Consider the following 230,686-nt stretch of genomic DNA (forward strand, 5'->3'; position numbering starts at 1 on the left):
GGAGACCGGGAGAAGAACAGAAGACGGTGGGTTTCTTTCTTTCGCCTTTTTTTTTCCTTCCTTTGTTCGCCTCTGTACCCCCCCCCCCCCCCCCCCCCCCCCCCCCTCCCCCCACCCCCCGAGATCGCTGCGCTCCTTCGAGGCGAGGAGGTCAGGCGGGCTGGCCGGCCGCGGCGATCCGCTCGGCGCGCAGCGCGTCGTACCAGGTGGTGTCGGCCGGCGGCAGGGCGCTCACGTCCAGCGCCAGCTTGATCAGCATGTCGGCGACCAGCGGGTTGCGGGCCATCACGGGTCCGTGCATGTAGGTGCCGAAGACGGTGTCCCGCCAGGCGCCCTCGGTGCCGTCCCCGGTGCCGTTGCCGCGGCCGACCTGGACGTTCGCGAAGGGGGAGACGCCCTGGCCGAGGTGGGTGACACCCTGGTGGTTCTCGAAGCCGGTCAGCTGCGGCAGGCCCAGGCGCGGGTCCACCTCGGCGAGCACGTCGCCGACGCAGCGGGCGCCCTCGCCGCGGGTGGTCCGGACGTCCAGCAGGCCGAGGCCCGGCTCGCGCTCGCCGAGGTCGTTGATGAACTCGTGGCCGAGGATCTGGTAACCGGCGCAGACCGCGAAGATGATCGCGCCGTTCTCGGCGGCCCGGACCAGCCCGGAGTCGTTGCGCAGCCGCTCGGCGGCCAGCCGCTGCGGACGGTCCTCACCGCCGCCGATCAGGTAGATGTCACCGCTGGTCGGCACGGCCTGGTCGGAGCGGACGTCGATGCGCTGCACCCCGAGTCCGCGCTGGCGGGCCCGGCGCTCCACGACCAGGGCGTTGCCCCGGTCGCCGTAGGTGCTGAGCAGGTCGGGGTAGACCCAGACCAGGCGCAGGCTGCTCTCACTCATCCGGGGAGACCTTCCGTACTGCTGCGGCGCGGGCTGCGGGTCGTAGCCCTGCTGCGCGGGCTGCTGGTCGTACTGCTGCGGCGCGGGCTGCTGCGGGCTGTACCCCTGCTGCGCGGGCTGCGGGGTGTAGCCCTGCTGTGCAGGCTGTTGCGGGTAGCCCTGCGGCGCCGGCTGCTGCGGGTTGTAACCCTGCTGCGCGGGCTGTTGCGGGTAGCCCTGCGGCGCCGGCTGCTGCGGGTTGTAACCCTGCTGCGGGGGCTGCTGCGGGTTGTACTGCTGGGGGTGGCCGGTCGGGTACGACATCAGTTGGCCACCACCTTGCGCAGCTGCTGGAACGCGGTGTAGTTGGCGATCGCCTCGATCCGTCCGGGCGGCGCCGCCTGCACGGCCTGGTCAAGCGAGTCGATCACCTGGAACTGCAGGCCCGCGACCTCCAGGCGGACGGCCAGGTCCAGCTTGCGCTGGCCCATCACGAAGATCGGGTGGCCGGCCAGGCGCTCGTAGTCCACGTCCCAGAGCCAGGAGGTGTCGGTGCCGTCGGCGTCCATCGCGTTCACCGAGAGGATCACCGGGGCCGGCGGGCCGTCGATCAGCGAGAAGGTCTCCAGCCAGCCGGCCGGGTTCTTGGCCAGCAGCAGGCGGATGTCGCGGCCCTGGTAGGAGACCACGTCGTAGCGGCCCGCGACCGCCGTCACCGACTGCATCCGCTGCAGGGCGACCTGCGGCGCCACGCCGAACACGGCGGCGACTGCGGCGGAGCTGGTGGCGTTGGCCAGGTTGGCCCGGCCGGGGAGCTGGAGCTGGATCGGCCAGGCGCCGCGCTGCGGGTCGATCACATGGGTGCCCTGGAGCGCCCAGTGCGGCTGCGGACGGCGGAAGCCGCAGTCCTGGCAGAACCAGTCGTCGCCGGGGCGCTGCATCACACCACCGCAGGACGGGCAGGACCAGGCGTCCTCCTTCCACGCCTGACCGGCGGCCACCCAGACCACCTTGCGGCAGGAGGAGGCGGCCCAGGTCACCAGCGGGTCGTCCGCGTTCGCGATGATCACCGCGTCGGTGTCCTTGAGGCCCTCGCGCCACTTCTCGGCCATCATCCGGGTCTCGGCGGCCCGGTCCAGCTGGTCACGCGAGAGGTTCAGCAGCGCTATCGCCTTCGGCCGGGTGTCGCGGGCGACCCCGGCCAGGTACTTCTCGTCGACCTCGATCACGCCGAACCTGGCGTCCGAGCCACCCGCCAGCGCGGCGGTGATCCCCGCGGGCATGTTGGCACCCAGCGCATTGGAGACCACCGGGCCGGCGGCGCGCAGGGCCTCGGCGATCAGCCGGGTGGTGGTGGTCTTGCCGTTGGTCGCGCTGACCAGGACCACGTCGAGGTGCTCGGCCAAGGTGGCGAGCAGGTCGGGGTCGAGCTTGAGAGCGACCTTGCCGCCGATCACCGAGCCACTGCCTCGGCCGGCCTTCTGGGAGAGGGCAGCGGCGACCTTGCCTGCCGTCACGGCGAGCTTGGCGCGGGCGGGCAGTGAGGCTTCGCGTGCGGCCGTGGCTTCCGAATCGGTGCCTGGCATGCTCAGTGGTTCCTCCTTGCTGCGGCACCGCCCGGGTCGTGCAGGGGACCGTCGGGCGGCGGGGACGGGCCCAGCCTACCTACTCCGCGGCCCACGTCCGAGTCCCGGACCCTCCCTGGCCTGCCCAGGCTGCCCCGGCAGCGCCCTGACGGGGCCTCGACGGGAGTCCTCAAGAGTGCGGGAAACCACGTGAAGCGGGCGGTGTGCGGCGGTACTTGCTCTGCCGGGCGAGCACCGCCGCACACCGGAAATCGGGAGGCGGGACCGGTCGCGGGGCCCGGCGGGCTGGCCACCATCAGATGCGCGCGCTTCCCCGCGGTCCGGCGAATTTCCCCGATTTGACGGGAAGAGGTCCGATTTGCCCTATCGGCCCGGGCCGGTGGCCCAGGGGGTGGGGAGTCGGTCGGCGGCCTCGGCGAGGTGAGCGGTGATCACCAGAGTGCCGTCCTCGACCTGGTAATCGAGCGGCGCGGCCAGCCTGCGCATGGTGGAGATCAGTCCGGTGTTGGAGGCGTGCGTGACGGCGTAGACCGTTCGCACTCCGCTTTCGAGGGCCAGTGCCGCCATCCGCCGCAGCAGGTCCACGCCCAGCCCGCGCTGCTGCCAGTCGTCCTCGACCAGCAGGGCCACCTCCGCGCCGTCGTCGTCCCACATCAGGTGGGCCAGTGCGACGATCCGACCATCCACGGTCTCCACCACCAGGGTCTGGCCGTGCCGGGGGTCGAGCAGATGGTTCAGGTAGCGGTCGGCGTCGACCACCGGGCCGTGGTAGCGCCTGCGCAGGGACTCCTTGGAGCAGCGGTGGTGCATCGCCAGTGCGGCGGCCTTGTCGCCGGCGTCGGCCCGGCGGACCGTCAGGTCGGTCCCGGCGGGCAGGCTGAGGCGGGCCTCGACCTTGGGGACGCGCGGTCCGAGCAGGCTGTCCAGCTCGACCAGCGCCTGGGCGCGGGCGAACTCGGTCGGAGTGAACGGCAGTTGCGGCCTGGTCAGCTCGATCAGGTCACCTGAGGGTGCGGGAAGCCGCATCACATGGCCGTCCACTCCGGCCGCCGCCCGCTCGCCGCCGCCCGGGTACTGCCGGATGGTGCAGCGGCCGAACAACTGCCGGAGCGCGACGGGCAGTTCGGCGGCGTCCAGCGCCGTCCGGGTGGCCAGCGCCAGGACGTGGGCCGGCACGTCCACCAGGTCGTGCGCGTCGGCCGGGTCGGTCCAGATGTCATGGCCCCCGGCGGCGGCGACGGCCGCGACCAGCTCGGCGCGGGCCAGCGTGCCCGGCGCGCGGAGCAGGAACTCGTCCACGGTGGCCTCCGGCAGTGGGTGGGCCTGCATCGAGACGATGTTCACCCCGAGGCCGGCCAGTGCCGCCGCGACCCGGGCCAGGCTGCCCGGTGAGTCGGGCACGGTGGTACGGAGCCGCCAGAGGGCGGTCTGCTCGAAATCCCTCAGCGGTCCGGTCACCGCCGCCTCCCCGGGCGGTGCGCCGTGATCGGGATGGGGCGGTGGCGAGTGCGGGTGCCGGTGTGCCCACCAGGCGTGGCAGACCGCGGTGAGGAGCAGCGCGGCGGCCGAGCCGAAGAGCAGCACCGGTCCGTCGTGGCCGTGCACCACCACGTTGGCGACCAGGTCGGCGGCGGCGCAGGCGGTGAAGATCGCGGCGAGTTCCGTGGTGTCCCGGCGCCAGCGGTGGCCGCGGGCGGAGCGGCGCTGGGCGCGGGTGGGCGTGGCGGGACGGGCCGAGAGCGTCGAGGAGTCCATGCGGTCATGCTGTCCCGCCGGTGTTTCACGATCACGAATCCCCCGTGACCTGTCGGTAAAAGTCTCCGCCCGAGGCCCGGGTGGCCTCCGGCTGATCCGGAACGGACGGTTGATGGTCAGTCAGGTCGGCCGCCGCAGAGCGTACTTCGTCCAACAGGACGACCAGATCGGCCTCGGTGGCGACGGAGTTCAGCAGGCAGGCCCGCAGCATCTCGCGGCCCCGGTGGACCGCGCCGGTGACGAATGCCCGTCCGCGCTGCTGGACGGCGGCCGGCAGCTCCCGGTTGACCGCGTCCAGCAGCCGCTCGTCCGCCCCCGCCGGGCGGTAGCGGAAGGCGACGACGGAGGTCTCGACCGGTGCGAGCAGCTCCAGCCGCGGGTCGGCCTCGACCAACTCGCCGAGGCGACGGGCGAGCGCGGTGCAGCGGGCGATGTCGGCGCTGATCCCGGCCAGGCCCCGGTGGGCGATGGTGGCCCAGACCTTGAGCGAGCGGAACGGGCGGGTCTGCTCCATCCCGTACTCGGAGAACCAGCCGAGCGCGCCCGCCGACTCGTCCCGCAGGTAGGAGGGCACCAGGCTGAAGGTGCCGCGCAGCTCCTCGGGGTGTCTGACCAGGGCGCAGCCGCAGTCCACCGGTACGCCGAGCCACTTGTGCGGGTCGAGCGCGAGCGAGTCGGCGCGGGCCATCCCGGCGTAGCGGTGCGCGATGGCGGGGTCGAGCACGCCGAAGGCGCCGTAGGCCCCGTCCACGTGCAGCCACAGCCCTTCGGCGGCGCACAGGTCGGCGATCGGCTCGAAGGGGTCGACGGCACCGGTGCCGACGGTCCCGGCGGAGGCGACCACCAGGAAGGGCAGCCGTCCCGCGGCGCGGTCCTCGGCGACGGCGGCGCGCAGCGCGGTGGCATCGAGCCGTCCACCGGCGTCGGTGGCCACGGTGCGCAGGTTGCGACCGCCCAGGCCCAGCAGTTCGACGGCCTTGCGGACGCAGGAGTGGCTCTCGGCGGTGGCGTAGCCGACCAGCGGGGGCAGCCCGGCCAGGCCCTGCTCGCGCAGGTCGCACCCGGCCAGGCGGGCGGCGCGGTTCCGGGCGGCGGCCAGGCACAGGATGGTGGCCATCGAGGTGCCGGAGGTGAGGATGCCGCCGCCGGGAGGGTGCGGGAATCCGACCAGCTCGGCTATCCAGCGGACCACGGCGCGCTCCAGGTGCACGTCGGCGTGGTCACCCCCGGCGGAGCTGGGGTTCATCGCGGCCGCGGCCAGGGTGGCGAGCACGCCGGCCGGTGCGGGTGCGGAGTTCACCCAGCCGAAGAAGCGCGGGTGGCCGTTGCCCATCGGCGCTGGCATCACCCGGTTCTCGATCTCTTCCAGCAATTCGCCGAGTGGGCGGCCCCGGGAGGGCAGTGGGGCGTCCAGCAGCGCGGCCCGTTCGGCCGGGTCCATCGGCTGCCAGACCGGGCGGCCGGGCAGCGCATCGAGGTAGTCGGCGACCAGGTCGGCGGTGGCGCGGGCGGCAGTGCGGAAGTCGTCGGCGGTGGCGTCGCTCATGCTGCTGCTCCAGTGGGCGGTACTGGGGCGCGGCGTCTTTGGCGCACCTGGCTGCGCCGATCATACGACCGGCTGTGCGATGCGTACCCGGGAGTGCGGAGCTGTGGGCCGGCGGTCTCTTCCCCGCGCCCCGGACGGCGACTCACCGACGGGTCGGGGTCTTCCCCGCGCCGCCCCGGCCGACCCGCCGGACCGCGCGGAGTCCGGGCCGTGGAGCGGCCGCTCAGTCCAGGGTGGCGGAGAGTCCGCCCGCGCTGCGGCAGTAGCCGGCCAGCTCCGGGTTGGTGATCTTGTTGCAGAGACGGGCGGGGGCCCCGGCGTCGGTGTAGTTGACGGTGTAGTAGCTCATCAGGCCCTCGGTGCAGGCCTTGCGCTGCCAGGCATCGGCAGCGGTGGCGCACTGCTGGGCGGCCCAGTCCTCGCGGTCCAGGTTGTACTTCATGGTGCGTGAGCCGACGCCCCGGCTGCAGTCGCCCCCGCCGCCGGTGGCCTGGGCGTTCAGGCACCACTTGAGGGCCTCGGCGAACACCTCGGGGTGGTCCTGCCAGTCGTGCGAACTGAGGTAGTAGGTCGGTGCGTAGAAGTAGCAGGCGGAGCGGAACAGCGCGGGCTGCTCCGGGCAGGGGTAGAGCGGCTCCTCGGCGAGCCTGTCGGCGGGGAGGTTGGCCTTGGCGTTCTCGTCCTCCTCGTCCGGTGCGAAGAACTGCATGAACAGGCCCTCCGAGCAGGTGATCCGCTTGGAGTCGGTGGGGAACTTGCTGCACAGCGCCCGGGCGGCGGGGACGTCCTGCTTGGTGACGAACATGGTCCCGTGCCCCACTCCGTGGATGCAGGGGCCCTTGTTGGCGGGGGCACACAGGGTGAGGATGTCCGCCTCCGGGTTGCCGGAGTTGGCCAGCATCTCCTCCACCGCGCCGTGCAGATAGCCGGCCGCGCAGGTCTCGTGCGGGAAGGAGAGGACCTTCTGGAAGTCCTGGTGGTAGCGCTTGACGGCGGCGTGGCCGAGCTCGTGCGCGATCGGGTGGCAGAACCGGACGGTGTACGGGAGCTTCTTGGTGATCCGGTCCAGGTCCGCCAGGGCCACGCCGGGGTCGGTGGCGTCCATCTCGGCCATCAGCTTGTTGCGCAGTGTGCTGCGGGTCCACACCGCGGGGTCGCCGGTGGGCGTGGCCGCCGCGCCGGCACCCGCCACGGCCGGGCCGGCGGCAGGCGCGGCGGGGACCCACTGGGTGACGGCGGCCGCGCCCAGGCCGAGCGCCCCGAGCAGGGCCGCGGTGACGATCGCGAAGCTTCGCGGCTGCATGCGCTGCTCCTCTGGCCGAAAGCTTTTGATGGGTTTTGTTCCCATCCTGTAGCTATCGGCCAGAATCCACCCGGGTTTGACGGCCGTTCGGGTAGATCTGCGGTTCCGGTGGCGAGATCGCCCGCGGTACGGCCGCTCCGGTCCAACGACGGAGCCCGCACCCGGTCACCCGGGCGGTCGGGGGCAGCGACACGTCCGAGGGCCGGCGACAGGTCAGAGGCTCAGTGGTGGGTCAGAGGCTCAGCGAGACCTCGTAGTCGCGCAGCCAGGCGTTCAGGTCCAGGGCGAGCTCGGTGGCGGCCCGGTTGGCCTGCGGGTCGCCGTCCGGGCGGAGGGTGTCGGCCAGCGCGACCGGGTCCAGCAGCGCGTGGATGGGCGCCTTCGGGTCGGCGGCGACCTCGGCGAGTTCGCCGCGCAGACCGAGCGGGTAGTCGGGGTCCTGGGTGCTCGGGTACGGGCTCTTGACCCGGTCGGCCACCGCGGCCGGCAGGGTGTCCCGGACTGCGGCGCGCAGCAGGCTCTTCTCCCGGCCGTCGAAGGTCTTCATCGCCCACGGAGTGTTGAACACGTACTGCACCAGTCGGTGGTCGCAGAACGGCACCCGGACCTCCAGGCCGGTGGCCATGCTCATCCGGTCCTTGCGGTCCAGCAGGAGGCGTACGAAGCGGGTCAGGTTGAGGTGACTGATCTCCCGCATCCGCCGCTCGAACGGGTCGGCGCCGTCCAGGTGCGGCACCTCGGCCAGGGCCTCGCGGTAGCGCTGGGCCCGGTAGCCGGGCAGGTCCAGCCGGGCGACCAGGTCGGGGGAGAGCAGGCCGTCGCCGGGCCGGGCGGAGGGGCCGGAGAGCTCGGCCATCGAGGCGATCCAGGGGAAGGCGTCGGTCGCGATGATCGCCGGGTCGTGGAACCAGGGGTACCCGCCGAAGAGCTCGTCCGCCGACTCGCCGGAGAGCGCGACGGTGGAGTGCCGGCGGACCACCCGGAAGAGCAGCAGCAGCGAGGTGTCCATGTCGCCGAAGCCGACCGGCAGGTCGCGGGCGTGCAGCACCGCGTCGCGGTGCGCCAGGTCGGTGAGGGAGGCGCTGTCCAGCTCGATGGTGCGGTGGTCGGCGTCAACGTGCTCGGCGACCATCTTCGCGTACGGGCTGTCGGGGGTGGCGCGGAACGAGTCGGGGCGGAAGTTCTCGGTCTGGCCGACGAAGTCGACGGAGAAGGAGTGCACCGGGCCGTGTCCGCCGGCCCGTAGCGCCCGCGCGGCGAGCGCGGTGACGGCGCTGGAGTCCAGGCCGCCGGAGAGCAGGGTGCACAGCGGGACGTCGGAGATCAGCTGCCGCTCGATGATGTCGTCCAGCAGCGCGCGGATGGTGGACACGGTGGTGTCCAGGTCGTCGGTGTGCTCCCTGGCCTCAAGTGCCCAGTAGCGCTGGACGGTCAGCCCCTGGCGGCGGACCCGGATCAGATGGCCCGGCTCCACCTCGGCCATGCCGCGGTAGACCGCGTGGCCCGGGGTCTTGGTCAGGCCGAGCAGTTCGCGCAGCCCGTCGAGGTCCACCGCCGGCCGCACCGAGGGGTGGGCGAAGACGGCCTTGGGCTCGGAGCCGAACAGTACGCCGTCGGCGGTGCGCTGGTAGTAGAGCGGCTTGACCCCCATCCGGTCGCGGACCAGCAGCAGTTCCTCGGTGCGGGCGTCCCAGAGTGCGAAGGCGAACATGCCGTTCAGCCGGGTGACGAAGTCGTGGCCCCACCTCAGGTAGGCGTGCAGCACCACCTCGGTGTCGCTGCGGGTGCGGAAGCGGTGGCCGGCGGCCTCCAACTCGGCCCGTAACTCAAGGTGGTTGTAGACCTCGCCGCTGTAGGTGAGGGCGACCAGCGGCCGGCCGTCGTCCTCGACGGTCATCGGCTGCGCGCCGCCCTCCAGGTCGATCACCGAGAGCCTGCGGTGGCCGAGTGCCGCATGCCGCTCCAGGTGGACACCGCCCGCGTCCGGGCCGCGGCAGGCCATGGTGGCGGTCATCGCGTCCAGAGCGGCCCGTTCCGTGGTGAGGTCCCGGTCGAAAGCGACCCAGCCCGTAATCCCGCACATGCGAACTCCCGGGTTTCCCGTAGGCCTACAGGTGTCGATATGCGTACGCAGGATGACGCTACGCTCAAATATTGAGCAGATCAAGGGATTGGGAATCGCTGAATCCCCCGAGATCTGCCCGATTTCGGGCAGGAATCTTGGATCATGAGCGGACGTCCGCATAGGCTCCCCACTCGTGTCCGCCTCACCACACCCCCACGAAGACCTGCTCGCCCACCTCACCCGCACCACGCCGCTCGGTCCGGGCGAGGCCGCGCGAGTGATCGCGGAGGTGCTGGCGTACTTCTCCGAGAGCACCGAGGAGTACGTCCGCCGCCGCCACGGTGAGCTGCAGGCACGCGGCCTGACCAACGAGCGGATCTTCGCCCGCCTCGGCGTCGAACTGGCCGCCCGTCGCGTGGCGGCGCCCGAGCTGTCCACCCGTCAGCTGCGCCGGATCGTCTACGGCTGAGCCGTACCACCCATCGAACCTGAGGAGTTACCCATGTGCGGAATCGTGGCCTACATCGGCCCGAAGGACGCGACCACCTTCCTGCTGGAGGGCCTGCAGCGGCTGGAGTACCGCGGCTACGACTCCGCCGGGGTGGCCGTCGCCGGCAAGGCCGGCAGCCTGAAGGTCTGCAAGGTGAAGGGCCGGGTCGCCGACCTCGCCGCCGCCGTGCCCGCCCACTTCTTCTCGAATCAGAGGGGCAAGGGCACCACCGGCATCGGCCACACCCGCTGGGCCACCCACGGCGTGCCCAGCGACGCCAACGCGCACCCCCACGTCGACAACGCGGGCCGGATCGCCGTCGTCCACAACGGCATCATCGAGAACGCCGACGAGCTGCGCGCCAAGCTGACCGCCGAGGGCGTCGCCTTCACCTCCGAGACCGACACCGAGGTCCTCGCCCACCTGGTCGCCGCCCACCTCACCGACGACGGCGAGCTGGAGGACGCGGTCCGCGCCGTGCTCGGCCACGTCGTCGGCACCTACGGCATCGCCGTCCTCGACTCCGCCCGCCCGGACCGGATCGTGGTCGCCCGCAACGGCAGCCCGATCGTGCTCGGCATCGGCGAGAAGGAGATGTTCGTCGCCTCCGACGTCGCCGCCCTGGTCCGCTACACCCGGCAGGTGGTGCACCTGGAGGACGGCGAACTGGCCACCGTCCAGGCCGGCGGCTTCAACACCTTCACCTCCGACGCGCGCCCGACCACCCGTCAGCCCTCCACCGTCGACTGGGAGATCGGCTCCTACGACACCGCCGGCTACCAGCACTTCCTGCTCAAGGAGATCCACGAGCAGCCGGCCGCCGTCGAGCGCACGCTCTCCGGCCGGCTGGACGAGCGCTTCGCCACCGCCCATCTCGGCGGCCTCAACCTGGACGCCCGGGAGCTGCGCGAGATCCGCCGGGTGAAGATCCTCGGCTGCGGATCCGCCTACTACGCGGGCGAGATGGGCGCCCAGCTGATCGAGGAACTCGCCCGCATCCCCGCCCACAGCGAGCCCGCCTCCGAGTTCCGCTACCGCAACCCCGTCATCGAGGCCGACACCCTCTACATCGCGGTCAGCCAGTCCGGCGAGACCTACGACACGCTGGCCGCCGTCCAGGAGATCAAGCGCAAGGGCGGCCGGGTGCTCGGGGTGGTGAACACCGTCGGCAGCGCCATCGCCCGCGAGTGCGACGGCGGTATCTACCTGCACGCCGGCCCGGAGATCTCGGTCGCCTCCACCAAGGCCTTCACCTCCACCGTGATCGCCTTCGCGCTGCTCGCCCTGCACTTCGGGCGGATCCACGACCTCTCCCCGGCCGACGGCCGGCGGATCGTGAACGCGCTCAGGGCACTGCCCGGCCAGATCCGCGAAATCCTCGGCCAGGAGGAGCAGGTGGCCAAGCTGGCCGCCGAGTTCGCCGGAACGGCCGGCGCCCCCACCGAGGGCATGATGTTCATCGGCCGGGTGCGCGGCTACCCCGTCGCCCGCGAGGGCGCGCAGAAGCTCAAGGAGATCTCCTACATCCACGCCGAGGCCTACCCCGCCAGCGAGCTCAAGCACGGCCCGCTCGCGCTGATCAGCCCCGAACTGCCCACCGTGGCACTGGTACCCGACGACGAGCTGCTCGACAAGAACCTCACCACCCTCGGCGAGATCAAGGCCCGCTCCGGCCGCGTCCTGGCCATCGCCCACCGCGCCCCCGAGGCCAAGCTCGCCGACCACTGCATCGTGGTCCCCAAGAGCGAGCCGGAGTTGGACCCGCTGCTGCTCAACATCCCGCTCCAGCTGCTCGCCTACCACGCGGCCGTGGCCCTGGAACGGGACGTGGACAGGCCGCGCAACCTCGCCAAGAGCGTCACCGTGGAGTAGCCCGGGTATCACCGTGGAGTGGTCAAGGCATCACCGTGGAGTAGCCCAGGCCGATCTGACGACATCTCGGCAGGGTGATGCCACCTCAGGTGCGCGACGGCTATGGTTCGACCGTGGGCCGGCGGGAGCATCGGCCCGGACCAGCACCGGAACGGGAGACGGAGCATGCGGATCGGCATCATCGGCACCGGCACCGTCGGCCGGACCCTCGCGGCCAAGCTGGTGTCGCTGGGCCACGAGGTCACCCTCGGTTCGCGCACCAAGGAGAACGCGGGGGCCGCCGAATGGGCCCGCCAGGCGGGCCCCTACGGACACGCCGGGACCTTCGCGGACGCCGCCGACTTCGGCGAACTGGTCATCAACGCGACCGCCGGTACGGTCTCGCTCCAGGCCCTGCGCCTGGCCGGGGCCGACCGGCTCGCCGGGAAGGTCCTGATCGACGTCTCCAACCCGCTGGTCTTCGCACCCGACGGCGAGGTCAGCCTCGACCCCGTCAACACCGACAGCATCGGTGAGCGGATCCAGCGGGAGTTCCCGTACACCGCGGTGGTGAAGGCGCTCAACACCCTCAGCGCGCCGCTGATGGTCGACCCCGGGCGGGTCCCCGGAGCGCACAACCTCTTCATCGCAGGGGAGGACCCCGAGGCCAAGGCCCGGGTCAGGTCGCTGCTGGAGCAGTTCGGCTGGGCCGACGAGGTGATCGTCGACCTCGGCGGGATCACCGCGGCCCGCTCCACCGAGATGCTGATGCCGTTCTGGCTGAACATGATGCGCCACGTCGGCCACACCGACTTCAACTACTCCTTCAAGATCGCCGAGTGAGGCCGCAGGCAGCATGAGTGATCAGCCACCGACCCCGTACCAGCACCTCCGCGAGGACTGGCAGAGCGCCCTCGCCGTGGTGGCGCACCCAGATGACATGGAGTACGGCGCGGCCGCCGCCGTCGCCCGCTGGACCTCCCAGGGCAAGCGGATCGGCTACGTCATGGTCACCAGCGGCGAGGCGGGCATCGACTCGCTCGCACCCGAACGGTGCCGCCCGGTCCGCGAGGCCGAGCAGATCGCCTCCGCCGCGCTGGTCGGCGTGGACGACGTGGACTTCCTCGGCCACCCCGACGGCGTGGTCGAGTACGGCATCGGGCTGCGCCGCGACATCGCCCGGGTCGTCCGCAAGTACCGTCCGGACATCGTGATGACCACCAACTTCCGGGACACCTACGGCGGCGTGGTGCCCAACCAGGCCGACCACATCGCGGTCGGCCGGGCCGCCCTGGACGCGGTACGGGACGCGGGCAACCGGTGGATCTTCCCCGAGCTCGGCGAGGAGGGCCTGGCGCCCTGGAGCGGCGTCCGCGAAGTCTGGGCCGCCGCCTCGCCCGAGGCCCGGCACGCAGTGGACACCACCGACTTCCACGACCGGGGCGTCGCCTCGCTGATGGCCCACCGGGCCTACCTGGAGGCCCTCGGTGGGGAGATGTCCGATCCGGAGGAGTTCCTGGAGTCGGCCGGGCGGGCCGCCGGCAGCCGGCTCGGCACCCGTTACGCCTCCCCGTTCGAGGTGATCCCGCTACGCCCCTGAGCGGGCTCCGCGCCGCCGGCGGGTTCCGGTTCGTCGCTGTCGCTGTCGCTGCTGCTGCCGCCACCGTCCGGCTCGTCCCGGCCGGAGCGGCGCCGGCGGCGCAGGAGCCGTACCGCCACCAGGCCGACCGCCAGCACCACGAGCGCGACCAGCGCGACCACCTGGTAGTGCAGCGCCTGGGCGTAGAGGGTGCCGATGTCCGCGCCCGCGGCGTAGCCGATCGAGGACCAGAGGCCGACCCAGAGCAGGGCGCCGATCGCGTCGGCTGGTACGAAGCGGCTCGGGCGAAGTTCGGCCGCGCCCGAGATGATGCCACCGGTCTGCCGCAGGCCGTCGATGAAGCGGGCCACCAGGACCACCTTGGGGCCGTGCCGGGCGAAGAAGCGGTCGGCCTTGGCCAGCCGTTCCTCGGTGATCAGCAGGTACCGGCCCCAGCGGTGGAGCAGCGCCAGCCCGCCGGTCCGGCCGATGAGGTAGCCGGCGCCATGGCCGGCGACCGCGGCGACCGTCGCCACCGCGGCCACCGCGGCGATGTTCAGGCGGCCGGTGCCCGCGTAGACGGCGGCCAGCACCAAGATGGTCTGGCCCGGCACCGGGATGGCGCAGTTGTCCAGAAAGACCAGGGCTCCGACCGCCGGATAGCCGTAGCCGTCCAGCAGCGGAGCCAGGTGGGCCAAGGGACCCGGAAGGGGCGGCGCCGGCATGGTCGATGCTCCTGGCCGCGTGATCGATCGCTCGGGGGTGGTTACCGGCTGGAGCTGCCGGAGCTCTTCTTGGTCTCGATGTTGCAGTCGGGGCCTGGGTAGATCAGACCGGTGTGGCCGTCTTCGAAGCGGACCACGTAAGGGGGTTCGCCGTCGACTCCGCGCACCTCGATGATCTCGCCCTTCTGATCCACCATTCCGACTGATCTGCTGTGGATGTGGAGCTGGTCACCTACCGCCGCATGCATGATCTGCTCCTCGGGGAGTACGGGCTGTACCGGCGGGCGACCACTGTGCCACCAGCAGGGCAGGCGGCCGTTCCGCTCTTCCACTGTGCGGCGTGAACCGGGTGGTCGCAATGTCGTGCGGGGCCGGGATACGGCCGGTCGGGGCCGGGAACCACGGCCGGGAGGGGCTCGGGGGCGGGGGCGGCCGGGGCCGAGGGGTACGGCCGGGCGAGGGCCTGGGTACGGCCGGGCGGAGTCACACGGGCAGATGGTCGGCCAGGTAGCAGCGCAGCAGGCGCTTGGCCTCGGCGATCAGGGCAGGGTCACCGTCCGGGTCGTTGCGGAAGGCCAGTTTGAGTACCGCGTCGGCGCACTCCATGGCCACCCGCAGGGCGACCGCGAAATCCGGGGTGTCGAACAGTCCGCCCGCCAGGGTCCGCAGCCGCAGGGCCACGGCGGCGTTGTTGTCGAGGTCGTCGTCCAGCAGGTGGAGACCGTCGCGGACGCCCGCGGGACGCTGCTCGACCAGTCCGAAGTCGACGTGGCAGAAGCCCGGGACAGCGCGCTTCATGGCCACGAACTCCTCGACGGCCAGATCCACGAAACCGGCCACGCCCTGCGGAGCCTCGGCGTCCAACCGGCGGGCGAGGCGGTCGAGGTAACGGTCCAGGTTCCGTTCGGCGAGGGCGGCGAGCAGGCTCTCCTTGCCGGAGAAGAACTGGTAGAGAGTGCCGATCGGCACCCGGGCGCGCTGGGCCACCTCCTTGGTGGTCAGCCCGCCGGCACCGACCTCGTCCAGTAGACCCGCGCAGTTGTCCAGCAGCCGCTCGTACCGCTCCAGGCTGCGCCGCTGCACCGGCCTGCGCCGCGCCGCCGTGCCCGCCCCGGCCCGCTGGCCGTCCGTCCGCGCCGTCATGCAACTACTGTGCCGTATCCGGCATTCCGGTTGCGAATCGCTGACATGAGCCAGGCTCATGTTGGCAGAGCGGTCCCCCGGCGGCGGCGCCAGGTGGGACCGGTGCGGTACCGGCGCCCGTCGCGGGCCGGTACCGCACGCCGGCGGGCGGGTCAGCCCCGGGGCAGCACCAGGGACTGGACGGCCGGGAGCTTGCGCCAGTCGCTGGAGACGATGCTCGCGTGCGCTCGGGCGAGCTGCTCGGTGCGGGCGCGGGCCTGGTCGGCGGTGGGAGCGGTGGCGCTGATCGCCGGGGCGACGTTCTGGGCGTCGGTCATCACCAGCAGATAGTGCGAACGGTCGTACCAGGCGGTGTCGATGCCGCCGGTGTACGTGGCGGCGTCGCCGTCGAAGACCACGAACCACGGCCTGATCCCGGCGTCCGCGCCCGTGTACGCGCTGCGCGGGTCACCGCCGGCGGCGCGGTGCACGGCGGGGAACAGCTGGGCGTCCCCGATGCGGCCGGCCGCGGCCAGGTCGCGCAGGTGCCGCCCGTACTCGACGTCGGTGTGCAGGGTGTCGAAGGGGTTGCCCTCCTCGACCGTCCCCGGGATGGCGTACAGGAGGACGCGGCCGGCGAGCGCCGCTCGGCTCGGCCAGTTGCCGGCGCGGACCGCCTCGTCGACGGTGGCGTACGAGCCGCCGCCGGGCTTGGCGAGCAGATCGGCCGGGCGGAGCACGGCGGAGCCCAGGTGGGCGGCGATCAGGGAGTCCAGCTGTGCGGGCCCCATGCCGTGGTTGGCCGAGAAGCCCGCCTTGAGCTCCAGTTTGACCACCAGCGGGCCGGCGCCCGGGTGGGCGCCGAGCCAGACCCGGACGTCGTCCAGGCAGCTCTCGAGGTTCTTGTTGGCGCCGCCGGTGTAGAGCTGCGCCGGGGCGTTCGCGGCGGTGCAGTTGTTGGAGTTGCCGAACGGGTTGGCGTGACTGACCTTCCACTCCTCGGTGATGGTGTCCGTCCAGACGTCCAGCTCGATCATGCCGGTACCGGTGTCCAGCCCCTGGGCGAGGTACCCGTAGGCGGCCGGGTCGTAGGTGTTGTGCAGGCCGACGGTGGTGGCCGAGCCGAACGGAAGAGCGCCCGTCCCGGTCGCGCTGGCCGGGGGCGCCGGGATCAGGGCGGCTGCGGCGGCGAACAGGCCGGCTGCCAGAGGGCCGGCGATGGTACGGCGTACGGTCACAGGTACTGTCCCCCGGGTAGGATGCTGGTCCCGGCCGCCCCTGCCGGGCCGCCGGATGAATCATCGCCCGCCTGAACATGAGTCAGGTGAAGGCGGCATGACGATAACGTGACGCCTTGTCATGTCGTGCGGCCGGGGGAGCGAAGTCGCTTCGGGCGTGTGTCAACCGTGGTTCTCGTGCCGGTGTCGCCCCGAAACCGCGATCCGCTCAACTGGACGTCCTGCACGGCGCGTTGCCCGACGGCGTCGTCCGCGCGTAGGCACCCAGGAGGCGCTGCGCCGCATCTGGTGTTCCGGCGAGGATTCTCTAATATGAGCAACGCTCATGTTGGCGGAGAGCGGGAGGGCGCTGGACGTGCCGAACCGGCGCGAGGAGGCCGGAGGCCGGCGATCAAGGTTGTGACCAGGGGCGATGAGGGCCTGGGCCTTGACCGGGGCGCGGAGCGTGGCTCCGGTGTCGCGTGTTTCCACCGCGTCGACCTGATCGTCCGTCATGCCCGCGTTGGCCAGTGCCTGGCGGATCACCCGCTGCTGGGACGGCCTGTTGGGGCGGTGAGCCCGTTGCCGGCGCCGTCCTGGTTGGTGCACCTCGGTGGCCCACACGTGCGCCTGGCCCACGGCGAGGCCGGGCCGACCTCGACCAGCAGGGTGGCGCCCAAGGCGAGCGCGCCGACGCCGTCGCGGAACCGGACGGTGTGGCGGACAGGCTGCACCCAGTAGTCGGGTGAGCGGAGCTGTTCGGCGGTGGCGGGTTCGCCGGTCAGGTTGGAGACCGCGGTCAGGCGCGATGGGGCGTAGTCGAGGCCCCGGGCGACCTCGGCGAAATCCGCCAGCATGGTGTCCATGCGCGGGGAGTGGAAGGCGTGCGAGACCGGCAACTGCTTGACCCGGTGGCCGCGCTCGCGCCACGTCTGTGCGATCCGTGTGACGGTGTCGGCGTCGCCGGAGACCGCGGTGGCGTGCGGTCCGTTGACGGCGACGATCGAGAAGCGGTCGGTCAACTCGGCGGTTTGCGGGGTGAGTTCCTCCTCGGTGGCCTCCATGGCCAGCATCGCGCCGTCGGCGGTGACCGCCTGCATCAGAGTTCGGCGTACTGCAACGTCGTCCGGCCGCCGTCCGGCTCGCCGGTAGGGGTGCGCAGCACCTCGGGAACTCGGGGTCGCAATCAGCCTCAGGCGGTCTACCAAAGCTCGACTTGACTCCGCCTGAAGGGCGCGCGCCCTGCCGGACGCGCCCGGCGGCCGCGGCGACTGCGGCCCCGCCGGGGCGGCCGGACCGGTTGGGTCGGCGCGCCATCACCGTTGCGGGGGAAGGCACTTGCATGCCCGGGGGCGTAAAGTTAGTCTCTAACGTGTTAGTCGCTAACAGGAGGTTGTCATGGAACAGGAACGGCCACCGGTCCCCGGACGGTGGTGGATGCTGGCAGCGCTCTGCCTGTCGGTACTCGTGCTCAGCCTGGACTTCACCGTCCTGAACGTCGCCCTGCCGACGATCTCCACAAGCCTGCACGCGAGCATCTCCGACCTGCAGTGGATCGTCGACGCCTACTCGCTCGCGGTGGCCGGCGCGATGCTCCCCGCCGGGGCCTTCGGCGACAAGTTCGGCCGCAAGCGGGTCTTGCTGATCGGCCTCGCGATCTTCTTCGGGGCCTCGTTCTGGGCTGGACTCGCCCACACCACGGGGGAGTTGATCGGAGCCAGGGCGCTGCTCGGGATCGGTTCGGCGATCATCCTGCCGATGACCCCGGCGATGCTGGTCGCGACCTTCGACGGACGCGAGCGGACGAAGGCGATGGCGGTGTTCACCGCTGCGATCGGCGCGGGAATGCCGCTGGGGCCGATCGTCGGCGGCGCGTTGCTCCAGCACTTCTCCTGGAACTCGGTCTTCTGGATCAATGTGCCGGTGGTCGCGATCACCCTGGTGGTCGGCGCGCTGCTGATCAAGGAGTCGCGCGACCCGGCCGCCCTCAAACTGGACTGGCTCGGCACGGTGCTCGCCGTGACCGGCATCGTGGCCCTGGTCTACGGCGTCATCCGCGGCCCCGAGCACGGCTGGGCCGACGGGGCGACGATCGGCGTGCTGGTCGCCGCGGTGGTGCTGCTGGCCGTCTTCGTCCTCTGGGAGCGCCGCTTCGACCACCCGCTGATGAACACCAAGCTGTTCCGCAACCGGGTCTTCACCTGGAACACCGTGGCGATCATGATCGTGGCCTTCGCCCTCGCCGGCGTGGTCTTCGTGGTCCCGCAGTACATCCAGGTGGTGCTCGGCTACGACTCGCTGGGCACCGGCCTGCGGATCATTCCCCTGATGGGCGGGCTGCTGGTGGCCGGTGCGGCAGGCTCGTGGGCGGACAAGATGATCGGGATCAAGGCCGTGGTCGTGACTGGCCTGGTCGTGATGACCGGCGGACTCGTGGCGCTCTCCCAGGTGAAAACCGGCAGCAGCTACGGCCTGATCGCCGGCGGTCTGGCCGGCTGCGGCTTCGGCATCGGCGCCGTCATGGGGCCGGCCCTGGATGCCGCCATCAGCGCCTCCGGCGGCACCGACGCCGGCGCCAGCTCGGCTGTGGTCAATACCCTGCGCCAGGTCGGCAGCGCCCTCGCGGTGGCCGGGCTGGGCAGCATCCTGTCCGCGGTCTTCTCCCACAAGATCGACCCCGCGCTACACGGCCTGCCCGCTGCCGCGGCCCACCCGGCGCGCGAGTCGGTCGCCGCCGCCTCGGCGATCGCCGACAAGCTCGGCCCGGCCGGGGCGGGGCTGCGGCAGGCCGCGGGCCTCGCCTACATCGACGGGATGTCCGCAGTCATGCTGAGCTGCGCCGGGGCCGCCGTGCTCGGCACCATCGCCTGCCTGATCTACCTTCCCAGGCGTACCCCCGCCCCGGATCCGGTGGTGCTGGAGCTGGTCGACGCGGCGGACTTCGGCGCCGCCACTGTCAGAGAATGACCGCATGAAGACCAGTGACGCGACGCCGGACTGGCGCGAGCGCAAGAAGGCCCAGACCCGCCGCACTCTCCAGGAGCAGGCCATGCGCCTGTTCCTGGAGCAGGGCTATGAGGCGACCACCGTGGAGGAGATCGCGAACGCCGCCGGGGTCTCCCACATGACGTTCTTCCGCTACTTCCCCACCAAGGAGGATGCGGCCCTCGCGGACGACTACGACCCGGTGATCGCCGAGCTCATCGCCGAGCGGCCGGCTGACGAGTCGGCCATAGACAAGATCCGCCACGCGCTCATCGAGGGCCTCAAGCGGGTCTACACCACCGACCGCGACGCGCTGCTCGCCCGCAACCGGCTGGTCCTGTCGACCCCCGCGCTGCGCGCCCGCACCTGGGAGCGGCAGGCTGCGGACCAGGAGCTGATCGCCCGGGCACTGTCCGCACACTCGGGGTACGCGCAGAACGCGCTGCACACCCGCGTGGTGGCGGCCGCCTGCCTGGCCGCGGCCATGACGGCGATCAGCGTCTGGACCGAGAGCAACGGAACCCTGGACCTGCCCGTCCTGATCAACGAGGCGTTCGACGCGCTCCGCAACGAGCTGCGCTGAAGGTTGAGACGGCCAGTGAGGCCCTGAAGGGTGTCAAAACTCCGATCAGGCCGCTGATCTGGGAGTTTCCAGCGGTGGGTGAGAAGGCGGGATCGGTGCGGCGTGGTACTTGTTGAGCAGTCCGCCGAGTACTCGACGGCGCCGAATTGCCGTAGCGGGCAGGGGGATGACATTCGGTTCGTCAAGTTGGCGTACACCAACCGTACGCCGACAGCCCCGGACGCCGGCGGACAACGGCGCACGGCTGCGGACCCAACTCGCCTGTGGCTCAACGCCCCGACCAGCCCTTAGATCTCCCCCGCTGGCGCCGCTGCGGCTGGCGGCCTTGGCGGTGCGGTCGAGTCAGTCCTGGGCGTCCTCCCCGGTGGGGAACGCATTCGCGTGCGAGGGGTGCTTGTTCTCGTTGATCTCCTGTAGATCTGGCGCGCATAGTGTCGGGTTTCATCGAGGCGGCCGCGGCAGTCGGCGGACGTGATCCCTTCCGGGTTCATAGGGGCAGGAGTGTTATGGAACCGAACATCGCGTTTCGGGTGCTGAGTACCGTGCAGGTCTGCCGGGGCGGGCACTGGCGGCGGGCCGGCTCCCCGCAGCAGCAGGCGGTGCTGGCCGTGCTGCTGCTGCGGGCTGGGCGGCTGGTCACGGCGGACGGGCTGGTGGACGCGGTCTGGGGGGACGAGCCGCCGGCGAGCGTGATCACCGTGCTGCGGACCAATGTGTGGCGGCTGCGTCGGAGTCTGGAGGAGTGCCGCACCGGGCCGCAGGACCTGCTGGTCTCGGTGGGCAACGGCTACCGGCTGGACGTGCCGCCGGAGTCGGTGGACGCGCTGCGGGCCGAGCAGCTCGCGGCCGAGGCGCAGGAGCTGCACCGGCAGGGCCGGCTCGTGGAGCACCGCCAGCTGCTGCGCGACGCGCTGGCGCTGTGGCACGGGGTGCCGCTGGCCGGGGTGCCCGGCCCGTTCGCGCGGCAGCAGCGCGACCGGCTGGAGGAGCTGCGGTTCACCATGGAGGAAGAGCGGTTCGAGGCCGAGCTGGTGGCCGGGAACGCGGCCTCGATCATCCCGGGGCTGACCGCGCTCAGCCAGGAGAGTCCGCTGCGGGAGCGGCCCTACGGCCTGCTGATGCGGGCGCTGAGCGAGGCCGGTCGGCGGGCGGACGCGCTGACGGTCTATCGGCAGGCGCGCACCGTGCTGCGCGAGGAGCTGGGTATCGAGCCCAACGCCGAGCTGCGCGAGTTGCAGGTGCGGGTTCTGGCGGAGGGTTCGGCACCGGGTGCGCCGGTTCCGGTGGAGCCGGTCGCCGCTCCCGCCGTCCAGGAACCCCCGCAGGAGCCCGCACCGGCCCCCGCGCCGGTCGCCGAGTTCCAGGCGGTGCCGGCTCAGCTGCCGTCCGGCATCCCCGACTTCACCGGGCGCGAGGCAGCCCTCGCGGTGCTTCGGCAGGCCCTGGACAGCGGCGGCGGCCACACCCCCGTGATCACCGCGATCACCGGCATGGGCGGCGTCGGCAAGTCGGTGCTCTCCACCCGGTTCGCCCACCTGGTCAAGGAGCGGTTTCCCGACGGGCAGCTCTACGCGGATCTGTACGGCACGGCCGCGGACCCCGAGCACTCCAAGACCGTGCTGGACGCCTTCCTCACCGCGCTCGGCGTCCCGCGCCGATCGCTGCCGGCCGACCCGGCCGACGCCGCCTGCCTGCTGCGCACCATGCTGGCCGACCGCCGGGTGCTTCTGCTGCTCGACGACGCCCGCGACGCGGCGCAGGTCCGGCCGCTGCTGCCCGGCTCGGCGGGCTGCGCGGTGGTGATCACCAGCCGGACCAGGCTGGTCGGCCTGCCGATCAGCGCGCAGGTCCACCTCGACCTGTTCACCCCCGAGGAAGCCTGGGAGCTGCTGGGCCGGGTGGTCGGGGAGCAGCGGGTCGGCGCAGCGGACGCGGACGCCAAGCGGCTGCTGGCCGCGTGCAGCCGGCTGCCGCTGGCCGTGCGGATCGCCGCCGCTCGGCTGGCCGCCCGCCCGCAGTGGTCGATCGAGCGGTTGGCCGAGCGGCTCTGCGACAGTGACCGGCGGCTGGCCGAGCTGCGGATCGGCGACCTGGCCGTCACCAACACCTTCGAGCTGAGCCACCGGATGCTGACCCCGGCGCAGGCCAGGGCGTTTCGGCTGCTCGCCCGTGTCACCCGGACCGCGACCAGCCTGGCCTCGGCCGCCGCCCTGCTCGCGCTGCCCGAACCCACCGCCGAGGACCTCCTGGAATCGCTGGTGGACGCCGCTCTGCTGGAGTCGCCGCAACCCGGCTGCTACCGGTTCCACGATCTGGTGCGGGCGTTCGCCGAGCAGTTGCCCGCCGAGCAGCCGGGCGAGCAGGAGCAGGCGCTGGAGCGGCTGCTCGGGCACCTGCGGGCCCGCGCGCACCGGGCCTTCCAGGCGATGGTGCCCGGCGACCCGGTGGCCGACCTGCTGGCTCCGAACTGCCCGCAGGTGCCGGGCTTCGTCGATCTGGCCGCCGCCCGCGGCTGGGCGCGGGCCGAGGTGGAGACCGCCGTGGAGGCGGCCAGGATCGCCGCCTGCGACGCGCAGGGCGAGGGGCGGACGCTGGCCGCGGCCGCCGATGTGCTGGTCCTGTTCAGCCCGTTCGGTCAGGAGATCCCCTACGACCGGCTGGCCGACACCGCCGAGGCCGTGGCGGCGGCCGCCGAGCGGCGCGGCGAGGACCGCACCGTGGGGCGCGCCCGGTTCGTCTGCGGCAACGCGGCGCTGCAGCGCCTGCGACTGGACGCCGCCGAGCGGCACGCACTGGCCGCAGAGGTAGCGCTTCGCTGCGCCGCGGACCCGGCGGTGCTGCACCAGGCGCTCAACGACCTCGGACTGATCGCCCAGTTGCGCCAGCGTTACGCGGAGGCGGCCGGGCGCTACGAGGAGGCGGCGCGGGTGGCGAGCGCGGCCGGGCACCGTGCCAGCGAGCTGGTGACCAGCCTCAACGCCGCGCTGGCCCGTCTGCGGGCGGGCCAGCCCGAGGAGGCCAGGCAGACCGCGGCGGCCGCACTCGGCCCGCTGCGCTCGCTCGGCAACGCCCCTGGCCTCAGCTTCGCGCTGTACGTGCACGGCCTGGCGCTGCACGAGTCGGCCTGCTACCCGGAGGCGGTCGCAGCCTTCGAGGAGTGCCTGGCGATCTGTGTGGAGGCCGGGCTGCGCGGGCGTGAGGCCAGCTGCCGTTCGGGTCTGGCGGACGCGCTGCGCGCGCTCGGCCGGCTCGACCGGGCGCTGTCGCTGGCCGAGCAGGGCGTCGAGCAGTGCCGCGAGCGCGGCGCCGAACGGGACGCCGCTCGGGCCCTGTTGGTCCTCGGTCGGGTGTTCGGCGCGCTGGGCCGCACGCTTGAGGCCGAGGAGCGGACCAAGGAGGCGCTCGCCGAGTTCCGCCGGCTGGGGCTGGCGGAACTCGGCGAGCCCCAACGGCAGCTCGCGGTCCTGGCGGTGAACGAGCCGGCGGGGTCCTCCAAGGGCCTGGAAGGCCCTCAGTGTTCGAGGGCCGCCATCCGGGTCGGCAGGGTGTCCCAGACCCGGGGCGTATAGAAGTGCGCACCCGGCAGCACGTCGTGTCGGAACTCCCCGACGGCGAGCTCGCGCCACCGCTCACCGACGCTGCGCGGGATCACCTGGTCACTCTCGCCGGTCAGCAGCTGGACCGGGACGGTGGTGGTGTCACCCGCCCGGTAGGCGTAGGAGTCCCGGGCCTGGATGTCCGCGCGCATCAACTCCACGGCCATGTCCAGCAGATCGGGATCGTCCAGCACGTACTCCGGCAGGATGCCGAAGGACCGCATCCAGGTCACGATCTCCTCGTCACAGGTGCCCTGCGACGGGGTGGTCGGCCACATCTCTTGCGGCGACTGCCCCGGTCGCGGGGCGGCCGCGGAGGAGATGACCAGCGAGCTGGGCGTCACGGCACCGCGCCGCTCCAGCCGCACCGCCACGTCGAAGGCGAGCAGCCCGCCCAGGCTGTGGCCGAAGAGTACGTAGGGGCGGTCGGCGTGCGCGATCAGCGCGCCGACCACGTCCTCGGCCAGTTCGTCCCAGTCCTGGGCGAACTCCTCGGCGAAGCGCCCCTCCCGGCCCGGGTAGCAGACGGCCGCCAGATCGGTGCCGGGCGGCAGGTGGTCGGCCCAGGGCAGGTAGGCGCCGGCGCCGCCGCCGCAGAACGCGAGGCAGATGAGCTCCTGGTGGGCCTGCGGGGATCGGTTGGGACGGACCAGGACGGTGTCGTTCAAGGTCGGCGGTCCTCTCGTAGGTGGGTGGTCAGTCGCCCCGGGAGGCGGTGCCGCGGAGCGCTTCGAGGTGGGCGACCAGGTCGTCCAGCTTCGGATACCGGTAGATGTCCCTGATCGACAGCGGCAGCCCCAGGGTGTCCTTCAGGTCCTTCAGCACCCGAAGGGCGGTCAGGGAGCGGCCGCCCAGCGCGAAGAAGTCGTCACCGGACCGGACCTGGGCCCGCCCGAGGACGGTGGTCCACAGCTGCGCCGTCAACGTCGCGATGTCATCAGTCACCAGCTCGCCCAGTGGGTCGCCCGGTGCGGTCGAGGAGGACGCGGGCTGCGGCAGCGCGGCAGCATCGATCTTGCCGTTGGCGGTCAGCGGCATGGCGGCGAGCGGGACGAAGGCGGCGGGCACCATGTACTCGGGCAGTACCTCGGTGGCGTGCTGCCGCAGTTGCTCAGCCGTCAACGCCACCGGCCCGGCCGCGGTGGCGTAGGCCACCAGCTCGACCTCGGCCGTGCTTCGGCGGCGAACCACGACGTGTGCGGTGGCCACCTGAGGGTGGCGCTCCAGTACGCGTTCCACCTCGCCGAGCTCGACCCGGTGGCCGCGGATCTTCTCCTGGCGGTCGCGCCGGCCCAGGAACTCCAGCTCGCCGTCCGCCCGGCGCAGCGCCCGGTCACCGGTGCCGTACATCCGGGTGCCCGGGGCGCCGAACGGGTCGGCGACGAAGTGCCGTGCCGTCAGTGCGGGGCGGCGCAGATAGCCGTTGGCCAGGCGGGTGCCGGCGATGAACATCTCGCCCGCGGTTCCGTCGGGTACCGGGCGCAGCTCGTCGTCCAGCACGTACAGCCGGACGCCGGGCAGCTCCCGGCCGATCGAGGGCTCGCCGCCCGCGATCCAGGCCGCAGTGGAGTCGACCGTGCACTCGGTGGGGCCGTAGAGGTTCACCGCCGAAAGGACGCCCTGCTCGGTGGCGGCCGTCAGCTCCCGCCAGGTGTGCTCGGGCACTGGCTCGCCGCCGATCAGCAGCCGTAGTCGGCGGCCGTCCGCGCGCGGGGTGAGCAGCACCTCGCGCAGCACCTCCCAGTGCGAGGGCGTCAGGTCCAGATCGTCCACCTGGTGGCGGGTCAGCACGGTGGCCAGGCGCGAGGGGTGCAGGCGGTCCGCCTCGTCGAGTACGACCAGGGTGTCGCCGCGACAGACCCTGATCCACTGCTGGACCGAGGCGTCGAAGGCCGCGCTGGCGTTCCAGGCGACCACTCGCGGCTCGGGCGCGTACACCGCCGCCTGCTCCAGTGCCGCGGTCAGCGAGGCGACAGCACCGCGGGTCACCTCGACGCCCTTGGGGGTGCCGGTGGAGCCGGAGGTGAAGATGACGTAGGCCGGATCCAGCGGACCGGCCGGCCGGTCCGGGTCCAGCGGCGCGGTGGGCTGGTCCGGGTCCAGCGTGCTCGGCTCGATCACCGGCACACCGACGGGTGCGAAGTGCGCCTCTCCCTCGGTCACCAGTGCCTGCAGCCCGGCTTCCGCGACCACCTGCTCAAGGCGGCGACGCGGGTAGTGCGGGTCCAGCGGTACGTAGGCCGCGCCGGCCCGCCACACGGCGAGCAGCGCCACCACCAGCCGGCTGCCGCGCGGCAGGCAGACCCCGACCCGGCCGCCGCGCCGGACCCCCTGGGCGCGCAGTTCGGCGGCGAGCCGGCGGGTTCGGCGGTCGAGCTGGCTGAAGTCCAACTCGCCGTCGGAGCCGTGGACGGCCAGGCGGGTCGGGGTCTGCCGGACGGTCAGGCGCAGCCGCTCCAGGAGGTCGAGCGGTGCTGCGGTGGTGTCACTCATGCGTGGACTCCTTCCCGCTGGGTGGCCTCGGCCATGGCGACGACGATCCGACGCTCGCCGGTGTACGGCTCGCGGGCGTGCGAGGTGAGCATGTTGTCCAGCACCAGGATGTCCCCTCGCTGCCAGGAGAACCTGACGCTCTCGGCCCGGTAGGCAGCGCGGAGCTCGGCGACCACCGCGGGGTCGATCGGCGAACCGTCGAAGTGGCGGGTGTCATAGGGCAGTTCGTCGGGCGAGAAGGCGGCCAGCAGGGTTTCCTGGACGGCCGGCTCCAGCGTCGTGGGGTGGAAGAAGGTCAGGTGGTTGAACCACAGCCGCTCACCGGTGACCGGGTGCGCCGCGGTGACCGGGCGCAGCTGGCGGGTGCGCAGCAGCCCCTCGGGCAGCCACTCGCAGTGGATGTCGTGCTCGGCGCAGATCCGTTCGACCTCCTCCGGGGTGTCGCAGCCGAAGGTGGTCTGCCAGGACAGGCCCATGCCCTCGTGGAAGTGGCGCACGAGCTGGTAGCCCTCGGCGAAGTCCTCGATGATCCCGGGCCGGACCCGGCTGGTGACCCGGCGTAGGTCGGCGATCGGGGTAGCGCCCTCGGTGGCCGGCTCGGTGACGCAGTGGAAAGCGATGTAGCGCGGCCAAGTGTGGCCGTAGGACTGCTCGTTGTGCAGGAAGATGGGCTGGTCCGCCGGGTGGTCGGTGGAGGTGTAGACGTTGTTGGCCACTGCGTGGCGGGGCGAGGAGCGCAGCTGGTAGGCCAGCGGCTCGCCGACCGCGGTGCGGATGAACTCCTCGAACACCGCGACCGAGGGGACCTGCCAGCCGCGCAGCAACAGGGCGCCGTGCTGCAGGAGACCGTCGCGCAGCTCCTGCTGCGCCTCGGCCGCCCAGGCGACGAGGTCGGCACCCGGGTGCGGCGGGGGGACGAGCAGCGGCAGGGACCGCTCCTCGGCGGCACCCGGCCTGGTCGGACCAGAGGTCATGGCATGCGCCTTCCGTGCGTGACTGGGGCGATTGGCGTCACAAGGTGTGACCGGATCACAACTGCATCGTGACTGGATGACGTGACTGGATTCAGGCAGGCCGGACGCTCGCGTGACCGGCACCGCTTCCGCGGACACTCTCCCGGCCCTCGATCTCCTTTCGATCCGCGTCCGATGGCCGCCGCCCGCCGGGACGCCCCCGCGGCGGCGAACGGCGGCCCGGATGTTGATGCGTCGTATATCGAATGGAGAAAGGGGCCGGAGACGGTGTCCGTTGCTGTGCCAGAAGCCGCGTCAGAAGGAGCCCACAGCCTCATGATTCCCCTGTCACCAGCGCAGCGACGCCTGTGGTTCGTCAACCGCTTCGAGGGGCCGAGCGGTACCTACAACAGCCCGATAGCGCTGCGCCTGCGCGGACCGCTGGACGCGGTGGCACTGCGGGCGGCGCTGGTGGACGTGGTGGGCCGGCATGAGTCCCTGCGGACGGTCTTCCCGGACGCCGACGGCGAGCCGTACCAGCACATCCTGGAACCGGACGAGTTCACCCTGGAGTTGGCCGTCGAGGAGTACGGCGGGGCGGGCCTGGCCGCCGCGCTCTCCCGCGCGGCCGGCCACCCCTTCGACCTGGCGAAGGAACTTCCGCTGCGGGCCCACCTGTTGGTGGCGGGTCCCGAGGAGTCGGTGCTGCTCCTCGTGCTGCACCACATCGCCGCCGACGGCTGGTCGATGGCACCGCTGTTCCGGGATCTGGCGCAGGCCTACCGAGCGCGACTGGCGGGTGCGGCGCCCGACTGGGAGCCGCTGCCGGTGCAGTACGCCGACTACACGCTGTGGCAACGGGAACTGTTGGGGGCCGAGAGCGACCCGGAAAGCGTGCTGCGCCGGCAGTCGGCCTACTGGCAGGAGACGTTGGCCGCTCTGCCGACCGAGCTGACGCTGCCGGTGGACCGGCCGCGCCCGGCGGTGGCCTCGCACCGGGGCGGGGTGGTGCGGGGCGAGTTCGACGCGGGGGTGCACCGGGCGCTGCTGGAGCTTGCCCAGGACCGTGGGGTGACGCTCTTCATGGTGCTGCAGGCCGCGCTGGCCACCACCTTGTCCCGGCTGGGCGCGGGTACTGACATCCCGGTGGGGATGTCGCTGGCCGGGCGCACCGACGAGGACCTGGAGGACCTGGTCGGCTTCTTCCTCAACACGCTGGTGCTGCGCACCGACCTGTCGGGCAACCCGACCTTCGATGAACTCCTCGCGCGGGTGCGGGAGGTGGACCTGGGAGCCTTCGAGAACCAGGACGTTCCGTTCGAGCGGCTGGTGGAGCTGCTCAACCCGGAGCGGGACAACGCGCGCCACCCGCTGTTCCAGGTCCACCTGCAGCTGCAGAACATCGGCGAGACGCACCTGGAACTTCCCGGTGTCAGCGTGGAGTTCGAGGAGATCGGCTGGGACAGGTCGACCTTCGACCTGAGCCTGACCTTCCTAGAGGCGGGCGATGGCAGCGGAGCGCTGCGGGCCTCGCTGGAGTACGCGGCCGATCTGTTCGACCCGGCCACCGCGCAGTGGCTGCTGGACTGCGTGGCACGGGTGTTGGCGGCGGTGGCGGCCGCTCCCGGTCTTCGGGTGGGCGCGGTGGAGCTGCTGTCGGAGCCGGAGCGGCAGCAGTTGGCGCGGTGGAACGACACCGCGGTTCAGGTCGCGTCGGGGACGCTGACGGAGTTCTTCGAGGCGCGGGTGGCGGCCACCCCGGACGCGGTCGCGGTCCTCTTCGAGGGCGAGTCCCTCTCGTATGCGGAGTTGAACGCGCGGGCGAACCGGCTGGCGCGGCTGCTGGTCTCGCGCGGTGCCGGTCCGGAGTCGTTGGTGGCGCTGGTGCTGCCGCGTTCGGTGGAGGCGGTGGTCGCGGCGTTGGCGGTGCTGAAGGCGGGGGCGGGGTATCTGCCGGTGGATCCGCAGTACCCGGCCGAGCGGGTGGCGTTCATGCTGGAGGACGCCCGTCCGGTCCTCATGCTGACTATGCGTCAGGTCGAGGCGGTGCTACCGGAGTCGAGCGCGGCTGCGGTGCTGGTGCTGGAGGAGGCCGTCGGGGAGCTGTCCGCGCTGGCCGCAACCGACCTGACGGACGCCGATCGGCTCGGCGCGGTCGATGTCCGCCAACCGGCCTATGTCATCTACACCTCCGGATCGACCGGGCGACCCAAGGGCGTGGTGGTCACCCACCAGGGCGTGGCCGGCCTGGTCGGCGCGCAGGCCGAGCGGTTCGGTATCGAAGCGGGCAGCCGGGTGCTGCAGTTCGCCTCGCTCAGCTTCGACGCCGCCCTCTCCGAGTGGGGCACGGCGCTGCTGACCGGTGCCACCCTGGTGATGGCCCCCGCCGACCGTCTGCTGCCCGGCCGACCACTGGCCGATCTGGTGGCGCAGCAGGGCGTCACCCATCTCACGCTGCCCCCGGCCGCCCTCGCCGGCCAGCCCGACGACAGCCTGCCGACCGGGGTGACCCTGGTGCTGGCCGGCGAGGCGGCCCCCGGTGAGCTGGTGGGCCGCTGGGCGCCGGGCCGACGGCTGATCAACGCCTACGGTCCCTCCGAGATGACCGTGTGCGCCACCATGAGCCCGCCGCTGGAGGGTTCGGCCACCCCGCCGATCGGGTGGCCGATCTGGAACACCCGGGTCCATCTGTTGGACGGCTACCTGCGCCCGGTGCCGGTCGGGGTGGTCGGCGAGCTCTACCTGGCCGGTGCCGGGATGGCCCGCGGCTATCTGGCGCGCCCCGAACTGACCGCGCAGCGCTTCGTGGCCAGCCCGTTCGAGCCGGGGGAGCGGCTGTACCGCACCGGCGACCTGGCCCGAAGGCGTCCCGACGGTCAGTTGGAGTTCATCGGCCGGGCCGACGACCAGGTCAAGCTGCGCGGCTTCAGGATCGAGCTGGGCGAGGTGGACGCGGCGCTGCTGGCGCACCCTGGGGTGCGGGCCGCGGCGACCGTCGTCCGTGAGGACACCCCGGGCGACCCGCGCCTGGTGGGCTACGTGGTGGCCGACGGCACGGTGGAGCCCGCCGAGGTGCGCGCGGCACTGGCCCGGCGACTGCCGGAGTACCTGGTGCCGGGCGCGGTGGTGGTGTTGGAGGCGCTGCCCGTGACGCCGAACGGGAAGGCGGACCGCAAGGCGTTGCCCGCCCCCGAGTACACCCGCGCCGCCACCGAGCGCCGGGCCCGCTCGCCGCGCGAGGAGATCCTCTGCTCACTCTTCGCCGAGGTGCTCGCGCTGGACACGGTGGGCGTGGATGACGGCTTCTTCACCCTGGGCGGGCACTCGCTGCTCGCCACCCGGCTGATCAGCCGGATCCGCAGCGTGCTCGGCGCCGAGCTGAGCATCCGCGACCTGTTCGCCGGGCCGACGCCCGCGCTGCTCGCCGAGTACCTGGCCCAGGGCGCCCAGGCGCGGCCGGCGTTGATGGCCAGGCCGCGCCCCGCGCGCACGCCGCTCTCCTTCGCGCAGCAGCGGCTCTGGTTCATCGACCGGTTCGAGGGCCCGAGCGGCACCTACAACACCCCGATCGCGCTGCGTCTGCACGGGCGGGTGAGCGCGCAGGCGCTGCAGGGTGCGGTCAACGACCTGGTCCACCGCCACGAAGTGCTGCGCACGCTCTTCGCGGAGGCCGACGGGGAGGCCTTCCAGGTGGTGCTGGAGCCGCACGCGGCGCCGATCGAACTGGCGGTCACCGCCTGCGAGTCGAGCGCGCTGGCTGCGGAGCTGGACGCCGAGGCCCGCCGCCCCTTCGATCTGTCGGGCGAACCGCCCCTGCGGGCTCGGTTGTTGGTCCTCGGCGCGGAGGAGTCGGTGCTGCTACTGGTGCTGCACCACATCGCCACCGACGGCTGGTCCTGGGCACCGCTCTTCCGCGATCTGGCGCAGGCGTACCAGGCACGCCTGGTGGGCCGCGAGCCGGACTGGGCGCCGCTGGCGGTGCAGTACGCGGACTACACGCTGTGGCAGCGGGAGCTGCTGGGCACGGAGGACGATCCGAACAGTCTCATGAGCCGTCAGCTCGACTACTGGCGCGGCGCCTTGGCGGGCGCGCCGGAGGAGCTGGAGCTGCCGGTGGACCGGCCGCGCCCCGCGGTGGCCTCGCACGAGGGAGCGGTGGTCTGGGCCGAGTACGACGCCGGCGTGCACCGGGCACTGGTGGAGCTGGCGCGCGAGAGCGGCGTGACGCTCTTCATGGTGCTGCAGGCCGCCACCTGCCTGCTGCTGTCGCGGCTGGGCGCGGGCACCGACATCCCGGTGGGTACGCCAGTGGCGGGGCGCACCGACGAGGCGATGGACCCGCTGGTCGGCTTCTTCGTCAACACGCTGGTGCTGCGCACCGACCTGTCGGGCAACCCGACCTTCCGTGAACTGCTGGCGCGGGTGCGCGAGGTGGACCTGGACGCGTATCTGCACCAGGACGTGCCCTTCGAGCGGCTGGTCGAGGCGCTCAATCCGGCCCGTCTGGCCGCCCGCCATCCGCTCTTCCAGGTCCTGGTGCAGCTGGAGGACCTCGGCGGGGCGGGCTTCGAGCTGCCCGGGGTCAAGGCCGAGCCCGAGCGGTTCGGTTGGGGCGCGGCCAAGTTCGACCTGGGCGTCTTCTTCGCCGAGGTGCGCGACGAGGCGGGCGCGGCGCGTGGGCTGACGGCCTCGCTGCAGTACGCCGCCGAGCTGTTCGACCCCGGCACGGCGCAGTGGCTGCTGGACTGCCTGACCCGGGTGCTGGAGTCGGTGGCGGCCGATCCGGGTCTGCGGGTGGGCGCGGTGGAGCTGCTGTCGGCCCAGGAGCGGCAACAGTTGGCGCAGTGGAACGACACCGCCGTCGCGGTCGAGCAAGGGACGCTGCCAGGGCTCTTCGAGGCCCAGGTGGCGCGCACCCCGGCCGCGACGGCCGTGGTCTTCGAGGGCCTGGCGGTCTCGTACGCGGAGCTGGACGCGCGGGCGAACCGGCTGGCGCACCTGCTGCTGGGCGAGGGCGTGGGCCCGGAGTCGATCGTCGCCGTCTGCCTGGAGCGCGGCGTCGAGCTGGTGGTGGCGCTGCTGGCGGTGCTGAAGGCGGGTGGCGCCTACCTGCCGGTCGATCCGGAGCACCCGCGGACGCGGATCGCGCACAGCCTCGCCGACGCGGGCGCGCAGGTGGCGCTGACCTCGGCGGCGCTCGGTGCGGTGCTGCCGGCGCAGCAGGCGCGGATCACACTGGACGGGCCCGCGACCCTCGAAGCGCTGGCGAGCCTGCCCGGCGGCACGCCGAGCGCGGCCGAACGCGCTGAGCTGCTGCCGGGGCACCCGGCGTACCTGCTCTTCACCTCGGGCTCGACCGGGCGTCCCAAGGGCGTGCTGGTGCCGCACGAGGGGATCGTGAACCGCCTGCACTGGATGCAGTCCTACGGCGGCCTGGAGCCAGGCGAGCGGGTGCTGCAGAAGACGCCGTTCGGCTTCGACGTGTCGGTCTGGGAGTTCTTCTGGCCGCTGCTGACCGGCGCGACGCTGGTGCTGGCGCGGCCCGGCGGGCACCGCGACCCGGGCTACCTTGCCGCGCTGGTGCGCGAACAGGCGGTGACCACGGCGCACTTCGTGCCCTCGATGCTGGAGTCCTTCCTGGCCGAGCCGACGGTCGGGCACTGCCTGAGCCTGCGGCGGGTGATCTGCTCGGGCGAGGCGCTGCCGCTACCGGCCCAGCAGCGGTTCTTCGAGCTGCTGCCGGGCGCGGAGCTGCACAACCTCTACGGGCCCACCGAGGCCTCGGTGGACGTCACCGCCTGGCAGTGCCGCCCGGACCAGACGGTGGGCTCGGTGCCGATCGGCGCGCCGATCGCCAACACCCGGGTGCACGTCCTGGACGACTCGCTGAGCCCCGTTCCGGTCGGGGTTGGCGGCGAACTCTACCTGGCGGGGATCCAGTTGGCACGCGGGTACGTCGGGCGAGCCGCCCTGACGGCGGAGCGCTTCGTCGCGGACCCGTTCGGGCCGCCCGGCTCCCGGCTGTACCGCACCGGGGACATCGCCAGGTGGCGGGCGGACGGTCAGGTGGAGTACCTGGGGCGGGCGGACGACCAGGTGAAGATCCGCGGCCAGCGGATCGAGCCCGGCGAGGTGCAGGCCGTGCTGGCCGCGCACCCGCAGCTGGCGCAGGTGGCGGTGATCGCGCGTCAGGACACCCCGGGGGACGTTCGACTGGTCGCCTACGTGGTGCCCGCCGAGGGCGTGGAGACGAGTGGACTTCCGGCTCCGGTACGGGAGTTCGCGGCGGACCGACTGCCGGCCTACCTGGTGCCGGCCGCGGTGGTGGTGCTCGCGGAGCTGCCGTTGTCGGTGAACGGGAAGCTGGACCGCAAGGCGCTGCCAGTGCCGGAGTTCACCGCTTCGTCGAGTGGTCGGGCGCCGCGCACGCCGCGCCAGGAGATCCTCTGCTCGCTCTTCACCGAGGTGCTCGGCCTCGCGTCGGCGGGTGTCTCGGTGGGCGTGGACGACGGGTTCTTCGAGTTGGGTGGGCACTCGCTGCTCGCCACCCGGCTGACCGGGCGGATCCGCTCGGTGCTGGGCCGGGAGGTCGGCATCCGCGACCTGTTCGAGAACCCCAGCGTCGGCGCGCTGGAGGCCATCCTGGACGCCCGCGCCGGGCAGCGGCCCGCCCTGGCGCCGATGCCCCGCGACGGTGCGCTGCCGCTCTCCTTCGCGCAGCAGCGGCTCTGGTTCATCAACCGGTTCGAGGAACTGGGCGGTACCTACAACACTCCGCTCGCGCTGCGGCTGCGCGGGCCGCTGGACACCGCAGCACTGGAGGCCGCGATCAACGACCTGGTCGCCAGGCACGAGGTGCTGCGCACCACCTTCCCGCAGCTGGACGGTGAGCCCGCCCAGCTGATCGCCGAGGGCGCGGACGCCCACATCGCGTTGCGGGTGAGCAGCTGTGACGAGGCTTCACTGCCACGCGCCCTGGAGGCGGCGGCCGGCCACGGCTTCGACCTCACCGTGGAGCTCCCGCTGCGCGCCGAACTCTTCGAACTCGGTTGCCAGGAAAGGGTCCTGCTGCTGGTGCTGCACCACATTGCCAACGACGGCGGATCGTGGGCCGCGCTGCTGACGGACCTGGCGGTGGCCTACGAGGCGCGCGCGGCCGGTGCGCCGCCGCAGTGGTCGCCGCTGCCGGTGCAGTACGCCGACTACACCCTGTGGCAGCGCGAGTTGCTGGGGTCCGAGACCGACCCGCAGAGCCGGCTGTCACGTCAGCTGGATTACTGGCGGCAGGCGTTGGCACAGCTGCCGCAGGAGCTGGCGCTCCCGGTGGACCGGCCGCGTCCGGAGGTGGCCTCGTACCAGGGCGGCTCGGTGTGGACCGAGTTCGAGCCGCAGGTGCATCAGGCCCTGGTTGCGCTTGCCCGCGGGCACGGCGTAACGCTCTTCATGGTGCTGCAGGCTGCCTTCGCCGTCACCCTGTCGCGGCTGGGCGCGGGCACCGACATCCCGCTCGGCACGCCGGTGGCGGGCCGCACCGACGCAGCCTTGGAAGAGCTGGTCGGCTTCTTCGTGAACACGCTGGTGCTGCGCACGGACGTGTCGGGCAACCCGACCTTCGGTGAACTGCTCGTGCGGGTGCGGGAGGTGGACCTGGGGGCCTATGAGAACCAGGACGTTCCGTTCGAGCGGCTGGTCGAAGTCATCAACCCGCCCAGGTCGTTCGCTCGCAACCCGCTCTTCCAGGTCCTGGTTCAGCTGGACAGCGTTGATGAGCCGCGCCTTCGGCTGCCCGGCCTCGACGCCGCACCCGAGCCGCTCCGCTGGGACGCGGTCAAGTTCGACCTGGCCCTGTTCTTCTCGGAGTCCGCCGCGCAGGAGGCCGACGGCAGCGGCGGCCTGCGAGCCTCGCTGCAGTACGCCGCCGCGTTGTTCGACCGCTCCACCGCGCAGTGGCTGCTGGACTGCGTGGTGCGGGTGCTGGAGTCGGTGGCGGCCGATCCGGGCGTGCGGGTCGGTGCGGTGGAGTTGCTCTCGGACCAGGAGCGGCAGCGGCTGGCGCAGTGGAACGACACCTCGGCGCCCCTCGCGCCGGCGACGCTGCCCAGCATGTTCGAGGAGCGGGTGATGAGCTCGGCCACCGCGCCGGCGGTCGTCTGCGGCGATGAGTCCCTCTCGTATGCGGAGTTGAACGCGCGGGCGAACCGTCTGGCGCGGCTGCTGGTCTCGCGCGGTGCCGGTCCGGAGTCGTTGGTGGCGCTGGTGCTGCCGCGTTCGGTGGAGGCGGTGGTCGCGGCGTTGGCGGTGCTGAAGGCGGGGGCGGGGTATCTGCCGGTGGATCCGCAGTACCCGGCCGAGCGGGTGGCGTTCATGCTGGAGGACGCCCGTCCGGTCCTCATGCTGACTATGCGTCAGGTCGAGGCGGTGCTGCCGGAGTCGAGCGCGGCTGCGGTGCTGGTGCTGGAGGAGGCCGTCGGGGAGCTGTCCGCGCTGGCCGCAACCGACCTGACGGACGCCGATCGGCTCGGCGCGGTCGATGTCCGCCAACCGGCCTATGTCATCTACACCTCCGGATCGACCGGGCGACCCAAGGGTGTGGTGGTCGAGCACACCTCGCTGGTGAACTACCTGAGCTGGGCGGTGCAGGCCTATCCCGGAGTGGAGGAGCGCACCCTGCTGCACTCCTCGCTGGCCTTCGACCTGTCGGTGACCGGACTGTACGCGCCGCTGCTCAGCGGCGGAACCGTTGACCTGGGCGAGTTGGATCCGCAGGTGACGGCCGGGGCGCCGCCGGCGTTCGTCAAGGCGACCCCGAGCCATCTGCCGCTGCTGACCGAGCTGGCGGGTGTCTCACCCACCCGCACGCTGTCGCTGGGCGGCGAGCTGCTGCTGACCGGGGCGCTGGAGGCCTGGCGGCGGCAGAACCCCGGGGCCGCGGTGGTCAACGAGTACGGCCCCACCGAGACCACGGTCGGCTGCATGGAGTTCCGCGCCGAGCCGGGACAGGCGCTGACCGGGGACTCGGTCTCGCTGGGACGGCCGATCTGGAACACCCGGGTCCACCTGTTGGACGACTACCTGCAGCCGGTTCCGGTGGGGGTGATCGGTGAGATGTACGTGTCGGGCACTGCGGTCGCCCGCGGGTACCTGGGTCGACCGGGGGTGACAGCGGGCCGCTTCGTGGCCAGCCCGTTCGAGCCAGGGGAACGGATGTACCGCACCGGGGACCTGGCACGCTGGTGCGCCGACGGCCGGATGGAGTCGGTGGGCCGGGTCGACGACCAGGTCAAGCTGCGCGGCTTCAGGATCGAGCTGGGCGAGGTGGAGGCGGCGCTGCTGACCCACCCGGGGGTGCGGGCGAGTGCGGCCATGGTCCGCGAGGACGTGCCGGGCGACCGGCGCCTGGTGGGCTACGTGGTCGCCGAGGGGGTGCTGGATCCGGCCGAGGTGCGCGCGGCGCTGGGCCGCCGGCTGCCGGAGTACCTGGTGCCGTCGGCCGTGGTGGTGCTGGACGAGCTGCCGCTGACCACCAACGCCAAGGTGGACCGAAAGGCCCTGCCGGCACCGGAATCGGGCGCGACGCCCAGCGGCCGGGCACCGCGCACGCCGCGTGAGGAGGTGCTCTGCTCGCTCTTCGCCGAAGTGCTGGAGCTGGAGTCCGTGGGAATCGACGACGGGTTCTTCGACCTGGGCGGCCATTCGCTGCTCGCCGCCCGGCTGACCGGACGGATTCGCTCGGTGCTGGGTCTGGAGGTCACCATCCGCGACCTGTTCACCCGGCCCACCGTGGCCGAGTTGGCCCGGCAGCTGCACAGCGGCGGCGCTGACGACTCGCTCGACGTGCTCTTCCCGCTGCGCCCGCGGGGCTCGGGAACGCCGCTGTTCTGCGTCCACCCGGCGGCCGGGATCTCCTGGGTCTACTCCGGCCTGCTGCGTCACCTCGATCCCGACAGCCCGGTCTACGGCCTGCAGGCCCGTGGACTCACCCGGTCCGACGAACTGCCCGCCACGGTGGCCGAGATGGCCGCTGACTACCTGGCCGAGATCCGAGCCGTCCAGCCCACCGGCCCCTACCGGCTGCTCGGGTGGTCGTTCGGCGGCGTGGTCGCGCACGCCATGGCCGTCCAACTCCAGGCCGCCGGCGAGCAAGTGGAGCTGCTCGCGCTGCTCGACAGCTACCCCGGCGCCACCGGGCCCGAGTTGGCCGCCGACGCGCCGCAGACCCTGGCGGTGCTGCTGGAGTCGATCGGCTACGACGCCGATCACGAACAGCCGTTGGATCCCGCCCGCCTCCTTGAGGTGCTGCGCACCGAGGGCAGCCCGCTGTCCGGGCTCGACGAAGAGCAAGTGCGCGCCCTGGGTGCGGTGTTCGCCGCCAACGACCGGCTGGCCAGAGCCGGTGCCGCGGGTGTCTACCAGGGTGAGGTGCTGCACTTCACCGCCACCCTCGGCCGACCCGCCAACGCCCCGCAGCCCGCGGACTGGCACCCGTACGTGTCAGGGGCGGTGACGGCCTACGAGGTCGCCTGCACGCACGGCGCGCTCACCCAACCGGAGCCGATCGCGAGGGTCGGTGCCGTGCTCGCCGAGAAGCTCGGCTGACGGCCGATCGGCCAGGGGCCTGTCCGGCAAGATCCGCCGGACAGGCCCCTGGCGGCCCGCCAACCACTACTACCGAGGAGAATCCCTTGCCCGGCGACAACGCCCAGAGCCTGCTGGACGGGTTCCGCCCCGAGTGGACGGCCGACCCCTACGGCCTCTACCGCATCCTGCGCGAGCGCAGCCCCGTCTACTGGGACGACCTGATGCGCAGCTGGGTGGTGCTGGACCACGCCACCATCACCCGGCTGGGCAAGGACCGGCGGCTGTCCGGCGCCCGGATCCGCGACTTCCACCAGCAGCTCCCGGCGGCCGCGCAGGCGGAGATGGCGCCGCTGGCGCAGACCCTCTCGGACATGATGCTCTTCAACGAGCCGCCCAGGCACACCCGGCTGCGCGGCCTGATCAAGCCCGGTCTCACCCCGCGCTTCATCCAGTCGATGCGTCCGGCGATCCAGCAACTGGCCGATGCCCTGCTGGACCGGGCGATCGAGCAGGGCGGGGGCCGGCTCGACATCGTCAAGGACTACGCGGAGCCGCTGGCCCGCGGCCTGATCAGCGACCTCTCCGGGGTCCCGCAGGAGGCCGCCCACCTGCTGGCGGACTGGCAGAGCCTGTTGCACGAGCTGTTCAGCCAGTCCACCCGGGAGTTCGGTCGGCTCCAGGCGATGCGCACCGCCTTCGACCAGGTCGCCGACCAGCGTCGGGCGGGTACCGCCACCGACCGGTTCAGCGAGGTGATCGCCGGGCAGCTCGAAGCGGCGGACTTCACCGAGGACGAGGTCTTCGCCAACTTCCTGCTGCTCATCGACGCCGGGCAGGCCACCACCACGCACCTGATCGCCAACGCGGTGCTGGCCCTGATCCAGCACCCCGAGCAGGCGAGGCGGCTGCGCGCGGAGCCGGAGCTGTCGGCGAACGCGGCGCACGAGTTCATGCGCTACGACAGCTCGGTGCAGTTCACCACCCGGATCGCGCTGGAGGACATCGAGGTCGGCGGGCACCTGATCAAGCGGGACGAGTCGGTCACCCTGGTACTCGGCGCAGGCAACCGCGATCCGCTGCGCTACCCGGACCCGGACGCCCTGGACGTGACCCGCAAGGCGAGCGACCAGCTCTCCTTCGGACACGGGATCCACTACTGCCTCGGCGCGGCCCTGTCTCTGGCGGAGATCGACATCGCCGTCGCCACCCTGCTGTGCCGCAGTCAGGAGCTGCGCCTGACGGATCCGCAGCTGCGGTGGTTGGACAGCATCAACTTCCGCTTTCTGAAGAGCCTGCCGGTCGAGCTGCATCCGAGCGGCTGATCCGCTCCAAGGGAACCCCGCTTTCCGAAAGGAACCCCGAATGACACTCGCCCAACCGACCCGGACCGACGAGCTGACTCTCGACCCGGTGGCCTCGGCTGAGCTCGAGGAGCTCGCGCGCGAGCTGCTGAGCGTGGCGGACGGCCAGATCGACTCCCCGCAGTGGGTCCACGCCGTGCGGCACGCCTGGGCCGACGCACCGACCGAACTGCGGCGAACTCTCACGGAGTTCAGACGTGACTCCGGCACACCCGGCGCGCTGCTGCTGCGCGGACTGCCGATCGAGGTGGCCGCCGTCCCGCCCACCCCGACCGCTCGGGGCTCGGTCCAGCGCACCGCCACCTTGCCCGCTGCCGTCCTGATGCTCATCGCCCACGGTCTCGGCGACCCGATCGCCTACCGGCAGGAGAAGGCCGGCGCGCTCGTCCAGGACGTGGTCCCGGTGCCGGGGCTGGAGGACTTCCAGGGCAACGCCGGCTCGACCCGGCTCACCTTCCACGTGGAGAACGCCTTCCACCAGCACCGCCCGGACTACGTGTTGCTGCTCTGCCTGCGGGCGGACCACGAGCAGCAGGCCGAACTGCGCCTCTGCTCGGCCCGTCAGGTGCTGCCGCGGCTGAGCGCGGCCGCACTGGCCGCGCTGAGCGGACCCAACTTCGAGACCGCCGCGCCGCCGTCCTTCGCCGCCGGCGAGGGCGGGCGCCCGCACGCGGTACTGGCGCACAGCGAGGAGGACCCGGTGCTGCGGATCGACGAGGCGGCGACCAAGCCGCTGGGCGCGCCCGCCGCGGCGGCCATGGCCGAACTCTCGGCGCTCTTCCAGGCCTCCTACCGCCCGGTGCGGCTCGCCCCAGGGGATCTGGCCATCGTCGACAACCGGGTGACGGTGCACGGGCGCTCGGCCTTCGTGCCGCGTTACGACGGCCGGGACCGCTGGCTGCAGCGCACCTTCGTGGCCGCGGATCTGCGCCGCTCGCGCAGTCACCGCCCGGCCGACGGGCAGGTGCTCGCCTTCTGAATCCGGCCTGAATCCGGCCTGAATCCGGCCTGAATCCGGCCTGAATCCGGCCTGGACCCGTCCTGGACCCGTCCTGGACCCGTCCTCGGGCCCTTCTGGCGTCCCCGCTCAGGCCCGGCCGCACCGCGCCTGCTGTTCGGCCGTCGCCGCTGTGGAGCAGTTGAAGATCCGACATTGATCGGGCTCCTCGACATTGGTCCCTGCCGGTGTTGACCGGCGGCAGCCGCGGCGCGGCCGAACTGTTGGTATCGAGCTGAGAGACGTCATGGTGTTTGCGATTCTCTTCCCCGGACAGGGGGCGCAGTTCCGAGGCATGGGTGCGGATCTCTTCGACTGCTATCCGGGGCTCACCCGGTTCGCCTGCGATCTGCTGGGCTACGACCTGGCCGCGCTCTGTCGCGACGACCCCGAGAACCTGCTCGCCAGCACCCGGTACACCCAGCCGGCCCTCTACACCGTCCAGGCGCTGCAGCTGTTCGAGCGCACCCGCCGCGAGGAGCGGGCCGCGGACTGCTACCTCGGCCACAGCATCGGCGAGTACAACGCCCTGCTGGCGGCGGAGGTCTTCGACTTCGAGACCGGCCTTCAGCTGGTCAAGAAGCGCGCGGAGCTGATGGCGGCCGCCAGCGGCGGCGGGATGACGGCGGTCAAGGACGTCGCGGCCGAGCGCCTGCTGGAGATCTTCGAACAGGACGGCGTAGAGGGTATCGACCTGGCCGGCTTCAACACCGATGCACAGATCGTCATCGCGGGGCCGCTGGACCTGCTGCCCGCCGCGCACGCCGCGCTGGAGCGCCGAGGCGTGCGCCATGCGCCGCTGCGGGTCAGCGGACCGTTCCACTCGCGCTACATGGCGCCGGCCCGCGCCGAGTTCGAGGCGTTCCTGCGGGACTTCAGCTTCGCCGAGCCGAAGACACCGGTGATCGCCAACGTCACCGGACGCCCCTACCAGCCGAGCGAGACCCTCCGGCTGCTGTGCGACCAACTCGTCGAGCCGGTGCGGTGGACGGACAGTGTCCGCCACCTGCTGGCACTGGATCCCGAGGTGGAGTGCGCGGAGCTCGGCGGCCGGGCCCTGCTGCGCATGGTGGAGCAGATCCGCACCTCCGCCCTCCCCACCAAGCTCACCGACTCGAGGAAATGAGACATGGACAGGACCGAGCGAATCATCCAGTTCATCGAGGACCAGTTTCTCGTGGAGTTCGGCAGCGAGGTGACGGCGCAGAGCGATCTCTTCAAGGAAGGGATCATCGACTCCTTCGGCTACATCCAGCTGATGGCCTTCCTGGAGGAGCAGTTCGCCATCGCGTTCGCCGAGGAGGACATCCTGCTGAACGTCTTCGTCACGGTGGAGGCGATCGACGAGTTCGTGGCGACGAAGCTCGCCGAGCAGCTCGCCGCGAAGGGGGACGCGCCGTGTGCGGGATAGCCGGATTCCTCTCCTCCTCGCCGGCCCCCGAGGCCGCGCCGGACGTCATCACCTCGATGCTCTCGCTGATCCGCCACCGCGGGCCGGACGAGGCGGGCTACTACCTGGACGACGGCCTGGCGATGGGCACGGTCCGCCTGTCGATCGTCGACCTGGACGCCGGCGCGCAGCCGATGTCGGACTTGTCCGAGCGCTACTGGATCTGCTTCAACGGCGAGCTCTACAACCACCTCGAACTGCGCGAGGAGCTGCGGCGGCTGGGCCACCCCTTCCGCACCCGCTCGGACACCGAGGTCGTGCTGCAGGCATGGATCCAGTGGGGTGCCGACTGCCTGTCACGCTTCAACGGCGCCTTCGCCTTCGCGATCCGGGACGCCGAATCGGGCGAGCTCGCCCTGGCCCGCGACCGCTACGGCAAGCGCCCGCTCTTCTACGCCGAGCACGGCGGCGACTTCCTCTTCGCCTCGGAGATGAAGGCGTTCCGCGCCTTCCCCGGCTTCCGCTTCGAACTCGACGCCCGCGAGCTGGCGTCGACCTTCGCCGTCTGGACGCCGCTGCCCGACCGCAGCCCGTTCACCGGCGTGCGTCAGCTGCCGATGGGCAGTGTGCTGACCGTCCGCGAGGGCCGCCAGGCGCTACACACCTACGAGCAACTGAGCGTGGACGCGCCCGCGTTCGCGGGCTGTGAGGCCGAGGCCGCCGCCTTCGTCCGCGAGGAGCTGCGACGGAGCGTGGAGCTGCGGCTGCGCAGCGACGTGCCGGTCGGGGTCTACCTGAGCGGCGGTCTGGACTCCTCCGTCGTCACCAAGCTCGCCACCGAGCTGTCCCGCAGCCAGGTGCGGACCTTCTCCGTCGCCTTCGAGGACCGGACCTTCGACGAGTCGGACAGCCAGCAGCTGGTGGCCGAGCACCTGGGCACCCGTCACTCGGCCATCACGGTGAGTGCCGCCGACATCGCCGAGGCCTTCCCGGCGGCCGTCTACCACGCCGAAGTCCCGGCTTTCCGCACCGCGTTCGTCCCGATGTACCTGCTGTCGCGCCATGTGCGCGAGGCCGGGATCAAGACGGTGCTCAGCGGTGAGGGTGCCGACGAGGCCTTCCTCGGCTACTCGCTGTTCCGGGAGACGATGCTGCGCGCGGCCTGGCACGAGCTCTCCGAGGACGAGCGCAGGACGAGGATCGCGGGTCTGCACCCCGAGCTCGCGCACTTCGGGCCCGAGCACCGCGCACACCTGACGGGCCTGTTCCGGCAGTTCGCCACCGAGCGCCTGCCCGGCCTATTCTCGCACGAACTGCGCTACCAGAACGGCAAGTTCGCCGCCCGCCTGGTGAAGGAGCGGTTCGATCCGTTTGCCGACCTGATCACCCTGGCGCAGGCCACCGAGGGGTACCAGGAGCTCAGCGCGGTGCAGAAGGCGCAGTGGCTGGAGTACAAGACGCTGCTGCCCGGCTACCTGCTCTCCACCCAGGGCGAGCGGATGGGCCTGGCGCACGGGGTGGAGAACCGCTGCCCGTTCCTCGATCCCGCCGTGGTGCGGGCCGCCGCCTCGGTCAACCTGCGCTTCGACGACGGCGCCGAGGAGAAGGCGATCCTCAAGAAGGCCTTCGCCGGCGAGCTGCCCGCCCGCAGCCTGACCCGGCCCAAGCAGCCCTACCGGGCGCCGGGCAGTGCGGTGTTCAAGGACCAGGATCCGGACTACCTGGAACTGGTGCTCTCCGAGCGCGAGTTGGCGGGGATCGAGGGCATCGACCCGGTCTTCGCCCGGAAGTTGGTCAAGAAGATCATGTCGGTCCCCGCTGCCGAGATCAGCACCAAGGAGGACCAGGCGTTCATCTACCTGCTCACGACCGCGGTCATCAACCAGCAGTTCGTCAGGAATCAGGAGAGCTACATGGGCACGCCCTCGGCAGCCGAACTGAAGGTGCGCACGGTCGCCGACCGCCGTCGCCTCGCCCAGCCGATCGGAGGAGCACGATGAGCGCCGAACAGCCCTCGCCGGATAGCGGCGACATCGCGGTCATCGGCCTCTCGCTGCGCTTTCCCGGCGCCGAGTCGCTGGACGAACTGTGGCAGCACCTGGTCGCGGGCCGCTCGCTGATCACCGAGGTGCCGGCCGAACGCTGGTCCAAGGAGCGCTACTTCGGAGACCCGCGCCCCGGGGTCGAGAAGACCAACAGCATCTGGGGCGGCTTCATCGAGCACGCGGACTGCTTCGACGCCGCGTTCTTCAACATCTCGCCGCGTGAAGCCGAGAGCATGGACCCGCAGCAGCGCTTCGCCCTCGAACTCGCTTGGCAGGCGATCGAGGACGCCGGCTACCCGGCCACCGCGCTGGCCGGCTCCAGGACGGGCGTCTTCATGGGTGTCTGCCACGCGGACTACGCCGAACTGATGGAGCGGGAGGGGGCGCAGACCGACGTCTACTTCCCCACCGGCACGGCGTACTCGATCATCTCCAACCGGGTCTCCTACTTCTTCGACCTGCAGGGACCGAGCATCACCAACGACACCGCGTGCTCCAGCTCGTTGGTGTCGGTCTACGAGGCGGTCTCCGCGCTGCGCAATGGCGAGTGCGACCTGGCGCTGGCCGGCGGGGTCAACCTGTGCTGGTCGCCGAAGCACTTCGTGGCGTTCAGTCAGGCGAGCATGCTCTCGCGCAGCGGCGAGTGCCGGGCCTTCGACCAGGGCGCGGACGGTTACGTGCGCGGCGAGGGCGGCGCGGTGCTGCTGCTGAAGCCGCTCGCGCGGGCGCTCGCGGACGGTGACCCGGTGCACGCCGTGATCAAGGGCGTCGCGACCAACCACGGTGGCCGCACCAACTCCCTGACGGTCACCAACCCGGCCGCGCAGGCGAGCCTGATCGAGGGGCTCTACACCCGCGAGGGCATTCGGCCCGAGACGGTCTCCTACATCGAGGCGCACGGCCCCGGTACGCCCGTCGGCGACCCGATCGAGATCCTCGCGCTCAAGCGCGCGTATCTGAACCTGCACGCGGCCCAGGGCACCGAGGCGCAGCCGGCGAGCATCGGGATCGGCTCGGTCAAGACCAACATCGGGCACCTCGAAGGCGCCGCCGGTGTCGCCGGGATGGCCAAGGTGATCGGCGCGCTGGCCGGCAAGGCCCTGCCGGCGACCGCCAACTTCGAGGTGCAGAACCCGCTGATCCGCATCGACGACAGCCCGTTCTACATCGTCGACGAGACCCGGCCGTGGCAGGCCCAGGCCGCTGCGGCGGACGGGCGGGCGATGCCGCGCCGGGCGGGCGTCAGCTCCTTCGGCTTCGGCGGGACCAACGCCCATGTGGTGCTGGAGGAGCACCTCGGCACCGAAGTGGAGTCCGAGGACGCGGTGGTCGCCGAAGGGCCGCAGCTCGTCCCGCTCTCGGCCAAGACGCCCGAGCGGCTGCGCGCGGTGGCGAGCCGGCTGCTGGCCCGGCTCGGCGCCCAGGACGCGGCGCGGCTGTCGCTGGCCGACGTGGCCCACACCCTGCGGGTGGGCCGCGAGTCGCTGTCCGTGCGGGTGGCCTTCCTCGTCGCGGACACCGCCGAACTGATGGCCGCATTGGAGGAGTTCACGGCCGGCTCGGTCGCCGACTCCGAGGTGCACGTGCGCACCGCGCAGGAGACGGCGCCCGAGGCGCTGGAGCTGGCCACCCGCTGGGTGACGGGCGGCGCGGCCCACTGGGCGGGCCTGCCCGGCGAGGCCAACCCGCCGGCTCGCCGCGTGCGGCTGCCCACCTATCCGTTCGCCCGCGAGCGGCACTGGTTCGCCACGCCTGCACCCACCCACGCGTCGAGTGCGGGGGCCGGCCTGTTGCACCCGCTGGTCCACCGCAACACCTCTGACCTCGCCGAGCAACGCTACAGCTCCGCCTTCACGGGGGAGGAGCCGTTCCTGGCGGCGCATCAGGTGGGCGGCAAACGGGTGCTGCCCGCCGCCGCCTCGATCGAGCTGGCCCGGGCCGCAGTCCAGGACGCGCTGGCGCCGGGCGCCGCACCCGGATCGTTCCTGCGCCTGCGCGATCTTTCCTGGCTGCGTCCGCTGGTGGCGGGGGAGGAGCCGCTGGAGGTCCGGCTGGGGCTGATCCCCGAGGATGAGGGCCGGATCGCGTTCGAGCTCCGCACCGGCGCCCGGGCCGCCGGGGCCTCAGCCGTGGTGCACAGCCGCGGCGCCGTCGAGCTGTGCGCCCCCGAGCAGGTGCCGGCACTCGACCTGGACGCGCTGCGCGCGGCCTGCGGCACGCCGTACGCGCCCGCGGACGCCTATGATGCGTTCCGCGCCGCCGGGCTCGACTACGGCCCAGCGATGCGCGGCTTGACGGAACTCCATCTTGGAGACGGCGAGTTGCTCGCGCGGATCGAGCAGCCGGCCGCCGCCGAGGAGGGCCCGGACTTCGTGCTGCCGCCCAGCGTGCTGGACTCGGCGCTGCAGTCCTCGCTCGTCCTGCTGGCCGCCGCGGCCACCGAGCCCGCCGTCGGGCCGGCGATGCCGTTCGTGCTGGACCGGATCGACATCCACGGCCCGTGCGCCGCCGAGACCTGGGCCTGGGTGCGGCGGCGCGAGGGCACCGGCGCGCTCGCCACCTTCGACCTCGACCTCTGCGATGCCGCGGGCGTCGTCAGCGCCAGCCTGCGCGGGCTGGTGCAGCGCACCGTCGTCGCGCCGGCCGGGCCGCGCGTGGTCACGGCCACCTCCGGGTGGGTGGACGCCCCGCTCGCCGCCGCCGCGTCGGAGGTCGGCCAGGCCGACGTCACCGTGCACGCGTTCATCGCGGGCAAGGCGGCGGCGCTGGGGGACCTCTCGCTCACCGAACTGCCCGAGATCGCGCCCGGCCGGCTCGCCGAGAACGCGCAGGCCGCCCTCGGCGAACTCTTCGCCGCGGTCCAGCGGGTGCTGACCGCGAGCCCGAGGACGGCGCACCGTTTCCTGGTCCTGGTCGACGACCGGGCGCCGCGCCAGCTGCACGCCCCCCTCACCGGACTGTTCCGCACCGCCGAGCTGGAGAACCCGCTGATCTCCGGCCGGGTGCTCCGCATCGCGGGCCTCGAGAGCGCGTCGACCGAGCAGATCGCGAGCATCCTGCGTGAGGAGGCGGCCGCCACCGAGCCGGACGCGGAGCTGCGCCACGCGGCCGACGGCACCCGCCTCGCCTGGCGTCCCATCGAGCTCGAACTCGCGGCGGGCCCGCAGGTCCCGCCGCTGCGCGCGGGCGGGGTTTACTGGGTCACCGGCGGCCTCGGCGGCCTCGGCCGGCACGTGGCAGGCTACTTCGCGCGCTGCGCGGGCACGACCATCGTGCTGAGCGGGCGCACGGCAGCCGGCGCCGCGAGCAAGGCGGCCCTCGCCGAGCTGCGCGCGGCGGGCGTCGACGCCCACTACCTGCGCGTCGACGTCACCCGCGCGGCGGACGTGCAGCGCGCGGTGCGCGCGATCCAGCGCAAGCACGGCACGCTCACCGGCATAGTGCACGCCGCGGGCCTGCTGCGTGACGCCTACCTGCTGCGCAAGGACGCCGCCGACCTGCCCGCCGTGACGGCCCCGAAGCTGCACGGCGCGGTCAACCTGGATGCGGCCACCCGTGACCTCGCGCTCGACTTCTTCGCGGTCTTCTCCTCCGTCGCCGGCGTCTACGGCAACGCCGGACAGGGCGACTACGCCGCGGCCAACGCCTTCCTGGACGCCTTCGCGCAGCACCGCCGCACGCTTGTCGACAGTGGCGAGCGCAGCGGGCGCACGGTCGCCGTCAGCTGGCCGCTCTGGGCCGACGGCGGCATGGCGATGGACGCGGTGACGCTGGAGTCGATGCGCCGCCGGCGCGGCTGGGAGCCGCTGCCGACGGAGGAGGGCCTGCACCTGCTCGGGCGGGTGCTGACCGAGGGACCCGAGCACGTCGTGGTCGCCTACGGCACCGAGGCGACCCTCGCGCCCGCAGGCCGGGCGGCGGAGCGTGCCGGTGCCCCGGTGCCGCGACCCGTCGCCGCCACCCCGGTCGCCGAGGGCGAGCTGCTGGAGCGGATGACCGAGCTGCTCAAGCAGCAACTGGGCGAGGTGCTGCACCACGACCCCGGCACCATCGACGCTTCGGCCAACCTGGTCGAGTACGGCATCGACTCGCTCAGCATCCTGGAGCTGACGGTCCGCCTGGAGGCGCTGTTCGGGACGCTCGCCAAGACGATCTTCTTCGAGTACCTGACCGTCGAGGACGTAGCGGGATACTTCGTCGCGCAGCACCGCGAGAAGCTGGACGCCGTGCTGGGGGCTCAAGGAGCCCCGCAACAGCCTGTGCAGGCCGTCGAGGACCCGCAGGCCGCGCCCGTCCCGGGCCGCGCACGCTTCGCGCGCACCGCTACCGCCACCGTGGCCGAGCCCGCTGACCGGGCCGACCGCCGCGACGCCGACCGCCGCGACGCCGACCGCCGCGACATCGCCGTCATCGGCATCTCCGGCAAGTACCCGGGCGCCGACACGCTCGACGAGCTCTGGGAGATGCTCGCCGAGGGCCGCCACGCCTTCGAGGAGGTCCCGCGCGAGCGCTGGGACCACGACGCGATCTACAGCCGCGAGCGCAGCGTGCTCGGCAAGAGCGTGATCCACACCGGCACCTTCCTGCGCGACATCGACCGCTTCGACCCGCGCTACTTCCGCATCTCCAAGCGCGAGGCGGAGCAGATGTCGCCGGAGGTGCGGCTCTTCCTGCAGACCGGCGTCGAGGCCCTGGAGGACGCGGGCTACTCGCGCGAGACCATCCAGCGCCAGTACCAGGGCGACGTGGGCGTGCTGGTCGGCACCATGAGCAACCACTACGGCCTGTACGGGTTCCAGAACAGCCTGACCCGCGGGGCCCCGGCCAGCGGCAGCTACCTGGCCACCATCCCCAACATGCTCTCCTACTTCTACGGGCTCACCGGACCGTCGATCTTCCTCGACACCATGTGCTCGACCTCCTCCGTCTGCATCCACCAGGCGGTGCAGATGCTGCGCGCGGGCGACTGCAAGATGGTGGTGGCCGGCGGCGTCAACCTGCTGCTGCACCCGTACAACCTCATCACCTCCTCGCAGGAGCACTTCACCACCGCGACCTCGGACGTGGTGCGCAGCTTCGGCCAGGGCGTGGACGGCACGATCCTCGGCGAGGGCGTGGGCGCCGTCGTGCTGAAGCCGCTGGCCGACGCCGAGCGCGACGGTGACCACGTGTACGCAGTCATCAAGGGCACCGCGCTCAGCAACGCGGGCGTCCGCAACGGCTTCACCGTGCCCAACCCGCGGATGCAGACCCGGGCGATCGAGAAGGCGATCGAGGACGCGGGCGTCGACCCGCGCACGATCAACTACGTGGAGGCGCACGGCTCGGGCACCTCGCTCGGTGACCCGATCGAGGTCGGCGCGCTGACCGCCGCCTACCGCAAGTACACCGAAGAGAACCAGTTCTGCGCCCTCGGATCGGTCAAGTCGAACCTGGCGCACCTGCTCGCGGCGGCCGGCGTGGTCGCCTTCGCGAAGGTGGTGGCCCAGCTCAAGCAGGGCAAGTTGGCGCCTTCGCTGCACAGCGCCGAGACCAACCCGGACATCGACTTCGCGAGCACGCCGTTCCACGTCCAGCAGGAGCTCACCGACTGGCAGCAGGTCACCACCACCGACGGCGGCCGCACCGTGGTCCACCCGCGGCGCGCCGGCATCACCTCGATCGGCGCGGGCGGGATGAACTCGCACATCATCGTGGAGGAGTACGTGGCCCCGCCGAGCCCCGCGCGGGAGCCGGGTGTGGAGCTGTTCGTCTTCTCGGCGATGACCGAAGAGGCGCTGGCGGCCCACCTGCTGCGGTTCCGCGACTACGCGGCCCAGGCCGACGAGGCCGAACTGGCCTCGATCGCCCATACCTTGCGGGTCGGAAAGAACGAACTGCCGCGCCGCTGGGCCTTCCTGGCCAAGGACCTGGCCGGCGTACTGGCGGCGATCGAACGCTACCTCGCGGGCGAGCGCGACCTGGCCGCCGAGCTCACCGGCCACGACCAGCGCTCGACGCGGGCGCGCGAGCTCGCACTGACCTGGACCGGCGGCAAGAGCGTCGACTGGGCCACGCTCGACTCGGGGCGCCCGCCCCGGCGGGTCCCGCTGCCGGCCTACCCCTTCGATCGGGTCCGCTGCTGGGTGGCCCAGGAGCCCGACGCGCCGTCAGTGGCGGTACCACTCGCACTGCGTGAGAAGCTCCACCCCTTCCTCGGCCGTAACGAGTCCGACGTCGACGGGCTGCGCTACGTCCTGGACGTCCACCTGGATGACCTGGCCGACTACGGCTACCAGCAGGACAAGGTGCTCGGCATCGTCCCCACCTTCGCCCTCGACCTCGCCCTCGCCGCCGCCAAGGTCTCCGGCTTCACCACCGACCCGGTCGTGCGCGAGCTGCGGGTGTGCGACCCGGTCCGGTGGGGCCAGGTTACGCGCCTGGTCACCACCTTCGCAGCCGGCCGCGGCGCGCTCTTCGTCGAGGACGCGGATCACGTGCGCACGCCGGTACTGGAGTTCGACGTGGAACCGGGCGAGGCCCGGCCGCCGCTCGCCGAGGCCGTCCGGCTGGACGCGCTGCGCGAGCGGGCCACGGCCGTGCACGACGGGGACGAGCTGCGCGCCGTGCTCGCGGCCGGCGGCCTGGAGCGCCCGGCCGCGCACTGCGGCCTGCGACGCGGCTACTGGCTGCGGGAGGGCGGGCTGCTGCTCGAACTCACCGCGCCCGAGCGGCGGCACGACCACGCCGCGCGGAACACCTCGATCACGCCGACCGTGCTCGCGGCCATCGCGCAGGGCGTGCAGTTGGTCGCCGAGCGGGCGGGTGCGGCGCACTGGGCGGCGACCTTCCCCCAGCAGATCGGGGAGCTGCGAGTCTCCGACGCGCTGAACGAAGTCGAGTACCTGTTCTTCGAGTTGACCGAAAGCTCCGGCGACGGTGTCGGAGCGGTGCGGCTGCTGGACAGCGACGGTACGGTGCTCGGCACCCTCGCAGGCGTGCGGTGCGGCGACAGTCGACTGCCGCGCGCCGCAACGCACCAGGTGCGGAGCCAGGCAGCGGGCACCGTCGGCTTCGTGGTCGGCGCGCTGCGTGAGATGGCGGCGGGCATCCTCAAGTTCGACGCCGACGAATTGGAGGGCGACACCCGCTTCGACGCCTTCGGCTTCGACTCGATCTCGCTGCTCTCCTTCTCCGGGCTGGTCCGGGAACGGTTCGGCGTCGAGCTGAACCCGGCCATCCTCTACGACGTCAACACTCTGGACGACCTCGGGCGTTACCTCACCGAGGAGTTCGGGGACCAGATCACGCAGACGCGGGACAGAGCGGCCACACCGGCGCGCCCGGCCGAGCGCCGACCCGTCGCGGCCCGCTCTCTCGCCGCCCGCCCCTCGACGGACATGCCGATCGCAGTGGTCGGTGCGGCGGGACGGTTCCCACAGGCACCCGACCTGGACGCCTACTGGGCCAACCTGCTGGTGGGCCGGGACTCGGTCACCGACTTCCCACGCCACCGCTATGACGACGCCTACGCGCGGACCGTCGACGAGGCCGACTTCCCCAAGCACGCCGGCGTGCTCGACGGCGTCGACGCCTTCGACGCCGAGTTCTTCCGGATCCTGCCGCGAGAAGCCGAACTGATGGACCCGCAGCACCGCCTGGCGCTGGAGACGGTCTGGAACGCGATCGAGGACAGCGCCTACCGCCCCGCCGAGCTACCGAAGAACACCGGCCTCTTCCTCGGTGTCTCCGGCACCGACTACGCGACGCTGCTCACCACCTACGGCGTTCCGGGCGACGCCTTCACCTCCACCGGCAACGCCCACTCGATGCTCGCCAACCGGGTCTCCTACGTGCTCGACCTGCACGGCCCGAGCCAGCCGGTGGACACCGCCTGCTCCAGCTCGCTGATCGCCGTCCACCGCGCGATCGAGGCGATCCGCTCGGGAGCGTGCGAGGCCGCGATCGCCGGCGGGGTCAACCTGCTGCTCAGCGTCGACACCTTCGTCAGCGCGCAGCGTGCGGGGATGCTCAGCCCGGACGGCCGCTGCAAGCCCTTCGCCCGGGACGCGGACGGCTACGTGCGCGGCGAGGGGGCGGGCGTGGTGGTGCTCAAGCCGCTCGCCGCCGCCGAGCGCGACGGCGATGTGATCCTCGGCCTGCTGATCGGCAGCGCCGAGAACCACGGCGGGCGGGCCAACTCGCTCACCGCGCCGAATGCCGACGCACAGGCCGATCTGGTGGTGCGGGCGATGGGCGACACCGACCCCGACACGATCGGCTACTTGGAGGCCCACGGCACCGGCACCGCGCTCGGTGACCCGGTGGAGGTGCGCGGCCTGCAGTCCGCGTTCCGTCGGCTGGGCAGCACCGGCCGGGGCACCTGTGGTCTCGGCTCGGTGAAGGGCAACATCGGCCACCTGGAGGCCGCCGCCGGAATCGCAGGCCTGCTCAAGGTGCTGCTCGCGATGAAGCACCGCGTGCTCCCGGCGACCCGCAACCTCGGCGAGCTCAACCCGTACATCCAGCTCGACGGCGGCCCGCTGCGCATCGTGCGCGAGAACGAGCCCTGGCAGCGGCTGCCCGAGCGCGGCGGCGCACTCGCCCCGCGCCGCGCGGGAGTCAGCAGCTTCGGCTTCGGCGGCTCCAACTGCCATGTCGTGGTGGAGGAGTACCTGCCCGCCGACGAGCCGCGCGAGGACCGGGCCGGGCAGCAGGCGGCGGTCGTCGTGCCGCTCTCGGCCCGCACGGACGAGCAACTGCGGGCGCGAGCCCGGGATCTGCTCCGTGCGCTCGAAGCGGACCGGGTGCCGGCTTCGCTCTCCTCGATCGCGTGGAGTCTGCAGGCCGGTCGAGAGGCGCTGGCGGAGCGGGTCGGCTGGGTGGTCCGTTCGCGCGGAGAACTCGTCGACCGTCTGCGGGCGTTCGCCGCGGGCGAGGACCGTCTGGAAGGCGGCGCCCGCGGCCGGGTCGCCCGCCGCGATGCCGGTCCCGCCGCGCGCACGGCGCAGTCGGCCGCGCCGGCCGTAACGGCCGGCGACCTCGCGGGGCTGCTGGCACGCTGGACCGAAGGCGGCGCCGTCGACTGGCGCGCCCTGTACGGGCCGCGCACGCCTCGGCGGGTCCAGCTGCCCGGGTACCCGTTCGCGCGGGATCGGTACTGGATCCCTGGCAGCGGCGTTCGCCCCGCGCCGTTCCAGGCCTCGGTCGGTGCCGCGCCGCTGCGGGCTCCGACCAGCTCCGAGCCCGCGATCGGGACGGTGTTGCTGGCGCCGCACTGGACGCCCCGCCCCGCGCCGTCCGCAAGCGCGGGCCAAGGCACCCTGGCCCGTCGGGTGGTGATCCTCTGCGGCAGGCTCGGCGCCGCCCGCGAGCAGGTCGAACTGCGCCTGCCGCAGGTGCGCTGCTTCACTGCCACGACGGCCAAGCAGCGGCTGGACAGTCGCTTCACCGACCTCTCGCAGCAGGTCTTCGAGATCGTCCGCGGCCTGGTCGCCGAGCCGCAGGTCGGCGGCACGCTGGTCCAGCTGGTGACGGACTCGTACGGCGACGAGGCGGTGAACCTCGCGCTGGCCGGCCTGCTGCGCACGGCGATGCTGGAGAGCCCCGGGTTCGTCGGCCAGGTCATCGGCCTGGAGGGCACCGGCTCGGCGGACGTCCTCGCCGCCCTCATCGCGGAGGACGGCACCGCAGGCGAGGATCTGGTGCGCTACCGCGCCGGTGAACGCACCGTCCGCAGCTGGCGCCCGGCCGAGCAGTCGGCGGGCGCGGCGCAGGCGCCGTGGCGCGCGGGCGGGGTCTACCTGATCGCCGGCGGCGCGAGCGGCATCGGCGCGATCATCGCGCGAGCCATCGCCGACGAGGTGGGCAGGACGACCCTGGTACTGGCCGGGCGGGCGCCGCAGGACGCGCGGATCGAGGCGCTGCTCGGGGAACTGCGGGCGGCCGGTGCCCTCGCGAGCTACCGCCGCGCGGACATCTCCCGCTGGGAGGAGGCGCGCCACCTGATCGCGGGCATCCGGCAGCAGAGCGGAGGGGTCGACGGGATCGTCCACTGCGCCGGTGTGATCCAGGACGCCTCGCTGGTGCGCAAGACCGCGCAGGAGTGGACGCAGGTGCTCGCCCCGAAGGTCGACGGCCTGGTCAACCTGGACCGTGCGATCGGCCGCGCGCCACTCGACTTCCTGATCACCTGCTCCTCCGGCTCCGCCGTCACCGGCAACCCGGGTCAGGCGGACTACGCCACGGCCAACGCCTTCCTGGACGAGTTCGCGGCGCTTCGCACGGAGCGGGTCGCGACGGGGGAGCGGTCGGGACGTACGCTCTCGCTCGCCTGGCCGCTCTGGCAGGACGGCGGCATGACGGTCGACCAGGCCGCGCGCGATTACCTCTGGCGCAGCCGCGGCCTGACCCCGATGGGTTCGGCGCAGGGCGTCGACGCCCTGCGGCAGGCCTGGCGACTCGGCACGGACCGGGTGTGGGTGCACCACGGCGACCCGGCCCGGATCCCGCTCGCGCCGAGCACGCCGGTGACAACCACCATGCCCGCCAGACCCGTTGGTCCCGTCAGCGCCATCAGCTCAGACAACCTCGGCCGTCTCGGCCGCGAGAGTCTGCGCCTGCTCGCCGAACTCTTCGCACAGGTCACCAAGTTGTCCCCCGGCAACGTCGACGTCGACGAGCCGTTGGCTGCGCTGGGCCTTGATTCGATCATGGTGGTTCAGTTGAAGAACGCGCTCTCCCCGGCGTTCCCCGAAGTCTCCACGACCCTCTTCTACGAGCTCCCGACCCTGCGGGCGATCGCCGGCCACCTCGCGACGGAGCACACGTCGCACGCCCTCGATTGGACCGGAGCGGCGGCCGAGCCGACTCGGGTCACCGCCGCTGCCGAGCCGTTGACCGTCACCGAGCGGGCTCCCGGCCGGCTCGAGCCGGCCCGGTCTCCCGAGGCACGCGAGCCCATCGCCGTGATCGGCCTGAGCGGCCGCTACCCGGGCGCCGAGAACCTCGCCGAGTTCTGGGCGAACCTCAAGGCGGGCCGCGACTGCGTCCGCGAGGTGCCGGCCGACCGCTGGCCGCTGGAGGGCTTCTTCGAGCCCGACCGGCTCAAGGCGATCGCCACCGGGCGCAGCTACAGCAAGTGGGGCGGTTTCGTCGACGGCTTCGCGGATTTCGACCCGCTCTTCTTCCAGATCGCACCACGCGACGCCTATGCGATTGATCCGCAGGAGCGCCTCTTCCTGCAGGCCTCCTGGGAGGTCCTGGAGGACGCCGGCTACACCCGCGAGCGGCTGGCAGGGCGCCACCGGCGCCGGGTCGGCGTATTCGCCGGAGTCACCAAGTCGGGCCATGCGCGCCACGGTGCGGGCTTGCTGCCATCCGGCGAGCGGGTGGTTCCCGCGCTCTCCTTCGCCTCGCTCAGCGCTCGCACGTCCTACGTCCTGGACCTGCGCGGACCGAGCATGACGATCGACACGATGTGCTCGGCCTCGCTCACCGCGATCCACGAGGCCTGCGAGAACCTCCACCGCGGGGCCTGCGAACTGGCCATCGCGGGCGGGGTCAACCTCTACCTGCACCAGCACGACTACGTCGAACTCTGCCGCTCCACCATGCTCTCGTCGGACGCGCGCTGCCGCAGCTTCGGTACCGGCGGCCATGGCTTCGTCCCCGGCGAGGGTGTCGGCTGCGTGCTGCTCAAGCCGCTGTCCCGCGCGCTGGCGGACGGCGACCGGATCCACGCGGTGATACGCGGCAGCAGCGTCAACCACGGTGGCCGCACGAACGGCTACACGGTGCCGAACCCGGCCGCCCAGACCGAGTTGATCCGCGAGGCGCTGGAGAGCGCGGGGGTCTCGGCCCGCGAGGTGGGCTGTGTCGAGGCGCACGGCACCGGCACCGAACTCGGCGACCCGATAGAGATCCAGGGCCTGACCCGGGCCTACCAGCAGGACACCGACGACACGCAGTACTGCGCGATCGGCTCCGCCAAGTCGGCGATCGGGCACCTGGAGGCGGCCGCCGGCGTCGCCGGATTCACCAAGGCGGTACTCCAGTTGCAGCACCGCCAGCTCGCGCCGAGCCTGCACGCCGAGCAGCTGAACCACGAAATCGCCTTCGAGCGCACGCCGTTCTTCGTCCAGCGCGAGCTCGCCGACTGGCCGGGTGAGGGCCCGCGGATCGCTGCCGTCTCCTCCTTCGGCGCGGGCGGCTCGAACGCCCACGTGATCCTCGAGGAGTACGCCGCGCCCACGGACCGGCGACTCGCAGACGGCGGCGACCAGTTGATCGTCCTGTCGGCGCGTACGCCCGAGCAACTGCGTGCCGCTGCCTCGCGGTTGTTGGAGTTCCTCGGCGACGAGCGCAACCAGGACGTCGAGCTGGCCGACCTCGCCCACACCCTCCAGGTCGGGCGCGAGGCGATGGCGGAGCGCCTGGCCGTGGTCACCGCCTCCATCGGCGACCTGCGCCGCGTGCTGCGCGGATACCTTGACGAGGACCAGCCGACGCCGACCGTGCTGCGCGGCACGGTCGGCCGGGCCCAAGGCCTGGTCGCCGAGATCGCGGCCGATGCCGACCTCCAGGAGCTCCTGGTCGCCCGATGGGCGCGGGAGGGCAAGCTCGCCAAGCTCGCGGCCCTGTGGATCGACGGCGTGTCCCTCGACTGGAGCCTGCTGCACGAGGCCGGCGCACCGCGGCTGATCTCGCTGCCGACCTATCCGTTCGCCCGTGAGCGGTACTGGATCGGCGATCTCGAACCGGAGCCCACCGCCGCCGCGTCGGCAGCCACGAGCCTGGCCGCAGCGCCGGCTCAGGCACCGGCTCAGGCATCGGCGCCGGTGCGCCGCTCGGTCGAGGAGCACGTCGCGGACGTGGTGTGGGGCGAGCTCGCCAAGGTACTGGCCATGGACGAGGCCGGGATCGACGGGGCTCGTGCCTTCGCCGACTACGGGCTCGACTCCATCCTCGGTGTCCGCCTGGTGCACGAGCTCAATGACACCCTCGCACTCGACCTCGCGACCAGCGTCATCTTCGACCACAGCACGGCCGACCGCCTCACCGCCCACCTGCTCGCGGAGCACGGCGACCGAATCGTGCCCGCCGAGGTCCCCGCTGCCGCCCAGGCTCCCGCCGCCGAGGTTCAAGTCACCGCCGAGCGGTCCCGGTCCACCCCGTCCGCCGGTGCCCGCGGGCCGATCGCCGTGATCGGGATGAGCGGCCGATTCGCCGGCGCCGACTCGCTGGACGAGCTGTGGACCCACCTCGCGAGCGGTGATGACCTGGTGCGCGAAGCCACCCGGTGGGACCTCGGGGCGGACCAGAGCGGCACCCGGCCGCGCGGCGGATTCCTCGACCGGATCGACGAGTTCGACCCCCTCTTCTTCAACATCTCCGGCGTCGAGGCCGCGGCGATGGACCCGCAGCAGCGCCTCTTCCTGGAGGAGTCCTGGAAGGCGCTGGAGGATGCCGGATACCCGGCGGGTGAGCTGAGCGGACGCCGCTGCGGCGTCTACACCGGCTGCTGGTCCGGGGACTACCAGGGACCGACCGGGCCGGACGCGCCCGCGCAGGCCCTGTGGGGCAACATGGCCTCCGTCATCCCGGGCCGCGTCTCCTACGCGCTGAACCTGGTGGGCCCCGCGATCGCGGTCGACACCTCGTGCTCCAGCTCGCTGGTCGCCATCGACCTCGCCTGCAGGGACCTGTGGTCCGGCGAGACCGAACTGGCCCTGGCCGGCGGCGTCTTCGTCCAGTCGACGCCGCGGCTGTACGAGCTCGCGGACCGCGCCGGGATGCTGGCGCCCTCCGGTCGCTGCCACACGTTCGACCACCGCGCCGACGGCTTCGTGCCGGGCGAGGGCGTCGGTGTCATCGTGCTGAAGCGGCTCTCCGCGGCGCTGGCCGACGGGGACCACATCCACGGCGTGATCAGTGGCTCCGGTATCAACCACGACGGCGCGACCAACGGGATCACGGCGCCGAGTTCGGTCTCGCAGGAGCGCCTGCTCCGCGAGGTCTACCAGAACGCCGGGATCAGCGCCGAGCACATCCAGCTGGTCGAGGCGCACGGCACCGGCACCAGCCTGGGCGACCCGATCGAGTTCCAGGCGCTCACCCGCGCCTTCCGCGCCGACACCGACAAGGTCGGGTACTGCGCGGTGGGCTCGGTCAAGACGAACCTCGGCCACGCGCAGTTCGCGGCCGGTGTCGCGGGCGTGCTCAAGGTGCTGCTGGCGCTGCGGCACCGGCAGATCCCCGCCTCGCTGCACTTCGAGAAGGCGAACAAGGCCATCCAGTTCGAGGGCAGTCCCTTCTACCCGAGCACCCGCACCCACGACTGGGCGGTGCCGGCCGGCATCCCGCGCCGCGGTGTGGTGAGCTCCTTCGGCGCCAGCGGGACCAACGCCCACCTGGTGATCGAGGAGGCCCCGGCAACGGGCAACCGCACCACCGCCCACCGTGCCGCCGCCGAGCACCTGGTGGTGCTCTCGGCCCGCACCCGGGAGCAACTCGCGGAGCAGGCCTCGCGCCTGGCGGCGCACGTCCGGCGCGAGCCCGCGCTCGACAGCGGTGACACCGCCTACACGCTGGCCGTCGGGCGCGAGCACCTGACGCACCGCTTCGCCTGCGTGGTCCGCGATCGCGAGGACCTGCTGGACGTGCTGGACCAGGGCCTGGAAGGCCCGCGCGCCGTCACCGGCGAGGCCGCCTCGCGGCGCACCGGCCGCCCGGGCGCGGGTGACCAGGGCCAGGCGCAGCCCGCCGACAGCACGGAGCTGACGGCGCTCGCCGAGCGCTTCGTGCGAGGCCTGCCGGTCGACTTCCCGGCGGTCTTCCCGGCGGGCATGCACCGGCGGGTGTCGCTGCCGACCTACCCGTTCGCCCGCGAGAGCCACTGGACCGCCTCCTCGCCCGCCGCGGTCGCACCCGCGCTCGCCACCGACCGTCCCGACGGCCCCCGCCCCACCGGCCCGTTCCCCACCGGTACCCCCCACCCCCTGCTCCAGCAGCTGTCGTCGGTGCCGGGCGAACCCGGCGCGCTGCGCGGCGCCGCGCTGCTGACCGGTGACGAGCCGGTCCTGCGTGACCACCAGGTGCACGGCCGGCGGGTGCTGCCGGGTGTGGTCCACCTGGAGCTGGCCCGGGCCACCGCGGCGCAGGCGCTCGGCGCCGCCGCGACGACGCCGCTGACCATGCGCAACGTCACCTGGGTGCAGCCGCTCGCGGTCGACGACGCGCCGCTGCCCGTCCAGGTGCTGGTGCGCCCGAGGCCCGACGGCGAGCTCTCCTTCGAGGTTGCCACGCAGGATGGCGCACAGGCCGGCGCGGAGAGCGGCACGGTCTTCTGCGAAGGCCGGATCACGCGGGCCGACACGCCGCGCCCGCCCGCCCTCGATCTCGCCGCGCTGCGGGCGAGCTGCCCGACGCCGGTCTCCGCCGCGCGCATCGAGCAGGCGCTGGCGGCGATGGGCATCACCCACGGTCCCGCCCTGCGGGCGATCGACGAGGCCCGGGTCGGTGCCGGCGTGGTTCTCGCCAAGCTCGGAGCGCCGGCCGCCGCGGAGCTGTCCGGCACGCCGTACGGGCTGCCGCCGGCGCTGCTGGACTCCGCGATCCAGGCCTCGATGGCGCTCCAACTGGCCGCGGACGACGCCGACCAGCAGAGCGCGCAGACCGCGGTGCCCTTCGCGCTGGACCGGCTGGACCTCTTCGCCCCCTGCCCCGCCACCTCCCTGTGGGCGGTGGTCCGGCTGGCGGACGGCAACGCCCGGGCCAGCGCGGTGAGCCGGCTGGACATCGACCTGGTCGACGCCGATGGCGCGGTCTGCGCCCGGCTGGCCGGCTACACCTCCCGGATCGCGCCGCGGCCGCTGCCCGCGCTCTTCGCCCCGGTCTGGGACCCGATCCCGGCGGCCGTGCCGGGCACCCCCGTGCCATCCGCCGCCGACCGCGTGCTCATCGTCGGCGGGAGGGCCGAGCAGCGGGCCGCGATCGTCGGCCAGTGCCCAAGGGCCGTGCTCTGGCGGCTGGCCCCGAGCGCCACGACCGACGAGGTCGCGGCCGAGCTGCTGACGATCGGTGAGCTCGACCACCTGGTCTGGCTCGCACCCGACACCGTGTACCGGGCGGATGACGCGGCCGGCTTCGTCAGCGCCCAGCAGGACGGCGTCATCGCGGCGTTCCGCCAGATCCAGGCGCTGCTGCGGACGAAGTACGACGCGCGCGGGTTCGGCATCACGCTGGTCACCCGGCGCTGCCTGGCCACCCACCAGGGCGAGGAGGTCCGGCCCGCCCACGCCGGCCTGCACGGCCTCTTCGGCTCGCTCGGCCGCGAGTACGCGAACTGGACGGTGCGCAGCGTCGACCTCGACGGCCCTGAGTGGCCGGCGGACCTCATGACCCTCCCGGCGGACTCCGCCGGCGACACCTGGGCGCACCGCGCGGGCCAGTGGCTCCTGCGCCACTGGGCCCCGAGCCAGAGCGAGCCGCAGCAGTGGGCCGGCTACCGCGAGGGTGGTCTCTATGTGGTGATCGGCGGCGCCGGCGGGCTCGGCACGGCCTGGACCCAGCACGTCGTGGAGCGCTACGGCGCACGCGTCGTGTGGCTCGGACGCCGCGTCCAGGATGCCGAGATCGAGGCCAGGTTGCGCTCCGTGCGCGGCCGCGGCGAGGTGCACTACCTCGCCGTCGACGCCGCCGACCCCGAGGCGCTGCGCCGCGCCCACGCCGAGATCACGGCCCGGCACGGGCGGATCAACGGCGTCGTCCAGGCTGCCCTGGTGTTGCAGGACCGGACGCTGGCCGCGATGGACGAGGAGGGGCTGCGTGCCGCTCTGGCGGCGAAGGTCGACGTGAGCGCCGCGATGGCCGCGGTCTTCGCCGACGAGCCGCTCGACTTCACGGTCTTCTTCTCCTCGATGCAGTCCTTCACCACCGCGGCCGGACAAGCCAACTACGCGGCCGGCTGCACCTTCAGCGACGCCTACGCCCAGCTTCTGGAGCGCAGTTGGCACAGCCCGGTGCGCGTGATGAACTGGGGCTGGTGGGGCAAGCTCGGCAGTGTCACCTCCGACTTCTACCAGGAGCGGATGACCCGCTCGGGGCTGGCCTCGATCGAGACGCCGGAGGCGATGGCGGCGCTTGAGCAGCTGCTCGGCGGCCCGCAGCCGCAGTTGAGCTTCGTCAAGCTGGCCCGGCCCGATGCGGTGGCGGCCTTCGAGCCGGCAGTGCGGGTCACCGTGCGCCGGCGTGCGAAGGCACGCGTCGCGGCCCGGGCGCTCACGGTTCGAGAGGTTCCGGCGGCGGACCGGGAGTTGGTGCGCGCGGTGGCCCAGTGGCGCAGCACTGAGCGTGACCCGCTGCTGGCCCAGCTGATCCGGGCCCACCTGGAGCGGCTCGGCGCCGTGCGCGGCGCCGCCGAGGAAGACCTGACGACGGCCGAACTGCGCAGCCGCGCAGGCATCCTGGAGCGCTACACAGCCTGGCTGGAGCACGCGCTGGCGGCGATGCCGGCCGTGACCCCGCCGCTGGCGGAGCTGACCAGGCAGTGGGACGAGCGCCGCGCACAGTGGTCCGTGGACCCGGACAAGAAGGCGGAACTCGCACTGGTCGACGCCACGTTGCGTCAGCTGCCCGCGATCCTGACCGGCGTGACGCCGCCCACCGACGTGATGTTCCCGCGCGGCTCGGTCGAGTTGGTCGAAGGCTGCTACCGCGACAACCGGGTGGCGGACCTGTACAACCGGGCGATGGCCGACACCGCCGTCAGCCTGGTGACCGAGCGGCTGCGCCAGGAACCGGGCGCCCAGCTGCGGATCCTGGAGGTCGGTGCGGGCACCGGCGGCACCAGCGTGGGCATGTTCGCCGCGCTGCGCCCGTTCCGCGACAGCATCGAGACCTATACCTACACGGACCTCTCGAAGGCCTTCCTGAACCACGCGCGCAGTGCCTACGGCCCCGAGGTTCCGTATCTGACCTACGCGCGCCTCGACGCCGAACAGCCGCTGGCCGGACAGGACATCACGCCCGGCAGCTACGACCTGGTGATCGCGGCCAACGTGCTGCACGCGACCCGCGACATCCGCAACACCCTGCGAAACGCCAAGGCGGCGCTGCGCGACGGCGGTTGGCTGCTGCTGAACGAACTCGCGGCGTTCGACGTCTTCAGTCACCTCACGTTCGGCCTGCTGGAGGGCTGGTGGCTGTTCGAGGACGCGCCGCTGCGCATCCCGGGCTCGCCGGCGCTGTCGCCCGACGGCTGGCAGCAGGTGCTGGCGGGGGAGGGGTTCGGGTCGGCCACCCTGATGCTGCCGCAGGTGCGTGAGCTCGGGCAGCAGGTGATCGCCGCCGAGAGCGACGGGATCACGCGGCAGCACAGCCCCGTCCGGCTGGTCGCCCCGGCTGTGCCGGCGCCCGCAGCCCCTGCTGCACCTGTTGCCCCTGCCCCCACGAGGCACGGCAGTACCGGGAGCCGGACCGACACCATGGTCGGCTACCTGCGGGACAAGGCCGCGGCGACGCTGAAGATCCCCGCGGACCAGATCGACGCCGACGAACCGCTGAGCAGCTACGGGATGGACTCGATCCTCGTCCTGCACCTGACCAACGCGCTGCGCCAGGACCTCGGCGAGGTCCCCTCCACCCTGCTCTTCGACGTGGAGACGCTCGACGGACTCGCCGTCCACTTCCTGGCCACCGGCGGCGAGCGGGTGGACGCCCTGCTGGCCCGGCTGCGACCCGTGACGGCAGCCGCCCCGGCCGCTGCCGCCCCGGCCACCCCGCCGACCCCCGCTCGCAGGCCCCTGTCCCACGTCCAACTGGGCATCTGGCTCGAACAGCAGAGCAAGCCGGAGCTGACGGCCTACAACGTGCCGATCGCCTTCGAGGTGCACGGTGAACTGGACGAGGTCGCGCTCGAATCGGCCTGCCGGGCCCAGCTCGAACTGCACCCGCTGCTCGGCTCGGTGGTCGGTGAGCAGGACGGCGTGCCCTACCTGGAGTACCGCGGTTCGGGCGGTCTCCGATTCGAGCGCGATGAGCTCGCGACCGCCTCGCAACCGGAGCAGCTGGCCTACCTGCGCGAGCAGGCGAGCGCACCGTTCGACCTGGCGAACGGTCCCCTCGTCCGGGTGCTGCTGGTGTCCTTTGCGGTGCCGCAGGGCGGCGCCGAACCGCGCCGACTGTTGCTGATCACCGCACATCACCTGGTTCTTGACGGGACATCAGCGGCGTTGCTGGTCCGCTCGATCACCGATGCCTACCGAGCGGCCGCCCTCGCCGAGCACGAGGTCCAGCTGTCGGCGGATAGCGTCGAGTACGCTGAATTCACCGCCTGGGAGGCGCAGTTGCTGTCGGGGCCGGAGGGTGCGGCGCACCGCGACTACTGGGTCGAGCAACTGCGCGCGCCGCGCGGTACGCTCGAACTGTCCGCCGCAAGGCCGATGGAGTCGCCGGTGGAGCCGCACGGTGCGGTGGTCGTCGCGACCCTCACCCCCGAGCTCTCGGCCGCGCTCACGGCCCGCGCCAGGGCCGCGCGGGTCAGCCCCACCGTGCTCTTCCTCGCCTCCTACCTGGCCTTCCTGTACGGTCGGAGCGGACAGCGCGACCTCATCGTCGGCCTGCCCAACGCCGGCCGGCCGCAGGAGCGCTTCAACGAGGTGATCGGCCACTTCGTGAACCTGCTGCCGATCCGCTGCACCGTGGCCGGCGGTGACTCCTTCGCCGATCTGCTCAAGGCGGTGCGGCGAGCGGTCGTCGGCGGCCTGGAGCACAGCGCCTATCCGTTCTCGGAGATGGTCCGCGCCCTCGGTGAGGAGCGCGACGCGGCCTCGGCCCCGATCGTCAGCACCTGCCTGTCCTTCCAGAACTTCGACGGCTCCGCGCTCTTCGCGGGCGAGGACGCCGGATCGGCCCTGGACCTGCGGCCGTTCGAAGGGGTCTACCAGGACAGCGCGTTCGAGCTCGCGGTGGAGATCTACCAGCAGGCCGACGACTACAAGATCGTCCTGAAGTACAGCACCGACCGATTCGCCGGCCAGGCGGTCGAGGCCATGCTGGCCGACTGGCGGGCACTTCTCGAACGAGTGGCCAAGGAAAAGGACTTGCGCCTTGACGAGGCCGAGGTGGCGGTGCCTGAGGACACGACGACCGCCACCGACCCCGCCCCCCGCGCACCGCAGGCCCCACGCCACCCGCGCGAGGAGACCCTCCGCCGCCTCTTCGCCGACGTCCTTGGCCGGGAGCAGGTCGGAGCCGACGACAACTTCTTCGCCCTCGGCGGCTATTCGCTGCTGGCGACCCAACTGGCCGCCCGGGTGCGTGAGGAGCTCGGGGTGGAGCTGCCGATGCGCGCGGTGTTCGAGGCGCCGACACCCGCGGGACTGGCAGTGCGGCTGGACCAGCCGATCGTGGCACGGCGACCCAAGCTTCGCAGGATGACCATTGAAGGAGACGCCTCATGATTCCGTTGTCTTTCGCACAGCGGGGACTGTGGTTCCTGCACCGACTGGAGGGCCCCAGCGCCACCTACAACCTGCCGCTGGTGCTCCGCCTCTCCGGTGCACTCAACCGGGAAGCACTGGACTTGGCACTGCGCGATGTGATGGGTCGACACGAGGCGCTGCGAACGGTCTTCCCCGAGGACGGCGGCGAGTCCCGCCAGGTGGTGCTGGAGCTGGATGCGGCCTGGCCCGGCCTGCGGACCGTCGAAGCGCCTGACGAGCGGGAGGTCACCGCGGCAGTCGAGGCAGCGGCCCGGCACGCGTTCGAGCTCTCCAGCGAGCCGCCGCTGCGCGCGACGCTGATCGAGGCCTCGGAGCGGGAGCACACCCTGGTCCTGGTGCTGCATCACATCGCCAGTGACGGCTGGTCATTGGGTCCGCTGGCTCGCGACCTGTCCACCGCGTACGGCGCCCGCCTGGTGGGTCAGGAACCGCGGTGGTCCCCGTTGCCGGTGCAGTACGGCGACTACACCGTCTGGCAGCGCGAGCTGCTGGGCGAGCTGGACGACCCGCAGAGCCTGGCCGCCCAGCAAGTGGCCTACTGGCGCCAGGTGTTGGAGGGGGCGCCGGAGGAGCTCGCGCTGCCCTACGACCGGCCGCGCCCGGCGGTGGCCTCCTACCGCGGCGGCTATGTGCCCTTCGAGGTGCCGGCCGCCGTGCACCAGGGCCTGCGCCAGGTGGCACAGGGGCATGAGGCGACGCTCTTCATGGTGCTGCAGGCGGCCCTGGCCGCGCTGCTGTCGCGGCTCGGTGCGGGGCCCGACGTGCCGATCGGGTTCGACGTGGCGGGTCGCTCGGACGAGGAACTCCAGGGGCTGGTCGGCTTCTTCGTCAACACGCTGGTGCTGCGCGCCGACGTGTCCGGCGACCCCACCTTCACCGAACTGCTCGGTCGGGTGCGCCAGGCGGCCTTCGCCGCCTACGCCAACCAGGACGTTCCGTTCGAGTACCTGGTCGGGGCGCTGGCCCCGGCCAGGTCTGCCGCCCGCCACCCGCTGTTCCAGGTGGAGCTGGTGCTGGAGGACGGCGGCCAGGCCGAGTTCGCGCTGCCGGGCCTGACCACCCGCCTGGAGCTGGAGGGCACCGGCCGCTCCCGCTTCGACCTGATGTTCTCGGTACGCGAGTGGACGGCAGCGGACGCCGCACCGGCCGGGCTGACCGGCGTGCTGGAGTACGCCGTCGACCTGTTCGACCACGAGACGGTCGAGCGGCTGGTCGACGCCCTGGTGCGGGTGCTGGCCCAGGTGGCGGTCGAGCCCGGCCTGCCGGTGGGGCAGCTGGCCGTTCTCTCCGAGTCGGAGCGGCACCAGGTGCTGGTCGGCTGGAACGACACCGGCGCGGGTTCCGGCGCGGACGATCTGGTGGAGTGCGTGCGCCAGGCCGCCGCGGCCGGACCGAACCGGCCCGCGGTTGCCGACGGTGCGGGTGAGGTGAGCTACGCGAAGCTGGTCGCGCTGGCCGGTGCACTCTCGGCCCGGCTGTGCGCGCTGCCCGCCTGGGCTCCGGGACAGGTGGTCGGGGTGCTGGCCGAGCCCGGGATCGGGTTCGCGTCGGCGGTGCTTGGCGTGCTCGGTGCCGCGGGCGCGTTCGTACCGCTGGACCCCGCGGCCCCCCGCGCCCGGTCGGCGGCCGTGCTCGCCGACGGCGGTGCCGGGGTGCTGCTGGCGGGGGCGGGCCTGGAGGCGGCCGCCGAGGAGCTGGCGGCTGAGTCCGGTGTGGCCGTGACCGTCCTGCCGCTTCGCGACCCGGGTGCCGAGGGCGAGTGGCACGGTCCGTGGCCGGCCGTCTCGGCCGATCCGCAGGACCTCGCCTACGTGATCTTCACCTCCGGCTCGACCGGACGGCCCAAGGGCGCCATGGTCCACCGCGGGGGCATGGCCAACCATCTGGCCGCCAAGATCGCCGACCTCGCGCTGACCGCCGACGACCTCGTGCTCCAGAATGCCCCCCTGACCTTCGACGTCGCCGTCTGGCAGCTGCTGGCCGCGCTGGCCGTCGGCGGCCGGGTCCGGGTCGTCGACCACGACACCGCCGCCGACCCCGAGGCGCTGTTCGGCGTGGTGGCGGCCGAGCGGGTCAGCGTCCTCGAGGTGGTCCCCTCGCTGCTGCGGGTTGCTCTCGACACCTGGGACGAGGGCGCGTCGGCACCCCAACTGGCCGACTTGCGCTGGCTGATGGTGACCGGCGAGGAGCTGCCGCCCGGCCTGTGCGAGCGTTGGTTCGCCCGCTACCCGGCCATCCCCCTGGTCAACGCCTACGGCCCCACCGAGTGTTCGGACGATGTCGCGCATGCGGTGCTGACCGGCCCGGTGGCCGGGGCCCGGGCGCCGATCGGCGGCCCGGTGCGGGGCACCCGGTTCTTCGTCCTCGGTGACGACCTGCGTCCGGTGCCGATCGGCGTCCCCGGCGAGCTCTACGTGGCCGGCGACGGAGTCGGGCGAGGCTACGTGGGCGACCCGGCCCGCACCGGCGCCGTCTTCGTGGCGGACCCCTACTCCCCGCAGACCGGCGGGCGGATGTACCGCACCGGCGACCAGGTGCGCTGGCGGGCGGACGGGCAGCTGGAGTTCCTGGGCCGGCGCGACCACCAGGTCAAGGTTCGCGGCCACCGGATCGAGCTCGGCGAGGTCGAGGCGGCCCTGCGCGGGGCGCCCGGCGTCACCGCGGCCGTCGCCGCCGTGGTACGCGATGCGGCCGGGCGCGCCCTGCTCTGCGGCTACGTCGCGGGCGAGGCCCAGGCGGCCGCCGTTCGGGCGCACGTGGCCGGACTGCTGCCCGGCTACATGGTCCCGGCCGCCGTGCTGGTGCTGCCCGCACTGCCGCTGACCCCGCACGGCAAGATCGACCGAAAGGCGCTGCCCACACCTGAGTTGGGCACGGCCAGCGCCTCGCGACCGCCGCGCACGCCCGCCGAGGAGATGCTCTGCGGCCTGTACGCCGAGATCCTCCAGATGGAGACGGTCGGCGCCGAGGACGGCTTCTTCGAGCTGGGCGGCCACTCGCTGTTGGCCACCCGGTTGGCCTCGCGGGTGCGCAGTGTCTTCGGCGTCGAGTTGCCGGTCCGCGAGGTGTTCGAGGCCCCCACGCCCGCCGCGCTGGCCCTGCGGATCGACACCTCGTCGGCTGCCCGGGCAGCCCTGGTCCGCCGGCCCCGGCCCGAGCTGGTGCCACTCTCCTTCGCCCAGCAGCGCCTGTGGTTCCTGCACCGCCTGGAGGGGCCGAGCGCCACCTACAACATGCCGGTGGTCATGCGGCTGGCCGGCGAGCTGGACCGAGCGGCGCTGGACGCCGCGCTGCGCGACCTGCTGAGCCGGCACCACAGCCTGCGCACCGTTTTTCCCGAAGAGGGCGGGGTGCCACGGCAGTTGGTGCTCGACCCGGACCAGGCCTGGCGCGGCATCGAGGTCAGGGAGCTGGCCGTCGAGGGTCTCACCCAGGCGGTGGAGGAGGCCGCACGGTACGGCTTCGACCTGAGCTGCGAACCGCCGCTGCGCGCCACGCTGCTCAAGGTGTCGGCGCACGAGCACACCCTAGTCCTGGTGCTGCATCACATCGCCAGCGACGGCTGGTCGTTGGACCCACTGGCTCGTGACCTGGCGCAGGCATACCAGGCCCGTCGCCAGGGCAGGGAGCCGAGCTGGGGCGAACTGCCGGTACAGTACGCGGACTACGCGCTCTGGCAGCGCGAGCTACTGGGTGACGAGGCTGACCCTGCCAGCCAGCTGGCCAGGCAAGTGTCGTACTGGCGAGAGGCGTTGGAGGGCGCGCCGGAGGAGCTGGCGCTGCCCTACGACCGCCCGCGGCCGGCGCTGGCCTCGCACCGCGGCAGCTTCGAGACCTTCGCCTTCGGCCCCGATCTGCACGAGGGCCTGCTGCGGATCGCCCGCGAGCACGGCGTGACGCTCTTCATGGTGCTGCAGGCGGGTCTGGCGGCGCTGCTCTCCAGGCTCGGCGCCGGCCAGGACATCCCGATCGGGTTCGGGGTGGCCGGCCGGCTGGACGAGGCGTTGGACGGTCTGGTCGGCTTCTTCGTCAACTCCCTGGTGCTGCGCGCCGATCTGACCGGTGACCCGTCCTTCGCCGAGCTGCTCGGGCGGGTCCGGCGCTCGGCGCTGGCGGCCTACGCCCACCAGGACGTACCGTTCGAGCACCTGGTCGGGGCGCTCGCCCCGGTCCGCTCGCCCGCCCGCCACCCGCTCTTCCAGGTGGCCCTGGTGCTGCAGAACAACAAGCGCGCCACCTTCGAACTCCCCGGCCTGCAGGCCGAGCTGGAGTGGGCGAGCACCGGTACCTCCCGGATCGACCTGTTCTTCTCGCTGAGCGAGCGGACGGACCCGCACGGCTCCCCGGCCGGCCTGGACGGCACGGTGGAGTACGCCACCGACCTGTTCGACCGCGCCACGGTCGAGCGGCTGATCGGCCGGCTGCTGCTGGTGCTGACCCAGGTGGTGGCCGAACCGAGCCTGCCCGTGGACCAGTTGACGGTGCTCGACGAGGTGGAGCGCGAGCTGCTGTTGACCACCCGCAACAACACCGCACTGGCGCTGCCGGGCCCGGAGGAGACCTTCAGCGCCCTGTTCGAGGCGCGAGCGGCGAGCAATCCGCAGGCACCGGCGGTGGTCCACGGCGGTGCGAGCGTCTCGTACGCGGAGTTGGATGCGCGGGCCAACCGCCTGGCGCGCCACCTGGCCGGGCTCGGAGTGGGCCCCGAGGACGTGGTGGCAATCGCGCTGCCGCGCTCGGTGGACCTGGTGGCGGCAGTCCTGGGCGCCCTCAAGTGCGGCGCCGCGTACCTGCCGGTGGACCCTGGCTACCCGGCCGAGCGGCTGGCCTACATGCTGGCCGATGCCGCGCCGACGGCGCTGGTGGTGGACGGCCGTACGACGGCTGCCCTGCCGGCCTGCGCCGCCACCCGGGTGTTGCTGGACGACCCCGAAGTCGCCCGGCACCTCGCCGAGTTGTCCGGTGCTCCGCTGACGGACGCCGAGCGGGTGGGGCCGCTGCGGCCCGACAACCCGGCCTACGTGATCTACACTTCAGGATCCACCGGCCGCCCCAAGGGTGTCGTCGTCCCGCACGCCGGCCTGCCCAGCCTGGCGGCCGCCCAGGCTGAACGGCTCGGTGTGGACACCTCCGGTCGGGTCCTGCAACTGGCCTCGCCCAGCTTCGACGCCTCCGTCTGGGAGCTGCTGATGGCACTGGCCTCGGGCGCGGCCCTGGTCCTGCCCGAGGGCGAAGGACCGTTGGTGGGAGAGGAGTTGGTGGCGGCACTGGCCGAGGCCGGGATCACCCACCTGACCGTAACGCCCTCGGCGCTCGAAGCGGTGCCGGTCGGCGCCGAGTCGGCGCTGGCGAGTCTGCGGGCCGTCGTGGTGGCCGGTGAGGCCTGCCCGCCGGCGCTGGCCGCACGGTGGTCCCGGGGCCGGGTGCTGGTGAACGCCTACGGCCCGTCCGAGGTGACGGTCTGCGCCACGATGAGCGGCCCGCTCGCCCCGGCACGACTCGGCGGCGGACCGGTGCCGATCGGTGGGCCGCTCAGCAACGCGCGGGTCTACCTGCTGGACGCGAACCTGCGCCCGGTGCCCACCGGCGTGGCCGGCGAACTGTACGTGGCAGGCGCCGGATTGGCACGCGGCTACCTTGGCCGCTCGGAGCTGACCGCGACCCGCTTCGTGGCCTGCCCGTTCGGCGCCCCGGGGGAGCGGATGTACCGCACCGGCGACCTGGCGGCCTGGACCGGGGAGGGCCAACTGGTCTTCCGCGGCCGGGCGGACGAGCAGGTCAAGATCCGCGGCCACCGGGTGGAACTCGGCGAGGTCGAGGCGCGCCTGGCGGAGCACCCCTGGGTGGGCCAGGCGGTCGTGCTGGCCCGCGAGGACGTGCCGGGTGACCCCCGACTGGTGGCCTACGTGGTCCCGGATCCCGAGGCCGACCCGACCACTGACCCGACCGCCCAGGACGCCAGTGGCAAGCCCGCAGCGGACCTGGTGCAGGAGTGGGAGGAGATCTACGAGGAGGTGTACACCGCTGCGGACGCGGCCCCCTGGGACGAGGACTTCCGTGGCTGGGACAGCAGTTACGACGGTCGGCCGATCCCGGTCGAGCGGATGCGCCAGTGGCGGGACGCGGCCGTCGAGCGGATCAGCGAACTGCGGCCGCGCCGGGTGCTGGAGATCGGTGTCGGTTCCGGGCTGCTGCTGTCCAAGCTGGCCGCCCGGTGCGAGACCTACTGGGGGACCGACATCTCGCCCGCGGCCGTGGACCGGCTGGCCCGGCAGGTGGCGACCGAACCCGCCCTGACCGGGAAGGTCGAGCTGCACTGCCTGGCCGCCGACGCGCTGGGCGGCCTGCCGACCGGCTTCTTCGACACGGTGGTGCTCAACTCGGTGGCGCAGTACTTCCCCGACGCCGACTACCTGGCCAAGGTGGTCGACGCCTGCCTGAGCCTGCTGGTGCCGGGTGGGGCCATGGTGCTGGGAGACGTGCGCAACCTGCACACGCTGCCCGCGATGCAGGTGGGCATCGCCGGCTGCCAACTGCCCGCCGACACCGCCGTGGCCCAACTGCGCACCACGGTGGAGCGCGCGGTGGCCGCGGAGGAGGAGCTGGTGATCGCCCCGGAGTTGTTCACCGCTCTGGCCGAGGCCGACGAGCGCGTCGCCGGGGTCGACCTGCGCCTCAAGCGGGGCTCGTACCACAACGAGCTGACCCGGCACCGCTACGAGGTGGTGCTGCACAAGGCCTGCGCCACGGCCGCGCCGCCGCGCACGCTGGACGGTCTGCCGCACCACAGCTGGGCGCAGCTCGCGAGCGGCGCCACCAGCCGGCAGCAGGGTGACGGCGTGGCCGCCCTGGCCGCGCTGCTCGCCCAGAGTCCGACCGGGCTGCGGATCAGCGCGATCCCCAACGCCCGCCTGGTGGGAGAGTTCGCCGCGCTGGCCCAGCTGCGGGCCGGCAACGCCCCGCATCAGGCGCTGGCGAGCCACCAGGGCGAAGGCGTGGACCCGGAGGCGCTGTGCCGGCTGGGTGAGGCCCTCGGCCTGCGGGCCGTGCCCACCTGGTCGGCCGACCGACCCGACCACTTCGACCTCACCTTCCTGCCGGCCGACGCCCATGGCCCGGTGGCCGCCTACACCGGCACTGCCCCGGTGCACGGCGGCGCCCGGACCAACGACCCGGTCGCTGCCCGCCGCCGCCGGCAGTTGATCACTCGCACACCCGCCGTCCTGCGGGAGCACCTGCGGGGCATCCTGCCCGGGTTCATGGTCCCCGCCGCGTTCGTCGCACTGGCGGACCTGCCGGTGACACCGAGCGGGAAGCTGGACCGGCGAGCGCTGCCGGCGCCGGACTTCGCGGCGGCGGCCGAGGTCGCGCGGGCGCCGCGCAACCCGCGCGAGGAGAGCCTGTGCAAGCTGTTCGCCGACCTCCTCGGGATCGAACAGGTCGGCGTCGACGGCGACTTCTTCAAGCTGGGCGGTCACTCGCTGCTGGCCACCCGGCTGGCCTCGCGGGTGCGCACCGTACTCGGAGTGGAGCTGCCGGTGCGCGCGCTCTTCGAGGCGCCCACCCCCGCCCTGCTGGCGGTGCGGCTCGAGCAGTCCGCCGCTGCCCCCGCCCGCCCCAAGCTGCGCGCGCTCCGCCGCAAGCCCTGATCCCCCCGATCCACCGCACCGCGAGCTGATGCTCACTCACATCGATGACGAATCAAGGAGAACTGCCATGACCAACCCCTTCGACAACACCGACGCCCGCTTCCTCGTGCTGGTCAACGACGAGGGCCAGCACTCCCTGTGGCCGGTCTTCGTCGATCAGCCGGCCGGCTGGACCCGCGCCTTCGGCGAGGACAGCCGTGAGGCCTGCCTGACCTACATCGAGCAGAACTGGACCGACATGCGCCCCAAGAGCCTGGTCGACGCGATGAACGCCCAGTCGTTGAACGCTCAGTCGGCGAGCCCCCAGTCGGCGAGCCCCCAGTCCTGAGCACCCAGGCGAAGTAGCGCACGGCCCGGCCGGACAGGAACAGGAGAGCGCAGTGCTCCGGACAGGAATTCTCTCGACCATCGGTTCGACGCCCCTGGTCGAACTCACCAGGCTTTTCAGCGACGACCGCATCAAGGTGTACGCCAAGCTCGAGGGATTCAACCCGGCGGGGAGCATCAAGGACCGTCCGGCCATGGCGATGCTGAGCGAGAAGATCCGCCGCGGTGAGCTCGTACCGGGAAAGTCGGTGGTGATCGAATCCAGCTCGGGCAATCTCGGCATCGGTCTGGCCCAGGTCTGCCGGTACTACGATCTGCGCTTCATCTGCGTGGTCGACCCCAGGGCGAACAAGCAGAACATCGACATCATGCTCGCCCTGGGCGCCGAGGTGGAGATGGTCGCCGAGCCCGATCCGCAGACCGGCGACTACCTGCCGGCCCGGGTGCGCCGGGTCCGTGAGCTGACCGCCCGGATCCCGGGCGCCCACTGGACCAACCAGTACGGCAACGAGCTCAACGCGCTGGCGCACCGCACCACGATGCGCGAGATCGTCGAGGCGATGCCGGGCCGGCTGGACTACCTGATCTGCTCGGCGAGTTCCTGCGGCACATTGCGCGGCTGCGCCGAGTACGCCGCGGAGCAGAACCTGTCGGTGAAGATCGTGGCCGTGGACGCCCTCGGCAGCGCGATCTTCGACCCGAACCCGCCGGCGGTCCCCCGCCTGCTGCCCGGCCACGGCGCCGCGATCCGCCCGCCGCTGCACCTGCCGGGCCTGGCCGACTCGGTGATCCACGTCAGCGACCTGGAGTGTGTGGCCGGTTGCCGACACCTGGCGGCGACCGAGGCGATCCTGGCCGGCGGCTCCTCCGGGGCGGTGGTCAGCGCGTTGGCCGGGCTGCGCGACAGCCTGCCCGACGGCGCCACCTGTGCGGTGGTCCTCCCCGACCGTGGCGAGCGCTATCTCGGCACGATTTACAACGACTCCTGGGTGGCCGCCCATTTCGGCGGCATCCCGCAGCTCTCCGACATCCAACTTCCCGCTGTTCAGGCCACGGAGGCAGTCTCATGCTAGTCATCGGAAACAAGGCTGTTCGGACCGTCCTGGACGGACGCGAGCACCAGGTGCTCGACGCCGTCCGCCGCGCCTACGTGGGGCACGCGGAGGACGACACCTCGCTGCCCCACTCGGTGTTCCTGCGTTTCCCGGACGCCCCGCAGAACCGGATCATCGGCCTGCCCGCCTATCTCGGCGGCAGCAGCCAGGTGGCCGGGATGAAGTGGATCTCGTCGTTCCCCGACAACATCTCGGCCGGACTGGAGCGTGCCTCGGCTGCCATCATCCTCAACTCGCTGCGCACCGGGCATCCGGAGGCGCTGATCGAGGGCTCCACGATCTCCGCGCGCCGCACCGCGGCGAGCGCTGCCCTGGCCGCGAGCGTCCTGACGGGTGGTAGCGCCCGGGCCGGCCGGGTCCGGGTCGGCGGCGCGCAGCGCGCTGTGTCGCTGATCGGCTCCGGTGTGATCAACGGTGAGGTGCTGCGCTTCCTGCGGGTGGTCGCGCCCGAGCTGCGCTCGCTCTGCCTCTTCGACCTCGACCGCAGCCGGGCCCAGGCCTTCGCCGCGGCCCACGCCCCGGACCTGGGCGTCACCCACGCCGAGTCGATCGAGGAGGCGCTGGCGGCCAGCCCGCTGGTCTGCATCGCCACCACGGCGGCGGTCCCGCACGTCGATCTCTCGGCCTGCCGCCCCGGCTCGGTGGTGCTCCACCTCTCACTGCGCGACCTCACCCCCGAGGCGCTGCTGGGAGCCGTGAACGTGGTCGACGACGCGGACCACGTGTGCCGTGCCTCGACCTCCCTGCACCTGGCGGAGGAGCAGGTGGGCCACCGCGAGTTCATCGCCACCTCGATCGGCGAGATCCTGGCGGCGGGCCGGTCCTACCAGCGGGACCAGCAGCGGGTCACGGTCTTCTCGCCGTTCGGCCTGGGCATCCTGGACCTGGCGCTGGCCGAACTGGTGCAGCGCGTGGCGGAGCAGGACGGGCTGGCGGTGCGGCTGGACGATTTCCTGCCGCAGCAGCAGGCGGCGTCGGCCCGAACCGGTGGCTGAGCCATCCTCAGCGGCCCGTGCCTGAACGCCGAAAGACCTGATCGCGGGAGAGCCGCACCCCGGAGGGCTCTCTCGCGATCAGGACAGCGTCCCGGCCCCCTGCCGGCGGACCCGCTTACGGCACCTCGGCGAGCGGGAGCGCAGCGGCCGCCTGCTCGGCAGCCGCCCTCTCAGCGGCCGCCTTGGCGGCGTCCCGCTTGGCGACCTCCTCGCGGACGATCGGAATGACGTACCGCCCGAAGTCGATCGCGTCGCCGAGCAGGTCGTAGCCGCGGATGGTGAAGATCTCCACCCCCAGGTCGTAGTAGTCGAGCAGTGCCTCGGCGACCGTCTCCGGGGTGCCGACCAGTGCGTTGCAGTCGTTGATCCCGCCGACGATGGAGGCGATCCCGGTCCACAGCGCGCGGTCGTAGCGCTCACCGGCCTCGGCGATGGCCATCAGGCGCTGCGAGGCCGCGTTCTCCGGAGTCCGCTGCGCGCGCTTGCCGTCGGGGTCGTTCGGGTCGGCCGGCGGCAGGAACCGGCGGGCGTTGCCCTCGATGACGCCGGCGATCCGGTGGGCCTTCTGCCAGGCCAGCTCCTCGGTCGCCCCGATGATCGAGCGCAGGCCCACCTGGAACCGCGGCGCCCCAGTGCGCCCGGCCGCCACCGCGGCGGCCTCCACCCGGGCGATCTCCGCGGCGGTGTGCGCCAGCGGCTCGCCCCAGAAGGCGTAGACGTCCGCCAGCGCGCCGCCGACCTCCAGGGCGGCGGCCGACGCGCCGCCGAAGGAGATCAGCGGACCGCCGGGGCGGGCCGGCGGGAAGGCCGGGCAGTAGTCCTCGAACTCGTAGAACTCGCCCCGGTGGTCGAAGGGCTCCCGAGCGCTCCAGGCCTGCTTCATGATCCGGATGTACTCGCCGGTCCGGGCGTAACGCCGGTCCTTGGGCAGGTAGTCGCCCTCCCGCCGCTGATCGGCGTCGCTGCCGCCGGAGATCATGTGCACGGTCAGTCGGCCGTCGCTGATCCGGTCCAGGCTGGCGAAGAGCCGGGCGGCGACGGTCGGGTGACAGGCGTTCGGGCGGTGGGCGAGCAGCACCTGGAGCTTGTCCAGCTTGGAGACGGTGTACGTGGCGACCGTCGTCGGGTCCGGGATGCCCGCCGAGTAGGGGACGAGTACCCGGTCGAAGCCGTGCTCCTCGTGGGCCCGCGCCAGGCGCAGCGTGTAGTCGCGGTCGAGGATCTCGGTGGTGCGGCGACTGGACTCCGAGGCGTCGCTGGTCCACAGGGCGCCGACGAATTCAACGGGCATGGTGCCTGGCCTTTCGGGTGATCCTTGGGGGTTTCGGCCGCTCGGCGCCTGGTGCGCCTGCCGGAGCCAGCCACTGTCGTCCAGCCCGATGTACATCGCATCAATGACCTGGGCGCCGGCCGCGAACCCGCCCCGGCAGGTGAGCCGGCCGTGGGTCGGCCCGTGACGACGACGGGCCGAACGCCTGCTCCGGCCTGCCCGGAAGCGCGTATATCCCCCGTTCATCGGTGAAGACCAAATGTAGATCCCCAGCCGGAAGACTCTGCCGGAGCCGCCGGTGAGGCCGTCGAAACGCTCCACCGCTCGGCCGCCTCCAGCAAGTGATCAGTGGATGGAGACACACCCATGGAGCTCAGCACCACACCGCTCGCCCGCACCACCCGACGGGCCCTGGCCACCGCCGCGGCCACCGCGCTGTTGGCTCTCGGCACCGCGTCGCTCCCGGCCGTCGGCTGGACCCAGCCGCACAGCGCCCAGGCCGCCGCTGGCGATGCGGGCACCGTGCAGCTCGAGGAGTGGAGCAGCACCGGCTCCTGAATCCGGGGCAAGTCGCGGCCGACACCGAAGCAGGCAACACCAGCGAGGGAACGAGCAGTGCTGACACTGGGCGTGAAGGCATCACATCGAGTACCGCCCGGTCGCGCCGCTCTGCCTCACCGAGCGCGCTCCCGAGATCTTCGACCCGGGCACCCGGGACCGCTACATGCTCTTCGACCACCAGATGCGCCCCGGCTGGGCCGAGCAGGTACCGGCCATCGTGTACCTGGACAACTCCGCCCGGCTGCAGACCATCGACCCGTCGGTCGACGCCGCCGCGGCCCGGATCCTGGTGGAGTACGAGCGGATCAGCGGCATCCCGGTGCTCTGCAACACCAGCGCCAACCTCAACGGCAGCGGCTTCTTCCCGGACGTGGCCTCGGCCGCCCGCTGGGGCCAGACCCGCTACATCTGGTCGGACGGGCAGCTCTACGCCAACCCTCGGTAACTCACACCGCCGGCCAGCAAGGACTCTCCTCATGACCACCGCCGAGACGACCCGCGCCAACCGGCTCGGATCAGGGTTCCACCAGGTCTGGGCCTCGACCGCGGTCTCCAGCCTCGGCGACGGCCTGCGGCTGGTCGCCCTGCCGCTGCTCGCGGCCCAACTCACCACCGATCCGCGGGAAATCGCCGCGGTCGCGCTGGCCGGTCAACTGCCCTGGCTGCTGCTGGGCCTGCTGTCCGGCGTGCTCGCGGACCGGGTCGACCGCCGCCGGATACTGTGGACCGTGGACGCGGTCCGCGCCCTGGTGGTGAGCGTCCTCGCCGTCGCGGTCGCGGGCCACGCGGTGTCGATCCCGTTCCTGGTCGCGGTGGCCTTCGTGCTGGGCTCCGGGCAGGCACTGTTCGGCGGTGCCTTCTCCGGGGTGATCCCGGTGCTGGTGGCACCCGAGGAGCGTCCGCGGGCCAACGCGCGACTGCAGTCCAGCGCGCTGATCAGCAACACCCTGCTCGGCACGCCGCTGGGCGCGGTGCTCTTCGGCGTCACCGCCGCGCTCCCGTTCGGCGTGGACGCCGCCTCCTTCGCGCTCTCCGCCGCGCTGCTGCTGCCGCTGCGCGGCGACTTCCGCCCTCGCACCGAGCCGAGCAGCAACACCCTGGCAGCCCTGGGCCGGGACACCGTCGAAGGCGTCCGCTGGCTCTGGCGCCACCAACTGCTGCGCCGGCTCTGCCTGGTGGCCGGGATCGGCAACCTGGTCGGCGGTGGCGTGATCGCCATCCTGGTGCTCTTCGCCAAGGACTCACTGGGCCTGAGCAGCATGGGCTTCGCCCTCTTGCTGGGCGCCTCCGCCATCGGCGGCGTGGCAGGCGCCACCGCCACTCCGCGCCTGCTCACCCGCTTCGGCCCCGGCCCACTCCTCTCACTCACCATGGCCGGCGCCGCCCTCTGTGTGGCCGGCCTCGGTGTCGCCACCTCAGCTCTCGCGGCAGGCCTGGCCATCATCGGCTACGGCGCCACCAACGTGGCCTGGAACGTCACCGCCGTCTCCCGGCGCCAGGCACTCGTGCCCACCGAACTCCTGGGCCGCGTCAGCACGGCCTACCAGATGGTCACCGGCAGCACCGCCGCCCTCGGCGCTGCCGCGTCCGGCCTCACCGCCCAAGCCTTCGGCCTGCGCGCCCCGTTCTTCGCAGCCGCACTCCTCCTCGCCCTCGCCTGCCTGATCAGCCCCCGCCCCACCGCGTAGCCGCTACCAGCCCCGAGAACTCGCGCCAGAGCCAGGAACTCCCCGCTGGCGGATAGTTGAGGGTGGCGTTAGCCGACGGCCTCTGGTGCTTCGGTGTTGCACCAGTAACATGAGTTCTCCTCATGTTTACGTCAGGAGGCTGCCATGCCGGACCGTCTCGACCTGCCGGCGGGGTTCCGCTGGGGTGCCGCCACCGCCGCCTACCAGATCGAGGGGGCGGTGACCGAGGACGGGCGCGGGCGCTCCGTCTGGGACACATTCTCCGCCCGCCCCGGCGCCGTCCGGAACGGGCACACGGGTGCGGTGGCCTGTGACCACTACCACCGGTACCCCGAGGACATCGCGCTGATGAAGGGCCTCGGGCTGGACGGCTACCGCTTCTCCATCGCCTGGCCCCGGGTGGTGCCCACGGGCTCGGGTGCGGTCAATCCCGCCGGACTCGCCTTCTACGACCGCCTGGTGGACGCCCTGCTGGAGGCTGGCATCGCGCCGCTGCCCACCCTCTTCCACTGGGACCTCCCGCAGGGCCTGGAGGACAGCGGCGGCTGGCTCAACCGCGACACCGCGTACCGCTTCGCCGAGTACGCCTCGGTGGCGGCGGACCGTCTGGGTGACCGCATCCCCACCTGGATCACGCTCAACGAGCCCTTCGTCCACACGGTGTTCGGCTACGCGCTGGGTACCCACGCCCCTGGCCGCACCCTCATGTTCGAGGCTCTCCCGGCGGCCCACCACCAGCTCCTCGCCCACGGCCTGGCGGCCGCCGTTCTGCACGAGCGCGGCCTGGAGGTGATGCTCTCCAACAACCTCACTCCCGTCTGGCCCGCCTCCGATTCCGCCGCCGACGCGGCCGCCGCCGAGACCTATGACGCCCTCCACAACCGCCTGTTCACCGACCCCGTCCTCCTCGGCCGCTACCCCGACCTCTCCGTCCTGGGCGTCCCTGACGACATCTACGGCGCCATCCGCTCCGGCGACGTCGACCTCATCCACACCCCCGGCCTCGACGGCCTCGGCCTCAACTTCTACAACCCCACCCGCGTCGCCGCCCCCACCGGCCCCGGCCTCCCCTTCACCCTCGTCGACATCCCCGATGTCCCCCACACCGCCTTCGGCTGGCCCGTCGTCCCCGACGCCCTCCGCCAACTCCTCCACCGCCTGCGGGACGTGTACGGCAGGGCCCTCCCACCCATCACCATCACCGAGAACGGCTGCTCCGTCACCGAGGACACCACCCCCGACCAGCCCCGCATCGACTTCATGGCCACCCACCTCGACGCCCTCGCCCAGGCCATCGCCGAAGGCATAGACGTCCGCGGCTACTACACATGGTCCCTTCTTGACAACTACGAGTGGTCCGAAGGGTTCCATCAAAGGTTCGGCCTGGTCCACGTCGACTTCGAGACGCAGAGGCGCACGCCGAGGGCCTCGTACGCCTGGTACCGCGAGGTGGTCGCGGCCCACCGGGCGCGACACGGGAGGTAGGCCTTGCGGCGCCTCACCAGGGCCGGGGCCCGCGACGCCGTCGACGCCGTCGCCGAACAACTCGTGGGCGGGAGGGCGAGCAGTGAACCGGTGGCCGCGACGTCTACCGGTCGGCGCCGTCCGGGGTCCGGGTGGGCGGGGGGATGCGCAGCACCGGGAGTGCGCAGAGGGCGGCGGCCGCCGTGGCGCAGATGGCGGCCATGGCGAGGACCGTCCAGGTGGAGGGGGCCCGGGCGATGCCCGCGCCGATGCCGCTCAGCTCGCCCTGCCGGTCGATGAGCCGGCGGACGAGCGGGATGGCGACGGCCGAGCCGACGGCGACGGTAATGAGGGCGATGGCTGTCCCGCGGACGGCGAGCACGACAGCGGACTGGCCCGGGGTCAGGCCGATCGCCCTGAGCAGGCCGAGGTCCCGGCGGCGTTCGTGGAAGCCGGCGGTGGCCGTGGTGAGCAGGTCGACCAGGCCGATGAGGGCGAGCAGGAGCAGGAGGCCGACCACGCTGGCCCGCAGGGCGCCGGGTCGGGTGACCGGGCCGGTGGGGAGACGGATCTCCGTCTGCCCGGCGAGGCCGGCGCGGGCGGGGAGGTCGCGTTGGACCTCTGCCGGGTCCTGGCCGGGGCGCAGGGTCAGCTGCCAGAAGTCGGGGTGGGTGGGGTCACCGGGCCGGTCGAGGGTGTCGAAGCCGGTGGACAGGACACGGCCGCCGTGTTCCGGTTCGAGATTGCGTCCGACGATGTGCAGGATGCGCGGGGTGCTCCCGGTTGTGAGCCGCACCCACTGGCCGACCCGAGCACCGAGCAGGTCGAGGGCGCCCTGTCCGGCCACGGCCTCGTCGGTGGCGCGGATCGCCCGGCCCTCGACGAGGGTGTACGGGTACGGGGCGTCGGTGGTGCCGACGGCGCGGAGGGTGAGTGTTGCGGACTGGCCGGGCGCCAAGGCCTGCACCTCGGTGCCCGGAAAGACGCCCTGCACGGCGACATCGGCGGCAAGGGCGCTGGCGAGCTGCCCGTCGCCGGGTGTCTGATCGGGGGTGGTGCGGCGGGCGGTGACGGACGGGACGGTGGCGCCGCCGTCGGGCCGGGTGACGGCGTCGAGGGTCGACCAGGTGCTCAGGGCCAGGGTGGCGGCAACGACCGGGACGGTCAGCCGCAGGGCGCTTCCGACCAGGTCCGAGCGTCGGCGCAGGACGCTGCCGAGCCCGAACACGACGGCTGGCGGCAGCCGTCGGAGTGGGCCGAGCCGGACCGGCCGGGCCGTCATGACGGGTGGCCGGGTGCCGTCGGTCGGGGGTACGGGGACGACCCGGGCGGCCCGAAGGGCGGGCAGCGCGGCGGCGGCCCCGACGGCGAGGAGCGCGGCGGCGACCACGGCGCCGGTGGTCGCCGTACCGCCGGGGACGAGCCCGTGGAGCGCGTCGGTCCCGCCGCCGAGGGCCGGTACGGTGTGGACGGCGATCGCGGCCCCGCCGGCGCCGAGCAGCACTCCGGTGCCGGCCAGCAGGAGCTGTTCGGCGATGAACATCCAGGCGACCTGGCCGGCGGTGAAGCCGAGCGCCTTGAGCAGGGCGATGTCGCCGGTCCTGGAGCGGATCCGCCCGCCGGCCGCGCCGGCCACCGCGAGGGCGGCGGCGAGCAGTGCGGCGAGTCCGCTGAGGCCCAGCAGCAGGCCGGCCAGCCGGTTGTCCTGCTGCCGTGCGGCCCGCGCGTCCAGCCAGGTGGTGATCCGGGAGACCCGCTCGGCGCCGAGGACGCTGACCACTCGCTGGGCCGTGTACCCGGCGTCGGAGGGGTGGGCCAGCCGCAGGCCGAGGGTGAGTCCTTGGGCCGCCCATTCCGGCTGCACGAGGTCGAGGGTGGCGGGAGGGGCCCAGCCGAGGTCGTAGCCGGCGGCCTGGCTGGGCAGCTGGTCGGGGCTGTCCGCGATGCCGAGGACCCGGAGGTCGACGGGGCCACCATGGGCGTCGAGGACGGTCAGGTGGTCCCCGGGGTGGGCCCAGGCGGCGTCGGCCGCGGACTGTTCGAGCACGATGCCGTGGATGTCGTCCGGATCGAGCCAGGTGCCGGAGCGCAGCAGCGGGCGGGCCGCGTCCGGGTTGTCGCCGCGCAGTACGAGCGTGGTGCGGCCCGGCGGGCCCGCGTTGGTGGCGCCGTCGGCGCGTCGGCCGACCAGGGTGGTCTCGGCGGTGTGCTGGGGCGGTGAGACGGCGAGTACGCCGGGTTCGCCCGCGAGCACGGCGGCCGAGGGTTCGTCGGCGCTGCCCCGGGCGGTCGCGGACGGGCGCAGGTCGATCCGGATGTCGGGTGATCCGGCGGCACGGAACTGCCGCTGCCACGGGTCGGCGGCGGCGCCGAGCAGCGTGCCGGCGAGCAGGAGGGCGGCGGCGGTGCCGCCGGTGGCGAGGACGATCAGCAGGGCGTGGAGGCGGTGCGAGCGCAGGTCGGCACGGATCCAGCGGAGGATGGCAGGCACCGGCTCACCCGCCGAAATCGATGATGTCGCGGACCCCGACGGCGCGCCGCGCGGCCGGGGGCTCCTCCACCCGGGCGTCGTCGGCGACCCGGCCGTCGAAGAGGCTGACGACGCGGTCGGCGGTGCTCGCCGCCCTGGCGTCGTGGGTGACCAGCACGATGGTGGTGCCCTGTTCGTGGTAGCGGCTGAGCAGGGCGAGGACATCGCGGGTGCTGCGGCTGTCGAGGTTCCCGGTGGGCTCGTCGGCGAGGAGCAGTTGAGGCCGGTTGACCAGCGCGCGGGCCAGGGCGACCCGCTGGCGCTCACCGCCGGAGAGCTCGCCGGGCCCGGCGGCGGCCTTGTGGGCGAGGCCGAGGTCTTCAAGGAGTTCCTGGCGGCGTTCGCGGGCGGTGCGGCCGGACATGCCTGCGAGCACCGCGGTCAGTTCGATGTTGTCGGCGACGGAGAAGTCGGGGAGCAGGTTGCCGCTCTGGAAGACGATGCCGTAGTGCCGGCGGCGCAGGCGGGCCCAGGCGGACTCGCGCAGGCGGTCCACCCGGCGCCCGTCGAGCCACAGCTCGCCCTCGTCGGGCCGCAGCAGGCCGGCGAGGAGGTGCAGCAGGGTGGATTTGCCGGCGCCCGAAGGGCCGGTGACGGCGACGAACTCGCCCCGGTCGATCCGCAGGCTGACGCCGCGGACCGCGGGTATCAGGGTCGAGCCGCTCAGGTGCGAGCGCACCACGCCGTCGGCGGCCAGCAGCGGTCGTATCGGTTCCGAGCCGGTCACGTGAGCTCCTCCTGGCAACGCTCCAGCCAGTCGAGGTCGGCCTGCAGGTGCAGGACCGCGCCCTCGATCAGCAGCAGCGAGGTCCGGTTGCCGCGCTCGGTGGCGGCCAGCTTGTTGAGTCCGCGCATCGTGTTGATGCAGTGCCGGCGCTGGTTGTTGATCAGCGTCAGCCGGTCGGCGAGGTCGGTGCCTTCGGCCAGGATCAGCTTCATGAAGAACTCGTCCCTGACCCGGGGCCCCTCGGTGGGTGCCTCGAACCAGCCGGCGAGTTCCTCGGTGCCCTTCTCCGTGATCTCGTAGACCTTCTTGTCCGGCCTGCCCTCCTGCGTCACCTCGGTGCCGTGGATCAGTCCGGACTTCTCCAGTCGGCTCAGGGTCACGTAGATCTGGCCGATGTTCGGCTGAGGGTACGCCGCGCCGAAGGTCTGCTCAAGCCCCTGCTTGAGCTCGTACCCGTAGGCGGGCTGCCGGGCCAGCAGCGCCAGCAGCTGATGGCGCACCGGGCGTCACCTCTTCCTTCTCGTCCCTGTTCGCTGGTTACACCTCGGTCACACAGTACGGGCAGGCGGGCTCCCACCAGCAGGGAGGCCGTATAAAGGGACGTACGTCGGCGCCCACCCGTGCCGGCGGATCGAAGGAGATCCATGGACGACCGGCCGCCCACCGGGGACGCGGGCCGTCGGCGCGTGGTGCGCGCGCTGGTCGGCGGAGCGGCGGTGCTCGCGGCCGGGGGCGCGTCCGCCTGGTACGGCCTCGCCGGCGACGCGCAGGCGGCGGGCGACCCGGAGGGGGTCGGGCCGGTCACGCTGGCCACCGGCCGCGACACCACCCATTACCTGCGTGGGCTGCTGGCCGACTGGAACGCCGAGCACCCGGACCAGCCCGCCGAGCTGGTCGAGCTGCCCGAGGCGGCGGACGAGGTGCACGCGCAGCTCGCCGGCGAGCTGTCGACCGGCGGGAGCCGCTTCGACGTGCTCAACCTCGACGTGGTGTGGACGGCCGAGTTCGCGGCCAGGCGTTGGACCGTGCCGCTGGACGAGTCGGACTTCGCACTGGGCAGTTTCCTGCCGCCGGTCGTGCGGACCGGACGCTATGACGGGCGGCTGTACGCGGTACCGTTCGTCGCCAACGCCGCCCTGCTGTACTACCGGAGCGACGTGCTGGCCGCCGCCGGTGAGCAGCCGCCCACCACCTGGCCGGAACTGGTGCGGCAGGCACGGACGCTGGCCCCCGCGCACGGGCTGTCCGGGTACGCGGGCCAGCTGAGCCCCTACGAGGGCCTCGCCGTCAACGCGCTGGAGGCCATCCGCTCGGCCGGAGGGGACCTGCTGGCCGGCGACGGAACCGTGGTGGTCGACAGCCCGCAGGCCCTGGCCGGACTGGAGTTCCTGGCCGGGGGCGTGCGCGACGGCTGGATCCCGCCCGAGGTGCTCGGCTACCAGGAGGAGGAGTCCCGCGCGGCCTTCGGCCGGGGCGGCCTGCTCTTCCTGCGGAACTGGCCGTACGTCTACCACGCGGTCGGCGCCGCCGGGTCCCCCGTGGAGGGGCGGTTCGGCGTGGTGCCGCTGCCCGGCCCGAACGGGCCCGGCAGCGGTGTGCTGGGCGGCTCGGGCCTGGCGGTCAGCCGGTTCTCCCGGTACCAGCGCACCGCCCAGGCGCTGATCGGCTACCTGACGAGCCGCCGGGCGCAGTACCGCGTGCTGACCGACGGTGGGCTGCCGCCGGTCTGGGCCGACCTGTACGCGGACCCGGACCTGACAGCCCGGTTCCCGTACCTGCCCGTGCTGCGCACGGCGATCCTGGCGGCTGGCGCGCGCCCCGGCGTGCCGCAGTACCAGCAGCTGAGCCTCGCGTTCAGCGAGACGGCGTTCGAGGTCGTGTCGGGCCGTCGGACCGCCGAGGCGGCGCTGCCCAGGCTGGCCGCGGACCTGCGCGCCATCGTCGGCTGAGTCGACGCCGACGACGCCGACGACGCCCCGGGGCGGTCCGCCCCTGCTTCGCGAGGCTCCTACCCGCGAGTACCTAACATGTATCTACTCGTGATCGGGCATCGCTTCTCGTAACTCCTGGGAAACGGCATCAGACAAGGGCTTAACAGTGCCCGTATCTGCCTGCTATACCTAACGCGAATGCATAACCGTTGGAGTAGCGAGATGCCCAACCCCACCCTCCCCGACGGCGACGCGGTCACCCTGCCGCGCGCTCGTTCGCACGCCCCCACCACCCCCGCCGCCCGTGCCTGGTGGCGCGACGCCGTGATCTACCAGATCTACGTGCGCAGCTTCCGTGACACCGACGGCGACGGCGTCGGCGACCTCGCCGGCGTCCGGGAACAGCTGCACCACGTGCGGCAGCTGGGCGCCGACGGCGTCTGGCTCAACCCGTTCTACGTCTCACCCCAGCACGACCACGGCTACGACATCGCCGACCACTGCGCCGTCGACCCGGTCTACGGAGACCTCGCCGAGTTCGACCGCCTGGTGACGGACTGCCGACTGCTCGGCCTCAAGCTGGTCCTGGACGTCGTCCCCAACCACTGCTCGAGTGATCACCCGTGGTTCCAGAAGGCGCTGGCCAACGGCCCCGGCAGCCCCGAGCGGGCGCGGTTCCACTTCGCCGACGGGTGCGGCGAGGCCGGGGAGCTGCCTCCCAACAACTGGCGGGCCATGTTCGGCGGCCCGGCGTGGACCAGGGCCACCGAGGCCGACGGCCGGGCCGGCCAGTGGTACCTCCACCTGTTCACCCCGGAGCAGCCCGACTTCAACTGGCGCAACCCCGACGTCGCCGCCCACTTCGAGGAGGTGCTGCGGTTCTGGCTCGACCGCGGCGTCGACGGCTTCCGGATCGACGTGGCGGCCGGGCTGTACAAGCATCCCGAGCTGCCGGACTCGCCCGACCCGGACGTGGACGAGCGCACCCGCGACTCGGTCAACCCGCTGGCCTGGAACCAGCCGGAGGTGCACGAGGTCTGGCGCCGGTGGCGCGCGATCTGCGAGGAGTACACCGTCCGCGACGGCCGGCAGCGGCTGCTGGTCGGCGAGGCGTCGGTGCCCACGCCGGCCGAACAGGCGCTGTACGTGCGCCCCGACGAACTGCACCAGGCATTCTTCTTCCACCTGCTGCACGCGCCGTGGGACCTCGCGCACTTCCACCGGGTCATCGACGACGCCGTGCGGGACATCACCGCCACCGGATCGACGGTCACCTGGGTGCTCAACAACCACGACCAGGTCCGCACGGTGAGCCGGTTCGCCGGGGAGGACCCGGCCTCCGGCCCCGCCCGGGCCAAGGCCGCCGCCCTGCTGATGCTGGCACTGCCCGGAGCCGCCTACATCTACCAGGGCGAGGAATTCGGACTGCCCGAAGTCCTCGACCTGCCGGATGAGTTGATCACCGACCCGATCTTCCGCCGCACGGGCAGCCGGACCGGGATCCGCGACGGCTGCCGGATACCGCTGCCCTGGTCGGGCGCCGAGGCTCCATTCGGTTTCAGCCCGCCGGACAGCCCGGCCGCGCCGTGGCTGCCGCAGCCGGCCTCGTTCGCCGCCCACACGGCAGAGCGGCAGCGGAACGACGCCGGATCCGTGTTCCACCTGTACCGCGCCGCCCTCCAACTGCGCCGTGAACTCCCACAGCTCGGCGAGGGCACGCTGCGGTGGCTGGAGACCCCGCCCGGCGTCCTCGCGTTCGTCCGTGGCGAGGGCCTGGTGTGCGCCGTCAACTTCGGCGACACCCCCGCGCCGGCCCCGGTCGTCGGTCCGCCCCTGCTGGCCAGCGGTACGTGCATTGACGGCTTCCTGTCGCCCGCTACCGCCGCCTGGTGGGTCAATCCCACTACTGCCAGCAGTATCTGACTATCAATCACATAACGACGCCTCCCATCCGCCCTCACGGAAGAAGACCCGACGATGAGACTCCGTAGCGCCCTTCCCACCCTGACCGCCTGCGTCCTGCTGGCCGCCACCGCAACCGCCTGCGGCAGCGGGGGAGGCGGCACCGCCGCCGACTCCGCCACCCAGGAACTCAAGGGACAGACCCTGACCGTCGCCGCCGTGTGGAGCGGTACCGAGCAGGAGAACTTCAAGAAGGTGCTGGACGCCTTCACCGCGAAGACCGGTGCCGCCGTCAGCTACACCTCCACCGGTGACAACCTCTCCACCGTGGTCGGCAGCAAGATCGAGGGTGGCGACCCGATGGACGTGGTCATGGTCGCCCAGCCCGGCGTGATCAAGCAGTTCGCCGGGAAGGGCTGGCTGGCGCCGCTCTCGTCCGCCGTCACCGACGCCGCGAAGAAGGACTACGCCGGCATCTGGTCCAGCCTCGGCACCGTCAACGGCACCCAGTACGGCCTCTACTTCAAGGCCGCCGACAAGTCGACCGTCTGGTACAGCCCCACCGCCTTCCAGAACGCCGGCGTCCAGCCCCCGGCCACCTTCGACGACCTGCTGAAGGCCAGTCGGACGCTCTCCGACTCCGGCACCCCGGCCTTCTCGGTCGCCGGCCAAGCCGGCTGGACCCTCACCGACTGGTTCGAGAACGTCTACCTCTCCCAGGCCGGACCCGAGCTCTACGACAAGCTCACCCGGCACGAGATCCCGTGGACCGACCCGTCGGTCCTCAAGGCGCTGACTACCCTCGGCAAGGTCTTCGGCGACAAGCAACTCGTCGCCGGCGGCGGCCAGGGCGCCCTGCAGACCGACTTCCCGACCTCCGTCCAGGAGGTCTTCGGAGCACAACCCAAGGCCGCCATGACCTACGAGGGCGACTTTGTCGGCGGTGTCATCGCCTCCGAGCTGAAGAAGCAGGTCGGCACCGACGCCAAGGTGTTCCCCTTCCCCGCCGTGGACGGCGGCAAGGCCCCGGTGATGGGCGCGGGCGACGCGGCGGTCGTCCTCAAGGGCGCCAAGCACCCCGAGGCCGCGCAGAAGTTCGTCGAGTTCCTGGCCGGCCCCGAGGCGGCCACCGTCTGGGCCAAGGCCGGCGGCTTCATCTCGCCCAACAAGGCCGTCGACCCCTCGGTCTACCCCGACGACACCACCCGGCAGTTCGCCAAGTCGGTGATCGACGCCGGCGACGCCTTCCGCTTCGACATGTCGGACCAGGCCCCCGCCGCGTTCGGCGGCACCGCGGGCCAGGGCGAGTGGAAGGACCTCCAGGACTTCCTCGCCGACCCCTCCGACGTCCAGGGCACCGCGACCAGGCTCGAAGCCGACGCGGCCAAGGCCTACAAGGGCTGATCCACCATGTCTCTGCGCTCACCCCGCAGTGGCCGGGCATCCGGTGGCGCGCTCCGGCGCCACCGGGGCCTCGCCCTGCTCTTCGTCCTGCCCGCCCTGCTGCTGCTCGGCGCCCTCGTCGTCTACCCCATCGGCTACTCGGTGGCCCGCAGCCTCTTCGACGCCTCCGGCCACCGCTTCGTCGGACTCGACAACTACGGCACCGCCTTCACCGACCACGCCACCCTCACCGCCGTGCGCAACAACGCGATCTGGGTCGCCGTCGCCCCGGCACTGGTGACCGCCGTCGGCCTGGTGTTCGCGGTGCTCACCGAGAAGATCCGCTGGGCCACCGCGTTCAAGCTGCTCGTCTTCATGCCGATGGCGATCTCCTTCCTCGCCGCCGGGATCATCTTCCGCACGGTGTACGACGCGGACCCGCACCGCGGCGCGCTCAACGCCGCCGCGGTCGCCGTCCACGACACCTTCAACGACCGGTCGACCTACCCGGGAGCCCACCCGCGCCCCGGCGGCGGCCTCGACCGGGCCCAGGGCGGCGACATCACGGCGCCCACCAGCACGCGCGTCGTGCTGCTGCCGCTGGTCGGCGTGCAGCCCGGCGCTCTGCCGGCGACCGCCCGGACGGCCCAGGAGCCGGCCGGCGGCGACGGGGTCAGCGGCACGGTGTTCCTGGACTTCGTCCCGGGCGGCGGCGGCCACCCCGGCCGACTGGATGCCGGGAAGAAGGGCCTTCCCGGCGTCACCGTCCAACTCCGGGACGGCGGACGGACGGTCGACACCACCACCACCGCCGCCGACGGCACCTTCCGGTTCGGCGCGGCCCCGACCGCCACCACCTCGGTGGTGATGCCGGCCGCGAACTTCGCCGCCCCCTACCGCGGCGTCGACTGGCTCGGCCCCGCCTTCATCACCCCAGCCATCATCGGCGCCTACATCTGGATTTGGGCCGGCTTCGCCATGGTCATCATCGCCGGGGGCCTCGCCAACCTGCCCCGCGAGACCATCGAGGCGGCCAGGATCGACGGCGCCGGCGAATGGCAGATCTTCCGCCGCATCACCGTGCCCCAACTCGCCCCGGTCCTCGGCGTCGTGTTCATCACCATGGTCATCAACGTGATGAAGATCTTCGACCTCGTGTACATCATCGCGCCCGGACCGGTGCAGCAGGACGCGAGCGTGCTCGCTCTCCGGCTCTACCTGGTCTCCTTCGGCGGCGGCAACGACCAGGGCCTCGGCAGCGCCCTCAGCGTCCTGCTGCTGCTCCTGGTCGTGCCGGTGATGCTTCTCAACGTCCGACGCTTCCGAGGGAGCCGCGCATGACCACCACCCAGGCGGCCCCGTCCGTCCCCACCACCACCGTGCCCGCACCGGTGCCCGCCGGCCGGCCCGCCCTGCCGCTCACGACCCGGCTCGCCGCCCTCACCCGAAGCGGCCTCGTCCAGACCGTGCTGATCGTGGCTGCCGTCGCCTGGCTGGTGCCCACCGTCGGCCTGCTGGTCTCCTCGCTGCGCCCCAAGCAGGTCGCGGCCACCGGAGGCTGGTGGACGGCACTGACCGAGCCCGCCCAGCTCACCCTGCAGAACTACACGGCGCTGCTCGGCGGCGGCGACGTCCCCGAGGCGTTGTGGAACACCGTGCTCATCAGCGTCCCGGCGACCCTGCTGACCGTCGCCCTCGCCGCAGGAGCCGGCTACGCCTTCGCCTGGATGCGCTTCCCCGGTCGGGACGCCGTCTTCCTCGGTGTGGTCGGGCTGCTGGTCGTGCCGGTGCAGGTCGGGCTCATCCCGGTCGCCAAACTCGAGGGCGCCGTCGGGCTGTTCGGCACCATCCCCGGCGTCGTGTTGTTCCACGTCGGCTACGGGCTGCCGTTCGCCGTGTTCCTGATGCGCAACCACTTCCTGGAGATCCCCGCCGAACTCCTGGAAGCGGCACGGATGGACGGCTGCGGGGAGTGGCGGATCTTCCGCACCCTCGCCCTGCCGCTCGCCGCACCGGCCGTCGCCTCGCTGTGCATATTCCAGTTCCTCTGGGTCTGGAACGACATGCTGGTCGCGCTGATCTTCGCCGGCAACGACTCGCAGCCGCTGACTGTCTACCTGCAGTCCCAGATGCGGCAGTTCGGCAGCAACATGGACATCCTCGCACCCGGCGCGTTCCTGTCCCTCCTGGTCCCCGTGGGGGTGTTCCTCTGCTTCCAACGATTCTTCATCCAGGGAGCGATGGCCGGATCTGTGAAGTGAGACCGGTGGGGGCGCCCCGCTGCAATGACAGCCTGTTCGACGGGCCGAGGGGTTCCGTCAAAGGTTCGGCCTGGTCCACGTCGACTTCGAGACGCAGCACCGTACACCGAGGGCCTCGTACGCCTGGTACCGCGACTTGATTGTCACTCACCAAACCTGTCATTTCCTGTAGTTGACATCAGTCCGCTGCCGGATGCATAGCCTCATGGCGTCGCTCGAGGAGTAGTCCAGATGGCTCGGCCCGCAGTGGGCGCGCCGTGGATGCTGGGCAAAAGACAGGGTGTTCGACAAGTCCGCAGCCCATTGCCAGTGGTTCAGCCGTGGGCCGGTCGGGCGGGGAGGGGCCGCCTTGCGCCGCCGGGGACGCTCGCCACCGTGCGCCCACCGCGATGGGAGCTCCGTGCCGAGCGACTCCCGCAGCGTGACGGGTCTTGGCCGCGGAGCCATGCCCTGAGGGCGTGGCCGATGTAGAGATGGTCGGCGCTGTTCTCGCCGAGGGCGGTGCGGTTGCACCGTACCGGTGGGCGGTGGGCGGTGGGCGGTGGGCGACGTGGGACCTCGTGTCGTCACACGCCCGCAGGGTCAGCAGCTTCCCAAAGCGGCCGAGCAGGACGCCGCAGGTGAAGGCGTCGGCACCCTGGGCATCGCGGAGCTTTGCGGCGGGCTTCTTATCGAAGGGGAGGAAGAGGTCGTTGATCAACAGGCTCCTCAGGCCCGGCGACTGGGGAGAGAGCGGTGCTGGGCGCGCTGCTATCGCCGGCCCAGCACCGCTCTGTGTGCTACTGGAGGCTCCGCCAGCCCTTGCCCACTCGCCTTGTCGGGAGAATCCGGAGTGCCATCAGGGTGCCGTCGTCACGGAAGGACACAGGACCCCAGCCATGCGCTGTGGTTCCGGTTGGCCATGCATTCCGTCGTTCATGGGCGAGGCGGCGGTACTCCTCCACCTTCCCAGCCTCCAGCAGCTTGTACAGGGATGACGCCATTCCGGAGAACGCCTCGACTCGCTGTCCGTCGAGCCGGAAGACCTGGTCGGTGCCGACGAAGAGCTCCCCGTCGAAGGTGTGGTGGGCGTCCCGGACACTAGCCGCACCCGCGAAAGCGCGTTCCTGGTAGCGCTGGCGGCCCTGTACGGCGGTCAGGTAGCGGCTGATCTCCCTTCCGGCTCCGGTCCAGGCGAGTTGCCCGGCGGCGCCGGTCGCCGCCAGTGTCTGCGCGAACCAGCCAAGTTCCTTGCCCGGCACAAGGAAGGCGTTGTGCCAGCGATCTCGGGGGTCGGCGTTCGGGCTGGGGACGCGGACGGTGTCCACGTACTTCAGGCTGCGCTTCAGGCGGCGGTCGATGTCGGCGCCGTCTTCGATGTCGAGGGGCGCGTTCCGCAGCTGCGCGCTGCCGGAGGCTTGCAGGGCGTGGACGGTGATGCCGCCGGGGGGGGCAGGAGCTCGGTGGACATCAGCAGGCGGCCGGTGTTGTTCCAGGATCCGATGTGGAAGTGTTCGACGCGTTCGCTGGCCCTGGCGAGCTGTCGGAAGGTGGTGCGCTGTGCCTTGCCGGTGCGAGGGGTGGCGACTTGGTGATTGCCGCTGGCCGTCACGGCGTAGACGATCGACGGCTCGTCGGGCTTCCAAGCCTCGATGAGGTAGTCCGGGCGAGGCCATGCGCCGAGCGTAGGTTGCTTGTCGCTGCGTGCGAATCCCGGCAGGAGTGCGGCTTCTGCATCGATTGTGGCAATGATGCGGTCGGGGTGACGTAGGCGGATGGTGCGCCTGGCCAGGGCGAGGCCGAAAGCGCGTCCGAGTTCCCGTGCTTGAAGGCCGCGGTGGAACTGCTCAGGGCTCTCACCGCTGGAACTGAGGTGCAGATGACCGTCCTTGGGGGTGGCCATGGCCCGGCAGTACTTCAGGGACTGCCAGTGTTCGGCGAGTCCTCGACCCTGCCCATGCCGGGCGAGCGTGCTGGACCTGGGGAGGGTGCCCAGCGCCTGCCAGGTGGTGAGCGTGAGGTCGTCTCGTTCGGCGCCGGGCAGCGGTTCGGTCAACGGCTTGCGGAACACCTCCTCCTTGTTCTCGGCCTTTCGGGCGCGTTCCCGGTCGATGCTGGTGGCGGCCTTGTCCGCGTCCAGCACCAGCTGGGCGGTCGAGTGGACGTGGACGCGGGTGGTGCCAGCGAGTTCGGCCAAGATCCGGTCGGTCGCTGCGGACATTTGTGGTTCCTTCGCTTCCGGTCGTTGGTGCGCGCACGTGCGGTCGATGTGGGGCGAGGGTCGGGTCGCGCCCGCGCTCCCGGTGGGGTTGCACAAGGTAAGTGCCCCGGGGTTCTGATCGGCTGGTGCCAGCGCGGTGGTTGGGCCGGTCAGGAGGTGGCTTGCAGTCGGGTGGCGTGGAGGTCGTTGAGGACGGCGCCGACCACCTGCCAGGACACGTTGAGCGTCTCGCGGTTGGGGGTATGGGTGGCGTCGATCTCCTGGCGGGGATGGACATAGTTGCGGTACTCGCGCAGCTCGTGGCAGAGCTTCTCGATGTCGGCGTAGATCCAGCCCACGCTGTGGCAGCGCTTGATGAGCTCGGCCAGGGAGATTCGGTCGGCCTTGGCGTTGCCGAGCAGCGAGGCGTCGCGTTCCAGGACAGCGCGCAGCAGAACGCCTTCGAGGAGGCTGCCGAGCATGATGATCGCGGCGACGTGGGCGCCGTTCTCGTAGCAGGTCTGTGCTTCGTCCATGCGTGCTTGAAGGACCTGGACGGCGCGGGGGCCGGTGACGATGTCGGCGAGGGTGCCGCGGAACTCGGCGGGTGCGTGGTGGCCGGGGCCAGCGAGCGCGGGGTCGCAGGCGATGATGCGGGGCCTGCCTCCTGGCGTGACGATGCGAAGGCCTTCGTGGATCAGGAAGTTGTTGACCGCGCTGACGACGCTGGCGAGCTGGTCGGGTTCGCCCAGGTACTCCAGCGGCTCGGCCAGTCGGAGCAGTACCTTCTCCAACTGCCTGGGAATGTGGCGGCGCTCGGTGAGGAGTTCGACGGCCCAATCGCGGCGGTACTGTCCCTCGTAGGCGGGGACGTGTTCCCAGCCGGCGCGGGTGAGGAATTCGGAGATGTCGCGGCCAGTGCGATAGTAGAGGTCGTCGTCGATCGCAGTCGACGACCTCTCCGGTCCGGAGATCGCGCGGTTCCTCGACGCTCATCTCCAGCAGCTGCGGTCGATCTCGCCGCCGGAGAGTGTGCACGCGCTGGATCTCGACGAGCTCCGCAGGTCGGAGGTCACGTTCTGGTCGGTGAGGGACGGGGTCGCGCTGGTCGGCTGTGGCGCGATCAAGCGGTTGGATGCGGGCCACGCGGAGCTCAAGTCGATGCGCACGGACGCGGCGCGCAAGCGGAGCGGGATCGCCTCCCGGCTGCTCGGTCACATCATCGCCGAGGCCGGGCGGATGGGGTTCGCCCGGCTGAGCCTGGAGACCGGCTCGGAGGAGTTCTTCCTGCCCGCCAGGAAGCTGTACGAGAAGTTCGGCTTCGACTACTGCGAGCCGTTCGCCGGTTACCGGCCCGACCCCAACAGCGTCTTCATGACGAGGATGCTAGCCGGGGCGCCCGGGGTCTGACCCCGGCCGCCATCAAGGGGTTCGCGCGCTGCTCGGCCGACGGGTTTCCGCGTTCCGTGGCCCGGACGCTCGCCGGGCGGCCGGCGGTGTGCGCTCCGGGGCGGCGGCCGTGCGTTCCCCGGGCGGCCGGATGGCGCGAAATCCCGTCGCCGGGAAAGCACGTTTCTGACACGTGGTCATATTTCCGAAAACGAGCACACCGATGGAATCCGTCGCGCCGAGAGGACTCGCTCCACCGGTCCGCGCTATCCCCGGCCCCGCTTTGCGTGCGCATGGCCGCATTCGCGTCGCGCATGACCTCGGCGTGCCCGTCGGATTGGGAGACCATACTCCATCCGCCCACCCTTCCACACCCCCCGTCCTTTCTCTTTCCCGCCCCGTTTCCGCCGGTCGCGGCCTCCTCTGGTTGCGGTACGAGACGGTAGGGTCACGGGGGTCGCCGGGAAATAACAATTCCCTTCCGAGGGCTGTCTGAAATTCCGCCGGGGGCCTAGGCTGCGGCGCGTGTCAATCTTTCGAAGATTTCGCGCTTCCGGCCCGCGCCTACTGCCGGAACTCGACGACGTCGAACTCGGTCGCGTGCGGCGACAGTTGAATTCCTCCGGGATGCCGGGCCAGTACGACATTCAGATTGGCCAGGTCGAGCGGCTTCTGCAGGAGGCCGGCACGGACTGGGACCGTCGTGCGCACCGGTTCGCCGTGCTCGCCGAGGCCGCCGCGCCGTTGGCGCTGGCCCGTTCCTGGCGGATGCGCCGGTCGCGCGGCGCCGACGCGCTGGTGTTCGAGGCGTGGGTCGAGTTGGTCCGCGGTCGGCACGCGGGACGGATGGAGGACGTCCGTGCCGCCGCCGACAGCTGCTACCGCGCCGCCGACGGCCGCCCCGAGGACCCCACGCCCTGGGTGGTGCTGCTCGGGATCCTGCGCCTGGCGCGCGCCGAATCGCGCAAGCTGTTCACGGTCTGGCACGAGGTGACCTCGCGCGACCCCTGGAACCGCGAGGCCCATCTGCAGATGCTGCGCTACCTGTCGCCGGAGGAGTGCGGCTCGCGTGGCGGTCAGCTGGAGTTCGTGAACGCCGTGCGGGGCGCGGTGCCACCGGCCGCACCGGCCGTGGGGGTAGAACTGACCGCGCTGGTCGACGAGCACGCCCGCACTGCCGCGCGGGGCGGCGTCGAGGCGCTGCTGGTCCGCCGCCAGTGGACGAGCAACCGGGCCGCCGCCGCGCTGGACACCGCTGTGGCCGACTGGCCCCGCCCCGGCCACCTGCGGCACGCGGCCGCCCTGGCCGACCTCAACCTGCTCGCCTTCGCCCTGGTCCAGGCCGGCCGCGTGCAGGAGAGCACGGACACCTTCCGCCTGCTCGGTGACACGGTCACCGCCTGGCCGTGGGTGTTCGACGGCGACCCGCTCCGGCAGTTCGGCTACTGGCAGTCCAGGGCGCTGACCTGACGCCGGTCGCATCGGCTGGCGGATTGTAGCGGGGCCGCTTGGCGCCAACCGGCTATGTGGTACGAGGAGTTGGGGTGGTCAGGGCTGGGTCGGACTCCCGGGCGGCGGGTGAACACGGAAGCGGGTGAGGAGCGCAGGGACCCTCGATCTCGCGCGGTTCTCCTCGCCGCCGACGGCTCGCGGCCGGCGATTGCGTCGAAGACGTCGGCCATCGCCGCGAGGCTGTCTCCGCTCACGAAGGCGTCGCAGTGCGGCAGTGCGGCCGCGATCCAGTACAGCGCCGGCAGGGATCTCGTCGATCAGCAGCACGGCGGGAGTCGGGCCCGGGTGGGTCAGTGCGGCGAGCACCGGGCGGCGCAGCAGGAAGGCGTCGGAGAAGAGGTCCGCCTCGGTCAGTGCCACGCCCCGGCTCTCGGCGAGCCGGATGCTGAGCAGTTGGCGCGGGTAGTTCCACTCGTACAGGGCCTCCGCGGCGTCGAGCCCGTCGTGGCACTGCAGCCGGATCAGCGGGCTGCCGACGACACCGGCCACGGCGCGGGCGGCCTCGGTCTTGCCGACGCCGGGGTTCCGCACCTTGGGATGCGACTCGGCCGCCGAGGTGTCGACGGATGCGATCCGGGCGTGCGCCAGCGGGCTGCGCAGCACCGCGCCGTGCAGCATGCCGGGCAGCCGTACGTCGTCCACGCACGCTCACCGTGGTCGCCGTCCCGGCACCCCGGTCAACGCCGTGCTGCGGGCAGCCGCCCTGCGCGGTGACCGGCGCTCGCCGGTCGCCTCCGCGCTGTGCCGGTTCGTGACCACGCCGGCCGCCGTGCAGAGTCTGCTGAACCGGGCCACCGGCGTGCCGGTGGACCACTACCGGCCGACCGTCCGGGTGAGCCTGTGGAGCTGATCGGGCACAGCCCCACCGGGAATCGCCAGGTCGCCGGGAACCGTTGGAAGGTACGTCGACCGCTGGATTCCCGGGGCACCGGGCAGGTCCGGGCAAGTCCGGGCAAGGAGGCCCGTCCACATGGAGTTCACCAACGAGTTCCGCGTGCGCCTGCCGGTGGAAGCGGCCTGGGACCTCTTCACCGACGTCGAGCGGATCGCCCCGTGCATGCCGGGAGCGGAGCTCACCGAGGTCGACGGCGATCGGTTCCACGGCACGGTCAAGGTGCGGGTCGGCGCGGTGACCGTCCAGTACCGGGGCACGGCCGCTTTCGGCGAACTGGACGAGGCGAACCGCACCGCGCGGCTCACCGCCTCCGGACGCGACACCCACGGCCAGGGCAACGCCGAGGCGCACATCACCGCGACCCTGGCACCGGACGGCGACGGCACCCGGGTGACGGTGGAGAGCCGGCTCAGCGTCACCGGGAAGGTGGCCCGGTTCGGCAAGGGTGTGATGACGGACATCAGCCGGAAGCTGCCGGACCAGTTCGCGGCCTGCCTGGAGGAGCGGCTGGCCGCCGAGCAGCGGAGCGGGGGCGAGGACGGGGCCAGGGACGAGGCCGCGCCGGCTGCCGAGCCTACGGCGGCACCCACCGCGCCGGCTGCCGAGCCTGCGGCCGCCCCGGCCGCCCCGCCAAAGACGCCCGGGAACGAGCGGCTGGACGTGCTCGCCGTGGCCCGCGGCCCGGGTCGCCAAGCGCCTGGTGCCGGTCGTCCTCGCCGTCATGGTCCTGCTGGGCGTCGTGCGCCGACTGCGGCGGGCCTGCCGGCGCGCGTGAGGAGTCACCATGCGTGACGTCCTGGACAAGGTCCACCCGTGGTACCAGGCGGGCGAGAGCTTCGGGCTCGCCACCGTGGTCAGCACCTTCCGCAGCGCGCCGCGCCGGCCGGGTGCGGCGATGGCGGTGTCCGCCTCCGGCACCGTGGTCGGCAGCGTCTCGGGCGGCTGCGTCGAGGGCGCGGTGTACGGGGAGGCCGAGGCGGCCCGGACCACGGGACGCCCGGTGCTGCGCACCTATGGGGTGAGCGACGACGACGCCTTCGAGGTGGGGCTGACCTGCGGCGGCACGATCCAGATCTTCGTCGAACCGGTGTCCCGCCGGACCTTTCCCGAACTGCCGGAGGTGGTGGCCTCGTTGAGCGCCGGTGAGCCCGTCGCGGTGGCCAGCGTGGTGACCGGGCCGGACGACGGGGTGGGCGCGCTCGGGAGCCGCCTGGTCGTCTGGCCGGACCGCTCCTCGGGCACCCTCGGCTCGGCCGCGCTGGACCGCGCGGTGGGCCTCGACGTCCGCGGCCTGCTCGACCACGGCACGACCATGCTGCGCCACTACGACACCGTGGGCCGCTGCCTGGGCGGCGCGGAGAGGGCCGAGCCCGGCGAGCTGACCGTGTTCGTCGAGTCCTTCGTCCCGCCGCCGCGCCTGCTGGTGTTCGGTGCGATCGACTTCGCCGCCGCGGTCGCCGAGTTGGGGTCGTTCCTCGGCTACCGCGTCACGGTGTGCGACGCGCGGCCGGTGTTCGCCACCGCCCCCCGCTTCCCGCACGCGGACGAGGTCGTGGTGCGGTGGCCGCACGAGTACCTGGCCGAGGAGGCCGCGGCAGGCCGGGTCGACGACCGCACGGTGGTGGCCGTGCTGACCCACGACCACAAGTTCGACGTGCCGCTGCTGACGACCGCGCTGCGGCTGCCGCAACTCGCCTACGTCGGCGCGCTCGGCTCGCGGCGCACCCACTGCGAGCGGCTCGCCCGCCTGCGCGAAGCCGGCCTGGAGGAACGGGAGTTGGCCCGGCTGTCGGCCCCTGCCGGGCTCGACCTCGGCGCCCGCACGCCGCAGGAGACGGCGGTCTCCATCGCCGCCGAGATCATCGCCGCCCGCTGGGGCGGCACCGGCCGGCCGCTCACCCGGACCGACGGCCCGATCCACACCGCCACCGCACCGGACGAACGGCCGCCGGCCCCGGTCGAAGCCGGCTGAACGCCCAGTCCGATCGGCTGCCGGCTACCGCGGCCGCGCAGGTGACGTGGCAGCGGACGTGGCAGGCCCTGACCGACCCGCCACCCCGTGAGGACTGCGCCCGACCTCACCGCCGGGCAGCACACAGCGCCGGTCCCACTCGGCACACCACGGTTCCTCCACGAGTCCTCCGCCCGGCCGACGCACGGGGCGACGGATCCGGCGCGCGTCGTACAATTCGCCGCCGGGTGGCTGCGCGCCCGGACGGCCGGTCTGCCCGAGAAGCGAACTCGCCTGTGTGCGAAGGGTTTTGCGGATGCATGCGAAGCATCCGAATCGTGACCTGCGATCCGTCTCGGGCGGGAACCCGAGGCCCTGACGTTCGCGTCGCCGACAACGCCGTGGTACGTCGCGACGGCCGCGCACCCGACGTCCGTCCGGACGGCGCGGCGCTGCTCGCCGGACCCGAGAGAGACCAAGAGAGAGACTGCGGATGAACGGCCAGACCGAGGGCACGGCGGCGGAGGCCGACGGCCTGTGGACGCTGCCCGGCTACACCCATGAGCGCGAGCTCGGCGCCGGGGCGAGCGGGCGGGTGGTGCTGGCCCGGCACGACGCCACCGGCACGCGGGTCGCCGTCAAGTACCTGAGCGCCGCTGTCGGTGACACCACCTCCTTCCGCAACGAGGCCGTGCTGCTGGGCGGCCTGCACTCGCCCCAGGTGGCGGCGCTGTACGAGTACGTGGAGAGCCCCCGGGGCGCCGCGATCGTGATGGAGCTGGTGGACGGCGTCGCGCTGCGCAGGCTGCTGAGCCAGGAGGGCGCCACCTCGCCGGAGGCGGCGCTGGTGGTACTCAAAGGGTCCCTGCTCGGCCTGGCCGCCGCGCACGCGGCCGGTGTGGTGCACCGCGACTACAAGCCGGAGAACGTGCTGGTCGCGGCCGACGGATCGTCCAAGCTGGTGGACTTCGGCATCGCGGTACGCAGTGGCGAGCGGCCGGGCGTCGCCGGCACCCCCGTCTACATGGCCCCCGAGCAGTGGGCGGGCGAGCCGGCCTCGCCGTCCGGCGACGTGTACGCGGCCACGGCGACCTTCTTCGAATGCCTCACCGGTACCAAGCCCTACAGCGGCACGACGCTGGCCGAGCTGGCGATCAAGCACACCGAGGCACCCATCCCCGACGAGCTGGCGCCGGAGCCGGTCCGGCCGCTGATCCGGGCCGGCCTGGCGAAGACACCCGGGGAACGCCCGCAGAGCGCGGCCGCGCTGGTGGAGGAGCTCGAACGGGTGGCCAGTTCCGAGTACGGCGAGGACTGGGAGGAGCGTGGGCGAGGGGCGCTCGCGGCGCTGGTGGCGCTGCTGCCCCTGCTGCTCCCGTCCGCCGGTGGCACGGGAGCGGGAGGCACCACACTGGCCACCACCGTGCTGGGCGGCGGTCCGGACTCGGCCGCGGCTACCGCTGCCGACGTCGAGCCCGCACGGCGTCCTCGGCCGAGCCGGAGGGCCCGCGTCGCGGCAGGTGCCGTGGGCGTCACGCTGGTGGCCGGGACGATGGCCGGAATCGCGGTCGCAGGCAGCGTGGACGCCGCGCACGTGACGTCCGTGGCTGCTCCGGCACCGGAACTGACGACCTCGCTGGCGCCTGCGTCGAGCGCGTCCTCGACCGGGCCGTCCGCGAGCGGTTCACCTTCCGCCTCGGTGTCCGCGTCTGCGTCGCCGTCGTCCTCGACGAGCGCCACGCCCGGCGCGACGGCTACGGCCACCGCCCGGACCGGACCGAGCACCGCCGGCCCGGCCGCCACCGACGCACCCGCGCCGGCCCCCGGGACGGTGACGGACCCGACGGCCACCACCACGGGTCCGACCCCGCCGACCCCCTCGCCGGCCCCGACGCCCTCGCCGGCCCCGACGCCGCTGCGCGTCATCTCGGTGAGCATCTTCTCGTACGGCTGCTACGGGAACTACGGCACCAAGGGGACTGTCAACGTCACCACCAACGGCGCCAACGCCGGGGCACTTAACCTCAGTTGGATAGACGGCGGGTCATCCCGGAAGGTCGTCGCGACCCAGAGCCTCACACTCGCCAAGGGCCAGACCAACGCGTCGTTCCCGGTCAGCCACACCTTCGCGGACAACGCGACCGCGTGGGGCCTACAGGTCAGCACCGCCCCCGCCGCAGTCCGGGGCCAGGGCAGCTACCAAGAGGTCTACGCCTACCTCTGCAACCCGCCCCGCTGACCGCCCCCTCCGCAGACCACACCGCACCACCCGCCAGGAAGAGACCATGACCACACCTCAGGAGCGCCCGGCCCCGGAGACCGTCCCGGAGCCGGACCGCACGATGCGCCTCGACAGACCGTCGCCGCCCGACCCGGCTGCCGCCGCGACGGTGCGGCTCGCGTCTGCCGATGTACGCGGCGTCGGTGAGAACGCCGAGCTCGATGCGGTCGCCACTGTGGAGCTGGAGTCGTCGGCTGCCGCCGCGACGGTGCGGTCCACGCCCGCCGACGTACGTGCCGTCAGCGAGGAAGCAGAAAGCGCCACGCTGCTCGACGAGGAGGCCTGGGCCACCCCGGTTGCCACCGTCGAGTTGTCGGCCGCCACCGTCGAGACGACGGTCGAAGCTCCCCTTGAGGCCACTCTCGAAGCGACCGTCCCGGCACCGGCGGGGTCGTCGAAGCCGACGGGAGAACCGCGCGCCGACGGGCTGCGCCGGTTCGGCCCCGGTGTGCCGAGCGCCACCACGGACGTTCCGGCGCTCGCCGCAGCCGTCTGGCACGGCACCGCCCGGCCTGACGAGCCGGCGGCCGCGGAAGCTCCGAGGCCAGGCCGGAGGCGCCTTGGATGGCTGCTGCCGCTGCTGGTCCTGCTCGCCGTGCTGGGCTATCTGGCCTGGCAGGGCTCCGCGCAGCCACTCTCGGTGACCGCGGTCTCGGTCCGCGCGGACCCGGCCGGTCCGGCCTGCGACGGCACCGCTACGGTCATCGGCACCCTGCGGACGAAGGGCCGGGCCGGCACGGTCTCCTACCGCTGGCGCCGCAGCGATGGCACGGTCTCCGCAGAGATCGCCCAGCCGGTGCCGAAGGGCAGCCACCAGACGGACGTGGTGCTCCGCTGGACCTTCGAGGGAAAGGGGACCATGGCGGCCACGGCGACCCTGGAGGTGCTCGCCCCTGACTCCCGTACCGCCTCGGCCTCCTTCACCTACACCTGCCACTGAGTCACCGGCCGCCGATGCCCTGACCGCCCACAGCGGACTGCTGCAGGCGGTCGGGGCAGCTCGGCGCCCTGAGGTCCGCACCCCCCATCCCGGGGCCCGCGCGGGGCGGCTCGGCCCGCTGCTGACCGCGCCGCTCGCTCTGGCACTGCTGGTGGACGCGCTGACCGCCCGCCTCCCGGCCCCGCTTCGCAGGCTTGCGTCCCGGCTCGACAGCCGTGCCGTGACCGGCTTCACCCGCCGCCACATCGTCGCCCTCGCCGCGACGGCCAGCCTCTCGGCAGGTCTCCTGCTGGCCATCGGGCAGGCGGTCGGCGAAGGCGTACCGCCCCCGCTCCTGTTCCTCATCGAACTCGCCGTCAACGCAGGCGGATTCTTCGCCTTCTGCATGCTCTGCAACGCCGTCCTGCTGATCGCGGTACCCCGCGAAGCCGACGGCCGGCATCCGGAGACCGGCAACCGGCGTCGCGCGTCACGTCACGCCGCCACCGCGGCGGCACTCGCCACCCCGGTCTCAGGAGTGTTCCGCGACCCCATCTGGACGCTGGTCGGGCAGGGCACCCAGCTCGGCTCGCTCGTCCAGCTCGCAGCACTCGTCTTCGTCAGCGCCCTGCTCGCCGGTGCCGTCACGTTCGGCGTCTCGATCGCCGGGGGACGAACGGACTGAGCGGTGCCGGCAGGGGCCTCCCCGTACGCCCGCGGACTTCCCCTCCGTGGGAGCGGCGAGACGGTCGGGCCCGTGATGAGCTGGCACGATCGGCTCGTACCTACCCCGCGTCAGGAGTCGTCGTCCACCGCACCGCTGTCGAAGCCGCCGAGGTGGGGAACCCATGACAGAGAGCCCGCGAAGCTCCGGGCGCAGGCTGGCCACCCGCCGCCGCAACCTCGAACTCTTCATGCTGGCCGCGGCGGTCCTGGTCTGCCTGGCGGGCTATGTGACCGCCAACGAGGCGATGAACCACGCGCTGCCCAAGGGCCTGCTGGTCTACGGCCTCAGCCTGCCGCTGCTGGCCCTGGGGCTGCACATGGCGGTCCGGCGGTTCGCCCCGCACGCGGACCCGCTGATCCTGCCGCTGCCCGTCTTCCTGACCGGCTTCGGACTGGTGCTGCTCAACCGGCTCGACCAGTCCTACGCGCTCTTCCACGCCGCCAAGGGCGACATCCAGAAGATCCCGACCGCACCGGACCAGGTGATGTGGGTATGGGTCGCCACCACGGCCGCGGCTGCCGTGATGATCGTGATCAAGCACCACCGGATCTTCCAGCGCTACGTCTACCTGCTGATGACCGGGGCGCTGATCCTGCTGGCCGCACCGGCTTTCTTCCCCGGCGACGTCAACGGCGCCAAGCGGTGGATCAAGCTCCCCGGGATCACCGTCGAACCTGACGAGTTCGTCAAGGTGGCCATCACCGTCTTCTTCGCCGGGTACCTGATGGCCAACCGGGACGCGCTGGCGCTGACCGGGCGGAAGGTCTGGGGCATGAACCTGCCGCGCGGACGCAACGTCGGCCCGGTGCTCGCCATCTGGGTGGCCAGCCTGCTGGTGCTGATCTTCGAACGCGACCTCGGCACCTCGCTGATCTTCTTCGGCATCTTCGTCGTGATGCTCTACGTGGCCACCGAACGGACCAGCTGGGTGGTGCTCGGCCTGCTGATGGCTGTCGGCGGCGCCGCCGCGGTCGGCTCCATCGAACCGCACGTGCACGGCCGCGTGGAGGCCTGGCTGCATCCGCTGGACATCTACAAACCCGTCCACAACCCGGCACTGATCTCAGAGCAACCCGCCCAGGCCATGTTCAGCTTCGGCACGGGACACCTACTGGGCACCGGCCTCGGCCAGGGACGGCCCTACCTGATCGGCTTCGCCGGACGCAGCGACTTCATCTTCACCACCATCGGCGAGGAACTCGGACTCGCCGGAGTCACCGCCTTCCTGCTGATCTACACGCTCTTCGTCCAACGCGGCCTGCGGACCGCCGTCGCACTCACCGACCCCTTCGGCAAGCTGCTCGCCACCGGCCTCTCGGCAGCCGTGGCGCTCCAGGTCTTCGTGGTGGTCGGCGGCGTGACCGGCCTGGTCCCGCTGACCGGCAAGGCGCTTCCGTTCCTCGCCTCCGGCGGCTCGTCGCTGACCGCCAACTGGCTGCTGACCGCCATACTGATCAAACTCTCCGACGCGGCCGGACGAGCCGAGCTGGAGCCGAACCCGCCCTTGTGACACGCGTCGGACTCACGGCGCTGCGATTGGCGAGGCCCGGCGCCGCCGGGAGTGCGGTGCGAGGGCGGAGGGGCATGGTCGCGGGCGGCGCGGGTGAACACGATGGATTCGCATGCTTCCCGGTCCTCCCGTGATGACGCAGTGTGACCACCCTTTGGCGGAAGTCACCGAGCGTGCGGCCATCCGTCGAACCTAACGTGGCGTCCCGGGGGACGACTCTGCGTCATTCTCGCGGGCCGAGTGCCGCCCCTTCGGGCTGCCTGCCCGCCCTTCAGGAGGCAAGTAGATGAGACTTCGGGCGAGTTCGAGCGCGCTGGCCGCCACGGCAGCGCTGGTGGCCACTCTGGCCGTCGGGGCCGCGCCGGCCGCGGCGGATCCCGCCGGCGGCGGACACGAGCCGTTCCTGGACCGGCTGCACACCGTGTCCACGGTGGCTTCCACCGTCCCGGCGAACGGGGACCAGAACCCGTACGGCACCTTCGTGATCCGGGAGAACGTCGGCGACCTGCACCGGGGCAACGTCCTGGTCAGCAACTTCAACAACTCGCAGGCGCTCGGCAACCAGCAGGGCCGCGGCACCACGCTGGTCCAGATCAGCCCACGCGGGAAGGTCTCCCAGTTCGCCCAGATCGACCCGGCGAACCTGCCGGGCCCGTGCCCCGGCGGGGTGGGGCTGACCACCGCGCTCACGGTCCTCCCCGGCGGCTGGGTCGTGGTGGGCAGCCTGCCCACCGCCGACGGCACCTCGGCCACCGCCCAGGCGGGCTGTCTGCTGGTGCTCGACAGCCACGGCAAGGTGCGCGAGACCATCGCGGGCGACGGCATCAACGGGCCGTGGGACATGACCGCCGTCAGCCACGACGACTGCAGCGAGCTGTTCGTGACCAACGTGCTGAACGGCACGGTCGCCGGCGGCGGCAACGAGGTGGACCAGGGCACCGTGCTGCGGATCACCCTGCGCCACGAGGGTGGCAAGAAACCGCCGCACCGGGTGGCCACCACCGTCATCGGCTCCGGCTTCCCGCAGCGGACCGACCCGGAGGCGCTGGTGGTCGGCCCGACCGGGGTGGCACTCGACCGTGAGGGAACGCTCTTCGTCGCGGACACCGTCCGGAGCCGGATCACCGCGATCCCGCGCGCCCTCACCCGCAAGGACAGTGACGGCATCGGCCGGGTGATCAGTACCGGCGGCGCCCTGAACGGACCGCTGGGGATGACCCTCACGCCCAAAGGCGACATCCTGACGGTCAACGGAGGGGACGGCAACATCGTCGAGACCACACCGAAGGGCAAGCAGGTGGCGGTCAAGCAGATCAACTCCGAGGGCAGCCCGCCGGGCGCGGGCGCGCTCTTCGGCCTCGCGGTGGACCTGGACGGCGATGCGGTCTACTTCGTCAACGACGACGACAACGAACTCGACGTGCTGACCCGGTAGGAAGCCGGCGGCTCGGAAATCCGCCTGGGCAGCGGGAGTTCGAGACCACCGGGGGCGTCCTGGTCGAGGGCGAACGCGTCCGCCGCGGCGGCGGGCAGCGGGCGCAGACCGAGCAGGGCGCCCGCCAGCCCTGCGGTCGCGCGATGCCAGTCGGACGCGCGGCGCAGCAGGGCGTGGCCCGAACCGTGGACGGTGTACCCGGCGACCCGGGCGCCCGCCGAGCGGGCACGTGCCGCGAAGCGGAGGGTGTCGGCGGGAGCGGTCACCCGGTCGCGGTCGCCGTGCAGCGCGATCAGTTGGCGGCCCTTCAGCTGCTCGTACGGATCGTCGGCCGGACACCAGGGCGCGAGGGCGACCACGCCGGTGACGCACGGGTGGCCGGCCGAGTGCAGTGCGGCCCGGCCGCCCATCGAGTGGCCGATCAGGACGGTCGGGACCGGGCCCAGCTCCTCGGCGAGGTCGTGCAGCGCGGCCGTGGTGTCCCGAGCGGCATCGGCCCGCTCGCCGTTCCACCCCCGGTACCGGTAGCGCACCACCCCGACGGCGACCTCGTCGCCCGCCGTCGCCCTGACCACCGCCCGCACGAACCCGGTCATCCGCAGCCCCGGCAGGTTCACCGGGCCGGGGCGGGCCTCGCTCGCCACCTCGCCGCCGTGCAGTACCAGCACGGCGGAGACCGGGGCGGCCGGCCGCACCCGCCAGACCAGCGCCTGGTGCCCGCCCGCCGCTGAGCCGCTCACTGTCATGTCCACCTCTGCGTGCCGTCCCGTCCCGTCTCGCTCTCGGGACGGTCACTGTATGCGGAACGGCGGGCCGCGGCGGCAGGTTCCGGGGGCTGGGTCGGGGAGCCGGGCCAGGGGCGCCCGGATCGGGCCGCGCACGGTGGGGGCCGTCACTTGCTCCCGGGGAACCAGTCGAAGTTCCAGCCGTACGCGGCGTCGATCGCCTGGTGCACGGACCGGGCGGGGGTGGCCTGGAAGTACCGTCCCTCACGGCGGACCGCCAGCCCGCTCCCGTCGTGCTCCAGTGTCGCGACCACGCAGGCGGTTGCGGGGAACTCGCTGCCGTCCAGCGTCAGTTTGATGGTCGGCCCGGTGACGGGGAAGAGCGTGGCGAGACCGTTCAGGCCGGTGAGCGGGAGCTTGTTGTAGTCGTAGACGAAGACCAGCAGGCGGCGGATCTCGGCGGCCCGGTCGAGGTTGACCCAGAGGTCCTCGCCGGTGGCGACCCGGCCGGTGCGGTCGTCGTTGGACAGCAGCACGTACGGCGGCTGGTACAGGTCGCCGAAGTTCCCGCCGACGGCCTGGACGACGCCCCGCCTGCCGTCCGCCAGTTCCCAGAAGCAGCCCAGGTCGAGATCCCGGCCCGCCGCGACGGGCTGGAACGCCGAGCGCAGCATCTTCGCCAGTCGGCCACCGGTGCCCTGGCCCGGCTGAGGGCCGCCCGCCGGAGACCAGTTGAGGTTCACGCGCAGCATGCCGCCGGTGGTCCCGTGCTTGGCCAGCGAGACGACCGGGTCCTTCTCGGTGAGACGGATCTTGCTGAGACTGACGGGGGAGGGCGGCGGTGCGGGTGCGGGTGCGGGTGCCTGGGCCGGCGCGGGGTCCTGTGCGGGTGCCCCTGCACGTGCATAGTCGGGGGCGAGTGGCTGCGTGTGGACGGGGGTGGGTGGCTGGACGGGCATCGGCGGAACGGTGGGTGCAGGCGCGGCCGGAGGAGCCAGCAGGAAGTCGTCCGGGGTGATCGGCTCGGGTGCGGGTGCGGGTGCGGGTGTGGGTGCGGGTGCGGGTGCGGGTGCGGGTGCGGGCTCGGAGACAGATGTGGGCGAGGGCACTGGTGCAGGTGTAGGTGCAGGTACGGGGGCCGGTACGGATGCGGGTACGGGCGCCGAATCCTGGCCCGGCTCGTCGTCGACGGTGATGCCGTAGTCCGTGGCCAGACCCGCGAGCCCGCTGTCGTAGCCCTGGCCGACCGCCCGGAACTTCCAACCGCCGCCCCGCCGGTACAGCTCCCCGAGTACGAAGGCGGTCTCGCTGCTCGCCCCCGTGTCCTCGAACCGCGCCACCTCCTGACCGGAGCGGGAGTCCAGCACCCGCAGGTGCAGCCCGGGCAGCGCCCCGAACGCACCGCCGTCACTGGAGGCCGCCAGCAGCACGGTCTCCACCGCGTCGTCCAGCTGGTCCAGAGCCACCGTCAGCGTGTCGGCGACCGTGCCGTCCGGGCCGGGCCGCTTGCCGAGGTGGCGTACAGCACCGGAGGTGTCCTGCGGCTGGTTGTAGAACACGAAGTCGGCGTCGGAGCGGACCCGTCCGCCCGCGAGCAGCAGCGCGGAGGCGTCCGCGTCGGGGACACCGGGACCGCTGCGCCAGTGCAGCTCCACCCGGACTCCGGTCGTGGCCAGCGCGAAGTTCGCGCCTTTCGCTATCAGCATCAGCAGTCCGCTCCGCTTCGACGGTTCCGAAAGGCGAGGACGCACCCTCCTTGCCCGCCATCGGGCGGGGCACATCCCCCAGCCTCCGGCCGGGGACACCCCCACCCGGCCGGAGGCTGGGGCGAGGACGCCCTCGTGGTCTCTACCCTAGGAGCCGCACCGTCCGAGTCCGGTAAGACACTGGACCACCGTTCCTGCGGTGGCGGCTTCTATGGTGGGGGCAGGACGAGACCGAAAGGCAGTCACCGTGGCTGACACCATCGCAGGCACCGCCCGGCTCCCGCGAGCCGAACTCGGCGTGATCGGAGGCTCGGGCCTCTACGCACTGCTGGACGACGTGACCGAGGTCGCCGTGGAGACCCCGTACGGGCCACCCAGCGACTCGCTCTTCATCGGGGAGGTGGCCGGACGCAGCGTCGCCTTCCTGCCCAGGCACGGTCGCGCCCACAGCCTGCCGCCGCACCGGATCAACTACCGGGCCAACCTGTGGGCGTTGCACTCGCTGGGGGTGCGCCAGGTGCTCGGACCGTGTGCGGTGGGCGGGTTGCGCCCCGAGTACGGTCCCGGCACGCTAATCCTCCCGGACCAGTTCGTGGACCGCACCTCCGGCCGGGTGCAGACCTACTACGACGGGCTGCCGCTGCCGGACGGCGGGGTACCCGAGGTGGTCCACGTCTCGATGGCGGACCCGTACTGCCCGGACGGCAGGCGCGCGGCGCTGGCCGCCGCCCGGGACAACGCCTGGGAGCCGGTGGACGGCGGCACCCTGGTGGTGATCGAGGGCCCGCGTTTCTCGACCAGGGCGGAGTCGCGCTGGTTCACCGCCAACGGCTGGTCGGTGGTCGGTATGACCGGTCATCCGGAGGCGGTCCTCGCCCGTGAACTCGGGCTCTGCTACACCTCGTTGGCCCTGGTCACCGACCTCGACGCGGGTGTGGAGACCGGGGAGGGGGTCACCCACGCCGAGGTGCTGGCCGTGTTCGCGCGCAACGTGGATCGGCTGCGGACCGTCCTGTTCAAGGCACTTGAGGGACTGCCGAGCGCCCGGGACTGCATCTGCTCGCACGCGCTCGACGGCCTTGGGAGCGGACTGCCGGGGACGTGAGCCCGGGCCTCGGCGGCGCCCGGCCCGACCGGTTCCACCTGGCGCCAGGTGATGGTGAGCGTGGTCGGGCCGGTCGTACCGGTGTCACCGTGACGGCCGCCCAGGACGAGCGCGACGGCCGCATTCGACGCGCCGCGCGCTCGCCCTTCGCGGTTCATCCGCGGCGGCGGGTCCGCGAGACGAGAGCCACCACAGCGGCGACGGCCGCCGTGACGGCAAGAACCAGCAGCCAGTTGCGCAGATAGGGCAGCGGGAGGAGCGAGGCGTTGCCGTTGTTCTGCCCGTCGCGCAGGACGGGCGGGAGCGCCACCGCGGTGACCGCCGCCACGACGATCAGCCAGCCACGCAGCACCGGTCCCCGGACGAAGCCCGCCCCGAGGACGCAGAGCACCGGGACCCACAGCCCGTCATGGATCAGCAGCCCTCCGAACAGCCAGACCAGCACGTCGAGCGGATCGGTGATGTAGCTGTCGCGCAGCAGCCCGTAGACCCCGTACCCGATCAGGCCGGCCCCGGCGAGCGCGGTCACCACCCGGAACGTCCGCATCAGATGACCTCCAGCCGTGCGACCCACTTGGTCTGCAGCACGCCCGGCCGGTTGGGCGCGATGATCCGTGCCGGGTAACCGTGGTCGGCCGTCAGCACCCGGCCGTTCACCCGGAGCGCCAGCAGCGTCAGCGGGTCCTGCGCGTACGCGGCGGGCATCTCCATCACCCGGTACGGCCCGTTGGCCTCCAGCGAGGTCACCCGGACCCGGGCGGTGGGCGGCGCGCCGGCCCGGGTGAGCAGGTCCCTGAAGCGGACCCCGGACCAGTGGGCGGAGGCACTCCAGCCCTCGACGCACGCGATCGGCAGTTGCGACTCGGACTGGGGGAGCGCAAGCAGCTGATCCATCGTCAGTTCGTACGGCCGTGGACCGTCGACGCGCAGCCGCCAGTCCGGCGGGGTGATGGTGGTGTTCGCCTGGGCGGCCGTGCGGGTGACGGGGAGACCGAGCTCGCCGAGGTCGGGGCGGCGCGGGGCGAGCAGGGTGAGGCGGCGCAGCCACGGCACGGTCTGACCGGCCGTGGTGGCCGTGACCGCGACGGCCGCCACCGTCACCGCGCCGAGGAACGCCCGCCGCTGGCGCAGCCCCGGGACGCTGCCGCGCCGCCAGTGCTGCGCGATCATCGGCCCCTTGGCGGCCACGTGCACCAGCAGGCCGCCGGTGGCCACCCAGGCCAGCCAGAAGTGCGTCTGCCGGAAGGGGAACGGCCACGGGTACCACTCAAGGATGTTCAGCAGTCCGATGAACAGCTCCAGCAGCATCGTGGAGACCAGGACCGCGATGCCGATCCGCTCCAGGGCGTGCAGCACGCTGCGAACGGGCGGCCACTCGAAAAGCTTGGGGTAGACCGTCCAGAGCTTCGCCCCGAGGAGCGGGATCGCAGCGATCCCCGAGATGACGTGTAGCCCCTGGGTGACCCGGTAGCCGTTCACCGGCCGGCTCGGCAGGTGGTCGCGCAGCCAGGTCGGCGGCTGCTGTAGGACATGGCTGAGCAGCCCAGTCAGGAAGCAGACCAGCAGTGCTGCGCCCAGCCAGCGCCCCAGCACGACGGTGGTACGCGGCTCGTGCAGGGCGGAGGTGAATGCGTCTTCCCGAAATGGACCTCGGCGCAGGGACTGGGGGAGGACCGACAGCGGGAAATCGGCGTTCCGGCTCTCTCGGGAGGCTTCCTGGGGCTCGGCCGACCTCCTGGGTGCGGGGCGTACTGCCCTGGCTTCGGAAGGCGCCTGAGGCGTGGTCCGCTCGGCCGGCGAGGGGGCCGGGGCGGAAGCCTCAGATGGCGGAGTGCTTTCGGGCGGCTCTGGCGCCTTGGGTGTTCCCGTGGGCTCGAACGGCTTGGCAGGCTCGGAGGGCTGGGTGGGCTGGGTGGGCTTGGGGCCGCCGGCCTCCTGCCCATCGTCCTTGCGATCGTGAGGTTCGGGGGTTCTCGGGTTCACACCTCAATGAGAGCGCCTGCCGGGCCTGACGAGGGTCTTCAACGTGCTTACGGAAGTCGAACGGCGGTATGCGTCTACTAGCGGAGCCGAATCGCTTTGCCAGCTGATCCTCGTGAATCGTCCTGCGCTGGGCCGCGATCGTCTGCCCGTCTGTCGGCGACCGTTGATTCGTCAGGACCTGCAGCGAGGAGCTGATGAGGAGATTCCGGCGTGAGCTGTCGAGTGAGGCGTCTTACATCGTCGAGCGGCTGCGGGCGCCGAGCAACGGCATCGTGCCCGAGACCGTGCACGCCGACCGGGGCACCTCGATGACCTCCAAGGCCGTCTCCCGGCTGCTGATCGACCTCGGAGTCGCGCGAAGCCACTCCCGGCCGAAGGTTGCGAACGACAACCCGTACAGCGAGAGCCAGTTCAAGACGCTCAAGTACTCGGGGAACTTCAACCCGAGGGGTTTGCCACGTGGGACGATTTCAAGCGTTCGCAGTCACCTGAGCAACAGGACGCATGGTTTGCCTGCATTGACCCCTCAGGTGTGGGTCCGCGACTGTACTTCCAGCGCGTCCCCGAAGGAAAGGCCGCCAAGAACCGGCTGCATCCTGACGTGCGGGTCGGCACCGGACTCGTGGGTGAAGAGCGCCTCGCCGCGCTTGAGGCCGAGTGCGCACGGCTGGTCCCGCTCGGGGCGGTACACGTGCGAACGCTGTACGACGGCAATGATTCGTGCATCCCGATGCTGGACATCGAGGGCAACGAGTTCTGCATCGACTGAGGGGCCGCGAACGTCCCCTCCTCGGGCATGTCCCGCGGAGTGGTGTAGAGGCACGGCAGCGCCGGATGCCTCCGCTGTGCACGGCTTGGCACCAAGCCGTGCACAGATCGCCTGCGCCCGCTGTCGGGCGTTGGCGCTGCTCGATTCCAGCGAAGCTTTATGGGTCCATCCTGCGCTGCGCAATGCTCGGTCCAGGAGCGCAGCGTGACGGAGCTGTGCAGGACGGCCAGGTCAGCTGCGAGGACTGTGCACTGGTGAACGTCCTGCAGTCCTCACCTGTGCACTCGTAAAGGTATTGCAAGCGCATCTCCTTCAGGTAGCTTCCGGGTATCAAAGTAACTCCTCGGAGCGGCTTCACGGGTCGCCGTTTCTCTCATTGTGAGCCAGTGGTGATCCATCACCAGTCGACCGGTTCGCTACTAGCTCACGAAGCGGCGGTTCCCAGCAGGGACTGCCGCGCTCTCCGGCATCGGCTGAAGGGTTCACCGAAATGACCAAGGCTCTGACTCGGATCGCCGCCACCGCCGCGGGCCTCATGCTCGCGGCCGGCGCCGCGCTCGTCAACGCACCTTCCGCCTCGGCCCTCGTCAGCGGCCCGCAGCACAGTTTGGCCACGGACAAGTGTCTTGGTATCTACGGGAACGTCCCCATCGACGGCACGGCCGCCGTCATCTGGGGCTGTAACGGCAACGCCGACCAGAACTGGCAGTTGACCGGTACCGGTGGCGGCTACTACCAGCTTCAGAACGGCAACAGCGAGTGCCTGGCCATCTACTCCGGCGATGCGACCCAGTGGAACTGCAACGGCCACGACGACCAGCAGTGGTACATCGACCGCCCTGCGGGTTTCTCGTCGGCCATGCTGCGGAGCAAGACCAACTGGACCCTGTGCCTGACCGTTCCCGGCAACGTTGACGGTTCCCGCGTGACCCTGGCCACCTGTGCCGGGCAGAATAGCCAGCTCTGGTACTGACCGTCTCCTCGCGGAGGATCCGCCTCGAACGGCGCACCGCCACCGCCTGAACTCGGACCCGGCCCGGCAAGCACCTTGCCGTGCCGGGTCCTTCGTGAGCTCGTCCTGGTGAGGCCGCACTCGCGTGAACCGGCCCGCGAGACGACCCATCAGCTGGTCGAACATCGTCCGCCACCGGGCAGGCACTACGCTGTGACCTACGGCCACCACCTGATCTTCATCGCTGCTTACGGAAGTCGAACGGCGGCCCGCCATTGCGCCGGAGCGGTGGGACCCGGTGGCAGGGTGAACCCGTGCCAACCACTCGACCGCCCGCCCGCTCCGCCACCGTGCTCGCCGTCTGTGTCCTGGCCGCGTTGGTCGCCGCCCTCGCGCTGACCGTCGCCCGGGGCGGGACGCTCGGCAACTCCCGTCCGCTGCACGGTTGGTACCTCGCCGACCTCGGCCTGTTCGCGACGGCCGTGGCCATGCTGCGCCGAGTGCCCGCGCGGCGGGTCGCCGGACTGGTCCTGGCGGGCAGCGTGGCCGTCGCCGCCACCGGCCTGGCGGCACCGCCGCGAACCAGCGACGACGTCTACCGCTACGTCTGGGACGGCCGGGTCCAGGCCGCCGGTGTCTCGCCGTACCGGTACACGCCCGACGACCCCGCGCTCGCCCGGCTCCGGGACCCGGCGCTGTTCCCGCCGGGCCCCTGCCTGGCCTGGAACGAGCACCGCACCGCCTCGGGCGTCTGCACCCACATCAACCGGCCCGGCGTGCACACCATTTACCCGCCCGTCGCCGAGTACTGGTTCCTGGGTCTGCACGCGGCCGGCGGGACCGTGCGGACCGTCCAGGTCGGCGGCGCGCTGCTCGCGGTCGCCACCACCGGGGTGCTGCTGCTGGTCCGCCGACGGGACTGGCACGCCGCGCTCTGGGGATGGTTCCCCGGCATCGCGATCTGGTCCGTCAATGACGCCCATGTGGACACCCTGGGTGCGTTGCTGCTGGTCATCGCCCTCGCGTTGGCGGTCAGGCGGCGCGTCGTCGCCGCCGGGGCCGCGCTCGGCGCGGCCATCGCCACCAAGCTGCTCCCCGGACTCGCGCTGCCCGGTGTGATGTCGGGCGCGCTCGCCCGCCGTCCGCGCCTCGGTGATCTGGTGCTGCCCGGCGCCGCGCTGGCCGCGTTCGCGCTCGCCTACCTGCCGTACGTGCTGGCCTCGGGCACCGGGGTGATCGGCTATCTGCCCGGCTATCTGCGCGAGGAGGGGTACCAGGACGACGGCAACACCGGGCGGTTCGGCCTGCTGCGGCTGCTGCTCCCGGCGGACTGGGCGCCGTACGCGGCCGCTCTGGTGCTGGCGGCGGTCATCCTGTACGTCCTGCGGCGAGGCGACCCGGCGCGTCCGTGGAGCGGTGCGCTGCTGGTCACCGGTACCGCGCTGCTGCTGGTCGCGCCCGCGTACCCCTGGTACGGCCTGCTGGTCGTGGCGCTGGTGGCGCTCGACGGGCGCTGGGAGTGGCTGGCCGTCCCCGCAGCCGGGCAGGCGCTGTATCTCTTCGAGGGCGACGCCCAGCAGCCCGCGTACGGCGCCGCGTTGGCCCTGGTGGTACTCGGCGCGATCGTGCGACGTGTCCGGATCAAGAGGAGTTGACGTCACGTCAACTCGCTGCAGTGCGGAGGTTACGCGGGGAATCGTTTCGGCGGATGCGGGGCCTCCTACCGTGATGCCTGCCCGACCTGGCAAACCCCGCCATCGAGAAGGAACACCTGATCATGCGTCTCCGCAACGCCGCGACGGCCGCCACCGCCGCTCTCCTGCTCGTGCTGACCGTTCCCGCCTCGGCCGGCGCGGCTCAGGGCGAGTTCACCTACCGGTTCATCGGCCTGGACGGTTCCCCGCAGATCGGCCGGCTGATCGCCGCGCCGAGCCGGGTGTGCGTCAACCTGCCCGAGGTGGCGGACCCGAACGACTCCGAGCCCGCCGACACCCCGCGCAACCGTACGGCCTCGACCGCCGCGGTCTTCAAGGACGCCGACTGCGGAGGCGACTACTTCAGCCTCCGGCCGTTCACCGGCCACGCCTCCGAGCGTCTGAAGTTCCGTTCGGTGGTCTTCTCCTGAGGCCCGCCCGGAGCCGGTCGGCCTCGGCCCTCGGAGGAAGGCCGAGGCCGGGGGTCACGGACGGTCCTCAGTCACGGTGCGTCTTCGATCGACGCGGCCGATCCGTCAGCCGCACCAGCCCGGGCCCTCGCCCCACCAGCCACCGGAGTTGTAGTCCTCGCCGCCGAAGTAGATGCACTGTCCGGGGGCGTACAGGTAGACCGGCCCGGCGTAGGAGCTGTAGTTGTTGGCGTCCTGCTGTCGTCCGCTGCCGTCGCCGTACGTGATGTAGGCGCCGGTGAGGGTCGGGGTGCCGACCCGGCTGTTCTTGATGGTGACCACACAGTTCTTGCCGGTCGAGCCGCTGTAGGTCAGGTAGACCGTCGAGGTGCCGCCCGGCAGGTTGAAGGAAGCGCGAGTGCCGTAGCTGGAACCGCAGATGGACTGCGGGGTGTAGTGGGCGATGGCGGCGTCGGCGGTCGCGGGGACCGCCAGCAGGCCCGCGCCGACGACCGTGGTGAGGGCCGCCAGACGGACTGACGTTCGGAAGGACATTCCGGCTCCTTGGTGTCGATCCTGCTGTCTGCAACGCTCTCCGTGCACAGTGCTCCGGGCGGTTCGCGGGACGGGACCGGCCTGTTCGGACGGGGTCCTGCCGGACCTCGGGTGCGAGACTCCCCCCAGTGCGGCCGGGCCGGGTCTCCCGGTGCGGCCGTCCTTGCAGAGCCTGCCGTGCGACGGGCCGGCCTGTCTTGTACGAAAGCGAAAGCGTGCCGCGGCCCGGTCAGAACCGGCCGGTCAGAACCGGGGGGTCAGAGTGGGCCGGCCCGGCGGGGCCGTCCGCTGCCGGGAGCAGCACGGCGCTGGTCACCCGGCCGCGGAGCCGGTCGGTCGGCTCGGGGAGCCCGGCGCCGAGATCGCGCCAGCCGAAGAACTCCCGGGGTGAGCAGCCGACCATCCCCTTGAAGGTGCGGTGGAGGTGGGCCTGGTCGTAGAACCCGCACCGCTCGGCGATCAGTGCGCCGCACGGCCGGCCCGGGGCCTCGAACGCCTCGAGTGTGCGCTGCAGCCGGGTGATCTGGGCCACCTGCTTCGGTGGCACCCCGATCTGCGAGCGGAAGCGCAGCTCCAGTCGGCGGCGGCTCCAGCCGGTGAGCTCGGTCAGCTGCTCCACCGTCGTCTGCCCACCGGAGGCCCGCAGCGCGTTCCAGGCGCGGGCGACCGCCGGATCCCACTCCGTGCCCTCGGCCAGCCTGGCGGTGAAGAAGGCGTCGAGGATGCCGAACCGAGCCGGCCAGCCCGGTGCCCCGGCCAGGCGATCGACCAGTTCGGTCGCACCGCGGCCGATGACCTCGCAGGCGTCGGTCCACCGGTTGCCGAGCTCGGCCACCACGGGACCGAACATCCGGTACGCGCCCCGCGGGGTGAGCGAGACCGTGACTCCCCGCAGCCGACCGTCGTGCGCCGCGATCGTCGCGGTACGCCGCAGACCGCTCACCACGGAGGTGAAGCGTGCGACGGGGCCCGGCTCCACAGCGTCGACCAAGGAGAGTGCGCCCTCGAAACCGAGCGCCAACGTGATGACGTCGGTGGGTACTTCGATGCGCCGTCGCGGCTTCGGCAGTCTCATCCGGTAGCCGCGGTAGCCGAGTACCCAGTTCCGCAGCGCGGGACCGGGACGGCCGTACACCATCGTGCACTCGCTGCCAGTGGTCAGTGGTAATCGCTGGTGGTCCATTGTCATGGGCTCGTCCCTCCACTCGCCGTCCTGATGTGGGCACCATGGCCCAGTGCGTCGGGCGGCGTCAACGAGATGGGCGTCAATCTCATTGCGTGAAGAACGAGTTGATCCTTACCCTGCCACAGCCGGCCGGCGACCGCACTCGGATTCCGGCGGTAGTCAGACCGGCAGCAGCCGGGCGATGAGTTCGCCGAGGCGGCGGGCGTTGCGGCAGGAGTGCATCTCGACGAGTCCGGCGTACGCGTGGGCGGCGGAGTCACCGGTGGCCCAGAGCTCGGTCTGCTCGGGGTTGAGCCAGTACACCCGGCGAGCGCGTTCTGAAATTCGTTTCAGGGCAGGCACGTTGGGGTCGCGGCCGTTGTTGCGGGCGTCACCGAGGATGAGGACGCAGGTGCGCGGACCGAGTGCGTCCGGATAGCGGTCGGCGAACTCGCCCAGCGCGGCGCCGTAGTCGCTGTTGCCGTGGAAGCCGACCACCTTGGCCTCGGTGAGGATGCGCCGGCTGAGCGCGGCCGGATCGGCGGAGCCCGCGGAGACCAGCCGGGTCACCTCGTCGGTGCGGTTGACGAAGGCGAAGACGCGGACCTTGCTGAACTGGTCGCGCATCGCCTGCACCAGCAGCATGGTGAAGTCCGCGAAGCCCGCCACCGAGCCGGACACGTCGCACAGCAGCACGATCTCGGGCCGGCCGGGCCGACGCCGGCGGTAGGCCGGACGCAGCGGTACGCCGCCGGTTGAGAGCGAGCGCCGAAGGGTGCGGCGCAGGTCGATCCGCCCGCCGCTCGCCCTGCGGCGGCGGGCGGCCAGCCGGGTGGCGAGCTTGCGGGCCAGCGGCTGTACCGTGCGGCGCAGTTCGGCGAGTTGGTCGCGGCCGGCGAACAGGAAGTCGACCTGGTCGGTGCTGGGCGCCACGGCGCGCCGGGCGACCTGGTCGGTGCCGCGCAGTTCGGCGGCGCGCCGCCGGGCCTCGGTGCCCACCAGGCCGCGGAAGCCCTGGATCCGGCGGCGGATCCCGTCCGCGTCCAGCCGGTCGGTGAACCCGGGCGGCCGTCCGGCGCGGAGGGCGGCGAGCACCCGGGCCAGCAGGGTCTCCGGCTGCAGCCGGCTGAGGGTCTGGTGCGCGGACCAGCCCTGGGCGGTGGGGCCGGAACCGTACCGGCCGAGGGCGTTCACCGCCTCGCCCGCGAGTCGGGTGAGGGCCGCGCGGTCGTCGGCGGCCAGTGCCTCGGCCAGCCGCGCCCGCAGGTCGTCCAGGACGGCCCGGTCGCTGGGGTTGACGGGACTGAAGGGGGTGGCGGGACTGACCGGCTTGGCGGGCTCGAGGGTGGCGGGATCGGCAGGTCCAGGGCCCGTGCTCCGGCGGGTGGCCTCCGCGGCGCCGACGCCGAGCGGGAAGTAGAGATCGAAGGTGGCGTCGAACACGGCGCGTTGGCCGTCGGCGCGCAGCAGTGCGGCGGCGAGTCCTTCGCGGATGTACGCGCGGTCGGTGAGGCCGAGCACGGCGAGCACGGCGGCGGCGTCCACGGTCTCGCCGGGGCCGATCCGCAGGCCGTGGCCGCGCAGTGCCTGGACGAATCCGGTCAGTCGCTCGGGCAGGGCGTCCACCGGCTCGGCGGCGTCGGCCGCGCCCTGGTCGGCCGCGCTCGCTGTGGCCTCGCTCATGTCAACGTCAGCTGACGGGAGGCCTTCAGCACGTCGTCCTGGTGCTTGAGGATCACACCGAGGCTGTCGCGGACCACCGTCTCGTCCAGGGTGTCGGCGCCGAGCGCGAGCAGGGTGCGGGCCCAGTCGATGGTCTCCGCCACCGACGGCGACTTGCGCAGTTCCATCGCCCGCAACGCGCCGACCACCTTGACCAGGGACTCGGCGAGCACCTCGTCCAGGCCGGGCACCTTCAGCCGGACGATCCGCTGTTCCAGCCGGGCGTCGGGGAAGTCGAGGTGCAGGAACAGGCAGCGGCGGCGCAGCGCTTCGGAGAGCTCGCGGGTCGCGTTGGAGGTGAGCAGTACGAACGGGCGGCGGGTGGCGGTGATCGTGCCCAGCTCGGGCACGGTGACCTGGAAGTCGCTCAGCACCTCCAGCAGCAGGCCCTCGACCTCGACATCGGCCTTGTCGGTCTCGTCGATCAGCAGCACGGTCGGCTCGTCGCCGCGGATCGCGGTGAGCAGCGGCCGGGTGAGCAGGAACTCCTCGCCGAAGACGTCGGTGCGGGCCGCCTCCCAGGTCTCGTCCCGCCCGGCGGTGATCCGCAGCAGCTGCTTGGCGTGGTTCCACTCGTACAGCGCGCGGGACTCGTCGATGCCCTCGTAGCACTGCAGCCGGACCAGTCTCGCGCCGCCGACCCGGGCGACCGCCTTCGCCAGTTCGGTCTTGCCGACCCCGGCCGGGCCCTCCACCAGCAGCGGTTTGCCGAGCCGATCGGCCAGGAAGACCGTGGTGGCGACCGCCGGGGAGGCGAGATAGCCAGCCTCGGCCAGCTTCGCGGACACATCGTCAACCGAGGTGAAGAACCCGGTTCCGGTCGGCTGTGCGCCGTCGTCGCTCATTTCGCCAACTCCCCTTCGCCCAGCGTCGTACCGAGTACCTTACTGGTCGGTCACTTGACTGGTCCGAGAACGCGGGACCGCTCGGGGCGGATCGGCCGTCGGACCGCATCCGGGGGCGACGGGTGACCCGGGCGGGGTGAGCCGGCGGTAGGGTGGCTGCCACGGCACCACGGCGGGCCCTCGCAGAGAGCGGACAGACCGGTGAACTCCCAGCAGGCGCAGGCCACCAGCAGCTACTTCCCCGACAGCGGTGACCCGCGCTACCAGGTCCGGCGGTACGAACTGACACTTGACTACCGGCCGGAGGGCAACCGGCTCGTCGGCAGCGCCCGGATCGAGGCCGTCGCCGCGCCGGGACCGGACCGGCTGGGGGAGTTCGCGCTGGACCTGGCCGGTCTGCGGGTCGGACGGGTCCACGTGGACGGACGGGCGGCGCGGCACACCCATCGCGGGGGCAGACTGCGGATCCGTCCGGCCGTACCCCCGGCGCCGGGTGCCGGGTTCACCGTCGAGGTGCGGTGGTCGGGCAAGCCGAAGCCGGTCCGCAGCCCGTGGGGCGGGATCGGCTGGGAGGAGACCGGGGACGGGGCCCTGGTGGCCGGTCAGCCGGTCGGTGCGCCCTCCTGGTTCCCGTGCAACGACCGACCCTCGGACAAGGCCGCGTACCTGATCTCGCTGACCGTGCCGTCCGGGTACGCGGTGGTACTCGGCGGGCGCCTGCTGGCGCGCACCACGCACGCGTCCACCACCACCTGGGTCTACGAGCAGCCGGCCCCGACGCCCAGCTATCTGGTCGGGCTGTCGATCGGCTCGTACCGGGCGGTGCGGCTGGACGAGGGCTCCGCCGCCGTGCCGCAGCTCGGGTACGTCCCGGCCCGCCTGGCAGCGCGCTTCGAGAGCGACTTCGGGCGGCAGCCCGAGATGATGCGGCTGTTCCAGGAGCTGTTCGGCCGCTATCCGTTCGGTGAGTACACGGTGGTGGTGGTCGACGAGGAGCTGGACGTGCCCGTCGAGGCCCAGGGGCTCGCCTCTTTCGGGACCAACCACCTGGACGGCGCGCGCGGCTGGGAACGGCTGGTCGCCCACGAGCTGGCCCACCAGTGGTTCGGCAACAGCGTCACCGTCGCCGACTGGCAGCACATCTGGCTGAACGAGGGCTTCGCCAAGTACGCCGAGTGGCTCTGGTCGGAGCACTCCGGCGGTCCCGGTGCCCACACCCTCGCCGAGGCCGCACACCGCCAACTCTCCTCCCTGCCACAGGATCTGATCCTCGCCGACCCGGGCCGCCGGCTGATGTTCGACGACCGCGTCTACCAGCGCGGCGGCCTCACCGTCCACGCCCTGCGCCGCGTCCTGGGCGACGACACCTTCTTCCGGCTGTTGCGCGATTGGACCGACACCCACCGCCACTCGACCGTCACCACCGCCGACTTCACCGCCGCCGCCACCCGCTGGGCCGGCCGCCCACTGGACGACTTCTTCACGGCCTGGCTGACCGAACCGGCACTCCCGCCCCTGCCGAGCGGTGACTGACGGGCCCGGTCCGCCGGTGAGGAGTTCGGGCCGGGTGTTCCGCCGTCAACCGGTGACCTCGACGGCGACGGTGTAACTGCCCTGTCCCGGTGGGCAGCGCATCGCCTCGCCGCAGCTGCGCCGCTGGGCGGTGACCTTCGCACTGCCCGGCCGCCGGGCGACGAAGTCGGCCGCGGCCACGCCGCAGCCGCCGCCGGGCTCGCAGGCCCCCGTGGGTGTGCTCCCGCCGGAGACGGCCGCGAGCACCTGGGAGTCGGAACTGGCCGGGATCGACCAGTAGGTGCTGTGCAGCCTGACCAGCACGGTCGTGCCGCTGCCCACCCGGACCGTGCTGCCCGCCGCGTGCTCGTCGAGGAGGACCGACCCGGGCGGGGTCGTGCCCGGGCCGGACGTTGCCGTGGACGCCGGGCCGGACGCCGTCGCGGACGCCCCGCCCGATGCGGTGGGCGGCGACGGGCTCGACGCCGTGGGCGGTGACGGCGACGACGGGCCGCCGGTGGCCGGGTGGCCGCCGGTCGGCGAGCAGCCGCCGACGGCCAGGGCAGTGGTGAGCAGTGCGCCGAGGACGTACGTGGTACGCCGGTGAACCGTTCGAGGATTCACGGTCCCTCCTGTCGTGGTCTCCCCTTGGACGGCCGCGGGGGCGAGCCGGTTCCGGCCCGCCCCCGCAGTGGGAGTGACGTTACGTCAGGAGACCGTCACGTCGTCGTAGTAGGTGTAGGTCGCGTCGCCCGGGTAGTTGTCGTCCTTGTTGGTGAGGGTGAGGGTGTAGCTGTGGCCCGCGGTGAGGGAGCCGGAGGCCTGCTTCCAGCCCGAGCCCAGGGTGCAGGTCTTGGCCAGGACGGTCTTGCTGGTACCGGTGGTGTTGTCCTTCAGGGTCGCCGTCGCCCAGTCGTAGGTCACCGTGTCGTCGCAGGTGACGTTGTACCAGAAAGAGACCTTGCTGCTGCCGGCCGGCGCGGTGAAGGTCTGGGCGATCGAGGAGGTGGTGGTCGGGTCGGCCGAGCCGAGCATCGCGCCGTAGCCGCCGCTGTGTGCGGCGGAGGTGGCGGCACTGGTGACGCCGCTCGCGCTCCAGCCGCTCAGGCTGCCGCTCTCGAACCCGCCGTTGGTGATGGTGCCGCCACCGCCGCCGGAGCCGGAGACGGTCCAGGAGAAGGTCGCGCTACCGGAGGCGCCGGTGCCGTCCTTGGCGGTGACCGTCACCGAGGAGGTGCCCGCGGTGGTCGGGGTGCCGGAGATCAGCCCCGAGGAGCTGATCGACAGGCCGGCAGGCAGGCCGGTGGCCGAGTAGGTCAGCGTCTGGCCGGAGGCCGAGTCACTCGCGCTGATCTGCAGGCTGGCCGCCGTGCCGACGGTGCCGCTCTGGCTGCCCGGGTTGGTCACCGTGACGGTGTTCTGGCCGGTGCCGCCGCCCACGATCGGGTGCGAGATGGCGCAGGAGTTGGTGTCGTTGGACCAGCTGGCCTGCTCGGCGAAGGTGCCGGTGCCCATGGTGACCATGGCCGCGCCGCCCGCCGTGCCGGGGCTGAGCCAGGCGCACTCGTCGGAGTTCTCCTGACCGTTGTAGGAGCTGCCGCTCTGCTGGTTGGTCCAGCCGCCCGCCGGGAACTGGTCGGACATGGTCTCGTGCCACTCGTGGCCGAGGGTCATCGTCCAGCCGTCCAGGGTGCCGGGCGAGGTGACGAAGCCGACGCCGCAGCCCGCACCGGAGTCCATGTTGTAGGGCTGGTTGGAGAACGCCAGGTCGCCGTAGGGCGAGCTGACCGCGCCGCCGGTGAGCGTGGTGTCACCGGTGTAGTCGTGCCAGGCGCAGTACTGGTTCTGGTAGTTGTCCGGGTTGGTGCCGTGCGGAGAGAGGATCACGTAGTAGGCGTCCCGGTTGGCCGCCGCCGTGGTGTTGCCGAAGTGGCCGGCCGCCTTGACGGCCTCCTGGCCCAGCTGGTTGCCGCTGGCCGCGCTCGGCGAGGCGCCGGAGTTGTCGTACCAGACGCCGGACAGCACGCCGCCGCTCTGGTAGGGGACGAAGCTGGCGTTCGAGGGGCAACTGGTCGCGCCCGCCGAGACGTTGGGGCCGTCACACCACTGGGTCAGGTCCGCGGACCACAGCTCGCCGCCGGTGCCGATGTCCTTGAACATCTCCTGGGCGACCGGCGCGGCGCCGTCCGGGTCGCCGGAGAAGGTCGCGTCACCGCTGCCGTTGGTGCTCTGCGAGCCCCACTGGTTTCCGTAGAACACCAGGTAGACCTTGGCGTGGCCGTCCAGGACGCCGACGCCGTTGGTGCCGCCGCCGTAGGACAGCGTCTCCGGGCCGGTCGCGGCCTGCGGCGACGGCTGGGCCGTGGCCCAGGCCTTCATCTTGCCGTTCTGCTGGATGGTCGGCACCACGCCGTGCCGGTAGTCGTGCCCGTACGCGGGGCTGTACGGGTTGGCGACGGAGTGGGTCCGGTTCTGCTGCGCGTCCGGCGCGGCCACCGCTTGGGATGCGGCGGCGGTGATCAGGGCGCCGGTGACGAGGGACAGTGCGGCGAGGCCGGTCAGGGCCGTTCTGGCCGCGCCGCGGCCGTGGGGGTTGCCCATGTGCGGGGGATCCTCTCTCCTGCAGGTCGCCCGGGCGCCGGTCGGCGGCGGGCGGTCGGGGCTGCGTGGGACAGGTGGCGGGACGCACCGATGGGACATCGGCCCGGTGACCGGGCCGGAAGCCGGAGATGGCGCACGTTCGCACGGCAGGGCGGGAGAGCGAAACGTCACGCAGTGTCTGCGCAGCGAAGGATCCTGGCAGCGGAGGTACTCAGGGCACGGCGTAGCGGTCCGCGCAGGGCTCTCGTCCTGCTCCGGCGGTGGGGGCGGTGGAACCAACCGTGCTGGATCGCACGGTGTCTGACGGACTGACAGATGGTGCGCCTCGTTGTCGTGAAGCAAAGCACCGCCGGGGAAGCCGGGTCAACGGAGTCGACGCGGAGCTGACGCGCTTTTTACCTCCCGACCGATCGATCGGGAGGTTGGGTGTCCGGGATCGTGTGCGATGCGTTCGCCTACGTCGGACCGCTGCGGCTCGCCCTCGGCCCACCGTGAGGGACCGCCCGGCAGGAAGCCAGGCATGCTCCCAGTGCCGCCACATCGACCGGAAGAACCGCGTCGACCAGGCAAACCGGCTGTCCATGGCGCGTACCATCTCATCGCCCGGATTCGCGGGCGAGCGCCAGGAAGCGCCGGCCGTGCGAAGTCCAGCGCTCCCGCTCGGCCAGGCCCGCGCGCGCCGCCCGGCGCACGGTCGCCTCGGCGCCGAGCCGCGCCCACCGGAAGGGCGGACCGCAGCGGCCGTCGGGGCCCTGCACCTGTACGGTCAGCCGCTCGTCCACCGCCACCGGCTCCACCTCGACCAGCAACCGGCCGCCAGGAGAGAGGAGTTGAGAGACCCGGTGGAGCAGCGCGTCCGGGTCCCCGCCGATCCCGAGGTTGCCGTCGGCGAGCAGGACCGCACCCCAGCGCCCCTCGGCGGGCAGCCGGTCGAACAGCGAACGGCAGAGCGCCGGACCACCCAGGTGCTGGGTCCGGGCCACCGCCGCCGGCGTCACGTCCACCCCCATCGCCGGCACACCCAGCTCCAGCAGCCCCGCGACCAGGCGGCCGGGGCCACAGCCGAGATCGAGCACCGGAGTGCCGAGCCGGACGCAGCGCCGCAGCAGCCCGTGGTCGGCCCCGGCGGCGGGCGCGCACCAGCGTTCGACGTCCAGCCGCAGCCGCCCGCCGTCCGAGCGGCGCAGCCAGAGCGGGCCCCGCCCGGACGCGATCGCCGCGGCGAACGGGTCGTCGACCCACGGCCGGGTGGCGGTCACCGGTCCGCTCCGCCGTGCCCCGGCACCGAGCGCTCGCCGAGCGCGCCCGCGACCGACCGCCAGCAGCGGGCGAACCGCCCGTCCGGCCGGAGCGCGGCGACCTCGGCGGCGTCCCCGACACCGTCCACGTCGGTCAGCGGCGGCAGCTGGCGGACGGTCAGACCACCCAGCCGCTCCAGCAGGACCGCCCCGGTCCGACCGCAGGACATCGGCACCCCCGCCAGCAGCCGGTGCGCCAGGTCGGCCGTCGGCCGGGCCAGGCCGAGCGCCCAGAAGCCGCCGTCGGTCGCGGGGCCGTACCAGGCGTCCACCCCGTTCCGCCGCGCGGCGGACAGCGGGTCGGCCAGCATCCGCGCGGTGAGCTGCGGGGTGTCCATGCCCACCAGCAGCGCGGGCGCACCGGGCGCGGCGTGCGCGAAGGCGGCCGCCAGCCGTACGTCCAGGCCGCCCGCCGACTGCGGGACCACCTCCCAGCCGGGCGGCAGCCAGCGGCCCGGGGCGCCGTCCAGGACCAGCACCCGCCGTCCGGCCGGGACGGTCGACAGCGTGCACAGGGTGTCCGAGAGCGCGGCCTCGGCCAGTGCGGCGGCCTGCTCGGGGGTACAGGGCGGGGTCAGCCGGGTCTTCACCCGGCCGGGCAGCGGCTCCTTGGCGATCACCAAGAGGGTCGGCGGCGGCGCGGCGAGCACGGCCCGCATGTCCCGGACCGCCTGACGGGTGCCGCGCAGGGTGCCGGTCACCTTGGAACGGCCAGCGCGCGGGCGGTACTCCACCGGGCGTTCGGCGATCCGCATCCCCGCCGCCGCCGCCGCGAGCACCATCTCCAGCGGATAGCCGGAGCGCCGGTCACCGAGTCCCAGGGCCAGCAGGCGTTCGCGCCGGGCCGCGCGCATCGGGCCGAGATCGTGCAGCGGGGCCCCGGTGCGGGCCCGCAGCCGCCGGGCCAGCTCGGCGTTGGCCAGCCGGGCGTGCAGCGGCCAGGCCCGGGCGGAGGTCGGACGGCGCCGTCCGAGCACCAGGTCCGCCGAACCGGCCAGCACCGGCCCGGTCAGCCGTGGGAGCTGGGCCGGGTCCAGCGAGCCGTCGCAGTCGAGAAAGCAGACGAGTTCGGCGCCGGCCGCCAGCAGACCGGCGTGGCAGGCCGCGCCGAAGCCCCGGCGCGGCTCGTGGACGACCGTCGCGCCCAGGGAGCGCGCCAGCTCGGCGGAGCCGTCCGTGGAACCGTTGTCCACGACGATCGCGCGCCAGCCGGACGGGATCCGGCCGAGCACCCAGGGCAGCGCCGCCGCCTCGTCCAGGCAGGGCAGCACGACGTCGACGGAGGCCGGTGGGGGAGGAGTGGTCACCCGGCTGACGCTACCCGGAGCGGGCCGGGTGGCAGCGGCTCCGCGACCTTACGGAAGTCGTACGGAGCAGTGCGCGGTGGCGGGTCCGGGCGGCGGGCTTCCTATCCTCGAAGGTGTGACAGACAACCCCGCCACCCCGGCGGCACCCGTACCTCCGCCTCCGCCCGCGACCGCGCCGAACGGCCGGGAAGCCGGCACGGGCACACCCGCGAGCGGAGCGGCCGCCCGGCCCGCGCGGATCCTGGTGGTCGACGACGACCCCACCGTGGCCGAGGTGGTCGCCGGCTACCTGACCAGGGCCGGCCACCGGGTGGAGCGAGCCGCCGACGGCCACGCGGCACTGGCCGCGGTGGCGGCGGCCCCGCCGGACCTGATCGTGCTTGACCTGATGCTCCCCGGCATCGACGGCCTGGAGGTCTGCCGTCGGTTGCGCGCGAGCGGTCACGGCGGCGAACTGCCGGTGGTGATGCTCACCGCCAAGGGCGACGAGGCCGACCGCATCCTCGGCCTGGAACTCGGCGCGGACGACTACGTCACCAAGCCGTTCAGCCCGCGTGAACTCACCCTGCGGGTGCAGTCGGTACTGCGCCGCTCCCGGGCCGCCGCCGCGCCCGCGAACACCTCGGGACTGCTGACGGCGGGGGATCTGTCGCTCGACCCGCAGGCCCGCAGGGCGCACCGGGCCGGACGTGAACTCTCCCTCACCCTGCGCGAGTTCGACCTGCTCGCGTTCCTGATCCGGCACCCGGCGACCGCGTTCGGCCGGGAGGAGCTGATGCAGCGGGTCTGGGGCTGGGACTTCGGCGACCTGTCCACCGTCACCGTCCACGTCCGCCGGCTGCGGGAGAAGATCGAGGACGACCCGGCGGCACCCCGCCTGATCAACACCGTCTGGGGCGTCGGCTACCGCTTCGACCCGGCCGAGGCGACCGGGGGAGTGGAGAAGTCGTGAAGGACTTGCTGCTGATCGCCGCCTACGCCGCTCTCGGCGCGGGCGCCGCCGGACTGCTCGGCTGGCCGGCGGTCCGCCTGCTGCGCCGCCGCTCGCTGGCGCTCTCGCTGTTCTGCGTGGCCGTGGTGACGGTGCTCGCGATGACCGCGGGGACGCTGGCGGTGGCGCAGGCGATGTTCCTCTCCGAGCACGACCTCGGTGTGGTGATCACGGTGCTGTGCATGGCGGCCGCGGTCTCACTGGGCACCGCCGCGCTGCTCGGCCGCCAGGTGGTCGCGGGCAGCCGGGCGCTGGCCCGTGCGGCGCGCACCGTCGGCAGCGACGACGGCTTCGCCGCACCCGCGCAGCCGCTCGGCTCCGAACTCGCCGAGCTGAGTGCGGAACTGGCCGCCACCAGTGCGAGGCTCGCCGAATCCCGCCGGCGGGAGCAGGCGTTGGAGCACTCTCGGCGGGAGCTGATCGCGTGGATCTCGCACGACCTGCGGACGCCGCTCGCCGGACTGCGGGCGATGGCCGAGGCGTTGGAGGACGGCGTGGCCGAGGACCCGCGCCGCTACCTCACCGGGATCCGCACCGAGGTGGACCGGCTCACCGGCATGGTGGACGACCTGTTCGAACTCTCCCGGATCCAGGCCGGCGCGCTGACCCTCTCGCTCGCCCGGGTCTCGGTCTACGACCTGGTCGGAGACGCGATCGCGGGCGTCCACCCGCTGGCGCGGCAGCGCGGGGTGCGGCTGGAGGGCGGCCGGGTGGCGGCCGAGCCGGTGGAGGTGGACGGCCGGGAGATCACCCGTGTGCTGGGCAACCTGCTGGTGAACGCCATTCGTGCCACTCCGGCGGACGGGGTGGTCGCGGTGGCGGCCCGCCGTGAGGCCGACGAGGTGGTGCTCTCGGTCACCGACGGCTGCGGCGGCATCCCCGAACAGGACCTGCCGAGGGTCTTCGACACCGGTTGGCGCGGCGTCAGCGCCCGTACGCCGCGCGCGGCCGACGGCTCCCGTCCAGAGCACGGCGACAGCGGCGCGGGCCTGGGGCTGGCGATCGTGCGCGGCATCGTCGAGGCCCATGCGGGCCGGGCGAGCGTGCACAACGTCAGCGGCGGCTGCTGCTTCGAGATCACGCTCCCGAGCGCCGCCGCGGGACGCTGAGCCGGGGCACTGCTACTCGCCTGCTCGCCTCCGGGCCCTCTGAGCCGGCGCCGACGCTCTTCGCTCGCCCTCCTCGCCCGCCACCGGGCGGGGCCCCCGGCCGGAGGCTGGGGGCGAGGGGCCCGCACTCCGTCGTTCCTCGGTCGCTTGTCACTCGTCGCCCGCGGCGGAGCCGCTGATCGGCGCTGCGGCACCGGCGGGCCGCCCCCAGCCTCCGGCCTGGGGGCACCTCCCGGCCGAAGGCTGGGGGATGGGTACCCCCTCGGCTCGGGATCACCAGCCCGGACCGTTGCCGTCGCCGGGCGCCGCCCCTCTTGGGGTCTTTACCAGTCTTTTCAACTGTTTTAACGACCCTTGAAGGCGGTGGCGCTACCGTTCCCGTGGGCGGTACGGCACCGCCCCGAGAACGGGGGAGAAACCGTCATGCAGGCCGTGGTCAAGGGCAGCACGATGCCGGTACTGGAGATCCACTTGGAGGCCGGGGAGAAGGTGATCTCCCACCACGGCGAGCTGTCCTGGATGTCTGCGAACATGCACATGTCGCAGACCACCAACACCGGCGGTCCCGGCGGCGGCGGTCTGCTGAACACGCTCAAGCGTGCGGTCAGCGGCGGCGGCATCTTCCTGACCCAGTACGAGGCGCAGAACGGCCCCGCAATGGTGGCCTTCGCCGCCAAGGTCCCGGGCCACATCCTGCCGGTGGACATCGCCCCGGACCGGAGCGTCATGGTGCACCGGCACGGCTGGATCTGCGGCACCCCCGGGATCACTCCGACGGTCGCGCTGCAGCAGTCCTTCCGGGGCGGCCTGTGGGGCGGCGAGGGCTTCGTGCTGCAGAAGCTGCAGGGACAGGGCCGCGCCTGGATCGAGCTCTCCGGCGAGCTCACCGAGTACACCCTCGCGCCGGGGCAGACCATGCTGGTCCACCCCGGGCACGTCGGGATGTTCGACGAGTCCGTGCAGTTCAGCATCACCAGGGTGCCGGGCATCGCGAACAAGATCTTCGGTGGTGACGGCCTCTTCCTGGTCGCACTGACCGGCCCGGGCCGGATCTGGCTGCAGAGCATGCCGCTGTCCGGTCTCGCGCACGCCCTTGAGCCGTACCTGGCCCGGGACGGCGCCGTCGCCAGCGCCGAGGGCGCCGGTATCGGCAGCATCGTCGGCGGCATGCTGCGCGGCTGACGTGGCGTCTCGGGGGCGCCCCGCTGTGGCGAGCGCCCCCGAGAACCGCCGGTCAGTGTGGTCCGCCGGCGTCAGCGGTGGCTCTGGAACTGCACCACCTGCTGGTAGGTCGGCCGGTTCTGCCAGGTGGTCTTGCCGTCGGTCACCCCGCCGAGCGGGCGCTGGATGATGGAGTCGGCACACCACTGGTCGCCCGCCGAGCAGTCTCCGTCACCGGGGTAGACCTGGGCCGGGGTCTGGGCCAGCGCGCTCCGCAGGGTGCTGAGCAGCACCGTCCGGCAGGCCGCCAGGTCCCCTCCGCCGCAGTACGGCTGGGCCAGTGGGCCCGCCACCTGGTCGCCGAGGACGTGCCGCAGGTCCTTGTCGAGGTAGCTCCACCACCCGTACTGGAAGGAGGAACCCTTGTGCGGGATGGACTCGTTGGCGCTGACCCCGCCGCTGGTGGTGCCGGTCTGCCCGCCCGAGGGGGACTCGTTGATCTGCACCGCCCCGGTCAGCGCGGTGAACAGCCCGTCCCCGAGCCCCGGCCGGAACACCCCGTCGGCCAGCAGTGGCCACCAGGCGTCCATGGTGCGGATGGCGTCCGCGTCGGCGTAGCTGTGGCTGCCCGCCGAAGTCTCCTTCCGCTGCCCGCCGTTGGATCGCCAGTTGGCCAGCTTCTGTACGGCGTCCGCCAGCGCGGGGTCGGTCACCGGTGCGCTTCCGATCACCCGCAGCAGGTCCGGCAGGACGTCCTCCGCCCGCAGGTCGGCCAGCGCCGCGCTCTCCATCGCCTGGGTCAGCGCCACCCTGGAGACCTTGTTACCGCTGCTGATCAGGGACTTCACCCGGGCGTCCAGCAGGTTGGCCCGGTGCACCGAGCCGTTTCCGAACCCGGCGCTCGCGTAGTCGGTGGCCTGCTTGTTGTTCCAGGAGACGTAGTAGTCCTGGTCGACGGACTGCGGGTGCTCGGCGGGCGGCGTGTACCGGGCGGTGTTGGTGGCCGGGTCGAAGTCGGCCCAGTCGTAGGCGGGTCGGGCCATGAGCGGCAGCCCGGGGTCGACCCCCGGAGCACGGACCGGGTTGCTGCCCGAGTTGTAGTACGCCGTGTGCTGGGAGTCGGCGTAGAACCAGTTGAAGGTGTACCCGATGTGCTGCGCGGCCTGCTGGAAGCTCGCCGGATCGTGCACCGCGCCCGGGTCGTTGAACATCTGGAAGCCGATGATGGAGTCCACCTCGTGCCGGTAGGTGGAACGCAGGGAGGTGAAGGCCACGGGAGTACCGCCGACCGTGCCGCGGGCGGTCACCAGGCCGTAGTTCGAGCGGTACATCACCAGCGTGTACGAGCCCGCCGGGGTGGAGTCGGCCGTGGTCGGGCTCCACGCGTCCTTCCGCTCCAGCTGGTCGAAGGGCAGGCACTGGCCGTGCCAGAGGTAGGAGTTGCTGGCCAGCGTGACGGGGGAGCCGTCGGTGGTGCAGAGCGGTACGGCGTAGGTGTCGGTGATGTCCTGTCCGGCCGAGGTGGCGCTCCACGCGTAGTCCTGGCCGCGGCCCAGCTCCACGTAGAAGCTCAGCCCGGCGAAGGCCGCGCCGCGCGCGCTGATTCCCGGGCCCTGCAGCTCCTCCAGCATCAGCAGCTGCGGGGCGAAGTAGCCGGTCTGCGGGCCGAAGACTGCGACCGGGTGCCCGTCGTCGGTGTAACGGCCGGACGCCACCAGGGCGTTGGACATCCCGTGCTTGGCGGTGAGCAGGTTGCCCGGCAGCACACCGGCCGCCTTGGTGGTGCTCTGGTTCGCCGAACCGGTGGCGTCGTAGATCAGCCGCTCCGGCACCACGGACCCGGGATCGGGCATCGCCACGCCCTGCGGATCGGCCGGCGGCTGCGCGTACGGGAAGCTCTGCCCGTCGTGCAGGGTCTGCACCGCCTCCGGGTCGTTCGCCTCGCGCAGCGAGCTCCACACCGCGTCCCCGGTGGCCTTGCCGTAGCGGGCCTCGGCGGCCAGTTTCACCTGGGCGGAGGCCAGTTCACCGCCGCCGCCGGAGCCGAACAGCGCGCCGATCACCGAGGCCAGCGCCACCAGGTCGGTCAGCTTGAACGGCTCGATCCCGCCCGCGTTGGTGATCGCGTCCACATGGCCGGTCAGGTCGTACTCGCCGGGGAAGTAGCGCCCCTGGTACGACTCGTTGATGTACTGGTTGATCCCGTCGAGGTAGGCGCGGGCGTCGGTGAGCGCCTGCTGGGCACGCGGGCCCTGGGCGGCGACCGCGTCGATCTGCGCCTGGAGTTCCTGCTCGGTGTAGGGGGCGGCCTGCCAGAAGCTCTGCTCCAGCTGGCGGTTGGCCGCCGCTCCGCCCGCGAAGCCGGAGAGCTCCCCTCGCCCGACGTGCCGGAACAGGTCCATGACCCAGAGCCGGTCCTGCGCGGCGGCGTAGCCCGCGCCGAACTCGGTGCCGTAGCGGGTGGTGCCGGTGACGTGCGGAACGCCGGTCGCCTTGTCGCGCACGATGGTGACGTCCGAGCGGGGCGAACTGGTGGACGCCACCTGGTCGGCGGGGACGCCGAACGAGGAGTCGTCGAAGAAGTTGCGCAGGGTGCTGTCGGTCAGCCCCGGATAGGCGGACGCCAGGTTCGCGTACGGCCCCAGCTGGTCGTCGGTGTGCGCGGGACGGGTGCCGAAGACCCGGTTGACGAGGATGTCGGCCAGTGTCGCGTTGCCGTTCTCGCCCGGCGGGAGAACGTCCAGACAGCGGCCGCCGCAGAGATCGCCCGCGACGGCGGGAGCAGCCTTGGCAGCTGCTGGTGCGGCTGGTGCGGCGGCCAGGGTGAACGCCGCGAGGAGAGCAGCCGTGAGTGAGGCGGCCTGGAGTCTGAGCGTGCGGATGCGTCGTTGCATACCAGCTCCTCCGTTGATACTACGGGGAGTTGACGTTAGGTCTAATACTGGCCGGTTGCCTAGACTCCGGACGCGCCGTTGTGCGTCCGGGGTCGCCGCCAGGTGCCCACCGCACGGTGCACCAGCCAGCCGAACGCGGCACCCGCGACGTACCAGAACAGGTCGGGGACGTTGAAGGTGGTACCGAGGACGAGCCGGGCGAGAACGCTCCGCCGGGACAGCTCGGCGGGGATCCCGGTGGCCTGGAAGAACTCCACCGCCCAGCTGACCCCCAGGGCGACCAGTGCGGCCTTCGCAGGCTTGATCCGCGGCGCGGCCAGGACGACCAGGGCGTACACCAGTACGGTGTAGAGCACGTCCCCGGCCACCTTGGCGGCGTCTCCCGGCAGCACGCTCCTGCTGCCCAGGCCCGCCGCGACGGTCAGCGCGGCCGCAGTGAGCGCGAACAGACGGGACATCAGGAGCGGGTGGCCCTTGGGAAGATCATTCATATTGGACACCGTAGTGCGTCCGAGGTGGCCGGGACGGTGTCCCCTTCGACCGTTGACCGGACCCGCTGGAACCGTAGCGGGAGGGAACGGCGTCGATCCCGGTGCAACGTGCGAGATCATGATGGATCGCGAAGGAGCTTGGGCATGACGGGAACGGCCACGCGATACCTGTATCTGGTCCGCCACGGCGAGGCGTTGCCGGACGAGAGCGGACTGTCGGACAACGGGCGCCGGCAGGCGGCCCTGCTCGGCCGTCGGCTGGCGAACCGTCCGATCTCGGTGGTCCACCACGGCCCGCTGCCCCGGGCCGCGCAGACCGCGCGCCTGATCGGCGAACACCTGGACGGCGCCGCTCTCGAGGTCTCGGAGACTGCCGGCGACTACGTCCCGTACGTCCCGCGGCGGGATGAACTGCCCTCGGACTGCGCCGACTTCCTCCTGCGTCTCCTCGACCAGGCGACGGTCGAGGACCGTGAGCGCAGTCCGGTACTGGCAGGCCAGGCCCTGGAACAGTTCACCGGCCCGGTGGCGGGCGACGAGGACCGTCACGAACTGGTCGTCACCCACAACTTCCTGATCGGCTGGCTGGTGCGGCACGCCACGGACGCCCCGAAGTGGCGCTGGCTCGGCCTCAACCACGGCAACGCCGCCCTGACCGTCATCCGCTACCCACCGGGTCGGCCCTCCTCCGTCCTGGTCTACAACGACATGCAGCACCTGCCCGCTGAGCTGCGCTGGACCGGATTTCCTCCCGAGCTTCGGCTCTGAGTCGAGCGTCCGGTCGGAGGCCGGCGCCAAGCGCCTGAACGTCACCGCCACCGCGAAGGCGCTGGTCGATGTCCCGGTCCCCGAGCTGATCAAGGCCCAGCTGCCCGCGCAAGGCCGCCCCCGCAGTCGGCCCCGCCCTTCGCCGGACCGGCTCTACCACCCTTCCCGCCAGAGCGCCCCGACTCGGCCCGGCGGTCTTCCCGGGGAGAGCGGCGACCAGGATCCCCGCCGCTTCAGGTGTTCAGTGGATCTCCCAGACTTCCTTGGGCAGGAAGTAGTACAGGCCGGCGTCCTCCCCTCGGGAGGGAAGAACACCGGTCGGGTGAGCAGACGATCGCCGGCCCGCTGCACGTTGATCACCACGCCCAGGGACTCCGACCAGGGCACGCCCATGGTCAGGTAGGCGAGCTCGTAGGGTTCGCGGTTGGGCGTCCTTTGCGTGATCGTGTCTTCTCGCTGAAGGAGTGCAGACGTACGCCCGTTGTCCCCGTGTGCACCGGGCGTACGCGTCCGCGACTGACCGTCAGCCGAGCACGGCAGTGCTCCACTTGGTCTGGTCCGTGCCGAAGGGGGTGATCCTGTCCAGCAGGCCCTGTGTGCCGCCGGCCGGGTCGAAGACGAGCTCCGGGTTCTCCAGAGCTTTGATGCACACCTTCACGCCGTGCTCGGACTTGCACGTCATCGGCTGCTGCTTGATCGGCATTTCGTTCGGCCCGGTCTGCTCCGGTTCCGGGACGTCCGGCTTGACCGTGACACTGATGAACTCGTTGGCCGCTGCCCCGACGCTCATGTCCAGCTTGAAGTCGTTGCCGTCGCGCGACTGCTCGAGCGTCACCGAGTTCACCGTGTAGCGCTTCGGCATGTCGCTGATCCGCAGCGGCAGCGGCACCTGCCAGTGGCCCGTGGTCACGCCGGCCGCCACCTGCAGCGGTAGCCGCTGCCTGTCCTCATCGGAGAGATAGCCGGAGTCGAGCTCCGCCCACCGGCCCTCCGCGGTCTTCCAGCGCAGAAGGTTCAGATCCTTCGCGTAATTGGGGTCGCTCGCGGTGATCCAGTACGCCTCCCGCCCGTTGACCGGTTGGGCATCGACGCGGATCGCATGATTTCCCGGCGTGAAGCCCGGCAGGTTGGGCTTTCCGTCCGGAAGGTTCGGCAGCTCGGGCGTCACCCCCACCGGGTAGACCTTGAGATGGAAGGAGGGACTTTCGAACTTCCCCGGATCGCCCTGCGCGTTCGCCCACCCACCGTTGGACTCGAGCGAGTAGCTGATCGCCTTGATCGAGTCCGGCAGCCAGCCGAACCGGCCGTCGGAGATCAGCGGATCGATGCCGGTCAACGGGGCGGCCGTCCTGCTCTCGGACGGCGTGGCGGCGGGCCCGCTCGGAGGCGGGACCGGGTTCCACGTACTCACCCCGCTCGGCGACGGGGACACCGTCACGGTCGGCTGCGCGGCAGGTCCCGCTGCCTTGCCGCTGCCGGGCAGCACCGCGGCCAGCGCGACCGAGGACGCCACCACCGCCGTCGCCGCGGTCAGCAGCGCCACCCGACGCCGCAGCAGCCGGCCCCGGCCGCGCCGCAGCGCCTCATGGACGTCCACACCGCTCGGCGGGGCGGACTCCTCGGCCAACGCCGAGAGCTCCGCGGCCAGTTTCGTCTCCTCGCTCATGCCCTGCTCCCCTCAACCGGTCGCTGAACGAACGAACGCCGGAGTGTGTCCAGCCCGCGTGAGCTCTGACTCTTCACATTTCCGGCAGAGCACCCCAGGAGGTCGGCGGTCTGCTCGACCGAGAGGTCGCAGTAGTAGCGCAGCACCACCGCCGCCCGTTGCCTTGGAGGCAACGCGGCCAGGGCCTGCCGTAGGTCGAGCGAGACGTCCACGTCCGTCCCCGCCGACGCCTGGTCCGGCGCCGTTCCCCCCGTACGCGTCCGCCGCCACCAGGAGGTCCGCTGCTCCGCCAGGAAGGTGTTGACCAGCACCGTCCGGGCATAGCCGTCCCGGTTCTCCACCCGCCCCGCTCGGGACCAGTTCACGTAGAGCTTGGTGATGCTCTCCTGCACCAGGTCGTCCGCCCGATGCCAGTCGCCGCAGAGTAGATACGCGACCTTGCGCAGCCACTCGGCCCGGGACGCCGCATACTCGGTGAACTCGGCGTCGCGTGAACTCGCCGCAATCCTGACCATCAGGGCCCCCCTCCCTCCCTGTCACGGGCACCGCCGGATTGCGCTGCCCGGATCCCTAATGCCGGGTGCCGCGCGAAAGGTTGCACAGGCCTCCGGGCATGCCCGACGGTCGGTACTCCGCGGGGGACTCCGCCGCAACGACGTAGAGCTTCACAGCGGCGAAGAACGGCTGCTTCGCGAGATGGTCGAGCCAACCGTCGGCCTGTCGGCGAGTGAGATAGCCGGCGGCCACGGCACGCTCGGTATTGCGCTGAAGGCCGAGGACCTGGTCGGCAGCATGAACGTCCCTAAAGACCGACGTGACCGGAACAACTGACGTGACGGCGAATCCTGCTCGCTCGGCCAGTCGAGCCAGTTGCCGCCCGACGAGAGCATTGCGCACGATCCGGTCGGCAACGTGGCGGGTGTACGCGCGGGCGACGTCGGGATCCGGGTAGTCGATGGCGAGTGAGTCCCAGTCCGGCTCGGCCATGACGAGGCGGCCGCCAGGACGCAGGACCCGCCGGGCCTCCGCCAGGACCCGGGGAACGTCGGCAACGTGCTGGAGCAAGCGGTCGGTGCGGACCCGGTCCGCAGAGCATCCGGGAAGCGGCAACGCGTGGACGTCCGCCATCAGCACGCCCGCCTGTGGAAGGCCCGCGATTCGGGCACGCGCCCGACCGGTCATCTGGGGATCGGAGTCGATACCGAGTACCGTTCCCGAAGGCGCTGCCGCGCGCGCCAGCATGCCCAGGTCGGTACCCGGACCGCAGCCCAGGTCCAGGACGAGCTGCCCTGGCTGGATGGCCAGAGCATCGAGTACGGCCTGTTTGTACACGTGCGCGATATCGGTGACGGCGGGCCGATCCTGGTAGGCGATTCTGTCGGGGACCACTGTCTCGAAGATGCGCCCCGCGACATGCGCTAGGGAATCGATTTCGCCCTTGAGAGCCTCGCGGCCGGCCGAAGTCAGGCGCAGGGGGCGTCGCCTGCCCTCTCCGTCCAGGATGTGCGATCTGCTGTACGAGCAGGCGGAGACAGGAAGGTCGATGCGGGACCTCGCCGACGACCTGACCGCGAACGACATCGCCCGCCACCTGTACACCGCCGGCCAGCCGGACCCCGACCTGGTCATCCGCACCAGCGGAGAGCAGCGCATGTCCAACTTCCTGCTGTGGCAGAGCGCTTACTCGGAGCTGTACTTCTGCGAGGCGTATTGGCCGGCATTCCGCGAACTCGACTTCCTGCGTGCCGTACGTGCATACGCCGCCCGACAGCGCCGCTATGGCGCCTGACCGGAAACCCGTAGCCCGCCATCGTTTGTCGACAGAGGGTTACTTGTCGCTCCACGGCTCACAAGGCCGAGCATCAGAAGGTGAGCACCATGCTCTCCTCGGCCGCGATCACCTCGCCGGAGAAGCCGTTGCGCGCGTCGGCGGTCGAACGCGTGCGGTCGCTGCCGGGCCAGAAGTGGGTGAGCATCAGGCGCTCGGCCCCGGCGCGGGTGGCCCAGGTTCCGGCATCGACGGCGCTCATCAGATTGGGGTCGCCGCTCTCCGTTGAGGTGCTCTGGAGCGTGGCTCCGGCGATGAACAGATCGGCCTCTGCGGCCAGTTGGGCCAGCGTCGGATCCGGTCCGGCGTCGCCGCTGTAGGCGAGGGTCAGGCCGGGGGCGGTCAACCGTACGCCCGCGTGCGGAACGTGGTGTGGCAGCAGTGCGGAGTCGAGCCGGAACGGTCCCACCCGGTGGTTCGACGGGAGCGGGTGCACCTCGAAGACGTCGAGCAGATCCTCGCTCGGTTCCATCGCCTGGACTCGTCCGATCACCCCGGGAGGGCAGTACAGCGGCAGGCGGGCGCCTCGCTCCATTGCGAAGTAGCGCGCGCGGCACAGGGCGCTGAGGTCGGCGCAGTGGTCGGGGTGCTCATGGGTGATCACCACGGCGTCCAACTGTCCGTCACCGCAGTGTTCCAGCAAGCGCGGGAAGGTCGCGTAGCCCAGGTCCAGCACGAGCCGGAACCCGTCGTACTCCAGCAGGAAGCCACTGGCGCCCCGGCCGGCCTCAGGCCAGGCCCCGCATGTCCCCAGTACCGTCAGTTCGCGCACCGGCCGATGATCTCATGTCCGGCTCCGCGGGACGGATTTTGGACGGCCCGGGCGCACGCGGTCGGTACGCGGTGAACCGGTGGACCCGTCACGTGGCCGGGAAGCGCGGCGGGCATTGCGTCCACCGGGACCCGCCGGCCGTCCGGTCGGAGCGCCCGCCCCGGCCCGCGCGGGCCCGCGCCGATGGGCGCTGGCCCGGAAGACAGGGTGTCGACAATAAGATCGCATCCGCCCTAACCATTCCACCCTGCTCACCCGTCATTACTATGACCGAACTGTTTCCGTAGGGGAGTGTCGCGCGATCAGCCCGGAGGCCGGCCCGGTCGCGCCGTGGAAGGGAATGTGGCTTGGAGGGGGCGGTGCGGTTCAACGTGCTCGGCGCCATGCAGATCTGTCTCGACGGAACCGACGTCCCGGTCGGGCCACCACAGCAGCAGGCCACGCTCGCCGTGCTGCTGCTCCGCTCGGGGCGAGCCGCCTCGCTGCACGAACTGGTCGGCATGGTCTGGGGCGAGGAGGCCCCGGACTCCGCCGTGACGAGTCTGCGCACCTACGTCTGGCGGTTGCGGCAGCGACTGGAACAGGGGCGCGCCACCCCGCAGTTGCTGCTCTCCGCCGGGTCCGGCTACCGGCTGGCGGTGGCGCCGGCCGGCGTGGACGCCCACCGCGCCGAGGAGCTGGCGGCCGAGGCGGCACGCGCCCGCGCGGCGGGGTGGCACGAGGAGTGCGCCCGGCTGCTCACCGAGGCGGTGTCGCTGTGGCGGGGCGAGCCGCTGGCCGGGGTGCCCGGACCCTTCGCCGAGCAGCAGCGCTCCAGGCTCGCCGAACTGCGGCTGATGCTGCTGGAGGAGCGCTTCGATCACGACCTGCTGCTGGGCCGGTACCCGTCCACCATCCCGGACCTGACCGCCTTCACCGGGGAACACCCGCTGCGGGAGCGGCCGTACGGCTTCCTGATGGAGGCCCTGTACCGCTGCGGGCGGCAGGCCGAGGCGCTCGCCGTCTTCGCCAGGGCGCGGCAGCTGCTGGCCGACGAGCTCGGTGTGGACCCGGGGCCGGAACTGCGCGAGCTGCACCGGCGGATCCTGGCCAACGACCTGGCACCACGCACCGGGGCGCCCGCGTCGGTACGGATCGGCGCAGGGCCCGCCGCGTCGCCGGCCGCCGGGCCCGCGACCTCGCCCGCCCTTGCCCGTCCCGCTCAACTCCCGCCGGACACTGCGGACTTCAGCGGTCGCGAGGAAGCGGTGGCGGAACTGCGCGAGGCCCTGCTCGGCGCGGACCGGACCGCCCTGACGGTGGCCTCGGTCAGCGGGATGGGTGGCATCGGCAAGAGCACCCTGGCGCTGCGGGTGGCGCACCAGGTCAAGGAGCGCTACCCCGACGGCCAGCTCTACGCCGACCTGCGGGGTACCGGGACGGACGCGGCCGAACCCGGCGCGGTGCTGGGAAGCTTCCTGTCGACGCTGGGAGTGCCGGGCCAGGAGATCCCCCGTTCCCTGGAAGACCGGACCCGTCTCTTCCGTACCGTGTTGGACGGCCGGAGCGTCCTGCTGCTGCTCGACGACGCCAGGGACGCTGCCCAGGTCAGGCCGCTGCTGCCGGGATCGGCCGACTGCGCGGTCGTGCTCACCAGCCGGGCCCGCCTCGCCGGACTGCCCGCCACCGCCCACGTCCGGCTGTGCGTGTTCGACACCGAGGAGGCGCTGGCCCTGCTCCAGCGGGTCATCGGCACCGAGCGCGTCGCGGCGGAACGGGCCGACGCCGTCGAGCTGGTCACCTCCTGCGCGAACCTGCCGCTCGCCGTGCGGATCGTGGCGGCCCGGCTGGCCGCCCGGCCGGGCTGGACGGTGACGAACCTGGTCCGCAGGCTCGGTGACGAACGCCGGCGGCTGGCCGAACTCCAGGCCGGCGAGCTGGCCGTGGCCGCCGTGTTCGAGCTCGGCTACCACCAGCTGACCGAGTCCCAGTCCCACGCCTTCCGGACGCTCGCGCCCGTCACCGGGGGAAGCATCGGCCTCGGCGCGGCGGCGGCCGCCCTCGGCCTCACCGAGGACGAGGCGGAGCCGCTGCTGGAGTCGCTGGTCGACACCGCGCTGCTGGAGTCGCCGTCGTCGGGCCGCTACCGGTACCACCAGCTGGTCCAGGCCTTCGCCCGGCAGCTGCCCGCGCCGGCGGGCCAGGAACAGAACGGCGGGCGCACCGGGGCGGCCCACCGGCTGCTCAACTTCCTGCTGGGAGCCGCCGGATCGGCCTTCCAACAGATGGTCCCGGGCGACCCCGTGCACACCACGCTCACCCCGGGAGACCCGCGCGGACCGCGCTTCACCGGCCTGGCGGACGCCCGCGCCTGGGTGGCCGAGGAGTTCGACGGGGCCGTCCACATCATCCAGCTCGCGGTGCAGGGCGGCGCCGCAACACCGGAGCTGCTGGACACCGCGGCCGACCTGCTCATCGCACTGAGTCCGTTCGGCCGGGACATCCCCTACAGCCAACTGGCCGCCGCCGCCGCGGCGGTGGCCGAGAAGGCCGTCCGCACCGGCAACGACCGTGCCGCGGGCCGCGCTCTCTTCGTGTGCGGCAACGCCGCACTGCAGACCACCCGGCTGGCAGCGGCTAGCGCCCACATCCGGCTGGCGGCCGAGGCCTGCCGCCGTGCCGGTGACACGGTCATCCTGCGTCAGACCTTCAACGACCTCGGTGTGATGGCCCAGTTCGAGCAGCGCTACGACGACGCCGTGCACCACTTCGACCAGGCGCTGGCCCTGGCCCGGCAGATGGGCCACCGCTCGGGCGAACTCGTCACCGTGCTGAACGCGGCCATGGCCCGGCTGCGCAGCGGCCGGGCGGACGAGGCGGTGGCGGCCTGCGACGGCGCACTGCCGTTGCTGCGCGAGGTGGCCGACCACCACGGCACCGCCCACGCGTTGTGCGTGCGGAGCCTGGCCCTGCACGAACTGCAGCGGTACCCGGAGGCGCTCGCCGGGTACCGGGAGTGCCTCGACATCTGCGCGAGCTCGGACATCCCCGGCCAGGCGGCCCAGGCCCGCTACCGCGGTGCGGCCACGCTGCGGGCGCTGGGCCGGCTTCCGGAGGCGTACCGGGAGGCGGAGCGGGCCCTGGCCCACTACCGCACCGCCGTCGGCAGCGAGCGCGACCGGGGCCACGCACTGCTGGTCCTCGCTCAGGTCTCGCTGGACCTCTGCCGCGTCGAGGAAGGGCTGGCCCACGCGGCCGAGGCGCACCTGGTGCTCGCCGGCATCGGGCTTCCCGAGGCAGCCGAGGCCGCGGCGCTGGCGGACCGGGCCCGCTCCCTCACGCTTGCGCAAGCCAAGGACGGACCGATCCCGCCGGCCTGAGCGGCAACGGCCCGATCAGACCTTGGTGTTCCACTCGGTCACGCCGCTCGGCGGCTGCGGCCCCGAGCCGCCGCCGGCGACGGCGTGACCGGTGGGCACCTCATGGGTGACAGCGGAGGCGACCGTACCGGCGGCGGCCAGTACGGCGGCCACGGCGGCCGGGACGAGTACCGCCGCACGGAATCGGCGGAACACTGCAGATCGCTTCATGAGGAGACTCCCGGTCGGTTCAAGCGGTGCACTCAGGCCCTCATCCTCACCGCTCGCGATCTACGTCTCATATACGAGCTGGTCACAGGGGGGTCGGTGACCGCCCCGGTGCTACGGTCGGGGCAGCGGGCGGGCGCCGGGGCCCTGGACCAGTTCCACTTCGGCCAGGCCCGCCACCGGGTGTCCCCGCTCGCAGACCAGGGCCAGACGGACGTCCGCGCCGCAGTCCGCGTGCCGGTGCCTGGTGGCCGGACCGGCCCGGTCGCCCCGGTGTCGGTCGCCCCACTCCTTGAGCGAGAGCAGGATCGGGTACAGCTCGCGGCCGCGCGGGGTCAGCCGGTATCCGAACCGGGTGCGCCGGCCGGCCTCCTGGTACGGGAACCGCTCCAGCAGTCGCGACTCCACCAGCTCGTCCAGCCGCCGGCTCAACACCGCGGCCGAGACCGCCAGATGGCGCTGGATCTCGTCGAAACGCTCCAGGCCGCGTGAGATCTCCCGGACGACCAGGAGCGCCCACGGCCGTCCCACCACTTCCAGCGCGCGGCCGATGCCGCAGTTGCTGACGTCCTGTTCACCCCACTCCACGGACCCACTGTAGCCGTTCACAGATACTGGCTTTCGATTTGAAAGTCAGCTGCGTAGACTGCTGACCGTCCATCAGGAAGTCGGGACCGGATCGCACTGCCCGTGGCGGCCGGTCATCGGTCCGGCCCGCCGCCGGCCGCCATCAGGAGGTATGCGCCATGCCCCTCGTCCGCATCACGCTCAGCTCCGACCGCCCCGCCGAGCAGCGGCCGCAGATCGCGGCTGCGGTGCACCGCGCGCTGGTCGACGCCGTCGGCATCCCGGAGAAGGACCGCTTCCAGATCGTCCAGGCCCTGCCCGCCGAGCAGATGTTCTTCGACCCCGAGTACCTGGGCGTCGACCGGCGCGACGTCGTCTGCGTGGAGATCACGCTGCGCCGGGGGCGTCCGGAGGAGACCAAGCGCGCCCTGTACCGGCGGATCGCCGAGGAGGCGGGCAAGGTCGGGGTCCGGCCCGAGGACGTTCTGGTGGTGCTGACCGAGAACGGTTCGGCGGACTGGTCCGCAGGTCGCGGTGAGGCCCAACTGCTCGACCTGGAGCAGCAGATGAGCTGACGCCGGATGGCAGGGGCCGATGGCCGGCCAGTCGGCGTGCGCGGTCCGGTGGCCGGCCAGTCGGGGCGGGGGAGCGCGATGGCCGGCCGGTCATGGCAGGGTCAGGATGCGCGGCCCGTCCTCCGTGATGGCGACGGTGTGCTCGGCGTGCGCGGCCCGGCTGCCGTCGTGGGTGAGCAGGGTCCAGCCGTCGGGGGCGGTGCGGTAGTGGCCCCGGCCGCCGGCCAGGAACATCGGCTCGATCGCGAGGACCATGCCGTGCCGCAGGACCATGCCGCGTCCGGGGCGCCCGTCGTTGGGGACGTGCGGGTCCTCGTGCATGCCGCGGCCCACGCCGTGGCCGCCGAAGTCGGCGGGGATCCCGTAGCCGGCCGCGCGGCCGACGCTTCCGATGGCGTGGGAGATGTCGCCGATCCGGGCGCCGACCACTGCCGCCTCGATGCCCGCCGAGAGGGCGCGCTCGGTGGTCCCGATGAGCGCCAGGTCGGCGGGCCGGGGCGTGCCGACGACGAAGCTGACGGCCGCGTCGCCGGTCCAGCCGCCGAGCTCGGCCCCGCAGTCGATGCTGACCAGGTCGCCGTCGCGCAGCCGGTAGCCGGTCGGGATGCCGTGCACCACGGCGTCGTTGACCGAAGCGCAGATCACCGCCGGGAACGGGGTGGCGGCGAAGCCGGGACGGTAGCCCAGGAATGGCGAGTCGGCCCCGGCCTCGCGCAGTACCTCGCGGGCCACCTCGTCCAGTTCCCGCAGTGACACCCCCACCGCCGCCGCGCGGCGTACCGCGTCGAGCGCGTCGGCGACGACCCGTCCGGCCTCCCGCATCGCGTCCAACGCCGCGTCAGTCTTGATCTCCACCATCTCCGGTGGCCTCCCCGGTCGATCCCCATGGCCCCGCAGTGGGCCAATTCTTATACCGGTATTAGTATCACGGTCATGGTGCGCACCCCACTCACTCCCTTCGAACGTGAACGCGGCGAACGCCTCGGCGCTCTGCTCCGGCAGGCCCGGGGCGAGCGGAGCATGGTCCAGGTCGCGGCGGCGGCGGGCTTGTCGGCCGAGACGCTCCGCAAGATCGAGACCGGCCGGGCTCCGACGCCGGCCTTCTTCACGGTGGCGGCGCTCGCCGGAGCCCTCGGGCTGTCCCTGGACGAGCTGGTCCGGCTGTGTGCTCCCGTGGGCGAGGAGGCCGCCGGACGGTTGTCGGCCTGAGTCGAATGGCGTTCCGGTGAAGCGGGCTGACGCCCGGTCGGCGAAGATGATCTGTCCCTGACATTCGCCGAGCGTTCACCCGGCACCCCCGCGCGAGGGAACTCCGCTACGGCAGAGTCGTACCCGATCTGACACGGCCATGCCTCAAGGCACTGTTGAGCGAGTGGCGGAGAGGGAGGATCCTATGTCCGGAATGACCCGACGCAGGCTGCTGGGCTCGGTGGCCGGGGTGGCGGGCGGAGCGGCGGCGATGAGTCTGCTGCCGCCGAGCGTCCAGCGTGCGGTGGCGGCGGGGGTGCCCCGGCGCGGCTCGCTGCGGGACATCGAGCACGTTGTCCTGCTGATGCAGGAGAACCGTTCCTTCGATCACTACTTCGGTACGCTGGCCGGTGTCCGCGGCTTCGGGGATCCGGAGGCGCTGCGGCTGGACAACGGCCGCTCGGTCTTCTACCAGCCGGACAGCGTCAACCCGGACGGCCACCTGCTGCCGTTCCACCTCGACACCCGCACCACCAGCGCGCAGGCGATCCCGTCCACCAGCCATGCCTGGTCCGTCCAGCACCGCGCGTGGAACGGCGGGAAGATGGACCAGTGGCTGCCCGCGCACCGGGCCGCCGACGGCGTCAACGGCCCCTATGTGATGGGCTACTACACCCGGGACGACATCCCCTTCCAGTTCGCCCTGGCCGAGTCCTTCACCATCTGCGACAACTACTTCTGCTCCGTCCAGGGGCCGACCTGGCCCAACCGCCTGTACTGGATGACCGGGTCGATCGACGCCGACGGCGCCTGCGGCGGGCCGATCATCCAGAACTCCGCCCCGGAGCCGCTGACCTGGACCACCTACGCCGAGCAGCTGGAGGCGGCGGGCGTCAGCTGGCGGGTGTACCAGGAGACCGACAACTACGGCACGGACATGCTGTCGCTGTTCGAGAACTTCCAGCGGGCCAGGCCGGGTGACCCGCTCCACGACAAGGGCCTGACCGCGCAGCCGGCCGGGACCTTCGAGGACGACGCCAGGAACGACCGGCTGCCCGCGGTCTCCTGGATCCTGCCGACCAGCTACCAGTCCGAGCACCCGGACTACCTGCCCGCCGCCGGGGCGGACTACGTCGCCTCCAAGATCGAGGCGATCGCGTCCAACCCGAAGGTCTGGGCGAAGACCGCCTTCATCCTCAACTACGACGAGAATGACGGTCTGTTCGACCACGTCCCGCCGCCGGTGCCCGAGGCCGGCACGCCCGGCGAGTTCGTCCGGGGGCTGCCGATCGGCGGCGGATTCCGGGTGCCCTGCATCATCGTCTCGCCCTGGACGGTGGGCGGTTGGGTGGCGTCGGAGGCGTTCGACCACACCTCGGCGCTGCGGTTCCTGGAGTGCTTCACCGGTGTCCGGGCGGCCAATGTCACCGACTGGCGCCGGGACACCTTCGGCGATCTCACCTCGGCCTTCCAGTTCGACCGCGGGGTCCAGCGCCCGCCCGGGCTGCCCGACACCGCCGCCCAGCTCACCCTGGCGAAGCAGGAGGTGGCGACCCTGCCACCGCCGCAGCTGCCCGGCGCCGACCAGGAGTTCCCGCGCCAGGAGCGCGGCCACCGCCCGCACCGCCCGGCCGGCTCCTGATCCGACGCCCGGAGCCCGGCCGCCTCCGACCGACCGGGCTCCGTCCAGCCCCGGGGTGCCGCCGGGCCGCTGTTGCCGTCGGCGGGGGCACCGCGAGGTGTGCGTCGGTGGCTCCGTCAGACTCCGAGCACGCGCGCGGAGCCGACCGGCCACGGCGTCCGGTCGGAGCCGGTTCCGGCGCCGAGGTCGACGTAGCTGCCGTCGCAGTTGCCGCCGCGGTAGAACCGCACGGGATGGTCGCTGCTGTTCCACACCGAGTTGAACGGGCCCAGGCCGTCCTCCACCAGGCACGTTCTGCTGTTGAACGGGGGCGACCAGTACACGGGACCGCCCGACCAGCCGGGGTCCCGCCACCCGCAGACGGCGCCGTCGGGGCACTGGGCCGGATCGCGGTGACCGGCGGGTGCGGCGGCGGCCGGCCCGGCCAGCGCGAGGGCGAAGAGCGTCGTGACGAGAGCGGTGGTGAGTCGGCGCATGGGCCGGTCCTCCGAGTTCGTGTCGGAACCATCATCGGCACCATGAAGATTAGGAACGTCGGGCACCGCGCAGAATCCGCGCGCGGGGGCGCGCTGCCGGCGTGCGGCTGCTAGGTGAGCGCCCCACGGCGTTGCGAACGAGGCGGCTGCGCGGCCGGCCCGGTCAAGAACGCGGGCGGGTGACCGCGACGAGCAGGGTGACCAGGGAGAGCCCGACCGAGCCGCAGGCCGCCGCGGCAAGTGCCGGTCCCGACAGCGAGCCGGCGCGGGCGGACAGCACGATGGACACCGCGACCACGGAGGAGGCCGAGACCCCGGCCACCAACCAGGCCAGCAGGACGACCTGGGGCCTCGGACGGTCGAGGGACGACGGCGCACCGGGCAGCACCTCCGCCCAGTACCGACTCTCCTCGCGCCGCTCGCTCCGGTGGTCGGCGACCGCGGCCAGTCGCAGCGCCGCGCCCGCCACCGCGCCGCCGGCGGCGAGCGCCGCGGGCAACTGCCAGGTGGCCGGGGAGAGCAGCAGCAGTCCGGCACCGGCCACGCCCAGCCACCAGACCAGACAGGCGATCGCGGACAACCGGACGGACCCGGGACGGTCGTCGCCCGCCCGCAGGTCCGCCACCGCCGGGATGTACCAGACGCAGCCGGACGCGGTGAGTGCGGCGGCGCCGAGGGCAAGTACGGTGTGCGGCATGGCCGTTGTCCTCCTCGGACTCGGTACGGGATCGGGGACCGTCCCCGCCCCGGTGGGAGAGGGCCGGGGCGGGGACGGAATCTGATGGGCCGTCAGTCGGTGTTGGACGGCTCACCGGACCGGGCGGGTGCCACGCCGGCCAGGTGCTTGGCCGGTTCGCCGTGGTTCTGCAGGTGGTCCAGCGCGGCGATGTCCGGGTGGTGCAGGTCGAAGGCCGGGGATTCGGAGCGGATCCGGGGCAGGGAGGTGAAGTTGTGCCGGGGCGGCGGGCAGGAGGTGGCCCACTCCAACGAGCGGCCCCAGCCCCACGGGTCGTCGGCGGTGACCTTCTCGCCGTACTTGGCGGTCTTCCAGACGTTGTAGAGGAACGGCAGGATCGACAGACCGAGCAGGAACGAGCCGATGGTGGAGACGGTGTTCAGCGTGGTGAAGCCGTCCGAGGCCAGGTAGTCGGCGTAGCGGCGCGGCATGCCCTCGGCACCCAGCCAGTGCTGGACCAGGAAGGTGGAGTGGAACCCGATGGTGAGCGTCCAGAAGGTGATCTTCCCGAGGCGCTCGTCGAGCATCCTGCCGGTCATCTTGGGCCACCAGAAGTGGAAGCCGGCCATCATCGCGTACACCACGGTGCCGAACAGGGTGTAGTGGAAGTGGGCCACCACGAAGTACGAGTCGGAGACGTGGAAGTCGATCGGTGGCGCGGCGAGCAGCACACCGGTCAGCCCGCCGAAGAGGAAGGTGACCAGGAAGCCGACCGTCCAGAGCATCGGGGTCTCGAAACTGAGCGAACCCTTCCACATGGTGCCGACCCAGTTGAAGAACTTGACCCCGGTCGGGACCGCGATCAGGAAGGTCATGAAGGAGAAGAACGGCAGCAGCACCTGTCCGGTGACGTACATGTGGTGCGCCCAGACCGACAGTGACAGGCCCGCGATGGCGATGGTGGCCGCGATCAGACCGGAGTAGCCGAACATCGGCTTTCGGCTGAACACCGGGATGACCTCCGAGACGATGCCGAAGAACGGCAGGGCCAGGATGTACACCTCGGGATGACCGAAGAACCAGAACAGGTGCTGCCAGAGCATCGCCCCGCCGTTGGCGGAGTCGAAGACGTGCGCCCCGAACTTGCGGTCCGCCTCCAGCGCGAACAGCGCGGCGGCCAGCACCGGGAAGACCAGCAGCACCAGCAGCGAGGTGAGCAGCACGTTCCAGCAGAAGATGGACATCCGGAACATCGTCAGACCCGGCGCCCGCATGCAGATGATCGTGGTGATGAAGTTGACGGCACCGAAGATGCTGCCGAACCCGGACAGCGCCACACCCATGATCCACATGTCCGCACCGACGCTCGGCGAGTGGACCGCGTCCGACAGCGGCGCATAGGCGAACCAGCCGAAGTCGGCGGCGCCCTGCGGGGTGAGGAAGCCACCCGCCGCGATCAGCGACCCGAACAGGAACAGCCAGAAGGACAGCATGTTCAGCCGCGGGAAGGCCACATCGGGGGCGCCGATCTGCAGCGGCATGATCCAGTTGGCGAAACCGGTGAACAGCGGCATGGCGAACAGCAGCAGCATGATCGAACCGTGCATCGTGAACGCCTGGTTGAACTGCTCGTTCGACAGGATCTGCGTCCCCGGGCGGGCCAGCTCCGCGCGCATCACCAGCGCCATCGCACCGCCGACCAGGAAGAAGCCGAACGCGCTCACCAGGTACATGGTGCCGATCGTCTTGTGATCGGTGGTGGTGAGCATCCGCACCAGCGCCGAACCGGACCTCCTTCCGGGGACGGCGGCCGCGGCCGGCTCTTCCTTCTCCTCGATGGCAGCCACCGGCCGCCCTCCTTCACATCCACCGAACATGGCTCAGCCGCACCTGAACGGCTCTCGGGCGGCGATTCATCCTCGGTTCGGGGCCCTCGGCGGCCACAGGGCCGATGGTCCCGGCGGCCCCCGCCGACCGGTCCACGGCTCAAGTGCCGTTCGTCCGCCCCGCCGTGGACCGGGCGAGGTGGCCATCCGCGCACGTGAACCGGCCCCCGGCGGACCGACCCGGGCACCGGACCGATAGCGTGGACGGGCACGTACGGCTGCGCCGGCCGAAGCGGAACCAGGAGGACGACGTGGGCGGGAAGGGGATGTCCTCGCGGCTTCCGCAGCTTCGACTGGACGAACTGCTGGAGGAGTTGCAGGCCAGGATCGACGACGTCCGCGGCACCCGCGACCGGGTGCACGGCCTGCTGGAGGCGGTCCTCTCGGTCGGACGGGAACTGGACCTCACCCAGGTGCTGCGCCGGATCGTCGAGGCGGCCAGCGCGCTCTCCGACGCCCGCTACGCCGCGCTCGGCGTGATCGGACCCGACGGGCACACCCTGTCGCAGTTCCTGACGGTCGGTCTGTCGGACGAGGAGATCGCCGCGATCGGCCCGTACCCGAGCGGCAAGGGCCTGCTCGGCCAATTGATCCGCCACCCCGAACCGCTGCGCCTGGCCGACCTCTCCGAACACCCGGCCTCGTACGGCTGCCCGGCCCACCACCCCGAGATGCGCAGCTTCCTCGGGGTCCCGGTGCGGGTCCGCGAGGAGGTCTTCGGCAACCTGTACCTCACCGACAAGCGCAACGGGCAGGAGTTCGACGCCGACGACGAGGCGCTGATCTCCGCCCTCGCCGTGGCGGCGGGCGTGGCGATCGACAACGCCCGGCTGTACGAGGAGGCGCAGCGCCAGCAGCGCTGGTTGCGGGCCAGCGGGGAGATCACCCGCAGCCTGCTCTCCGGGGCACCCCGGCAGGAGGTGCTGGCGCTGATCGCGGAGCGGGCCCGCGAGATCACCGGTGCCGAGCTGGCGGATCTCTCGGTGCCCGTGGCGGGGGACCGGCTGCGGGTCGAACTGGCCGTCGGCGGGGACAGCGCCGGACGGCTCGGGCTGACGGTGCCGATGGACGGGACGCTCTCCGGTGCGGCGTTCGCGGCGGGTTCGCCGGTGACCACCGCGGACCTGGCCGGCGACGAACGGTACGCGGCCGGGCCGCGCCGCTCCGACGGGCTGAGCCGCTTCACCGGCCTCGGACCGGCGGTGGCGGTGCCGCTGAGCACGGCGGCCGGGCGGGTCCAGGGTGTGCTGCTGCTGGCCCGCACGGCCGGTCGACTGCCGTTCGGCAGCGAGGAGATCGGGGCGCTGCCGGGCTTCGCGGACCAGGCTGCGCTCGCCCTGGAACTGGCCGAACGCCGCCGGGACGCCGAGCAGTTGGCGCTCTTCGAGGACCGCGATCGGATCGGCCGCGACCTGCACGACCTGGCCATCCAACGGCTGTTCGCGACCGGAATGACGCTGCAGAGCGCGGCGCGCCTGATCGAGCAGCCGGCCGCCTCGGAGCGGGTGGTGCGGGCGGTCCAGGACCTGGACGAGACCATCAAGATCATCCGCTCGACCATCTTCGGCCTGCGGGCGCGGGACGGCGAGGACCGGGGCCTGCGGGCCCGCGCGGCCCGGGCCGTAGCCGAGGCCAGGACCACCCTGGGTTTCGCACCCCGGCTGAGCATGGAGGGGCTGCTGGACACCGACGTGCCCCCGGCGGTCGCCGACCAGGTGATGGCGGTACTGGCCGAGGCGCTGAGCAACGCCGCCCGGCACGCGCGGGCCACCCGGGTGGAGGTCACCCTGCACGCGACCGGCGGCGAGGTGGTGCTCCGCGTCACCGACGACGGCATGGGACTCCCGGCACAGCAGGGGCACCGCAGCGGCCTGCGCAACCTCCAGGAACGCGCTCAGCAGCTCGGCGGCACCTTCACCCTCGCCGCTCCCGCCGGCGGCGGTACCAGCCTCCAGTGGTCGGCGCCGCTCACCCGGCCCTGAACTGCGGGCCCCAGCACTACCGGGCCCGGCGACGGGCATGACCTCTTACCCGCCACAGCGGGCCGGGCCCCGCCACCGCCGGGCCCGGTGACGACCCGGCTCCGGGGGCCGGAGCGTCCGTCCGCTGCCTGATGCCCTGTCCATTCGCTCTCCGCGCCCCGGCTGCCCGCCCGTAGTAGCCTGGTTCTCGGAGCGGCTCCCGTCCGAGGGTGAAGCAGGCCAGAGCCCAGGCAGGACGGTCCCGAGGCCGATCCCGTGGTGCGGCCCGCGCCGCGCCCGATGAGCCTCCACAACATGACGCGGTCGTCCGCCGCCGCACCGCAGCGCGCCGGTACGGCAGCGGGAACCGACTCCTGGCCGAGGGCAATGCCGACGGGAATCCGGGCTCACCCGTCAGGAGCGCCGGTCAAGAACCCGAACACACCTCGCCACCTGAGCCCGGCTCACCCGGCGAAGGGCTGGTCCCATGTGCGCTGCCGTAGACATGGACAACGTCCGCGTGTCGCTCTTCAGGCGCGAGGACATGCTGAACCTGGACTTCACGTTCAAGAACCTCTCCCGGACCGGCCCTCCCGGCGCCGAGGTGCTGACCGCCACCCGCCCCACCGCGCCGGCCTTCATCACCGTCGTCCTCCAGCCGCAGTCCTGCCTGGAGCAGGTCGTCCTGTCCACCGATCAACCGCCTGATGCGGCCGGTGTGCGGCTGTCCGGGCCGAGTCAACTCACCTTCCGGGTGGCCGCGGGAGGGACCGTCCCGTTCACGGCGGCGGGACTGCTGTCCTGGACGGGGCTGGACGCCGCACTGGACGACCGGACCTCGATCGAGTGCGTCTGGGGGCTCGTGTTCACCCCCCTTGCCGCGCCGGTCACTTGGGCACACGCGCTGGATCCGGTGACCGGCCAGGGCGGGGTGACCGAACTCTGGCACACGCGGCTGACCCCCCGGCTACCCTCCGGCCTTCCCGACTACGTGTCACGGCGCTCCACCGCCCTGCGGTGCGCGAACCTGTCGGGGCTGCCCTCGCCCTTCATCGGCTCACTCACCCCGGGCCAGCGGCAGTCGATCGCGAGCAACTCGGCCCGGCTGCCGGTCCTCGCCGGCGAGTTCACCCTGAGCGCCCTGGGAGCGACCGTCGGCCTGAACGGAGACTGGCGGGGCCTGCCGGGCGCGGGCGTGATCGGGTACCGGCACCGCTCGGTGACCGGACGCGAGGTGGACGTCCATGTGGTGCAGCGTGGCTTCCTCGTGCCGTTCGGCTTCCCCGCCGAGCTCTCGACCCACACCGAACGGCGCCTGGACCTGGGCCTCCACCAGGAGTCCTGGCTCACCGTCCTGGTACCCGAGGTCGAGTACCTGGACGCCCCCGGACTGCCCTCCGGCGGCCGTGCCCTGCCGCTGCGCCGAGTGCTGCTGCACGCTCCCTTCACGACCGAGGTGCACCCCGCCGACCAACCGCTCGGCAGCGTGGGCTTCTGGGTGGACGACCACTCGCAGCCCGACGGACGCCTGCGGTTCTCGCTGAGCGCCGACGACAGGGAACTGCACACCGTCGCGTTCAGCGCACCGCTGGTCTTCGTCGGCGTCGGCCAGGCGTACGCCGACCTGGTGGCCGTGGCCGGGCAACTGGACGGGATCGAGCAGGGCGTCCAACTGCCCGCGGCGGGCCGCCTGACGCTGGCACCGGACGCCACCGGCAACGACACCACCGTGGACGTCACCGCGCTGCGGATCGGGACCGCCCAGGCACAGGCGGACCCCAGCACCCTCGCGGCCGCCGGGCGGCCGGGTGTCTACCCGCGGCTGATCTCGGTCGACGCGCGACTACCCGCACTCGAGGCCTTCGCCCGGCAGAGCGGGGCCGCCGGAGCGGCGGACGCCCCACCCGGAGCCGCGGGTCCGCTGGTGGGAACCGGCGGGCCGGTCACCCTGCGGCCCGACCCGGACTACCTCAACTCTGGCCTGGCGACGGCCTCTCAGGTGTACGCCCAGGTGAGCCCGAGAGCCGGCTTCGCACCACCCGCGACCAGCGCCGGCGGTATCGGGGCGCTCACCCTGCCGGTGGCGGGCCTGTCCGCCGCGACCGGCCTGGTCGGCGGCGACCTGGACCAGTTCAAGCACCACCAGTTCGATCCCGCCAAGTACTTCCTCTCCAGCGACGTTCCGGGCCTCTCCCCGCCGACCCTGCTGGGATTCCTGCCGCTCGCGGACCTGGTCGCCCCCAGCACGGACATCGGTGACGGCGAGGAAGTCCCGCACATCTCAACCGAGATCGTCTACCCGGACGGCGACAGCAGCCGGCCACCCGAGGCGGTACGGACGAAGGTCGCCTGGCGGCCCAGGCTGAAGACCGGCGACCCGACGCTGCAGACCGACGGTACGACCTCGCTCGAACTCCACAGCGACACGCTGACGCACCTCGTCGGCGGCGCACCGGCAGCGGAAGTGCGCGGCGAGTTGCGGAACTTCGGCCTGGCGTTCGTCGGCGGCATCCTGGTCGTCCACTTCGACCGGCTGGCGTTCACCTCCAGGCCGGGTGCCGCCCCAGTGCTCGACGCCAAGGTCAAGGGCGTGGAGTTCGGCGGTGACCTGCGGTTCCTGGCGAAATTGCGGGACTACCTGCCGACCCCGCCCAGCGGTTCCCAGGTACGGGTGACCGGCACCGGCATCGAAGCGGGCTACACGCTCGCCGTGCCCTCCGTCGAGCTCGGCATGTTCCTGCTGCAGAACCTCGCGCTGTCGGCGTCGGTGATCCTGCCCTTCAACGGTGACCCGGTCTCCGCCCGGTTCGCGGTGTCCTCGCGGGACCACCCGTTCCTCCTCACGGTCTCGCTGCTCGGCGGGGGCGGCTTCTTCGCCGTCACGGTCAGGTCCTCCGAGATCGCCGAGCTGGAGGCCCAACTGGAGTTCGGCGCCGCGGCCGCGCTCGACCTCGGAGTCGCCAGCGGATCCGTCTCGGTGATGGCCGGGATCTACTTCACCTACGTCCCCGGCGCCGTCACCCTCAGCGGATTCCTGCGAGCGGCGGGAGAATTGGACGTCCTCGGCATCATCAGCGTGTCGGTCGAGTTCTACCTCATGCTCACCTACGACCCGGCGCACTCGGTGGCCCACGGCACCGCCTCGGTCACCGTGCGGGTGCGGCTGGCGGTGTTCTCCAAGTCGGTGACGCTCACCGTGGAACGCACCTTCGGCGGCGGTGGCGCCGCGGCCCTCGGCGCCGCCGGGCCCGCGACCTTCGCCCTCACCAACCCCAGCGACCAGCCGTGGCGGGAGCGCTGCGCCGCCTACGACACGATGGGCTGAGCATGATCACGCAGACGATGGTCTGGACCCTGCTGCCGGATCCCACGGCGCCGCCGTCCGCGGACGGCACGATGCGGCTGTCGCTGGTGCTCAGCCCGCGGCTGACCAACAACGAGGGATCACCGCCGGGCACCGCGGTGCTGCCGCTGTCGCGCTACCCGGACCTGGCCGACTGGGCGAGTGCGCAGATCGACCTGGCCGTCGCGATCGTGGCGCAGAGCAGCACGCCGACGGTGCGGGCCGAGTACGTCGACACCGCGCCCGACCACGTCCTGTGGCAGGCGATGTTCCCGCCGGGCACGCCGGTAGCGCCGTTCGGCATGGACCACGGTCCGGCGCAGGACCCGATGCTGTCCTACCCCAGCCGGCTGCTCGGGGACTCGCTCCGCGACCAGTACACCCAGCTGTTCCGGCCGCCGGCGGGCGGCGACCCGTGGGCGGCCGTGGACCGTCTGGTGCGGACCGTCGGCCCCCCGGAGGGGTCGGTAGCCGGCGCCGGCCCGGCCGCGGTGGCCATCCGCGCAGGCATCGCGCCCGACGACCTCGCGGAGGACCCGGCCGGCTGGCTCCGGCTCGCCGACTTCCACCGGCCGCGCGCCGCGCTCGCGGAAGGGCCCGCCACGCCGCCCGGACACGACTTCCACGCGCTGCTCGCGGGGCTGGCCGACCATCCCGCGCTGCTGGCCAGGCTCGGCCTGATCAGGCAGGTGCGCGTGGTCCTGCCGGCCGGCCTGGACGGCCCGCTGACCATCCAGGCCGTGCCGCTGCACACCTCGCCCGTCAAGGACTACCGGCCCCGCACCAGCTGCCTCCTGCGCGACGGACAGCTGCACCTGGCACAGGCGGACGGCACCACGGCGCCGCTCCTCCTGCCGCTCGACCACACCGACCGCTTCACCGTCAGCGACGTCGACCTCGACGCGGGCGGACTCGCCCTGCAGTCCTACGCGGCCGCGCTGAGACGGCTGCCGAGGGTCGGCACACCGCCTCCGCTCCGTCCGCCCGCCCTGCGCTCCGACGGCATCTTCGTGGCGGAGACCAACCGTCAGGACACCCTCAGGAACGCACTGCGGAGCAACGCCGCGATGGACGGCCGGGTGGTGGACTTCTCGGCCGGCATCCCGGGCGGCGGCGACGGGGACAAGGACACGCTCACCGCCGAGGACCTGCTCCAGGGCCTCAGGGTGGACGTCTTCGACGAAGTCTCCGGCCGCTGGTTCCCGCTCTGCAGCCGGAAGGTCACGTGCACCGTCAGCGGCCTCGGCCCGCCGCTGACGATCGACGACGAGGGTGGCGTCGCCGACGCCGTCAGCCGCACCGTCGAGGCCGGCCAGCCGCTCTCCCGGCTGCACCAGGCGGTGTTCCGCTGGAACGGCTGGAGCCTGGTGGCCGCACCGCCCGGCGGGACGGTCGACCTGGACGGCTCCGTCCGGGCCGACCCGGGCCCCGTCCTCGATGCGGCGCTTCCGTTCACCCTGGAGGTCGCGGTGGCACCCAGCACCCTGCCGTCGCTGCGCTACGGGCGCACCTACCGGTTCCGGGCGCGCGTGGTGGACCTGGCCGGCCGCGGCCTCGGATTCACCCCGAGCCCGGTCGGCGGGAGCGCGACCGCGGGCGTGCGCTACTCGCGCTACGAGCCGGTACCCGCCCCGGTGCTGGTGCCCCGCCGTCCGGTCACCGCGGGCGAGTCCATCGCCGTGCTGGTCGTCCGGACCGACAACAGTGACCCGAACGCGCCCGTCCCCGGACCGACCTGCGAGCGCCACATGCTGCCGCCCAAGGCATCGGTGGTCATGCTGGAGCGCCACGGCGTCCTCGACGTACCGGCGGAGCACCGGCTCGATCCCGGGATCTACTCCTGGCTCTCCGAGCACGACGCGGGCCAGGTGACCGGAACGAGCGACCCCGGCGCCCCCGACGCCACGCCGTACGTCGACACCGACACGCTGGCACTGCCCTGGCTGCCCGACCCGTTCTCCCGCGGTGTCGCGCTCCACGGACTGCCGGGTGCCCCCGACGTCCACGCGAACTGGCTCCAGCTGGCGCAGGCCGGCGGGGCGAACCGGTTCGTGACGCTTCCCATCAGGCTGGTCGTGGTGCCGGACATGACCGCGACGGCGGTCTCGGTCCAGGTGAAGGTGGACCTGTCCACACAGGTGGTGCGGCTGGTACTGCCCCCGGCCGTGTCGCTGACGCCGAACCTCACCAGCTTCCTGCTGCCGGGCGACGAGAAGGACCTGGGGCCGTGGAACTGGTTCGCCGATCCGACCGCCCGGCCCGCAGCCGAGATCGAGGCCGCTCGCGCCGACGCCCTGGCCGGAAGGATCCCCCAGCTCACCCCGCCGAGGGAACTGCGGATCCTGCATGCGGTCCGTTGCCCGGTCGGCCCGCCGGCCTTCGGTGGTCCGCGCATCCTGCGGGCGCCCGGCGAGACCAGTTACGTCTTCCAGGAGGACGCGCTCTCGGCCCACTGGCTCTCGACCCTCTCGGTGCACACCGAGGCGGCCTGGACGGAGCGGATCGACGACACGTCGCAGCCCAAGTACCGTGTGGTCAATGGGAGTACCGCCCTGCGGCAGGGCGACGGCGACCCTAGCCTCGCCCCGGACACCGCGGCCACCGGGCCCACCGTCAGTTTCCGTGCCCGCCACCACCTCGGGGACACCAGGCACCGGACGGTGCGGTACACCCCGGTCGCCACCTCGCGGTTCGGCACCTACTTCACCGAGCGGAAGCGGACGGCCCTGAGCGGCACGACCCCGGTGAAGGTCGCCGCGGCCTTCGTACCCGGCATGGTCGTCGTCCGCGCCGCCCCGACCGCGACCGCCGACGCTCCGGCCCTCAGCTACAGCCTCGACCGGGACGTCGCCGTCGACTTCACCAACGGCACCGTCGCGCGCAGGCCCGGCAGCGCCGTACCCGACGGCTCCGCCGTCGAGGTCTCCTACGTCGTTCCCCCGATCACCCGGAACGGCACCACCCGCACGCTGTCCGTACCGGCGAGCTGCGCGCCGCCGGCGCCGGTGGTGAACTCCGTGGTGCCCGCGTACGCCTGGGACGAGCAGCGCACGGCGACCACGGTCACCAGTACCCGCAACGGAGGCGGTTTCCGGGTCTTCCTCGAACGGCCGTGGCTCGTCACGGGCGAGGGCGAACTGCTGGCGGTGGTCGTGCTGGAGGACGGCGGGGCGTTCGACCCGACCGCCGACGAGAAGAGGTTCACCACCTGGGGCCGGGACCACATCTACCCCTGTGCAGCCGCGGCCGCCCTGCCGCCCTTCCCGAAGGCGGCCGACCTGCGCCGGTGGGTGGCCGACCAACAGGTGTCCGTGGGGGGACGGGGCCACGCGATGGGCTACCAGGTCGAGTACGACGAACGCCGGCAGCTCTGGTTCGCCGATGTCGAGCTCCGCTCCTTCGGCGTCTACGAGCCGTTCGTGAAGCTGGTGGTGGCGCGGCTGCAGCCGGACGCCCTGGACGGTCTGCAGCTGTCACCGGTCGTCGACGCCGGGTTCGTGAAGCTCCCGGCCGACCGCAGGACCACGGTGACGGTCCGCGGGGCGCAGGCCGACGTCTCGGTCGTCGGCACGGTACCGCCCGCCGGGCCGAACGGCCTGGCGCCGCAGTTCACCGCCGTGGTGCAGATCCACGGCGCCACCGGGACGGACCCGGTGGGATGGCTCACCCTGGACGCGACCTCCGTCCAGCTGGCCCCCGCCCCGCCCGTCGGCGGCTTCGGCCACTGGGCAGGCACCATCACGCAGTTGCCCGCGGTACCGGGGCCGCTCGACGGACCCGGGCCGCACCGGATGCGCATCCTGGTACGCGAGTTCGACCGGCTGCCCGGCCCCGACGGGCAGGGCCTGCCCCGGGTGGTCTACCTCGACACGGTGAACCTGTGAGTCCGTCAAGCGGCCCTCGGCCTCAGTACGTCTCAGTACGGAGCGCTGCCGTGCTGCCGCCGGAGGGCCTCGAACGATGCCCAGGCGTCCATCAGCGGCGGCACGACGGACCGCCGCACACCCGCCCGCGAGCGCAGCAGTGCGAGCCGGACCTCCGCCGCGGAGGCGGACGGGAACCGGGACCACAGCAGGGCGATGGTCCCGGTCACCACGGGGGCGGCGACGCTCGTGCCGGAGCCGCTGGTCCAACCGCCGTCCGGCCCGAGGCCCGTGATGCGCTCACCCGGTGCGCCGAGGCCCTGCCGTCCCGTCGACACCCCGAGATTCGAGGTGCCCAGCGGGCGGCCGTCCGCCCCGTAGGCCACCACCGGGACGGTGCCCGGGTGGCCGGTCAGCAGGGAACTCCCGACCAGGGCCTGGTTGCCGGCCGCCGCCACGACGATCACGCCACGGGCAGTGGCGAGGTCCAGTGCCTCCCGCAGGGCGCGAAGGCCGGACCGCTCGGGACGGCTGCCGTCGGGCGGTGTCAGCGCCAGGCTCAGGTTGATCACACGGGCACCCGCCGCCACCGCCTCGGTGACGGCCGCGGCGAGCTCCCCGGGCCGGGCCCTGGGCTGAGCCCCGTCACCGCAGGCCCCGTCGGCGAACAACGGACGCACCAGCAGGGTGCAGCCGGGACAGATGCCGGGCACCGGACAACTCCGGTCCGCGGCCAGGACTCCGGCCACGAAGGTGCCGTGCGCGCCGGCGGCGCCGACGGGCCGGCCACCGTCCCGCGCTCCGAGCGGGACACAACTCCCGGCCAGCTCCGGGCGGTTGGTGTCGACGGTCCCGTCGACCAGCGCGATACGGACGGCAGGGCTGCCCTCGCTCCGTGCCATCAGCGGCGCGAGCCTCACGAAGTCGTAGTGACGCATTCCGCGTGCGGGCTCGTCGGGCCGCAGAACCCCGTGGGTACCGGCGGGCCGACGGTCGTGCCCCTGCCGGGTGTGGTGCAGCTGAGGCGCGAGACGCAGACCCCGTCCTCACAGGTGTACTCGGTGACGCAGACCGGTGGCGGCGGTGGGGGCGGTGGGTCCCGCATGCACTCGGTGACGCACCCCGGTACGTAGCACCTCTCGCAGGCGATCTGCCCCTGGCTGGTGTGGCACCGGATGCGGCACTCCGCGGTGCACTCGTCCTGGCAGGTGGCCTGGTCCACGGCCAGGAGCAGGACCCCACCTCCGGCACCGCGCGCCGCCCCCGGTACGGTCCGGTAGTGTCCGAACGAGGCCCGGCCGGGCTCGTCGGCGATGAATCCCGGGATGCGCATGGTGGCTCCTCCCATCCGGAGGGCGGGTCAGCGGTCGAAGTAGGGCGACAGCTTGGTCACCACGAACGGGAACTCGTCCGTGGCGTCGACCCGGACGAAGTACTTGTCCGTGACGTCCGTTCGCCGGTGTGTGTACGAGAGGACGACGTCGAGGATCCGCCGGGTGTCGCTGACGCTGGACGGGAGGACGTCCATCGCGGACAACGAGGAGTCGTCGAGGAAGGCCTCGAAGGTCTTCGTGTAGATGGCGGAGTAGCGCACGGCCAGGTAGTTCAGGACGCGGTGCTCGTCCGTGCTGCCGGAGTTGTCCGTGATCTGCATGATCCGCTGCAGCAGTTCCCGTGCGGCCGCGTCGAATCGGTCGTTCGACATGCTGTCGGGCTTCTTGATCGCCCCGATGAGCGCGTCGCTGTCGAACGAGTACAGCTGGTCGAAGTCCACGAAGGGGAGCATCAGTCCGTTGCACACCTCGGGAGAGGCGATCGGGCCGCGGAGCCCGATGACGACGTCGAGGTCGGCCGGGTCGGGGTCCGGCCGGACGGCCTCGGCCAGCAGGCCGAAGTCCACCGGGTCCCGGGGACGAAGGAGGTAGGCGTCCATGCCCTGGATGGTGAACACGTAGCAGAGCTGACGCACCAGGTAGCGGTTGTCCGGCTGGGTCAGGGCCGCGTGCAGCGCCTGCCGGTCGGTCAGGCTGGCGGTCTCGGTGCGCGCGATGCTCTGGGCGAACTCCCGCTCCACACCCAGGCTGGGGAAGCGGAAGTCGATGCGGCCCAGCGCGTACACATAGCGGTCCGCCATGGCCTGCGGCACCGCGACGGGCGCTTCCGGGACCGGTTCGGCGCTGTGGAGGCAGCGGCAGATGTCCGGCACTCCGGCCGATGTCCCAGCCGCCGAGGGCGGTCCGCCGGCGCCGGCCGGCTCGAATTCGTCGCTCATGGCAGTCCCCACATCAGCTACGGCCCCACTCAGCTACGGCGGGTTCTCCGGCGGGAGACGGCGAGCCACTGGTTCAACCGCCGGGCCCGCTCCTCGCAGCCGCGGCAGGGAGGGACACCCACGGCCTGGGTCACCCGCTTGATGACATCACCGAGACCGATCTCCTCGTCCGCGGCGAAACCCGGCAGGCGGACGTGGTGCGCTGCCCGTCCGGCTGCGTCGTCGGACCGGAGCCTCCTCGACAGTTCCACCACCCCGCCTTCGGCACCCCGGGGCCGCTCCGCGAAGCCACGGCGGCCCACCTACGATCGTCCTCTCCCCGGCCCAGCGGCGCATCCCGGCCCAGCGGCGCATCCCGGGCGCGTGGCGCGGTCGCGGAACCCCGGGCGCAGGGGGAGCGGATCAGTGACGAGTAGCGCTCAGGGTACGGCCCGTGACCAGCTCCGGCCGGATGCGGATCTCGACCTGTCCGGAGTGCGCCGTACGGTCCGCCGCGGCGTTGCCCGGCAGCGTGATCACCCGAGCCGGGCCGAGGACGGTGACGGACCATCCGCTGCCGTCCACCGTGTCGACGTGGTCCGCCTCGAACGCGACCAGCGAGCCGTCCACGGCCCGCGCCAGGGCCTCACCGCCGTCCGCCCGCAGGACCACCCCGTGCTCGTCCAGCCGGAACCGGGCGGGCAGTACGGCCGGCAGCGCGCCGACCGTGTAGACGACGCGGCCCACCGACGCGCTCTCCAGCAGGGCGAGGCACCGCTGCTCGGCGAGCCAGGGGAGTTCGGGTTTCATGTGGTTCGGTCCTCGGGGGGCGAAGGGCGCGCAGGCCGGGGCGGTCTGCCACCGCACGGGCGCCTGGCGCCTCGCCTGCGGAACCGGCGCGGCTCCGCGGGGTCAGCGGCGTGCCAGGCCCCCGCCCGGTGCGGGACGGGAAGGACGGTCAGGGGTGCCGCGTCCGACGGAGGACGGGGACTGGCTGCCCTGAGTGGCGATCACGGCGGCCTGGACCCGCCGCTCCACACCGAGCTTGGCGAGCAGCCGGGAGATGTGGTTCTTGACGGTCTTCTCGGCGAGGTACAGCCGTTCACCGATCTGACGGTTGGTCAGTCCCTCGCCCACCAGCTCCAGGATCTCCTGCTCCCGGTCGGTCAGTGCGGGCAGCACCGGTCGGCGGGGCGCCTCGGACTCGCCGCGCAGCCGGGCCATCAGGCGGGTGGCCGCGCCGGGGTCGAGCAGGGACTGACCGGAGGCCACCGTCCGGACGGCGGAGACCAGATCCGTGCCGCTGATCTGCTTGAGCACATAGCCGGCGGCACCCGCCATGATCGCGTCCAGCAGGGCCTCCTCGTCGTCGAAGGAGGTGAGCATCAGGCAGGCCAGCTGGGGCATGGTCGAGCGGAGCTCCCGGCACACGCTGACCCCGTCGCTGTCGGGCAGTCGGACGTCGAGCACCGCGACGTCCGGCCGCAGTGCGGGCACCCGGGCGAGCGCCTGCTCCGCCGTGGCGGCCTCCCCGATGACGGTGAGTCCGGGCTCGGCGTCCAGGAGGTCCTGTACGCCTCGGCGCACCACTTCGTGGTCGTCGAGCAGGAAGACCCGTACAGTCCTCTCGGCACCAGCGCGCTCCGTGCCGTCCGGCATGACCCAACTCCGTTCCCTGCGTGTGCCCGCCCTGGTGGGGGCCACTGCATTGTCTCCGGAGCCGGGGGCCGCCGACAGGGCCACAAGGCCCTACTCGACGCCGGTCCGCCGCCGTCCTCGCGACCGGGGGCCGGCCTGCCTCGCCGCCGTCCTCGGGACTCGCGCTCGGGCGGCTCTCACCCGGACCGGGTGCGCGGCGGGGCCCAGTCGCCCGGCCGCGCCGGACGTCCGCCAGGTGGGCCCGGCCTCCACCTCGGTGGCCGGGCGCGGAGTTCGGGCCGGATGTCGGCGGTGGGCCCGCTCGGCAGACTGGTCATCGGCGATCAACCTCCTCGGTCGCTGACCAGGCTGTCCGACCGGGAACCGCGAGCCGAGGGCCGAACGTCCCTCACCCGCCGAGTCGTTCGCCCCCGGTCGGACGCCGCCGACGGCGACACCCGGCCCGCCCCGCCGGGACCTTCGACGCCTGCCGTCGCCGATCCCGGGAACGCAGAGTGGTACAGCCATCCGGACCGAGAGGACTGACGACACCATGGCCACCCGCCACCTGTACTGGCTCGCCCGCCGCTGCCTGATGCGGATGCTCTCCTGGCAGCAGTGAACCCGGCTCAGCCCCCTGCGCCGGCGACGGTCAGTCCCGAGCGGCGGCGACGAGCGGATCGTGGTGGATCCGGTCGGCCGGCACCCCCGAGGCGAGCAGTGCGGCCCGCACGGCGCCGACCATGCCCGGCGGACCACTGACGTAGGCGATGTGCTCGGACCAGTCGCGTCCTTCGCCCAGTACGTCCGGCAGCGGTCCCGGCCCCGGCTCGGACCCCGCCCCGCCCCCGGTCACCGGAGTCACCTCCAGCCAGGGGAACCGCTCGGACAGCCTCGCCAGAGCCTCCCGGTCGTACAGGTCCGCCTGGCTGCGGGTGCCGACGAACAGGTGCGCCCGCTGCCCCCGCGCCCGCCGCTCGGTCAACTCCCCGAGGATCGCCTTCAGCGGGGCCAGGCCCGTGCCGCCGGCCACCAGCAGCACGTCCCTGGGGTCGTCCACCGCCGTCATCGCACCGCGCGGCGGCCCGAGCCGGACCGCGTCCCCGGCCCGGGTCCGTTCCACCAGCGCCTCGCTCACCCCGCCCGCGGCCGTCCGGCGGACGTGGAACTCCAGCACGCCGTCCGGCCGGGGCGCGCAGGCCATCGAGTACTGCCGCCACGTGTGCGGCAGCAGCGGCGACTCGATGGTCGCGTACTGCCCGGCCCGGTACGGGTACGGCTGGCCCGTCCTGATCCGGAGCACCGCGACATCCGGCCCGCGACGCTCGTGCCCGACCACCTGGCCGTGCCAGTACGGCGGTTCGGTGATGGCCGACTCCGCCCCGTCGACCATCGCCTTCACCGCGAACCGCAGCATCCGCAGCCACGCCTGCTCCAGCTCCACCGACCAGCCGGCCCCCGCCCGGCTGCGCAGCGCCGTCGCCAACGCCTCCTCGAACGCGTGGTAGTGCGCCGGCCACACCCCGAGCTTGCGGTGGTCGCCACCGAGCTGGCGGAGCACCGCGAGCACATGGTCGAGGCGGTGCAGGTTCTCGATCAGATACCTGAACATCCGCGCCAGGTGGTCCTGCTGGAACTCCATCGACTCCGGAAAGAGCGCGCGCAGATACGGCCTGCGCTGGAACATGAACGCGTAGAGCTGCTCGATGAGGACGTCGAACGGTGCCACCAGGTCCAGTCGGCTCATGATCAGCTGCTGGTCGCCGTGACCGTCGTACGCCGTCCCGCCCGGCGCGATGGCAGGCCGCGCGGCGAACGGCCCCTCCGGGCTGAGAATCTGCCGGCGCAACCGCATCGCATGGTGCCGGGCAAGCAGTCGGTCGTACTCGTCGGTCCTGGTGTTGATCTTCATGGCGCGAAAGCCTAACGCGCCGTCAACTTCCTTGAATTCATGGCCTGTTAGGCCCTGGCACAGCGAGGCCGAACGGCCCTTGACAGTGGTCGGCGCGTCGTTCCGCGCTTCGCCGTGCCGCACAGCGGCCCGCATGCTCGCTCGTGGTGTGGCGAACCCCGGCCTGGCGTCGGGGCGGTGGTTCCTGTGTGCTACCCGGGTTGGGCGAAGGTCGGGCCGCGGACGCGATCTCCAGCGAATCGTGGAAGAAATGAGGGCCCCTGGTGCACCACCAAGGCCGACCCGTCCCTGTCCGACATGGTCGCCAAGCTCCGCCGGGTGATCATCGCCGCCCGATTTACGCCCAACAGCCCAGGTGGACCCACAGATGAGGAAACCCGCGCCGTCCGTCACGCCTGGGCCGCAGTCAGCGCAACCTGATCACCCAGATCTGTCAGAACGTCGAAAGCCGAGATGTTCACCGGCGGACGGTATTTTCTGCGGTTCGTCCGGGGGCTGCTGCAGGAGATCTCTCCGATGTAGCGGGGGGACGGACTTGGGTGACCGGCCGGACGGCCCGTCCGTTCGGGTGCGTCCGAGCGATGAGCCGCCCCGGTGCCGGGGGCACGGCGGCTCATCGCGGAGCGGTGCTCAGGCGCCGGTGGTTGCCCTGCGGGGTTCGCTCGGCGCGAGGGGTGCGGCATGGGAGGGCGGTGCCGGGCGGACCCGGGCGGCGGTCACCGTGGCGCCGAGGGCCAGGACCACGGCCCCGAGCGGGAACCAGCGCTCGCCGAGGAGTGCGATGAACGCGCTGCCCGCGGCGCCGCCCGCGGCCGTGCCGAGGTAGAGGGCGCTGCTGTTGAGGGAGATGAGCAGAGGAGCATTGGCCGGGTCGATGGAGGCGAGCCGGTGGGGGAGGGCGACGGAGACCGACCAGCCCGCGATCGGCGTCACGACCGCGTAGGCCAGCGCGCCCGGCATGGTCGCGGCGGCCCAGGGCAGTGCCGCGAAGGCGAGCGCGGCGACCGTGCTGCCGACCAGTAGCACCCGGCGGGCGCCGAGCCGGTCCACCAGCCTGCCGCCGAGCCAGCTTCCGGCGACCGAGGCGACGCCCGTCACCAACAGGATCAGGCTGAGCCGGCCCGGGGCGCCGCCGGTGGCCGGGTGCACGGCGGTGGCGAGATAGATGTAGACGGACTGGAAGGCCAGGAAGAAGACCAGGGTGGTGGCGGCCGCGCCGAGCACACGGCGGTCGCCGAGCGGGGCGAACCGGGCCCGCAGACCGGGTGCCGTGGTGGACGGAGCGGGCAGGTCGCGCAGCATCAGAGCGATGCCGGCGAAGGCAGCGGCGCCCAGGGCGGTGACGAGCCACATGGTCAGCCGCCAGTCGGTTCGCCCGACCCAGGTGCCCAGCGGCACGCCGAGCGCGGTGGCGACGGTCATCCCGCCCAGCACCGTGGCCAGCGCCCGTCCGCGCCGCTCGGGCGGGACGACGGCGGTGGCGACGGCGTTGGCGGTCGGGGTGTAGAGCGCGGCTCCGGCGGCAGCCAGCGCCCGGGTGGCCAGCAGGAGGCCGTACGTCGGGGCGAGCGCGCTGAGCGCGTTGGCCACGGTGAACACGGTCAGTGCGGTGAGCAGCAGCCGGCGGCGCGGCCAGCGTGCGGTGAGCGTGGCGAGCACGGGGGCCAGCAGGGCGTAGGCCAGCGCGAAGACGGTGACCAGCTGGCCGGCCGCCGCGACGGAGACCCCCAGGTCGTCGGAGACGCGGCCGAGTATCCCGGCCATCACCATCGAATCGGTTCCCATGGCGAAGGTGCCGAGGGCGAGCAGGAGCAGGCGGAGGCGCACGGGTTCCCTCCCGGAGTGGCGTGCGGTCGATCGTTTGATACTCGTCAAACAATATGAATTGGTGGATGATTGTCAAACAGTCGTACCGAAGGAGGGCCGCCATGGCGGATGAGCTGCTGCCGCAGCCGGACACCGCGGACATCGAACTCGTCAAGGTGCTGCACGCCCTCGGCGACCCGGTGCGGCTGCGACTGCTCGCCATCTACGCCGACGGCGCGGAGCACACCTGCGACCCCCGCGGGCTCGGCCTCGAACAGCTCCACAAGTCGACCGTCTCCCACCACATGCGGGTACTGCGCGAGGCGGGCATCACCTCCACCAGGAGTGCCGGACGCAACCGCTTCGTCCGGCTGCGCCGCGACGACCTCGACGCCCGCTTCCCAGGCCTGCTGGACGCGCTGCTCGGCTCCCTCGAGGGCTGACCCGACCATTCGGGACCCCGGCGGAGGGGCCCGTTGTCGGAGCCGGGTGGGAGAATGTCCGGCGCACGGTGCCCCATGGCGGACGGCCCGGATCGCCGGGGACTGTGACCAAGTCGTGAGATTCCGGCTGCGCCCCTGTCAAGACCCGGGCGGCCACTGGCCGTTCGAGTACCGACTCGGTCGTTCCGAGCTGCGGATCAGGCCCGGTGGCACCGGTGGATGGGCCTTTGACTATCGGGGATCCGAGCGATGGTCGCATACTCTGACCTGACCGTCTTTCCGGCGGGAAGATCTTTTACAGGCACGGGAGTACACGGTGGTCACCCCAGCACCGGTCGGTCCTGGCTCCACACCGACGGCGCGGCAGCGCTTTCGCGCGTGGATGCTGGAGGGCCTGTCCGACATGGCCAAGCATCATCCAGGGCCGCACGCCCAGGCCCCCGAGGCCCACAAGGGGCAGCGGTGGTGGAAGGTCATGTGCCTGACCGGCCTGGACTACTTCTCGACCCTCGGCTACCAGCCGGGCATCGCCGCGCTGGCGGCCGGCCTGCTGTCCCCGGTGGCGACGATCGTCCTGGTGCTGGTGACCCTCTTCGGCGCGCTGCCGGTGTACCGCCGGGTGGCGCAGGAGAGCCCGCACGGCGAGGGCTCGATCGCCATGCTGGAGCGGCTGCTGTCGTTCTGGAAGGGCAAGCTGTTCGTCCTGACGCTGCTCGGCTTCGCCGCGACCGACTTCCTGATCACCATCACGCTCTCGGCGGCCGACGCCACCGCCCACCTGGTGGAGAACCCGCACCTGACCGGTACCTTGCACGGCCACCAGGTGATCATCACCCTGCTGCTGGTCGCCCTGCTCGGCGGGGTGTTCCTCAAGGGCTTCACCGAGGCGATCGGGCTGGCGGTGGTCCTGGTCGCGGTCTACCTGGCGCTGAACGTCGTCGTCGTGGTGGTGGGCCTGTACCACGTCATCGCCGCGCCGCACGTGATCACGGACTGGTCCAGCGCACTGACCGCCCAGCACGGCAACCCGGTGATCATGATCGGGGTGGCCCTGGTGGTCTTCCCGAAGCTGGCCCTCGGCCTGTCCGGCTTCGAGACCGGTGTGGCGGTCATGCCGCACATCGAGGGCGACCCCGACGACACCGAGGAGCGGCCCACCGGGCGGATCCGCGGCACCCGCAAGCTGCTGACCGCGGCGGCAGTGATCATGAGCGCGTTCCTGATCACCACCAGCTTCATCACCACCCTGCTCATCCCGGCCGATGAGTTCCAGACCGGAGGGAAGGCCAACGGGCGCGCCCTGGCCTACCTGGCGCACCAGTACCTCGGCGGGGCGTTCGGCAGCATCTACGACCTCTCCACCATCGCCATCCTCTGGTTCGCCGGCGCATCGGCCATGGCCGGCCTGCTCAACCTGATGCCCCGCTACCTCCCGCGCTACGGCATGGCCCCGCACTGGGCCCGCGCGGTGCGTCCGATGGTGATGGTCCTCACCGCCGTGGCCTTCCTGGTGACCTGGCTCTTCGACGCCGACGTGGACGCCCAGGGCGGCGCCTACGCCACCGGTGTCCTGGTGCTGATCAGCTCGGCCGCCATCGCGGTGACGATCGCCGCCCGCCGCGCCGGCCAGCGCGGCTGGACCGCGGCCTTCGCGGCCATCTCGCTGGTCTTCGTCTACACGACGGCGATCAACGTCGCCGAGCGCCCCGACGGTGTGAAGATCGGTGCCTGCTTCATCGCCGGGATCATCCTGGTCTCGCTGCTCTCCCGGCTGGCCCGCGCCTTCGAACTCCGGGTCACCAGCGTCAACTTCGACGACACGGCCGAGCGGTTCCTGCGGGACTGCGCCCACCGGACGATCAGGCTCATCGCGAACGAGCCCAACAGTCGCGACGTGGCGGAGTACCGCGACAAGCTCCGCCAGATCCGTGCCGACAACGACCTCCCGGCGGAGGACGACCTGGTCTTCGTGGAGGTCACCGTCCGGGACCCGTCGGACTTCGAGGCCGAGCTGACGGTACGCGGAGAGGTCATGCACGACCGCTACCGGGTGCTGGCGCTGGAGAGCTCCAGCGTCCCCAACGCCCTGGCGGCCCTGCTGCTGCACGTCCGGGACCTCACCGGCCAGCAGCCGCACATGTACTTCGAGTGGACCGAGGGCAACCCCTTCGCCCAGTTCCTGCGGTTCTTCCTGTTCGGCCAGGGCGAGGTCGCACCCGTCACCCGCGAGGTGCTCCGCGAGGCCGAACCCGACCGCAACCGCCGCCCCCGCGTCCACGTCGGCTGATCCCGCGGCCCGCCGGTCGGCGCCGGTGCGAACGGCGCCGACCGGGCCCGGAGGCTAGGGTGGAGGAGTTCAACCGGGCCTGGTCGGGGACTGGTGGTGGGCGATGTGATCCGCTGGGTCCACCTGGAGTCGCAGTGGCGCCGAGAGGCACTTCGGACCAATCTGTGGGTCGTCCCGACACTGGAGGTCGTCCTCGCCGGCGGCCTCTTCGCCGTCACCTGGGTGCTGGACCGGGCGGCGTACCGGGGCGCGCTGGCCCTGCCGCCCTGGGTGATCAGCGGAACGGCCGACGCGGCCCGGCAGATCCTCGCCGCCATCGCGGCGGCCCTGATCACCGTGGTCGGCGTGGTGTTCTCGATCATGATCGTGACGCTCACGCTGGCCTCCACCCAGTTCGGACCGCGGATGCTGCGGACTTTCATCCGCGACCGCACCACTCAGCTCACCCTGGGCACCTTCGTCGGGACGTTCGTCTATGCGATCCTCGCGCTGGTCTCCATCGGCCCCTCCTCGTACGGGGACTTCGTCCCGCACCTGTCGATCACCGTGTGCATGGTGCTGGTGCTGGCCGACCTGGCGGTGCTGATCTACTTCATCCACCACATCGCCACCTCCATCCAGTTGCCCCGAGTGATCGCCAGCATCGCGGCCGAACTGTCCGAGGCGATCGAGGCGGGCGCGGGGGAACCGGAGTGGGAGGGCGAGGTCGAGCGCGGACCGTCGGCGGCCGAGCTGCACATCCGGCTGGACGAGTCGGGAGCGGCGGTGCCGGCCCCGGCCAGCGGCTATCTGCAGTTCATCCGCCACCGCACGCTGGTGCGCATCGCCACCGAACTCGATGCCGTCATCCGGCTGGACCACCGCCCCGGGCACTTCCTGGTCCAGGGACACCAGCTGGCCACGGTCTGGCCCGCCGCGGCGGCGCCCGAGGTGGCCCGCAGCTTCGCCCGGGCCCACATCACCGGCCCCTCCCGTACGCTCGCCCAGGACATCGCCTTCGCGGTCGACCAGCTGGTCGAGATCGCCATCCGGGCGCTGTCGAGTGCGGTGAACGACACCTTCACCGCACTGACCTGCATCGACTGGCTGGGCGAGGGCCTGTGTCGGATCGCGGCCGGCTGGCAGCCCAACCCGGTCCACCGGGACGAGGCGGGCCACATCCGGGTGATGGCGGTGCCGGTGAGCTACGAGCGACTGGTCCAGCGTGCCTTCGAGAAGATCCGCCAGGCCGGCCACGGCATGCCGGCGGTACTGATCCGGCAGCTCGACGCACTCGCGCAGATCATGGCGGAGACCACCACCCCGGAGCAGCGCCGGGTCCTGCTGGAGCAGGCCGATATGATCGACCGGCTGAACGCCGAGACGGTCACCGAAGCGGCCGACCGCGCCGACGTCCACCGCCGCTACCTGGCCGTGCTCGCGGTCCACGCGAGCCTGACCGAGCAGCCCTGACCCGCCGGCTGCCGTCCGGCGGCACGAAGGACCCCTCGGGCGGAGTCTCACGGCGTAACGGCGCTGGCGGTTCGGACCAGGCCGCGCCGCACACACCTCCTCGCGGAACAGGGAGGTCGGCGGCGGCCGGTCGGTACGCTCAGTCCGAGCGGCGGATCGCAAGCAGGGCGGCGTCGTCGTCGAGGCCGGCACCGACGTGGGCGTGCACGTCGGCGATGAGGTGGTCCAGCAGGGCGCCGGGGTCCTGCTCGGGCAACTGGGCCAGCCGCTGGGCGATGGGATAGAACCGGCCGTCGGGGTCGCGGGCCTCGGAGATGCCGTCGGTGTGGAGCAGCAGCAGATCGCCCTCGCCGAACCGCACCTGGCCGGCCCGGTAGCGTCCGCCGGTCAAGTTCAGCAGGGCCAGCGGTGGAGCGTCGACCGGCGGTCGCACCTCGCTCACCCCGGTGGCGGTCCGCAGCAACGGCGGCGGGTGGCCGCAGTTGACCACCCGGACCGGGCCCGCTCCCTGCGGGACGTCGAGCAGCACCGCCGTGACGAAGTCCTCGGAGCTCAGGTCGCGGCGCAGCGCCGAGTCCAGCCGGGTCGCCACCTCGGCCAGGTCGTCCTCGGCCCTGGCGGCCTCGCGGAACACCCCGAGGACGTCGGCGGCCGTCTCCACCGCGATCAGCCCCTTGCCCCGGACGTCGCCCAGCAGCACCCGGATCCCCCTCGGGGTGCGGACCACCTCGTAGAGGTCGCCGCCGATCCTGGCCTCGGCGGCCGCCGCCAGATACCGCACGGCGATCCGCAGCGGGCCCACCCGCGACGGAACCGGCCGCAGCAGTGCCCGCTGGGCGGTCTCCGAGACGGTGCGGACCTGGCGCAGCTCCCGTTCGCGCGAGGCGACCAGTGCGACGTTCGCGCTGCTTATCAGCGCGACGGCGAGCACCGCACCGGCGGCGGTGGCATGGACGGCCGGGGACACCAAGGGATTGGTGAAGACCAGGAGCAGCACCACCATCGTGGTGAGGACCCCGGCCAGCAGCGGTACCAGCGCCCGCCGGGTGCCCACCCCGGCCAGTACCGGGACCGCCGTCAGCACGGGGGAGAAGGTGGACTTCGGCCCGGTCGCGAGATCGAACGCGACGGTCGCCGCGGTCACCACGGCCCCGGCCAGCACCAGCCAGCGGAAACCCACGGGCGAGAGCGGCACGGAGCGCGGCGGCCGACCGCGGATGCCCCCGGCGTCGTCGGACACTGCGGCCGCCCTTCTTCCGGACGGCCCCACCTGCCGGAGCCGTTCCCTTTCTCCTACTGTTCACCACCCGGCGCGGGTCTGCGACAGGGAGCGAGGCGGCGCGGGCCCGGGGCCCGATGCCGTCAGCCGGGAGCCACTGTCGACGCCCGTACGGCCCGCTCAGGCGGCCACCCGGTCGGCCGGTCCCCCGGAAGGGGTGGGCCAGCTCTCCAGGGTGCGCCGGCTGCGGAAGCTGTGCCGCTCCCCGGTGACCGGGTCGGTGAACTCCAGAGCCCTGGCCAGCAGTTGCAGCGGGGAGCGGAAGTCGTCCAGGGCTATGCCCGGGACGATCTCCGGGTAGAGCGGGTCGGACAGGATCGGCACGCCCAGGCTGCACATGTGCACCCGCAGCTGGTGAGTCCGGCCGGTCACCGGGGTGAGGCGGTAGCGGCCCAGCGCACCCCGGGTCTCGGCCAGTTCGATCCGGCTCTCGCTGTTGGGCGGGCCGGGGACCTCCTGGGCGGTGAGGACGCCGTGCTCCTTGACGATCCGGCTGCTCACCGTGCGCGGCAGGTCGAGCGCCGGATCGTAGGGCGCGACCGCCTCGTACTCCTTGCGCACCCGCCGCTCCTGGAACAGCCCCTGGTACGCGGCCCGGTGCTCGGGCCGGATGACGAACATGGCGAGGCCCGCGGTCAGCCGGTCGAGCCGGTGCGCCGGGCTGAGCGTGGGCAGGTCGAGCTCCCGGCGCAGCCGGGCGAGCGCGCTCTGGGTGATGTGCTGTCCGCGCGGTGACATCGCCATGAAGTGCGGCTTGTCCGCGACCACCAGGTTCTCGTCACGGTGCAGCACCGTGATCGGAAACGGCACCGGGGCCTCGTCGGGGAAGTCGCGGTGGTACCAGAGGAAGGCACCCGGTGCGTACGGAGTGTCGGGTGCGATCGGTCCGCCCGTCCCGACCACTGCGCCCTCGCCGAGCATGGCGTCGATCACCGACGCCGGTACCGGCAGCCGGTCGACCAGGTGGTCGCGGACCGTGGCCCACACACGGTCCATGGGCAGGCGGAGGCGGACCGGGTCGATGCCCAGTCGTTGCGGCAGGGGGGCGGGCGGTGCCTTGGTCTTGCGTCTCATCGCGGGTCAGCGTAGCGGTCGGCCGGGAGCGCGGGCGAACCCAATCCAATAACAGGCCGATCGCATACCCACTTGTGAATGTAAATAGGACTATTTCTGGGATTCGAGAAAGGTATTGCGCTGTCGATCAGTGCGGATATTTAATTGTCCCGCCCTGCTTCTCATGGAAGGAAACACGGTGTCCAAGTTCCGGAATTACTTCTCCGTCGCGCTCGCGACCACCGCGCTCGCCGTCGGCGGCGTGCTGGCCGGCAGTGCGTACGCTTCCGCATCTGCCGCGACCGGCCACGGCGTACGGGAGGTCAAGAGCGTCAGGAGCGATTCCCACTTCTACCCGCCGGCCACGCTGCACAAGAACCAAGCGTGGACTTCCGGGAACGGCCGGACGGTGCTCCGGGTCCAGGAGGACGGCAACTTCGTGCTCTACAAGGACGGCAGGCCGGCCTGGCAGGCCCCCGGCGCCTGGCCGAACGGCGACGCCGCGGTGATGCAGGAGGACGGCAACTTCGTGCTCTACGACCGGAACGGCCACCCGCTCTGGGCCTCCAACACCTGGCACCGGGGCGCCTACGTGGCCGTGCAGGACGACGGCAACGTGGTCGTCTACGACCACAACAACCGTCCGGTCTGGGCCACCAACACCGGGGACTGACATCGACTCCCCGCGTCACTGAACGGCCGTCGGCCTTCGCGCCCCGATTGATTCGGGCGCGAAGGCCGACGTGCCGATTCCCGGAATTACGTACCGGGGTGCTCTGAATCCGCAGTCGCCGATGCGTCGGGCTCCGGCGTCCCCGGGCTCCGCCACCCCGGCGGACGTCCAGGCTCCCGATGTCCCCGGCCCCAGGCGCTCCGGGGCCGGGGACATGCGGGCTCAGATGTCGCGGAAGGTCTCGATCTTGGCGCCGACCGAGTTCAGTCGCTCGGCCAGGTCCTCGTAGCCGCGGTTGATGACGTACACGTTGCGCAGTACGGATGTGCCCTCGGCCGCCAGCATCGCCAGCAGGATCACCACCGCCGGGCGCAGCGCGGGCGGGCACATCATCTCGGCCGCCCGCCAGCGCGTCGGCCCCTGGACGAGCAGCCGGTGCGGGTCCAGCAGCTTGACGTCGGCGCCGAGGCGGCCCAGCTCGGTGAGGTAGATAGCGCGGTTCTCGTAGACCCAGTCGTGGATCAGCGTGGTGCCGTGGGCGGCAGCGGCGATCACCGCGAAGAACGGGATGTTGTCGATGTTGATGCCCGGAAAGGGCATCGGGTGGATCTTGTCGATCGGTGCGGTGAGCTTGCAGGGGCGCACGGTCAGATCCATCAGCCGGGTGCGGCCGTTGAGCGCCGGGTACTCGGAGCTGCGGTCGTAGTCCAGACCCATCTGCTCCAGCACGGCGAGCTCGATCTCCAGGAACTCGACCGGCACCCGGCGGATCGTCAGCTCGGAGGAGGTGACCACGGCGGCGGCCAGCAGGCTCATCGCCTCGACCGGGTCCTCGGCGGGCGCGTAGTCGACGTCACAGGTGATCTCCGGCTTGCCGTGCACGGTGAGGGTGGTGGTGCCGATGCCCTCGATCCGCACGCCCAGCCGCTCCAGGAAGAAGCACAGGTCCTGGACCATGTAGTTCGGGCTGGCGTTGCGGATCACGCTCACCCCGTCGTGCCGGGCGGCGGCCAGCAGGGCGTTCTCGGTCACGGTGTCGCCGCGCTCGGTCAGCACGATCGGCCGGTCCAGCGAGACCGCGGGCGAGACGCTGGCGTGGTAGCTGCCGCCGGTGGTGGCCACGTCAAGGCCGAAGCGGCGCAGCGCGGTCAGGTGCGGCTCGACCGTTCGGGTGCCGAGCTCGCAGCCGCCGGCGTACGGGATCTCGAAGTGGTCGGCGCGGTGCATCAGCGGGCCGAGGAACATCAGCACACTGCGGGTCCGCCGGGCGGCCGCGACGTCCATGGCCGCCAGGTCCAGCTCAGCGGGTGGGGTAAGTTCCAGATCGCGTCCGTCGTTCAGCCAACGGACCTTGACGCCGATGCTGGTGAGGACGTCAAGGATGCGATAGACCTCCTCGATCCTGGCGACCTCCCGGAGGGTGGTCCGACCGGTGGTCAGCAGCGAGGCACAGAGCAGCGCGACGCAGGCGTTCTTGCTGGTGCGGACGTCGATGGAGCCCGACAGCCGGGTGCCGCCGGCTACCCGCAGGTGCATCGGACCCGCGTAGCCGAGCGAGACGATTTCGCTGTCCAGGGCCTCGCCGATGCGGGCGATCATCTCCAGGCTGAGGTTCTGCTTGCCCTGCTCGATCCGGTTCACCGCACTCTGACTGGTGCCCAGGGCCTCGCCGAGCTGGGCCTGAGTCAGGCCTCGGTGCTGACGGGCATCACGGATGAGCTTGCCGATGCGCATGAGGTAGTCGTCGGTCACGCAGCAGACCATATCTCATATTTGAGATACGGCAGGCGCGGGGTGGCTCCGGAGTCGACACCGGGCGCCGTGCCGCAGCCCCTAGGCTGACCCTCATGGCGACCACTCTTCCCGAGCCCGCGCCGGCCACCGTCGGCGTGACCGAGCTGCTCCAGGACCTGTACGGCGGCTACGCCGCACTCCGCGCGACCGCTCCCGTGCAGCGGATCACCGGCCCCGACGGACTGCCGTTCTGGCTGGTCACCAGGTACCAGGACGTCAAAGACCTGCTCGCCGACCCGAGGCTCTCGCTCGACAAGCGCCATGCCCTCCCCGGCAACTACCGAGGTCTCGCGCTGCCACCGACCCTGGACGCCAACCTGCTCAACATGGACCCGCCGGACCACACCCGGATCCGCCGTCTGGTCTCCCAGGCGTTCACGCCACGGCACGTCGAGCAGTTGCGCGCCCCCATCCAGCGGACCGCCGACGACCTGCTCGACCGGATCGCCCCGCTCGGCCGCGCCGACCTGGTCGCCGACTACGCCGGCCCCTTCCCGATCGCCGTCATCTGCGACCTGCTCGGCGTCCACCCCGAGGACCGGCGCGACTTCCGCGCCTGGACCGACGCCGTCATCACTCCGGACCCGTCCCGTCCCGAGCGGGCCGGGGCAGCCGTCGCGGCCATGCTGGAGTTCTTCTCCCGGCTCATCGCACGCAAGCGCGCCGAGCCGGGCGAGGACCTGCTGTCGGCGATGATCACCGCCCGGGACGAGGGCGACCGCCTCAGCGAGGACGAACTCACCTCGCTCGCCTTCCTGATCCTCTTCGCCGGCTACGAGAACACCGTCCAGCTCATCGGCAACAGCGTCCTCGCCCTGCTCGACCACCCCGAGCAGCTCGCCGAACTGCGCCGCGACCCCGCCCTGCTCCCCGCCGCCGTCGAGGAGCTCACCCGCTACGACACCCCCGCGCCGCTGGCGATCCGCCGCTTCCCGCTGGAGGACCTCACCATCGGCGACGTCACCATTCCCGCCGGGGAGACGGTGCTGCTCTCCCTCGGCTCGGCCAACCACGACCCGGACCACTACGAGCAGCCCGACCGGCTGGACCTCCGACGCCGGGACAGCGCCCACCTCTCCCTAGGGCACGGGATCCACTACTGCGTCGGCGCGCCCCTGGCGCGGATGGAGACCGGCATCGCCATCGCCACCCTGCTGCGGCGCTTCCCCGAGCTGGCCCTGGACGTCCCGCGCGACACCCTGCGCCGGCGGCCCTCGATCCGGGCCCGGGGGCTGCTGGCCCTTCCGGTGCGGTTCTGACCCCAAGCGCCTGGCCGGCCGGGCCGTGCTCTCGACAACCACCCGGCCGATCGGACGGGCGCCAACGCGCCAGGCGCGCCGCCCCCAACTCGCAAGCCGTGCTGAGAACATGGGGGGATGAGTGGGAAGCCGACCGGTGCCGGGGAGTCGCTGCCGGCCGTCCTGATGGTTCTGACCGTGGTCAGCGGCTTCCTCGACGCGGTCAGCTTCCTCGGTCTCGGCAGGGTCTTCACGGCCAACATGACCGGCAACGTGGTCCTGGTCGGCTTCGCGGCGGCGGGCGCGCCGGGGTTCTCGGCCGCGGCCTCGTTGACCTCGCTGGCGGGGTTTCTCGTGGGCGCCTTGGCGGCCGGACGGTTCGCGGTGGCGATGAACTCCCACCCGGCGCACCGGTGGTTCGGCGGAGCGCTGGCGGCGGAGGCGGTGCTGACCGGCCTGGCCGCCGCCGTCGCGGCGCTGGCCTCGGATGAGGCGGGCCGCTACGCGGTGATCGCCGTACTCGCGGTGGCCATGGGCATCCGCAACGCCTCGGTGCGCAGGGTGGCCGTCGCCGACCTGACCACCACCGTGCTCACCATGACGCTGACCGGCCTGGCCGCCGACTCGCGGCCGGCCGGCGGCACGGGCCCGCGTTCCGGGCGCCGGGCCGGGGCGGCGGTAGCGATGGGGCTCGGCGCCTTCCTCGGCGCCGGGTTCCAAACGCACCACGGAGTGGCCTGGTCGCTGCTCGTGAGTACCGTCGTGGTCACGGCGTTGGCCGTCGGCTACGTGGCCCACGGTGAGCTCACCGTGCGCTGACCCGCAAGGAGCCGGCCCGGGTGCGCGGGAGAGCCAGCCGGGCCGAGGGGGAGCGGGCCAGGGCGCCGCACGGTGCCTGGGCAGGACGATCACCTGTGGGATGTGGGGGTAGGCGATCGAGCACGCCGGGCCGGACACCGTGCGGCACACCGGTGGGCCGTCGGGGATCACTGCCGCCAAGCCTATGCCGTACCGGGTGCGGTGACGATGGACTCGATTCGGGGATCATGGTGGTTTCCTCCACCCCGGCTGCGGTACTCGCCCGGTGAGAGGCCGGTCTCGCGGCGGAAGAACCGGCAGAAGTACGCGGGATCGGCGAAGCCCGCCTCCTCGGCTATCTGTCGTACCGTCAGATCCGTTCGCAGGAGCAGCCGTTGTGCCTCGAGCGTCTGGCTGCGCCGGATCAGGCTGCCCGGGGTCAGGCCCAGCGCCGACTTCACGATCTCGCTCAGGTAGCCGGCCGAGATGCCCAACTCCCGTGCGTACGAGCGCACCGAGCGTTCCGCCCGCCCCGGTCGGGCGATCAGGCGGGTGAACTCGGCCACCAACTCGGCCGGTCGTCCGCCGACCCGGTCCTCGGCCGCCGGGGCGTCGACCGTACCGGCCGCCGCCCGCAGTGCCCACACCGACAGCACGTGCAACTGCGAGCGCAGCACCCCGGCGTACCCCATCTCGGCCGCCCGGTACTCCCGGGCCATCGCCTCGATCAAGTCGCCGAACCGCCGCGCCGCTCCCTCGTCCAGACTCAGCCACGGGCGGCGGCTCAGCTCGCGAAGCACCGCACCGTCCTCGGGGTGGGCCAGTAGGAACTCCTCGTTGAAGAGCATCACCCAGCCGTTGACGTCGTCGGCGTCCTCCCAGTGGTGGACCTGGCCGGGGGTGATCACGCACAGGTGCGGCGGGCGCAGTGGTCTGCGGGCCAGGTCCACCACGTGGCAGCCGGAGCCGTCGGCGATGTAGACGATCTCGTAGAAGGAGTGCCGGTGCGGAAAGGCCGCCCGTGACAGCGGGCCGATCGAGTCGAAGGAGCCGATCGCGAACGGCGGTACCTGCGGGGCCGGTACCTCCAGTACGTGCAGCGGGACCGCGAGGTCCCGCACCCCACCCGGCCCGGGGCCTCGGGTCTCGCGTGTCCGCTCCGCCACCGAGTGCCGTGCGGGCCGCTCGTCAGCCCACTGCCCGGCCGTCGGCTTCCCGGCCGGGCCCAGGACGGGACCTGGCTCCAACGATCGCTCCATCGCAGCAGTCTGCGGGCACCGCCGGGGGGCGTCCACCCCGCCAGGCGGTGGCCGTCTCACTCCGCGGGGTCGGCCTGCTCCTTCCGGTGCTGCTGGTGCTCCCAGAGGGCGTGGCCCGCCAGGGCGCCCGCGAAGACCGCGAAGCCCACCCCGACCAGCCAGGACTGCACCACCAGCACCGTGCCGATCACGCCGTAGGAGAGCGCGTTGGAGATGATCAGCGGGCGGAAGACCAACTCGGAGAAGAACCGCAGTCCGACCAGCGCCAGTACCGTCAGCGCGGAGCCGGGGAAGAGCGCCCGCCACGGCACCCGGCCGCCGAGCAGCAGCCACTTGGTCCACCAGAAGAACAGCAGGCCGCCGCCGAGCGCGGTCGCGAGCCGGAGCGCGGGCTGGGCCGGGCTGGATTGCCAGGGCACGCCGGCCCAGGAGGCGACCAGCAGGAAGCCGACCAGCCCGGCGAGCCCGATCGCCTGCCGCCAGACGGCGTGCCAGGCGGCCGGGGGCAGCCGCCAGACACGTTCGTAGCCGGTCTGCACGGCCGCCATGAAGGAGATGCCGAAGACGCTGGCGACTGCGAGGCTGAGCGCGGTGGTGGTGCTGAGCGCCTGGGTCGGGGAGGAGAACAGGTCCCGGACCTCCTGTGCGGAGCGGCCGGAGAGTCCGAGCCCGTCCACCACCCAGCCGGCGAACCCGGCCCCGTGCACGGGGGAGGCGGCGGCGACCACGATCAGCAGCGGGACGAGGGTGACGAAGCCGAGGGCTGCGAAGCCCATCGCCCGGTGCATCAGCTCCATCTCGCGCCCGTGGCGCCAGATCCGGTGGACCGCGATCCGGATCGCTCCGTGCCTGGGCAGTGGTCCGGTGAGCGCGCTCGCCCCGGTCCGGCGGTTGCCCCGCGGCCCGGGCCCGGCCGCGCGCTCGGGTGCTCCGGACATGGTCACCGATCACCTCCGTCCCCAGACTCTCATCCGGCACCCGCCCGGGCCCGGCCGGACACGGCTCGCCGCCCGTCCGGAGCCGACCGCTCTCCGCGGAGCCGCATGTCCACCCTGGCTGCCCGGGCCTTGGGGCGGTGTGTCCGGAAAGCGGCCGTGAGCCCTCCAGTCACCAGAGGTCGGTGCGGTGTCCCGATACCAACTCGCCGATGTGCGAGAGGACTTCACCGGCCGGTCGCGGATCGAGCCTGCGGCCGTCCCGTAGCCGCAGCGCGATCTCGTCGACGGCCGCCTCGCGGGCGCCGATGACGGCCTGGTACGGGACGAGCCGGGCGGCGCGGATCCGGGCGCCCAGGCTTCCCTGTGCCGGGCCGGCCGACTCGGCGCGCAGTCCCCGCTCCAGGCAGCGCTCCACGAAGGCCGCGGCCGCCGGGGCCTCCTCCTCCGACACCGGGAGCGCCACCACCTGGACCGGTGCCAGCCAGGCCGGGAAGGCGCCGCCGTGCTGCTCGATCAGGTGGGCGACGGCCCGCTCGACGCTGCCGATGATCGCCCGATGGACCATCACCGGGCGGTGTCGAGCGCCGTCCGGGCCGATGTAGCCGAGGTCGAACTGCTCCGGCTGGTGGAAGTCGACCTGAACGGTGGACAGGGTCGCCTCCCGGCCGGCCCCGTCCGCGATCTGCACGTCGATCTTCGGGCCGTAGAAGGCCGCTTCGCCCGCCACCGCCTCGTACTCCAGCCCCGAACTCCCCAGCACCTCGGTGAGCAGCGCGGTCGAGCGCTCCCACAGCTCCGGCGCGGCGACGTACTTCCCGCCCTCGCCCGGCAGCGACAGCCGGATCCGCGCCGGGGTGATCCCCAGCGCCCGGTAGGCGCGCCGGATCAGCTCCAGGGCCGCCCGTACCTCGTCGGCGACCTGGTCGATGGTGCAGAAGACGTGCGCGTCGTTGAGCTGGATCGCCCGCACCCGGGTCAGCCCGCCCAGCACCCCGGACAGCTCCGAGCGGTACATGCCGCCCAACTCGGCCACCCTGAGCGGGAGTTCGCGGTAGCTATGGGCCCGGGAGCGGAAGATTACTGCATGGTGCGGACACAGGCTCGGGCGCAGCACCATCTGCTCACCGCCCAGGTCCATCGGTGGGAACATGTCGTCGCTGTAGTGCGACCAGTGTCCCGAGATCTCGTAGAGCTCGCGCTTGCCGAGCGCGGGCGAGTAGACGTGGCGGTAGCCCGCCCGGCGTTCCACCTCGCGGATGTACTCCTCCAGGCTGTGCCGGACGGCGGCGCCCGCGGGCAGCCAGTACGGCAGACCGGAGCCGATCAGCGGGTCGGTGTCGAAGAGGTCCAGCTCGCGGCCGAGCTTGCGGTGGTCGTGCATGGGTGGTGGTCTCCCTGTGATCGGGTGGGGCGGGCGACCACGGGATCCACACGACGAAGCCCCGGGGCACTCGCCCCGGGGCTTCGCGGTAGGAACACGAGTCAGCGCGCCGGGACCGAGTCCGGCGTCGTCGTCAGGTTCACAGCGCGCTTCATGCGATCAACGCTAGCAGCGATCATGCCGCTCGGACAACGGTGTTCACCGCTCCGTGGCCCGGCGCCGTCAGCGCAGCACGTCGGCCAGCTGCGGCACCAGCTCCGGTCTGGACAGCTCGAAGGCCAACCAGGAGCCGTCGCCGAACTCCAGGTCCAGCCGGCAGCGTTGCCGGGCGGGATGCCGCTCACCCCGGCGCCGGTACGTGCCGTGCGGCAGCTCGGCGATCACCTGGGCGTCGTACGGTTGGTCGTGCACCCGGCTACAGGTCAGCAGGAGCAGCCGATGGCTGGTCACGGCCAGGGCGATGCGGGTGCTGAGTTCGGCGGGCGGCCGGTCGCCGGAGAGGTAGTAGGACACGAGCAGACGCCCGGCCGCGCTCTCCCAGTCACCGGACCAGGCGCCGCCGTGGAACCTCCGCCGGATCGCCGGGTAGACCCGGTTCTCCACCCACTCCGCCGCGGCCTGGAACCAGGTGGGCGGCCAGAGCCAGACCAGGAAGCCGAAGGCCCGCTCCAGGCCGCCCGCCTCGCGGTCGGGCTTCGGCAGGTAATCGCGGGGGAGGGCGGGAAGCAGGCCGTCGAGATAGCCGGGAGCCGCGGCCAGGAGGGTCTCCCCCGGTCGCAGGTGGGCCGCCGCGACGGGGTGCAGCCAGGCGGCCCCGGCGGGTGCCGGGGCCGGGGCCCCCTCCGGCGGGAGCTGGGAGGTGCTCACCCGAACGCCTCCTCGATGCGGCCGCGGTCGACGTGGTACGGCTCGGGCTCCTGGGTGCCGTGCGGGTCCAGCGAGCGCTGTCCGGTGTCACTGGTGAGGAACTCCTTGAGCGGGTCCTTCCAGTTGTTCTCCATGCCGAGCCCGTGCTCGACCGCGCCCAGGGTGTGCTCGCCGAGCTGACCGGCCACCACATGGTGCGCGAGCCGGTCCCGGAGGCTGAGGCCATTGGGGTTCTTGAGCATGCTGCCGTTCTGACGGATCACCTTGGCCGCCGCCCGGACCGCCTGCCGCGCCTTCTTGATCTCCTCGACCGACTTGCCGGCCCGTTCGGCCGCCTTCAGCTCCTTGACCGCCTCCATCAGCTCGCGCAGGGTCTTGGCCAGTCCCGCCGAGACCTTCTCGATCTTCGCGATGTACACGGTCACCTCGGCCTCGCTGACCAGGGCGTCCACCACGGTGGCAAGGCCGGCCGTGAACAGGTCGAGGATGAAGCTGGTCGCGAGCATGCCGACCAGCAGGTCGATCAACTCGGTGATGAGGTGGATCACCGTCTCCTCGGCCAGCGCGCACTCCGCGGCCGCCTGGCCGAGGATCCCGGCCGTCTGGGCCATGTCCTCGGCGGTGCCGTCCATCGCCTGGACGATCTCACCCATGTGCCGCCCGAAGGCCTCCGAGGCCTGCCCGTGCCAGTTCGCCGAGAGCTGCCGGGCGCCGGACCGCAGGTCGTCGGCGACCTTCTGCATCTCGACCGCCTGCCGCTGCCAGTCCTTGGCGGCCTCGGTGAGCAGTTCCGGGGCTCCGGTGACCTTTTCGAGCAGTTTGATGGCGCCGGTCTGCTCCAGCGTCCACTGTACGGCGTCGTCCAGGGCGCCGTCGATCCCGCTGCGATCGGGCTTCTTGGCCTCCTGGATCTGTGGCGGCGTCAGATGACCGGGCTGCTGCGCCCACTGGTACGCCTCGCCGCTGTCGGCGGGTCCGCCGGGGTCGATCATCAGGCACCCCCGCCCATGGCGCCGCTGGTGGCCGACTCGGCGTCGCGGTAGTTGCCGCTCGCGCCCGTCAGCCCCTCGACGGTCTCCCGCAGTAGGCCGTCCAGGTCCAAGCAGTCCTGCACGTCGGCGTCGGAGTGCTCCTGGTAGGCCGAGTGCAGGTTCTGTGCGTCGGGCAGCAGGCCGAAGGCGCCCGAGGGGACCGAGATCGAACCGATCGCGCTCATGATCTGCGACACCCGCTCGGCCGCGTCCTCCACCTGTCTGGCGTAGACGTCGAGGGCGTCGGGCTGGACATGATATCCGTCTGACACGCTTCCCCCTTTTCCGGCGATGTACCTTGCGCACCGCGCTGGGGCGATGAGGTTATCGCATATGCAAGTCCGCTCAGAGTCGGTCCGACTGCGTTTCAGAAAAGTCTCGTAAAGAAATTCCCATGAAATCGTGGCCGCTTGAACCGGGCTCGCCGGGCGCCTCGGGTGACCGGGTCGAGGCGGGACGGCGGCATTCCGGGAAAGCGCCGCAATCGCACGGGTGAAACGGTGTGGAATCGGCTGACGGCCGCGCCGAATCCGACGAAGAGAAAGATCAGTGCGAACAGCAGTGCCAGTAGCGGCCAGACGAATCGCAGGGCGATCCCGCCACCGAGCGAGTTGTCAGCGGCGGGAGGAGGCGACGCCGGTGGCGAAGGGGTTGACGGTCGAGCAGGGCGCACCGATGCCCACCCCGAGGACGATCGTGCCGGTCGCCACCATCCGGTCGTAGCCGAGAGCCAGCATCAGCGGCACGATCGGGCCGTAGAACCCGAGCGCCTCCTCCGTGAAGCCCTCGACCGTGCCGAGCGGGGAGAGGGCCGCCACGATCCCTGCGATCAGCAGCGCACCCCGGCTGCGCAGGGCGTGCGCCAGGCGCTTGATGCCCCGGTCGAGTGCGCCGGTCGCGAAGACCACCGCGATGAACGCCCCGAGCTGTCTGCTTGTCAGCAGAGGACTCCCTCAACTTCCCTGTTGATCCATAAGTGATGTACTTTTAGGGTCAATAGCGGAGCCCGATGCGGGTGGAGCATGGTTGGGAGGGCGTGGTGCGGCAGCTCTACTACTCGGTGGAGCAGGTGGCGGACGTGCTGGGACTGCACGTAAGGACGGTGCGCGGGTATGTGCGGGAGGGGCGCCTTAAGGCGACCCGGGTCGGCCGGCAGTACCGGATCACCCGCGAGGACCTGGAGGCCTTCACCGGTGTGTCCGCCCCCTCGACTGCCCGCCGTACCCGCCACGCCGAGGTGTCCGGCATCGTGCAGATCGACGCGATCAGCGCCGAGGAGACCGTCCGCCTGACCAACACGGTGATCGCCGCCGCGCAGAGCCGGCGCGGCGGGGAGAGCGGTGACCACCTGCGGGTGGAGACCGTCTACGACGAGGAGCGAGCGGTCCTCAAAATCATCGCGCTGGGCGGCCTGGGCACCGTGGCGGACCTGCTGAAGGTCGTCGAGGCGCTGGTCGACGAACCGCGCTGACCGGCGTTCCACGCAGGCTGAGCCGAAGCCGGCACTCCCACCGAGGCGGGAAACCCGATCAAGGACCGGGCGCGACCGCGCCCGGAACTCCTGCCCACGACAGAAGGGACACAACCCCATGGCCGACATGCTCCAGCAGCTCGAAGGCACACCCGTCCTGGTCTGCGCACCGGACGGTGCACCGCTGAGCGGCGAGCACGAGGCGACCGACCTGATCGGCAACGGGGCCTACCGGGGCGCAGCCTGGGTCGCCGTCCCGGTCGAGCGGCTCACGGACGACTTCTTCCGGCTGCGGACCCGCGTCGCGGGCGACATCGTCCAGAAGTTCGCCAACTACCGGCTCGGGCTCGCCGTCATCGGGGACATCTCCCGGCACGTGAGCGTCAGTACCGCGTTGGAGGACTTCGTCCGCGAGAGCAACCGCGGCCGCCAGCTCTGGTTCCTGCCGGACCTGGACGCCCTGCGGACCCGGCTCGCGGACCGCTGACGGCCGGAGACGTCGAACGCGGGCTTCCGGCGCCCGCCGGTGCGTCCGCACCGCGGCGAAGGGGCCGGGCGCCGGCCCGACCCCTTCGCCGCGGTGCGGACGCTCAGCCGAGCTTGGCCTTGAGGAAGCCCGCGCCGTTGTAGGAGCCCCAGCCGGTCACCTTGTCGTAGCCCTTGGCCGCGCTGTAGGCGCCGTTGGAGCCGCTGGTGACGTCGTGGAAGGCGGCGCCGTAGCCGGTCGAGGACGCCAGCGAGTAGATGGTGCTGTTGGCGAAGCCGAATGCGGGCTTCGACTTGGCCTTGGCCTCGCTGTTGTAGACGGCGGTGAACGCCGCCCAGTTGGGAGCGGCCGCGCTGGTGCCGCCGTATGTGTACCAACCGCCCCCGGTGTAGACGGCCCAGCCGCTGGCGGGGTCGGCGACGGCGGCGACGTCGGGCACCGTGCGCTTGGCGCCGGTGTTCACCTTGGTCTGGTAGCTCGGGGTGGCGAAGACCGAGGAGACACCGCCGCCGCTGCCGCTCCAGGCGGTTTCCCGGCTCCAGCCGCCCGAGGAGGTGGTGGAGAGCGTGGTGCCTCCGGTGCCGGTGACGTACGGGTCGGCGGCCGGGAAGTCCACCGAGGTGCCGCCGTTGCCGGCGTCGTCGGAGCCGTTGTCACCCGAGGCGGCGTAGACCGACTGCCCCTGGGCAGCGGCCTCCTTGAAGTCGGTGTCCACCGCGACCCGGTTGGACGCCGTCTCGCCCGCCTCGTAGATGCCCCAACTGATCGAGATGACCGGCACGTTGTCGCTGACCAGCTTGCCGTAGAGGGCGACCTCGCCGGCGTCGCTGTTCGGCGCCTCGTAGACCTTCACGGCGGCGCCGGGCGCCAGCGCGTGGACCACCTCGATGTCCAGCTCGACCTCGCCCTGGCCGGACAGGTCGGTGGTGCCGCCGCCGGCGCTGACCACGGCCGGGGTGGGCGGGGTGAGGCCGTAGTACTTGTCGTAGGCGGTGATGTTCGACTGCTGGAAGGCGGAGAACTCCGCCACCGCGACCGTCTGCCCCTTGCCGGTGTAACCAGCGCTGATCGCGGAGTTGAGGTTGTACGCGGACCGGGCCTTGGCCGGGCTCAGCCCGGACGGGGCATGGCCGGCGGCCTCGGGCGAGAGCTTGCCGGAGCTGAAGTGCCGGTACTTCGCGTAGTCGTCGAGCCCGGAGACGTCGCTCACCGCGGCGGCGATCTCGGCGGGCAGCACGGGCTGCGCGGTGTTGGCGTAGAAGTCGCGGCCGGTTCTGCCGTCGTGGAAGTTCGCCAGCCTGGTGCCGAACGCCTGCTGCACCTGTGCGGCGGTCCCGGTGGCCTCCAGGGTGAGGTGGTTGGCCGTGACCTCGCCGACCGCCAACCCCTGGGACTTCAGGTAGGCGGACACCTCGGCCACCGTCGCCGGGGCCGCGCCGAACCGCTGGGCGAACTGGTTCACCGTCAGATAGTGCTGGTAGCCGGGCGACTCCGGGTCGGCCACCTGGGCCAGGAAGGCGTCCAGGCCCGCCCTGTCACGCTGATTGAGGCTGACGGTCACGGTTATCGTCCGATCCGCCGCGACGTCACCGAGCCGGGTCGAGTGGCTCACCGCCGGTATCACGTTCCCGTTCAGGGCGACCCGCTGGGCCGCGGCGGGCGCCGCGAAGGCCGGCGCGGCGGCGAGTGCGATGATCGGCAGCGGTGCGGCGATCAGGCCGATGAGGGGCTTGAGGCGGGATTTCACGGAGGTCCTCCAGGGACGAAGGGTGCGCTGAGGAGTCCCCGCGGGGATCCGGCGAGGACGGCGCTGAAAGCTGGATGACCTCAACGGTAGGAGCGCAGACGCTCCATCAAAAGAGGTCCGTACCTTGCCAGTTACATGACGCACCGATGTCCCCGGATGTCCCCGTCATGACAGCGCCCGCGCCCGGAGAGGTCCGGCAGGGTGCGCCGAGTTCGCGATGGGGCCGGAGAGGGTTCGCCCGGAACCGGGCCGGGGGTGCCGGTGAAATCCAATGTTCACGACTGGTTGACGCGCCGTCATGGCGCCGACGCTTCACCGCGGCGCCGCCGACACAGGGCGGAGCGGACGGGTGCGAGCAGGGCGGACTGGAGGTCGCGGCAACGCCCGTCGGGGATGCGTCGGACGCCGCGCAGGGTCACCGGCCCGCAGCGGCATCTCGGCCAGGCCTCCTGGGCAGCCGGGTCGCCGCTCCCTTCGGCAGGGGGGAGTCACGAGCGCAGCCGGTCGAGTGCGCTCCGCACCACGCCGTCGGCCGCCGCCAGTGCGGCGCGGGCGGCGGCCGGGGTGGCGCCGGTGAGCAGCTGGACCAGAGCCGGCTTCAACTCGCCGTCCGCGGCCTGCAGCGCGGCACGACAGGTCCCGGCGTCGGCACCGGTGGCCTGGACCAGGATGGTCACCTTCCGGCCGACCAGCTTGGCGTTGGTCGCGGCCACCTCCGTCATCAGGTTCGACCAGGTCCGGCCCAGCCGGACCATCACCGCAGTGGAGAAGCTGTGCAGCACCAGCTTCTGCGCACTGCCGGCCTTCATCCGGGTAGAGCCGGTCACCACCTCGGGGCCGGTGTCGGTGCACACGTGCAGGTCGGCGAGGTCGGCGAGCGGCGCCCGCGGATCGCAGCTCACCAGCACGGCCGTCGCCCCGGCCGCCCGGGCGGCCGCCAGCGCGCCCGCCACGTACGGAGTCCGGCCGCTCGCCGCGAGCCCAATGACCACGTCGATCGGCTTCAGCCCGGCCACCGCCCGCCGCCCGTCCGCCTCGCTGTCCTCGGCGCCCTCCACGGCCCGGGCCAGCGCACCCGGTCCGCCCGCGAGATGGGCGGTGATGCGGCCGGGTTCGAGCCCGTAGGTCGGGGCGAGCTCGACGGCGTCCAGTACGGCGTAGCGGCCCGAGGAACCGGCGCCCACGTAGTGCACCCGGCCCCCGCCGCGCAGCGCCGCCACCGCCGCGTCCACGACCTGGGCCAGCACCGGCAGGGCACGCGCGACGGCGGCCGGTACCACCGCGTCGGCCGCGTTGACGGCGCGCAGCAGATCGAGGGTGGACAGCAGGTCGATCCCGGTGGTGGCCGGGTTGCGGCGCTCGGTCGGCGGCAGGGCGGTCACGGGGCCTCCAGGAGCGGACGGCGTTCGACTGCTCCGCACGATACTTCCTGACGCCTCGCCGGGTCACCGACCCGCGGGCGGCACCGGGTGCGCAAGGTGCGCCCCGGACCGTGCACAGGTGTTGCAACTTGCCGACGGCGGGCTTGAGATGGGTGGAGGCACCGACGAGAGGCGGAGGACGACCATGTCGACGGTCGAGCGGGCACGGGAACTCCAGGGCGAACTGGCCGAGCTGCGCCGGGCACTGCACCGCGAACCCGAACTCGGGCTGCACCTGCCGCGCACCCAGGAGAAGGTGCTGGCCGCACTGGACGGGCTGCCGTTGGAGATCAGCACCGGACGTTCGCTCAGCTCCGTCACGGCCGTCCTGCGCGGCACCGGCGCCCCGGGCGGGGCGGTACTGCTGCGCGGCGACATGGACGCGCTGCCGGTTCAGGAGACCACCGGTCTGGACTACGCCTCCCGGATCGACGGACGGATGCACGCCTGCGGACACGACCTGCACACCGCCGGACTGGTGGGTGCGGCAAGGCTGCTGTGCGACCGGCGGGAGCAGCTCAACGGCGACGTGGTGTTCATGTTCCAGCCGGGGGAGGAGGGCTTCAACGGCGCCGGCATGATGATCGACGAGGGCGTCCTGGACGCGGCGGGGAAGAAGCCCGACGCCGCGTTCGCGATCCATGTGACGGCGAGCCAGATTCCGTGCGGCGCGGTCTACGCCCGGCCGGGCGCCATGATGAGCGCCTGCGACGAGCTGCGGGTGACCGTCCGCGGCCGGGGCGGCCACGGGTCCTCGCCGCACCGCGCCAAGGATCCGGTACCGGCGGTCTGCGAGATGGTCACCGCCCTGCAGACCCACGTGACCCGCACCTTCGACGTCTTCGACCCGGTGGTCGTCACGGTCGGCCGGCTGAGCGCGGGGAGCAAGAGCAACATCATCCCGGAGAGCGCGGCCTTCGACGCCACCGTCCGCAGCTACTCGGCCCAGAACCGGGAACTGCTGCGCACCGGACTGCCCGCCCTGGTCGAGGGCATCGCACGGGCCCACGGCCTGGAGGCCGAGGTGGAGTACGAGGTGCTCTTCCCGGTGACCGTCAACTCCCCGGACGAGACCGGCTTCGCCCTGGACACCGCGCGCGAACTCCTCGGCCCGGACGCGGTCCTGCCCGCGCCCAACCCGATCAACGGCTCGGAGGACTTCTCCCTGGTCCTGGAGCAGGTACCCGGCGCCATGCTCTTCCTCGGCGCGGTCCTCCCGGACCGCGACCCGCGGACCGCCCCGACGAACCACGCGCCGTCCGCCGCCTTCGACGACGCCGTCCTCTCCCGGCAGGCGGCCCTGCTGGCCGACCTGGCCACCCGCCGCCTGGCGGCCACCGCGCGCTGAACGGTACGGCAGGCGCGGGGCGCGGCAGGTGATGCGCCGACCGGGGCGAATCGATCAGAGTACGCGGACCAGCCGGAAGCGCTCCAGGACCACCAGGCTCGCGTCGTCCACGGTGAAGGCCGGATCGTCCAGCGCCGCCCTGTGCTCCGCGCCGTGCCAGTACTCCTCGTGGTCCGCCCGCCACCGGGCGACCGTGCTGTGGCCCTCTCCCTCGTCCACGGCGTGCGCCAGGTCCACCTCGGCCAGCGGGACCACGCGCACCTCCGTCACCTCGATCACGGCCACCGGACGGTCGGCGGAGTCGACCACCGTGAAGCGCTCGCCGACCCGTGGCAGGGGCTCGTCCTCGTGCTCGTACGCGGCCCGCAGGCCGGTGGTGGAGGTCTTCGAACCGTCCAGGACCGCGTCGACCAGCCGGTCGCGGAGCGGTCCAGGGAAGGCGAAGTAGGCCCTGGGCAGTGCGGCGACGTCCAGGGCGGGGAGATGATCGCTCGTCATACCGGCCACGCTAGCCGCCGGAGCGGTGCCGGCCCGAACCGTTTTCCGCGTGACCCGTGCCGGCGACCGGAGCGCCGCCCGCGCACATCTGTACCCGGCAGGCCCTCCGCGTGACCCCGGCGCGGCCGGCTCGTTGGAGAGGGCATGAAGAAGCGCAGCATGCTCGCCGTCGCGTCCCTCGCCGTCGGGGTGGTCGCCTCGCTCACGGCACCCAGTGCCCACGCGGGCCAAGCCGACGCCGGCACCTCCGGCAGCCGCGGTACCGGTGTCAGCTCACCCGACAACGTCCCGCTTCCGGACCAGCCCGCGCAGGGCGAGGCCGAGGACGCCGCCGGTCAGTGACCGGTCGGACGGTTTCTCCAAACATTTGACGTACAGTCAATCCTTACCGTGCCGGACCGGTGCGGATGACGATGACGGCGAGGAGAGAGACCATGGCCGCGCTCACGGTGGGCTTTGTCGGACTCGGTTCGATGGGGCGCGGAATGGCTGCCAACCTGGTCCGGTCGGGCTTCTCCGTGCAGGTCTGGAACCGCTCGCCCGGGCCGGTGAAGGCCCTGGTCGAGCAGGGTGCGCGGCCCGCCGCCGACCTGGCCGGGATCTTCGGCAACGACATCGTCGTCTCGATGCTCGCGGACGACCGGGCGGTCGAGTCCAACCTCCACGATCCCGGCCTGCTCGAGGACGCCCGGGCGCGGCTGCACATCAACATGGCCACCATCTCGCTCCCGCTGGCCCGCCGCGCCGCCGAACTGCACGCCGAGCACGAGATCGGCTACCTCGCCGCGCCCGTCCTGGGCCGCGCCGAGGTGGCCGAGGCCGGCAAGCTCAACATCCTGACGGCAGGCCCGGACGAGTTGCTGGAGCTGGCCGAGCCGCTGTTCGCCGCGATGGGGCAGCGCACCTGGCGCCTGGGCAGCGAGCCGCACCAGGCCAACGCCGCCAAGATCAGCGCCAACTTCCTGCTCGCCTGCGCCATCGAGTCACTGGCCGAGGCCACCAGCCTGGCCGAGGCCAGCGGCGTCAGGCCGACCGACCTGGTGGAGCTGCTCACCAACACCCTCTTCCCCGGCCCGGCCTACACCGGCTACGGCTCGATGATCAGCGAACGGCGTTACGAGCCCGCAGGGTTCCGCCTCGTCCTCGGCATGAAGGACGTCAACCTCGCCCTGGAGGCGGGCGGCGAGCAGCACGTTCCGCTGCCCTTCGGCGGAGTGCTGCGCGACGCCTTCCTGGACGCGGTCGCCCACGGCGACGCGGACCGCGACTGGTCGGCCGTGGCCGAGGTCGCCCGCCGCCGGGCCGGCCTGGACTGAGCCGCCGCCGGGCACGGTCGAGCGGCGGCCCCGCGCCCGGCTCCGTACTCCAATGCCGCCACGGGAGCCCTGGGAGGCCGGCACTGTGAACGATTCCACGTCACGGCGGACGATGCTTACGGCCGCACTCGCTGCAGCGGCCGGCAGCGTCGCGCCACCGCTCCACTCCGCATCCGCGTCGACGTCTGCGCCGACGTCTGCGCCGAGGTCTGTGTCCGTGTCTGCGTCCGGCAGGACGGTGTCCGGCCCGATCCCCGCTTCCGACGGACCGGGCTCCCCGGTGGAGTACCACGCCTGGACCACCGCCGCCGACTGGCGCCAGGGCGACGACCACGGCACCGGCCCGGCCGAGGGTGACCGTCCGGGCATCACCATCACCACCCCGGTGGGCACCACCGACTACCCGGACCCGCACACCGGCACCACCTCCACCTGGGAGTACGCCACCTGGACCGGCCCGGTACGGGAGTTGACCACCCCCGCCACCGAGCTGGTCTCCTCCTGGAACGCCCACACACCCGTCGGCACCTGGATCGCCGTCGAACTGCGCGGCAGCTACAGCGACGGCGAGACCACCCCCTGGTACACCATGGGACGCTGGGCCGCCTCCGACCAGGACATCCGCCGGACCTCGGTGGATCACCAGCAGGACGGCAGAAGCCGCATCTCCACCGACACGTTCGCCATTTCCGACCCGGCCGGCGGCCTGCGCCTGGCCTCGTACACGCTGCGGCTGACCTTGTACCGCCGGCCCGGTACCGAACTCGCCCCCACCGTATGGCGGTTGGGCGCGATGACCTCGGACCTGCCCGGTCGCTTCGAGGTGCCGGCCTCGGTGCCGGGACCGGGTCGTGAACTGGCCGTCCCGCGCTACTCGCAGGAGATCCACAAAGGCCAGTACCCGCAGTACGACAACGGGGGAGAGGCCTGGTGCAGCCCCACCTCCTCCCAGATGGTCATCGAGTACTGGGGCCGCCGTCCCGCCCCCACCGACCTGGCCTGGATCGACCCGGCCTACGCCGACCCCCAGGTCTGCCAGGCCGCCCGCGGGACCTACGACCACCAGTACCGGGGCTGCGGCAACTGGCCCTTCAACGCCGCCTACGCCGCCACCTACCCGGACCTCCAGGCCGTGATCACCCGCCTCACTTCCCTGACCGACCTCGAACGCCTGATCCACGCGGGCATCCCGGTCATCACCTCCCAGTCCTTCCTCAAGTCCGAACTCGACGGCGCCGGTTACGGCACCGAAGGCCACCTGATGGCCGTGGTCGGCTTCACCCCCGCCGGCGACGTGATCGCCAACGACCCCGCCTCACCCGGCGATGACCAGGTCCGCCGCGTCTACCCGCGCCGCCAGTTCGAGAACAACTGGCTGCGCACCAAGCGCTACGACACAAACGGGCAGGTCAGAGCCGGTTCGGGCGGCGTGTGTTACGTCTACTGGCCCGTCAAGTCAGCACCAAGGCAGCACCAGGCGCTGAGGGACGTGGGCATCAGCTGACGAGGGCTTCAGCCTGCAGGGCAACGCCAAGACCATCGAGGGCGCCCAACATCCGGACCGCGACGCCCAGTTCCACTACATCAACGAGCAGGCCAAACAGCACATCGACGCGGGGGATCCGGTGGTCAGCGTGGATGCCAAAAAGAAGGAACTGGTCGGCGAGTACAAGAACGCCGGGCGCGACTGGCGGCCTGAGGGTGAACCGGTGAAGGTCAAGACACACGACTTCCTGGACCGGCAGGGGCCGGGCAAGGCGATCCCGTACGGAATCTACGACATCGCCGCGAACACCGGCTGGGTCAATGTCGGCACCGACCACGACACCGCCGCGTTCGCGGTCGCCTCGGGCACGTCGAAGTGGAACCGGATCGAGCACCGGCTCTTCTCCCACATCAGCATGAACTGGCGCGGCAGGCCGTTGACCAGCCACGACGTCATCGTGAACAGCATCGCCGCGACCACCACCCGCACCGGACTACGGGTCGAAGCCGCCCTGGACACCAGCACCTACGACACCGGCGTGAAGGTCACCGACGCCCAGATCGACGCCCTGCCCATGAACCGACACCGGTTCCACGGCGATTGGAACTACACACTTCACCCCGCCCACGCACAGCCGACGCTCCGGGCAGCCGACCCCGCCGCACCCACAGACACCGGCCCTGCCGGGGCCTCAGCCCATCCCGGCCCCGCCTCGCTCCGCGACCCGGAACTGACAGGCATGACGACCGCACAACTGGACCACCTGACCCGCACGCTGATCCCCACCCTCGAGGACAGGCGCGAGAATCTCCGGCGCCAGCAGCGCGGCGGCAACCGACTCCGAGCCCGGGGCGCCGGCGCCAAGGACAAGCTCAGCCCGGCCGATCGGATCTTGGCCGCCATCCTCCACCAGCGGAAGATCGGCACCCAAGAGCTCCTCGGCCAGCTCTTCAGCGTGAACCGGAGCACCATCACGAACGCAGTCACCGAGGTCCGCCCGCTCCTGGAACAACACGGACACACCATCCCCGCATCAACTGCGCGCTTCCGCACCCCCGCTGACGTGACCGCGTTCCTCGCGCCCGCCCACCAGAAGATCAAATCACCGTGTTGATTCTCTGCGAGCCCTTAGTCCCAGTCCTGCAGCTGCTGGAGCAGGTCGGCGTCGCCCTCCATCCGCAGCAAGCCGGCCGGGATGCGCATGTACATGAGCAGGGCCATCTCGCTCGCCGTGCCGTAGATGGCGGCGGTGGGCTTGCTCTCGGCGGCCTCCGCCGCGGTGAGACGGGTGAAGCGGGAACCGGCGGCGTCCACCGTCTGGCGCCAGGAGCCAGCCTCGGCTGCGTGGTAGTCCATGGTGGCGGGCTCGCCCGGCCACGGGACCGTGACGGTGCAGACGGTGGCGAGGAACTCCTCGATGGCGTCGACCGCCTCGGTCGTCGGCAGCTCCTGCGGGGTACCGGAGGCCAGCTGGGCGTCGTAGGTGTGGATCAGCGACTCCGGGACGCGGCGGCGGGCCACGGCGGCCACCGTGTGCGGCGAGGCCAGCGGCTCCCACCAGGCCCAGCAGCCCCGGTCCGGGCCGGCCTCGCGCAGAGCAGTAAGCAGCTGCTCCGTCGAGTCGGCCAGCCAGGTTATGAGGGCCTCGCGCTCCCTGGGCGCCGCCAGCCCGTCCTTGCTCGGCCGCTCGTCGCCCGGCGCGGTGTTCAGCACGATGTAGGCCCAGAAGCGGTCCCCCTCACTGAGGTGGTTCGCCAGGTCGTACAGCGTCCAGCCCGGGCAGGACGGGACGTCGGCGTCGAGGCTGGGGGCCGCGGCGACGGCGGCGCGGAACGCGGCGGACCGCTCGTCAATCATCCGCAGCAGGGTGGGGAAGTAGAGATGCTCAGTCACGCAGACCTTGTATCACCCGGACCGGGACTCTCGCACTCGATTAAGACCGACCGGCAAATGGATCACTTGAGGCGTCGGGTAGTGGAGCGGCCGTCCCAGCGGCAGTGGCTCGTCGAGCGTCGGAGGAGCATGCGGAGCGTGACGAGAGTGGCGGCGAGGTAGAGGTAGAAGTCCACGACCTCGCCGCTCCTCTCGGTGCAGCGACGGAGTTTTCCGTCGGCGTCGGTGAAGCGCAACTGCGCGCCGGGATGCGGCCGTTCCTTGCGGACGATCAACCGCATCCCATTCGGCCAGCCGGTGAGGACGTCGCCGGCGAGCTCGGCGACCCAGGCGCCGTCGCGGATCTCGCCGTCCGGCTCGACGGCTGGGGTCCAGGCCGTCTCGGGGATCTGGAGCACGGCGGCGGCCCCGAGGGTCCTTGGTCGTTGGTGGGCAGCGCCAGGGTGCCGGTTCAGGTGACGGGTCGAGGTAGGGCCTGGAGCCGGGTGAAGGCGGCCGCGAGGTCGTGGCGCCAGGGCCAGGTGGCGGCGATCCGCAGGTGCAGTCGGCGGGCGCCGTGGGTGATGCGGGCGGCGGCGTGCAGCAGCCGGTAGCGGAGCTTCTTCGGCTCAGCGGTGGCCAACTCGCCGTCCAACAGGAGGGTTTGCATCCAGGCGAGGAGGTCGATGGCGGCCAGGGAGAGTTCCAGCCAGGCGGTGTTGATCGGGAAGTGGCGGGAGGGGAAGCGGCCGAATCCGGTGGTTTTGCCGCAGCGGATGCGGTCCTCGATGCGGGCGCGCGCGGTGGCGGACCTCCAGTAGTTGCAGGGAGCCTTGGCCGTAGGGGGTGTCGGTGAGGAAGACCTGGTGGCGCATGCCCTCGTCCAGGTCGAACAGGGACAGTTGGGCGCCGGGGTGGGGTCGCTCGCGGCGGACGATGTTCCGGGTGCCCTCGGGCAGCCCGGGCGGGTTGACCATGCCGGTCAGTTCGGCGACCTGGGCGCCTTCACGAATGGAGCCGTCCTGCTCGAGGGCCGGGTGCCAGACCTGGTCGGGCAGGTGGCGGATCGCCCGGTGAACCGGCTCGGTGATGGACCATCCGACCGAGAAGCGGGTGTGGATCCCACGCGAGCGCAAGGCGCGTATGTGGGTCAGGAAGGTCTTGGCGGATCCGGCGCTGTCGGCGCGGACGAGGATCTCGGTGCCGTGCCGGTGGGCGTCGGGGATCTGGGCGAGCGCGGCATCGAGCACGCTGACGTGGTCAGCGGCGGTGTTGGCCGAGGCGTTTCCCGGCCGCAGCACACCGGCCAGGGCCTCACCGGTGTTGTCGAGGAAGCACAGCAGCGGGTGGTAGCCGAAGCCGTGCTTGTAGGTCGGCGCGGTGTTCTCCTTCTCGGAATGGCAGGTGACGAGGGTGGCGTCGATGTCCAAGACCAGGCCAGGCGGTTCGCGTCCGCCGCCATGGGCAGCGGGTATGCCGTCGCGGTGTCGCGGCCCTCCGCGGTGCGGACGGCGGCGTGCAGGGTGGGGCCGTTCCTTGCGGTTCAGCGCCGCGGCCCGCGAGGTCGGCGATCGCGCCGAGGCCAGTGGCGGGCGAGGCGGAGGTAGCTGCGGCGGCCGGTGATGAACCGAGCCCAAGCCTCTGACCTGCAAGCTTGCGTCTTTGTGCGTCAGTTAATAGGAGCCGTTCTCGCATTTCGAGAACAACTGGCTACGCACGCGACGCTACGACGCGAACGGGCAGGTCACGGGGGATCGGGAGGCATCTGCTACGTCTACTGGCCCGTCAAGTCAGCACCAAGTCAGCACCAGGCACTGCGGGAGGTCGGGATCAGCTGACGAGGTGTCGGCCGACGGCCGTCTCGACGACCCGGCGGCAGCGGTCGCCGCCGTCCCGGGTCAGGACGGCAAGGGCAGGCGCAAGCCCCGGGCGGTGCACGATGCGGGCAAGATCCTGCGGGATGTCGCACCGGCGGGCGCGCTGGGCGGCGACTGGCCGGCCGATGTGGCGCCCCTGACCGTCCCCGTACTCGTCGCCGCCGTCCTCACGCGTTGTCCATTCACTGGGAAACGGACAACGCCTTGTTTGGCGCCTGTGCGGCAGGCGAGGATTTCGGCATGAGGAAGGTCGCGCCTGGAACCCAGGAGGGACCGGTCTCCTCTCCGCCGATTCTCGGAAGGGGGTGTAGACATGCGCAACCACAAGGTGGGCCTCCGCCCGCGCCTGGACAAGGTGAAGCCCGGCCGCTGAGCCGGGCCGGTACCAGTGAAATGCCGCCGCGACGACCTGCCGCGGCGGCATTCTCCGCGCTGCCTCAATATCCCTGCCGCCCCATTCCCTGCACAAGGAACCTGATGACACTTGCTGATCGGATATCGGTCGTCACCGCAGTCGACGACCGCCTGAAGACAACGAGCATCTGCCTCGGGGTGGGATACGGCGCGCGCCACGACCCGCCGGGCAGCGGTGGCCTCGCCCACGTGCTGGAGCACGTGCTGATGTCGGCGCCCGTCTCCGGCGCCGGGCCTCTCGTGCAGTACATCGAGCGCCTGGGCGGCAGCGCCAACGCGGAGACCGGGCTGGAGCAGATGCTCTTCTACGCCCAGGTCGACGCGGAGGATGCGGACCGGGTCGTGGACCTTCTGCTGCGTGCCGTCCTCGACCCCGCACTGGACGCCGCGACGCTCGAAACCGAAAGGGCGGCCGTCCTCCAGGAGCTCACGGCCGCGGCAGCGGATCCGATGGACACCGTCCAGGACGCCTTTCTCGCCGCGATCTTCCCCGGCCACCCGCTGGGGCGGCCGGTGGGTGGTACGGCCCCCGAGATCACCGCGCTGGACCTCGAAGGCGTGGTACGCGGACACCGGGACGCCTTTCTCACCAGCCCGATGGCCCTCGCCGTGGTGGGTCCCCGGACACCCGGCGGGCTCCGGGCCACCGAGGCCGCCTCGTACGCCGCCCGGCCATCGCGCCCCCTGCTCCCGCTCGGCCAGGCCGGGGCCGCCGGAGGCGAAGCCGGGGCCGCTGAACCCGCCTGGCCCGACGAGTTCGCCTGGGTCGCCGTGGGCGGCCGGTCCGCCGGGCTCGCCGACGGCGATCGGCACCGTTACGCGGTTCTGGCGAACCTGCTGGGTGGTTACGCCTCGTCGGTGCTCTACCGCGAACTCCGAGTGGCCGCCGGCCTCGCGTACTCTTTCCAAGCCTGGGACCGCGGCTATGCGGAGGCCGGGGCCTGGCGTGTGCTCATCGGCGTGGACAGCGGAAACGGGCCTGCCGCAGTCCGCATCCTGACGCGGGAGCTCGACGTACTGGCGACGGAGGGTCCCGGCGACACGGACCTCGACGCGGCTCGCCGGCATGCCCGGATGAGCCTGCTGCGCGACACCGAGGCTCCCTCGGAGCACGCGCGGCTGCTCGCGTCACGAGCGCTCTCGCACAGGGGTGCCTGGGATCTGGACACCGAACTACGGGAGATCGCCGCTGTCACGCGCGACGACATCCGGCGGGCGGCCGCATCGCTCCGAAACGGCCTCGTAACCGTGGTACGTCCGGAGGCGGGGTGAACGCCGTCACGGCCGTCTCACGCCGCTACGTCGTCGCCGCCGCCGAGGCGGGTCTGCTGCACCGCCTGCACGGTCACCCTTTCGTGGCGGGGGGAACCCACGACCCGCTGGTCGACGAGCGCCAACTCCTCATCGAGTTCTGCGCGGAGGAACTCCTCTCGGACGTGTCCTGGCTGGAGGAGACGCTGGAGCTCGTCGGTGCGTCAGCCCCCGGCGCGACGGCGGTCACCGTGCGCGCCCCGGCGCACATCAGGCTCAGCGACCCGTGGCAGCCGCACCTGACCTACCTGAGGTACTCGGGACAGCCCGCGGGCGACGGGCACGCGTCGTCACCGTTCGTCATCCGTCCGGCCGACGCCGAGGCGGACACCCCGGCCCTCTCGCGCTGGCTGGCCAGGGCACTCGCCGAGGGCGGCGCCGACCAAGGGGTCACGGCCGGGGCCGAGACGGTGGACGCCCTCGCGCGCGAGCTCCTCGACACCCCCGACCGCTTCTCCTACCTCGCCTGCCGCGCAGGACGCGCGGTCGGCCACGCCACCCTGCTGTGCGCGGCCCACGATCCGGTGACCGAGCGCGACTACGTGGAGCTGGTCGACGTCCTCGTCGACGAGGCGGACGATATGCGCCGCATCGCCACCGACGCGCTGACGTCTGCCGCGATCGACCACGCTCACCGAGCGGCGCTCCCACTGATCGGCCACGTCGTCCACCCCGCCCCGCAACTCGCACCGGGGCAGGGCGAGAGGGTCGTGGCCTCTCTCGTCGCTCGCGGCTGGGTGGTCGACCACGTCTTCTGGCGGCGTCACCTCGGCAAGGACGGTGTGTGACATGGACCTCACGATGTTGTACGACGTTCTGGACGTGCCGCAGGAGCAGGGGCCGGGACGGCTGCTCGTTGCCGCGCGCAAGGCGCACTACACCCTCCCCTACCTTGTCCTCTCCGCGCTGGAGCGGGACGGCCAACCGATGAGTGAGGCGGCCCGCGGGGAACTGGCCCGGGCTCGGCGACGGGCCCGTCACTACGAGGACGTGCTCGCCCGGATCGCCCCCCAGGTACCGGTACAGGTCGTCAAGGGGCCGCTGCTGGCCCGGCACTACCCTGAAGGCCTGCTCCGCCCGCAGGGCGACCTGGACCTGGTGACCGAGGGCGAGCCGGACCTGTGGAAGGCTGTCCGCCTGCTCATGACGGATCCGCCGCTGTACGTGGGCGTCTCCGTGCTGGGCGCGCCCACCCGCCACGTGGTGGTGACACTGACGTGGCAGCCCGAGGACACGCTGCTCGACCCCGAACTCCGGGTCGAGGTCGCCACGGCCGCCCTGACGGGCGACGACGCCGCCGTCCCCATCCGGCCGCGTATGCCCGCCGACCCGTTGGCCGCCAACCTGCTGGCCCTGGCCGAGGAACGCTTCCAACGTCCCTTCCACGCGCGGGACGCCATCGACGTCCACCTGCTCGGGAAGGCGGAGATCCCCTCCCCGGCCCGTCTGCTCTCGGCGGCGGCCGCCTATCATCTGGCCCCCGAGCTCGGGGAGTTGCTGGAATACGCCGCAGAGCGCGCCCCGCTGGGGCACCTGTCAGGCCTCGGCGCGGCCCTGGAACCGGAGGTACGGGCGGAGCGGGCGCGTCGTGCCGCCCACCCGGTGCCCCAGGCCCGGGCCGCCGACACCCGCGGGGTCCTCGCCGGTGGCGGGCCTCTGTACGGCATGCCGCTGCGGCGTGCCGACCGGGGTACGCACTGGGATCGCGTGCGCGTCCACTGCTTCCGGGACGACGCCCTGCTGCTCACTCCAGTTGGCGACTACCTCCTGGTGCCCGGCGAGCGCGTCGGGCGGGAGCAGTACGACGCCGCGCTGCGGGAGCTCGACCTGCTGGAGGGGACGGCGTGACGGCCGTGGTGACCCGCGCCTTGACACGGCGCTACGAGGGCGGCAGGAAGCGGGGCTCCGGGAGCGATGTCCATGCCTTGCGCGAGGTCGATCTGACGGTCGAACGCGGCGAGGTCTACGGCTTGCTGGGGCCGAACGGCGCCGGCAAGACGACCCTGTGCCGGATCCTCTCGACCATTCTGCTTCCCACCTCGGGAACCGCCCACGTCATGGGCCATGACGTGGTCCAGGACGCTGATCGGGTCAAGAGGTCCATCGGCATCGTCTTCGGTGGAGACCGGGGGCTGTACGGACGGCTGACGGCCGGGGAGAACCTGCGCTTCTGGGCGGCGCTGTACGGCCTGCACGGCGACGGCCTACGGCGGCGCTGCGACGAGCTGCTGGAGCGGATGGGACTCCGGGACCGGACCGGCGACCGGGTGGACACGCTGTCCCGTGGCATGAAACAGCGGCTGCATCTCGCCCGGGGGCTGGTCGCCGATCCGCCGCTGCTCATTCTCGACGAGCCCACGGCCGGCATGGACCCGGTGGCCGCCCTGGACTTCCGGATGCTGGTCGAAGGGCTCCGGGCGGACGGGCGGACCATCGTGCTCACCACCCACGACATGGCCGAGGCAGCGGCCGTCTGCGACCGGGTGTCCCTCGTCGACCGCGGCCGGATCGTCGCCTCCGGGGCACCGACGGAGATCGGCGCTCTGGTCTCCCGCTACGAGCAGGTGGACGCCGTCGCCGTCCCCGCGGACGTCGCGGCAGCCCTGGTGGACGTTCCCGGCGTCGTGTCGGTCCGTCCCGCCGCACAGGACCGGATCCGGATCGAGACTGAGCACTCGTCGGCCACCCGCGCCGTGCTGCGGCGGCTGGTGGATGCGGATGTGACGGGCATCACCACCGGCCGGCCCACGCTGGAGGAAGTCTACCTGCACGTCATCGGCGACCGGGGCATGGCGGTGGGGAAATGAGGCTGTTCCTCACCGCCGCGCGCTTCCAGCTCCGGTTGGCGTGGCGGTCGCCCGACACCGTCCAGGTGTGCGTGACCGCTCCGCTGCTGACCGTGGTATTCCTGGCGATCAGCGACAGCGCCGGCCGGGCGGACCTCTCGCCGTACGCGGTGGTGGCGCCGACCCTGATGTCGCTGTGGCTCCTGGCGCTCTACACTGCGGGTGAACTCATCAACGAGGAAAGGGCGCTGGGGACCCTGGAGGGACTGGTGGCCGCACCGGTCAGGCTCGGTGTCATCGTGATGGGGCGGATGTGCGCGGTCAGCGCGGTCGGTGCGGTGTCCTTCGCGGAGGCGTGGCTCACCGCAGGGCTGGTCTTCAACCGCTGGGTGGAGCTCTCTCATCCGGTCCTCACCGCCGCCTGTGTACTGGTGACCGGCTGGGCGACGGCCGGCACCGCGAGCATCCTCTCCTCCCTGTTCGTTCTGATGCCCTCCGCGCGCATCGTCCAGAACACGCTCAGCTATCCGTTCTACCTGCTAGGGGGCGTTCTGGTGCCCGTCTCGGTGCTGCCTGCCTGGCTGCGGCCGGAGTCACGGGCGGTGTTCCTGTCCTGGTCCTCCGACCTGTTGCGCGACAGCCTGGCCCTTTCCCCCGTCCCGTACGCCCTGCCCAGGCTGGTGACGATCTTCGCCCTCGGCTCGGCCGGGTTCGGACTGGGCCTGGTGCTGCTGCAACGGGTCCTCGACAGGGTGCGCCGAACCGGCACACTCTCCCAGACGTGAGGTCGGCCTTGCAGGTGCAGTCCGTACAGATCATCAAGCACAGCGCGGTGAACGCCTTCACCGACATGCGTGCCACCTACACCTGGAAGACCTGGACCTTCGGCTGGCTCGGCCGGATGCTCGCGCAAGTCACGTTCTTCGTGATGCTGGGACGGCTGGTCGCAGGTCCGGAGCGCGCCACGTACCTGGCCGTGGGGAACGCCCTGATGACCTGCGCGATCGAGTCGTTGACCGTGGTGGCGTCCTCCACCAGGGAACGCTCGGCGGGCACGCTCGCGCTCCTCGCAGCGGCACCGGCGAAACCGACCTGGGTGTTCCTCGGCCGGAGCGTCCAGTGGCCGGTCAGCGGGGCGGGGACCTCTCTGGTGGCGCTCTTCGTGCTCGGCCCCGCATTCGGCCTGCGCTGGACTCCCGCGAAGGTCCCGGTGGCCGTCTGCCTGGTACTGCTCACGGCGGCCACCACCTACTTCGTCGGGCTCTTCCTGGCCGCGCTCGTACTCAACGCGGGCGGCATGCGCAATGTCGTGTCCAACGTCGGCTACCTGCTGATGATGGCGGTGTGCGGGGTCCAGGTGCCGGTTGGCTACTGGCCCGCGTGGGTGGGCTGGACCGCCCAGGCCGTTCCGCTCACCCATCTGTTGGGAGCCCTGCGCTCCCTCCTCGACGGCAGGGGCCTCGCCACGGTCTCTGCGGAGGCGGCCGGAGGGCTGCTGGTGGGGCTGCTCTGGCTCGGCGCGGCCCACCTGGCGTTCGAGTCCCTGCTGAGGCGGGGCAAACGGGCCGGCACGATCGACTTCGCGCCCTGAGCGCCCGAAGCCGTCCGGGGTTACCCGGAGTACCCAGAGTGACGGGAGCGCCTTGCCCTACGGACGATGCGCCATGCTGAGCACACCCGCCCCGACGTTCCTGGGGTCCTGTGCCGCAGCCAGTTCCCTTGCGTAGGTGCCGAGCAGGGTGTTGCAGCGGTACCGGCCTGGACCCGTCGACTCCAGAAGATTGTTCTGGTGCAGGAGTTCCGTCAGCCGCACGGCAGCGGGTTCCGGGACGCGCAGTACGCCCGCCGCATCCCGCACGGAGATGCTGTCGGTGGTGTGGGTGCCGATCAGTCGGAAGGCACGTGCCGGGTCCTCCTCAAGCTGCCGGTACGACCAGGAGAACGCGGTACGCACCGATGCGGCCGGGTCGTCCGCACAGCTCAGGAGGTTCAACCGGGTTTCCTGGCACGCCAGTGCCCCGACCAGTTCGTCCGGATGCCCGTGGCGGCCGACCGTGAGGCGCTCGGCGGCGATGCGCAGGGCCAGCGGCAGGTGGCCGCACCGGCTCGAGAGTTCGAGGACCGTCTCGGGGTGTACGCCTCGGAGTGCCGGACCGGCTGCCCTGTTCAGGAGCGCGGACGACTCCTCGGAGGAGAACGGCCGCAGGGAGAGCCGGGAGGCGCCGTCCCTGGCCACCAGGCCAGGCAGCCGATTGCGGCTGGTGAGGAGCACCACACAGCCGGGGGTGCCCGGAAGCAGCGCACGCACCTGATCAGCGGTCGCCGCGTTGTCCAGGACGACGAGCATCCTGCGTCCGGAGAGCAGGGTCCGGTACATCGCGGCTCGCTCCCGCAGATCAGCCGGGACCGATCCGCTCTCCACCCCCAGAGCGTGCAGACTGGCACTCAGCACATCGGCCGGGCGGGCCGGAGTGCCGGCAGGGCCGTACGCACCCAGGTCATGGAAGAGAACGCCGTCCGGGAACAGGGCGGCGTTCTGGTGCGCCCACCTCAGCGCGAGAGCCGTCTTCCCCACGCTGGGCATCCCCTCGATCAGAACCAGGGGCAGCACTGTCCGGCGTGACTGGTCCGACTGCGCCACGACCCCGTCCAACTCGGCCAACTCCTCGCGGCGTCCGGTGAAATGGGCCGTGTCCGAAGGAAGCTGGAAGGGCGGCTGGAACTTCGTGCGCGGATTGCGTGCGGTTCTCATGGCCTGGTGGACGGAGAACAGCTCACCACATGCCCCCAGGACCTCGTCACACCGGCGAGCCAGATCCTCCGAAGCCCGTTTGTCACCGGATTCGATCCTGCTCAGGTGCCCCTTGCTGTAGTGACTCAGCCTCGACAGTTCGGTGAGGGAGACCCCCCGCCTCAGCCGCCGTTCCCGCAGCACATCTCCGAAAGACATTCCCCGCGTACTCCGATCCTGAAGGCTCGTTGGACAGCGGACGCACGGCCGCAGTGCAGCTCCGATCAGGCTTGCGTGGTCGTGCCCGGCAGCGGGACCCTCCCTCTGCCTGTGACGTTCTTCGCGGGTCGTGACGGGGCGCTGCGGCCCGGCTCGACCGCTGTGGCACGGGGGACCGCCTCCGGGTCGGCAACTGCGAGGCGGCAGGCGGTCCTTGTATCCCGCACCGAGTTCCTCGACCGTAGCGCCGCCGCCGTGTCGCCGGGAGTCGCCGACCGTTGCCTGCCGTTGCCAACGTGGTGGCAACGGCACCACCGAGTCCGAACGACCGGCGGCCGCTACCGCCCCTGGACCGGTGGCGGCTGTTCGGCCAGGGGCTCGCTCGCGGCGAGACAGCGCAGGACATCCTGCTCTCGCGGGTCGTCCAGCGACGCGTAGATCTCCGAGGCCCGCAGCAGCGTCTCCCGCGCCTGACGGGTACTGCCCCGGGCCTGGAGGCCGATCCCCAGCTGGTGCAGCGCGTGGGCCGTTCCGGCGCGCATGCCGGTGCGCTCATGGAGGTCGAGCGCATGCCGGTAGCACGTTTCGGCCTGCTGATGATCACCCATGTCCCGGTGGGCGGTTGCGATCAGCGTCCAGGTCGAGGCTTGCATCCACGGGGAACCGTGGACACGGTGCAGCTGCTGCGCCCGGGTCAGCGGGCCGACTGCCTGCTCGGGTCGGCCCAGCGCAAGCTGCACCTCGGCGAGGCCGATCAGGGCCAGGCCCACTCCCCAGTCGTCACCCGTCTCCTCCGCCAGTTCCACCGCGCGGGCCACGTGATCGGCGGCCGCCAGGGCACGGCGCTGGCGGATGCAGGACATGGCGTACGCCAGGAGCACGGTGCTCTCCCCCACCTGGTCACCCGCCGTCCCGAACCGTTCGGCGGCCCGTCGATAGTGCTCGTCCGCCCGCGCGTGATCCCGCAGTCCGGCCCGGGCGCTGGCCAGGACGCTCTCGGCACACGCCTCGGCGAGCGGTCGGCCGTCGTCCAGGGCCGCGGCACGCGCGGCGGTCCCGACGGCCAGCTGGTCCCAGTGATGATGACGCATGAACAGGAAGGCCCACAGCGCGTAGGGCAGCTGCCACGCCACCGGGCTGCCGATCGAGCGCGCGGTCTCGACGCAGGCCAGGAGATTGAGCCGCTCGCCCTCGCACCAGGCCAATGCCTCCGCCGCGGAGGTGAACAGCAGCGGCGCGCACAACGAGGGCACGCCCACGGCCTCCACCCGATGGCGTCCACGGCCCAGTAGTACGTCCGCCGCCGAGTCCGCTGAGTGCAGGTACCAGGCGAGGACTCGGGCGATGCACGCCTCTCTTTCCTCCCGGGACTCCTCGGCCTTCGCGCACTCGCGCGCGTATTCTCGCAGCAGATCGTGCATCCGGTACCGGCCGGGCCTCACCTCCATCACGAGATTCGCGGCACGCAGCTCCCCGAGGAGCCGAGCCGCCACCACGGCGGACTCACCCACCACGGCCGCCACGGCCTGCGCGCCGGCCTCTGCGCCCGGGTGGAGCGCCAGCAGCCGGAACACCCGAGCCTGGTCGGAGGGAAGTGCCCGATAGGACCAGGCGAACACCGACCGCACCGCCGTGTCGCTCTCCCCCGGCAGTGCCAGGAGGTCCAGCCGCGTGCCGGATGCACCCGAACCCTCGACCAACGCGGCGGTGAACTGGTTCCCCCACTCCGTGAGGTGCTCGGCTGCGATTGCCAGGGCCAGCGGGAGGCATCCGCAGAGCCGGGCGACGAGCGCCAGCATCGCGTCCACCTCGCCCGGACCGGCGGTCGCCTCCCGGGGCCGCAGTGTGTGGCTGTGTTCGCCCGCTGTCGTTCGCCAGTCGAGCGCCCCCTGTAGGAAGCGCACCGCCTCGTCGACCGCCAGCGGCTGCAGAGCCACCCGCAGTGCGCCGTGACGTACGCTCAGAGCGGTCAATCGCCGTCTGCTCGTGACAATGACCAGGCTGCCTCCGGCCGCCGGCAGCAACGACGCCACCTGAGAGGCGCCGGCGGCGTCGTCGAGCACCACGATCACCTGACGCTCCGTCAGCACGCTCCGGACCAGGGCCTTCCGCTCGACCGGCTCCGCCGGGACGCTCTGCGGCGGCCACCCCAAAGCGTGGAGCAGCGCGGTCGCCACATCCTCCGGTGCCGCCGGACTGCCGGACGGTCCGTGCGCGCGCAGATCGGTGAAGAGCGCCCCGGCGAGCCAGGACGAAGCCAGACGTCCGGCCAGCGAGACGGCGAACGTCGTCTTGCCGACGCCGCCCATCCCGTCGACCGCGACCACGGCGGGACCGCGCTGCCCGGCCAGGAAGGCCTCGACGCGCGCGACCTCCGCCTCCCGGCCCCACATCCGCCCCACGGCGGGCAGCTGAGCCGGCACCGGCGACAGGGGGCGTCGCCTCGCCGACGCAGGCAGGCCCGATCCCTCGGGCTGGAGCTCGGTCCGTACCCGCCGGGCCAGGTCGGCGCCGGTGCCCATGACCCGGTCGCACCGCTCGGCCAGATCCAGCGACATGGCACGAGAACCGTTCTCCACCCGGCTCAAGTAGCTCTTGCTGAAATGCACCTGCTGGGACAGCCGGGCCAACGACCACCCGCGCGCGACACGCAGAGAACGAAGACGCTCCCCGACCAACACCTTGCGTCCCTCGCATCATCACGTGCCAAGGGTCCGCCCCCGTGCCCTGAACACCGTACCTCCCCTCGGACCTGCGCACGGCCGCCCCCCTCCGTGCCTGCGGGCCGGAGCTTTCGTCCTGCGCGCCGCATGCCTTCGCGGGTTGTCCGTTCACGAGGAAACGGACAACCCCTTGATCGATGCGTGTGCGGAGGTTGAGGATTTCGCCATGAGGAGAGTCCGCTCCTGGAAGACGGGCCGGACCTTTCCTCCTGAGAGCCGATCTCGTTCGGTAGGTCTCCGATCGCGGACGAGGGCGCAGGCGATTGCGGTGCAGGCGAGGAAGGGGCCTGTGCGCTCGTAGTGGCGGTGGGCCGTCGGCACCCGATGAGTCAGCCGATGGTGCGTTCGATGGTCCGGCGGCGGCGTCCCGGTCACGCGCGGGGGTCCGTTCCCCTGCAGGCGGTCCGGAGTGCGGTGCTCCGAGCTCGTCACGACTGCCGCAGGTGGCCGTGGTCCGAGCCCTGCGGCCGAAGTTGAGAGGGAGCAGGAGCAAGTGGGCGAGTTCGAAGTGATGGCGTCCGCGGCTGTGGTCGCGGACGAGCCGGTCGTGCTGGTGACGCCTGCTCCACTGACCCACCGCACGGCCGAGGAGAACCTCGGACTCGGCTACCTGGCCGCCGTGCTCCGCGCCCAGGGCCACTCCGTCGTTGTCATCGACGGTTGGCTCGAAGGGCTCACCGTGGCAGAACTGGCCGAGCGGGTGGCACAGTTGCAGCCCAGGCTGGTCGGCTTCGCTTGCTATCGCAGCAACATGGAACGGGCGATGGAAACCGTCCGGTTGCTGCGAAAGGGCGGCCAGGTGCCGTTCACGGTCGCCGGCGGATACGGTCCGACCTTTCATGCCAACGACTTTCTCTCCGCCGGCTTCGACGCCGTCGTGCGCGGCGAGGGCGAAGTGCCGCTCCGACTGCTCGTGGAGCACGTCACCTCGGGCACGCCGGCGCTCTCGGAGATACCGGGGCTGAGCTTCATCGACGACGGAGTGCCCCGTCACAACACGACAACCGCACCGAAGTTGGCGATGGACGAGCTGCCCGCTCCGGATCGGGACACTCTTCCCCTGACGCTTGCCCGGCGAAGCATGGTCCACATTCAGACGGCTCGGGGATGCCAGGCGTCCTGCACCTTCTGCTCGATCGTCGCGTTCGAGCGGGTGGGGGGCGGTCCGACCTGGCGGCAGCGAAGCATCGGACGCATCGTCGACGAACTTGAGCAGTTGTGGGAACGGGGCGCGACCCACTTCAAGATCATCGACGACAGTCTCCTGGAGCCGCCCCGAGACGTGGAGTGGTGCGAGCAACTGGCGGACGAGATCATCCGCCGTGGTATCCGCCCTCGTCTGCGTGGATCGATCAGAGCCGACCGGGTCACCGACGGGATCATATCGGCGCTCGCGCGAGCGGGATTCTTCTCCTTCTCCTGCGGTATCGAGAACTTCTCCGAACCGGCGCTGAAGAGGATGGCGAAGCGCGCCGACGTCAGCCAGAACGTCTACGCACTCGACACCTTCCAGCGCCACGGCATCTACGTCCAGGCCGGGCACATCCTGTTCGACGACCTGACCACGGTCGAGGAGCTGGAGGACAACTACACCCTGATGCGGAAGTACGTCTGGACCATATCCAAGGGGATATTCACCGAGATGTACGCGGCCGCCGGCTCCAACTTCACCCGCCGGCTCCTGAAAAGGGGCGAGCTGGAGCTCGACAGCGATGCCCTCGGGAACAGCCGGTACGCCCGAAAGGACGAGGTCGTCGATGTGGTATATCGGGCGCTGAGGCGGTGGCACAAGGAGCATTCCGGCGTCTATGACAGGGCCATCGATCCGCTGTCGGCGCCGAAAGCCCTGACGCCGGCCGAGCTTGCGAGCTTCCACCGGCTGTCCGTGGAACTGAGGACGAAGGATCTCGACGTCTTCCGCAAGGTTCTCGACCTGGCGGCCGGCGCCCCGGGCATGAGGGCACTGGAACGTGACGTCGACGACCTGCTCGCAGCCGAACTCTCGGCGACCAATGCGTGGTATGCGGCGTTCGCCGAGCGCACCAGCACCGTGTACCGCGAGTCGAACCTCATCTATGACGCGGACCCGAACCCTTTTCTGTGCTAGGGAGATCTGAAGAATGACCGAGCCTCAAAACTCCGATGCGAACGCCCCGCAGTATCCCTGGCAGCGCACAGGCCCGAGCCTGTCTCTGTCGGTCATCAACCCGAAGGAGCACTTCCAGAGGCCGGTCGGCCCGATCGAGCACGAAGAGCTGTCCGAGTGCGAGATCACCATCAAGAACATCGGCTGGACCCTCGGCAACGACTGCCCCTACAGGTGCACCCACTGCTACTCGATGTCGGCCCGCGAGAAGGGGATGAACTTCTCGAAGGACATTGTCGACCGTGTCGTCGACCAGTTGACGATCAACGGCGTCGAGACCGTCAACCTCGGCGGGAACGAGCCCTTGTTCACCAACGGCCCGAACCCCAAGGACACCCTCCTGCCGTACATCATCGACCGCCTGGTCGACGCGGGAATCCTCGTGGGCCTCACCACCTCCGGCGTGACAGCTCTGCACCTGGAACGGGACCACAACGCGCAGTGGCGCCGGCTGAACGACCTGGACGTCAGCTTCGACTCACCGTTCGAGGACGAGCACAACGCCAACCGCGGCGCGAAGATCTACAAGCAGGCGATCCGCACCCTCGAACTGGCTCAGAAGTACGACATCGACCACAGCGTCATCATGTGCGGGATGAACTGGAACTTCACGCCCGAGCACATCGAGAAGCTGCTCGAACTCGCAGCGCGCTATGACGCGCACATCCGGATCAACCCGATCAAGCCTGTCGAACCGGCCCACATGGACTCGCTGCTGACCGCCGAGCAGTACTACGCGGGCTTCTCCCAGCTGCTGCAGCACTGCGATCCGGTGGACCTGGGGGAGCCGCCGATCGCGGCCGTGACGCAGTACCAGGGGGCCAAGGGGTGCCCCTGCGGGCGCACGTCGTTCCGCATCCACTCCATCACACCTGACGGCCGGATACCGGTGTCGCCCTGCGTCTACCTGCACGACTACAAGTTCGGCGACCTCCGCACGGACGATCTCTACGACATCATCCGGTCCCCGCAGTTCCAGTCGTTCAGGCGACGGAACGCCAACCCGGACGCGATCCCCGGGTGCTCGGGATGCGAGCTGCTGAACCTGTGCAAGGGCGGCTGCGCCGGACGGTCGTACCTCCACCACGCCCACGAGACCGGTGAGCGGTCGCTGTTCGTGCGTGATCCCTACTGTCCGAAGGACATCCAGCCCCAACACCCGTTCCCCCAGCGGCCCACCGTGCCGACCGACAAGCGGTTGGTCCACATGGACTACCTGTGCACGTGGATCGGCAAGCCCCGCTCCTGAGAAGAGGCGGACGGTGTGGGCCGCCCGGATGACCGGAGCGCAGGACGGTCGCGCCCCGAGGCGGCCGGCGGCCCCGGACGATCGTCCCCCGGTGAGAGCCGAGTCCAGGGACAGGAAGGGCGAGAGGTGAACCACACGGCGCCCCAGCTGCTCAGTGGAGCGCTGGTCGACCGGCTGCCCGAGCACGTCGCCGACGAGCTCGGGCGCCGGTTGGGCCTGAAGGGTACGCGGCACGTCCGGGCGTCATCGGCGGTGGAGCGTTCGGCCAACGCATGGTTCCGTGGTCTACGGGGCCGTCGTGCGGTCTTCGTGAAGCTCTACGCCCGTCCGCACCACGCCGTCGCCGAGCGGAACGTCACGGCGCTGCTGGGGCCGCAACACACCACCGCGCTCCTCCACGGGGGCCTGCTGCCGGAGCTGGGACAGTTCAACGTGTTCCGATGGGAACGTCTCGCCACCGTGCCCTCGGGCGTTGCAGGGGTCATGGCGCTCGCGAGCGCACTGGGCACGATCCACCGGCAGAACGGTCCGGGCCGGGCCGGCCTCAAGGACCGCGCGGTCGGGCCGGCCGCCTACCTGGAGGTGGTCGCCCGTTTCGCGCTGGAGCTCCCGGACGTGTACGCGCAACGGCGAGCTCAGCTGAACGGCGCTGTCGCCATGGACCTGGTGCAGACAGCGGGCCGACGCCGGGCCAGCTGCCCGGACGTGCTGCTGCACGGGGACTTCGCGCTCCGGAACATCGCGGAGCGGGCCGGCGGGCGCCACATCGCGTTCGACTTCGAGCGGGCTGAGATCGGTCCCGCCGAGTGCGATCTGGAACGGATCTGGGACCGCGAGCTGACGGCGGTCCCCGGCGGACGTGACCGGTTCCTGGCGGCCTATCGCGAGGCACGTGGACTGGACTCGACCTGGCCGGACCCGGTCCTGCTCCGCTACGCGCGACTTGTCTGCGCGCTCACCACCATGATCACGGCTCGGCGTACCGAGGACCGGCCGTTCGAGGAGGAAGGCTTGGCGATGCTGGAGGCTGTGGGATGCTGATCGAACGGTACTTCCGTCCCCCCCTCCCGGACACCACGTTCATCCTCAAGGGCGACGCGACAACCCTGGAACGGTTCGAACACCTCGTCGCCCCGTCCTTTCGGCCGGCAGCGCCGCCTATCGGCCCGGCATGGCAGGTGGAGCTGCACGTCGCCGAGGCGCCCATCGAGGTCCACGGGCGTGCCGATCGACAGGAGCCACTCCATGACGCCTCGTGGGACGTGTCGGAGCAGCGGTTGCGGCTGCGCTGTGCGGACGCGCGGTGGCTGCCGCTGGTCGCGCTCCGGTACGTCCGTACGCTCACCCGGTCGATGGCCGTCGCCCACGGCGCGCTGCCGCTGCACGGCGCCGGGGTCAGCCTCCACGGGCGGGGGATCCTCCTGGTCGGGGACAAGTGGGCGGGTAAGACAACGGCCGCACTTTCACTGGTGCGAAGCCACGGTGGAAGCCTGATCTCCAACGACGACGTGCTGTTGGTGGACGGAGCGCGGACCGGTTCACCGGGCTGGCACATGATCGGCGGACCACGGTCGATCGGCATCCGGACAGGCTCTCTCGCAGAGCACCGCCCCGCGCTCACGGCCGCCGCCCTGGCTGCCGCGGCCCGTGCGCATCCGGCCAACCCCCACCCCGAGAAGCGCTTCCTGCTCCCGGCCGAGCTGTGCGCGCTGGGAGGCCGGGCGGCCGTGCGAACGCCCGCCCACGTCGTCATCGAACTCCGGTGCCGCGACGGCGCCGCACCGGCTGCGGAACGCCTGGCACCCCGGAGCGCCGTAGACGTTTTCGCCAGGCACCTGGAGGCCACACCCGATCGCCACCGATTCGAGCTGCTGGCCGCGCTCGGCTCGCCCCGGCCGGCGCTGACCCGGTCGACGACGGCGTCCCTCGCCGAACTGGCCTGCTATCGATTCCACCACCCGGTGCGCGACTGGGTGGAGGCGTTCCTCGACCTCGCGCACACCGTGGTCCGTGACGTCGTCTCCGGTCCGCGGGGAGAGTCCGACGGCTGTGGAGCGGAGGGTCCGCCCGGCCGCCGTCCGGGCGTCGACGACCGGCAGCCCCAAGACTGCTACCACTGGTCTTGACGAGAGACTCGGGAGAGGACCCAGATGGTCAAGGAGCACCGGCAGGTGGACGAGCGACGTGTCGCTGACGCCGTCCGCCGTACAGCCGAGCAGCATGGCGACACCACACCGGCGCGGTCACGGCAAGGCCATGTCAACTCCGTCTACGTCGGAACAAGGTACATCTACAAGTTCGTCCCCCTATTGGCTGACGGCCGCCAGGCTCCCGCCAAGGAAGCGACGATTCTCCGCCTGCTGGCAGTCAACCTGCCGGAGCGGAGCCGGACCAGGATCCCGACACATGTGACCTCGTGGGCGGACGCCGAGGTCGGGCGCATCGATGTGTACGGCAGGCTCCCGGGCTCGCATCCGCAGACGCTCACCAGGCCGGTGGCGGCAGCGCTGGCGGTGTTCCTCAGGGATCTCCACGACTGTGTGAACCACGAGGTTGTGACGGAATTCGAGGGTGAGGTCGGCGGCAAGGGGTTCAGCGCCTATGCCTACGGAGCGCTGGAGGAGTACGAGAGGGCTCTGCGCCTGACCGTCCGAGACAGCGGGCAGGCCGCCCTGATCTCAGAAGCGGTCTCGTACGCCCGTCGACTGCGGGACCAGTACGACGAGCCGTCCCTCGTCACCCTGCACAAGGACATCCACACGGAGAACCTCCTAGTCGACGCCCACGGCCTGGCAGGCGTCATCGACTGGGAGGCGGCACAGTCAGGGCCCCGCGAATGGGAGCTCGCGATCCTGCGCCAGCGCTTCCCCCACAGGTGGAACGAGCTCCGGGATGCCTACGCCGAGCCCTTGGACTCGGTGCTGCTCGATCTCTGCGGGATTGTCCAGAGCCTGAGGTTCTGGAAGTCGTTCCCCCGTCAACAGGAGTTCGTCAGGCAGCAGACCGACTACCTGAGATCGATCATGCAGGAGGAGGGACCGTCATGAATTCCTCCGCGCTGTGGGGCCCGGTCGAGGAGGACCTGTACCGACTGCTCCTCGACGACGACCTGGGAGACCAACACCACATTGCAGACCTCCTGCGGTACGACGGAGTTCTGGGCGTCGAGGTCGACGACGAGTCGATCAGGCCGACCCTGGAGGCCGCCACACGATGCCTCGACTACATACAGCGAGAACTGGCGGCGAATTCCGACGTCATCCCGCCCCGGCTGCTGCGCACCGGCAGGTTCCCCCGCATCCGGCAGACGCGCGACCTCCACCAGTTCGACGTGGGCAGCCATCTTGCCCTGTGCCACGCGTACGCGATACGCCGAGCACCCGTCGCCCTCGCTCAGCACCTCGGACTCCCCGCACTGGCCTCGGCACTCGACGGCACGGCCCGCGGGGCGGCCGTCAGCGCGTTCGGTTCGGCCGCGGTGCTCCACGACTACTTCAAGTGCTTTCGGCAACGGCGCGCACTGCCCGGCAAGACCGGCCCGGTGGTCCAGCTCACATGGCGCCTTCCGACGGGTGGAGCCCTCGCCGACGGGCACCTGCTCGACGAGAACGAGATCGCTGCGGCAGTCCTTCCGCTGCTCCTCGGAAGTGGCGCCTGCACCAGCGACATCGCCGGCTGCATCCAGTCGAGCAGCAGAGTCGGGAACCTGCTGTACCAACTGCTCGACCTCGGGGACGCGGACGCGCGTCACGCCGCGGGCGGGTTCTGGAGGCAACAGGAGATCCAGACGATGCTCCCTGGACTCTACGTCGCGACATGCGACTGGTTGGGAAAGGGCTGGGCACGGGAACTGGTCACGCACCGCAAGAAGCGAGTCCGCTCACTGAACAGCGCCGGAATCACGGCCCTGAGCGCTCTGGAAGCTCTGCTGTGAAGAGGCGAAGCGTCCGGACGGGCGAACCGCACTGGCGGGGATCCGCCGGCGGGGAGAAGGGGGTCCGTGCGCCAGCGCCTTTCGGACGGACCGGATCGGTACCGCACGAAATCTGCTCCGCCCGGCGCGTGACGCTGTCGCCGGTGTTCTTGGCAAACCGTATTCAAAGGGGCACACGTGATATCACCGGAAGCCAGTAGGCGTCTTTGCGAGGTGCTCTCCACCGGTGGGCCGGAATTCGCAAGGATCAAGCAGGCCGGCTCGCCACCGCTGCTCTATGGGTTTCTTCTTGCCATGCCCAAGGGCGCGGAACTCCACGTGCACCTGTCAGGATGTGGACGGCCCGACGACTGGGCCGCGCTGAGTCTCGGCAACGCCTCCGCGAGGGTCTTCTTCCGAACGGGGCCCCCGTGCTGTCGGGATGACGGGCCCGACGACGTCGACTCGATCTGTGAAAGGCAGTACCGAGGACTTCGGCCCTGCTGCCGGAGCACGTACACGCCGATTCACCGGCTCTCCCGTCGGCAGCGAGAATCATGGGTGTCACGTGTCCACATGGAGCAACCGGACCCGGATGCCTTCTTCACCCGCGTCACCAGGCAACTCAAGTGGATGCGCAAGGATCCGGATCTCATCACGGGCCTGCTCCTGACCGTCATGCAGCGTGCTGCGCGCGAGGGCGTGCACTACCTGGAGATACAGACCGGCCCCTTCGGCTACAACGGAGACGACGGCCCGGTGCCGCCGGCCGAGATGGCCGACAGGTACCGGATCGCCCTGGCCAGCCCGGAGGCTCGCCGCACGGGGGTCGAGGTACGGTTCATCGTGAATGTGCTGCGCACGGCGCCGGACGTCGAGTCCAGGTTGCGGACGAGTTTTCGCTTCGCCGACCGGAACAACGACCTCTGGGTCGGTGTCCACCTGTCCGGCGCCGAACGGGAGGCAGGCCGCGATCTTGTCCGGCTTCGAGAACTCTACTGGGAGCTGCACCGCCGATACCCGCACCTGGGCATCGCCGTCCACGCAGGCGAGGGATCGACGCCGGATCAACGCGTCAGCCCGGCCCTGGAACTCCCGATACAGCGAATCGGCCACGCCCTTCAAGCCGTCAACGAGCAGGGCTCTGTCCTCGGACTTCGTGACAGGGGCATCACCGTCGAAGCAAGCCTCCTCAGTAATCACATGCTCGGGCATGCACCCGACCTCGCCGAGCACCCGCTGCGGAGCTTCGCCGAGCAGGGAGTGAGGTGCTGCCTGAACACGGACAATCCCGGCGTCTGGGGCGCGCAACTCACCGACGAATTCTATGCGGCCGCCACCTTTCTTGACTTCGGCTGGAAGGAGCTTGTCACCCTCACCCTGAACAGCATCCTCGGCAGTTTCGCTCCCCGTGAAACCAAAGCCTGGCTGCTCGAACGGCATATAGGCCTGCTGCACTCCTTTGCCGCCGGGGCGAGTACCGGTCAGTCGGCAGTCGCGCCGGAACTCTCGGACCCGACGCCCTCGCCGCTCGCGCTCAGGATGTTCAACGTCCCGGCGTCCGCAGAGCGGCTGCCCCGTAGACCCTGAGTCGGTCGAAGACCGGGCGCTCCGAGGACGCGTCTTCGCCGCGTACCAGGCTGCACGGGCCGGTTGACCACGAAGCACCTGACGCCGCCCTGCGTCTGGCTAATCGCCAACCTGAGCGTTCCTGCCCGCGGCCGACGAGCTGTACGACCGCCTGTGGCCGCGCCCGTCGCGCGTCCGCATTGCGGAACGGCCGATCCCCTCAGACGCGATGGGCCGTACCGCGGTTCTTCACCGATTTCACATACAGGAGAAAGTCCTTCGCCAGGGCGAGTACCTGTCGGTTGGTCATGGCCGATGTGAGGTCGGTGCGGTAGTCGGGATACTCCAGTACGTTCAGGGCACTGAATTCCGAAGCAGCCCGTGCGTAGACGCGGTACGCGTTGTCGGTGCACAGGTAGGAGGTAACCGACGGGGTCCGGACGGGCTTGACTCCGTCCGTGTAGAAGAGCTCGTCGACCACTTTGCGTCCGAAGTCCTCGTTACCCTCCGCCAGATCGTGGTAGTAGCTGAAACCGATCTCGTCACCGGCGATGGGGCGAGGCGAGGTGAAGCCCATCGCCTGAGCCTTGGTGGCCCGGCGCATGATGTTGCCGATCAGGAACTGGCCGTCGTCCGGTTGGAGGTAGACGACCTCCTTCACCGACGCCAAGCACATGATGCCGGTGCACTGCGCGCAGGACTCCAGGGACGTGTACACCGTCACGTCGCTGAGCAGCGTGGAGTAGCCGGAGGAGACCTGCTCGCGGCTCCTCGCGGTGGCGTGCGCGGCCCGGTCGGTGATCGCGGTCGCGAACATCCGGCGCTCCTGGCGCCGTGGAACGCCGACCTCGTGCCGGGCGTTGCCCTCGTCGAGCTGCCACGGGTCGTAGACCTGGTTCAGTGCGAACATCCGGCGCACCAGCCGGGACTCCGCGTGTTCGACGGAGCTGTCGAAGACGTCGTTGTGGTTGAAGTCGTAGTCGATGACACGGCCCTCGGCGTCCACCGCGAGCGCGGCGATGTTGTGTCCCTGATAGGTGCCGCCCCGGTAGACGTCGGGTGACTTCGCCAGCAGCTGGTTCGCCCGCCACTGCCCGTAGTCACCGACCTCGCCGTACTTGTTGCCGTTCCAGCGGTCGAGGACGATCCCCATGAGGAGCAGCGAGTAGATCCGGTGGCGCTCCTGCACGGGCGCGTCGATCCGTGGTTCGTCGAGCCGCACGAAGTCGCGCACGCTCCTGTCCCAGAACGGCTTCAGGCCGGGAGGCACCGGTTGATCCGGAACACGCCCGGCCCCGGTCTCGTCGGTGCCCATGACGTTGACTCCTTCCGCCCGGGTTGCCATCAAAGGCTGCGCCCCACGGGCGGCAACGACCTTGTGGACACGCTCGGGACCCGGCACCGTCACCTGGGTAGCGCACGAACAACCGTCGGACCGGAGGGCCGACGCGATGCCGCGCGCTGTGGCGCCGGTCGCGCAGGGCAATCGGGTCGTGTGCAACAGCCAGCACCTCAAGGCGGCTTCACGGTCCGAATATCGGGGCCGATGGAGAACCGGGAACCTCGCGATCGCGATCAGCGCGGCAAGTTGAGCCAGCACGTAGGCGATGTGCGGGAAAGCCGCAGAGCCGGTAGGTCGAGAGTCTCGATGCCGGGTGTCGGCGCCACGCACGGGTCCCCGTTTCTCGCGCCCGCCGAAGAGGCGCTCGAATAGCCCGCCGCCCGCGCCGAATCCGGGCATTCCGACGCGGCCGAAGAGGTCGCCGAGGTCGAGACCGGCCAGCAGGTCCTCGAGGGAGGTCCCGGAAAGGTCGGAGGTACCGTAGCGGTCGTACTCGGCCCGCTTGTCCGGGTCAGCAGGACAAACCCTGCGCCGGACCGCCATCGGCGGACAGGAGTCTGCCGGGACGACTCCGGCGACCTCGCTGCGAGGCCACTAATGCCCGGATGCCGGGATGGCTCGGGTCGGGCCATCCCGGCATCCGGTGCGCCGTCAACGCACGACCGACAGCGTCGGTAGGTGCCGGCCGTCGTCCGCCGCGGTGCGCGCGGCGTGGGCGTGCTGGAGTCGCTCGCCCTCGATGTCGAGGTCCGGCAGCCACCGCGCCAGCGGCCCGGGCAGCCACCAGGCCGCGTGCCCGGTGAGGGCCAGGACGGCCGGGACGAGGGTCATCCGGATCACGAACGCGTCGAGCAGGACACCGACGGCCAGGGCGAAGGCGATCTGCTTGAGCATCAGGCTCTCCGAGCCGAGGAAGGCGGCGAAGACCGCGATCATGATCAGGGCCGCGGCGGTGACGACCCGTCCGCTGTACCGTGCCCCGCTGTGCACGGCCCGGAGCGGGATCCTGGCCCGAACGTACGCTTCGCGCATCCGGGAGACCAGGAAGACCTCGTAGTCCATCGCGAGTCCGAACAGCACCGCGAGCAGGATGATCGGCAGGAAGCTGCTGACCGGTCCGGTGGTGTCGACGCCGATCAGCCCTGCGAGGTGGCCGAGTTGGAACACGCTGACCACGGCACCGAGCGTTGCGCTGATGGAGAGGAGGAATCCGGCGGCGGCCTTGAGCGGGACCACCAGTGAGCGGAAGACCAGGAGCAGCAGGAGCAGCGAGAGTCCGACGACGACGGCGGTGAAGGGGATCAGGGCGGAGTTGAGTTTGGCCGCGACGTCGATGCTCACGGCGGTGCTGCCGGTGACCTGGACGGTGGCGCCGGTCTGCTGCCGGATGGCGCCGCGCTGTGCGCGGATGGTGGTGACGAGGGTCCTGGTCGCCTGGTCGCTGGGGGCACTGTCCGGGACGACCTGGATGAGTGTGGTGTGGGTGGCCGGGTTGGTGACGGGCTTGCCGATGGCGGCGACGTCCGGCAGGGCGCGGATGGTGGTGCTGATCTGCTGTGCGGCCGTGGTCGGGTCGGTGCTGTGGCTGGTGTCGGCCAGGACGAGGAGGGGGCCGTTGAGGCCGGGGCCGAACTTCTGGTTGATCCGGTCGTAGGCGAGGCGTTGGGAGGAGGAGGCGGGCGCGGTGCCGTTGTCGGGCAGTGCGAGGCGCAGGTTCTGGGTGGGCCAGGCGAGTGCGCCGAGGGCGGCGACCACGGCCACCAGGGTCAGCAGCGGTCGGCGGGTGACCAGGTGGAACCAGCGCTCGGCGCCGTTCGAGGGCTTGCGTCCGGTGTCGTCGTCGGCACCGCCGACGGCCTGCTCGCGGCGCATGGCGCGGGAGCCCGCCCGAGGGGTCAGCCGCCGGCCGGCGAAGCCGAGGAGCGCGGGCAGCAGGGTGGTGGCGACCAGCACGGCGGTCAGTACGGTGCCTGCGGCGGCCAGGCCCATGGCGGTCAGGTAGGGGATGCCGACGACGGTGAGGCCGACCATGGCGATGACCACGGTCAGTCCGGCGAACACCACGGCACTGCCCGCCGTGCCCACCGCCAGCGCGGCCGACTCCTCGGGGTCCATGCCGTGCGCGAGCTGGGAGCGGTGCCGACTGACGATGAACAGCGCGTAGTCGATGCCGACGGCGAGGCCGATCATCAGCGCCAGGCTCTGGGCGGTCGAGGAGATCGCGAGTACCCCGGTGAGCGAGAGCAGTCCGAATATCGCGGTCGCGACGCCGAAGACCGCGGTGACCATCGGCATCCCGGCGGCGAGCAGCGAGCCGAAGGTGAGCGCGAGGACGATCAGGGCGACACCGACGCCGATGAGGTCGCTGTGGGACTTCGTGGCGGCGTCGTTGCCGAAGGCGGCGCCGCCGACCTGCACCTCCATTCCGTGCTGCGCGGCGTCGGCCACGGCGGACTTGAGCGAGTCCAGCGCGCCTGCCCGCAGGCCGCTCTGCGGGACCTCGTACTGGACCTGGGCGACGGCGGTGGTGCGGTCGGCGGAGACGGTGTGCGCGTCGAACGGGCTGACGACCTTGGCGACCTGCGGCGCGGACGCGGCAGCGTTCAGGGCGGCGCGGACCGCGGCGGTCTCCGCGGGGTCGGTCACCTTCTGCCCGCTCGCCACGGTGAACACGATCTGAGCGCTGGTGCCGGAGGAGGTGGGGAAGTCCGTCTTCATCCGGTCCAGGGCCTGCTTCGATTCGGAGCCCGGGAGGGAGAAGGTGTTGTCGAGCTTGCCGGTGCCACCGAAGGCCACTGCGCAGGCCACCGCTCCCGCGACCAGTGCCAGCCAGAGGGCCAGCACACGTCGTCTGTGGCGGAAGGCGAGGCGCCCGAGGCGGTGCAGGTACGTGGGCATGAGGGCTCCGTAGTGCGTGGGACTCCGTGGTCCGGAAACGGGACGGCCGAGGGAAAGCGGCGGTCCTGCCGCATCAAGAAAACTGGCAGTCCTGCCACATTAGCAAAAGTGGCAGGACTGCCAACTCATCCTGAGGTCTGAGACAATCCAGGAGTGACGACAGCAATCGGCCCGGGACGCAGGGAAGAGAACAAGCGGCGCACCCATGAGTCGCTGGTGCAGGCGGCGGCGCGCCTCTTCCGGGAGAACGGCTACGAGGCGACGACGGTCCGTGACATCGCGGTGGCCGCAGGTGTCGGCGAACGGACCTTCTTCCGCTACTTCCCCTCCAAGGAGAGCCTGATCCTGCAGCAGGTCAAGGACCTCGTGCCGCTCCTGGGCGAGGCGATCCGCGCCCGCCCTGCGGCGGAGCCGCCCCTGGTCGCCCTGCGCGACGCCGTTCTGGACCTCGCCAGCCGGGACGAGATGGCCCCCGCGATCCTCCTCGCCGGACCCCGGCCGTTCCCCAGGCCCACGACGGGGCGCGGCGAGTTCCGCCTCCTCTTCGACCTGGAGGAATCCGTCGCATCCGCGTTCCTGCACCGTCTGGCCGCCGACGGTGCGGACCCGGAGGATGTCGACACCCTGCTGCGCGCGGCCGTCCTGGCCCGTGCCGGGGTGGGAGCCCTCCGTGCGATCCGGCTCACCTACACCCGCCTGCCGGAGCGCCAGCGCACCGCGCTCGACCTCATCGACTTCGCTCGGGCGGCGTTCGCGACACTGCTCGAACCGTGACGCGTTCCCTCATCCGGGCTGCCAAGCGACCGCCGGGCGCGCCCGACAGGTGGAGCCCGGTGTCGGAACCGGTGGGCTCGCATGTTCCTGTGTCGCGTGTTCACCGCTGGACTGCCCCGGTGCGAGCTGGACGAAGTCACCGCGCTCTTCGCGCCACCCGGTGCTCACCATGGCCAGGCGGCAGTCCCGGTGCTCCTGCTGGCCTTCGAGGTTCATGGTGCTCGACATCTCCGAGTGGCCATTTCCCGTCCGGGCAGGCCGCGTTGAAGGTGCTCCACCTCGTGGTCCGGGAGTTGATCAGCCCGAAGGCGCGCGACGTCAACCACGTCGCAGCACGCTGGAAGGAGGCGCTGAACCAGTCTCACACTTCTTTGAGGACCGGCTCGGCATCCAATGACCACAGGGGGCTTGCACAAGACCGCTCACACGCCCGTGGGTGGCATGACGGTGGCGTCGCTGTTCCGGATGGCGTGGACGATCCGGATTGCCCAGTCGGCGGGCCGTTCATGGCCGAGGAGTTCGGAGAGCTTGTTCATGCGGGCGCGGCGTTCGGTGGGGGTGAGGGCGAGGGCCCGGGCCAGCACGGTACTGAGGTCGTCGGGTGAGTGTGGGTCGGTGAGCAGGGCCGCGTCGCCGAGTTCGGCGGCGGCGCCGGCGTGGCGGGAGAGCACCAGGGCTCCCGGTTCGCGAGAGTGGTGATGGGGGAGGGTGGCCTGGGCGGCGATGAACTCCTTGGCGGTCAGGTTCATTCCGTCCTGCAGGGAGGTCACCCAGAGCACGTCGGCGGCCAGGTACTCGTTGATGACCGCGGTGGCGGACAGGTTGTGGGGAAGGTAGTCGACTGGCTGCCAACTACCTTGCTGCCACGTGGTGTTGATGTCAGTGATGCGCTGTTCGAGGTGTTGGCGGGTGCTGTCGTAGGCGGTGATGCCCGGCTCGGGTGGCGGGCAGACGAGCCGGAAGGTCAGCCGGCCGCGCAGCTCGGGCCGGTGGGTGAGGAGGCGGTCGATGGCGTCGACCTTCTGGATCGGGGCCTTGGCGTAGTCGAGCCGTTCGACCGAGAGCACCACGCGGTCGGTGGCCGGGCGGCGCCGTGGTGTGCGGAGGCGGGCGGATTTCTCGATGGCCGGCCGGTCGATCCCGAGCGGATGGACGGCGATGTGCGGCATGCCCGGCAGGCCGGCCAGAGTCCGGCGGAAGTGCTCGGCGAAGAGGTCGGTGTGGAAGCCGGCCCAGTCCAGGCAGGCGAGGGAGGTACGAAGTTCGGCGGCGACCGGAAGGGTGGTGAAGATCTGCGGGGGTGGGAAGGGGGTGTGGTGGAAGAGTCCGGTCTTGAGGTCGGGGCGGGTGCTGCGTAGCAGGCCGGGGACGAGCCAGAGGTTGTAGTCGTGGAGCCAGACGGTGGCGCCGGGTGCGGCCTCGGCGCTGATGTGCTGGGCGAAGCGTGCGTTCACCGTGCGGTAGTCGGCCCAGGCGCGGCTGTCGAAGACCGACCGGCCGGGTTCGGACATCAGCACCGGCCACAGCGTTTCCTTGCAGGCGCGATGGAAGTAGCCGCTCCACTCGGCGGTGTTGAGCGGCACGAGGGAGAGCGGCAGTCCGCTTCGGTGCGGGCGGGTGGTCTGCTGGTCGTCGCCGGCCAGGGCCGTGACCCAGATGCCTGGCAGGCCTTCGGTGAAGGCGCTGGTCAGGGTGGGCAGGATGCCGTTGGGGCTGGCGGGCGGCTGCCAGCTCTCGCCGTTCCAGTGCAGCGGTGGGCGGTGGTAGGCCACCACGAGCGAGTGCCGGCGTGCGGGACGGTCAAGGGCGGGGGAGACCCAGCCGAGGTGCTGAAGCGCCGCGTGGATCGCGGCCGCGCCGGTTCGGCGGGGGCGGTGGACCAGGGGGTCTGCGGCGAGTGCGGTGAGCAGTGCGGGCTCGGCACCGGCGACGATCACTGCGTGTGTGCCGAGTTGGAACAGTGACAGGTCGTTGAGGGAGTCGCCGGCGACCAGGATCTCCTTGGGCTGCCAGCCCAGCTTCCCGGCCAGGGCTTGAAGGGCGTTGCCCTTGGAGGCTGTTGGTGGCAGGACGTCGAAGTAGCGGTCGGCCGAGTACACCCAGGTGCAGCCGAGGGCTTCGACGGCCGCGGTGAGCTCGTCGGTGAGCTGTCCCGGGACGAGGTGGTAGGAGCAGCGGCCGTCCTGGACGACGCCGTGCTGGTAGGTGAGCGAGGGGAAGCGGCGTAACGCGGCGCGTACGCGGTCCTCTCCCGGCCAGCCGGCGCGCAGGTGTTCCTGGAGGGGATCCACGGGGGTGAAGTCGGTGCCGTCGATGACGGTGGCGCCGACGTCGGCGATGATCCACCGAGGTCGCGGGACGAGCGGATCGCGCAGTACCTCACGGGTGGATGACAGTCCTCGGCCGGTGGCGAAGACCAGCGTCACCTCGGGCTGGCGGGCCAGAGCGTCTCGCAGTCGGCGCCGGTCGTCCGGGGTGCCGCCGAGTAAGGTGCCGTCCAGATCGGTGACCAGAATCCTCGACATCCGAGCGACGCTAGCACTCTCACCCAGCGCGGTGAAGGGTTCACCTCAAGGCTGGCCGCGGCACTGCGGGGCCGTTGGAGACCGGATCAGGTTGCGTTGGCCGGCGGTCTGCCGTACCCGTGGAACGCGGAGCACCTGCCCGCCACGTCCGAGCAGGTCTGGGAGGCGGTCGCCACCGGCGCCGGCAACCTCGGCTGGCTCTACCCGATGGAGGTCGAGCCGCGCGTCGGCGGAAAGGCCACCCGGGGCGACTCCACCGTCGTGGCGTGGGAGCCGCCGCGGCACTTCGCGGTCCGGGCGACCCAGGACGGCGGGTTCTCCAACACGCTCAGCTACCACATCGAGCCGGCCGACGGCGGAACGAGCCACCTGCGCATGGGAATCCACTGGGTGCACACGGGCGTCGTCGACGACGCCTGGAAGTGGGACACCAAGGCGGACGCGGCCGAGAAGCACGTCGACTTCTACCAGCACGGCCTCGCCGAGTACCTGCGGCACTTCGCCGGCCGCCCCGCCGTCTACGTCAGGGCCCAGCGCCCCGAACCCACCGCCGACCCGGCCGACTTCGCCACGCTGCGCCGACGCCTCGGCCTCGCCGACGACGCGGCCGTCGGCGATCGGCTGCCGCTCCGCGTCCCCGGTAGGGACGGCGGCTCCGTGGAGGTTGTCGTGGACTGGCTCAGCACCGACTTCGTCGGCCTGCGCGGCCCCGACGCCCTGTACCGGTTCTTCAACGGCAGCACTTGGAACGTGCCGATCTGGCTGGGCCACCACCTGTTCGCCGAGGACGCGGACGAGCAGCAGGCCGCCAAGACGTGGACCGCCTGGCTCAACGGCGCCTGAATCGTGGCACGACGGACAGCCGAAGGACCTCTGGTGGAAACACTGCTCTATGCCGCCGAACTCATCGAGGAAGGCGGCAGCTACAAGCTCGTCCTGCAAGACGTGGTGCGGCAGACCGTCCAGGTCACCCCCGTCCCCAAATCCGCGGTGGACAAGCTCCCGACCTTCATGTCGGCGCTCAGCGTCAAGCTCAACTCCGTACCGGCACGCGGCCACTGGTAGACCGCCTCGGACTCCACGAGGCCGGTGCCGTCCGGCTCAGCGGTTCCCGGACGGCACCGGCTCCCCGACGGAGGCGGCCCCGTCCGCTTCCGGTCGTCTGCGCCGGAACTCGGCTTCACGCGGCTACCGCCCAGAAGGCCCGGGCTTTCGCAGGACGGGCAACTCCTGCGTGAAGCTGCCCGCAGGAGTGTTACCCACCGCGGGGCGAGGAAGCGGTCCTTTCATCAGGCCTCGGTCACCCTCGCTGCCAGGTGGCCGCGAGGTGCACGCCCGCGAACGCGAGGGCCGTGCCGGCGGTCAGCGCGAGTGTCAGGGCCGACCAGCGACGGCCGCGGCCGGGGGCGGGGCGGCCGGGCTGGCCGGAACGACGGCGCAGGTCGGCGCCGAGCAGTCGGGCCAGGTGGGGCAGGTGCAACATGACGTGCAGCGAGGTGACGCCGACCCAGCACAGGAACGCGGCCTTGTGCAGCAGCAGGACGGGAACGGGCCCGGTGTCGCGTCCGACCAGTGCGAGGGTCAGGCCGGTGGCGAGGACACCGAGCGTGCTGGCCACCATCAGCGGGCCGAGTAGCCGTTGTGCGAGCGGCGGAGGGCCCTGGCGGCGGTAGGCGGGGGCGCCGGTGTAGTACCGGACGAACCGGTAGCCGGTGCTCGCGAGCTTCAGGCAGACGGGCCCCGTCAGCAACAGTCCGACGAAGAAGTGGACCGTCACCAGCCGGCTGATGGACAGGATGGTCCAGCCCTGGACGGCAAGCAGCAGCACCAGCACCGCACCGGTGACGGCGGTGAGCCGGGCGTTTCCCTCAGCGTTGCCGGCGTCGCCGGGGCCCACGCCATCCACCTGTGGAGCATCGCTCGTCAGGGTCACCAGGCCATCCTCATGCTCGGTCCGGGCGCGGCTCGTCGACCGCGCCGTTTAGCGGCTCGTGCCGGCGGGGTGCCGGTCGGTGAGCAGTGTGCCTGACGGATGCTGAAGAACCGGTTCAGCCGGCTGACGAGCACGGTGAGCTCTGGCCGGCGCGGACGCCCGTGCCATCCGGCAGGCAGCCGACCAGGCCCTGGCGGCAGAGATCCGAGAGATCCATTCCACCTCCGGCGAGACCTACGGGGTCCTGCGCGCGCAGGCCGATCTGCAAGGATCCGGACACCACGTGAACCGCGAGCGGGTGGCACGGCTGGTGTGCGAGCACGGCATCATCGGCCGCCACCTGCGGCGCCGAAAGCGGACCACTGGCCCTGACCCGGTGGCGCCGCCGGTGCCGGACCTGGTGCAGCGCCCGGCTCGACCAGCGCTGGTGCGGCGATGGGGTTGAACCTGGGCAGTACACCTCGGCGGCGTTCGCGGACGTGTGCGACCGCTACGGCGACCGGTACGGGATCCGTCGCAGCATGGGTCGGGTCGGCTCCTGTTGCGACAACGCCCTGGCCGAGGGCCTGTGGCAGAGCCTCAAACGAGAACCCCTGCACAGGACGCTGTTCTCCCGTGTCGCAGTGAGATCCCGCCGTGCACCCGGTCACCGTCGACGATCCACTGGAGAATCAACGTAACGTGGTCACTCGATAGCGGAACGACACGGGGAGTGCGGCGGGCGAGGAGAGCACCGCGGGCGCCGAGGAGACGGCGCGCCAGTACTACGGGAACAGCGAGGTCGACGGCTTCTACTCCGTCGTGTGGGGTGGCGAGGACATCCACACCGGCATCTACCTCGACGAGCACGAACCCATTTGCCCTACCGTCAGGAAGCCGCCGTGCCCCACCGGATCGCCGCCGCACCCGCGTAGTCACCCGCGTGTGCGAAGCCGCCCAGCACCACCAGGTCGCCGTTCTTCACCTGCCCCGACCGCAGCGCCCGGTCCAGCGTGACGGGGATGGCGGCGCCGAAGAGGTTGCCGCAGCTGTCGAAGGTGTCGGGGTGCCGCTCGGGTGGAAGTCCCAGCGACTGGCGCCAGTTGTGCAGGAAGGTGCGGTTGGGCTGGTTGGTGACCAATAGGTCGATCTCCTCGGTGGGGACGGCGATCCGCCCGCAGACCTCGGCGACGATCTCGGGCACCAGGCGGTTTCCGCGTTCCAGGACCGTACTGACGCTCTCCTCGGTGAAGCCGATTCGCAGCTGGGACCGTCCTGGCTCCCAGTAACGGCGCCCGTCGTCCAGTAGGGCGGTCATGTCACCTCCGTACGCGCCGATGTGACGGGCAGTGACTTCGAGCACGGGTGAGGCCGTGGAGGTGGTGACGTAGCCGACTCCGCAGCCGTCGCCGGGAATTGCGGCCTGGGCGAGACGCCGTACCTCGGACTGGGTGAAGAGCTGGCCCGCGGCTGTCTGCGCGTTGCAGATCAGCGCCGTCCTGGCCTCGGTGCTGCGAAGGATCTGCCGGGCCAGCTCCAGCATGTGCACGAACGAGGCGCAGCCCCCGTTGGCGACGTCGATCAGCCAGGACGGGTTCAGTCCGAGCCGGCGGGCGACCTCGGTGCCGGCGCCCACGAACGGGGTGTCGGGTAGCTGACTGTGCACCAGCAGAACGTCCACGGAGCGGATCTCGGTCCGGCCGTGCCGCTCGATCAGCGGCTGCACCGCTCGTTCCACCAGGTCCACATTGCTCTCCCCGGCCACGTGGTGCCTCAGCGGCGGGACCCGGAACATCGGGCTGTCCCTGAGCCGGTCCTCCGCGCCCGGGTGGTCGGTGTAGAAGGCGGCCGGGACGGGTTCCCCGGGCAGGTAGCCGGAGACGTCGGTGAGGCTGACCGTCTTCACTGCGCGACCGCCGGACCCGTGGCGGCACCCGCCGGGCGCGGCGGGACGCTCACCGGCAGACCGCCCAGGTGGCGGTGCTCCAGTATCGCTTTGAGGTTGGCCATCTCCACCGTGTGGCCGGCGTAGAACAGGTCCCAGTACGCGCCCACCCAAGCCCGCTCCGGGCGCGGGGCGAGGTCGGGGCGGGGGTTGGCGTCGTAGAACGGGTGCCGGCAGTTCGTCCACGTGATCACGGAACCGGGCCGGTCCAGCACCAGCTCGGCGGGCACGACCCGCATCAGGTAGATCATCCAGAGCTTCTCGCCCTGGTCCCAGGAGCAGTGGAAGTCCACGGTCCTGGCCTCGGCGTTGGTCTCCACCCGGCAGTAGATCCGGGTCTGCGCCTCCAGCAGATCGTCACCGACCCACAGCCCGGCGGTGCCGGCGGGCGCGAAGTTCCGCAGGCTGAAGGTCCACTCCTCCAGGTGGTGACCCTGCCTCAGGTACGCGTACGCCTCATCCGGTGGGCAGTCGACGTACTCGTGGATCGTGCAGTAGCGCCCGTAGACCTCCTGGTGCGGGTAGGCCGGGCGGGTGAGCTCCGCGCAGCGGGCCGCCAGCACGGCCGGATCGGTGTTCTCCACCCTGGTCAGCCCGGGGATCCCGGTCAGCCCGCGAACCTCGGTCGGGCTCGAAGGTCCGGTCAGGTCCGAAGCCTCAGCCGACGTGGACGGTACAGCGCTCATGGACGGACTCCTCGTGCTCGGCCGGCAAGTGGCCGGCGGCGGTCAGAAAGGGAAGGAACGGGGGAATCTCGGCGGGGTCGAGGTCCACCGCCACCAGGGCCGGACCGCTCCCCGCGTTGCTGCGCAGCAGCGCCCGGCGCAGCTGCGCGCCGGTCTCGGCCCGGCTGACGTCCAGGGTGGGGAACAGGCCCGCCACGCCTGCGGCGATGTCGGAGGGGAGGAACAGGTTGCCGGGGTGCGGGGCGCCCTGGAACAGCCGCTCGCGGGTGGCGCACATGGCGTGGGCGTTGTTGTTGAGGATCACGAAGGTGACCGGCGCGGCGTACTCGAGGGCGGTGTGCACCTCCATGCCGTGCATGAAGAACGCGCCGTCGCCCGCGAGCACGTAGGTGCGCCGTCCGGTGGCGAGCGCCGCTCCGATGCCGGCGCCGAAGGTGTAGCCCATGCCGCCCATGCCGACGGCGACCACGAACCGCCCCCGGCGCGGGGCCGGGAGGCGGTGGATCGCGCTGGCGCCGGCGTTCCCGGCGTCCACGAAGACATGGGCGTCCGGGGGGAGAGCGTCCGCCACTGCCGCCACCGCCTCGGCGTGGGAGAGGCCGCCGCCGGTGGGCGGGGTCGCCAGCGGGACCGGTCCGGCGTGCCCGGGGGCCGGGCGGCTGTCGGGCGCGAACCGGGCGGCCAGCCCGCGCAGCGTGTCGCGCAGATCACCGGACAGGTGGAGCCCGGGGGTGCACGGAACGAACGGAGGCTCGGGATCGACGCAGATCACGGGCGTCCGGGCCAGCTCCTGCTCCAGTCCGCTACGGGCCATCACGGGCAGCCGGGTGCCGACCAGCAGGCAGAGCCCGGCCCGCCGCAGGCAGTCCAGGACGTTGGGGTGCCCCATCACCCCGGCCACCCCGGCGAACCGCCGGTCGGTGTTGTCGAAGACGTCCTTGGCGTCCGGCACGACCGCGACCCAGGACCCCAACCTCCGGGCCAACTCGGCCAGTTCGGCCTTCGCTCCGACCGTGACGACGCCCTCGCCGGCGATGATCAGCACCGGCCCGGCACCCCGGAGACGCTCCGCCGCGAGGTCCAGCTGCCGCGGTGGCGTTCCCGGTTCGACGGGTTCGACGGGTTCGACCGGGAGTGCGGGTGGCGCGGGCCGAGGGGATGTCAGCGTGGCCTGCTGCACGTCCTTGGGCAGCAGCAGGACGGCGGGCCCCCGAGGATGCCTGTCGGCCGCCGCCATCGCCCGCGCCAACAGCCGAGGCAGGTCGTCGGCCGCCTCGACCCGGGCGCAGAACCGGCTGACCGGCTCGAACACCGCACGGGCGTCGAGGGATCCGGCCCGCCCGCTGGAATCCTGGAAGGCGCCGCGCCCGTCCAGTGCGGTGGGCGGCTGCCCGACCAGGGCGAGCATCGGTACGCGTGAGGCGTGGGCCTCCGCCAGCCCGGGCAGCAGGTTCATCGCGCCGCCGCCGGAGGTGGCCGCGACCACTCCGATCCGGCCGGTGGCGCGGGTGTGTCCGTCCGCCATGGTGACGGCGGAGAACTCGTGTTTGGCGATCACGGTACGCACCGTGCCGCCGGTGGCGTTCAGGGCGTCGTACAGGTCCTCGATGTTCGCGCCGCCGATGCCGAACACCTGCCGGACGCCGGCCCCGGCCAGAGCGGCCGCCAGGTGGTCGACGACGCGGACGGCGGTGGCCGCGGGAGCGATGGCGACCGCCTGCTGGGTCACCCGGATGTCGGTGGTCACGCGGTGGCACTCCTCTCCTCCGGAACGGTCGCGAGGACCAGGCCGGCCGGCGCGACGGCCTGGAAGCGCCGGCGGTACTCGTTCGGGGTGAGTTCCAGCGTCCGGCCGAAGGAGCGGAAGAACGTCTCGGCGGAGGCGAAGCCGCACCGGACCGCTATCTGACTCACCGTCAGTTTGGTGGACTCCAGCAGCTTGCGGGCCCGGGCGATGCGCATCTGCTCGATGTACTGGCCGGGCGGCGTGCCCACCTCGCGTCGGAACACCCGGGCGAAGTTGCGCACGCTCATGTTGGCGCGCTCGGCTATCTCGGGTACGGGAAGCGGCTGTTCGAGGTTCTCCAGGATCCACTCCTGGGCCGCGCGGATCGGCGGGCGGTCGGCGAGCTGGGCGTCCAGGATGGTGCTGAACTGCGACTGGCCGCCGTTCCGCTTGAAGAAGAGCACCAGGAAGCGCGCCACCTCCAGGGCGAAGGCCGCACCGTGGTCGGCCTCCACCAGTGCGAGGGTCATGTCGATCCCGGTGGCCACTCCGGCCGAGGTCACGTAGTTGCCGTCCCAGACGAAGATCGGCTCCCGCTCCACCGTCACGCTCGGGTACCGCCGGGCCAGTTCCTCGCAGTACGCCCAGTGGGTGGTGGCCCGTCGCCCGTCGAGCAGTCCCGCCTCGGCGAGGAGGAACGCACCGCCGCAGACCGACACCACTCGGCGCGAGCGCGTGGCCGCCCGCCGGATCCAGGACACCAGATCCCGGTCGGCCAGCGCCTCGTAGAGACTCCAGCCGCCCGGCACGAGGAGCGTGTCGATCGGCCCCTCACCCGCTTCCAGCGGCTCCGCCTCGATCACCATCCCCGCACTGGTCCGCACCCGTGGAGCGCCGGCCGAGACGAACTCGACCCGGTAGCCGCCCTCTCCACCTGGACGCTGCCGGCCGGCGGTGTCGAACACCTCGGCCGGCCCCGCGATGTCCAGGGCCTGGGCACCGGGATAGACCACCACAACAACTCGTCGCTGAGACACCGTCACAGCGTGTGTCCGGACCTGGGGTGGCGGCAATGACGGCTTAGTGACGAATTCGGCCATCGCGGCCGGCTACCACGCCGTCGACCAGCAGTGATGGCACAACGTGACGATCGGATGTGAGGCGAGTCATAGTCGCCGTGCACGGTCTGCTGCGCGCGTCACACTCCGGGGCGAACCCGGCGAACCCGGCGAACCCGGCGAACCCGGCGGAGCCGTTCCGGAGCTCCGCGACGCGGCTGGGGAGCCGGCGGTCCCGCCGGCTCGTCCGCGAGTTGAGGTACGGGGGGGAATGGCTCCGGGCCGACTTGTCCATCCGCGTCCGGAACCCGCCGCCCGGCCCGGGGGCATACCGGATCCGTACCACCGGTAGACCGGCTCTGAATCGAGCCTTCCTAGCTTCGGGGCTGCCAGGTCGCATCACCAGATCCACTTCCCCGAAGGCGACTTGCTCGACAGAAAGGTTCGCCACATGATCAGTCTCCGTACGCGTGCCTCGGCCCTCGCGGCCGTCGCCGCGATCGGGCTCGCCCTGACCACCGGAACGGCCAACGCCGCACCGGCCGAGCCGTTGAAGACCGACCGAGCTGCCCTGACGACGGCGACGCTCAGCGGGGCGACCCAGATCGGCATGAACAGCGCGCTGGCGAAGAACACCGCGTGGTACTCGCCGGACGGGAGCACCGACCTGTGGGTTCAGGACGACGGCAACGTCGTGCTGTACCACAACAACAAGCCGGTGTGGGTGGCCAACGGCGTCATACCGAACGGCAACGTCCTGGTCGTGCAGAACGACGGCAACCTGGTCGTCTACTCCGCCGCCAATGCGCCGCTGTGGTCGAGCGGAACGGCAGGCCACGCCGGTGCGTACCTCGCGATCTACAACGACGGTCACATGAACGTCGAGCAGAACGGCACCGTGCTCTGGACCTCCGTCCACGTGGTCGTCAACCCGTGCTGGGTCCTGTTCCCGAAGCCGTGGTGGTGCCCGACGTTCCCATGATCGGCCCGCCGGCGGCTCGCCGTGCGGCCCGGTCCCGCCGCGGGGCAAGGGGCTGTGAGCCGGGACCCGTGAGTCCCGGCCGAAGCAGCCGCCGAGCCCGACCGCGCCCTACTGCGCGGGTCGGGCCGCACCTATCGTGCTGAAACGTCGTCGCCGCCCCGGCCATGGGGGCGGCGACGACCACGTGGTCAGACGAGGGCCGCCTCGATCACGTCGGCGGCCTTGGCCGAGCTGCCGCCCGCGCGCACCTCGCGGCTGATCTCGGCCAGCCGGGCCGCCACCGCCGGGTCGCCGATCAGCTCCAGCACCGCGGCACGCAGCGCCTCGGCCGTGGCGTCCGCAGTGTCCAGCCGGCGTCCGACACCCAGCTCGACCAGCCGGTCCGCGTTGGCGAACTGGTCGGCGGCCTGTGGCACCGCGACCATCGGCAGCCCGCAGTACAGGCCCTCGCTGCATCCGCCCATCCCGGCGTGGGTCACGAAGGCGTCGGCCTGCTGGAGCACGGCGAACTGCGGCACCCAGCGGTGTACTTCGACGTTGGCCGGAATGTCCCCCAGTTCGGCCAGGTCGGTCGCCTTGCCGACCTGGAGCACGACGTGCCAACCGGGCAGGTCGCCAAAGGCCTTCAGGCATTCGCGGTAGAAGCCGGGCTGGTGGGTGAAGGCCGAACCGAGCGAGATCAGCAGCACCTTCTCCGCGCCCTCCGGACGGGTCCAGCCGCCTTGGTACTCGCGGGGGCCGAGGCAGGGCCCGGCGAAGGAGAAGACCTCTGGGTCCACCAGGTCGATCTTGGGCTGGAGCACCCGCGGGATGACCGCGATCGCGCGATCCGGGCGCAGCATGAACGCGAACGGGTCGCGGAGTTCAAGCCCGTTCTCGACCAGCCACTCCGCGAACCGCTCCTGGTACCGCTCCGTCGCCAGGGCGTCCCGTGCCATCGTGAACCGGTCCGCCATTTCGTTCTCGAAGCCGTCCCAGGCGACCATGGACGGCGAGATCGCCATGGCCGGTACGCCCCAGCCGTCGGCCAGCACCCGGCCCGCGTACGCCATGAAGTCGTACAGGACGAGGTCGGGCCGGTCGTCCTGGAACGCCTCCCGCAGACGGGGCAGCATCGTCTTCGCGTCCTCCAGGAGGAGGCCGTGCACGTTGACGCTGGTTTCGGGGTCGACCGCGCCCTTGAGGAACGGCAGGGTGGTGTCGTAGGGCACCAGCCGGGCGCCGGTGGACTCGATCTGCTCGGCGAACGACGGGTCGTTGACGTAGCTGACCCGATGGCCGCGGGCGACAAGCTCCCGGATCACCTCCAGGCTGGGGTTGACGTGGCCGTGCGCCGGGATGTTGACCATGGCGATGTGTGCTGGGCGGGACATACCGGGTCCTCTCGTCATACGGTGTTATGCGTCCTGCACCGGCAGCCTGACTTGCCGTCAGCTTTACTGTCAAAGGCAATACGCATCGACTGAACATCGGCTCATGCCCTGCCTGTCCCGGATCGGCCCTGCGGCGATCCGGAGTACGCGAGGAGGTGACGATGACGTCACCGGGAACCACCGTTCGAGCCCTGGCCAGCTGGCTCTGCGCCGCCGCCCTGGGGCTGGCCGTGCTACTCCTGCCGGGCGCGGCTCCGGCGTCCGCGACCACGCAGAGCATCTGCGACGGCACCCCCGTACCCGCCGGTGCGCGCGCAGGAGCTGGCCGACGAGACCTGGGTCGAGGACACGACGGCGACGTCGAGACCACCGCTGCGAGGAACGCCATCCAATCCAGCGTTCCGAAGTCGCTGGAGGACAGACGGAGAAAGGCTCGGTCAGCGCCGCGAAGTGCGGCGCGTGGGCGGCGTGATGCGCACCCGCTTCGCGGCGGGCGCCTTCTCGATGTCGTCGAGCTGCGCGATGATCGTGCTGCGCAGGTCGTCGTAGTCCTCGAAGCAGTAGTCGTTGAACAGCGTGTAGCCCGTCCACATCAGGTTGGCGCACACCTGTGCCGGCACCCGGCCGGTCTGGGCGCCCATGCCGACCAGCGCCACCGACTCGATGCTGCCGGGCGACTTCCTGTTCTGCTGGTGGATCGCCTGGAACGCGGCGGCGCAGGCCAGGGCCACGTTCAGAGTCTCGCTCACGTTCTGCGAGGACGCTTCCATCGTCGGCGCCGAGATCAGGAACTTCGGGTTGACCGCCCCGGACGGCACGCACACCGCGCTTCCCACCGGGAGCTTC

The 230,686-nt window shown here is 71.8% G+C and carries 157 protein-coding genes and 17 pseudogenes (1 of these 174 cut by a window edge); 89 read left to right on the forward strand and 85 right to left on the reverse strand.

The window, feature by feature from the left end; genetic code table 11:
* Positions 1-151 precede the first annotated feature (151 nt).
* From ACZ5ON_RS04785 to asnB (ACZ5ON_RS04810), 6 genes are all read right to left on the reverse strand, one after another.
* Positions 152-880 carry a type 1 glutamine amidotransferase gene (locus tag ACZ5ON_RS04785; protein ID WP_344640395.1) on the reverse strand — a complete coding sequence of 243 codons (729 nt, stop codon included), beginning with the start codon at positions 878-880 and terminating at the stop codon, positions 152-154.
* A gap of 302 nt (positions 881-1,182) precedes the next feature.
* A complete protein-coding gene (locus ACZ5ON_RS04790) occupies positions 1,183-2,445 on the reverse strand; it encodes a MurT ligase domain-containing protein (protein ID WP_465585546.1) in 1,263 nt (420 codons plus the stop codon).
* A 363-nt stretch (positions 2,446-2,808) separates the two neighbouring features.
* Positions 2,809-4,200 (reverse strand): GNAT family N-acetyltransferase, encoded by a 1,392-nt coding sequence (locus ACZ5ON_RS04795; protein WP_465585548.1) that lies wholly within the window; start codon positions 4,198-4,200, stop codon positions 2,809-2,811.
* 31 nt (positions 4,201-4,231) lie between these two features.
* Entirely contained in the window at positions 4,232-5,746 is a 1,515-nt protein-coding gene (locus ACZ5ON_RS04800; RefSeq protein WP_465585551.1) for a pyridoxal phosphate-dependent decarboxylase family protein, read from the reverse strand.
* Between the two features lie 223 nt (positions 5,747-5,969).
* On the reverse strand, positions 5,970-7,049 hold the full coding sequence (locus ACZ5ON_RS04805; RefSeq protein WP_465585554.1) for a hypothetical protein: 1,080 nt from the start codon (positions 7,047-7,049) through the stop codon (positions 5,970-5,972).
* A 232-nt stretch (positions 7,050-7,281) separates the two neighbouring features.
* Positions 7,282-9,132: an asparagine synthase (glutamine-hydrolyzing) gene (gene asnB / locus ACZ5ON_RS04810; RefSeq protein ID WP_465585556.1), complete on the reverse strand. Its 1,851-nt coding sequence runs from the start codon at positions 9,130-9,132 to the stop codon at positions 7,282-7,284.
* 175 nt (positions 9,133-9,307) lie between these two features.
* On the opposite strand from asnB (ACZ5ON_RS04810), the gene ACZ5ON_RS04815 reads away from it, so the two are divergent.
* The 4 genes from ACZ5ON_RS04815 (at position 9,308) to ACZ5ON_RS04830 (ending at position 13,055) form a co-directional block, all read left to right on the forward strand.
* The gene (locus tag ACZ5ON_RS04815) at positions 9,308-9,583 is read left to right on the forward strand and encodes a hypothetical protein (RefSeq protein WP_465585558.1); all 276 of its coding nucleotides are present in this window, start codon (positions 9,308-9,310) and stop codon (positions 9,581-9,583) included.
* Positions 9,584-9,616: 33 nt separating this feature from the next.
* A complete protein-coding gene (gene glmS / locus ACZ5ON_RS04820; RefSeq protein WP_465585561.1) occupies positions 9,617-11,476 on the forward strand; it encodes a glutamine--fructose-6-phosphate transaminase (isomerizing) in 1,860 nt (619 codons plus the stop codon).
* Between the two features lie 165 nt (positions 11,477-11,641).
* Positions 11,642-12,298, forward strand: coding sequence for an NADPH-dependent F420 reductase (locus ACZ5ON_RS04825; RefSeq protein ID WP_465585563.1), 657 nt, complete (start codon positions 11,642-11,644; stop codon positions 12,296-12,298).
* Between the two features lie 13 nt (positions 12,299-12,311).
* Positions 12,312-13,055 carry a PIG-L deacetylase family protein gene (locus ACZ5ON_RS04830; RefSeq protein WP_465585565.1) on the forward strand — a complete coding sequence of 248 codons (744 nt, stop codon included), beginning with the start codon at positions 12,312-12,314 and terminating at the stop codon, positions 13,053-13,055.
* Here ACZ5ON_RS04830 and ACZ5ON_RS04835 read toward each other — a convergent pair.
* From ACZ5ON_RS04835 to ACZ5ON_RS04860, 6 genes and pseudogenes are all read right to left on the reverse strand, one after another.
* Positions 13,016-13,759, reverse strand: a complete 744-nt coding sequence (locus ACZ5ON_RS04835; protein ID WP_465585567.1) for a DedA family protein — start codon at positions 13,757-13,759, stop codon at positions 13,016-13,018. The genes ACZ5ON_RS04830 and ACZ5ON_RS04835 overlap by 40 nt on opposite strands.
* Before the next feature lie 41 nt (positions 13,760-13,800).
* Positions 13,801-14,007, reverse strand: coding sequence for a DUF1918 domain-containing protein (locus tag ACZ5ON_RS04840; protein WP_465585569.1), 207 nt, complete (start codon positions 14,005-14,007; stop codon positions 13,801-13,803).
* A 235-nt stretch (positions 14,008-14,242) separates the two neighbouring features.
* Positions 14,243-14,902, reverse strand: coding sequence for a TetR/AcrR family transcriptional regulator (locus ACZ5ON_RS04845; RefSeq protein WP_465585571.1), 660 nt, complete (start codon positions 14,900-14,902; stop codon positions 14,243-14,245).
* Positions 14,903-15,054: 152 nt separating this feature from the next.
* Positions 15,055-16,119: a phosphatidylinositol-specific phospholipase C domain-containing protein gene (locus ACZ5ON_RS04850; protein ID WP_465585573.1), complete on the reverse strand. Its 1,065-nt coding sequence runs from the start codon at positions 16,117-16,119 to the stop codon at positions 15,055-15,057.
* Between the two features lie 408 nt (positions 16,120-16,527).
* Positions 16,528-16,700 (reverse strand): annotated as a pseudogene (locus tag ACZ5ON_RS04855) (hypothetical protein); the annotation flags it as partial.
* Positions 16,701-16,757: 57 nt separating this feature from the next.
* Positions 16,758-17,306, reverse strand: a pseudogene (locus tag ACZ5ON_RS04860) (acyltransferase domain-containing protein); the annotation flags it as partial.
* 190 nt (positions 17,307-17,496) lie between these two features.
* Between ACZ5ON_RS04860 and ACZ5ON_RS04865 the strand changes: the two are divergent.
* The 3 genes from ACZ5ON_RS04865 to ACZ5ON_RS04875 all read left to right on the forward strand — a co-directional run bounded on the left by ACZ5ON_RS04865 (position 17,497) and on the right by ACZ5ON_RS04875 (position 23,235).
* On the forward strand, positions 17,497-19,065 hold the full coding sequence (locus ACZ5ON_RS04865; protein WP_465585575.1) for an MFS transporter: 1,569 nt from the start codon (positions 17,497-17,499) through the stop codon (positions 19,063-19,065).
* Positions 19,066-19,069: 4 nt separating this feature from the next.
* Positions 19,070-19,666, forward strand: coding sequence for an acyl-CoA-like ligand-binding transcription factor (locus ACZ5ON_RS04870; RefSeq protein ID WP_465585578.1), 597 nt, complete (start codon positions 19,070-19,072; stop codon positions 19,664-19,666).
* A gap of 506 nt (positions 19,667-20,172) precedes the next feature.
* Positions 20,173-23,235: an AfsR/SARP family transcriptional regulator gene (locus ACZ5ON_RS04875; RefSeq protein ID WP_465585580.1), complete on the forward strand. Its 3,063-nt coding sequence runs from the start codon at positions 20,173-20,175 to the stop codon at positions 23,233-23,235.
* Here the strand turns inward: ACZ5ON_RS04875 and ACZ5ON_RS04880 are convergent.
* From ACZ5ON_RS04880 to ACZ5ON_RS04890, 3 genes are read right to left on the reverse strand one after another with little or no spacing between them, the layout of a single operon-like run.
* Complete coding sequence (locus ACZ5ON_RS04880; RefSeq protein ID WP_465585585.1) at positions 23,178-23,930, reverse strand: thioesterase II family protein; 753 nt, start codon at positions 23,928-23,930, stop codon at positions 23,178-23,180. The genes ACZ5ON_RS04875 and ACZ5ON_RS04880 overlap by 58 nt on opposite strands.
* A 28-nt stretch (positions 23,931-23,958) precedes the next feature.
* Positions 23,959-25,755, reverse strand: coding sequence for a non-ribosomal peptide synthetase (locus ACZ5ON_RS04885; RefSeq protein WP_465585589.1), 1,797 nt, complete (start codon positions 25,753-25,755; stop codon positions 23,959-23,961).
* Positions 25,752-26,729: a TauD/TfdA family dioxygenase gene (locus ACZ5ON_RS04890; RefSeq protein WP_465585591.1), complete on the reverse strand. Its 978-nt coding sequence runs from the start codon at positions 26,727-26,729 to the stop codon at positions 25,752-25,754. Before ACZ5ON_RS04890 ends, ACZ5ON_RS04885 begins: the two co-directional genes overlap by 4 nt.
* 315 nt (positions 26,730-27,044) lie before the next feature.
* Between ACZ5ON_RS04890 and ACZ5ON_RS04895 the strand changes: the two are divergent.
* The 11 genes and pseudogenes from ACZ5ON_RS04895 to sbnB all read left to right on the forward strand — a co-directional run.
* Positions 27,045-37,304, forward strand: a pseudogene (locus ACZ5ON_RS04895) (non-ribosomal peptide synthetase); the annotation flags it as partial.
* A gap of 86 nt (positions 37,305-37,390) precedes the next feature.
* Positions 37,391-38,608, forward strand: a complete 1,218-nt coding sequence (locus tag ACZ5ON_RS04900) for a cytochrome P450 (RefSeq protein ID WP_465585594.1) — start codon at positions 37,391-37,393, stop codon at positions 38,606-38,608.
* 40 nt (positions 38,609-38,648) lie between these two features.
* Positions 38,649-39,626, forward strand: a complete 978-nt coding sequence (locus ACZ5ON_RS04905; RefSeq protein ID WP_465585596.1) for a TauD/TfdA family dioxygenase — start codon at positions 38,649-38,651, stop codon at positions 39,624-39,626.
* Between the two features lie 265 nt (positions 39,627-39,891).
* Positions 39,892-40,770 carry an ACP S-malonyltransferase gene (locus tag ACZ5ON_RS04910; protein WP_465585598.1) on the forward strand — a complete coding sequence of 293 codons (879 nt, stop codon included), beginning with the start codon at positions 39,892-39,894 and terminating at the stop codon, positions 40,768-40,770.
* A 3-nt stretch (positions 40,771-40,773) separates the two neighbouring features.
* Entirely contained in the window at positions 40,774-41,055 is a 282-nt protein-coding gene (locus ACZ5ON_RS04915) for an acyl carrier protein (protein ID WP_465585602.1), read from the forward strand.
* Positions 41,043-43,034, forward strand: coding sequence for an asparagine synthase (glutamine-hydrolyzing) (gene asnB / locus ACZ5ON_RS04920; RefSeq protein WP_465585605.1), 1,992 nt, complete (start codon positions 41,043-41,045; stop codon positions 43,032-43,034). Before ACZ5ON_RS04915 ends, asnB (ACZ5ON_RS04920) begins: the two co-directional genes overlap by 13 nt.
* On the forward strand, positions 43,031-63,520 hold the full coding sequence (locus tag ACZ5ON_RS04925; protein ID WP_465585609.1) for an SDR family NAD(P)-dependent oxidoreductase: 20,490 nt from the start codon (positions 43,031-43,033) through the stop codon (positions 63,518-63,520). The genes asnB (ACZ5ON_RS04920) and ACZ5ON_RS04925 overlap by 4 nt, the downstream gene beginning before the upstream one ends.
* Positions 63,517-71,211 (forward strand): annotated as a pseudogene (locus tag ACZ5ON_RS04930) (amino acid adenylation domain-containing protein); the annotation flags it as partial. The gene ACZ5ON_RS04925 and the pseudogene ACZ5ON_RS04930, both read left to right, overlap by 4 nt.
* Positions 71,212-71,278: 67 nt before the next feature.
* Positions 71,279-71,539 carry an MbtH family protein gene (locus tag ACZ5ON_RS04935; protein ID WP_465585612.1) on the forward strand — a complete coding sequence of 87 codons (261 nt, stop codon included), beginning with the start codon at positions 71,279-71,281 and terminating at the stop codon, positions 71,537-71,539.
* A gap of 52 nt (positions 71,540-71,591) precedes the next feature.
* Positions 71,592-72,611, forward strand: a complete 1,020-nt coding sequence (sbnA, locus tag ACZ5ON_RS04940) for a 2,3-diaminopropionate biosynthesis protein SbnA (RefSeq protein ID WP_465585614.1) — start codon at positions 71,592-71,594, stop codon at positions 72,609-72,611.
* A complete protein-coding gene (gene sbnB, locus ACZ5ON_RS04945; RefSeq protein ID WP_465585616.1) occupies positions 72,605-73,648 on the forward strand; it encodes a 2,3-diaminopropionate biosynthesis protein SbnB in 1,044 nt (347 codons plus the stop codon). The genes sbnA and sbnB overlap by 7 nt, the downstream gene beginning before the upstream one ends.
* 115 nt (positions 73,649-73,763) lie before the next feature.
* Here the strand turns inward: sbnB and ACZ5ON_RS04950 are convergent, their stop codons facing one another.
* On the reverse strand, positions 73,764-74,939 hold the full coding sequence (locus ACZ5ON_RS04950; RefSeq protein ID WP_465585618.1) for an LLM class flavin-dependent oxidoreductase: 1,176 nt from the start codon (positions 74,937-74,939) through the stop codon (positions 73,764-73,766).
* 345 nt (positions 74,940-75,284) lie between these two features.
* Between ACZ5ON_RS04950 and ACZ5ON_RS04955 the strand changes: the two genes are divergently transcribed.
* From ACZ5ON_RS04955 to ACZ5ON_RS04970, 4 genes are all read left to right on the forward strand, one after another.
* A complete protein-coding gene (locus ACZ5ON_RS04955; RefSeq protein WP_465585622.1) occupies positions 75,285-75,476 on the forward strand; it encodes a hypothetical protein in 192 nt (63 codons plus the stop codon).
* Between the two features lie 85 nt (positions 75,477-75,561).
* Positions 75,562-75,924, forward strand: a complete 363-nt coding sequence (locus tag ACZ5ON_RS04960) for a carbamoyltransferase C-terminal domain-containing protein (RefSeq protein ID WP_465586111.1) — start codon at positions 75,562-75,564, stop codon at positions 75,922-75,924.
* A gap of 31 nt (positions 75,925-75,955) precedes the next feature.
* Complete coding sequence (locus ACZ5ON_RS04965; protein ID WP_465585625.1) at positions 75,956-77,167, forward strand: MFS transporter; 1,212 nt, start codon at positions 75,956-75,958, stop codon at positions 77,165-77,167.
* Between the two features lie 144 nt (positions 77,168-77,311).
* A complete protein-coding gene (locus ACZ5ON_RS04970) occupies positions 77,312-78,652 on the forward strand; it encodes a GH1 family beta-glucosidase (protein ID WP_465585628.1) in 1,341 nt (446 codons plus the stop codon).
* 103 nt (positions 78,653-78,755) lie between these two features.
* Here ACZ5ON_RS04970 and ACZ5ON_RS04975 read toward each other — a convergent pair whose 3' ends face one another.
* The 3 genes from ACZ5ON_RS04975 to ACZ5ON_RS04985 are packed head-to-tail and all read right to left on the reverse strand — an operon-like array spanning position 78,756 to position 82,388.
* Positions 78,756-81,122, reverse strand: coding sequence for an FtsX-like permease family protein (locus tag ACZ5ON_RS04975; RefSeq protein ID WP_465585631.1), 2,367 nt, complete (start codon positions 81,120-81,122; stop codon positions 78,756-78,758).
* 4 nt (positions 81,123-81,126) lie between these two features.
* Positions 81,127-81,888: an ABC transporter ATP-binding protein gene (locus ACZ5ON_RS04980; RefSeq protein ID WP_465391429.1), complete on the reverse strand. Its 762-nt coding sequence runs from the start codon at positions 81,886-81,888 to the stop codon at positions 81,127-81,129.
* Entirely contained in the window at positions 81,885-82,388 is a 504-nt protein-coding gene (locus tag ACZ5ON_RS04985) for a PadR family transcriptional regulator (RefSeq protein WP_030556227.1), read from the reverse strand. The genes ACZ5ON_RS04980 and ACZ5ON_RS04985 overlap by 4 nt, the downstream gene beginning before the upstream one ends.
* A gap of 144 nt (positions 82,389-82,532) precedes the next feature.
* On the opposite strand from ACZ5ON_RS04985, the gene ACZ5ON_RS04990 reads away from it, so the two are divergent.
* The 6 genes and pseudogenes from ACZ5ON_RS04990 to ACZ5ON_RS05015 form a co-directional block, all read left to right on the forward strand.
* On the forward strand, positions 82,533-83,837 hold the full coding sequence (locus ACZ5ON_RS04990) for an ABC transporter substrate-binding protein (RefSeq protein WP_465585634.1): 1,305 nt from the start codon (positions 82,533-82,535) through the stop codon (positions 83,835-83,837).
* Positions 83,838-84,041: 204 nt separating this feature from the next.
* Complete coding sequence (locus ACZ5ON_RS04995; protein WP_465585637.1) at positions 84,042-85,742, forward strand: glycoside hydrolase family 13 protein; 1,701 nt, start codon at positions 84,042-84,044, stop codon at positions 85,740-85,742.
* Between the two features lie 54 nt (positions 85,743-85,796).
* On the forward strand, positions 85,797-87,125 hold the full coding sequence (locus tag ACZ5ON_RS05000; RefSeq protein ID WP_465585639.1) for an ABC transporter substrate-binding protein: 1,329 nt from the start codon (positions 85,797-85,799) through the stop codon (positions 87,123-87,125).
* A 6-nt stretch (positions 87,126-87,131) separates the two neighbouring features.
* Positions 87,132-88,445 carry a carbohydrate ABC transporter permease gene (locus ACZ5ON_RS05005; RefSeq protein WP_465585643.1) on the forward strand — a complete coding sequence of 438 codons (1,314 nt, stop codon included), beginning with the start codon at positions 87,132-87,134 and terminating at the stop codon, positions 88,443-88,445.
* Positions 88,442-89,365: a carbohydrate ABC transporter permease gene (locus ACZ5ON_RS05010; protein WP_465585647.1), complete on the forward strand. Its 924-nt coding sequence runs from the start codon at positions 88,442-88,444 to the stop codon at positions 89,363-89,365. The genes ACZ5ON_RS05005 and ACZ5ON_RS05010 overlap by 4 nt, the downstream gene beginning before the upstream one ends.
* A 43-nt stretch (positions 89,366-89,408) precedes the next feature.
* Positions 89,409-89,537: pseudogene (locus ACZ5ON_RS05015) on the forward strand (family 1 glycosylhydrolase); the annotation flags it as partial.
* A 607-nt stretch (positions 89,538-90,144) separates the two neighbouring features.
* Here the strand turns inward: ACZ5ON_RS05015 and ACZ5ON_RS05020 are convergent.
* From ACZ5ON_RS05020 to ACZ5ON_RS05030, 3 genes are all read right to left on the reverse strand, one after another.
* Complete coding sequence (locus tag ACZ5ON_RS05020) at positions 90,145-90,672, reverse strand: hypothetical protein (protein WP_465585651.1); 528 nt, start codon at positions 90,670-90,672, stop codon at positions 90,145-90,147.
* A 17-nt stretch (positions 90,673-90,689) separates the two neighbouring features.
* Complete coding sequence (locus tag ACZ5ON_RS05025) at positions 90,690-91,565, reverse strand: hypothetical protein (RefSeq protein ID WP_465585653.1); 876 nt, start codon at positions 91,563-91,565, stop codon at positions 90,690-90,692.
* Between the two features lie 149 nt (positions 91,566-91,714).
* Positions 91,715-92,338, reverse strand: a complete 624-nt coding sequence (locus tag ACZ5ON_RS05030) for a hypothetical protein (RefSeq protein ID WP_465585655.1) — start codon at positions 92,336-92,338, stop codon at positions 91,715-91,717.
* A 148-nt stretch (positions 92,339-92,486) separates the two neighbouring features.
* Here ACZ5ON_RS05030 and ACZ5ON_RS05035 point away from each other — a divergent pair, with 148 nt between their 5' ends.
* Together ACZ5ON_RS05035 and ACZ5ON_RS05040 are read left to right on the forward strand one after the other, a co-directional pair.
* Entirely contained in the window at positions 92,487-92,954 is a 468-nt protein-coding gene (locus tag ACZ5ON_RS05035; RefSeq protein WP_465586113.1) for a GNAT family N-acetyltransferase, read from the forward strand.
* Positions 92,955-93,458: 504 nt separating this feature from the next.
* Positions 93,459-94,403: a hypothetical protein gene (locus ACZ5ON_RS05040; protein WP_465585657.1), complete on the forward strand. Its 945-nt coding sequence runs from the start codon at positions 93,459-93,461 to the stop codon at positions 94,401-94,403.
* Between the two features lie 567 nt (positions 94,404-94,970).
* Here ACZ5ON_RS05040 and ACZ5ON_RS05045 read toward each other — a convergent pair.
* Positions 94,971-95,084: pseudogene (locus ACZ5ON_RS05045) on the reverse strand (hypothetical protein); the annotation flags it as partial.
* 46 nt (positions 95,085-95,130) lie between these two features.
* Here ACZ5ON_RS05045 and ACZ5ON_RS05050 point away from each other — a divergent pair.
* From ACZ5ON_RS05050 to ACZ5ON_RS05085, 8 genes are all read left to right on the forward strand, one after another.
* Positions 95,131-95,295, forward strand: a complete 165-nt coding sequence (locus tag ACZ5ON_RS05050) for a hypothetical protein (protein WP_465585660.1) — start codon at positions 95,131-95,133, stop codon at positions 95,293-95,295.
* 120 nt (positions 95,296-95,415) lie between these two features.
* The gene (locus tag ACZ5ON_RS05055) at positions 95,416-96,132 is read left to right on the forward strand and encodes an SRPBCC family protein (protein ID WP_465585664.1); all 717 of its coding nucleotides are present in this window, start codon (positions 95,416-95,418) and stop codon (positions 96,130-96,132) included.
* On the forward strand, positions 96,125-97,312 hold the full coding sequence (locus tag ACZ5ON_RS05060) for an XdhC family protein (protein ID WP_465585668.1): 1,188 nt from the start codon (positions 96,125-96,127) through the stop codon (positions 97,310-97,312). Before ACZ5ON_RS05055 ends, ACZ5ON_RS05060 begins: the two co-directional genes overlap by 8 nt.
* A 472-nt stretch (positions 97,313-97,784) precedes the next feature.
* Positions 97,785-99,530 (forward strand): serine/threonine-protein kinase, encoded by a 1,746-nt coding sequence (locus ACZ5ON_RS05065; RefSeq protein ID WP_465585672.1) that lies wholly within the window; start codon positions 97,785-97,787, stop codon positions 99,528-99,530.
* A 46-nt stretch (positions 99,531-99,576) separates the two neighbouring features.
* Positions 99,577-100,512: a hypothetical protein gene (locus tag ACZ5ON_RS05070; RefSeq protein ID WP_465585676.1), complete on the forward strand. Its 936-nt coding sequence runs from the start codon at positions 99,577-99,579 to the stop codon at positions 100,510-100,512.
* 220 nt (positions 100,513-100,732) lie between these two features.
* Complete coding sequence (locus ACZ5ON_RS05075) at positions 100,733-101,176, forward strand: hypothetical protein (RefSeq protein ID WP_465585679.1); 444 nt, start codon at positions 100,733-100,735, stop codon at positions 101,174-101,176.
* 163 nt (positions 101,177-101,339) lie between these two features.
* Positions 101,340-102,728, forward strand: coding sequence for an FtsW/RodA/SpoVE family cell cycle protein (locus ACZ5ON_RS05080; protein WP_465585682.1), 1,389 nt, complete (start codon positions 101,340-101,342; stop codon positions 102,726-102,728).
* Between the two features lie 286 nt (positions 102,729-103,014).
* Positions 103,015-104,163 carry a hypothetical protein gene (locus ACZ5ON_RS05085; RefSeq protein WP_465585685.1) on the forward strand — a complete coding sequence of 383 codons (1,149 nt, stop codon included), beginning with the start codon at positions 103,015-103,017 and terminating at the stop codon, positions 104,161-104,163.
* On the opposite strand, the gene ACZ5ON_RS05090 is transcribed toward ACZ5ON_RS05085, so the two are convergent.
* Positions 104,115-104,909, reverse strand: coding sequence for an alpha/beta hydrolase (locus tag ACZ5ON_RS05090; RefSeq protein ID WP_465585687.1), 795 nt, complete (start codon positions 104,907-104,909; stop codon positions 104,115-104,117). The two genes, ACZ5ON_RS05085 and ACZ5ON_RS05090, sit on opposite strands and share 49 nt — an antisense overlap.
* Positions 104,910-105,055: 146 nt before the next feature.
* Positions 105,056-106,594: a TerD family protein gene (locus ACZ5ON_RS05095; RefSeq protein ID WP_465585691.1), complete on the reverse strand. Its 1,539-nt coding sequence runs from the start codon at positions 106,592-106,594 to the stop codon at positions 105,056-105,058.
* 211 nt (positions 106,595-106,805) lie between these two features.
* Here ACZ5ON_RS05095 and ACZ5ON_RS05100 point away from each other — a divergent pair, with 211 nt between their 5' ends.
* Positions 106,806-107,699, forward strand: a complete 894-nt coding sequence (locus ACZ5ON_RS05100; protein WP_465586115.1) for an S-methyl-5'-thioadenosine phosphorylase — start codon at positions 106,806-106,808, stop codon at positions 107,697-107,699.
* 154 nt (positions 107,700-107,853) lie between these two features.
* Here ACZ5ON_RS05100 and ACZ5ON_RS05105 read toward each other — a convergent pair whose 3' ends face one another.
* The gene (locus ACZ5ON_RS05105) at positions 107,854-108,246 is read right to left on the reverse strand and encodes a hypothetical protein (RefSeq protein ID WP_465585694.1); all 393 of its coding nucleotides are present in this window, start codon (positions 108,244-108,246) and stop codon (positions 107,854-107,856) included.
* On the reverse strand, positions 108,246-109,292 hold the full coding sequence (locus ACZ5ON_RS05110; RefSeq protein ID WP_465585698.1) for a molybdopterin-dependent oxidoreductase: 1,047 nt from the start codon (positions 109,290-109,292) through the stop codon (positions 108,246-108,248). The genes ACZ5ON_RS05105 and ACZ5ON_RS05110 overlap by 1 nt, the downstream gene beginning before the upstream one ends.
* A 662-nt stretch (positions 109,293-109,954) precedes the next feature.
* Here ACZ5ON_RS05110 and ACZ5ON_RS05115 point away from each other — a divergent pair.
* The 5 genes and pseudogenes from ACZ5ON_RS05115 to ACZ5ON_RS05135 all read left to right on the forward strand — a co-directional run.
* Positions 109,955-110,131, forward strand: a pseudogene (locus ACZ5ON_RS05115) (IS3-like element ISAar46 family transposase); the annotation flags it as partial.
* Positions 110,125-110,451: pseudogene (locus tag ACZ5ON_RS05120) on the forward strand (VOC family protein); the annotation flags it as partial. The pseudogenes ACZ5ON_RS05115 and ACZ5ON_RS05120, both read left to right, overlap by 7 nt.
* 490 nt (positions 110,452-110,941) lie before the next feature.
* On the forward strand, positions 110,942-111,424 hold the full coding sequence (locus ACZ5ON_RS05125) for an RICIN domain-containing protein (protein WP_465585701.1): 483 nt from the start codon (positions 110,942-110,944) through the stop codon (positions 111,422-111,424).
* Between the two features lie 293 nt (positions 111,425-111,717).
* On the forward strand, positions 111,718-113,058 hold the full coding sequence (locus ACZ5ON_RS05130) for a glycosyltransferase 87 family protein (RefSeq protein WP_465585704.1): 1,341 nt from the start codon (positions 111,718-111,720) through the stop codon (positions 113,056-113,058).
* Between the two features lie 122 nt (positions 113,059-113,180).
* Positions 113,181-113,528: a hypothetical protein gene (locus ACZ5ON_RS05135; protein ID WP_465585707.1), complete on the forward strand. Its 348-nt coding sequence runs from the start codon at positions 113,181-113,183 to the stop codon at positions 113,526-113,528.
* A gap of 105 nt (positions 113,529-113,633) precedes the next feature.
* Here the strand turns inward: ACZ5ON_RS05135 and ACZ5ON_RS05140 are convergent, their stop codons facing one another.
* From ACZ5ON_RS05140 to ACZ5ON_RS05155, 4 genes are all read right to left on the reverse strand, one after another.
* Positions 113,634-114,062, reverse strand: coding sequence for a spore-associated protein (locus ACZ5ON_RS05140; protein ID WP_465585710.1), 429 nt, complete (start codon positions 114,060-114,062; stop codon positions 113,634-113,636).
* A gap of 229 nt (positions 114,063-114,291) precedes the next feature.
* Entirely contained in the window at positions 114,292-115,200 is a 909-nt protein-coding gene (locus ACZ5ON_RS05145; RefSeq protein ID WP_465585713.1) for a helix-turn-helix domain-containing protein, read from the reverse strand.
* Positions 115,201-115,407: 207 nt separating this feature from the next.
* Complete coding sequence (locus ACZ5ON_RS05150) at positions 115,408-116,910, reverse strand: vWA domain-containing protein (RefSeq protein WP_465585715.1); 1,503 nt, start codon at positions 116,908-116,910, stop codon at positions 115,408-115,410.
* The gene (locus tag ACZ5ON_RS05155) at positions 116,907-117,794 is read right to left on the reverse strand and encodes an AAA family ATPase (RefSeq protein ID WP_465585717.1); all 888 of its coding nucleotides are present in this window, start codon (positions 117,792-117,794) and stop codon (positions 116,907-116,909) included. Before ACZ5ON_RS05155 ends, ACZ5ON_RS05150 begins: the two co-directional genes overlap by 4 nt.
* 201 nt (positions 117,795-117,995) lie before the next feature.
* Here ACZ5ON_RS05155 and ACZ5ON_RS05160 point away from each other — a divergent pair, with 201 nt between their 5' ends.
* The gene (locus tag ACZ5ON_RS05160) at positions 117,996-119,327 is read left to right on the forward strand and encodes a M1 family metallopeptidase (protein ID WP_465585720.1); all 1,332 of its coding nucleotides are present in this window, start codon (positions 117,996-117,998) and stop codon (positions 119,325-119,327) included.
* 45 nt (positions 119,328-119,372) lie between these two features.
* Here ACZ5ON_RS05160 and ACZ5ON_RS05165 read toward each other — a convergent pair whose 3' ends face one another.
* The 5 genes and pseudogenes from ACZ5ON_RS05165 to ACZ5ON_RS05185 all read right to left on the reverse strand — a co-directional run.
* On the reverse strand, positions 119,373-119,930 hold the full coding sequence (locus tag ACZ5ON_RS05165) for a hypothetical protein (protein ID WP_465585723.1): 558 nt from the start codon (positions 119,928-119,930) through the stop codon (positions 119,373-119,375).
* 84 nt (positions 119,931-120,014) lie between these two features.
* Positions 120,015-121,907: a putative Ig domain-containing protein gene (locus ACZ5ON_RS05170; protein WP_465585725.1), complete on the reverse strand. Its 1,893-nt coding sequence runs from the start codon at positions 121,905-121,907 to the stop codon at positions 120,015-120,017.
* A gap of 596 nt (positions 121,908-122,503) precedes the next feature.
* The gene (locus ACZ5ON_RS05175) at positions 122,504-123,166 is read right to left on the reverse strand and encodes a methyltransferase domain-containing protein (protein ID WP_465585727.1); all 663 of its coding nucleotides are present in this window, start codon (positions 123,164-123,166) and stop codon (positions 122,504-122,506) included.
* A complete protein-coding gene (locus ACZ5ON_RS05180; RefSeq protein WP_465586117.1) occupies positions 123,163-123,864 on the reverse strand; it encodes a TIGR04282 family arsenosugar biosynthesis glycosyltransferase in 702 nt (233 codons plus the stop codon). Before ACZ5ON_RS05180 ends, ACZ5ON_RS05175 begins: the two co-directional genes overlap by 4 nt.
* Positions 123,838-124,512: pseudogene (locus ACZ5ON_RS05185) on the reverse strand (glycosyltransferase family 2 protein); the annotation flags it as partial. The pseudogene ACZ5ON_RS05185 and the gene ACZ5ON_RS05180, both read right to left, overlap by 27 nt.
* 115 nt (positions 124,513-124,627) lie before the next feature.
* Here ACZ5ON_RS05185 and ACZ5ON_RS05190 point away from each other — a divergent pair.
* The 3 genes from ACZ5ON_RS05190 to ACZ5ON_RS05200 all read left to right on the forward strand — a co-directional run bounded on the left by ACZ5ON_RS05190 (position 124,628) and on the right by ACZ5ON_RS05200 (position 127,794).
* Positions 124,628-125,464: a response regulator transcription factor gene (locus tag ACZ5ON_RS05190; protein ID WP_465585729.1), complete on the forward strand. Its 837-nt coding sequence runs from the start codon at positions 124,628-124,630 to the stop codon at positions 125,462-125,464.
* Positions 125,461-126,612: a sensor histidine kinase gene (locus ACZ5ON_RS05195; RefSeq protein WP_465585731.1), complete on the forward strand. Its 1,152-nt coding sequence runs from the start codon at positions 125,461-125,463 to the stop codon at positions 126,610-126,612. Before ACZ5ON_RS05190 ends, ACZ5ON_RS05195 begins: the two co-directional genes overlap by 4 nt.
* Positions 126,613-127,035: 423 nt before the next feature.
* The gene (locus ACZ5ON_RS05200; protein ID WP_465585733.1) at positions 127,036-127,794 is read left to right on the forward strand and encodes a TIGR00266 family protein; all 759 of its coding nucleotides are present in this window, start codon (positions 127,036-127,038) and stop codon (positions 127,792-127,794) included.
* Positions 127,795-127,865: 71 nt separating this feature from the next.
* On the opposite strand, the gene ACZ5ON_RS05205 is transcribed toward ACZ5ON_RS05200, so the two are convergent.
* Both ACZ5ON_RS05205 and ACZ5ON_RS05210 read right to left on the reverse strand, forming a co-directional pair.
* Entirely contained in the window at positions 127,866-130,667 is a 2,802-nt protein-coding gene (locus ACZ5ON_RS05205; RefSeq protein WP_465585735.1) for a penicillin acylase family protein, read from the reverse strand.
* 59 nt (positions 130,668-130,726) lie between these two features.
* Positions 130,727-131,158: a ribosomal maturation YjgA family protein gene (locus ACZ5ON_RS05210; protein ID WP_465585737.1), complete on the reverse strand. Its 432-nt coding sequence runs from the start codon at positions 131,156-131,158 to the stop codon at positions 130,727-130,729.
* Positions 131,159-131,302: 144 nt separating this feature from the next.
* Here ACZ5ON_RS05210 and ACZ5ON_RS05215 point away from each other — a divergent pair, with 144 nt between their 5' ends.
* Positions 131,303-131,926 (forward strand): histidine phosphatase family protein, encoded by a 624-nt coding sequence (locus ACZ5ON_RS05215; protein ID WP_465585739.1) that lies wholly within the window; start codon positions 131,303-131,305, stop codon positions 131,924-131,926.
* Between the two features lie 523 nt (positions 131,927-132,449).
* Here ACZ5ON_RS05215 and ACZ5ON_RS05220 read toward each other — a convergent pair.
* From ACZ5ON_RS05220 to ACZ5ON_RS05230, 3 genes are read right to left on the reverse strand one after another with little or no spacing between them, the layout of a single operon-like run.
* Positions 132,450-133,592 carry a hypothetical protein gene (locus tag ACZ5ON_RS05220; RefSeq protein WP_465585742.1) on the reverse strand — a complete coding sequence of 381 codons (1,143 nt, stop codon included), beginning with the start codon at positions 133,590-133,592 and terminating at the stop codon, positions 132,450-132,452.
* Complete coding sequence (locus tag ACZ5ON_RS05225; protein WP_465585744.1) at positions 133,589-134,107, reverse strand: SigE family RNA polymerase sigma factor; 519 nt, start codon at positions 134,105-134,107, stop codon at positions 133,589-133,591. Before ACZ5ON_RS05225 ends, ACZ5ON_RS05220 begins: the two co-directional genes overlap by 4 nt.
* Before the next feature lie 55 nt (positions 134,108-134,162).
* Positions 134,163-134,981: a methyltransferase domain-containing protein gene (locus ACZ5ON_RS05230; RefSeq protein WP_465585746.1), complete on the reverse strand. Its 819-nt coding sequence runs from the start codon at positions 134,979-134,981 to the stop codon at positions 134,163-134,165.
* Positions 134,982-135,102: 121 nt separating this feature from the next.
* Here ACZ5ON_RS05230 and ACZ5ON_RS05235 point away from each other — a divergent pair.
* Positions 135,103-135,381: pseudogene (locus ACZ5ON_RS05235) on the forward strand (undecaprenyl diphosphate synthase family protein); the annotation flags it as partial.
* 73 nt (positions 135,382-135,454) lie between these two features.
* Here ACZ5ON_RS05235 and ACZ5ON_RS05240 read toward each other — a convergent pair.
* Positions 135,455-136,192 (reverse strand): MBL fold metallo-hydrolase, encoded by a 738-nt coding sequence (locus ACZ5ON_RS05240; protein ID WP_465585749.1) that lies wholly within the window; start codon positions 136,190-136,192, stop codon positions 135,455-135,457.
* A gap of 359 nt (positions 136,193-136,551) precedes the next feature.
* Between ACZ5ON_RS05240 and ACZ5ON_RS05245 the strand changes: the two genes are divergently transcribed.
* The gene (locus ACZ5ON_RS05245) at positions 136,552-139,551 is read left to right on the forward strand and encodes an AfsR/SARP family transcriptional regulator (RefSeq protein WP_465585751.1); all 3,000 of its coding nucleotides are present in this window, start codon (positions 136,552-136,554) and stop codon (positions 139,549-139,551) included.
* Positions 139,552-139,566: 15 nt separating this feature from the next.
* Here ACZ5ON_RS05245 and ACZ5ON_RS05250 read toward each other — a convergent pair whose 3' ends face one another.
* Both ACZ5ON_RS05250 and ACZ5ON_RS05255 read right to left on the reverse strand, forming a co-directional pair.
* The gene (locus tag ACZ5ON_RS05250; protein ID WP_465585754.1) at positions 139,567-139,761 is read right to left on the reverse strand and encodes a hypothetical protein; all 195 of its coding nucleotides are present in this window, start codon (positions 139,759-139,761) and stop codon (positions 139,567-139,569) included.
* A 111-nt stretch (positions 139,762-139,872) separates the two neighbouring features.
* The gene (locus ACZ5ON_RS05255) at positions 139,873-140,346 is read right to left on the reverse strand and encodes a winged helix-turn-helix transcriptional regulator (RefSeq protein ID WP_465585756.1); all 474 of its coding nucleotides are present in this window, start codon (positions 140,344-140,346) and stop codon (positions 139,873-139,875) included.
* A gap of 158 nt (positions 140,347-140,504) precedes the next feature.
* Between ACZ5ON_RS05255 and ACZ5ON_RS05260 the strand changes: the two genes are divergently transcribed.
* Positions 140,505-140,900 (forward strand): tautomerase family protein, encoded by a 396-nt coding sequence (locus ACZ5ON_RS05260; protein WP_465585758.1) that lies wholly within the window; start codon positions 140,505-140,507, stop codon positions 140,898-140,900.
* Positions 140,901-140,990: 90 nt separating this feature from the next.
* On the opposite strand, the gene map is transcribed toward ACZ5ON_RS05260, so the two are convergent.
* Positions 140,991-141,758, reverse strand: coding sequence for a type I methionyl aminopeptidase (map, locus tag ACZ5ON_RS05265; RefSeq protein WP_465585760.1), 768 nt, complete (start codon positions 141,756-141,758; stop codon positions 140,991-140,993).
* 75 nt (positions 141,759-141,833) lie between these two features.
* On the opposite strand from map, the gene ACZ5ON_RS05270 reads away from it, so the two are divergent.
* Positions 141,834-142,109, forward strand: a complete 276-nt coding sequence (locus ACZ5ON_RS05270; protein ID WP_465585762.1) for a helix-turn-helix domain-containing protein — start codon at positions 141,834-141,836, stop codon at positions 142,107-142,109.
* 184 nt (positions 142,110-142,293) lie between these two features.
* The gene (locus ACZ5ON_RS05275) at positions 142,294-143,730 is read left to right on the forward strand and encodes an alkaline phosphatase family protein (RefSeq protein WP_465585764.1); all 1,437 of its coding nucleotides are present in this window, start codon (positions 142,294-142,296) and stop codon (positions 143,728-143,730) included.
* A gap of 116 nt (positions 143,731-143,846) precedes the next feature.
* Here ACZ5ON_RS05275 and ACZ5ON_RS05280 read toward each other — a convergent pair whose 3' ends face one another.
* From ACZ5ON_RS05280 to ctaD, 3 genes are all read right to left on the reverse strand, one after another.
* Positions 143,847-144,206, reverse strand: coding sequence for a peptidase inhibitor family I36 protein (locus ACZ5ON_RS05280; protein ID WP_465585767.1), 360 nt, complete (start codon positions 144,204-144,206; stop codon positions 143,847-143,849).
* Positions 144,207-144,369: 163 nt separating this feature from the next.
* Positions 144,370-144,903 (reverse strand): hypothetical protein, encoded by a 534-nt coding sequence (locus ACZ5ON_RS05285; protein WP_465585769.1) that lies wholly within the window; start codon positions 144,901-144,903, stop codon positions 144,370-144,372.
* A gap of 92 nt (positions 144,904-144,995) precedes the next feature.
* Positions 144,996-146,759: an aa3-type cytochrome oxidase subunit I gene (ctaD, locus tag ACZ5ON_RS05290; RefSeq protein WP_465585771.1), complete on the reverse strand. Its 1,764-nt coding sequence runs from the start codon at positions 146,757-146,759 to the stop codon at positions 144,996-144,998.
* A gap of 275 nt (positions 146,760-147,034) precedes the next feature.
* On the opposite strand from ctaD, the gene ACZ5ON_RS05295 reads away from it, so the two are divergent.
* From ACZ5ON_RS05295 to ACZ5ON_RS05305, 3 genes are all read left to right on the forward strand, one after another.
* Positions 147,035-148,750 carry a GAF domain-containing sensor histidine kinase gene (locus ACZ5ON_RS05295; RefSeq protein ID WP_465586119.1) on the forward strand — a complete coding sequence of 572 codons (1,716 nt, stop codon included), beginning with the start codon at positions 147,035-147,037 and terminating at the stop codon, positions 148,748-148,750.
* Positions 148,751-149,216: 466 nt separating this feature from the next.
* A complete protein-coding gene (locus tag ACZ5ON_RS05300; RefSeq protein WP_465585773.1) occupies positions 149,217-152,054 on the forward strand; it encodes a hypothetical protein in 2,838 nt (945 codons plus the stop codon).
* Between the two features lie 2 nt (positions 152,055-152,056).
* On the forward strand, positions 152,057-155,956 hold the full coding sequence (locus tag ACZ5ON_RS05305) for a hypothetical protein (RefSeq protein WP_465585775.1): 3,900 nt from the start codon (positions 152,057-152,059) through the stop codon (positions 155,954-155,956).
* 32 nt (positions 155,957-155,988) lie between these two features.
* Here the strand turns inward: ACZ5ON_RS05305 and ACZ5ON_RS05310 are convergent, their stop codons facing one another.
* The 7 genes from ACZ5ON_RS05310 to ACZ5ON_RS05340 all read right to left on the reverse strand — a co-directional run bounded on the left by ACZ5ON_RS05310 (position 155,989) and on the right by ACZ5ON_RS05340 (position 163,563).
* Positions 155,989-156,837 carry a S8 family serine peptidase gene (locus ACZ5ON_RS05310; RefSeq protein WP_465585779.1) on the reverse strand — a complete coding sequence of 283 codons (849 nt, stop codon included), beginning with the start codon at positions 156,835-156,837 and terminating at the stop codon, positions 155,989-155,991.
* A 14-nt stretch (positions 156,838-156,851) separates the two neighbouring features.
* Complete coding sequence (locus ACZ5ON_RS05315; RefSeq protein ID WP_465585781.1) at positions 156,852-157,268, reverse strand: hypothetical protein; 417 nt, start codon at positions 157,266-157,268, stop codon at positions 156,852-156,854.
* A gap of 27 nt (positions 157,269-157,295) precedes the next feature.
* Positions 157,296-158,207, reverse strand: coding sequence for a cyanobactin maturation protease PatG family protein (locus ACZ5ON_RS05320; RefSeq protein WP_465585783.1), 912 nt, complete (start codon positions 158,205-158,207; stop codon positions 157,296-157,298).
* 402 nt (positions 158,208-158,609) lie between these two features.
* Complete coding sequence (locus tag ACZ5ON_RS05325) at positions 158,610-158,996, reverse strand: pyridoxamine 5'-phosphate oxidase family protein (protein ID WP_465585785.1); 387 nt, start codon at positions 158,994-158,996, stop codon at positions 158,610-158,612.
* A gap of 102 nt (positions 158,997-159,098) precedes the next feature.
* Entirely contained in the window at positions 159,099-159,845 is a 747-nt protein-coding gene (locus tag ACZ5ON_RS05330) for a response regulator (RefSeq protein WP_465585787.1), read from the reverse strand.
* 631 nt (positions 159,846-160,476) lie between these two features.
* A complete protein-coding gene (locus ACZ5ON_RS05335) occupies positions 160,477-161,736 on the reverse strand; it encodes a globin domain-containing protein (protein ID WP_465585789.1) in 1,260 nt (419 codons plus the stop codon).
* A gap of 630 nt (positions 161,737-162,366) precedes the next feature.
* Complete coding sequence (locus tag ACZ5ON_RS05340; RefSeq protein WP_465585791.1) at positions 162,367-163,563, reverse strand: MFS transporter; 1,197 nt, start codon at positions 163,561-163,563, stop codon at positions 162,367-162,369.
* 101 nt (positions 163,564-163,664) lie between these two features.
* Between ACZ5ON_RS05340 and ACZ5ON_RS05345 the strand changes: the two genes are divergently transcribed.
* From ACZ5ON_RS05345 to ACZ5ON_RS05355, 3 genes are all read left to right on the forward strand, one after another.
* A complete protein-coding gene (locus ACZ5ON_RS05345) occupies positions 163,665-163,985 on the forward strand; it encodes an ArsR/SmtB family transcription factor (RefSeq protein ID WP_465585793.1) in 321 nt (106 codons plus the stop codon).
* A 403-nt stretch (positions 163,986-164,388) separates the two neighbouring features.
* Positions 164,389-166,272 (forward strand): APC family permease, encoded by a 1,884-nt coding sequence (locus tag ACZ5ON_RS05350; protein ID WP_465585795.1) that lies wholly within the window; start codon positions 164,389-164,391, stop codon positions 166,270-166,272.
* A gap of 96 nt (positions 166,273-166,368) precedes the next feature.
* On the forward strand, positions 166,369-167,724 hold the full coding sequence (locus ACZ5ON_RS05355) for a DUF2254 domain-containing protein (protein ID WP_465585797.1): 1,356 nt from the start codon (positions 166,369-166,371) through the stop codon (positions 167,722-167,724).
* A gap of 139 nt (positions 167,725-167,863) precedes the next feature.
* Here ACZ5ON_RS05355 and ACZ5ON_RS05360 read toward each other — a convergent pair whose 3' ends face one another.
* Positions 167,864-168,964, reverse strand: a complete 1,101-nt coding sequence (locus ACZ5ON_RS05360; protein WP_465585801.1) for a PP2C family protein-serine/threonine phosphatase — start codon at positions 168,962-168,964, stop codon at positions 167,864-167,866.
* A gap of 159 nt (positions 168,965-169,123) precedes the next feature.
* Positions 169,124-170,077, reverse strand: a complete 954-nt coding sequence (locus ACZ5ON_RS05365; RefSeq protein ID WP_465585803.1) for a pseudouridine synthase — start codon at positions 170,075-170,077, stop codon at positions 169,124-169,126.
* A 178-nt stretch (positions 170,078-170,255) separates the two neighbouring features.
* Between ACZ5ON_RS05365 and ACZ5ON_RS05370 the strand changes: the two genes are divergently transcribed.
* On the forward strand, positions 170,256-170,729 hold the full coding sequence (locus ACZ5ON_RS05370; RefSeq protein WP_465585805.1) for a hypothetical protein: 474 nt from the start codon (positions 170,256-170,258) through the stop codon (positions 170,727-170,729).
* Positions 170,730-170,951: 222 nt separating this feature from the next.
* On the opposite strand, the gene ACZ5ON_RS05375 is transcribed toward ACZ5ON_RS05370, so the two are convergent.
* Positions 170,952-172,481 carry a helix-turn-helix domain-containing protein gene (locus ACZ5ON_RS05375; protein WP_465585807.1) on the reverse strand — a complete coding sequence of 510 codons (1,530 nt, stop codon included), beginning with the start codon at positions 172,479-172,481 and terminating at the stop codon, positions 170,952-170,954.
* A gap of 95 nt (positions 172,482-172,576) precedes the next feature.
* Here ACZ5ON_RS05375 and ACZ5ON_RS05380 point away from each other — a divergent pair, with 95 nt between their 5' ends.
* Positions 172,577-173,782, forward strand: coding sequence for a cytochrome P450 family protein (locus ACZ5ON_RS05380; RefSeq protein WP_465585810.1), 1,206 nt, complete (start codon positions 172,577-172,579; stop codon positions 173,780-173,782).
* 117 nt (positions 173,783-173,899) lie between these two features.
* Complete coding sequence (locus tag ACZ5ON_RS05385; protein WP_465585812.1) at positions 173,900-174,580, forward strand: YoaK family protein; 681 nt, start codon at positions 173,900-173,902, stop codon at positions 174,578-174,580.
* Between the two features lie 182 nt (positions 174,581-174,762).
* Here the strand turns inward: ACZ5ON_RS05385 and ACZ5ON_RS05390 are convergent, their stop codons facing one another.
* The 7 genes and pseudogenes from ACZ5ON_RS05390 to ACZ5ON_RS05420 form a co-directional block, all read right to left on the reverse strand.
* Positions 174,763-175,659 carry a helix-turn-helix domain-containing protein gene (locus tag ACZ5ON_RS05390; RefSeq protein ID WP_465586121.1) on the reverse strand — a complete coding sequence of 299 codons (897 nt, stop codon included), beginning with the start codon at positions 175,657-175,659 and terminating at the stop codon, positions 174,763-174,765.
* 215 nt (positions 175,660-175,874) lie between these two features.
* Positions 175,875-176,756, reverse strand: a complete 882-nt coding sequence (locus ACZ5ON_RS05395; protein ID WP_465585814.1) for a ribonuclease BN — start codon at positions 176,754-176,756, stop codon at positions 175,875-175,877.
* A gap of 169 nt (positions 176,757-176,925) precedes the next feature.
* Positions 176,926-178,137, reverse strand: a complete 1,212-nt coding sequence (gene thrS, locus ACZ5ON_RS05400; RefSeq protein WP_465585817.1) for a threonine--tRNA ligase — start codon at positions 178,135-178,137, stop codon at positions 176,926-176,928.
* Positions 178,138-178,359: 222 nt separating this feature from the next.
* Positions 178,360-179,004: a hypothetical protein gene (locus ACZ5ON_RS05405; protein ID WP_465585819.1), complete on the reverse strand. Its 645-nt coding sequence runs from the start codon at positions 179,002-179,004 to the stop codon at positions 178,360-178,362.
* A complete protein-coding gene (locus tag ACZ5ON_RS05410; RefSeq protein ID WP_465585821.1) occupies positions 179,001-179,996 on the reverse strand; it encodes a WXG100 family type VII secretion target in 996 nt (331 codons plus the stop codon). Before ACZ5ON_RS05410 ends, ACZ5ON_RS05405 begins: the two co-directional genes overlap by 4 nt.
* The gene (locus ACZ5ON_RS05415) at positions 179,996-180,307 is read right to left on the reverse strand and encodes a type VII secretion target (RefSeq protein WP_465585822.1); all 312 of its coding nucleotides are present in this window, start codon (positions 180,305-180,307) and stop codon (positions 179,996-179,998) included. Before ACZ5ON_RS05415 ends, ACZ5ON_RS05410 begins: the two co-directional genes overlap by 1 nt.
* A gap of 293 nt (positions 180,308-180,600) precedes the next feature.
* Positions 180,601-180,961, reverse strand: a pseudogene (locus tag ACZ5ON_RS05420) (YfcC family protein); the annotation flags it as partial.
* 83 nt (positions 180,962-181,044) lie between these two features.
* Here ACZ5ON_RS05420 and ACZ5ON_RS05425 point away from each other — a divergent pair.
* Together ACZ5ON_RS05425 and ACZ5ON_RS05430 are read left to right on the forward strand one after the other, a co-directional pair.
* On the forward strand, positions 181,045-181,506 hold the full coding sequence (locus ACZ5ON_RS05425; protein WP_465585823.1) for a helix-turn-helix domain-containing protein: 462 nt from the start codon (positions 181,045-181,047) through the stop codon (positions 181,504-181,506).
* A gap of 118 nt (positions 181,507-181,624) precedes the next feature.
* Complete coding sequence (locus ACZ5ON_RS05430) at positions 181,625-181,993, forward strand: DUF4180 domain-containing protein (protein WP_465585825.1); 369 nt, start codon at positions 181,625-181,627, stop codon at positions 181,991-181,993.
* Between the two features lie 103 nt (positions 181,994-182,096).
* Here ACZ5ON_RS05430 and ACZ5ON_RS05435 read toward each other — a convergent pair whose 3' ends face one another.
* Positions 182,097-183,740, reverse strand: a complete 1,644-nt coding sequence (locus tag ACZ5ON_RS05435; protein ID WP_465585826.1) for a S53 family peptidase — start codon at positions 183,738-183,740, stop codon at positions 182,097-182,099.
* Between the two features lie 488 nt (positions 183,741-184,228).
* Positions 184,229-185,122 (reverse strand): N-acetylmuramic acid 6-phosphate etherase, encoded by an 894-nt coding sequence (locus tag ACZ5ON_RS05440; protein ID WP_465585827.1) that lies wholly within the window; start codon positions 185,120-185,122, stop codon positions 184,229-184,231.
* Positions 185,123-185,306: 184 nt separating this feature from the next.
* Here ACZ5ON_RS05440 and ACZ5ON_RS05445 point away from each other — a divergent pair, with 184 nt between their 5' ends.
* Positions 185,307-186,509: a M20 metallopeptidase family protein gene (locus ACZ5ON_RS05445; RefSeq protein ID WP_465585828.1), complete on the forward strand. Its 1,203-nt coding sequence runs from the start codon at positions 185,307-185,309 to the stop codon at positions 186,507-186,509.
* A gap of 54 nt (positions 186,510-186,563) precedes the next feature.
* On the opposite strand, the gene ACZ5ON_RS05450 is transcribed toward ACZ5ON_RS05445, so the two are convergent.
* The gene (locus tag ACZ5ON_RS05450) at positions 186,564-187,007 is read right to left on the reverse strand and encodes an ASCH domain-containing protein (RefSeq protein WP_465585835.1); all 444 of its coding nucleotides are present in this window, start codon (positions 187,005-187,007) and stop codon (positions 186,564-186,566) included.
* A gap of 144 nt (positions 187,008-187,151) precedes the next feature.
* Between ACZ5ON_RS05450 and ACZ5ON_RS05455 the strand changes: the two genes are divergently transcribed.
* The 4 genes and pseudogenes from ACZ5ON_RS05455 to ACZ5ON_RS05470 form a co-directional block, all read left to right on the forward strand.
* Positions 187,152-187,349 carry a hypothetical protein gene (locus tag ACZ5ON_RS05455; protein WP_465585838.1) on the forward strand — a complete coding sequence of 66 codons (198 nt, stop codon included), beginning with the start codon at positions 187,152-187,154 and terminating at the stop codon, positions 187,347-187,349.
* Positions 187,350-187,441: 92 nt separating this feature from the next.
* A complete protein-coding gene (locus tag ACZ5ON_RS05460) occupies positions 187,442-188,323 on the forward strand; it encodes an NAD(P)-dependent oxidoreductase (protein WP_465585840.1) in 882 nt (293 codons plus the stop codon).
* A 52-nt stretch (positions 188,324-188,375) separates the two neighbouring features.
* Positions 188,376-189,827: a peptidase C39 family protein gene (locus tag ACZ5ON_RS05465; RefSeq protein ID WP_465585841.1), complete on the forward strand. Its 1,452-nt coding sequence runs from the start codon at positions 188,376-188,378 to the stop codon at positions 189,825-189,827.
* A pseudogene (locus ACZ5ON_RS05470) lies at positions 189,826-190,923 on the forward strand (ISAzo13-like element transposase-related protein); the annotation flags it as partial. The gene ACZ5ON_RS05465 and the pseudogene ACZ5ON_RS05470, both read left to right, overlap by 2 nt.
* Before the next feature lie 14 nt (positions 190,924-190,937).
* Here ACZ5ON_RS05470 and ACZ5ON_RS05475 read toward each other — a convergent pair.
* The 4 genes and pseudogenes from ACZ5ON_RS05475 to ACZ5ON_RS05490 form a co-directional block, all read right to left on the reverse strand.
* The gene (locus ACZ5ON_RS05475) at positions 190,938-191,702 is read right to left on the reverse strand and encodes a maleylpyruvate isomerase family mycothiol-dependent enzyme (protein ID WP_465585843.1); all 765 of its coding nucleotides are present in this window, start codon (positions 191,700-191,702) and stop codon (positions 190,938-190,940) included.
* Positions 191,703-191,764: 62 nt separating this feature from the next.
* Positions 191,765-191,917, reverse strand: a pseudogene (locus ACZ5ON_RS05480) (IS5/IS1182 family transposase); the annotation flags it as partial.
* Positions 191,915-192,091, reverse strand: a pseudogene (locus ACZ5ON_RS05485) (IS1380 family transposase); the annotation flags it as partial. The pseudogenes ACZ5ON_RS05485 and ACZ5ON_RS05480, both read right to left, overlap by 3 nt.
* Positions 192,092-192,153: 62 nt before the next feature.
* Positions 192,154-193,156: pseudogene (locus ACZ5ON_RS05490) on the reverse strand (IS1380 family transposase); the annotation flags it as partial.
* 879 nt (positions 193,157-194,035) lie between these two features.
* Between ACZ5ON_RS05490 and ACZ5ON_RS05495 the strand changes: the two are divergent.
* The 6 genes from ACZ5ON_RS05495 (at position 194,036) to ACZ5ON_RS05520 (ending at position 199,660) form a co-directional block, all read left to right on the forward strand.
* Positions 194,036-195,244: a M16 family metallopeptidase gene (locus tag ACZ5ON_RS05495; RefSeq protein ID WP_465585845.1), complete on the forward strand. Its 1,209-nt coding sequence runs from the start codon at positions 194,036-194,038 to the stop codon at positions 195,242-195,244.
* Positions 195,241-196,071, forward strand: a complete 831-nt coding sequence (locus ACZ5ON_RS05500) for a hypothetical protein (RefSeq protein ID WP_465585847.1) — start codon at positions 195,241-195,243, stop codon at positions 196,069-196,071. Before ACZ5ON_RS05495 ends, ACZ5ON_RS05500 begins: the two co-directional genes overlap by 4 nt.
* 1 nt (position 196,072) lies before the next feature.
* A complete protein-coding gene (locus ACZ5ON_RS05505; RefSeq protein WP_465585849.1) occupies positions 196,073-197,131 on the forward strand; it encodes a hypothetical protein in 1,059 nt (352 codons plus the stop codon).
* A 77-nt stretch (positions 197,132-197,208) separates the two neighbouring features.
* Positions 197,209-198,090 carry an ABC transporter ATP-binding protein gene (locus ACZ5ON_RS05510; RefSeq protein ID WP_465585851.1) on the forward strand — a complete coding sequence of 294 codons (882 nt, stop codon included), beginning with the start codon at positions 197,209-197,211 and terminating at the stop codon, positions 198,088-198,090.
* On the forward strand, positions 198,087-198,854 hold the full coding sequence (locus tag ACZ5ON_RS05515) for an ABC transporter permease (RefSeq protein ID WP_465585853.1): 768 nt from the start codon (positions 198,087-198,089) through the stop codon (positions 198,852-198,854). Before ACZ5ON_RS05510 ends, ACZ5ON_RS05515 begins: the two co-directional genes overlap by 4 nt.
* Complete coding sequence (locus tag ACZ5ON_RS05520) at positions 198,851-199,660, forward strand: ABC transporter permease (RefSeq protein ID WP_465585856.1); 810 nt, start codon at positions 198,851-198,853, stop codon at positions 199,658-199,660. The genes ACZ5ON_RS05515 and ACZ5ON_RS05520 overlap by 4 nt, the downstream gene beginning before the upstream one ends.
* 57 nt (positions 199,661-199,717) lie before the next feature.
* On the opposite strand, the gene ACZ5ON_RS05525 is transcribed toward ACZ5ON_RS05520, so the two are convergent.
* The 3 genes and pseudogenes from ACZ5ON_RS05525 to ACZ5ON_RS05535 form a co-directional block, all read right to left on the reverse strand.
* Positions 199,718-200,821 (reverse strand): hypothetical protein, encoded by a 1,104-nt coding sequence (locus ACZ5ON_RS05525; protein ID WP_465586129.1) that lies wholly within the window; start codon positions 200,819-200,821, stop codon positions 199,718-199,720.
* 33 nt (positions 200,822-200,854) lie between these two features.
* Positions 200,855-201,019, reverse strand: a pseudogene (locus ACZ5ON_RS05530) (helix-turn-helix domain-containing protein); the annotation flags it as partial.
* A gap of 338 nt (positions 201,020-201,357) precedes the next feature.
* Positions 201,358-203,700: a tetratricopeptide repeat protein gene (locus tag ACZ5ON_RS05535; RefSeq protein ID WP_465585858.1), complete on the reverse strand. Its 2,343-nt coding sequence runs from the start codon at positions 203,698-203,700 to the stop codon at positions 201,358-201,360.
* A gap of 535 nt (positions 203,701-204,235) precedes the next feature.
* Between ACZ5ON_RS05535 and ACZ5ON_RS05540 the strand changes: the two genes are divergently transcribed.
* The 7 genes from ACZ5ON_RS05540 to ACZ5ON_RS05570 all read left to right on the forward strand — a co-directional run bounded on the left by ACZ5ON_RS05540 (position 204,236) and on the right by ACZ5ON_RS05570 (position 212,640).
* Positions 204,236-205,849 (forward strand): B12-binding domain-containing radical SAM protein, encoded by a 1,614-nt coding sequence (locus ACZ5ON_RS05540; protein ID WP_465585860.1) that lies wholly within the window; start codon positions 204,236-204,238, stop codon positions 205,847-205,849.
* A 13-nt stretch (positions 205,850-205,862) separates the two neighbouring features.
* Positions 205,863-207,137: a radical SAM protein gene (locus ACZ5ON_RS05545; protein ID WP_465585862.1), complete on the forward strand. Its 1,275-nt coding sequence runs from the start codon at positions 205,863-205,865 to the stop codon at positions 207,135-207,137.
* 126 nt (positions 207,138-207,263) lie between these two features.
* Positions 207,264-208,178 carry a phosphotransferase gene (locus ACZ5ON_RS05550; RefSeq protein WP_465585864.1) on the forward strand — a complete coding sequence of 305 codons (915 nt, stop codon included), beginning with the start codon at positions 207,264-207,266 and terminating at the stop codon, positions 208,176-208,178.
* Positions 208,172-209,263 carry a hypothetical protein gene (locus ACZ5ON_RS05555; protein WP_465585866.1) on the forward strand — a complete coding sequence of 364 codons (1,092 nt, stop codon included), beginning with the start codon at positions 208,172-208,174 and terminating at the stop codon, positions 209,261-209,263. The genes ACZ5ON_RS05550 and ACZ5ON_RS05555 overlap by 7 nt, the downstream gene beginning before the upstream one ends.
* A gap of 24 nt (positions 209,264-209,287) precedes the next feature.
* The gene (locus ACZ5ON_RS05560) at positions 209,288-210,184 is read left to right on the forward strand and encodes a phosphotransferase family protein (RefSeq protein WP_465585868.1); all 897 of its coding nucleotides are present in this window, start codon (positions 209,288-209,290) and stop codon (positions 210,182-210,184) included.
* Entirely contained in the window at positions 210,181-211,071 is an 891-nt protein-coding gene (locus ACZ5ON_RS05565) for a hypothetical protein (RefSeq protein WP_465585871.1), read from the forward strand. Before ACZ5ON_RS05560 ends, ACZ5ON_RS05565 begins: the two co-directional genes overlap by 4 nt.
* A gap of 555 nt (positions 211,072-211,626) precedes the next feature.
* Positions 211,627-212,640, forward strand: a complete 1,014-nt coding sequence (locus ACZ5ON_RS05570) for a hypothetical protein (protein WP_465585873.1) — start codon at positions 211,627-211,629, stop codon at positions 212,638-212,640.
* Between the two features lie 199 nt (positions 212,641-212,839).
* On the opposite strand, the gene ACZ5ON_RS05575 is transcribed toward ACZ5ON_RS05570, so the two are convergent.
* Both ACZ5ON_RS05575 and ACZ5ON_RS05580 read right to left on the reverse strand, forming a co-directional pair.
* The gene (locus ACZ5ON_RS05575; RefSeq protein WP_465585874.1) at positions 212,840-214,504 is read right to left on the reverse strand and encodes a cytidine/deoxycytidylate deaminase family protein; all 1,665 of its coding nucleotides are present in this window, start codon (positions 214,502-214,504) and stop codon (positions 212,840-212,842) included.
* Between the two features lie 108 nt (positions 214,505-214,612).
* Complete coding sequence (locus ACZ5ON_RS05580) at positions 214,613-216,859, reverse strand: MMPL family transporter (RefSeq protein ID WP_465585876.1); 2,247 nt, start codon at positions 216,857-216,859, stop codon at positions 214,613-214,615.
* A 153-nt stretch (positions 216,860-217,012) separates the two neighbouring features.
* Between ACZ5ON_RS05580 and ACZ5ON_RS05585 the strand changes: the two genes are divergently transcribed.
* Both ACZ5ON_RS05585 and ACZ5ON_RS05590 read left to right on the forward strand, forming a co-directional pair.
* Positions 217,013-217,633 (forward strand): TetR/AcrR family transcriptional regulator, encoded by a 621-nt coding sequence (locus ACZ5ON_RS05585; protein ID WP_465585878.1) that lies wholly within the window; start codon positions 217,013-217,015, stop codon positions 217,631-217,633.
* Positions 217,634-217,866: 233 nt separating this feature from the next.
* Positions 217,867-218,030 (forward strand): annotated as a pseudogene (locus ACZ5ON_RS05590) (IS256 family transposase); the annotation flags it as partial.
* Between the two features lie 25 nt (positions 218,031-218,055).
* On the opposite strand, the gene ACZ5ON_RS05595 reads toward ACZ5ON_RS05590, so the two are convergent.
* Entirely contained in the window at positions 218,056-220,158 is a 2,103-nt protein-coding gene (locus ACZ5ON_RS05595) for an HAD-IIB family hydrolase (protein ID WP_465585880.1), read from the reverse strand.
* A gap of 96 nt (positions 220,159-220,254) precedes the next feature.
* Between ACZ5ON_RS05595 and ACZ5ON_RS05600 the strand changes: the two genes are divergently transcribed.
* The gene (locus tag ACZ5ON_RS05600; RefSeq protein ID WP_465585882.1) at positions 220,255-221,001 is read left to right on the forward strand and encodes an SRPBCC family protein; all 747 of its coding nucleotides are present in this window, start codon (positions 220,255-220,257) and stop codon (positions 220,999-221,001) included.
* Positions 221,002-221,034: 33 nt separating this feature from the next.
* On the forward strand, positions 221,035-221,223 hold the full coding sequence (locus ACZ5ON_RS05605) for a hypothetical protein (RefSeq protein ID WP_465585884.1): 189 nt from the start codon (positions 221,035-221,037) through the stop codon (positions 221,221-221,223).
* Positions 221,224-221,458: 235 nt separating this feature from the next.
* Here ACZ5ON_RS05605 and ACZ5ON_RS05610 read toward each other — a convergent pair whose 3' ends face one another.
* On the reverse strand, positions 221,459-222,091 hold the full coding sequence (locus ACZ5ON_RS05610) for a hypothetical protein (protein WP_465585886.1): 633 nt from the start codon (positions 222,089-222,091) through the stop codon (positions 221,459-221,461).
* A gap of 190 nt (positions 222,092-222,281) precedes the next feature.
* On the opposite strand from ACZ5ON_RS05610, the gene ACZ5ON_RS05615 reads away from it, so the two are divergent.
* Positions 222,282-222,536: an IS3 family transposase gene (locus ACZ5ON_RS05615; protein ID WP_465586124.1), complete on the forward strand. Its 255-nt coding sequence runs from the start codon at positions 222,282-222,284 to the stop codon at positions 222,534-222,536.
* Positions 222,537-222,959: 423 nt separating this feature from the next.
* Here ACZ5ON_RS05615 and ACZ5ON_RS05620 read toward each other — a convergent pair whose 3' ends face one another.
* Genes ACZ5ON_RS05620 through ACZ5ON_RS05635 form a run of 4 tightly spaced genes read right to left on the reverse strand, consistent with a single transcriptional unit; the run spans position 222,960 to position 227,464 of the window.
* Entirely contained in the window at positions 222,960-223,976 is a 1,017-nt protein-coding gene (locus ACZ5ON_RS05620; RefSeq protein WP_465585888.1) for a ketoacyl-ACP synthase III family protein, read from the reverse strand.
* Positions 223,973-224,701: an SRPBCC family protein gene (locus ACZ5ON_RS05625; RefSeq protein ID WP_465585890.1), complete on the reverse strand. Its 729-nt coding sequence runs from the start codon at positions 224,699-224,701 to the stop codon at positions 223,973-223,975. The genes ACZ5ON_RS05620 and ACZ5ON_RS05625 overlap by 4 nt, the downstream gene beginning before the upstream one ends.
* Complete coding sequence (locus ACZ5ON_RS05630) at positions 224,673-226,448, reverse strand: thiamine pyrophosphate-binding protein (protein ID WP_465585892.1); 1,776 nt, start codon at positions 226,446-226,448, stop codon at positions 224,673-224,675. The genes ACZ5ON_RS05625 and ACZ5ON_RS05630 overlap by 29 nt, the downstream gene beginning before the upstream one ends.
* A complete protein-coding gene (locus ACZ5ON_RS05635) occupies positions 226,445-227,464 on the reverse strand; it encodes a GlxA family transcriptional regulator (RefSeq protein WP_465585894.1) in 1,020 nt (339 codons plus the stop codon). The genes ACZ5ON_RS05630 and ACZ5ON_RS05635 overlap by 4 nt, the downstream gene beginning before the upstream one ends.
* A gap of 472 nt (positions 227,465-227,936) precedes the next feature.
* Between ACZ5ON_RS05635 and ACZ5ON_RS05640 the strand changes: the two genes are divergently transcribed.
* Positions 227,937-228,467: a hypothetical protein gene (locus tag ACZ5ON_RS05640; RefSeq protein WP_465585896.1), complete on the forward strand. Its 531-nt coding sequence runs from the start codon at positions 227,937-227,939 to the stop codon at positions 228,465-228,467.
* 188 nt (positions 228,468-228,655) lie between these two features.
* Here the strand turns inward: ACZ5ON_RS05640 and ACZ5ON_RS05645 are convergent, their stop codons facing one another.
* Positions 228,656-229,858 carry a macrolide family glycosyltransferase gene (locus ACZ5ON_RS05645; protein ID WP_465585899.1) on the reverse strand — a complete coding sequence of 401 codons (1,203 nt, stop codon included), beginning with the start codon at positions 229,856-229,858 and terminating at the stop codon, positions 228,656-228,658.
* A 419-nt stretch (positions 229,859-230,277) separates the two neighbouring features.
* On the reverse strand, positions 230,278-230,686 hold the 3' portion of the coding sequence (locus ACZ5ON_RS05650; RefSeq protein WP_465585902.1) for a macro domain-containing protein. It continues 269 nt past the right edge of the window; 409 of the gene's 678 nt are visible here — the last part of the coding sequence; its start codon lies beyond the right edge, outside the window — the gene reads right to left on this strand; its stop codon occupies positions 230,278-230,280.

The sequence above is a fragment of the Kitasatospora sp. NPDC032150 genome, from assembly GCF_055579945.1.

What these genes read in the sequence shown, in the direction of transcription:
- ACZ5ON_RS04785 (WP_344640395.1), bottom strand. Translation starts at nt 880, where the DNA reads ATGAGTGAGAGCAGCCTGCGCCTGGTCTGGGTCTACCCCGACCTGCTC.
- ACZ5ON_RS04790 (WP_465585546.1), bottom strand. Translation starts at nt 2,445, where the DNA reads ATGCCAGGCACCGATTCGGAAGCCACGGCCGCACGCGAAGCCTCACTG.
- ACZ5ON_RS04795 (WP_465585548.1), bottom strand. Translation starts at nt 4,200, where the DNA reads ATGGACTCCTCGACGCTCTCGGCCCGTCCCGCCACGCCCACCCGCGCC.
- ACZ5ON_RS04800 (WP_465585551.1), bottom strand. Translation starts at nt 5,746, where the DNA reads ATGAGCGACGCCACCGCCGACGACTTCCGCACTGCCGCCCGCGCCACC.
- ACZ5ON_RS04805 (WP_465585554.1), bottom strand. Translation starts at nt 7,049, where the DNA reads ATGCAGCCGCGAAGCTTCGCGATCGTCACCGCGGCCCTGCTCGGGGCG.
- asnB (WP_465585556.1), bottom strand. Translation starts at nt 9,132, where the DNA reads ATGTGCGGGATTACGGGCTGGGTCGCTTTCGACCGGGACCTCACCACG.
- glmS (WP_465585561.1), top strand. Translation starts at nt 9,617, where the DNA reads ATGTGCGGAATCGTGGCCTACATCGGCCCGAAGGACGCGACCACCTTC.
- ACZ5ON_RS04825 (WP_465585563.1), top strand. Translation starts at nt 11,642, where the DNA reads ATGCGGATCGGCATCATCGGCACCGGCACCGTCGGCCGGACCCTCGCG.
- ACZ5ON_RS04830 (WP_465585565.1), top strand. Translation starts at nt 12,312, where the DNA reads ATGAGTGATCAGCCACCGACCCCGTACCAGCACCTCCGCGAGGACTGG.
- ACZ5ON_RS04835 (WP_465585567.1), bottom strand. Translation starts at nt 13,759, where the DNA reads ATGCCGGCGCCGCCCCTTCCGGGTCCCTTGGCCCACCTGGCTCCGCTG.
- ACZ5ON_RS04840 (WP_465585569.1), bottom strand. Translation starts at nt 14,007, where the DNA reads ATGCATGCGGCGGTAGGTGACCAGCTCCACATCCACAGCAGATCAGTC.
- ACZ5ON_RS04845 (WP_465585571.1), bottom strand. Translation starts at nt 14,902, where the DNA reads ATGACGGCGCGGACGGACGGCCAGCGGGCCGGGGCGGGCACGGCGGCG.
- ACZ5ON_RS04865 (WP_465585575.1), top strand. Translation starts at nt 17,497, where the DNA reads ATGGAACAGGAACGGCCACCGGTCCCCGGACGGTGGTGGATGCTGGCA.
- ACZ5ON_RS04870 (WP_465585578.1), top strand. Translation starts at nt 19,070, where the DNA reads ATGAAGACCAGTGACGCGACGCCGGACTGGCGCGAGCGCAAGAAGGCC.
- ACZ5ON_RS04875 (WP_465585580.1), top strand. Translation starts at nt 20,173, where the DNA reads ATGGAACCGAACATCGCGTTTCGGGTGCTGAGTACCGTGCAGGTCTGC.
- ACZ5ON_RS04885 (WP_465585589.1), bottom strand. Translation starts at nt 25,755, where the DNA reads ATGAGTGACACCACCGCAGCACCGCTCGACCTCCTGGAGCGGCTGCGC.
- ACZ5ON_RS04890 (WP_465585591.1), bottom strand. Translation starts at nt 26,729, where the DNA reads ATGACCTCTGGTCCGACCAGGCCGGGTGCCGCCGAGGAGCGGTCCCTG.
- ACZ5ON_RS04905 (WP_465585596.1), top strand. Translation starts at nt 38,649, where the DNA reads ATGACACTCGCCCAACCGACCCGGACCGACGAGCTGACTCTCGACCCG.
- ACZ5ON_RS04910 (WP_465585598.1), top strand. Translation starts at nt 39,892, where the DNA reads ATGGTGTTTGCGATTCTCTTCCCCGGACAGGGGGCGCAGTTCCGAGGC.
- ACZ5ON_RS04915 (WP_465585602.1), top strand. Translation starts at nt 40,774, where the DNA reads ATGGACAGGACCGAGCGAATCATCCAGTTCATCGAGGACCAGTTTCTC.
- ACZ5ON_RS04925 (WP_465585609.1), top strand. Translation starts at nt 43,031, where the DNA reads ATGAGCGCCGAACAGCCCTCGCCGGATAGCGGCGACATCGCGGTCATC.
- ACZ5ON_RS04935 (WP_465585612.1), top strand. Translation starts at nt 71,279, where the DNA reads ATGACCAACCCCTTCGACAACACCGACGCCCGCTTCCTCGTGCTGGTC.
- sbnB (WP_465585616.1), top strand. Translation starts at nt 72,605, where the DNA reads ATGCTAGTCATCGGAAACAAGGCTGTTCGGACCGTCCTGGACGGACGC.
- ACZ5ON_RS04950 (WP_465585618.1), bottom strand. Translation starts at nt 74,939, where the DNA reads ATGCCCGTTGAATTCGTCGGCGCCCTGTGGACCAGCGACGCCTCGGAG.
- ACZ5ON_RS04955 (WP_465585622.1), top strand. Translation starts at nt 75,285, where the DNA reads ATGGAGCTCAGCACCACACCGCTCGCCCGCACCACCCGACGGGCCCTG.
- ACZ5ON_RS04965 (WP_465585625.1), top strand. Translation starts at nt 75,956, where the DNA reads ATGACCACCGCCGAGACGACCCGCGCCAACCGGCTCGGATCAGGGTTC.
- ACZ5ON_RS04970 (WP_465585628.1), top strand. Translation starts at nt 77,312, where the DNA reads ATGCCGGACCGTCTCGACCTGCCGGCGGGGTTCCGCTGGGGTGCCGCC.
- ACZ5ON_RS04990 (WP_465585634.1), top strand. Translation starts at nt 82,533, where the DNA reads ATGGACGACCGGCCGCCCACCGGGGACGCGGGCCGTCGGCGCGTGGTG.
- ACZ5ON_RS04995 (WP_465585637.1), top strand. Translation starts at nt 84,042, where the DNA reads ATGCCCAACCCCACCCTCCCCGACGGCGACGCGGTCACCCTGCCGCGC.
- ACZ5ON_RS05000 (WP_465585639.1), top strand. Translation starts at nt 85,797, where the DNA reads ATGAGACTCCGTAGCGCCCTTCCCACCCTGACCGCCTGCGTCCTGCTG.
- ACZ5ON_RS05005 (WP_465585643.1), top strand. Translation starts at nt 87,132, where the DNA reads ATGTCTCTGCGCTCACCCCGCAGTGGCCGGGCATCCGGTGGCGCGCTC.
- ACZ5ON_RS05010 (WP_465585647.1), top strand. Translation starts at nt 88,442, where the DNA reads ATGACCACCACCCAGGCGGCCCCGTCCGTCCCCACCACCACCGTGCCC.
- ACZ5ON_RS05025 (WP_465585653.1), bottom strand. Translation starts at nt 91,565, where the DNA reads ATGTCCGCAGCGACCGACCGGATCTTGGCCGAACTCGCTGGCACCACC.
- ACZ5ON_RS05055 (WP_465585664.1), top strand. Translation starts at nt 95,416, where the DNA reads ATGGAGTTCACCAACGAGTTCCGCGTGCGCCTGCCGGTGGAAGCGGCC.
- ACZ5ON_RS05060 (WP_465585668.1), top strand. Translation starts at nt 96,125, where the DNA reads ATGCGTGACGTCCTGGACAAGGTCCACCCGTGGTACCAGGCGGGCGAG.
- ACZ5ON_RS05065 (WP_465585672.1), top strand. Translation starts at nt 97,785, where the DNA reads ATGAACGGCCAGACCGAGGGCACGGCGGCGGAGGCCGACGGCCTGTGG.
- ACZ5ON_RS05070 (WP_465585676.1), top strand. Translation starts at nt 99,577, where the DNA reads ATGACCACACCTCAGGAGCGCCCGGCCCCGGAGACCGTCCCGGAGCCG.
- ACZ5ON_RS05080 (WP_465585682.1), top strand. Translation starts at nt 101,340, where the DNA reads ATGACAGAGAGCCCGCGAAGCTCCGGGCGCAGGCTGGCCACCCGCCGC.
- ACZ5ON_RS05085 (WP_465585685.1), top strand. Translation starts at nt 103,015, where the DNA reads ATGAGACTTCGGGCGAGTTCGAGCGCGCTGGCCGCCACGGCAGCGCTG.
- ACZ5ON_RS05090 (WP_465585687.1), bottom strand. Translation starts at nt 104,909, where the DNA reads ATGACAGTGAGCGGCTCAGCGGCGGGCGGGCACCAGGCGCTGGTCTGG.
- ACZ5ON_RS05095 (WP_465585691.1), bottom strand. Translation starts at nt 106,594, where the DNA reads ATGCTGATAGCGAAAGGCGCGAACTTCGCGCTGGCCACGACCGGAGTC.
- ACZ5ON_RS05100 (WP_465586115.1), top strand. Translation starts at nt 106,806, where the DNA reads ATGGTGGGGGCAGGACGAGACCGAAAGGCAGTCACCGTGGCTGACACC.
- ACZ5ON_RS05105 (WP_465585694.1), bottom strand. Translation starts at nt 108,246, where the DNA reads ATGCGGACGTTCCGGGTGGTGACCGCGCTCGCCGGGGCCGGCCTGATC.
- ACZ5ON_RS05125 (WP_465585701.1), top strand. Translation starts at nt 110,942, where the DNA reads ATGACCAAGGCTCTGACTCGGATCGCCGCCACCGCCGCGGGCCTCATG.
- ACZ5ON_RS05135 (WP_465585707.1), top strand. Translation starts at nt 113,181, where the DNA reads ATGCGTCTCCGCAACGCCGCGACGGCCGCCACCGCCGCTCTCCTGCTC.
- ACZ5ON_RS05140 (WP_465585710.1), bottom strand. Translation starts at nt 114,062, where the DNA reads ATGTCCTTCCGAACGTCAGTCCGTCTGGCGGCCCTCACCACGGTCGTC.
- ACZ5ON_RS05145 (WP_465585713.1), bottom strand. Translation starts at nt 115,200, where the DNA reads ATGGTGTACGGCCGTCCCGGTCCCGCGCTGCGGAACTGGGTACTCGGC.
- ACZ5ON_RS05150 (WP_465585715.1), bottom strand. Translation starts at nt 116,910, where the DNA reads ATGAGCGAGGCCACAGCGAGCGCGGCCGACCAGGGCGCGGCCGACGCC.
- ACZ5ON_RS05155 (WP_465585717.1), bottom strand. Translation starts at nt 117,794, where the DNA reads ATGAGCGACGACGGCGCACAGCCGACCGGAACCGGGTTCTTCACCTCG.
- ACZ5ON_RS05170 (WP_465585725.1), bottom strand. Translation starts at nt 121,907, where the DNA reads ATGGGCAACCCCCACGGCCGCGGCGCGGCCAGAACGGCCCTGACCGGC.
- ACZ5ON_RS05180 (WP_465586117.1), bottom strand. Translation starts at nt 123,864, where the DNA reads ATGCGGGCCGTGCTCGCCGCGCCGCCGCCGACCCTCTTGGTGATCGCC.
- ACZ5ON_RS05200 (WP_465585733.1), top strand. Translation starts at nt 127,036, where the DNA reads ATGCAGGCCGTGGTCAAGGGCAGCACGATGCCGGTACTGGAGATCCAC.
- ACZ5ON_RS05205 (WP_465585735.1), bottom strand. Translation starts at nt 130,667, where the DNA reads ATGCAACGACGCATCCGCACGCTCAGACTCCAGGCCGCCTCACTCACG.
- ACZ5ON_RS05210 (WP_465585737.1), bottom strand. Translation starts at nt 131,158, where the DNA reads ATGAATGATCTTCCCAAGGGCCACCCGCTCCTGATGTCCCGTCTGTTC.
- ACZ5ON_RS05215 (WP_465585739.1), top strand. Translation starts at nt 131,303, where the DNA reads ATGACGGGAACGGCCACGCGATACCTGTATCTGGTCCGCCACGGCGAG.
- ACZ5ON_RS05220 (WP_465585742.1), bottom strand. Translation starts at nt 133,592, where the DNA reads ATGAGCGAGGAGACGAAACTGGCCGCGGAGCTCTCGGCGTTGGCCGAG.
- ACZ5ON_RS05225 (WP_465585744.1), bottom strand. Translation starts at nt 134,107, where the DNA reads ATGGTCAGGATTGCGGCGAGTTCACGCGACGCCGAGTTCACCGAGTAT.
- ACZ5ON_RS05250 (WP_465585754.1), bottom strand. Translation starts at nt 139,761, where the DNA reads ATGAAGCGATCTGCAGTGTTCCGCCGATTCCGTGCGGCGGTACTCGTC.
- ACZ5ON_RS05260 (WP_465585758.1), top strand. Translation starts at nt 140,505, where the DNA reads ATGCCCCTCGTCCGCATCACGCTCAGCTCCGACCGCCCCGCCGAGCAG.
- map (WP_465585760.1), bottom strand. Translation starts at nt 141,758, where the DNA reads ATGGTGGAGATCAAGACTGACGCGGCGTTGGACGCGATGCGGGAGGCC.
- ACZ5ON_RS05270 (WP_465585762.1), top strand. Translation starts at nt 141,834, where the DNA reads ATGGTGCGCACCCCACTCACTCCCTTCGAACGTGAACGCGGCGAACGC.
- ACZ5ON_RS05275 (WP_465585764.1), top strand. Translation starts at nt 142,294, where the DNA reads ATGTCCGGAATGACCCGACGCAGGCTGCTGGGCTCGGTGGCCGGGGTG.
- ACZ5ON_RS05280 (WP_465585767.1), bottom strand. Translation starts at nt 144,206, where the DNA reads ATGCGCCGACTCACCACCGCTCTCGTCACGACGCTCTTCGCCCTCGCG.
- ACZ5ON_RS05285 (WP_465585769.1), bottom strand. Translation starts at nt 144,903, where the DNA reads ATGCCGCACACCGTACTTGCCCTCGGCGCCGCCGCACTCACCGCGTCC.
- ctaD (WP_465585771.1), bottom strand. Translation starts at nt 146,759, where the DNA reads ATGTTCGGTGGATGTGAAGGAGGGCGGCCGGTGGCTGCCATCGAGGAG.
- ACZ5ON_RS05295 (WP_465586119.1), top strand. Translation starts at nt 147,035, where the DNA reads ATGTCCTCGCGGCTTCCGCAGCTTCGACTGGACGAACTGCTGGAGGAG.
- ACZ5ON_RS05300 (WP_465585773.1), top strand. Translation starts at nt 149,217, where the DNA reads ATGTGCGCTGCCGTAGACATGGACAACGTCCGCGTGTCGCTCTTCAGG.
- ACZ5ON_RS05305 (WP_465585775.1), top strand. Translation starts at nt 152,057, where the DNA reads ATGATCACGCAGACGATGGTCTGGACCCTGCTGCCGGATCCCACGGCG.
- ACZ5ON_RS05310 (WP_465585779.1), bottom strand. Translation starts at nt 156,837, where the DNA reads ATGGCACGGAGCGAGGGCAGCCCTGCCGTCCGTATCGCGCTGGTCGAC.
- ACZ5ON_RS05315 (WP_465585781.1), bottom strand. Translation starts at nt 157,268, where the DNA reads ATGCGCATCCCGGGATTCATCGCCGACGAGCCCGGCCGGGCCTCGTTC.
- ACZ5ON_RS05320 (WP_465585783.1), bottom strand. Translation starts at nt 158,207, where the DNA reads ATGAGCGACGAATTCGAGCCGGCCGGCGCCGGCGGACCGCCCTCGGCG.
- ACZ5ON_RS05325 (WP_465585785.1), bottom strand. Translation starts at nt 158,996, where the DNA reads ATGAAACCCGAACTCCCCTGGCTCGCCGAGCAGCGGTGCCTCGCCCTG.
- ACZ5ON_RS05330 (WP_465585787.1), bottom strand. Translation starts at nt 159,845, where the DNA reads ATGCCGGACGGCACGGAGCGCGCTGGTGCCGAGAGGACTGTACGGGTC.
- ACZ5ON_RS05335 (WP_465585789.1), bottom strand. Translation starts at nt 161,736, where the DNA reads ATGAAGATCAACACCAGGACCGACGAGTACGACCGACTGCTTGCCCGG.
- ACZ5ON_RS05345 (WP_465585793.1), top strand. Translation starts at nt 163,665, where the DNA reads ATGGCGGATGAGCTGCTGCCGCAGCCGGACACCGCGGACATCGAACTC.
- ACZ5ON_RS05350 (WP_465585795.1), top strand. Translation starts at nt 164,389, where the DNA reads ATGGCCAAGCATCATCCAGGGCCGCACGCCCAGGCCCCCGAGGCCCAC.
- ACZ5ON_RS05365 (WP_465585803.1), bottom strand. Translation starts at nt 170,077, where the DNA reads ATGAGACGCAAGACCAAGGCACCGCCCGCCCCCCTGCCGCAACGACTG.
- ACZ5ON_RS05380 (WP_465585810.1), top strand. Translation starts at nt 172,577, where the DNA reads ATGGCGACCACTCTTCCCGAGCCCGCGCCGGCCACCGTCGGCGTGACC.
- ACZ5ON_RS05385 (WP_465585812.1), top strand. Translation starts at nt 173,900, where the DNA reads ATGAGTGGGAAGCCGACCGGTGCCGGGGAGTCGCTGCCGGCCGTCCTG.
- ACZ5ON_RS05395 (WP_465585814.1), bottom strand. Translation starts at nt 176,756, where the DNA reads ATGTCCGGAGCACCCGAGCGCGCGGCCGGGCCCGGGCCGCGGGGCAAC.
- thrS (WP_465585817.1), bottom strand. Translation starts at nt 178,137, where the DNA reads ATGCACGACCACCGCAAGCTCGGCCGCGAGCTGGACCTCTTCGACACC.
- ACZ5ON_RS05410 (WP_465585821.1), bottom strand. Translation starts at nt 179,996, where the DNA reads ATGATCGACCCCGGCGGACCCGCCGACAGCGGCGAGGCGTACCAGTGG.
- ACZ5ON_RS05425 (WP_465585823.1), top strand. Translation starts at nt 181,045, where the DNA reads ATGCGGGTGGAGCATGGTTGGGAGGGCGTGGTGCGGCAGCTCTACTAC.
- ACZ5ON_RS05430 (WP_465585825.1), top strand. Translation starts at nt 181,625, where the DNA reads ATGGCCGACATGCTCCAGCAGCTCGAAGGCACACCCGTCCTGGTCTGC.
- ACZ5ON_RS05445 (WP_465585828.1), top strand. Translation starts at nt 185,307, where the DNA reads ATGTCGACGGTCGAGCGGGCACGGGAACTCCAGGGCGAACTGGCCGAG.
- ACZ5ON_RS05450 (WP_465585835.1), bottom strand. Translation starts at nt 187,007, where the DNA reads ATGACGAGCGATCATCTCCCCGCCCTGGACGTCGCCGCACTGCCCAGG.
- ACZ5ON_RS05455 (WP_465585838.1), top strand. Translation starts at nt 187,152, where the DNA reads ATGAAGAAGCGCAGCATGCTCGCCGTCGCGTCCCTCGCCGTCGGGGTG.
- ACZ5ON_RS05460 (WP_465585840.1), top strand. Translation starts at nt 187,442, where the DNA reads ATGGCCGCGCTCACGGTGGGCTTTGTCGGACTCGGTTCGATGGGGCGC.
- ACZ5ON_RS05465 (WP_465585841.1), top strand. Translation starts at nt 188,376, where the DNA reads ATGCCGCCACGGGAGCCCTGGGAGGCCGGCACTGTGAACGATTCCACG.
- ACZ5ON_RS05495 (WP_465585845.1), top strand. Translation starts at nt 194,036, where the DNA reads ATGACACTTGCTGATCGGATATCGGTCGTCACCGCAGTCGACGACCGC.
- ACZ5ON_RS05505 (WP_465585849.1), top strand. Translation starts at nt 196,073, where the DNA reads ATGGACCTCACGATGTTGTACGACGTTCTGGACGTGCCGCAGGAGCAG.
- ACZ5ON_RS05515 (WP_465585853.1), top strand. Translation starts at nt 198,087, where the DNA reads ATGAGGCTGTTCCTCACCGCCGCGCGCTTCCAGCTCCGGTTGGCGTGG.
- ACZ5ON_RS05525 (WP_465586129.1), bottom strand. Translation starts at nt 200,821, where the DNA reads ATGAGAACCGCACGCAATCCGCGCACGAAGTTCCAGCCGCCCTTCCAG.
- ACZ5ON_RS05545 (WP_465585862.1), top strand. Translation starts at nt 205,863, where the DNA reads ATGACCGAGCCTCAAAACTCCGATGCGAACGCCCCGCAGTATCCCTGG.
- ACZ5ON_RS05555 (WP_465585866.1), top strand. Translation starts at nt 208,172, where the DNA reads ATGCTGATCGAACGGTACTTCCGTCCCCCCCTCCCGGACACCACGTTC.
- ACZ5ON_RS05560 (WP_465585868.1), top strand. Translation starts at nt 209,288, where the DNA reads ATGGTCAAGGAGCACCGGCAGGTGGACGAGCGACGTGTCGCTGACGCC.
- ACZ5ON_RS05565 (WP_465585871.1), top strand. Translation starts at nt 210,181, where the DNA reads ATGAATTCCTCCGCGCTGTGGGGCCCGGTCGAGGAGGACCTGTACCGA.
- ACZ5ON_RS05570 (WP_465585873.1), top strand. Translation starts at nt 211,627, where the DNA reads ATGGAGCAACCGGACCCGGATGCCTTCTTCACCCGCGTCACCAGGCAA.
- ACZ5ON_RS05575 (WP_465585874.1), bottom strand. Translation starts at nt 214,504, where the DNA reads ATGGCGGTCCGGCGCAGGGTTTGTCCTGCTGACCCGGACAAGCGGGCC.
- ACZ5ON_RS05580 (WP_465585876.1), bottom strand. Translation starts at nt 216,859, where the DNA reads ATGCCCACGTACCTGCACCGCCTCGGGCGCCTCGCCTTCCGCCACAGA.
- ACZ5ON_RS05595 (WP_465585880.1), bottom strand. Translation starts at nt 220,158, where the DNA reads ATGTCGAGGATTCTGGTCACCGATCTGGACGGCACCTTACTCGGCGGC.
- ACZ5ON_RS05625 (WP_465585890.1), bottom strand. Translation starts at nt 224,701, where the DNA reads ATGAGCGCTGTACCGTCCACGTCGGCTGAGGCTTCGGACCTGACCGGA.
- ACZ5ON_RS05640 (WP_465585896.1), top strand. Translation starts at nt 227,937, where the DNA reads ATGATCAGTCTCCGTACGCGTGCCTCGGCCCTCGCGGCCGTCGCCGCG.
- ACZ5ON_RS05645 (WP_465585899.1), bottom strand. Translation starts at nt 229,858, where the DNA reads ATGACGAGAGGACCCGGTATGTCCCGCCCAGCACACATCGCCATGGTC.